Origin of the sequence: Shewanella sp. SP1S1-7 (assembly GCF_031932105.1) — a bacterium.
GTDB classification, from domain to species: Bacteria; Pseudomonadota; Gammaproteobacteria; order Enterobacterales; family Shewanellaceae; genus Shewanella; species Shewanella baltica.
The window spans coordinates 173,015-348,570 of sequence record NZ_JAUOEU010000002.1 but is presented as its reverse complement, the minus strand read 5'-3'; the positions used below and the strand labels follow the sequence as shown (position 1 = coordinate 348,570).

Genomic DNA, 175,556 nt, shown 5'->3' with positions numbered 1-175,556 from the left:
GAGTGCGTTTTTGTCTTTCAACATTACTTATTTGTACGGCACCGCGGAAGAGTCGCGGATTACAGGCTCTGGTGTAAACACTTTAAATTGCTCAATTTTTTGCTCACGGCGATTTGCTATTAACAGCTCAGTGGCTATTTGGGCAATTTTCTCATTGGGCTGATGTACTGTGGTCAGTTTAGGCCAGGTTTGACGTGAGAATGGGCTATCTTCGAAACCGACAATCGACAAGTCTACTGGGATATCTAAACCCGCTAAACGAGCAGCAAAAAGTGCACCAGCGGCAATTTCATCGTTACAAGCCACAATCGCAGTCGGACGATGTTTTAGTTTAATAAGCTTATTCGCACCGTCAACACCAGACTCAAATGAGTACTTCCCTTCAATTATGTAGTTCTCATTCAGTTTTAGGCCATTTATTGTTAATGCCTGTTTAAAACCAAGTAACCGCTCTTTAGTGGATTCATGGTGTAAATCCCCACTTAAAAAAGCAATATGCTTGTGGCCTAAGTCAATCAGATGTTGGGTGATTTCAACTGCACCAAATTTATCGTTGACTAAAATAGTCAATCCATTCTGATCGTTGCCTTTTTCGCCTGCAATAATGCGCACATAGTTAGCATCAATCTCAGTAAGTGCTTTGAGTACTTTCGGATCTTCTGACAAGGGAGGCGTCAGTACTAATCCCGCTAGCCTAGAATATTTGACTAGTGCTGTAAGCTCATCACAAATGGTCTCTGATTTAGCATTACAAGGGTGGATGACCAGTTCATAGCCCTTGTCTTTACAGGCTGCCAAGATCCCATTTTGCATATCAATAATGTAGTATGCGTTTGGATTATCGTAAATAAAACCAATAGCATAGGATTTTGTGCCCGCAAGGTTTCTCGCTGCTAAATTAGGCTGATAGTTAAGTGCTTTTATCGCCTCGTTCACTTTGTCAACTGTGGCCTGCTTCACTGAAGGTTCGTTATTGGTGACACGGGATACTGTCTTAATAGACACTCCAGCATATTTAGCTACGTCGTTAATAGTGACTTTCATTGATGTAAAAACTCTTTATCTAAGGCCGCGAAGGGTTAACTGTTCTATGAACGTAAATTCTTTACTAGCAATTTACAAGCTTACATTTATTATCAGTATTTTCTTACTTATACGTCTTATAGTGCGAGCTTTTGATGTGCTTAGCAATCCTGAATTGTTACAAATTGGCGTTAATTTATCGTTGTTGCAATTATGCTGGGAGTTGTAAATTTACGTAATAATATTAAAGCTCATGTTTTATAATGATTTTTGATAAAATGTATGATTCAAAATTCTGCTTTATGACATTTTTTCGCTTCCATCGTTATTTTGTTGTGGCAAGGCTGTTAATTATTGTGTAATGTTTGCACTAGACATGACAGCGTTGTCATTCCACAAGGAATGGTTATGAATACTAAAACGATAATAAAGTTATGGAAGGGAAACGAGATGCGACCATCAATCTTTAAGAAAACTGTACTAGCAACAAATATTGCTGTCCTACTCGGCAGTGCTGTATCCATCAGCGCTGTCGCTGCAGATGCCGTGGCAACCACAGCAGCGCCTGAAAATATTGAAAAAATTGAAGTTCGCGGTATTCGCGCTTCAAATAAGGCCAATATCAATGAAAAACGATTTTCTAACGCAGTAGTGGATGCTGTTACTGCGGAAGATATTGGTAAATTTCCTGATTCTGATGTCGGCCAAGCTCTCGGTCGTGTCCCTGGCGTAACTGTGGGTCGTACATTTGGTCAAGGTAGTTCAGTCTCTATCCGTGGTACAGATCCTTTAATGACTCTGACCACCTTAAATGGCCAGAACGTAGCGTCTACTGGTTGGTACGATCAAATGAACGTCGACCGTTCGTTCAACTATTCTATGTTACCTTCTGAACTGATTGGTGGCATGGAAGTGTACAAGTCCACTCAAGCCAACCTTGTTGAAGGTGGTATCGGTGGTACGGTTATCGTTAAAACCCGTAAGCCTCTAGATATGGATGCTAATTCTGTATTTGTTTCTGCAAAGGGCGAATATGGAACTGTAAGTGAAGATGTAGCACCTGAATTATCAGGTTTATACAGCTGGAAAAATGATGACGAGACATTTGGTGTTTTAGTTGCGGGTTCATATATTGACCGTGAGTATTTACGGACTGGTACTGAAGCGGATTTAGATTGGGGTGGACGTTCTTCTGTTCAGCCATCTAGTTTCTTGCAGCAGCAAGAGCGAACTGCGCTAGATGCAACACTACAATTCAGACCAACGGATAATTTAGAATTAGGTGCGCACGTACTATCACTGAAACTCGGTGCTGATAGTATTGGCGCTAACATGTATATTGAAACCGATACAAACTGGGCTGGCGCCCCTAAAGATGGCACCGCTGGACCCGGTAATACAACTAATCCTTCAGCATGTAAACAATTCAATGCTGCTGGTGTTTGTACGTTAAGTGTCACACCTGAAAATGCGCCATCAGATGTGTTCTTCCAAAACTGGGCGCGTAAAGGTGAGATGACGTCAGATACCTTTGAGTTGAACGCTGACTATAAAGGTGATGGTTTCGCAATTTCAGGTGTTGCAGGAAGGACAAAAGCTGAAGGTGGTACTCAAATGAGTGCTAACTTTGGTTATGGTTGGTGGGGTGATAAATTTGGTCAAGTTAAGTGGGCTGGCACTGTAGATGCTACAGGTAAACAAGTAGATATTAATGGTCGTGATATGGGCTTTACCCAAGACCAATTAGATACAACTGTGAGTACATCAACTTGGACGGGGATTAAAGGACCTAACTCTGACGAAGAAACTTATTTTCAGTTAGATGTTGATTTTGACCTTGACCTAGGTGTTATCAATAAGTTTGAAACAGGTGTTCGTTACACACAACATGAGTTCGAGAAGAGCGAATACCGCGCCATCTATGATCCAACCAAAACAAATGAATTTAAAACTTCAGACCTTTACAGTGGCACAATGAAGTTAGGTTATGACGGTTGGACGATTCCTAAAGCTGACCTAGACGCTATGATTAATGCCACAGAGTCTCTGGTTGATCAATTTGCCTACAGCCGCTCAGCCTATGGTTTAATCGAAGAAGACAACCTATCTATGTATGGTATGTTCTCGTTTGATGGTGAAGGTTTCCGCGGTAACTTTGGTTTACGTTATATCCAGACTGATGTCACTTCGAGCGGTCATGTGATTGATAACTCACCAGCGGATATCTTAGCTGTTAACCAAGGTTGGAGTGAAGAGCTTCATAGCGTTAAAGACAGCTATAGTGATGTCTTACCGAGCTTCAACATTTCATTCGATTTAGCTCAGGATTTGATCTTACGTATGTCAGCAGGACAAGCTATTACTCGTCCTAACTATGATAATTTGTTCCTAGCAACTTTAACTGGATTCCCAGATGATCGTAAAGGGAATGAAGCTTTAACGAAAGGAACTCCAGGCTTAAAGCCGATGAAGTCCTCGCAGGCTGATTTGAGTCTTGAATATTACTATGGTGATGGCAATCTTGTTTCTGCTACATACTTTATAAAAGACATAAGCAATTTTATTGTCGCTTCGTCAGAGTTTAATCAATCCATTGGTATCATAAATAAGGATTTAGAGGTGCCAGCTGATAGTTGGACCGTTAATACCTATGAAAATGCCGGTGGTGGTGAGATCGATGGTGTCGAACTGCAGTTAAACCATGCATTTGATAACGGTTTCGGTGTTAATGCGAACTATACATATGCAGATGGTAGTGCACCTTCAGAAGTTTATACTGACAACATAGGTATGTTTACTGAGTCATCAAAGCATAGTGCTAACTTAGTCGGCTACTGGGAGAATGATGATTTCTCAGCACGTGCCGCTTATAACTGGCGTTCTGAGTACATGGTTCGTGAATATGGTAAGTATTACGGCAACCGTATGCATGATGCCTTTGGTACACTCGATGTGACTTTAGGTTGGAATGTGACAGAAGCTATTGCATTACGTCTTGAAATTGTTAACTTAACAGCTGAAGATGACGTTCAATATGGTGCTGCCGGCGTAGGTACCGAAGTTAAGCCTGCGCTTCAAGATGATTTCCCTGCTTGGTCATTTAAAGGCGAAACTACATATAAACTTGGTGCTAGCTTTGTATTCTAACACTTTGTTGTAATTCAAAAGCCCAGTCTTGACTGGGCTTTTTTATAGGTAAACAAACACTATGAAAATCAAACGTATTGCAATTATAGGGGGCGGAACAGCTGGATGGTTAGCTGCAAATCACCTTGGGGCTGAGTTGTGCCATGATCCTGAAATAGAGATTACTTTGATTGAGTCGTTAGATGTGCCAACAATCGGTGTAGGTGAAGGAAGTGTTCCATATCTAGCGAAGGGATTGAAGCGGTTTGGTATTTCCGAAGCAGAGCTATTGCTGACTTGTGATGCGACTTTTAAGCAAGGAATCAAGTTTGTTAATTGGCTCGATAAAAACGTGCATGGAGACAACCATTACTATCATGCTTTCGATGCCCCTTACCCTGCAGGTATTGATGTCTCAAGTTACTGGGTTTCTCACGCGAGTCAACGTCCATTTGATGATGTTGGCATTCAGGCAAGGATTTGTGACTTAGGTTTATCCCCTAAGCGTAAAGGCTCGGGAGACTATGATGGGGCCTTATCTTATGCCTATCATTTTAATGCATTAAAGTTTGCAGGCTTATTAGCAAAGAACGCACAAAAAAAGTTTAATGTTAAGCATCAATTTGCCACTATTGTAGGAGTTGAACAGGATCAATTTGGACTGATTTCACATTTAATTACTGCTGATAATTCATCGTTAGCTTTTGATTTTTATGTGGATTGCAGTGGTTTTTCTTCGATCCTAATTGATAAAGTACTGAAAGTTCCTTTTGAAAGTAAATCAAGCGAGTTACTGACGGATACTGTTTTGGTGCAGCAAGTGCCTCTGAATGTAAGAGAAAATATCAATCCCTATACAACCGCGACGGCCCATAAGGCTGGTTGGATATGGGATATTCCACTCACTACGCGTCGCGGAACTGGCTTTGTGTACTCAAGTCGACACATGAGTGATGAGGAGGCTTTAACGTTATATGCTGATTACTTACAAGTCGATAAAGTTCAATTCAAGCCGCGGAAAATTCCGATGGAGATTGGTTATAGGAAGGAGTTTTGGCATAAAAACTGTGTTGCTTTAGGATTGGCCCAAGGCTTTGTTGAGCCACTTGAGGCGACATCTATATTAGTTTCCGATTTTTCTGCTGAACTGTTAGCTCGTCATTTCCCTCGAACTATAGAGGATATTAGCGTCTCTACTTCATATTATAATAGTGTTATTACGTATGTTTGGGAGCGTGTTGTTGACTTCATTAAGTTGCACTATTGTATTTCTGACCGGAAAGATTCATCATTTTGGTTAGAGAATCAAAAAGAGGATACTATTTCATTTGAGTTAAAACAGCGCTTAGCTAGATTCAAATTACGTCCTCCGCATCAGTCTGACTTTTTTAGTCGTTTTGATTTATTTGATCATAAGAATTTTTTGTATGTTTTATATGGAATGAAATTTAAAACAAATCATTCAGTTTTATCTCGGCAAGAAATTAAACATTGTGAGACACTTTTCTCTGATAATGACCTCTTAGTTGGGCGAGCTGAAACCTTACTCTTAAATCATAGAGAATGGTTGGAAGGATTAATGCGCGCTGTTGAAGGTAAGACGCTTAAGTAGATAGTCATGAGGATATTAAATGTTAGTGCCTGTATTTGAACAAGCTATTTGTGTGTTTGATTTCGACGAATATGATAGTTTTGATGGTAAACACGAAACATACAGTACACTTGAAACGCTGTTTTCACTTCCTGATGTGATCAATGAAGGGAACGTTCCTGATGCGAAAGGAGGACGGGCATTATCAACTGCACATCTTTACAAAACCCATCCAATTCCACAATTATTAAACTTCAAAACCAATCCTTTAGGTGATTGGATTTTAAGGCGTATATTTGAATCTGCTATTTTGTTAGGGTTTCAGAATACTCGAGATATTAAAAAGCTTAAGTATCACCGAACTTGGGCAAATAGGATGGAGTATAATTGTGATGCAATTGCCCATAGGCATGCCAATAACGATTGGACTATTCCTCATTTAGTTGCAATATATTATACCGATGTGCCAGATGAAAGTGCAGACTTGGTTTTTATTAATGATAAAGATAACAGCATTATGCGGGGTGATCATTGTCACGAATACCCGGCTGAGAAGCAATATATTGTCAAATCAAAAACAGGTCGACTTGTTTGTCATGACGCAAGATTTTTACATGGAACAACTGTACACAAGAGCCACTTACCACGTACATGCTTAGTTATTGAAGTTGGCTTTCCACCATTAAATAAATAACGGTGTAATCAAACTTTATTTAATTTTATTCTTATAGAAAGTAGTATTTAAAATAATGTAATTAAATTCTATCAGTAGGCATAGTGCTTTTTATTTAGTTTCATCGTCTATTTTAACTTTGTAGCATAAAAAATGTTACAGCATAACAACCCCCGTCAAAATGATCCAAATGGAGAAAAAGAGTTTTAATACTTTTACTGGGAGATATAGCGCTAATTTGCGAGCAAGTAATCCCCCGATAACGGCGCCCGGGCCTGCGAATAACACTAACTCAAAGAGGGCTTGGCTATTTGTTGAAAAGATATGAATAGGGCTTGCCGACCAAACGGTAATCGCAGAGACAACAACGCCGGTGGCGACTGCCATTTTGGCGCATAGTCCCCGTAACATCAGATAAATCACCACTAATTCTCCGACGCCTACCGATAACCAAGCTGTGATAATACCGCCGAAATAACCAATGAGAGCGAGCGATAGAAAATCAATCGGCATTATAGCGCGAGTTATTTGCGTACTTCTTTTGCTACTGAGAATGATGGCAATACCGAGTATTATCGAGAAAATGCTGAAACTTGTGTGTAGCGAAGAGGGCGCATTGAGCTGTAGTAATTGGCTACTCCAGAAACCTAATACTGAAAAGAAGGCGGCAAGTAATGCTGCTTTCACAAAACCAGACCAGGTGACATCTTCTCGGTGACGTTTTTGATAATGCAGTGACCATGAAATCGCGCCTGCTGTCATACCAAAGCATTGGATCATAAATGAAGTCGCGATGCTTTGAGACTCACTAAAGTTGAGGCTCGAAAAAACGGGAATAAAGATGACGCCACCGCCTGCTCCCGTCGCATTGGCAAATATCGCTCCTGTAATACCCAGAAAAATAAAGCGGCCATATTCTTGGATAAGATCAAATGGCGAATGAAAATGGCTCGCCCAAAATAACCAAACTCCACAAAGTAGCAATATCAAACTGAGGTTTCGGTAGTGCCGAGTTAAGCGCGGAGCAGATTGGGTATTACTGGGCACTAATGTGTTAAGGGGACTCATCGATAGCTACCGTGATCTTTGTCATGTTATCGCCATGTTACCAATGAAAGACAACGTTGTCACATAAGCTTGAGTAAATAAATTAAACATTTTAAGTCATTGAATAATAATGACTTAAAATGTCTATTCATAAAAAATAACAATAATTGTCAAAAAAATGTAGAAATCCTGTTCTTTCTTGTGTACTTTAACAATGACAACGCTGTCATCTGCTTGTGTGATACGTTGTTTGTAAGGTCTGCATGAGAGGATGAGGTCTCCTTTTCATGTGTTTGGCAGGAGTATTGCTGTCGGGCGGCGATACGTTTGTCTTTGATATTTTGATAGTCTCTCCCCAGAAACTAGCGTGGGCTGGGTACTGTAAGCAGTGCCCAGCCATTTTTTTAGGGTGTTTTTACAATATGACTTAAATGCCTACCTCAGCATTTGAACGTTAGCGGCATAGATAAACAAAACTCACTGGTAAAAACCAGATAATAAAAAGAGGCTGCAATTTATGGCGATTCATTTAGCGGTTGCGATGCGCGTCATTGCGACGGGCATGACGAGTGTCATTCGTTATGTTTTTACACTAACGAGCACACTTATCACTAAACGAGCAGCTTGCTGGTCACTGCTTATCATGGCTCTGACGGGGCTTTCAGCCTCATCCTTCGCTGTGTTTGCAGCCGATATTGCCTCAAGTCATTTTGCCGCTAACTCAAACTCAAACTCAAACTCAAACTCTAATTCCGGTTCCTCTGACGCCATTAAGTCTGACGTTTCTCACATTCAGGCGCCGATTTCAAAAACAATCGTCACCACCATACAGCAGACTTGGCAGCTAAATTTGCTTAAGGAAGCACTGCGCCGTTCGGATAGCGGCTATCAAGTGCAGCAAATGTCGACTCAGATGAATCAAAAACGCAAGGTCGAAGAAGCACTGGCTGGAACAGTCGATGTGTTTTGGAGTATGACCTCAAAAGAATTAGAAGAAACCGTGCTACCCGTGCGCATTCCATTGTTTAAAGGATTACTCGGTAATCGACTGCTAATTATCCGCAAAGCGGATGAAACGCGATTTGCCAAGGTGAAAACCATGGCGGATTTTAGACAGTTAAAGGCGGGGCAAAATCGTTATTGGCCCGATGCCACGATTTTAGAAGCTAATGGATTACCCGTCGTGACGAGTTATCAGTACACCAATTTATACCCCATGTTAGAAGGTGGGCGTTTTGATTATCTTGCCCTCGGCGCCCAGGAAATTGGTGAAGAACTCGCAAGTCACCCCGATCCCGCACTAAAGGTTGATAGCCATATTCTGCTGCAATATCGCTCGCCGGCTTATTTCTTTGTGTCCCCTAAGCGCCCCGAACTTGCGGTGGCCATTTTAGCTGGGCTTGAAAGTATGGTAAGCGACGGCTCCTTTGATGAGATGTTCAATCGCGAGCTAAAAATTGAGCAACTGTACCGCGAGGCAAAGTTTGAACAAAGGGTCATTATCCGTCTCGATACGCCTGATTTAAGTCCGTTAACGCCAATAGAACGCACAGAATTATGGTTAGATCTCTTTAGTATGCAAGGTGCAACATAATGAAAACATTAGCCTTAAAAGTACAGATTGGGTTAGCAGCAGCGATTTTTATGATAGTCAGCGTTTTGTTCGGCGCATCTTATTGGTTGGCGAGTGATAAATTGGCCGCCAGTGAAACTGAGTTTGAAGACAATACCGTCGCCAATTTGCAAGTCACTATGGCGCAGCCCATCTTCACCTACGATTATGAACAAATCCAAGCCGTGTTATCTGTGATGCTTAAATCTGCGCAGATTTATCATATCGTGGTGAGCGACCATCGCGGTAAAGTGTTAGCCGAGAGTCAGCAGGCTCAAACGGTGGTCGATGAGTATCTGGTAAAACGTAAAATTCACTTTGCTGACCAAGGCAATCCGACGGGCCAATTGGCCATTCAGTTTTCTATGTTGCCCATTCGCGCTCAGTTGTCAGATTTACTCTTAGGTTATTTCTTGCAGGCGCTGTTAATTCTCGGTGGCAGTTTAATTGTTATCTTCATTATTCTTAAACGTTTAGTGATTAATCCACTGGAGAATGTTGTCCGTGCCATGGAAGAAATTGCCAGCGGTGACGGTGATTTATGCCACAGATTACCCGTTGAGAGTCAGGATGAGATTGGTCAGCTTGCCAAGGCATTTAATGGTTTTGTTGAGCAAATTCACGCCACGATTTCCAGAGTGCACGAAACCTCAGGGCAATTACTGGGCGATGCCAAAGCGCTTGGTTCACTGTCGCAAACCAACAATGATCGCGTGCAAACCCAACTAAAAGAAACCGAGGCCGCAGTGACGGCTGTAACTCAGCTAAGTGCCAGTGCTAACGAAGTTGCCATTAATGCCAAGCGCACCGCGGATGCGGCGAGTCAGGCCGATAAAGCGGTCGATAACAGTCAGCGTCAGTTTGATTCGGGATTAGATATTACCCGCAAGCTGGCATCTGAATTAGCTCGCTCGGCATTGTCCGTCTCACAGTTACAACAAGAAACCCAAAAGATAGATGAAGTGGTCGTAGTGATCAGCAGTATTGCCGAGCAGACCAACTTACTGGCGCTTAATGCTGCTATTGAAGCGGCAAGGGCGGGTGAACAAGGGCGCGGTTTTGCTGTGGTTGCCGACGAAGTGCGCACGCTGGCGAGCCGAACTCAACAAGCCACAGGTGAAATACAGAAAATGATCCAGCAGGTTCAGAGCCGAGTGGCAGAAACGGTCACAGTGATGCAAGCGAGCCAAGCCCTCTCGACTCAGGGCGTTAACCGCTCGGAAGAAATTAAGTTAGTACTCACTAAAGTGACTGATTTAGTCTCAAATATCAGTAATATGAACATCGAAGTTTCCCATGCGGCGCAGGAACAAACCTGCGTCACCGAAGCGATTTCTCGTACGTTAAATGATCTTGCCAATGTCTCAGGTTCAGCCTCCCTCGATAGCGAGCACTTAGCGCACTCGAGCGAGCGACTGTTTCACCAAGGGGAAAGACTGCGGACGTTAGTAACTTCCTTCAGATTGTAGCCATTTCTGGAGCTAGATAAGGATAATCATGAATAAAACACTTTCAGCAAGCGCCATTTTACTGGCTTTAGGATTAACGGCCTGTTCCGAGGCGCCTGTGACGCCTTCCACAGCGTCAGCCAGTAAGGCTGTGGCTCAAACACAGCAAGCTCAGGACGCATTAACTCAAGCTCAGTTACAACAACTCGGGGATTCGTTAGTCGTAACTTACCGTGTTGTAACCAATGTGCCAGACGATAAGTGCCTAAAAGATAAAGCCGATGGTCGCTGTTTTGTCGCTCAAATTGATTTCGTGCCCGGTATGGATTTAGCCAGCCAGAATTGGGAAATTTATTTAAGCCAAATGCGCCCAGTGCAATCGGTTGAAAGCGGTGAATTGACGATAACGCACGTTAAAGGTGATTTACATCGTATTACGCCAACGGCCGCTTTTAAGGGATTTATTAAGGGTGAGAAAAAGCAACTGACGTTCCGTGGTGAGCCGTGGCAATTGGCTGAAACCGACGCTATGCCAAACTATTACCTCGCAGCAAACGGATTAGAACCCGTCATTATCGCCAGCACTCAGGTAGGGAAAGATGCCGAAACGGGTTTAGAGACGCGTCCGTATGTTGAAGGGGTTACGAATTTTAAAACCCAATATCAACGCACTGAAACGGATAAACTCGCGCCAGCCGATGCCGCGCAATTATTTAAAGACAATCAAATCGTGAGTGAAGATGCCGCCTTGGCTGTGGATACCATTATCCCAACGCCACAAAAGGTGAAGATCCATTCAACTGATACACCAGTATCTCTTGCTGGTGGTATTAAGCTCGAATATCAGCAAGATAACCCAGAGCAAAAGAGTCAAGTTGCGGCGGCGGTGGCACGTTTAGCTCGGCTGGGTGTGGCTGAATCTGCGAGTGGCATGACGGTGAAATTTGCCAGCCATAAAGGGGATGAGGGCAGTTATCGCTTAGATATTCAGCCAACTGAAATTGTGATCGCTGCCAATGATGCGGCGGGCTTCTCTTACGGTTTGTCATCATTAGCAAGCCTTGTGGATGTGAATTCGCTGAAAGTGAATGCCATGACCATTGAAGACAGCCCACGTTATCCGTTCCGTGGTATGCACATTGATGTGGCACGTAATTTCCACAGCAAACAATTGTTGCTGGATTTGCTCGACCAAATGGCGGCTTATAAGCTCAATAAACTGCATTTACACATGGCTGACGATGAAGGTTGGCGTTTAGAAATCGATGGTCTGCCTGAATTAACCGACATAGGCAGTAAACGTTGCCATGATTTAGATGAAAATACCTGCTTATTACCGCAGTTAGGCAGTGGACCGTTTGGCGATACAAGCGTCAATGGCTATTACACCAAACAAGACTATATCGACATAGTGAAATATGCCGAGGCGCGTCAAATTCAGGTGATCCCGTCGATGGATATGCCGGGTCATAGCCGCGCCGCGATTAAAGCGATGGATGCGCGTTTTCGTCGATTACAGGCTGAAGACGTAGAGCTGCAAAATACGGGCAAAGTGCAGGTTGTCCCTGTGCAGGAAGCGGCAAATCAAGCTAGCACAGCAGTAAAAGCGTTAGATGCGGGCGCTCGTCAATTACAAGCTGAAGGGAAAACCACTGCAGCTGAGCAATATTTGTTATCCGATGCAAACGACAAAACGGTTTATTCTTCAGTGCAATATTACGACGACAATACGCTTAACGTGTGTATGGAGTCGACTTATCACTTTGTCGATAAAGTGATTGATGAAATTGCCAAGTTACACCAAGCCGCGGGTCAACCATTGACGCGTTACCACATTGGTGCCGATGAAACGGCGGGAGCTTGGAAACAATCACCCCAGTGTTTAGCATTTGTTGCCAATAACGATAAAGGCGTTAAGTCGATAGATGACTTAGGCGCTTATTTTATTGAACGAATTTCGACTATGTTAGCGGCCAAAGGCATTGAAGCTGCGGGGTGGAGCGATGGCATGAGCCATGTTCGCCCTGAGAATATGCCCGCTAAAGTGCAGTCTAATATTTGGGATGTGATTGCCCATAAAGGTCATGAGCGCGCCAATCAGCAGGCGAATCTTGGTTGGGAAACCGTGCTCTCTAATCCTGAGGTGTTGTACTTTGATTTCCCCTATGAGGCCGATCCCAAGGAGCATGGTTATTACTGGGCGAGCCGCGCGACCAACAGCCATAAAGTCTTTAGCTTTATGCCAGATAACTTGGCCGCCAATGCCGAGCAATGGACCGATATTCAAAATCAGCCGTTCGAAGCGGACGACAGAATAAAACTCGATGAGGCGGGTAACAAAGTCTCGGGCCCAAGGGAGAAAGGCAAACCTTTTACTGGCTTGCAAGGGCAGGTTTGGAGTGAGTCTATTCGCAGTGACGATACGATTGAATACATGGTGTTCCCGCGTTTGTTGATGTTGGCAGAGCGTGCTTGGCATCAAGCCGCATGGGAAGTGCCTTATCAATATCAAGGCGCTGTGTATAACCAAAGTTCAGGCGCTTTTACTTTGACTATGCGTGATGCACAGGCAAAGGATTGGCAACAACTTGCGAATACTTTAGGTCATAAAGAGTTTGTTAAGCTAGATAAAGCGGGGATTGATTATCGCGTACCGACGGTCGGCGCCGAGATCCGTGAGGGTAAACTGTTTGCTAATATCGCCTATCCCGGACTCAAACTGGAATACCGAAGCCTAAATGGCCAATGGCAAGCTTATCAAGCGGGACAGGCGGTCACTGCACCGATTGAGGTCCGTGCCATAGCTGCCGATGGTATTCGTAAAGGCCGAAGTTTAATCGTTAACTAAATCGATTTTTATATCTGGCTGTATTTTAAAGATAAAATACAGCCTTTTTGTTTTTCTGTGTCAGTGATTGCCTAAATTTGATTTTAGATCATAAATCACTTAAAAAAGTAAATGACAACGCTGTCATTTTTGCTGTAACATTGAGTTAACTAAAGTTGAGCGCTGTATTAACGGCAAATAATAAGCAACGGTAGCGCTGCATTGATAGGTGAAGAGGGGTGTCATGGGGTTAGTCCAGACAAAAGATCAACAACTGTTTATAGGTGTAGATGGCGGCGGCAGTAAATGTCGAGCCACCATTTACTGCGCAGACGGTACCGTTTTAGGGACAGGTGTTGCAGGACGTGCAAATCCACTGCATGGTCTCACACAAACATTTGAATCCATTGAAGCATCGACTCGCCTGGCGTTGTTGGATGCGGGCATGAACGAGAGCGATAGTCACTTGCTGGTGGCGGGTCTTGGTCTTGCTGGCGTAAATGTCCCTCGGTTATATCAAGACGTTATCAACTGGCAGCATCCTTTTGCGGCCATGTATGTCACCACAGATCTGCATACGGCTTGTATTGGTGCCCACCGCGGTGCCGATGGCGCTGTGATCATCACGGGCACAGGTTCTTGCGGTTATGCCCATGTTGGTGATACCAGCTTGAGTATTGGCGGTTATGGTTTTGCATTAGGTGATAAGGGCAGCGGTGCTTGGCTGGGATTAAAAGCCGCCGAACACGTGTTGTTAGCACTCGATGGCTTTGCCGTACCAACCCGATTAACCGATATGCTGCTGAGCTACTTTAACGTCACCGATGCGCTCGGTATTGTCGAAAATCTAGCCGGTAAATCATCAAGTTGCTATGCCGCATTAGCCAGAAGTGTGCTCGATTGCGCCAGTGAAGGTGACGCGGTCGCGACGGCGATAGTGCAAGAGGGCGCAGATTATATTAGCGACATGGCGCGTAAGCTATTTAGCCTAAATCCGGTGCGTTTTTCGATGATCGGTGGCCTTGCAGAGCCTTTACAAGCCTGGCTCGGTGCCGATGTGGTCGCCAAAATTTCAGAAACCTTAGCACCACCCGAACTCGGTGCTATGTATTTCGCCCAGCAAGAATTTAATAAGTCGTTGTCAGTGCAAATAGGCACTGAAGCCAAATCCTGTATTTGAACGTGAAGGTAAAAGACATGACAAACACTATTATGGAGCAAGAAGCTCGCACCGCACCGCAAAAAATCGCTGGCCAGTTAGAAGCTAACGCTGAAATCATGCAGCAGTTAGGTGAAAAGCTGCGCGCCTTCGATCCCCGTTTTGTAATGATCGTTGGTCGTGGTTCATCGGATCATGCGGGTGTTTTTGCTAAGTACTTATTTGAAATCGAAGCGGGCGTACCGACGTTTGCCGCCGCCCCTTCAGTGGCGAGTGTGTATGGTAAGACCTTGAAACTCGAAGGCGCATTAGTGATTGTGATTTCACAATCTGGCCGTAGCCCTGATATTTTGGCGCAGGCGCGTATGGCAAAAAATGCCGGCGCTTTTTGTGTTGCCTTAGTCAATGATGAAACCGCACCGATTAAAGATATCGTCGATGTTGTTGTGCCTTTACGTGCTGGTGAAGAAAAAGCGGTTGCCGCAACTAAGAGTTACCTCGCAACGTTGTCAGCGATTTTACAACTTGCCGCCGCTTGGACTCAAAGCGAATCGCTTGCTAGCGCCGTCGCTTCTTTACCCCAAGCGCTGCAAACGGCGGTGGACGCTGAGCCACAACTCACGCCAGAATCTGTTGCCGACGTGAAGAACTTAGTCGTACTTGGCCGTGGTTTAGGTTATGCGGTATCTAAGGAAATCGCGCTTAAGTTAAAAGAAGTGTGTTCAATCCATGCTGAAGCATTCAGTAGCGCCGAGTTCCTCCACGGTCCTGTGACCTTAGTTGAGAAAAAACTCACTATCGTTGATGTGTGTATTGGCGATGAATCCTACGCTAGCCACATAGAACAGATTGAAAACGTGAGCCAACGCGGCGCCGATTTAGTGCATCTGAATCAAACCTCGACGGACATTCACCCACGTGTGGCGCCGTTAGCGTTATTACAACGATTCTATATCGATGTGGCTGCGGTTGCGATTGCCCGCGGTATCGATCCCGATCAACCTGCTGGCCTTAAAAAAGTGACGCAAACGCTCTAAGTTACCGAGCTTTAAGCGGCCAACGTTTTAGAGGTTTAGGTGCTGCGGATTAGATCTAGCGGACTTTTAGCTGCACGATTAAGCAGCTGCACGATTAAACCTGTTCAGCTAAGCTCGTGCAGCTAAGCCCTCGCAGTGAACTTAATTTAAGACTTAAGTCACTCGTGTTATTTATTGAAAGAGGTTTGCGATGAAAATCACCCTGATCGCCGAGCGTATTTTCGATGGTGAATATTTCCATCAAGATGTGCCTGTTACTGTCGAAGACGGGCACATTCTGGCGTTTGATACGGTTGTTGGCGCGAAGGAAATCCGCCAAGCCGGAACGCTGGTGCCAGGTTTTATTGATGTGCAAGTGAACGGTGGCGGCGGGGCGTTATTCAATGCCGATCCGAGTGTTAATTGCATTGAAACTATCGGCCGTGCCCATGCACGTTTTGGCACGACCGGATTTTTACCTACGCTTATTACCGATGATGTCAGCGTGATGGCCAATGCAGCCGATGCAGTGGCCGAGGCTTTAGTTAAAGGTAGCGCTGGCGTTTTAGGGGTGCATTTTGAAGGACCACATTTATCTGTGCCTAAAAAAGGTGTGCATCCTCAGGGTTTTATTCGCGAAATAACCGATGCTGAACTCGCGGTATTTTGTCGTCAAGACCTGGGGATTAAAGTCGTCACGCTTGCGCCTGAGAATGTGTCGCCAGAGGTGATCCGCAGGCTCGTTGCTTCGGGCGTGAAGGTATGTTTGGGTCATTCTAATGCTGACTACGATACTGTTGTTGCGGCATTAGCGGCAGGCGCGACGGGCTTTACCCATCTTTATAATGCGATGTCACCACTGGGTTCCCGTGAGCCGGGCATGGTTGGCGCGGCGATTGAAAGTGAAACCGCTTGGTGTGGTTTGATTGTCGACGGTCACCATGTACATCCCGCGGCGGCAAAGGTTGCACTAAGGGCAAAACCGAGGGGCAAGATGATGTTAGTCACCGATGCTATGCCGCCAGTTGGTATGGAGGATGAGACTAGCTTCGAGCTCTTTGGTACTCGAGTGTTAAGAGTCGGCGACAGATTAAATGCCGTGACAGGTGAGCTGGCGGGCTGTGTGCTCGATATGGCAACTGCGGTCAATAATACTGTGAACTTGTTGGGTTTACCTTTGGCGGAAGCCTTGAGAATGGCGGCGTTATATCCCGCACAGTTCCTCGGGATTGACCATAAGGCTGGCCGTTTAGCACTGGGACATAGGGCTGACTTTGTCTTGCTCGATGCGCAGAACAAAGTGCAGGCAAACTACATTGCGGGACAAGCCGTTTATGCACACCCTTAAATTGCATTTACATTTGCAGTTTAGGTGATTTTTAACATCTGGCCCTTGTCGTATTTTGATGACAGGGGCTAAGTTTTTTTATTGTACAGCACTAATTTTAAACAGTATTAGTTTTGTACAGTATTAGTTTTGCTCAACTTTTATAAAAGCTTTTAATAACAATAATAAAGGATGATGGCATGGGGACGACACAGACAAACGCAATTGAGCCTGTAAAGGTGAATAAACCTAGGTTGATGTCGCTGGATGCACTGCGCGGCTTCGATATGTTTTGGATTTTGGGCGGTGAGGCTTTGTTTGGTGGCTTGCTTATTCTAACGGGCTGGGCAGGTTGGCAATGGGGCGATGAACAAATGCACCATAGCCAATGGCATGGTTTTCACTTCTACGATTTGATTTTTCCGCTGTTTATTTTCCTCTCTGGTGTGGCCTTAGGTTTATCCCCTAAACGTTTAGATAAATTACCTATGAAGGAGCGATTACCTGTGTATCGTCACGGGATTAAACGACTCTTTTTATTGCTGTTACTGGGCATTTTATACAATCACGGTTGGGGTACGGGCGCGCCTGCCGATCCTGAAAAAATTCGTTATGCCAGTGTGTTAGGCCGCATCGCCTTTGCATGGTTCTTTGCCGCATTATTGGTGTGGCATACGAGTCTACGAACCCAAATTATCGTCGCTTTGGGTATTTTGCTCGGTTACGGCGCAATGCAACTTTGGTTACCTTTCCCTGGTGGACAGGCAGGCGTGCTCTCGCCAACGGAATCCATCAATGCCTATGTCGATTCGATGTTATTACCCGGCGTGAGCTATCAGGGACGTACACCCGATCCTGAAGGTTTACTGTCGACCATCCCCGCCATAGTCAATGCGTTAGCGGGTGTGTTTGTTGGCCACTTTATTGTTAAATCCCATCCTAAAGGAGAGTGGGCCAAAGTGGGGTTGCTCGCCGCTGCGGGTGGCGTTTTGTTAGCCTTCGGTTGGCTGTTAGATCTTGTTATTCCGGTCAATAAAGAGCTGTGGACCAGTTCATTTGTGCTGGTGACGTCGGGCTGGAGCATGATACTGCTGGCGGTATTCTATGCCTTAGTCGATGTGCTTAAGTGGCAAAAAGCCGCATTTTTCTTCGTAGTGATAGGCACCAACGCCATCATTATTTACTTAGCGTCGAGCTTAGTGGATTGGAAATATATCGCCCAAAGCGTGTTTGGCGGCTTAGTGCTGGCCTTGCCTGAAAGCGCTCAAGCGTTAGCTGCGGTTATCAGCTTGCTCGCGGTGCAGTGGCTGGTTTTATATTGGATGTATCGCCGCAATATTTTTGTCAGAATTTAGTCAGTTGGCTTAATCGCTTGAGATCAGCCGCACGCACTCAGTGTCTGCGGCTTTTTTTACATTATTTTCTGGATGTGAGTCATCACTTACTTATAACTTATCAGTTAGCCAATCGATGATTACGAGGGAATATTCGCGAGAATTTATTAAATGACAGCGTTGTCTTTTTGTGTTATTTGTTTTAACATCACTGAAACAATGGTGCGTTTGGATGATAACATTAGCCATTGCGGACGAGTCGCGATACGGATATTCGGGAACTTAGGCATTAATGTGAACCCCGTTATCACCTCAATAATTAATTACTATAAGAAGCAGGTTTATGGAAATGACACTCGATAAAAGCCAGCAAAAAAGCAGCTTTCTCCCCATGGCCATAGTGGCCGCTCTCTTTTTCATCCTCGGATTCGCCACTTGGTTGAATGGTTCTTTGATGCCGTATTTGAAACAAATATTGCAACTCAATCCCTTTCAAGCGTCGTTGATCCTGTTTTCTTTTTATATCGCAGTGACCTTTACTGCCTTGCCATCCGCTTGGCTTATTCGCAAAGTCGGTTATAAGAATGGTATGGCGATTGGCATGGGCGTGATGATGTTGGCGGGTTTACTGTTTATCCCCGCCGCAGAAACCCAAATATTTGCCTTATTCCTTTTCGCCCAATTAGTGATGGGCGCGGGCCAAACTCTATTACAAACTGCGGTTAACCCTTATGTGGTGCGTTTAGGCCCTGAAGAATCCGCCGCTGCCCGTGTGAGTGTGATGGGTATTTTGAATAAAGGTGCGGGTGTGATTGCGCCTTTGGTGTTCTCTGCACTGATTTTAGACAGTTTTAAAGACCGTATTGGTACTGAGCTGACTCAAATTCAAATTGAAGAAATGGCCGACGGCCTAGTATTCCCTTATTTAGGCATGGCGATTTTTATCGGAATTTTAGCGCTAGCGGTAAAAAAATCCCCATTACCTGAATTATCCAATGAAGATGAAGTAGCTGAAAATACCGATAAAGGCCAACTTAAAGCGGCACTGTCTCACCCTAACTTAGCCTTTGGCGTGCTGGCGCTGTTTGTGTATGTGGCGGTGGAAGTGATCGCTGGTGACACTATCGGCACTTTTGCGCTATCACTCGGGGTTGAACATTACGGGGTGATGACCTCCTATACTATGGTGTGTATGGTGCTAGGTTACACGCTCGGTATCCTATTAATTCCTCGCTTTATTTCACAGCCTAAGGCCTTGATGGTGTCGGCCATTTTAGGTTTGCTACTGACATGCGGTATTTTGTTCGGCGACAATAACTCCTACGCTATCGCGAATGTTGTGTTAGTGCCTTTTGGTGGTGTTGCGTTGCCAGACACCCTGTTGATGATTGCCTTCCTTGGTTTAGCTAATGCGATTGTTTGGCCTGCGGTGTGGCCGCTAGCTTTGTCTGGTATGGGTAAATTGACCAGTACAGGTTCTGCGCTGCTTATCATGGGGATTGCAGGTGGCGCCTTTGGTCCCGTGTCTTGGGGCTTAATGAGTTCGGCGACAGATATGGGTATGCAGGGCGGTTATATGGTGATGTTGCCCTGTTATCTGTTCATTCTGTTCTACGCGGTGAAAGGCCATAAGATGCGTAGTTGGTAGACAAGTCAGCTTGAATAGCTAAAAAGAAGCCCTCGATGATGAGGGCTTCTTTGTGTCTTAGTTTATCTAAGCGGTTCTTGTGAACTTTACACTAAGGCCAAATTAGAACGCGTAACTTACGCTAGCAAGCACGGTATCTGAGTTTTTAAATACACCATCAGAGACCTTTTGATCGCCGCTAAGATCTGTGCCTAACCAAGCAAGAGAAAGCCCAAAACCTGATAGTTCAGTCGATACGCCAACAGAGTAATCTGAGTAGCTATCAAAACCTTCACCGTCATCTAATGCATCACCCACGTTATAGCCGTAGTGCAGATCGAGGCTCCAGTTCTCAACAAATTCATAGGAATAGTTAAGCTCAGCGTAGTGATAGTCTAAATCAGTGCCGCCATAGTCATTGGTGTACCAGTAAGCGGCGCGAAAGCCTTTAAAATCCATACCAGCCGTGACTTCAAAGTAGCCAATGTCACTTTCGCCAGAGTAGTTATAACGGTTAAGGGTAATGTCATAGGTCAGATCTTCATTGATCTCACCGCCATAGGCGACATAGAAATCGTATTCGATCGCAGGGCCGTTATAACCTGGCTCATCAAAATCCACGTTACTTGCCCAAGCACCGACAGAGAAACCCGAGTCGAAGCTCCAATCAATACCGCCTTGCAGGGCTGGATCGCCAGCGGTTTGTGAAACGCCGCGGAAACGATAGTCGTTAGTGAGACTAATTTCCCCTGTTACTTCGGCGGCGGCCATGCCGGAGAATAGGGTCGTGGTTAGCGCGAGTCCGACAAGCTGTACCAGCCGTTTTTTATTCAGATTGTTATACACGGTATTTCTCCCATTTTCTTTGTTGACTCGGACGTGTTACTGGCGGCCATGGTTATTCAATCGTGCCAGTGCATCCGTTGGTTTGCCAAACAACAGCCTAGGAAAACCCGTTGCTGTGACCTCATGGCGAGTATTGCTAAGATAACTTAGCTTGTTTGAGGCTAACATCAGCCTCGTTGATCTCACTTTTGTTCGAAAATGACGTAAACCTTGCGGCAGGGTTCCACGACTTCCCAAGTGCCTTGAAAACCCGCGGGTATAATAAACCTGTCGCCCACAGTGAACGTCTGCGATTGACCTTGAAGATCTGTGATAACACTTATCCCTTCGAGGATTTCGCAGTACTCGTATTCAGTGTAGTTTATTTTCCAAGCGCCTGATTCACTTTGCCAAATTCCACTGTGAAATTGATCACAAGGGCTAGAATAATGATTCTCTAACCCTTGAGTTGGATTGCCTGCTAACAACTTTTCCGTCGGTAACTGATAGGTCTCGACGGCTGTTTGCGCCGTAGCAAAGCGAATAATAGCGTTGATACTCACAGTCATTTGCGATTTCCTTGTTGAGCTGACATTCGGCTATTTCATCGTAGGCATTACAAACTCGGCTTGAGTCTGTTTACCCACGGGCCAGCGGGCAGTAATTGCCTTACGTTTGGTATAAAAACGCACGCCATCTGGACCATGCATGTGCAGCGGCCCAAAGAGTGATCGCTTCCAACCGCCAAAACTGTGGAACGCCATTGGTACCGGGATCGGCACGTTCACCCCAACCATACCCACTTGTACGTGGTGGCAGAAATGTCGCGCCGCTTCACCACTTTGGGTGAAAATCGCCGTGCCATTGCCAAATTCGTGTTGGTTAATCAGCTCAAGCGCCGTCGGGTAATCTTTCACGCGCACAATCGCCAGCACTGGGCCAAAGATTTCTTCGCGGTAGATGCTCATTTCAGGCGTGACGTGGTCGAACAAACAGGCGCCGAGGAAATAGCCCTGTGGATTTTCTTCAATACTCAGTTTACGGCCATCGACCAGCAGCGCTGCGCCTTCTTGCACACCGGCTTCAACATATTGGGTGACCTTGGCAAGGTGCTGTTTTGAGATCAGCGGACCCATTTCCATCTCTGGCGTCAGGCCGTTGCCGACTTTTAAGCTTTGGATTTGCGGTAGCAGTTTTTCCACTAACGCATCGCCCACATCACCTACCGCGAGCACGACTGAAATCGCCATACAACGCTCGCCAGCACTGCCGTAAGCTGCACCCATTAAGGCGCTAACGGCTTGATCTAAATCCGCATCTGGCATGAGTAACATATGGTTTTTCGCGCCGCCTAAGGCTTGCACGCGTTTGCCATGTTTAGAGGCTGTGCTGTAGATGTATTCGGCAATCGGCGTTGAGCCCACAAAGCTCACCGCTTGCACATCTTTATGGGTGAGTAAGGTATCGACGGCTTCTTTGTCGCCGTTAATCACGTTAAACACGCCATCGGGAAGGCCCGCTTCTTTAAGCAATTCGGCAATTCGCATCACCGAGCTTGGGTCTTTTTCCGAGGGTTTCATAATAAAGGTGTTACCGCAGGCAATCGCGATTGGGAACATCCACATGGGAACCATCACGGGGAAGTTAAAGGGCGCTATGCCTGCGACAACACCTAAAGCTTGATTAACTGACCAAGAATCGACACCGCCACCGACTTGCTGGGTATGTTCTCCTTTAAGCAAGTGCGGTATACCACAGGCAAATTCGACCACTTCGAGACCACGGATCAACTCGCCCTTAGCATCGTCGATCACTTTGCCGTGCTCGCGGGTGATAAGCTGCGCCATTTCATCTAGGTTCTGCTCAACTAAGGCTTTGAATTTAAATAACACTCGAGCGCGGTTGAGCGGTGTCACCTGTGACCAGGTTTCAAAGGCGGTTTTAGCGATTGCGATGGCTTCACCCACTTCAGTTTCGCTTGCGAGTGAGACTTGGCCACGTAGTTCACCCGTGGCGGGTTCAAAAATATCTTGGGTTCTGCTACTGGCAGGAGTGTGCTGACCATTAACAAAGTGAGTGATCTTGAGCATAGTTAACCTTTGATGTTCCCCGCCGCAGCGGGGTGTTAAATGTGAGAGTGGAACGAACCGCTGGCGCTATTATCCAACGGCGTTAATGGCATCGCTTAGGCTATTAACCATTTGGTCAATTTCGCGTTTATCGACAATCAGTGGCGGTGACATGGCAATAATGTCGCCCGTGGCTCGCACTAAAGTGCCGTGGCGGAAGCAGTGTTCAAACACGCCGTAACCCCGTTTACCCGCGCCTTGAGCGTTAGGGGAGAATTGAATCCCAGCGACTAGCCCTGTGTTGCGAATATCAATCACATTCGACAACCCTTTGAGGCTGTGCACGGCATCTTCAAAGTAGCGCTCAAGCTCAAAGCTGCGCTCGAATAATTGCTCATTCTCATAAATCGATAGGGTGGCAAGCGCCGCCGCGGCAGCCACTGGATGACCGGAATAGGTGTAGCCGTGGAAGAACTCAATCAGTTCATTGGGGCCTTGCATGCAAGTGTCGTGGATAAAATCTTGCACAAACACTGCGCCCATAGGAATCGCACCGTTATTGATGGCTTTAGCCGTGGTGATAATGTCTGGAATAACGCCCCAACGCTGACTCGCGAAGGCGGCGCCAACGCGGCCAAAAGCGGTAATGACTTCATCAAAAATCAGTAGGATGCCATGCTTTTTAGTGATTTCACGCAGACGTTTTAAGTAACCTTGTGGCGGCAATATTACCCCAGCTGAACCTGACATTGGTTCAACGATCACGGCGGCAATATTCTCGGCGCCATGCAGGGTCACTAGTTGTTCTAATACTTCGGCTTTTTCAGCGCCAAAGTGCGAGAGTCCGCGGGTAAATGCCGCATTTTGGATATCTAAGGTATGAGGTAAGTGATCGACGCCCTGCAGTAATTGGCCGCTAAATGCCTTGCGATTATTGCTTAACCCTCCCACGGAGATGCCGCCAAAGCCGACACCGTGGTAACCCAATTCGCGCCCGATAAAGCGAGTGCGTGAGGCTTGACCGTTGGCTCTGTGATAGCAAAGTGCCATCTTAAGTGCTGTATCGACGGACTCAGAACCTGAGTTAGTAAAGAAGACTTTGTTTAATCCTTCAGGACTGAGCTCGACTAAGCGCTCGGCAAGTTCAAAGGCAATGGGGTGACCCATTTGGAAGGAGGGCGCGTAATCCATCTCTTTAATTTGTTTGCTGACCGCTTCGCTGATTTCTTTGCGACCATGGCCTGCGTTACAACACCATAAACCGGCGGTAGCATCTAATACCTTATTGCCATCAATATCTGTGTAATACATGCCTTCCGCTTTGGTGAGTAACCGCGGGTTGGCTTTGAATTGGCGGTTGGCGGTAAAAGGCATCCAGAAATGTTCAAGTGAGGGATGCTCAGTTGAAGATTGATGTGAAGCATCACTTGAGGAATTGAGCGGCAAATCGGCCATAGTGTCTACCTTGTCCTGTATTTTCAGGTCTTGTTTTAGGGTGGCTAATATTTGCTATGCTATGTTAGAAATAATGAACATGGAAGAGCTGTGTGCAGTTATTTGTGGCAAAAAAGCTATTTTTGTAAAAAATATTGAATTTTATTGCTCAAACAGCGTAATCTGAAGCTCGGATTACGACTGTGATGATGTGTAGCATTTGCGCTAATGTCGTCACATATCACTATTTCTTGTCGATGAACGATAAACCACACCTATGCGAACTATTAAGAGGTCATCATGAGCACACCGAAGAAACGCAGCGAATGGGAAAGTCTTGCTGCCAGCCTGTCTATTAATGGGAAGGCGTTTATCAATGGCGAATACCAAGATGCCGTTTCGGGTAACACCTTTGATTGTATTAGCCCTATCGATGGCCGCTTGCTGGTAAAAGTGGCGAGTTGCGATCTTGCGGATGCCAATCTTGCGGTTGCCAATGGCCGCAGCGTATTCGATTCCGGTGTTTGGTCGCAGCAGTCTCCAGTAAAGCGCAAACAAGTGATGATACGTTTCGCCGAATTACTCGAAGAAAATGCCAATGAACTCGCATTGTTGGAAACCCTCGACATGGGTAAACCCATTCGTTTCTCTAAAGCGGTGGATGTGGCGGGCGCCGCCCGTGCGATTCGCTGGTCTGGCGAAGCGATTGATAAAATTTACGATGAACTCGCACCAACCGCTCACAATGAAATAGGCATGATCACCCGTGAACCAGTCGGTGTTGTCGCTGCGATTGTGCCGTGGAACTTCCCTATGCTGATGGCGTGTTGGAAGCTCGGGCCTGCACTTGCTACAGGTAACAGTGTGGTATTAAAACCCTCTGAAAAATCTCCCTTAACGGCAATCCGCATGGCACAACTCGCCATTGAAGCCGGGATCCCACAAGGCGTACTAAACGTGTTGCCAGGATTTGGCCATACCGTAGGTAAAGCCTTAGCCCTGCATATGGATGTGGATACGTTGGTGTTTACAGGTTCCACCAAAATCGCAAAACAATTAATGATTTACGCTGGCGAGTCGAACATGAAACGCGTGTGGTTAGAGGCCGGAGGCAAGAGCCCCAATATCGTCTTTAATGACGCGCCAGATCTGAAAGCCGCTGCCGTTGCTGCGGCCGAAGCCATTGCCTTTAACCAAGGTGAAGTTTGCACCGCAGGTTCGCGTTTGCTGGTGGAATCAGGGGTGAAAGATGAGCTTATCGCGCTTATCGCAGAGGAGCTAGCCTCATGGCATCCGGGTCATCCACTCGATCCTGCGACGGTGAGCGGCGCCGTAGTCGATAAACAACAGTTAGACACAGTGCTCAGTTATATCAAAGCGGGTAAAGATGAAGGTGCAACCTTAGTCCACGGTGGTAGCCAAGTTATGACCGATACTGGCGGTGTGTATGTGCAGCCAACGGTATTTTCTAACGTAAACAATCAGATGAAAATTGCCAGTGAAGAGATCTTTGGCCCTGTGCTATCTGTTATTGAATTCAATGGCATGGAAGAAGCGATATCAATAGCCAACGATACCATCTACGGTTTAGCCGCTGGCGTGTGGACTTCGGATATTAGCAAGGCCCATAAAACTGCTAAAGCCCTGCGCGCTGGCATGGTGTGGATCAACCATTACGATGGTGGCGATATGACAGCGCCGTTCGGTGGCTATAAACAGTCAGGTAATGGCCGAGATAAATCTCTGCACTCCTTCGACAAATACACAGAACTGAAAGCGACTTGGATCGTGTTATAAGCGTTCTGTTTTTATAGCCGCTCTTTTTTGTCTATATAAGAGAATGAGCCGCTTTCGCTCAATACTAAAACCTCTTTTCATATTACATGGAAAGAGGTTTTTATTTTTAGGGCGGTTTTGCCCCAAAGCAAGATTATTGAATCGTCAGTTGTGCTGCATTTATTGCCATTGTTTCCCCAGTGACTCGCCACCTCCCTTTATTTCACAAGAAGTATCCCTGAGGGCCCTTCTAAAACATTCATGTTTTAGAAGGTCACAGGTGCAACATTAATTGTCATTGCTTTCCCAGTGACTCGCCGTAAATATATCCCTATAGGCTCGACGGCGGCATCCATGCCGCCAACGGTCACTGGTACAACAATGCCAATCCTCACTAACCCTATCGCTGTTCGTGTAGCTAAAAAGCTATTGCCCCTTAGAAAGTTGCCAGTTGCGTCGCAAAAAACGGACTTTGTGCCCTAAAAATTCTCATATATTTCGCTTGGTGTTAGTCGCCAGCGATTTGTCAAAACTGTGCGATTATTCAGCCGTATTTAACTCATAAGAATTCCGAGCTATTTTTAGCCTGCACTCGTGCGCGTCCTCTCATTTTAGCTAAGTAAAATATCATTAAAATTAAAAGCTTAACCATTTGATTGAGTAGATGATAGGTTTTGGAAATGCCATGCGCGTTTTTCCGGATGGTATATTTGATGGAAAGCTGATAAGTTCTTTGCAATACATGTAGTTAACTATGCGCATTTTTACTGGTCTAATGAGGTAAACGCGCATGCGCACTATACAAAGGTTGGAACCATTTCAGAATATGGAGTAATTCTTAGATGCCAGATGACGTTGAATACATTAATGTCGAATCATTCATTAAAGAAAGAAATAGAAGCCTTCACTATCAGAAAGCGGTTATCGAGAGAATTGAAAGACAGAATAGAAGAAGACGCTTGTATTTTCTGATTTTATTACTGCCTATGCTGTCATTAATGATATCACTCTCACTGCTATTAATTGGCGAAGACAGGCATTTACAAAAAGAATCATTACAAAAAGATATTGTGACAATTGTTTCAAATGGCGGTGATCTTGAAGCAATAAAGCAGTCTTTGCGAACTCAGCCAACAGTAAATTCGATGAAAGTCCTATATTCCCATAAGTCCGATTATTATCGCGTGGACGTTCCACTTTCGGTTGTTTTAAGTGATATCCGTGTTAATGCCTTTAGAGAAGGTAAAAAAGATTTACTGCCTACTATTGAGCCAATTATCAGAGAGTACGACGAAGTCAATCCATTTGATAAATTACAGGTTGGTCAAAAAGACTACTTCGAAAACATTCGTATCAAATCAGGAGAGAAGTATCCTGATATAGTTAATGATATAAATAACCTAGTAGATGAATTGCACGAGAAAAATATGCTGGTTGATGAGTATCTTGGCGACTCGAAAATGTCATTCTGGATTTCAATCATTGCAGTTGCGCTGTCTCTTTTAATTGGTGGGTATCAAATATTTACTGGACGGCCGGAGGCTATGAAAAAGTTATTTCTTGATGTTGCGGCTGAACAAAAGTCTTCTACAAACAAAGGTTTTAACAAGTCAAGTAACGCGTACGCTGCAAGCAGCGCTGGTTCTTGATATATTACGCCATAGAAATTTTAATCTGAAACTCACGAATTAGAGCTAGGAATCTAGCTCGCTTTTGTCCAAAAGCGTGCAGCGTAACGCTTTTAAATCTATAGGTTACGCTAATGCAAAAAAGGTGAGCCATGGTGATTGGCGAGACGACCGTCCGCCCCATGGACGGGTCGGTCGAGCATCCACGGATGGACTTGCTGCGTGTCGGTGAGCGAATGCCATGGCAAGCCTGTGTGAGTGGATATCAGTAAACACTAAACAGCTAACAACTAAGATTACAGGCCCCAAAAACTAGTCTACAACACATATGTACATATATGTCTGTTTCTAAGTCAGTATGTCCACAACCTTTTGACTTCAAACCGAGAGTATTCACCTGTAAATACGTGATTTTAGAGTGCAACTGCTGTAGCCTCGTGGAAATTTATTGTTTCTTGTTCTGATCTTTTAGGATGCAAGCTTCGAGCTTTGCCATCTAAGGTTGTTGGTTATTTTCCCCGTGACTTTTGCTGAGCCTTTCGCTTGTCAGCAATGCGTTCACTCATTAGAGAGGGTGTCATGTGAATGCACTTCAAAACCTAATTAGGCAGTTCCATTTCGTTAAACTAGCTGTACTGGCATTGTTAAGTTTTTTGGCTGGCTGTTCTTCAATGCAGACGGGTGAAAATGGAAACTGGGTGGGATTCACTGAATCGGGTAAAGCTTCCTTTTATGGGGATAAACATCAAAATAAGCAGACGGCCAGCGGTGAGCTTTACAAACATAAATTAAAGACGGCGGCGCATAAAAAGTTACCCTTTGGATCGAGTGTTAAGGTCACCAATGTCGATAACGGCAAAAGTGTGATTGTAAAAATCAATGATAGAGGGCCTTTCGTGCGTGGCCGCATTATTGATCTGTCTAAATCGGCGTTCAGTAGTATAGGCAACACTTCTTCTGGCTTGATTGACGTGAAAATTGAAGTCATTAAGTAGCGGCTATTTCGAAAGCAGCTGTCTAGAAAAGAACTGTTGCGAAAAGGGCTATCTCGAACACGTTCATATCGAAAAGATCGTTTTTGAAAGCAGCATCATTAAAAATGAGCAGTTTGAAAGCACTCTCTTCAAAATATGGCTTCGCCGCAATTTAATGATTGAGTGCATGAAATCGAGTCGACGCTTTTAAATAAAATCCCACAGCAGACAATTTGTTAAGCCGATATTTGGGCTTTACGGCATTTGGTGAGAGACTAGCGGCAGACTTGGATAACAGTAAAAGGACCCGCTATGGAATACCCACTTGTTAGTACGCAGTGGCTCGAAGCACACCTCACCGATCCCCATTTAGTCCTGCTCGATGCCAGTATGGAAACCGTTATTGGTAAAGAACCCCTAGTTTACGATGAGCCTATTTGTATCCCGCGCTCACGCAGGTTCGATGTGGAAAATGTGTTTTGCGATAAGACTTCAACTCAAATCCATGCCTTGCCGACGTTTGAGCAATTCAGCCAAGGGATAGCGCAACTTGGGATTGAGGCCGACAGTGTTATCGTTATCTATGATAACCAAGGTATTTATTCAGCTCCACGGGCGTGGTGGACCTTTAAAGTCATGGGTTTTAATCGAGTCTATGTACTCGATGGTGGCTTGCCTCAGTGGATTGAAGAAGACCGCATCACCTCATCGCGTTATCAAGCTGAAGGCGTCGATTACGGCCCGACGGATATCGATACTTTGGCGGGTGTGCTGCAATACCACCCCGAGCGGGTGATGGATGCCGAGGCCGTGTTATCACGTATTGAAGATGCCGAAACCGCGATTGTCGATGCCCGTGGTGCGCCACGCTTTTTAGGCCAAGTGAGTGAGCCGCGCCCCGGTGTGCGCTCAGGACATATTCCTCGCTCGGTGAACTTACCCTTCGCTCAGGTGCTCGATGGCAATAAAATCAAAACGGCCAGTGAGTTACAGGCGATTTATCAAGGGCTAGCAGCGGACAAGTCCGCACGGATATTTAGCTGTGGCTCTGGGATTACGGCGTGTATTTTGATCTTGGCTTCGGTTGCGGCAGGGCATACACATCCCATCCTCTACGATGGCTCGTGGGCGGATTGGGGCAGTCGTACCGATCTGCCAATTGAGTGCTAATTGTGCCGTGCATTGATTGAGTCAGTACAGTTTTGAGCATTATGTCATTGCAGTGTCGTAACCGCTGCGTTGTTTGGCTAGATCACCAAGGAGGATCCCTTGATTGGCAGATTGATTGATAAGTTGGTTTTTGGGTTGATTCTTGTGATTGCCTTGCAGTTGCCGCAACTTGCTGATCATTATCAGCAATTTCTCGCTGGACTCTATGCATCGACCCAATGGCAGGTAGAAGGCTACGAGGCAACGGCTAAGGAATAGCATTATGCCGATGCTGAGGCCATGATTGCCCGTCACCAGCAAAATGAGGAGCCTAGCGTGCGTGCCGACGCCGAGCAAAAGGTACAGACAATCGAGCTTTATAAAGAGTTAACACAAGGCTTGGCGATGTTTAACACGGGCAATTTGTTTGAGAAAACTGCCTATATGTTTAATCCCGTTCGCTTTGATTATCTTGAGAAAACCGTCAGTAACTTTAAGCCTGGGATACCTTTAACCACCAGTGGGATTGGTTTTGGCGTTGTGGTGGCGTTAGTCGTGCATTATCTCGGGTCAATCCCTTTTATCCTGTGGGCAAGGCGTAGAAAGCGGCAGAGATTAGCGAGAGCAAATTAGCTTTTAAAAGTTGTTATGGTTCTCAGACCGAGGTTATCTCTTAGGCGAGGCTTAGCGTTGTTGCAGCCTTAATTTTACTGAATGACTCGTATCTAAATGACGAGTGGTTAAATGGTTCGTGCTTATAACAATGATGCCCATCGGATTGTTTATCCGATGGGCATCATGCGTTATGGTTTAAAACCAGTCCTTAAAACCAGTCCTTAAGACCAGCCCTTAACATCTGTTCTTGAAAAATGCTTTAAATAAGCTTTAAAACAAGTCTTTGAATCTGTGATACAACATGCCAGCCGCGAGCATAGGTGAACGAAATGTCGGGCCGCCGGGGAAGGTCATGTGTTTGATTTTTGCGAACACATCGAAATGTCCTGCCTGCTGGCAGATAGCCTCGGCCAGCAGTTTTGCCGCCATGTGAGTGGCATTCACCCCATGTCCTGCATAGGCTTGGGCGTAGAAAATATTATTGGCATCGGGCAGGCGACCAATTTGTGGCATACGGTTAGCCCCAATACCTATCATGCCACCCCATTCATAATCGATACGCACGCCTTTTAACTGCGGGAACACCTTCTCCAGATTCGGTCTTAGTGCTGCTTCAATATCTCTGGGGTCTTTACCTGAGTAAGTGCAAAGGCCACCAAACAGCAGTCGACGATCTGCGGATAAGTGAAAGTAATCTAAGGCAATTCGCATATCGGCGAAGGCCATATTCTGCGGGATAATGCTCGCACATTGGGCCGCAGTTAAGGGCTCGGTCGCCAATAAATAACTGCCAGCGGGTAACACTTTGCCCCCAACAAAACTGTTAAGTTTGTGGCCAATATACGCATTGCCAGCCAGTACCAAGTATTGGCAAGTGACTTCGCCCTTGGGGGTGATGACTTTAGGTTTAGCGCCTTGAATGATTTTTCCGGCGGCGCTGTATTCAAATAACTGTGCGCCCAGATTACGGGCGACGCGGGCCTCACCCAGAGCAAGATTCAGTGGGTGTAAATGGCCGCTGCCCATATCAACCAGCGCACCTTGATAAAAATCTGAGACTATGACTTCACCTAATTGCGGCTTAGTTAACAGCTTGATTTCTTGCTGATAACCCATGGCCTTGAGTGCGCTAAATTCTTCTTCAAGCTCATCCATGTGACGAGGTTTAACTGCTAAGTCGCAATAACCCATTTGCAGATCGCAGTCGATACTGTGTTCTTGTATGCGATTTCGCACAATTTCGACGGCTTCAAAGCCCATCTGTTGGATTGCTTGAACACCTTCAGTGCCGATTTCACTGTGAAATTGTGCAGGGTCATGGCCTATGCCGCGAATGAGTTCGCCGCCGTTTCGGCCCGATGCGCCCCAGCCAATGCGCTTGGCTTCTAATAGGACGACACTCATGCCGCGCTGTGCGAGTTCTATGGCGGTATTGATACCGCTAAAGCCGCCGCCCACTATGCAGACATCGGCACTGATATTGCCTTCGAGTTGTGGGTACGCGTAAATTTCTTTAGCAGTATCAACATAATAAGAGTGTGGGTACTGTTCGCTGTGCACTGGAGGTTTGCTTGCCATTATGGCTCCAAAAAATTGTTTTTATTGTAAATTGGACTTGTCTCAGTATACTCATCACACTTTTAACATGACGCAAAAAAGTGTTCGTTTTATTTAACACGCTTTTTATGTAGAATACAATGAAAGCAGTAAAACACGCGCTTTTTGGGCGAAAATGCGTTCTGGATGGTGTTTATCCTGAACAACCTGTTCGTCATCTATCGGGGTTGACCCGAGCCTTTAGGGGGATGTGAAATTTGGATATTGGAGCCAGCCTCAAAACTGTTCGAAAAATGAAAGGCTTATCTCAACGAGAATTGGCCAAACGTGCTGGAGTGACTAACAGTACGATTTCAATGATCGAGAAAAACAGTGTTAGCCCGTCAGTCAGCTCTCTAAAAAAAGTGCTGTCGGGTATCCCGATGTCTTTAGTGGATTTTTTCTCCATTGAAGCCTCTGCGGATAGTGAGCAAAAGGTCGTCTATCGATCCAATGAATTACTGGATATCGGCACTGGACCACTTGAATTTAAGCTGATCGGCCGTGACTATCCCAACCGTGCTATGTCAGTGATGAGTGAAATTTATCCGCCCGGTTCAGATACGGGTGAAGAAATGCTGAAGCACGAAGGTGAAGAGGCTGCCATGGTGATCGAAGGTAAATTCGAACTCACTGTGGGTGATGAAGTGTATATTTTGGAAGCGGGTGACAGTTACTACTTTAACAGTGAAGTGCCCCATAGATTCCGCAATCCCTTTGATGAACCTTGCCGTCTGGTGAGTGCGACTACGCCTGCGAACTTCTAGTTAAGTCATTAACTTATCCTATTATTTAACACCTTAGGCCACTCATTCGCTAAAAGTGAGTGGCGTAATACTGTTATTCAACATAATTGCGGATTTACCTACTTTCTAATTCTGTCATATTTGTTATATATCCTCTTCTTTGTGTAAATAATATTGGTTCAAATTTAGCGCGAATACGGTTTAATTTACGCTGCTAAAAGTGAGCTTTTTGCCCGCTGAAGCACTATTTTATTCACATGAAATAACATTAAACAACCACAATATAGGTTTAACTACATGTTATTTATGCTTATTAAACACAAGTGGATTAAATAACCTTTAACAAGTGCTTAACCTCTTGCCTAGTGTGAAATTTCGGTGTACTGTGTGAAAAAATGAACATTTAAAGACAAAGTGTTCGTTATGCTAGTAAAACGAATTCTAAAGGTGAGATATGTCAGCCGATTTGCCCCTCATAGGTGTTATTGCTTGTAATCAACAACTGGGTTCACATCCCTTTAATATTGTTGGTGAAAAATACCTTTTAGGTGTCGTGAATGGCGCGAAAGGCTGGCCGCTAGTGATCCCATCGTTAGGCGGCGATTTACCGATAGACGCGATTTTAGAACGTCTTGACGGTATTTTGTTTACTGGCTCTCCTTCTAATGTAGAACCCCATCTTTATGCAGGCCAACCGAGCGAGCTTGGTACACACCATGATCCTAAACGTGATGCGACGACTTTGCCGCTGATCCACGCTGCTATCGCTGCTGGGGTACCTGTATTAGGTATTTGTCGCGGTTTTCAAGAAATGAATGTGGCCTTTGGTGGCAGTTTGCACCAGAAGTTATATGAGGTGGGTGGCTTTATTGAACATAGAGAAGATAAAACCGCATCCTTAGATGTGCAATATGGGGCTTCTCACAGTATTACTGTTGAGCCCGGGGGGCTTATTTACGAGGCCTGGGGCCGTAACTCTGCAGAGGTCAACTCTGTGCATACTCAAGGCGTGGAGCGTCTGGGTGTTGGGTTGCGGCCAGAAGCTTATGCTCCAGATGGGTTAGTGGAGGCTTTCTCCGTAATAGGTACTAAAGAATTTGCCCTCGGTGTGCAATGGCATCCAGAGTGGAAGGTGAGCGAAAATCCGTTTTACCTCTCCCTTTTCAATGCCTTCGGTGATGCATGCCGGCGCAGGGCTACAACTCGAGTGAAATAATAATGAATAAGCTAATCGCTTTTTTAAAAGAACGAAAAATCACAGAAGTCGAATGTGTTATCAGTGACATGACTGGCATCGCCCGCGGCAAGATTGCACCAGTCGATAAGTTTCTCGATGAAAAAGGTATGCGTTTGCCCGAAAGCGTGCTGTTACAAACCGTCACCGGCGATTTTGTGAATGAAGATGTTTACTACAGCTTGCTCGATGCTGCCGACATCGATTTTGTCTGTGTACCCGATGAAAACGCTGTCTTTATGTTGCCTTGGACCATCGAAGCCACGGCGCAGGTGATCCACGATTGCTACGACAGAATGGGTAATCCGATTGAGCTGTCACCACGTAACGTATTGAAAAAAGTCTTGTCTCTCTATGACGAACAGGGCTGGGAACCGGTTATCGCTCCTGAAATGGAGTTCTATTTGACCCGTCGTAGTGACGACCACGATTTACCCCTAAAGCCACCTATTGGCCGTTCAGGTCGCCCCGAAGCGGGTCGCCAGTCTTTCTCTATCGATGCTGCCAACGAATACGATCCTATGTTTGAAGACATGTACGATTGGTGTGAGCTTCAAGGTCTAGATATCGATACTTTAATCCATGAAGATGGCCCTGCGCAGATGGAGATTAACTTCAGCCACGGCAATCCATTGTCCCTTGCTGATCAAGTGTTTATCTTTAAACGCACCTTGCGCGAAGCGGCACTGAAGCACGATGTTTGCGCTACTTTTATGGCTAAACCTGTGACTGACGAACCTGGTAGTGCAATGCACATTCATCAGAGTGTGATCAATAAAGAGACGGGCAAAAATATTTTCACCAATGAAGATGGCACTAAGAGCCAGTTATTCTTGGGATATATTGCCGGTCTGCAAAAATTCATCCCTGAGTTGCTGCCGCTGATGGCGCCCAATGCAAACTCTTTCCGTCGTTTCCTACCCGGTACTTCGGCGCCAGTGAACTTAGAGTGGGGCGATGAAAACCGCACCTGTGGATTACGTATTCCCGAGTCTTCACCACAAAACCGTCGTATCGAAAACCGTATTCCCGGCGCCGATGCTAACTGTTATTTGGCAATTGCCGCGAGCTTATTGTGTGGTTATATCGGCATGGTTGAGCAGCTAAAACCTTCGACGCCAGTGCAGGGTAAAGCCAACGAAAGCCGCAGTAACAACACCCATTGTTTGCCTTTAACCTTAGAAGAAGCGTTAGCGGCGATGGAAGAAAGTGATGCCTGTAAGCAGTATTTAGGTGAAGCCTTCACCACAGGTTTTGTGGCGGTGAAACAGGCCGAACTTGAAAACTTCCGCCGTGTGGTCAGCTCATGGGAACGTGAATTCCTATTGCTCACTGTGTAATGTTTTTGGATTGAGCGTACTGACAGTGTTGCCGAGTTAACCCAAGGAAAACTGAAGTTAATGTCGGTAATCACAAGACTGAGCTTTGCACTGTTTTAGTGAGATTGCACCCAACCGGTGCAACTCATTTGTTAAATAATCTGATGGTTTTTAATAGCTTGTTGATTAAAGTGATTATTCAATTCAGATGCGTGTCCGCTAGAGAAGTGAAATATGCCTAACTTTTTTAAGTCGCTCGTTTGATAGAGTCGCTAACTAATTGTTAGTCATATTTAAAATGTGTTTTATCTTAGTGGTTTTTGCGATTGCTTAGGGACTTGAGGCATTTGCCTTAATGTTGCAATATGTACAAGCAGTGTCATATCTAGTCTATTTTTTTGAGTGTTAATGCAATACCGATGCCTCGAAAATTTGGCACGAAACCTGATACTTAACAAATTGCAGCAAGATATAAAGGTGGCATGGAACTCATGCCGTAGAGACTGCCGATGCGGTTTGTAAGGTGTAGCATTGGTCGAAAATAACAACAATATCCGGATAGCCCGGTGACACAATGTCAGAATTTGCTTAAGCAATTCTGCTACCCGAGAAAGGAGAAAGCATGAAGCTATTTAATAAGATGACCACTCTAGCTCTGGTCACTGCGAGCGTATTAGCGAGCGCAGCGGCCCAAGCGGAAGAAGTGGTTCGCGTGTATAACTGGTCAGATTATATCGCGGAAGATACCTTAGAAAACTTCAAGAAAGAAACGGGCATTCGGGTTATTTACGATGTGTTCGATAGTAACGAAGTGCTTGAGGCTAAATTACTGTCTGGTCGTAGTGGCTACGATATCGTTGTCCCTTCTAACCATTTTCTCGCTAAGCAAATCAAAGCGGGTGCTTTCAAACCTTTAGACCGCGCTAAGCTACCTAACTTCAAAAATTTAAATCCCGCCCTGATGAAGCTACTTGAGAAAGCCGATCCGGGTAACCAGTATGCCGTGCCTTATTTATGGGGAACCAATGGTATTGGTTACAACATAGATAAAGTGAAAGCGGCTGTGGGTGAAGATGCGCCATTTAACTCAATGGAACTGATCTTCAATCCTAAATATGCTGAAAAAATCTCTAAGTGTGGCTTTGCTATGCTGGACTCTGCCGACGATATGGTGCCTCAAGCACTGATTTATTTAGGTTTAGATCCTAACAGTTCCAACCCAAGCGATTATGAAAAAGCCGGTGAGTTACTGGAAAAAATCCGTCCTTACGTGACCTATTTCCACTCATCCCGCTACATTTCTGACTTAGCAAACGGTGATATTTGTGTGGCCTTTGGTTTCTCTGGTGACGTATTCCAAGCTAAAGCACGTGCTGAAGAAGCGGGTAATGGCAATAAGATTGGTTACTCGATTCCAAAAGAAGGCGCTAACCTGTGGTTTGATATGTTAGCTATCCCAGCGGATTCAACTAACGCAGATAATGCACTGACGCTGATTAACTATTTCCTCCGTCCAGAAGTCATAGCGCCTATCTCTAACTATGTGGCCTATGCTAACCCGAACGATCCTGCTCAACCTCTGGTTGATGAGGCTATCCGCACCGATCCCGCGATTTATCCACCACAAGAAGTGTTAGATAAACTTTATATTGGTGAAATCCGACCTTTGAAAATCCAACGCGTATTAACCCGTGTTTGGACCAAAGTGAAGTCAGGACAATAGTCGATAAGGGGCAAGCCTAGCTTGCCCCTAGCTTGGCAGACTTGCTATGTCCAATCCTATGCATAGTTCATCCACGTATAGGATTTGACACAGTTTGGTTAACCTCTTTTCATTCATTAATCGTGTTGAACCCAGAGTTTGAGCGTGTTGACGCATCATTTTTGGGTGGAGAAGTACTATGGCAATCACCTCGGGCGTCACCAATAAACCGACAACAAAGACGCAAGAAAAAGTACTGCTCAAGATTGAGCGGGTAAGCAAGTTATTCGATGACGTGCGGGCTGTCGACGACGTGTCATTAACCATCAATAAAGGCGAAATCTTTGCTTTACTAGGCGGCTCTGGCTCGGGTAAGTCGACGTTATTGCGTATGTTAGCAGGGTTTGAAAAACCCACCTCTGGCCGTATTTTCCTCGATGGCGAAGACATTACCGATTTACCGCCATACGAACGTCCGATCAATATGATGTTCCAATCCTACGCTCTGTTTCCCCACATGACAGTGGCGCAAAACATTGCCTTTGGTTTGAAACAAGACAAGTTACCTAAGGCCGAAATTGAGCAGCGCGTACAAGATATGCTCAAGCTAGTACACATGGAGCAATACGGTAAACGTAAGCCGCATCAGTTATCCGGTGGTCAACGTCAGCGTGTAGCCTTGGCTCGTTCACTGGCAAAAAGGCCGAAATTATTACTGCTCGATGAGCCTATGGGCGCATTGGACAAAAAACTGCGTACTCAGATGCAACTCGAAGTGGTTGAAATTCTTGAGCGTGTTGGTGTGACCTGCGTGATGGTGACCCACGATCAAGAAGAAGCCATGACAATGGCGGGACGCATTTCCATTATGAGCGACGGTTGGATTGCCCAAACTGGCTCGCCAATGGATATTTACGAAAGCCCGAACAGCCGCATGATTGCCGAGTTTATCGGCACTGTTAACTTGTTTGGTGGCGCGATTGAAGTGGATGAAGTCGACCATTTGATCATTAAGCCTAATGAGTTGGCTCAATCTTTCTATGTCGGTTACGGTGTGTCGACCAACGTCGAAGACAAAAATGTGTGGCTCGCTGTGCGTCCCGAAAAGACCATTATTAGCCGTGAACAGCCTGAAGGTCAGTACAACTGGGCGAAAGGAATCGTACACGATATCGCGTATTTAGGCGGTATTTCAGTGTATTACATTCGTTTAGAGAATGGTCAAATCGTCCAGTGCAGTATGACTAACCGTGAACGCCGCGCCGATCATGCCACATGGGATGACGAAGTATTTATCAGTTGGGAGGACACCAGTGGCGTGGTGTTGAGATCATGAAGATACCGACTAAATTAAAGTTTCTCAAAGGCCGTTTTTGGACCATAGGCATACCTTACACTTGGCTGCTGCTGTTCTTCGCCTTGCCCTTTGCGATTGTCCTTAAACTGAGTTTTTCGACGGCGGCGATTGCAATTCCGCCCTATGAGGCTACGTTCCAATATAGCGACGATGTGTTAAATATCTTCCTGCATTTGGGTAATTACTTGATGTTGCTTGATGATTCGCTGTATTACACGGCGTATCTCAGCTCATTGAAAATGGCCTTAATTTCGACCATCGGCTGTTTGATTATTGGCTATCCAATGGCTTATGCGATTGCCCGTGCGCCAGCGCGGTTGCAAACCGTATTGCTGCTATTAGTCATGTTGCCTTCTTGGACCTCATTTTTAATCCGGGTTTATGCGTGGATGGGGATTTTAAGTAACACTGGGATCATCAACCATTCACTCATGTGGTTGGGAATCATCTCTGAGCCGTTACAAATCCTCAATACCAATATTGCCGTGTATATCGGCATTATCTATGCGTATTTACCTTTTATGATTTTGCCTTTGTACGCCACCTTAGTGAAACTTGATATGAGTTTGATTGAAGCTGCGTCTGACTTAGGTTCAAGCCGTTTAAATACCTTCTGGAAAATCACTTTCCCGCTGTCAAAAAGCGGTGTGATTGCTGGCTCTATGTTGGTGTTTATTCCTGCAGTGGGTGAGTTTGTGATCCCTGAACTACTCGGTGGTCCAGATTCATTAATGATAGGTCGAGTCTTATGGCAAGAATTCTTCAATAACCGCGACTGGCCTGTGGCTTCGTCACTGGCGATTGTGATGCTGGGCTTATTGATTATTCCTATTACCTTATTCCATCGCTATCAGGCGCGTAGTTTGGAGAAAGACCTATGAAAAAGTTAAGTTTTTCTTCAGCGATGTTGTGGTTTGGCTTGTTCTTCCTGTATGCACCTATGTTAGTGCTGGTGATTTACTCCTTTAACGACTCTAAATTAGTGACGGTATGGGGCGGATTTTCACCTAAATGGTACGGTGAGTTATTTGCCGATCAACAGATTTTAGATGCGGTATGGACCAGTCTACGGATTGCGTTTTATAGCTCAACCATGGCGGTCATTATTGGCACTATGGCAGCCTTTGTGATGACACGTTTTAAGCGTTCATGGGCGAAGCTGACATTATCGAACATGATCACTGCACCACTGGTTATGCCTGAGGTGATCACAGGTCTGTCTTTGCTACTGCTGTTTGTGCACATGGCCGACTTGTTTGGTTGGCCTAAAGAGCGCGGCATGTTGACCGTGTGGATTGCGCATTCGACCTTCTGCGCCGCCTATGTGGCTGTGGTTGTGTCGTCAAGATTGCGCGAGCTGGACATGTCTATCGAAGAAGCGGCAATGGACTTAGGGGCTACACCGCTGAAGACTTTCTTCCTCATCACAGTGCCTATGATTTCGCCGGCGCTGGTGGCGGGTTGGTTGTTGTCATTCAGCTTGTCATTAGACGATTTAGTGATCGCAAGCTTTGCCTCTGGCCCAGGTGCGACGACGTTACCTATGGTGGTGTTCTCCTCGGTACGTTTAGGGGTTTCGCCTAAGATCAACGCCTTAGCGACGCTGATCATTCTGTGTGTTTCGTTAATCGCCTTCTTGTCTTGGTATATGGCAAGGCGGGCAGAGAAACGCGACCGCACACCGATGAACTAGTTAGCTTAATATAAGGTGGCTTTGGTATCGCCAAAGCCACCCTTGTTAATTGTCACCGCTTCCATCATCCGCTTTGCTTTGCAGGCCAGTTCTGCGACTCGACACCATTAATATGACATCGCTTAGCTTAAGTAGCATGACATCATTGAGCTTAAGATTATCGCGTGTTTGAAATATCAAACAAAATGTAAATTATTGCACTTTTTTGGCTAGTGTTTCGTTTTCTGAAGGTGTAGGATGTGATGGCTGTTTAAAATAATGAACATTAGAATTCAAGGGAACAACATGTCTGCCATAGCTCACGCTGGATCATATTATGCGGCATCGGCCAACGATAAGGTTGAACGTCCGCGCCTAGAGGAATCGATTGAAGCCGATGTTTGTGTGATTGGCGCGGGTTATACGGGCCTTTCTGCTGCGCTGCATTTATTAGAATCTGGCTTTAGTGTGGTGGTGTTAGAAGCCGCTCGCATTGGCTGGGGCGCCTCAGGCCGTAATGGCGGACAAATCGTCAATAGTTTTAGCCGTGACATTGATACTATTGAAAAAACAGTCGGCAAAGAACAAGGTAAACTCTTTGGCCAAATGGCTTTTGAGGGCGGAAAAATCATCCGCGATCGGATTGCTAAGTACAACATTCAATGCGATCTCAAAGATGGCGGCGTGTTTGCTGCGATGAACGAAAAGCAAATGGGTCATCTGCGCCATCAAAAGCAACTGTGGGAAAGCCACGGTCATGTTAATCAGCTCGAACTCCTCGATGCCAAAGGTATTCGCGGTGTAGTAAATACTGAGCGCTATGTTGGTGGTCTGCTCGATAAAAGCGGCGGCCATATTCACCCGCTTAACTTAGCTCTTGGCGAAGCGCGCGCGGTCGAATCCCTCGGCGGCAAGATTTATGAAGACTCAGCAGTGCTGAGTGTCGATGAAGGCGATAGCCCAGTTGTGCATACGGCGCAGGGCAGTGTTAAAGCCAAGTTTGTGGTCGTGGCGGGTAATGCTTATTTAGGCAAGTTATTACCAGAACTGCAGGCGAAATCTATGCCCTGCGGCACGCAAGTGATAACCACTGAGCCCTTGAGTGACGATCTAGCGGCGAGCTTATTACCGCAGGATTACTGCGTCGAAGACTGTAACTATCTGCTCGATTATTTCCGCCTGTCTGGCGACAAGCGGATGATTTACGGCGGCGGCGTAGTGTATGGTGCCCGTGATCCGGCGGATATCAAGTCGATCATTATTCCGAACATGCTCAAAACCTTTCCGCAATTAAAAGATGTGAAGATCGATTATGCCTGGACAGGTAACTTTCTGCTGACGCTGTCGCGCCTGCCACAGGTCGGTCGTATCGGTAAGAACATCTATTATTCACAGGGTTGCAGTGGCCACGGTGTCACTTATACCCATCTGGCGGGCAAGTTACTTGCCGAAATGCTCAACGGCCAAGCCACGCGCTTCGACGCCTTTGCCGCATTGCCACATTATCCCTTCCCCGGTGGTCACGCACTTCGCGTCCCTTTTAGTGCTATCGGAGCTTGGTATTACACTTTGAGAGACAAATTAGGTATCTAGTCTGTTTCATTTATTTTCATTCGAGGCAAGTGATTGCCTCACTAATGCGAGGACGTCCTTGTGTTGCTAAAAGATCCGAGTTTGCTACGTCAACAATGTTATATCAACGGCCAGTGGTGTGATGCCGAGTCGAAAGAGACTGTCGCCATCGCCAATCCTGCTACGGGCGCTGTGATTGCAAGCGTCCCTGTAATGGGGCAAGTCGAAACCCAAGCTGCGATTAAAGCGGCGGAAGCGGCGCTGCCAGCTTGGCGAGCGCTCACAGCCAAAGAGCGCGGCGCTAAATTAAGACGCTGGTTTGAATTACTCAATGAAAACAGTGATGACCTCGCGTTATTGATGACCACAGAACAGGGCAAACCGCTGGCGGAAGCCAAGGGTGAAGTGACCTATGCGGCGTCCTTTATCGAGTGGTTTGCCGAAGAAGCGAAACGTATCTATGGCGATACCATTCCCGGGCATCAAGGGGATAAACGCTTGATGGTGATTAAGCAGCCCGTTGGCGTAACGGCGGCGATTACGCCGTGGAACTTCCCTGCGGCGATGATCACTCGCAAAGCGGCTCCGGCTCTCGCTGCGGGTTGTACTATGGTGGTTAAGCCTGCGCCGCAAACGCCGTTTACCGCATTAGCCTTGGCCGAACTTGCCGAGCGTGCGGGCATTCCGGCAGGGGTGTTTAGCGTAGTGACGGGCGATGCCGTCGCGATTGGTAATGAAATGTGCAGCAACCCGATAGTGCGTAAGTTGTCGTTCACTGGCTCGACCAATGTCGGCATTAAGCTGATGGAGCAATGTGCGCCAACTCTTAAAAAATTATCTTTAGAATTAGGCGGTAATGCGCCATTTATCGTGTTTAACGATGCCAATATCGATGCCGCTGTCGAAGGCGCCATGATCGCTAAGTACCGTAATGCCGGCCAAACCTGCGTCTGCGCTAACCGTATATATGTGCAAGATGGCGTATACGATGAATTCGCCTTAAAACTCAGCACTGCTGTGGGCAAGCTCAAAGTCGGAGAGGGCATCAAGGAGGGCGTCACAACGGGCCCGCTGATCAATGCTGCCGCGGTCGAAAAAGTGCAAAGTCACCTTGTCGATGCCATTGCCAAAGGCGCATCAGTGGTCGCTGGCGGCAAAGTCCATGACCTTGGCGGTAATTTCTTCGAGCCAACCGTGCTCACTAATGTCGATAAAAGCATGCGTGTCGCCCGTGAAGAGACCTTTGGTCCACTTGCGCCGCTGTTTAAATTCAGTGATGTCGACGATGTGATTAAACAGGCTAACGATACGGAATTTGGCCTCGCCGCCTATTTCTATGGTCGCGATATTTCACTGGTGTGGAAAGTCGCCGAAGCCTTGGAATACGGCATGGTTGGGGTCAACACTGGCTTGATTTCGACTGAAGTGGCTCCCTTTGGTGGGATGAAATCTTCAGGGCTTGGCCGCGAAGGTTCTAAGTTCGGCATCGAAGAATATTTAGAAATGAAGTACATCTGCATGTCCGTTTAATACGGTCCGATTTGGCGTGTGAGGAACACTAAATGACAACAACCAATGATTCATTGATGGCACGTCGCCAAGCCGCAGTTGCGGGTGGTGTCGGGCAAATTCACCCAATCTTTACCGCGCGCGCCGAAAACGCGACCGTGTGGGATGTTGAAGGGCGCGAATTTATCGATTTTGCGGGCGGCATTGCTGTGCTTAATACCGGTCATCTTCACCCTAAAGTGAAGGCGGCGGTTGCGGCTCAGCTGGATAATTTCTCCCACACTTGTTTTATGGTGCTTGGTTACGAGAGCTATATCCAAGTGTGTGAAAAGTTAAATCAACTGGTGCCAGGGGATTTTGCCAAGAAGACGGCATTATTCACTAGTGGTTCAGAAGCGGTTGAAAACGCAGTTAAAGTGGCGCGTGCCTATACCAAACGTGCTGGCGTGATTGCGTTTACGTCTGGCTACCATGGTCGCACTATCGCAGCCTTAGCACTGACCGGTAAAGTCGCGCCTTACAGTAAAGGTATGGGGCTGATGTCGGCAAATGTGTTCCGCGCCGAGTTCCCGTGCGAGATGCACGGCGTGTCCGATGATGATGCTATGGCTTCGATTGAACGTATCTTTAAAAATGATGCCGAGCCAAGTGATATTGCCGCCATTATTTTAGAGCCAGTGCAGGGCGAGGGTGGTTTCTACGCCGCATCACCCGCCTTTATGCAGAGGTTGCGCGCATTATGCGATCGTGAGGGCATTATGCTGATCGCCGATGAAGTGCAAACGGGCGCTGGTCGTACTGGTACTTTCTTTGCCATGGAGCAAATGGGCGTGAGTGCGGATATCACCACTTTTGCTAAATCTATCGCGGGTGGTTTCCCTCTTTCGGGCATTACTGGCCGCGCGCAAGTGATGGATGCCATTGGTCCGGGTGGTCTTGGCGGTACTTATGGAGGCAGCCCGTTAGCCTGCGCCGCAGCACTTGCTGTTATTGAAGTGTTTGAAGAAGAAAAGTTGCTAGAAAGGGCCAATGCCATTGGTGAGCGCATTAAGTCTGCATTGAATGTGATGCAAGTTGAACATGCACAAATCGCCGATGTGCGTGGTTTAGGCGCGATGATCGCCATTGAATTGATGGAAGATGGCAAACCTGCACCGCACTATTGCGCGCAAGTGTTAGCAGATGCCCGTGACCGTGGATTGATTTTATTATCCTGCGGCACTTACGGTAATGTGCTGCGTATTTTGGTGCCATTAACCGCGCCGGATGCACAAATTGATGCTGGCCTTGGTATCCTCAAAGCCAGCTTCGATGCCGTTCTGAAAAGCTAATATTGCTTTGATATAAAGCTGTTTTAGATGACAGTTTTACATAATGAAAATCCCGCTTCGGCGGGATTTTTTATGGGGCAATTGTTTTGAGGATGGTTCTATTGGCAGTTATTTTTACTGCCAATGGCTTTCAGCACCAGTCAGTTTACTGAATCGCTACTGTTTAATCTCCATTAGGATCTGCAGCGCTTTTTTGCGTTTATCAAGGTCGTACAAGTCATTGGTGAAGATAAACTCATTCACGCCAAGTTCTTTGACGATCATTTCCAAACGATGCTTAATCGTCGCTGGGCCGCCAGTGACAGATAAACCTAAGAAATTATCGACATAGGTTTCTTCCTGCGCACTCCACAAGCCATCCATAGTGTCAACCGGAGGTTTTAACCATAACTCGTGACCACGGATAAGTGCTAGCACACGCTGTTTCGAGGTCGTGCCCAGCAATTGCGCCTCTTCATCAGTGTCGGCGGCAACGAGCGGTAAACCTAACATCACATACGGCTTATCAAGCACTTGAGAAGGTTTAAAGTCGCGGCGATAGATTTCAATCGCATCGTAGAGAAAACGTGGTGCAAAGTGGCCTGCAAACACATAGGGCAAACCGCGCTGCGCCGCTAACTGTGCGCTAAAGAGACTCGAGCCCAATAACCAAATCGGCACATTGGTGCCTTCTCCAGGAATCGCTCGCACCGCATGGCGACCATTGTAAGGGCCGAGTAAGATTTGTAATTCACTGACTTCTTCAGGGAATTGTTCGGCGCGACTGGTATCGCGGTTCAGTGCTCGGCTGGTAACTTGATCGCTGCCCGGTGCGCGTCCCAGTCCTAAATCGATGCGACCAGGATAGAGACTTTCAAGGGTACCGAACTGTTCGGCAACCACTAACGGCGCATGGTTTGGCAGCATAATGCCACCCGCGCCGACGCGAATAAGCTGCGTATTGCCAGCAATATAACCAATTAATACTGAAGTCGCCGCGCTGGCGATACCGGGCATATTGTGGTGTTCGGCAAACCAAAAACGATTAAAGCCGAGGCGATCGGCTTCCTTGGCATACTGCAAACTGTTGTGCAGCGTTTCACCCACAGTCGAACCTTGGCGCATGGGCGCGAGTTCCAATAGCGAGAAGGGAATATCGGCCAATATTGATGTCGGTTGTGACATAGTGTCTCCAAGTGACTGCCGTCTTTTGCTAGCGAAAACATTCGGCGCTAACAGTGTTAGTCGCATTGCTAGTGGCATTGTTAGGCGCATAGCGAAGAACAAGCGTTAACGGCTCAGTCTTGATGAATAAAAGGTATTCAGTGATATTGATATGGGGCTGAGTGCCGCGCTTCTCAAGCTTGAACGACTGACTCTTTTCCCCTTCGTTTTTCGTTGGTTATTTCAATTTGAGTGTGCACTTGAGCTGCGCGTTTAAACTGGGTGCGTCCGGGCTCATACTTGCTTTGTAACAAATCGAGGCGGTGAAGTCATCCCAGTGTGAGGGCCGATAATGTGGAACTGAAGATCTTATTCTCAGCAACTCAGCGCTAGGCCTGTCACTGCGGGATTGGGTGACGTTTGCTACAGCTCATTTGGTTATGAGTTGCAACACAAGGGTATAACTAAGTGAAGTGATAAAAAACTGCCGATAGCAGGGCTATCGGCAGTTGATGTTATGCAATAGATAAATCGCTATTGTCAGTCGAGCATTATTGCTCGGCTTTTACATCACGTAGCGATGCCGCAGCACTTTCATTCTCAGTATTATTATGTGAATGGTGAGTCTCAGTTAGGCGACGCATTAGCGGTAATACCGCAAGGGCGATAAAGGTACAGACCACAGCCGCGATACCCAACTTATTAAATAGACTGGTGTATACGGGTAAGGTTTGCAGTGGATCGACTAAATCTTTTGGCACACTGGCGAAGTTAGCGACCACACCGCCCAGATACTGTGAAATACCAGAGGCGACGAAATAGGCGCCCATCATAAAGCCGCCCATACGCGCAGGTACGTAGCGGGCAATCATAGCAAGACCAAGACCACTCACCAGCAATTCGCCTAAAGAGTAAGAGGCATAGCCCCAGATCATGATCCATGAAGAAGTTTTACCGTTGACGGCGAATTGTCCGGCAAAGCCATAGATAAAGAAGCCGATAGCGACGACGGCAAAACCGAGGGCAAATTTCGCCGCGATAGAGAAGTCTTTATCATTACGACCCGCCCACGAATAACTCCACGCCAAGATTGGACTTAACACCATAATCCATAATGGATTCAATGCTTGGAACTGGGCCGGTGACCAAGTCCACAAATGGGTACCAAAAATTTGGAAATCCCAGTCCACGTTACGCAGGGCAAACAGCGCCAATGAAGTCGACATTTGCTGATAGAAGATAAAGAAGAACACGGTTTGAACTGTGAGGATCAGCGCCGCAATCAGTCCCGCTCGTTCACTGGTTTCGCTGGTGCGGATCAAGTGGAAGAAAATGGCCAATACGGCTACGCCAGCGGCGTAAACAAAGACACGGGCAACCGCTTCATATTCCAAAATAATGGCCGAAGCGACAACCGACAATGCGGATAGAGCTAACACAATTGCGAGGCTTTTCTTGTTCACTGGGCGAGTATCTGGCTCAGAACCGTAATGGACTAAACTCTTGCGCATAAGTGCATAGTTGCCTAACCCCACCAATATGCCGACACAACACACGGCAAAGGCGGCATGCCAGCCAAACTCGTTGCCATACTGGGCGTTGACATAATCTTTAATCCAAGGCGTCAGCAACATAGAGAAGGTCGAGCCAACGTTGACCGCCATATAATAGATGGTAAACGCACTGTCGATTTTAGAATCGTCACCTTCGTAAATTTTACGAACTAAGTTACCCGCATTGGGTTTGAACAGGCCGTTACCGACCACAATCACGCCGAGCGCTGAAAACATAAACCACGTATTTTCAGTGGGTACGGCCATCAGCGCATAACCCAGAGACAAAATCCCCGCGCCGAGCAGCATAGTGCGTTTAGTGCCGAGGATCTTATCCCCAACCCAACCACCAATCGCTGGTGATACATAAATGAGCGCCGCACAGGCACTCCATACTAAGTTTGCACGTGAGTCATCAAAGCCAAGGCGCTGCACCATAAAGTACACAATCAGCGCTTGCATACCGTAATAACCAAAGCGTTCCCATAATTCGATAAGAGACACAGTCATAAATGAATGTGTTTTACTTACCGGAGCAGTCCCAATAGTCATATCGCTTGCTTCCAACATTGTTGTTTTAATATTTGAGCTCAAAAGTATAAGGCGATAACCCAAGCAAACCAATGGCAGAGACTGGCAAAACAGACTTTGTTACAAATGAATTGATGAATTTTAATGTATGTTTAAGGCGTCGGGCGGTGTTAACAACGATTTTTGGGACGTCAATAAACCCAGCTAAACCTAAAGTCGTCAGCATCAGTAACAGTGAGATAACACTTTATGTATCGCTGAGTTAGCGGACTGAGGGTTTAAACTCGATAAAAATATTGCTCGTTAGCCGGCCTGTTCTTGGGTTGGCATCAATATCGGTTTGTGGGTTCACTAAGGTGGAATGCAGCAAATTACCGGGATAAATCACTAAACGATTCGGGCGATACTCGACTTGATGATAAATCTCATAATGACTGTCGCTTTCAACACAATAGCCCGACGGATGGCGAGTAATCTCATCGACCAGAGGCTGAGCCGACTTAAAGTAGTCTGGCATACGCTCTTCATTTATCCGCTCAAAGCCCGTCGGAATATGGCGGAAAAACGCCGTATTGCCATGGGGACCGTCGTTTAAATAGTGCAACAGCGCGAAATAGTGCGGTGAGGGAGTATCAAAATGCGGCAGGCATTGCAGCGGTTTAAGCTCACTCGCGGGGGTGCTGATCAGCGAGAAATACAATGCCTGTAATTTGATGCTTAAACTCGAAGGGAGTTGGTACACATCATAAATCAGTTGGTACACAAGATTGAGTACATCGGTGACATAGGCCTGTGGCAAGGGAGCACGCACGCCGGGGTAAAAAGACCCGTTATCGGCAGAAAAGTGCGCTTGGTTGTAGGCACACTGGCGTATTGGGAGCAGAACCGCCGCAACATCATCGATAATAATCAAGGGCGTCTTTTCATTGCCAAGATAGACTAGCTGAGGCGTGAGCTTGACTGGCTGTTGCATAGTTGCCTGCTGCTTAGTTGCCTGTAGCTTAGCCGTATTCGTGTTGCGATCTAAGGTTTGCATCCCTGTACCTCACATTGCCATAGGTTTAGTGTTGGCTAGAACCTCAGCTGGGCAATAGTGCTGAATAAAATCGATGTGGGCAGGTAGGCTCTCTACCTTACGCTTAACGGTCGATTTAATGTTGTTTAAGAAGGCTTCGAGTTCAGGCTCTTCCATCACATCGACTATCGGGTGATAGTGTTTTGGCATTATGCCTTGGCCCATCATCACTTGGATCCATGAGCTTTCGCCAAAGAGTTCACTACCGTATTTATAGACTTTGCCGCTGTCGGCAAACATTTCGATTCGATGTTTGAGCGACGCTGGAATCTCCATATTTTTGCAATAACGCCAGAAACGGCTGTCTTCGCGTTCCGTGGCCTTGTAATGCAAGATAATAAAGTCGCGTATATTGTCCATTTCGAGTTTAGTTTGTTGATTAAACTCATCAATATCGGATTGCACTATGCCCGCCGACGGGAATAGTTGCATCAATCTGATAATACTACGTTGGATTAAATGAATGCTGGTGGATTCGAGTGGCTCTAAAAAGCCGCCGGACAGCCCGACGGCAACACAGTTTTTATGCCAATGCAGGCGACGGGTGCCGGTTTTAAACTTAATGACCCTAGGCTTATTCAGCGGTTCCCCTTCAAGATTAGCGAGGAGCAATTCAGTGGCATCCTCATCGGAGATAAATTTGCTGCAAAAGACCAGGCCATTGCCCGTGCGATTTTGCAGTGGAATACGCCACTGCCAACCCGAATCGCGGGCAATCGAGCGAGTATAGGGAATAGGGGCACCCACTGACTGCGTTTGCACCGCAATCGCACTGTCGCAGGGGAGATAATGGCTCCAATCTTCAAAGCCAGTATTAAGCGTTTGCTCAATCAGCAGTGCGCGAAAGCCTGTGCAATCGATAAACAAATCCCCTTCGATTGTTACGTCATTCTCTAAGACGAGCGCTTTGATATTGCCGCTATCATGATGCTGTAATACCTGTTTTATTTTTCCTTCAATACGGTGAATGCCGTGTTGTTCGGCCATTTTTCGAAGGTACTTGGCATAGAGGCTGGCGTCCATGTGGTAAGCATGGTTGTAATCTTGGTTTGGCAATACGGCAAAGCGTCCTTGGCGGGCGGCGAGATGTTCGGCGCAGTAGTCACCAATTTCACTCACTATGCCAAGCAGCTTACCTTTCAACCAAAAGTGTTGAAAACCACAGGCCCAGCAATCTTTACCTAAAAAACCAAAGGAATGCAGGTAGTTTTTATTGATATTCTGCCAATTTTCAAAGGAGATCCCGAGTTTAAAAGTCGCATTTGTCGCAGCCATGACCTCTTGTTCTTTGAGGCCGAGTAATCGATGGAAAATGTGTAATGTGGGGATCGTCGCTTCGCCCACGCCGACCGTACCAATTTCATCGGATTCGACCAGCACAATTTCTAAGTGTTTGCCCATCAACTTAGTGAGCGCCGCAGCAGCCATCCATCCGGCTGTTCCGCCACCCGCAATCACGACTCTTTTTATGGCTGTTGTCATCGTTTATATCCTTAACTGGGCTAACGTTTGAGCTTATTGGTTAAATCTGCCCGCAATTTTCGGGCGTTGATTTCATCGAGTGGGGTGGTCAGCATGCCTTGGGCTGCACTAGGAATATGCTCTAGATCGCCATCTTCATGGTCAAAAATATAGTGATCGAACAGGGCTTTCCACGCCTGACGCTGCGCCTTGGGTAAGGAGCGTAAACTTAACATCGCATGCAGTAACGCATTATTGGGGCGACCAAGATAACTGGGCGTATCTCGCCACCAATGGGTAATGAGAACATTAAAGTCATCCATTCCGCGCACATGGTGCCACCACATACTGGGGATGAATAACACATCACCGGGTTCCAGTGCGGCGACCTGCGCGGCTTCCATCGCCTTGGCAAATTTAGGAAAGCGGTCAAAATCGGGATTATCCATATCGACTAAGCTAATGTCTTGGCCGCCCGGGGCAAACTCCATTGGGCCAATATACAGATTGCTGATTTGCTCCGGCGGAAACAGGGTAAAAGTGCGTCTACCGACGACATTGCAGGCTAAGTTGTGGGGAAAGTCGAAATGCGCAGCGATACGAGTTTGATTGCCAAGCCAGATATTGGTGAGCGGTGACAAAGGCGCAAGATTAAAACTATTATCGGCGCCAAGTCCAGGTAAGCACTGATTAATATTGGTTGAGCCCATATAAATACTGGCGGCTTGCGGCGCAGTGAGCTGCGTGAAGATTTGCCGCAAATCTAACTTACCCGCCTGATAATTAAACCCATCTAAAGTGTCGTTATAAAATACGCGGCCTTGATGTTCAGGCGCTAGATAATAGGCGGTGACGGGCATGCCTTGGTAAAACTGGGCCAGATACTTCATCGCGCTATCGCTGGACTCAAGCCCTGCTTTCACTAAAGGCCAGTTTACGCAAAGTCCTTTAAATACCAAAGGCTGCTCAGCATCTTTAATCAGCGCGAGCATCTGCTCGGTTGAGCCGTTTTCAAGGTGTTTGACGACATTAGTTTTAGGTTTAATCACATCAAGACTCATGGCTGCGACCTAGTTAACCTTGCGCATTTTTAAGGTTAAGCAAGTCACGTACTCTTGCCTGTGAGGCCAAGGTCATGTAAATCGCCTCTAGATAACTTTTAGCATGTAATTGAGCGAGCACTTCTGCCGAGAGGGCCGCTAGTGTTTCTTCATTAATAGTATAGAAACCCATCATTTGATGTTGGTGGCCATTGTCGAGCTTGATATCTAAGGTAAAGGATTCCAGCAACTTATGTTCGATAAGCAAATCGATAAAGTGCTTACTGTCGATAAGCCCGTGGTGGATACCTTCTAACATATCCCCAATGTCATCCAGATATTGCGTATTGCCGCCATAGGGATGGAACAGGGCTTCGCCTTCGGTTGTGCTGACTCTTGGGCTCGCCATATCGATATGTATGACCCTTTGTTTGCGCTCGATACCGTCTTCGCGCACGCTTTGCTGACCAATAAGAAACGGCTGACGACGTAGGGTGAGAGGGATATAAGAAGCCTGCCAAGTGCCATTATTTAAAAACAGATTCTCATTATTTTGAAAACCATAAAGCGCCACCGCAAAGAACTGGCCTGTGGACTGATCCTTTTGGAAAAAAATCGGATAATGCGCCTGTATGCTGCGAAACTCCGCCGGAAAAGTGACACTGAACCAGACATTATCGCCGTACTTAGCACTACGCTCAGTGATAATTTTGATATCTTTATGATCTACGCTGTTAAGTAATACGTGTTGGCTCATAGGGTTACCTTTGTCCTTTGTTAGTTCTCACTGCCGCGAGTTATTCTTGTTATTTTTGCTAAATCTTAGGGAAACCAAATTGCCTTACCTTGTTTAATAGGTCGCGATTGCTCGGAAGGCTTTGGCTCAATGCATGGACCTTTTGCTGATTCTCGCTAAAAAGTCTTTGGGCAACTTGTTGTTGCGACGGCTTGATATGGGTGGGCAGGGCAGTATTAAAGCCCATACCATAAAGCACATATTGGAAACTCGCCGCCGGAAATAAGGGTTCTTTGTAGCTAATATCGTGGCTGCTTGGCGCTTGATAACGCCATAAGTCGAGTTGCTGCTGTAATCTTTCAGGAATGGATGTAGCGGCCCTGTGATCGCGCCAGTAGCCATCCACTTCGCGTCGACTCACGACATAATGCAGTTTCAAAAAGTCGATGATTTGCTGCCAGTGGCGCTCATAGCGTTCATTCACTCGCTGGGCAATCGTGTCCATTACGCCGCGATGCGTTGGCAGTTGCGTGGCTAAGGTATTCGCCGTCCATTCCACTAAAGCCAATGCCGATGCTTCTAAAGGCTCAATAAAGCCTGCCGCCATGCCGATGGCAATACAGTTATTTTGCCAGCATTTTGCATGGTAGCCGGGGTTGATATTCAACTTTCGATATTCTTGTTTACGACTATCAAGCGCGTTGCTGGATGCCGATTGAGGATTAGTTGATGTGTCAATGGCTAAATAGGCTCTTAAGGTTTGTTCTGCCTCGTCATCGCTACAATGGGCTGATGAATAGACATAACCCACGCCTTTGCGAGTCGGTAAACCTATATCCCAGATCCAGCCATTGGGCTGCGCCGTTGAGAGTGTGCATGAGGCGATAGGGCTGTTTTCTTCGGCATAGGGGACTTGAATCGCTAAGGCGCTGTCGTTAAACAGCACAGCTTTTTGGCAGAGGAAGGGCACGTTAAAATGCTCGCCCAGCAGCAATGATTTCGTCCCGGAACAATCGACAAACATATCACCTAAAATCACGCCATGTTCTTTGGTCGCAAGGCTTTCAATATCGCCATTGGCATGACTGTGAACCTGAGTGACATGATCACGAATGTACTTGATCCCCAGTTTTTCGGTGCAATGCTGCATTAACAGCTGGCTAAATTTACCCGCATCTAAGTGATAGCCGTAATTGTTTTGAAAATGATATTCCGGCGTCGCAATGGTTTTAGGCGCTAGCCCTAACTGAGTCAGCGCATCTTGGTTGGATACCGCCTGAGCAAAACTGACCTTGTCACTGTGAGGCAACCAAAAGGGACACAAGTCTAACTCTTGATGGCCATGGGGCAGGCTAAAGGGATGTATATATTGGTTTGAACCTAATGGGTTAGTATGTTCAGTATCATCGTGCTGCCAGTGAATAAAGCGTGAGCCTTGCTTGAAACTCGCGTCGCATTGGCGGATAAATTCGGTTTCGCTGATGCCGATTTTATCTAAGGTGTTACGCATCGAAGGCCAAGTACCTTCGCCGACGCCGATAGTGGCCACATCGGGGGATTCTATTAATGTGATATTGAGTTTAGGCGAGTGCGCAAGCTGGCCTTTATCGACATTATGCTCGGCGGCCAAAAGGGCAGCGGTTAGCCAACCGGCTGTGCCGCCACCGACAATGACAATGTTATTAATGGCTGTGTGAGTTGCTTGCTGCATATCGAGTGCCTAATCTTTTATTGTTGTTTATAAAAGGCTTTTATTTTTTTGTTACCACTAACGCGGTTAACTATTGCGCTAGCATTGAATAGTTTTATTGCGATTTCCAGTATTTATTTTACTCATATTGACTAAAAAGAGCGGCTACGTCCGTGTAGCCTGCTGTCATCCTGATAAAAATGAGGTATCTATGGCATACCTCATACGACCTTAGGGTAAAGATCTGTTGCTCTTAAATCGGTACGACTAGAAAGTGTAACGTGCACCTATACTGTAACGCGCACCCGTCTGGGTGTAGTTAAGGACTTGTTCCGTCGCACGGCCGTGTACACGGGTGGCTTCATTGGTGATGTTTAAGCCTTCGATGAAGATGGTCAAACCTTCAACTGCTTCAACGTCGTAGCCTATGTTAAAGTCCACCTGCGAATAAGCTTCGGTGTATTTAGGGTTAGAGCCAGTATCCTGACCTGTTGAGTTTAAGAACTCATCACGCCAGTTATAGGCGATACGGGCCGAGAAACCATAGTTTTCATAGATACCGACCAAGTTTGCGGTATCGCTGATCCCTAAAATCACGTTCTGGGTCGCATCACCAGGGCGACCTAAGTTAGTGTTATCATAGCTGTCCCCCGCATCCACCATAGTGTAGTTGGCTTGGATACCAAATCCTGACTCACCAAAGAAGTGCTGGATAGAAAACTCCCAACCATCAATCACATTACTCAAATCACTGTTAGTGGGGTTAGTAATGAGGAAGTTTAACGAAGGATCACCTGGGTTACCGGTAATCTCGATATTGCCGTTATCAGGATTGATCTTCACATTTGGATCGGTTGCACCGTATTTGTCATAAATCCATTGGCGTTGTTGAATCGCAGTGGTGGCACCTGCCGCAATGGCTTCATCAACATATTTACCGTGTGCTGGATCCGGAATGTTGTAGATGTCTGAGTTTTCAGGGTTACTGCTGATAAAGTTAGTCACATCTTTACGGAAATAACCGATTGAGACGTAACTGGCATCGTTGTAATACCATTCTGTCGACAAGTCATAGTTCGTTGACTCGAGTGGTAACAGACTTGGATTACCCGCCGAGCCGCTACCACCGTTGCGATAGGCAAGCGTTCCTACTGTGGTGCCACCTTGAATCGAGGTGTAATCAGGACGACCAATCGTTTGGCTAAAGGCGGCGCGGATGAACACATCTTCCAGCATTTCAATATTAAAATTGAAGCTAGGTAGTAGGTAATCGTAATCACCCTTTTGAGTTTGATAAACGCGATTATTATCCACAGAACTCGTTAGCGCGATTTCAGATTCTGCAATCCAAGTAGCTGTATCATAGGAGGAAACAACAGAAGTCGATTCAACATCTGTTTTTTCGTAGCGTAAGCCGAAATGCACGTCATAGGGCATGTTGGCAATTTCGCTGGCGAAGTTGTATTGGATATAGGCAGATTGAGATTTTTCTTCAGTGAAACGGTCTGTGCCTTTGGAGTAATCGGTAGAAGGGCAGAAGCCATTACCACAATCACCCACTATGTTGGTTGCATAGAGTTCTGCAGCACGGGCACGAACCGCTTCAAAGTCCCACAGAAACATAGTGTTTAGTGGATCTGTCGAAGCATTACCGTTATAACCTGCGAAATTACCTTTTGAACCATCAAATTTATCGATAACTGAACTGGTCGGGAACCAAGCAGTATCTAAATCACCCGCTGCACCAACGCCACCCCAGTCGTTACGTTGAATATCAACCTGTTGGGAGTGGTTATTCACGTCTGACATCGCAATACCAAAATCGATACTGCCTGCTTCGGCTAAATCATATTTACCCGACATTTGCAGCTGTTCGATTTCGGAACGATTGACGGCATTGGTAAAGGTTGAACCAGTCACGCGCATATCTTCTGGGCGAACCGCATTTCCACCACCAACGGCGAGTACTGGGACATCACCGCTAAAATCGGTCGCTGCACTGGTACGAATAAAGGCGGCGGTACTGAGGTTGCTCGTACTGCCATTGACATTGTTAGGCGTACGTTCGGCGTAGGAGTTATGGTAATCCAAGTTTAAGGTCAGATTATCACTGGCTTCCCAAGCTAAGTTAAAACCCAGTGAACCACTTTGGTCGCGGGTACCGAAATCGCCAGCAGCCATTGAAAGGTCGGCGGGTGCATCGTAGGTTTCGGAATAAACGAGTGGTGATGAAACTGGGCCATCACTCCAAATATTTTCTTGGGACGGCACAAAGTTAAACCATGCCGAGACGTCGTGCGTTTGAGTATCGATGTCGTTACGCATGTAAGTGTAATCAAGCGTTGCGCGCAGCGAATCAATTGGCTCGTATTGCAGCACTAATTGACCGTTGGTGCGTTTGCGTTGTTGTTCTTCAAAACGGTAAATCGTGGTTTGTGGCACGCTATACACGTCATCATCGCCAGGGCGATTGACTTGATTGTCGTTTTTAGGAACGCCGCCCCATTCTGCGTTGGGCCCGCTGTAATCTTGGTCAACGATACCTGGGAAGCTGCGCCAACCGGTACCGACTTGGGCTTGTTGATTACCACTTTCCCTTTCTTGATAGCTACCTGAAATAGAAATCCCAAATTTATCATCGGCAAAGGTGTTTGAGTACAAGCCAGAAAGCTCTGGTGTGGTAGAGCCTTTATCCGTGGATGAGTCATCAACGGCCTTTGCACCGAAAGTCGCCTTCATGCCTGGTGAGCTTAGCGGTCTATGGGTGAGCACATTGATCGTTGCGCCAATACCGCCCGTTGGATTTTCCGCCTTAGCGGTTTTCTCCACTTCAACCGCACTAATGGCTTCTGACGCTATGTTGGCAAAGTCGAATGAACGAGAGCCAGTGGTGACTGGCATTTGACGTCCGTTTAACAGTACTAAGTTTTGATCGGCACCAAAACCACGGACCGACACTCGGCTACCTTCACCGTTTTGACGGTCGATAGATACGCCAGAAATACGTTGTAGCGATTCAGCTAAGTTACTGTCGGGGAATTTACCGATATCTTCGGCGTTAATGGCATCAACAATGCCTTCTGAGCCGCGTTTTACGTCCATCGAACGGACTAAACTACCGCGGATCCCTGTTACTTGAATAACTTCAATATTTTCTTCTTTTTTGTCAGTATCGGCGGCATAGGCGGGCATGATAGCGCCCACGCCTAAGACTAGCGAAAGGCTAGTGGCCAATCTGGTTTTTTTAAATGTTCTAAGTTCCATCTACATCTCCCCGTTGAGTAGATATTCAGGCTACAACTCTCTGATTTTGTTTTTGGGTAGAACAAATTATGTACAGCTTGCTCATATTCTTGTTCGAGTTAGGTTTATGTAAGCGCTTACATAAAGCTAGTTTAAATTATCAGCAGAGTCAACGGTAAGTTACTTTATTGTTGCAATATCATGTTGTTCTTGTCTGCGAGTTTATTCTAACCCATTGTTTTAAAATGAAACCAGTTTTATATTTTGTTACATATTGATGATGTTGTTTGTGAAAGAAAGCATGCTAACTCTACTTTATGAACTTCGTAATGGCGTGTTTTGCCATTTGGTGAATAGATAAAGTGTGAGGATATTTTGCGTAAGCGGGGGAAATATAGCGTGAGTTTCTCTTGCTGTTTTTGAGTGTTTTTTATACTTAGCTTGAGTCGGGCCTGTTTATTTTTGCCTTTGAGTTCAAGCGAAAAAATGCAGTGCCTTGCCCACTGGGTCGCCCCATCAGGGCAACTTAAGTATTTGAGTAGACTAGGGGAGTCTACGCCTTAGAGATTTAACTATTTATGATCTTAGTTGCTGAATTTCTTATAAATAGTGATGGGGTGAAACGACTAACAATTTCCACGTCGGTTTTATTGTATACGTGTTTTAGTACCCAGAGCGCCGCCATTTTACCCATTTCATGGATGGGGTTACTGACTGAGGTGAGCTTAGGGGAAATATACTGGGGAAACGGGATATTATCGTAACCCATGAAGGATAAATCTTCGGGCACCCTAAGCCCTTGTTCAAGGCAAGTTGAAATCGCACCCGATGCCATTTGGTCATTGGCGCAAATCACCGCAGTAAATGGCCGTTGCAGGCTGAGCAAATGTCGCATGCCATCGCAACCGCTCGACTCTTTAAACGTCCCTTCGTAGAACAGCTCACTCTCATAGGGAATGGCCGATTCAGTGAGCGCTTTCTTATGGCCCATCAGGCGTTGCCTAGCATCTAGTTTGAATAAAGGTCCTGATATATAAGCAATATGTTTATGCCCTAACGACAACATATGCTGAGTCGCGAGGTAACCGCCAAGCTCGTTATCGAGATAAATACAGCGTTCTCGTATGGCGGCAACATAGCGGTTAATCAGTACGATTGGCGTGCTGCGCTTACAGAGATCGATAAGGTAGTCATCTGAAACCGCTTCCACATCGATAATTAACGCATCACAGCCGCGATCCAGTAAAAATTGCACCGCATCCTTTTCTAGGGATTCATTGCTTTTACCCGCGGCAATAATGACGTGTTTACCCGCATCGCGCAGGGCATCTTCAATTTCAGTCATCATAGGCCCATAAAATGGGCCATCGAGTTGTGATACCAAGACGCCCACACTATTTGAGCAGTTGGACGCTAATGATTGGGCTATCGCATTGGGGCGATAGTCCAACTGAGCCATAGCGTCTAATACCTTTTGTTTGGTTTTCTCACTGACATTGGTGTTTTTATTCATCACCCGTGACACAGTCGCAAGTGACACGCCTGCAAGTACCGAAACGTCGTAAATAGTGGCCATATCATCTCAGATTAGAGGTACTGAAAAGTACAATGCCTTGAAGATTAGCATATTTTTATTAGCTGGCTCTATTTAATTCCAGATGGATTTCATCCACTTTCTGGTTATTTAGCGTATAACGACGCATGATAAATGCGACCAAAATTGAGCCGATAGCGGGATAAAGGGTAAATGAAATTAAGATGCCATTGAGCGTCGTTTCACTCTGAACGGCATCGGCTTGATAGCCATAACTTGCCAGTAACCATCCCGCCGCCGCACCGCCAATCGCGACGCCAAGCTTGATAAAGAAAATCACCGAGGAGTAAATCATGCCAGTGATACGCACGCCGGTTTTGTATTGACCATAATCGACCGTATCCGCCATTTTTGCCCAGAGTAATGGCGTGGCCATATTGAAGGTAAATCCCCAGACAACATAAAGAGTGAAGGCGAGAACGACTTGATCTTTAGGGACAAAAAAGTGCAGTACACACAGGGTCGCGGCTAGGAGTTGCAACACAATATAGGCTTTAACCTTACAAACTCGCTTGGCTAATGGCTCAGCGAGAATGCAGCCAAAAATATTGCCCACCATACCTAAGGTGATGAAAAGAGTGATCATATCCGGCAGGTTAAGAAAATATTTTACGTAGTAAATGGCGAGACTAGTGCGCAATACCATGCCGGATAATAGGCAAACTGCAGCGGCGGATAACACTCGCCATTGGTCATTCTGTAATAGATAGGTAAAGTCCTGTTTAAAGCTGGAATTTTGATCCACGGGCGGATGTAAGCGCTCTTTTGTGCCCCAGAAGCAGGCCAAAAACATGGCAACCCCTAAGATACTCATGGCGAGAATTGTGAGCTGATACCCTTTTGCTTGGTCACCTTTACCGAGAAATTCGACGAGAGGCAGGGTGAGTCCTGAGACAAGTAAGCCACCGAGCATGGCGAACACAAACCGATAGGATTGCACCGAAACCCGCTCTTTGGGATCGGCCGTCAGTACTCCACCTAAGGCGCAATAGGGAATATTAATGGCGGTATATACCATCATCAATGCTGTGTAAGTCACGAAGGCATAAATCATTTTCCCATCTTCAGATAAATCAGGGGTCGTAAATGCCAATACACTGATAATCCCAAAGGGCAGGGCAAACCAGAGTAAATAGGGTCTGAATTTACCCCAACGGGTGTTCGTGCGGTCAGCCAATGCGCCCATTAAAGGATCGGTGACGGCGTCAATTAACCGTACGAGCAGAAACATAGTGCCGACAAAGGCGGGTGAAATGCCAAAAATGTCGGTGTAAAAAAAGGTAAGGAACAGCATAACGGTTTGAAAAACGATGTTGCTGGCAGTGTCGCCAAGCCCATAGGCTATTTTTTCTTTTATGCTAATCATGGCTTTAGCCTTATTTATTATTGTTATTAGTTATGTGAGCCCTTGAGCGAATCAAGTCGCTGTAGGCTTGACCACTGGCCTTTATCGTTCTGGTTTGGCTTGCATAATCCACATAGACAATGCCAAAACGTTTTAAGTAGCCTTCGGCCCACTCAAAATTATCCATCAAGCTCCAGGCAAAGTAACCTTGAATGTTAACACCTTGTACTATGGCATTGTCTACTGCGGTTAAATGGTGCTGGTAATAGCTGAGCCTATCGAAGTCATCGACACGCCCATCAATGCATTTATCGTCCATAGCGGCGCCATTTTCTGTGATGAAAACAGGTGGTAAATCATAGGTTTGATTTAAAGAAACCAGTAAATCGGTAAAGGCCTGTGGATGGATCTCCCAGCCTATGTCGGTTTTAGGTACCCCAGGTAAATCAACTTGCACAAATCCATGTTCGGCATCGGCCTGATATACGGCGCGGGTATAAAAATTTACACCCAAAAAATCAATTGGTTGACTTATAAGCTCAAGGTCTCCGTCGTGAATTTCCGGTCTGTCTTCTGGCGCTAATGCTGTGAGAAGGTCTGGGTATGCCGCATCGAAAATGGGCTTGATATACCACTGGTTAAAGTAATCATCGGCTTGTTTTGCGGCTTGAATATCGGCAGCACTTTGGGTTAATGCGTAGCAAGGCGTGAAGTTAAGCACTATGCCATTCATGCTGTTAGGGCTGTTCTTTTGCAGCACTTGCATTGCTAAGCCGTGGGCGAGCAATAGGTGGTGAGCCGATTGACGGCCATAGGCTTTTTTCATTAAACCTGGGGCGTGAATGCCTGCCTCATAGCCTAAATATGAGCTGCAAAAGGGTTCGTTTAAGGTGGCGTAGGAATACACTCGGTCGCCGAAGGCTTGGCTTATTTTGTCTGCATAGTCTTTGAAAAGGTAAGCGGTATCTCGGTTTAACCAGCCGCCTTGATCCTCAATATGTTGAGGAAGATCCCAATGGTAAAGCGTGACAAATGCTTTGATATTTCTACGTTTTAGTTCGTCTAGAATGCCAATGTAGAAATCAACTCCCTGCTGATTAATGCTGCCATCTTGATTTAAGACGCGTCCCCATGCGATGGAAAAACGATAGGCATCAACCCCGAGTGACGCGATTAAGGCGATATCTTCTTGCCATAGATTCAGGTGGTTGCAGGCGACATCGCCATTGGAGGCATCACGGATTTTATCTGGTGTTGCACAGAAGGTATCCCAAATACAGGTTTGGCGAGAGTCCACGCCACCTTCGATTTGAAAGGAAGCGGTCGCCACACCAAAAGTAAACGCTTCACTTTGGAGTCTCGAGTTCTTTGGTAAAGATATTTTCATATATTCAGTCACTTAATTATATTTTTGAATTCATGCCTGCGATTTAAAACACAGAGTTCAAGATAAAGAGAGTAAAGATGCTTGCCGACTGTCACTAAAAATATTGACTTTGGTTATCGACATGTTAACAATGAAAGCGCTTACATCGAGGTTAGTGACTAATCATAAAAAGGTCAATATGTGATTTGGATAAATTAATCACGCCATTTTGACTAAGAAGATTAAACGTTTTTATCTAGATAATCGGTTGGGGAGAATAGGGCAAACATGGCTATTGCAAATGAAACTGAGGCGAGTGCAGTGAGTGAGGCAACAAGGAGTGTGCACCAGAGTGGCAACTTTAAGTTCGCTTTAGTGGCATTAACATCGTTGTTTTTCATGTGGGGATTCATTACTTGTCTTAACGATATCTTAATACCTTATTTAAAAAACATGTTTGAGCTGAATTACGCCCAAGCCATGTTGGTGCAGTTTTGTTTTTTTGGGGCTTATTTTATTGTCTCAATCCCAGCGGGTGCACTTGTGGGTAAGATTGGTTATCAAAAAGGCATAGTCACTGGGCTTGGTATTGCGTGTTTAGGCTGCTTATTATTTTATCCTTCAGCGAGTTTCGCTTCGTATTGGATGTTCCTAGGCGCTTTTTTTGTTTTAGCCTCTGGCATTACCATTCTGCAAGTGGCGGCTAATCCCTACGTCAGCGTGCTGGGACCTGCAAAAACCGCGTCATCGAGACTCACTCTGACCCAAGCGTTTAATTCCTTTGGCACCACAGTTGCTCCGTTTTTTGGTAGTTGGTTGATTTTATCGACTTCACATCAAATGACGGGTAAGGCTGCTCCTGACCTTGTAGTCAGCGCTGCGGCCCAAGCGAGCACAGTACAAGTTCCCTATTTGATTTTAGCGGCCAGTTTATTTGTGCTGGCGGTGATTTTTATACTGTTAAAGCTGCCTTTTTTAGGTAAAAAACTGCCTGCGAGCAGTGCTAAAGTGCTGGGCAGTGTATGGCAATTTCCGCATCTTGTTCTCGGTAGCGTGGGGATTTTTGTGTATGTGGGCGCAGAAGTCGCCATTGGCAGTTTTCTGATTAGCTTTTTAGTTCAGCCCGATATTGGCGGTTACACCCACGCCGAAGCCGCGCACTATATTGCTTACTATTTTGGTGGCGCTATGGTTGGGCGCTTTATCGGCGCGGCTGTGATGCAAAAAATCAAAGCCGGCAAAGTATTAGCCTTTAATGCGATTTGTGCTTGCCTGCTGGTGGCTTTAGCCATGTTCAGTACCGGGGCGATGGCGATGTGGGCCTTACTGTTAGTTGGGTTATGTAACTCTATTATGTTCCCGACCATTTTCAGCCTGGCATTACAAGATCTTGAACAACACACTAGCCAAGGTTCAGGCATTTTATGTTTGGCGATTGTGGGCGGCGCGATTGTGCCCTTATTTCAAGGTATGTTAGCCGATCATTTTGGTATCCAATTGGCCTTTATCTTACCGCTACTTTGTTATGGTTTTATCGCCTATTACGGGGCTAAGGGCTCTGATGCCCCAAGACCAAGATTTTAAATTAATTAAAACACGACGATTAAACACATGGATGCGCACACGGCGTGTGTATTAAGACATTTTATTTTTTGAGGGCGAGAATTATGAGCGTTATCGCATTGAGACCTAAAATCTTTAGTTTGAGTTTATTGGCTGTGCTGACCTGCGCCAGTTTAAGCGGATGCAGCAAAACAGAGCAGATAAAAGCAGCTGACAGTCAGTCTGTTAAGCCTAGTGATGTGGCCGCATCTAGCTCACCTAATAGCCCCAATGGTTACAGTATCAATGGTAAGTCTACCGATATTAATATTTGGCCGCAGTTAACTATCCCCCATAAAAATCAAGAAGATGTTGAAAAACGCGTCGCAGATTTATTGGCAAAAATGACGCTAGAGCAGAAAGTTGCGCAGATGATCCAACCTGAGATCCGCGATATCACGGTCGAAGATATGCGCAAATACGGTTTCGGCTCTTATTTGAATGGTGGCGGTTCTTACCCGAACCAAGATAAACATGCGACGCCGGCAGATTGGATTGCCTTAGCCGACGCTATGTTTCAAGCTTCAATGGATGACTCGCTCGATGGCATCAGTATCCCAACTATGTGGGGCACGGATGCGGTTCATGGTCACAACAATGTGATTGGCGCAACACTGTTCCCACATAACATAGGGTTAGGTGCGGCCCATCATCCTGAGCTTATTCAGCAAATTGCTGCGATTACTGCCAAAGAAGTCATGGTGACGGGAATTGATTGGGTATTTGCGCCGACTGTCGCTGTGGTGCGTGATGACCGCTGGGGACGAACCTACGAGGGGTATTCAGAAGATCCTGTCATCGTTAAATCCTATTCGCACGCAATTGTCGAGGGATTACAAGGGGGCAATGATAAAGACTTCTTATCAGATCAGCATGTTATCGCTACGGTAAAACATTTCTTAGGGGATGGTGGGACCGAAGGCGGGGATGATCAGGGCGATAATATCGCATCCGAACAAGCCTTGTTTGACATTCATGCCCAAGGTTATGTCGGCGGGTTAACTGCGGGCGCGCAAACGGTAATGGCCTCATTTAATAGCTGGCACGGCGCTAAAAATCACGGTAATCCTTATTTATTGACCGATGTACTTAAGACTCGCATGGGCTTTGATGGCTTTGTCGTTGGCGATTGGAATGGTCATGGGCAGGTTGAAGGTTGCAGTAACGAATCCTGTCCTCAGGCCGTTAATGCGGGCTTAGATGTATTTATGGTGCCTACGGCCGCATGGAAACCCTTATATGAAAACACTATCGCGCAAGTTAAGTCGGGTTTGATCAACCAAGCGCGGATTGATGATGCCGTGAGTCGTATCCTGCGCGTTAAAATTCGGGCGGGATTATTTGAAAAGCCAAGTCCAGCTAAGCGTCCTTTATCGGGTAAAACCGAGTTAATTGGACAAGCTAGCCACAGAGACGTTGCGCGCCAAGCGGTGCGTGAATCATTGGTATTATTGAAAAATAATCAGCATTTACTGCCGCTATCGCCCAAAGCTAAAGTACTCGTCGCGGGTGATGCCGCCGATAATATTGGCAAGCAATCGGGTGGTTGGTCTATTACTTGGCAGGGTACAGATAATCAAAATGCAGATTTCCCTGGAGCGACATCGATTTATGCCGGCATAGCAAAAGCGGTTTCTGCCAGTGGTGGTAACGCTGTGCTGAGTATTGATGGTCAGTTTGATACTGCGAATAAACCCGATGTGGCGATTGTGGTATTTGGTGAAGAGCCCTATGCCGAGGGCAATGGAGATATCGATAATCTTGAATATCAAAGGGGGAATAAGCGTGACTTAGCTTTATTACAAAAGCTCAAAGCCGCAGGGGTTCCTGTGGTCTCTGTGTTTATTAGCGGCAGACCTTTGTGGGTCAATCCTGAGCTTAATGCCTCTGACGCCTTTGTCGCCGCTTGGTTGCCTGGTACTGAAGGGGCAGGGATTAGTGAAGTGTTATTCACTCAAGCTAATGGTGATGTTCAGTATGACTTTACTGGTAAATTGTCTTTCTCATGGCCGTCGACACCGCAGCAAACTCAAGTGAATGTTCACGACAGTGATTATTCGCCATTACTTCCCTATGGCTATGGCCTGAGCTATGCGGATAAGGCAAATAGTACTGCGCCTGCGATATTATCGAATAGTTTGTCTGAAGATAATTTCAGTGAACAAGTGCAACTCAGCCAGAAGCCGTTATTCGAGCGTGCCGTTAAGGCGCCTTGGAAGATGCTGATTGGCAGTGTTGAAGGTGAAAAGGTTTCGATGGAACCTATCGCCAGCAGCGTGCAGTCGAATGATGTTGTCACGATCAAAACCTTTGATAAACAAGTACAAGAAGATGCTCGCCATGTCAGCTTCAACGGTAAGGCGCTTGGTTTTGTGAGTTTGCAGGGGAACTTCCCTGAAGACTTACGGGCTTATCTGGCGAGCGAGTCAGTGTTGAGTATGCAGGTCAAAGTCGGTTCATCGATTAAAGCGCCTGTTAATGTTGGCATGACCTGCGAAGGCGATTGTCGAGCCAATGTGGACATCAGCACTCAGCTAAGCGCGTTAAGCCTTGATACTTGGAGTGAACTAAACATAGATCTCACTTGCTATCAGGGGCAGGGGATTGATTTTGGTAAAATTATCTCGCCTTTCATATTGTCATCATCGGGCGCTGTGGATATCAGTTTTAGCGATATCACCTTAAAGCCAAAAACGGCGAGTATGGCGTCAGTCGAGTGTCCGTAATGTAAAATCCCAAGGCGCAGTTGGCTCGTTTACATGACGACTGCGCCTTCATTGTTTGTTGTAATAAACAGCCTTTACTTTGACAGGGGCTAATGTTGTTTTTGACCTGAGGCAGTTTTCAATTACAGTGTATGGCATCAGGCAGTAGAGCCGAGCTTCACTGAGCCGCTTTGCGTTAAATATATTGAGATGGAGTAAGTTGATGTTACGAATTGGTATCGATCTTGGCGGCACAAAAATCGAGTTAGTCGCATTGGATGACGATGGTAAAGAAGTGTTTCGTAAACGCATCCCAACGCCAAGAGAATATGTTGCAACAGTCGATGCATTAGTCGCACTCGTGACAGAAGTCGAAGAGAGCCTGCAACAAACCGCCACAATAGGCATAGGTATTCCTGGGGTGATTTCTCCTTTTACTGGCCTAGTTAAAAATGCTAATTCAACGTGGATCAATGGCCATCCCCTCGATGTGGATCTAGGCGCTCGATTAAACCGTAAGGTGAAAATCGCTAATGATGCTAACTGTTTTGCCGTATCAGAAGCGGTCGATGGCGCAGCTGCTGGCAAGTCAGTGGTCTTTGGCGCCATTATTGGTACTGGATGTGGTGCAGGTATCGCCATCAAAGGCCAAGTGCATGATGGTGGTAATGGCATCGGCGGTGAGTGGGGTCATAATCCTTTACCTTGGATGAAAGCCGATGAATTTAATACCACGACGTGTTTTTGTGGTAACAGAGACTGCATCGAGACGTTTATCTCAGGGACGGGTTTTGTACGCGATTTTCGCGCAGCAGGTGGCGTTGCTGACAGCGGTATTGAAATCGCTCAAATGATGCAAGCGGGCGATCCGCTGGCAACTCAAGCTTTTGATCGCTTTATCGATCGTTTAGCCCGCTCATTGGCCCATGTGATCAATATGATGGATCCTGATGTAATCGTCCTTGGCGGCGGAGTGTCCAACATCGATGCCATTTACACTGAATTGCCAAAAGTTTTACCGCTATATGTGGTTGGCCGTGAGTGTCACACTCCGGTTGTTAAAAACTGTTATGGGGCTTCATCGGGCGTACGTGGTGCCGCTTGGTTGTGGGGACGCTAACTTTAACCTTAATTTGAAATAGTGTTTGATATTTAAGGCCGAATTCATTTATTTGAATTTGGCCTTTTTTTGATTTTGTCATTCTAAAGTTTTACATTTCATTAGCAACTCTTTATCTTAAGTGCTGGTAATTCTTACGCTAAGTGCTATTTTTAATGCTGGGTAGAAAGTATAAAAATGAATTAGATCATAATAATTACGCTATTGTCGTTCTCTTGGGAGTTTACTAGATGAAGCATTTGTCCATCAGTACTAAGTTGTTGTGGATTACATCAGCATTATTTTTATCGATAGTGGCTATTTTATCTATCAGTTTATGGTGGACGCTGTCGGCTCAAAACGCACAATTGTCGGATCAAGTTCAAAATACCCTACAAACGGAAACGCGGGATAAACTCGAAGCCCGCGCAGGTGAATATGGCGAAATGGTCGCCGGATTTATTAATGAAGCTTATCGTATCCCTTTTTCTTTTGCGGGTATGCTTGAAAGTACTGCCGAGGAATTACCCTTAAAACGTGACCGCTTAGAACTCGCAGTAGCGGCAGTGCTGAAGAAAAATGCGCAAGTCTCTTCCATGTATGCCCAGTTCGAACCTAATGGTTATGATGGGCTCGACAGTGAGTTTTTGAATGTTAATGTCAGTCACAGTGTGGCGACATCTGGCGCTCTAGAGGTCTATTACACCCGTAACGACGATGGCACTGTGGAGCATAACCAAGTTGAAGATTCGGCAGAAAAGTACCTCACTAGCTTAAATGAGTTTGGGATCCGTGATGCTGAATGGTATTTATGTGGTAAAGAAACCTTAAAGCCCTGTTTAATGGAGCCGTACTTATACGAGATCACTCCAGGCAACAAAGCATTAATGACCTCGTTGACTGTGCCCGTGCTTAAACATAAGCAATTTATCGGCATAGTCGGTGTAGATGTAAACTTGCCAGTGTTTCAAACCCTTATCGATAAGTTATCCAAAAGCCTCTACGATGGACAAGCAAAAGTCACTTTGCTGAGTACCCGTGGTTTAGTGGTCGCGGCAAGTCATTACAGTAAAAAGGCGCGTCCATTAGCTGAGTCGATAAATCCAACTCTCGCCTCGCAAATTATCTCGTTGCACAAGAATTCCGGCTACATGGTTAACGATGATGAAATTATTGTTGCCTACCCCATTAAGATCCCGCTAGCGAATGCCGAGTGGTCCTTGGTTATCCAAGTACCGACTGCACAGGCGTATAAAAGCTCGATTGAGCTTAATAATGATATGGATGAAATGGCGACTTCCTTAGGCAGTTTGCTGCTGATCGTGGGTATTGTGGTATCGATTGCCGCTGTAATTACCATTAGCTTAGTGATCCGTAGCATTATCTCACCATTGAGAATGATCCAAGGCCGGGTAGAGCACCTTGCGAGTGCCGATGGCGATTTAACGCAATCGATTGAGGTTGATTCCCATGCTGAATTGATTGCGCTAGCGAAAGGTTTCAATTCCTTTATTTATAAACTTAAAAATTTGATTGCCGAACTGAAAACGCTTGCGAGCCGCTCTCAGGAGGAAAGCCAAGCCTCTGCCAAAATTGCGCAGCTCACCCGTGACAGCGTGAATCGCCAGTACGGTGAAATTGAGAGTGTAGTAACGGCTGTGAACCAAATGAGTGCTACTGCACTTGAGGTTGCTAAGGCATCAGAGCAAACGGCGGCTGAAACTGAAGCTATGTCGCGAAATATTCGTCATAGCGAAGAGAGCCTGACTAAGGCAATGGGTTTTGTCGCGACTATGTCTCAGGAGTCTATGGAGGCTAAGCTGGCGGTGAGTAAAGTGGCTGAAAGCAGTATGAACATCAGTCGTATCCTTGAGGTGATAAGCTCCATTGCCGCACAGACTAACCTGTTGGCACTCAATGCGGCGATTGAAGCTGCAAGGGCGGGTGAGCAGGGACGAGGCTTTGCTGTGGTTGCTGACGAAGTCCGCGCGCTAGCATCTAAGACTCAGAGCTCGACGAACGACATTAGTACCCTTATCGACGCACTGCAAAAAGAGGTCCAAAGCGCTTCTGGCATCATAGATAAAGGCGCTGAGCGGGCACAAATGGCCGTATCTCAAACTGAGCAAGCGTTAAACTCATTGAATTCAATGGTGAGTCAGATTGGGGAAATTTCGGGCCAAGTGACCCATATTGCCGCCGCCGCAGAAGAGCAGAGTGCGGTGACTGAAGAGGTTAATCGCAATATCACCGGGATTTCTGATTCGGCTTCTGAACTTGCACGTCTTGCGGGTGAAGCACAGCAAAGCAGTGTAGTTTTAGCAAACTTAGTGAAGCAGCAGCATGAGCAGTTAGGTAAGTTAAAAACCTAGCACGCAGAGGTTTACTGAATTAGCGCATTGATTTTAATTAGGCTCTTTGATTGTGTTGCTGGTTAAACACTGACCAAAGGGCCTATCTTTATGGTGATGTTAACTAACAATACATAGGCAGAAGCCATAAAATAGTCAGCGAGCCAGCTGTATATGCATGGTGATTATACTGTGATTAGCAGGATAAATTTTTTAGATACAAAAAAGCCCATTTTTCAATGGGCTTTTTCGTTGAATCGGGTGGTGGCCCCTCACGGACTTGAACCGTGGACCTAACGATTATGAGTCGTGTGCTCTAACCAACTGAGCTAAGGGGCCGACTTAAGGTAATCGTCATTACCTGAAGCGGGTGGAAGTATACTAAGCTTACTTACGCTTGTCACCCGTGTTTTGGCTTGAAATACACACAACTGATTCAATTGGTTATCTGTTAATCAACTTAAATGTAATCGTCGCCTAAATTTAGGGCTTCGATACTGTGCTGATGTCGATATTAGCGTATGAGAGGCAATAAAAAGCCCTGAATAGGCAGGGCTTCAAATCTTACTTAGCTGACTTTAGGCTGCTAACGGCCTATTCATCTAGGAATGATTTTAAGATTTCTGAGCGTGAAGGGTGACGCAGTTTGCGCAGTGCCTTAGCTTCAATCTGACGAATACGTTCACGGGTTACGTCGAACTGCTTACCCACTTCTTCAAGAGTGTGGTCAGTGTTCATATCGATACCAAAACGCATACGCAGTACTTTCGCTTCACGGGCGGTTAGACCTGCTAACACTTCGTGTGTGGCGTTTTTCAAGCTTTCGCTGGTCGCTGAGTCCAGTGGTAGTTCGAGGGTCGTATCCTCGATAAAATCACCTAAATGCGAATCTTCATCGTCACCGATTGGAGTTTCCATGGAGATAGGTTCTTTGGCGATTTTCAGTACCTTACGGATCTTATCTTCCGGCATCATCATACGCTCAGCCAGTTCTTCAGGTGAAGGCTCGCGGCCCATTTCCTGTAGCATTTGGCGAGATATACGGTTCAGCTTGTTGATCGTTTCGATCATGTGTACTGGAATTCGAATGGTACGCGCTTGGTCGGCAATAGAACGAGTAATCGCCTGACGGATCCACCAAGTTGCATAGGTCGAGAACTTGTAACCACGACGGTATTCGAATTTATCCACGGCCTTCATCAAGCCAATGTTACCTTCTTGGATTAAGTCCAAGAATTGCAGACCACGGTTGGTGTATTTCTTCGCGATAGAAATTACCAGACGTAAGTTTGCTTCAACCATTTCTTTCTTCGCACGGCGGGCTTTAGCTTCACCGATTGACATACGACGGTTGATGTCTTTAATGGCTGAAATCGCTAAGCCAGTTTCTTCTTCAACTGCTGCAAGCTTAGTACGACAACGGATCACGTCGTCTTCAACCATTCTTAGGCCTTCGGCATAAGGTTTAGTTGAGGCTTTTTCAGTGTTGAACCAATCGAGGTTGGTTTCGTTGCCAGTGAAGAATTTAACAAAATTTTTCTTCGGCATTTTGGCTTGTTCAACGCATAGTTTTAACACTAAACGTTCTTGAACACGCACGCGATCCATCATAGTGCGCATGCTTTTTACTAAACGGTCAAACTGTTTAGGTACTAAGCGGAATTCTTTGAAGATTTCACCAATTTCGAATAGTGCTTTTACCGATTCTGGGTGTTCACGGCCCTTAGCTTCGATAATTTTCAGTGCACTTTCGTAGGCGGTTCTCAGTTGAGCGAATCTTTCGCGTGCTTCTTCAGGATCAGGCCCTTTGTTGCCTTCTTCTTCATCTTCACTGTCTTCGTCATCATCTTCGTCATCTTCATCGTCCAGCTCTTCTTCAGATAATTCTGAGCCGATGTGAGTTGCTGTCGGTGCGACGTCTTCTTCGTCCGGGTTAACAAATCCAGAGATAATATCAGATAGGCGCAGTTCGTCGGCTTCAAATTGGTCGAATTGCTCAAGGATCATCGCGATCGCTTGCGGGTACTCGGCGACTGAACTTTGAACTGTGTTGATGCCTTCTTCGATGCGTTTGGCGATAACAATTTCGCCTTCGCGGGTCAGAAGCTCAACGGTACCCATTTCACGCATGTACATGCGCACGGGATCGGTTGTGCGGCCAAGTTCGCTTTCTACTGTTGCGAGTGCGGCAGCGGCTTCTTCAGCGGCATCTTCGTCTGTGTTGTCTTCCGACATCATCATGTCATCGGCATCTGGGGCTTCTTCGAACACCCGGATACCCATGTCATTTATCATCTGGATAATATCTTCGATCTGGTCAGAATCGACCATGTCTGCAGGTAAGTGATCGTTCACTTCTGCATAGGTTAAGTAACCTTGCTCTTTACCTTTGGCAAGCAACAGCTTAAGTTGCGACTGCGGAGTATGATCCATAGATATCATCCAAGTTGGGAAACTGTTACAACGACGGACACTTAGCATAAGCTAAGTGCCGCGCAAATCGTCAATTATAGCCGTGTGCACATGTCTGTGCTAGTCACTGGGACAGTGAATGAGGACATTTTTGCCTCAGTTCAACCCTTTCATGACTGAGATCAGCTTCGAGAGCTGCATCTTCTCTTCTTTAGTATGAGTCTGTTTTAGACTCAATTCCTGATATCGTTGTTCAATATATTGATTGTTCAACCAAACCAGGGTTTGTTTAAACTTTTCGAGCAAGTTTTCATCCGCCACTTGATGGTCCCATTGGGCCAATTTATGCAGAGTGCCGCTATAAGGGTGCTCTCTGAATTGTTCAAGTAGTTGTGCGCTGTTTAACGTTTGCTCTCGAGTCATCTCCAATAACAGTGGCAGCAATTCTATGCCTGGCATCTGTAAGTGGGCGAGTGCGGGTTGTGGGGGTAAACCCATACCCAGTTTAGGATGCTGTACTAGCAATGCGATGGCGAGTCGCAAGGGTGTACCGCGTCCTTTTAATCCATTATTTGCCATTGGTTTAGCTTGTTTCACGCTAAAGCCTAGCTTCTTTTTCATATCTTCTGAGCTGTTCATTCCTAACTTGTGAGCTAAGTTCTCAAGCAGTAAGTTTTGCAGCACAGTGTCTTGAATTTTTTCAATTAAGATAAAAGCTTGTTTCGCTAAGTTGCCTTTATCTGTACCGTATTTTGTCGCTAATGTATCAAATAGAAACTCTGGTAGTGCTATGGCTGAATCCATTAAGGTTTCAAATGCATCTTTACCAATTTTACGTACCATAGAATCAGGATCTTCGGCCTGAGGCAGGAACATAAATCGCACTTGATCGCCTGGCTTTAATAATGGCAATGCCGTTTCTAGTGCGCGCCAAGCCGCTTCAGTACCCGCTCTGTCACCGTCGTAACAGCAAACCACTTCTTTAGCGCTGCGCAGCAAAAGCTGAAATTGCTCCGCTGTAGTCGAAGTGCCTAATGACGCGACAGCATAATCGACACCAAATTGCGCCAATGCCACCACATCCATATAGCCTTCAACGATCAGCACTTTGTCCGGATCGCGATGGCGTTGTTTTAGTTCATAAAGACCATAAAGCTCATTGCCCTTATGAAATATGGGCGTTTCTGGAGAATTCAAGTATTTGGGTGTGCCATCACCTAAAACTCTGCCGCCAAAACCAATGACTCGTCCGCGCCTGTCGCGGATAGGAAACATCAGGCGGTCACGAAATCTGTCGTAACGTTTCCCACTGTCGTTGCTAATTAACATACCCGCAGTCAGTAACTTATCCTGCGCATCCTGATTCTGACGATAGCGGCCCAATAAGCCGTCCCAACCGTCTGGCGCAAAGCCAATACCAAAATGTTCGACTACATCATCGGATAAACCGCGATAGGCAAGATAATCGATAACTTTTTGTTTATCTTGGTGTTGTCTAAGTTGGTTTTGAAAGTAAAGGCTCGCTTCTTCCATGAGTTGGTATAAGTCACGACTTAAACCGTCATCATGTCGCTTGCCTGTGCCTTGTTCTCTGGGAACCTCTAATCCAAGCTGGCCCGCCAAATCTTCAATGGCATCAATAAAATCGAGTCGGTCATACTCCATCACAAAATCGATGGCGTTGCCGTGAGCACCGCAGCCAAAGCAATGATAGAACTGTTTATCACGGCTGACGGTAAACGAAGGTGATTTTTCGCTATGAAAAGGACAACAGGCCGAGTAGTTCTTACCCGCCTTTTTCAAGGGCACCTTACGATCGATAAGTTCGACTATGTCAGTGCGAGCGATTAGCTCATTGATAAAATCACGAGGTATTGCCATTGAGTGCTTAAAATCCCGCCTTGCGCGAATTTAAACAAACAAGCCGCGCATAGGCACGGCTTGTTCATACAGTGAAACGCTAATTATTGCAATTTTGCACGGATCATAGCGCCGATAGCGCCCATGTCTGCACGTCCTTGCACTTTAGATTTCAATGCTCCCATTACTTTGCCCATATCCGCCATGGCGGATGCACCTACTTCTACAATAGTTGCATCGATGAGCGCCGCGACTTCCGCCTCTGTAAGAGGGGTAGGCAGGAAAGCTTCAATAACTTGAATCTCTGCTGCTTCCACGTCGGCCAACTCGTTACGACCCGCTGCTTCAAATTGAGCAATCGAGTCACGACGTTGTTTCACCATTTTGGTTAAGACCGCTATAACCTGTTCATCAGTCAGAGATTCGCGGGTATCCACTTCAATCTGTTTGATGGCGGCTAATGCCATACGAATAGTGCTCAAGCGCGCCTTCTCTTTGGCGATCATGGCCTGCTTCATGTGGTCTTTTAGCTGATCAATTAGGCTCATATGAGATTAATATAAACGTACGCGACGTGCGTTTTCGCGAGAAAGCTTCTTAGCTAAACGTTTAACTGCAGCTGCTTTTGCGCGCTTACGTGCAGTAGTTGGCTTCTCGTAGAATTCACGAGCACGCACGTCGGCTAAAATACCAGCTTTTTCACAAGAGCGCTTGAAACGACGCAGAGCTACGTCGAATGGTTCGTTTTCACGTACTTTAATAATTGGCATACGCCATCACCCCTTAGGTGTAGGTTGTTCTGGTTCAATTACTCGAACCAAGTCTATTTAAAATGGTGCGGAATTTTATACCGAGACACCTAGGCTTGTAAAGCCCTAAAACTGAGCTCAGTCCTATAGTGGACTCAATATGGCCTGTGCGACTGGAGTAATCGAGCGCTTGCAGGTAGAATTAGCGCCCTTTTGTTAGCAATTGATGAGACACCATGCGGGTTCTAGGTATTGAAACATCTTGTGACGAGACAGGTATCGCCGTCTATGACGATGAACTGGGCTTATTATCGCACACTTTATACAGTCAGGTTAAGTTGCATGCTGACTATGGTGGTGTGGTGCCTGAGTTGGCGTCGCGTGACCATGTACGCAAAATTGTGCCGCTTATTCGTCAAGCGCTGAAAGATGCGAATACTGAAATGGCTGATCTCGACGGGATTGCCTATACCAAGGGCCCTGGTTTAATTGGCGCTTTGCTTGTCGGCGCCTGTGTGGGGCGTTCACTGGCTTTTGCTTGGGACAAGCCTGCAATCGGTGTGCACCATATGGAAGGGCACCTGCTGGCGCCTATGCTCGAAGATGACGCGCCTGAGTTCCCCTTTGTGGCCTTATTAGTTTCCGGTGGCCATTCAATGTTGGTTAAAGTCGATGGGATTGGCCGTTATGAAGTATTAGGCGAGTCGGTTGACGATGCCGCGGGTGAAGCATTCGATAAAACGGCTAAATTAATGGGGCTGGATTATCCCGGCGGCCCGCGCTTAGCGAAACTGGCCGCTAAAGGCTTACCTGCAGGCTATAAGTTCCCGCGTCCTATGACCGACAGACCTGGTCTCGATTTTAGCTTTTCGGGTTTAAAAACTTTTACCGCCAATACTATTGCCGCTGAACCTGACGATGAGCAAACGCGCGCCAATATTGCCCGTGCCTTTGAAGAAGCCGTGGTTGATACGCTAGCGATTAAATGTCGCCGTGCGCTGAAGCAAACTGGCTATAACCGCTTAGTGATTGCCGGTGGCGTGAGTGCGAATACGCGCTTAAGGGAAACCTTGGCCGAAATGATGAACTCGCTAGGTGGACAAGTGTTTTATCCCCGCGGTGAGTTTTGTACCGATAACGGCGCGATGATTGCCTTTGCGGGATTGCAGCGTTTAAAGGCGGGACAACACGAAGATTTAGCGGTAAAAGGTCAACCTCGATGGCCATTAGATACTTTGCCACCTGTGGCATAACACGCCTTTGATGCCGATGTATTGATGCTGAAATAAAAAACTGCGCTTTTAGCGCAGTTTTTTATTGGGGTAATTTTATTGGGCGTAATGTGATCTCAAGATTTTTTTGGACGCTTCTTGCGTGACACTTTAGATTCTTCACCCTTGAGTAAGCGCTGAATATTGTCTTTATGGCGAATGATGATAAGTGTCGACAACATAGCAACGGGAATGGTGAATCTGTCGTCTAGCCACCAAGTATAAAGGGGCGCCAGTAAAGCGGTAAGAATGGCGGCAAGGGACGAATAGCGGCTAATTAACAGCAAGATAACCCAAGATGCCATTAAGCAAATCGCTAAATCATCGCCGATGGGAGCCATAGCGCCAAAGGCGGTAGCAACGCCTTTGCCGCCTTTAAAGCCAAAAAATACCGGATAAATATGCCCAAGGCATGCGGCGATGGCGATAAGCCCGAGTGACACTGCATCTATGCCCATGAGATAAGCTAAATAAGAAGGCACGGCACCTTTGAGCATGTCGAAAAACAACACCATGGCAGCCGAACTCGCGCCGCCAATTCTTAGTACATTGGTGGCGCCTGGATTGCCTGAACCTTGCAATCTTGGATCGGGTAGACCTCTCATCCTACAAACCAGCACGGCACTTGAGATTGAACCTGCTAAGTAGGCGGCCAAAATCATCAAAAGTGTCTGTGTTAATGGACTCACATTGGTTTCCTTACGCGTCTTAAGGTATTATCGCGCAACAATTTAAAAAGCCGACCCAGTTGCCAATCCCGCTATAGGTTTGTGCGATAACTCGCCTAGTTAGGGCTGAGATATTCTCTGAATGAGCAAATCCTTTTAGGGCGTTATCCTACTGTGGATTGACTCGAGTAGAAAGTAAATTAGTTATCTGTCAGAAGATTGCGGATTATACAGCTAGGATCGCTTTTAGCTTATCAGACCTCATAGTCGTTAGTTGGAGAAAGCATGGATAAGGTACTTATACGGCAATTACGCATTGATACTGTGATTGGTGTCTATGAGTGGGAAAAGAAAATCCAGCAGAGCCTGTTATTAGACTTAGACATGGCGTGGGATAATAAACCTGCCGCAGCGACGGATGATTATCAATATGCGCTGTGCTATGAGACAGTTTCCAATCGATTAACCCAACTTGTTACTGAGCATCCAATCGAGTTAATCGAAACGGTTGCCGAGCGAGTGGCCGATTGCCTACTTCAAGAATTTAAAGTGACTTGGGTGAAAGTTGTGGTGATGAAGCCTGGAGCAGTCGCAACGGCAGCTTCGGTTGGCGTCGAGATTGAACGTTCACGTTAGATGAGTAGTTGATCAACTGCGCTGTTGATTGAGAAACAGTGTTTATCTTCAGATAAATCGGACATTAGCATGGCACGTATTTATATCAGTCTGGGTAGCAATATCGAGCCTGAACAGCATCTGCAAGCGGGATTAATTTCGTTACGAGCGTGTTTTGGGCCACTGCGCCTTTCTTCTATGTATGAAAGTGAAGCGGTAGGTTTCAGTGGCACTAACTTTTTGAATATGGTTGCTAGCGCAGAAACGGATCTTAATATAGCGGCGGTAGTTGCACAGTTTAAGCAAATCGAGCAGAATCACGGCCGGCTTGCCGGGGCGAAGAAATTTAGCCCAAGAACCTTAGATTTAGATCTGCTGCTTTATGACCATGTAGTATGCCAAACACCTGTTGTGCTGCCCCGTGCTGAGATAGTCAATAATGCCTTTGTGTTATGGCCATTAGCCGAGTTAGCGCCGGAATTGATTCATCCCGTGGTAGATAAAAGCTATGCAAGTTTGTGGCAAGAGTATGATAAAGATTCACAGCGACTTTGGCCTGTGACGTTTGAATGGCCCCCAGGGCTGACGTTTTAATTTATTGATAGGATTGTCATGGATACGTTTCAGGTCATTATTTTAGCGCTTATTCAAGGGCTAACCGAGTTTTTACCTATTTCTAGTTCTGCCCACTTAATTTTACCCGCACAGCTTTTAGGTTGGGAAGATCAAGGTTTATCCTTCGATGTGGCGGTGAATACAGGTTCGTTATTTGCTGTGGTGATTTATTTTAGACACGAGTTATGGACTATGTTTAATGCTTGGATTGCGAGCATTTTCAGAGGTCAACAATCCGAAGACAGCAAGCTGGCGTGGTGGATTATTTTGGCGACCTTGCCAGCGGTGTTTTTTGGTTTTCTGGCAAAGGATTTTATCGCGACTCATCTACGTAATGCTGAGGTTATCGCGGTCACGACAGTGGTATTTGGTTTATTGTTGTGGTGGGCCGATAAGATGTCGCGCCGCGATTTAACGGTTTATCAGACTGGCTGGCGTAAAGCCTTGTTAATTGGTTTCGCGCAGGCACTGGCCTTGATCCCAGGGACTTCGCGCTCTGGTGCCACTATGACAGCGGCGCTGATGTTAGGCTTGAGTCGTGATGCTGCGGCCCGCTTTTCATTCTTAATGTCAGTGCCTGTGAGTTTAGGCGCGGCGATTTTAGTGGGTAAAGATCTGGCGAAAAGTGAGCTTCCGATTGATTATCAAGCGTTAATTCTAGGGACTCTGATTTCGTTTGTTGCAGCCTATGCCTGTATTCATTACTTCTTAAAAATCATCAGCCGTATGGGAATGACCCCATTTGTAATCTATCGTTTAGCACTGGGTGCCATCTTGTGTGGATTTATCTTCTTGTAGTTACACGAGTTTGGTCATCATAGGCAGATAATAAATAATAGAATCGGGTCATGTACCCGATTTTTGTTTTTGGAGCTTCCTCATTTTCTGAAGCTTAACTCATTTTGGAGCTTTATATGGGTCTCGAATATCAGTGTCCAACCTGCGGACTTGCGTTAAAACAACACAAAGCCTCCCAAGGTTTTTATTGTGTTAATAAGCATCACTTCGATCGAAATGAGCAAGGATATTGGGTTTTTACTAAACCACAACGTCAAAAGCCGACTGGTGATACGCGCGAGCAAGTTAGAGCTAAGCGTTTTCTGCTCGAATCAGGCATCTTTTCGCCTTTAATCGATAAACTGGCTGAGATAATCACTGGATCTATTACGCCTGATGCTTGTTTATTGGATTATGAATGCGCTGAGGGCTTCTTCTTGCGTGCTTTAGCTTCCAAGCTGGCTGAGGTCGAAAATCCGCTAAACGTCCAGTACGTGGGCGTAGCGGACGCAGAAAATGCTATTTTTGCTGCAGCGAAGGCGCAGACTCCTGGGATCTTGTGTTTAAGTTCCTCTAAAAAATTACCCTTTGCCGATAATTGTGTGGATTTTATTACTGTTATTGATCGGCCGTTAAAGGGAAAAGAGTCTGTTAGGATATTGAAAGACGATGGGACCATGTTACTGGTTATGCCTGGGCCACGACACCTATGGCAACTCAGGGAATACATTTATTCTGACTTAGTCGAAAAGCCTTTCAAAGTGAATTTACCCTCAGCATTATCGGTAAAGGAGACTCAGTCACTGAGCTTTACCTTATCTGTTACTGGTGAACAGGCATTAACGCTATTGGATATGGCACCTTATGCATGGCGGGCAAATGACAAGATGAAGCACGATATTCAAGCTAATCATTTTGAGTCGCTGGAAATTGACTATGTATTAGTCTTAGCACATAAACGTGTAAGTGAGTTGCTATAGGTTAAAATCTGCAGTTGATGCGGTTAATTTTAAACCAATTCATAGGCTTAGTTCGATGGTTTTTAGATGCTTTAAAAGGCTATATTACTCAAGTCTATGATTCTGTTTGACGTTTTTATGTTGTTTTTATGTTAGATAGGCCGAAGGTGTTATTATTTTTAACTTTAGGCCTATTTGTTCTGTGACAAATACAACTTTCTTATTGCCTTTGTTTCCCATGTAGCCTCGATTTTTGTCAATAGTTTTTCTTTAGAAGATCCATATTATTCTTTTATAAAAAACATTTTTTAAGATAAGCGAGGCTGACCTTTAAGAATGCTTAAAAGTTTTAATGAGAAGCTTAGATTAATAACGAAGGTTTTAATTAAAAGATGAATGGGATCCGTTTATAAAGGCGCATACGAACGTTAACTTTTTTAAGGGGATTGGGGGTGGGCTTTAAAGATGCGTTTGGAAATTTAAAGTCAATTTAGCGCTTTTGTATTAGTGGGCTGACAATAATGTATTGAATGACAGGTATAAAAAAAGGCTTAGATTGATGTGCTTATCGCTTTCATCTTTTTTAAGCCTTTTGTCTTAACTTACTAAATAGTAAGCTAAATTACCTTTCATTACTTCTTGTAACGAGAAGCAACGTTGTCTAAACGGTCGTTTGCGCGTTTAGCTTCTGCTTGTGCGTCCATAGATGCAGCTTTTGCATCTTTAACGTCTGCAGACAGTTTGCTTTGCTCTGATTTCAGAGAACCAACATCAGCTGACAATTGATCAACTTTGTTGCCCAGAGTTGCAACGCTTTCTTCCAGAGCAGTAGTGTTCGCGCAACCACCTAGTAGGGCAGTCATTGCTAAACCAGCAATCATCAGTACTTTTTTGTTCATTGTAAAAAATCCCTTAAAATAGGTTGGATTTGAATGTTTCGTTACTTTGTAAGCGAAACTGCCTAATTATGACATAGCTATTTTAATTTGCTACGAATATTAATGTGTTTAACCACTATAGGCATATAAATTTTTTTTAAAAGCTTTTTTTATAAGTTATATCGACATTTCTAATCGTAAAGGAGGGTATTTTTCACTATAAAGTGATGCGGCACTTACAAAGTCTTTACAAATTATCGTCCATCCTTCCCCAATGTAGTTTGCATTTTTTGTTTAAACTGACTGACCGCTTCTATCCGACGTAAATTTAACGCCTGCTTTATCTCTGCGCCTTGGAAACCTGCGGCAATAATGGCGGCAATATCGACATTATTGGCGGCAAGGAAGCATTGAGTTAAATATTCACCCTGAGGGTAGGGGGTGTTTTCAAATCCTGTGCGACCACGCATATCGGCGGTGCAGGCTAATATAAGCTGCGTTAATCGCTCTGGCTTACGCCAAAAGTCAGCTTTATCGAATATTTTTACGATCGTTTCGGCTCTAAGCTCGAAGGCCTGATGAACGTTCTGATGTTGGTCACTGACCAGTAAGGCCAGATCGCGGGTTTCGTTCGGCACTCGTAAGCGGGTGCAGAGCGCTTTTATCAGCGGCAAGCCCTTTTGGCCGTGACCGTGATGTTTAGGTAAATGCGCTTTTGGACTGAGGGCTTTGCCTAAGTCATGTACGAGAGCGGAAAAACGAACACTTTTATCCTCAGTGAGAAGTGCGGCTTGGGCGAGCACCATTAAAGTATGCACACCAGTATCAATTTCAGGATGCCATTTTTCTGGTTGAGGAACGCCAAATAAGGCAAATATCTCGGGAAAGAGTACTTCAAGGGCGCCGCATTGGTGCAGTACCTCAAAAAAGATCTCTGGGTGAGGTCCGCCTAAACTTTTATCGACTTCTTGCCAGACTCGCTCCGCTGTTAACGCATTAAGTTCATTGCTTGCGCTAATTTGGCGCATCAGTGCCAGAGTTTCTGCGGCAATGTGAAATCCTAAGGCATGAAACCTTGCGGCAAAGCGGGCGACACGCAATACGCGAAGCGGATCTTCAACGAAAGCATCCGACACATGGCGCAATAGGCGCGCGTTAAGATCCTCAATGCCATTAAAAGGATCGTATAAATTGCCCTTTTCATCTTGGGCGATAGCATTGATGGTCAGATCTCGGCGCAACAAGTCTTGTTCTAAAGTCACATCGGGACTGGCATGGCAGCTAAAACCACCATAACCCAGTCCAATTTTTCGTTCTGTTCGGGCTAACGCATATTCTTGTTGGTTTTTAGGATGCAGAAATACTGGGAAATCTTTACCGACTTGGCGGTATCCCAGTTGCAACATTTGTTCTGGAGTCGCACCAACGACGAGGTAATCTTTGTCCTTGATAGGGAGATTGAGCAGGCTGTCACGCACAGCACCGCCGACGAGATATATTTTCACAGGCAAGATTCGGCTAATGTGTCATAAACATAGCTTATCATGCCCATTAAGGTGATAGATAAAGTCGTCGCGAGATATTTGCGCACTTATGTGTCACATTGATGTTGCGGATATTTTGACAATAACATTGGGACGCTTTAACGTGGGGCGTTATTTTTAAATTAGGATGATTGGTGGTATGTACAAGGCCTTTTACGGACTCAGCGATAACCCTTTTTCGATTGCACCCAATCCCCATTATTTGTTTTTGAGTGATAGGCACAGAGAGGCGTTGGCCCATTTAACCTACGGGTTAGGGGAAACGGGCGGCTTTGTGTTGCTAACAGGGGAAGTTGGCACGGGTAAAACGACGGTATCTCGCTGTTTACTTGGGCAATTGCCCGATAATACCGACACCGCATTTATCCTTAATCCATCGCTAACAGAGCTCGAGTTGCTCGCCACGCTTTGCGATGAACTTAAGATTGCCTACGGAGACAATCCCACACTCAAGCAGTTGACCGACCACTTGAGTCGTTTTTTATTGAACAATCACAGCAAAGGTCGTAATACCGTGCTCATTATCGATGAAGCGCAGCATTTACGCCCTGAAGTGCTGGAGCAACTGCGCCTTCTGACTAATCTTGAGACGGACACTAAGAAGTTACTGCAGGTCATTTTAATCGGTCAGCCAGAATTACAGCTGTTATTGAAGCGCCAAGAGCTGCGTCAGTTAGCCCAGCGGATCACCGCTCGCTACCATTTATTACCGCTAAATGAAGATGAAATCGCTCTTTATGTGTTGCATCGCTTGCAAGTCGCGGGACGATTTGAACCTTTGTTTACCCGCAAAGCCGTTAAGGTGTTGCAAAAGTACAGTGGCGGCATCCCTCGATTAATTAACCTCTTATGTGAACGCTCGCTGATGGCGGGCTATGCGCAATCGCGGGTGCCCATCGATCATCATATGGTGAGACAAGCTGCGGCTGAAGTATTAGGTGAAGAGGAGCCGACTCAGAATAGGTATCTTTGGCCGACAGCAACCGCTGCGGCGTTATTTGTCGCTTTTGGTGTTTCCTATTGGCTATTTACCGACAAGCCTGTCAATGCCGCATCAGCGTCTAGTATGGCCCTTGAGTCAACGTCAGCAAATGTTGCTGCATCAAACATTCAAGCTTTGAGTGCGACCGAAGGAATCAGCAAGTTAGTACAACCCGTAGATCAGCAAAGCAGTCAGGTGTCTATTCCAGATCCCAATCAGCGCTTACTTAATGATGCGATTAATCAGAGTCGCGATATCGATACTGCCTTTGCGGGTTTGTTTAGCGTTTGGGGCAAAGTACCGTATAAAGGTTTAACCGCCTGCCAATCTGCGGTTGAGCAAGGATTGTCTTGTTATCAGCAGCAGGGTAACTGGATGTCACTGACTCGGCTTAATTATCCAGCCGTGGTGTATTTGGTTGATGATAACCAACAGGATTTTTATGGTGCTGTGATTGCGGTAGATGGCGAGCAGTTGCTGATGCAGTTAGGTGAACAACAACTTTGGGTAGATAGAGCTTGGTTCAATCAACATTTCAGTGGCACCTTCGAAATCCTGTGGCAAGCACCGAATTTGCCTATGATGGATATCAGTCAAAAATCGAGTCCAGGTCAACTGCAATGGTTAGAGAATGCCTTAGCCCATGTGAATAATCGCAATACTCGCAGGGTCAATCAATTCGATGTGCAACTGGAAAATGATCTTAAAAGCTTCCAAAGTCAGCATGGTTTAAAAGCCGATGGTATTGCCGGAAATCAGACATTAGTGAGATTAAATTTGTATTTAAGTCAGCAAGGTCCACGTTTAACCGATAATGGGGTGCGCAGCTGATGTCCATTTTACTCGATGCCGTGACCCGTAATAAACAACAGCAACAGTCGCCTTTACCCGATGCAGTGATGACGCCAAGGGCGAATTACCCACAGCCACGTAAATCTGGCGTGCCGATAGGCAAGCTGTCCTTACTTGTCGTCGCAGTCGCCGCCGGAATTGGCGTCGCTTGGGGATTAAGTGTTTGGGACCAAACTCGACATATTTCAACCGAGCATGCTTCAACTAATAATGTGGCAGTGGCAAAGGTATTGCCACCAACTGCATCTTCATTACCAGCTTCGACAGTGGCTAAAAGTGAGCTTCAGACTGTCTCGACAGAATCGGTTGCTCAGCCGCAATCTGAGGGCAGTGCTAATACCGGTGTTCGACTCGCAGGCAAAGTGGCGCTGCCTCGGGCACAGACTTTGCCCGAGTTAACTGCATCATCGCAATATCAGGGCGGGGCAGTAGCAAACTCGGCTCAGGCTTTTAGCGCGAATATGAACAGCAATGCTGCTCAAAGTTACAATGTTCCTAAAAATAGTGTTCCTAACAACAGCGATCCGAATAATAGCGATTCCAGCTACGGAGACTATATGTCGACGTCAGCCCAAGTGGACGCAGCAAGTCGCGAAGTAGCGTCTATGTCTACAGACACGCAAACACAGCAACCTATGATGTTAGGTGCTAATGCCAATGAGTCGGGTCTTGCGAGTCTTGAGGCGCTGCGTCAGCAAGTGAGTGCGGCGGCGGAAGATGTCGGTTTAGAAACCAACAAAAGTCGCGATGAAGATAAGTTAGTGGCTTCCTTTCAAAGTGCGTTAAAGGATGTGGAATACACCAATGCGGCGGAGACGAATGTCACTGAAGCAAAATTAGATCCTATTCCTAAAACGGCTGCAGATGATATCCCGAAATACGGTCAACTACCTGCCGGGCTGCAATTACAAGTGCCAGAATTTAATATTGTCGCCCATGTTTATTCCAGCGATCCGACCCAAAGGTGGCTGAATGTGGACGGTGCAGAGTTACAGGAAGGGGATATGATTGTGGGTAAGCTGAAGATTATCTCCATTCGTCCGCGGGACATAGTATTAGATATTCAAGGTACCCAGTTTAAAGTGCCTGCAATATAATCTGGCTTTACGATGAGTAAGGCTAGCGGTTATCTGTGCTAGTCATAGCTAAAGTAGAAATGAAAAAGGCGCCTAGGCGCCTTTTTTGATCTTAATGAATCTCAACTTAATCAAACAGTCTGTAAGCTAAGAATAGGGTCAGTGCGTAACCGACGCTGTAGCAAAGGAAAAGTGCTGGAACGTATTTTAAGTAACTCACAAACGTCAGTTCTTTCACTTTACTCATGGCTACAATACCCGATGCTGAACCGATAATCAGCAGTGAGCCACCTACGCCAACGCTATAGGTTAAGCCAAGCCATTCAGGGGTATTTAGCACTGGGCTTGCTTTTAACAATGCCGCCGTTAATGGCACGTTATCAATCAAGGCTGAGCCGATACCTGTGACGAAGTTAGAGATGTTTGGATTAAACATAGTATAAGCTTCGGTCAGCATGTCTAAGGTGCCGATTTCTTTAAGCATACCCACGAGCAGTAAAATACCTAAGAAGAACAACAGGGTGTCGTATTCAACTTGGCGAATATACTCAAGGATTTTAATTTCTTCTTTATCGCTACGCGTGGTGTGGCCAATCAGGAACATGATTGACAGACCTGTTAGGAAGGTCAGCACTGGCGGGATGCCAAACAATATGTTCAGTAACATGGTCATCAAAATCGTGCAGAAAAACACGAGGGCAATCATCACATCAACGGTTTGATAGGTGTGCTTGATGGGCGTCGTGCTCACCACGCCTTCGGCTTTAAGTGAGAACAGGGTCGCCAACAAAATCACGCTCACGGCCGATGGAATAAACAACATCAGCAGTTCGGACATATGCACATGGCCGCCTAAGAAGATCATCAATGTTGTCACATCGCCGGTGATCAAAGCGACACCGCCTGAGTTCACTGCGAAGATAATCAACACTGCCATTCTGCGGCGCATTTGTTTGTCGAGTTTAAAGGTGGTTAATAAACCTAATGACACTAACGTCGCAGTGACGTTATCACAAAATGCCGAGAGCACGAGTGCAAACAGGGCAACTTGGATCATCAACATGCGCACCGACACTTTCTGCGGGAACAGCTTTTGCACCATGATTTGGATCATGCCTTTAGCGTTCAAATACGCGACGAAGGTCATGGTCGACATCAGAAAGAGCCAGAGTGTGGCAATTTCGAGCAAATTTTCATTGAGTTGATGGGCAACGAGTTTCTCGTGGGCCGGTTCTCCAGCAGCCATAAACAGCGCTACCCAAGAAATACAGCCAAAGAATAAGGTGGTTTTTGCTTTATTAAGGTGGGTCACTTCTTCGAAAATAATACTGAGCAATGCGAGCACGGCCAGTATGATGAGAAAGGTATTTAACATAACTGCAATTCCAACTGCTGTTTTAATGTCGTAGGGCGACTTGAGTCAACCTAAAGATTGAGCATATCAAGGCTGAATTAAGCCAGCCGTGTTAGCGCGTGCGGATCAGAACATAATGGGCTAAAGAACGCAACTGTTAGCTGTGACTCAATTTGCTGCTGCTTTGTGATGTTGATCTCATGCTTTTTGGTAGCAAACTGGTTTTATATATCGGTACTTTGATTTTTGTTAGTGTGATTGACTATATTGTTTGATTTGATTACCGCGTTAAAAGTGAGATCTACGATTAAAGTCTAAGCAGTCAGTTTGTCGATCCTTCAATTAATTTTTTGTTCAGGAAGAGATCCATGAATGCTGAGGCCAAAGTGGAGTCGTTTTTCCACACTTTCCCCTGTTATTGACCTCAATGGCTTAATTGATTCGCGTGTCACAAAAATGTCTTTGCCAAAATCTTGACTGGATACAAAGTGAGCGCTATCTTGTGGCTGTTTTCTTATCTGGGCACAGGATGTTGTGTTAACACGGGATGTTGTGTTTTTGGAGTAGATGTAAATGACATTTGTTATTCGGAGCCTTTTGCTTTTAGGCTCACTGGTTTGGTTAACGTATTCGGGCAAGCAGCTTATTGCGCTGGGTGTGATGAGTCAGCCTGAGCTCGCCATTGAGCATATCAATTTGACCATACAGCTGGTCGTGGCAGCGATAATATTTAAATCGGCTTTAGGTTCTAAAAAGTCTGATAGCTACTAACGTTAAACAAAGCTAACTGAATCGAAGTAAGGCTAGCTAAATCTCAGTAAAGCAAAGGGACGCTATTGCGTCCCTTTGTTATTTTTAAGGTGCAGTAACCCTAAAATCTAGGTTTAGCTTGCCGCTTTCATGCTCGCTAATACGCGGTCAGCCGCTTCTAAGGTCAAGCGCATTTCTTCTTCGCCATGGGCCATAGACAGGAAACCGGCTTCATAAGCGCTAGGTGCCAAGTACACGCCTTCATCTAACATGCCGTGGTAGAAAATACGGAACTGCTCAATATTACATTGGGTCACTTGGTCAAAACGGGTGATTTCCGGTTGTTCTGTGAAGAAGAAACCGAACATGCCGCCAACATAGTTGATCGCCATTGGAATACCGTGCTTGTCAGCTGCCGCTTTAAAACCTTCTGCAATACGTTTGGTTTTCGCGCTCAACTCTTCGTATAGACCTTCTTCACACAGGGCTTCCATTTGCGCCAAACCTGCTGACATCGCAATTGGGTTACCAGATAACGTTCCCGCTTGGTAAACCGGACCCGTAGGCGCGATAAACTGCATCACATCTTTACGGCCACCGAAGGCCCCTACTGGCATACCGCCACCAATCACTTTACCGAGTGTGGTCAAGTCAGGTGTTACGCCGTAGTAACCTTGAGCGCCGCTTTGTGATACGCGGAACCCTGTCATCACTTCGTCGATGATCATTAAGGCACCGAACTCGTCACAAATATCACGCAGACCTTGAAGGAAACCTGGGATAGGTGGAATGCAGTTCATGTTGCCAGCAACGGGCTCGATGATGATGCAAGAAATGTCAGTTGGATACTGCTCGAACAAAGTTCTTACAGAATCTAAGTCGTTATACACTGCCGTTAAGGTGTGCTTGGCGAAGTCTTCAGGAATACCGGGTGAGCTAGGTTGGCCTAAAGTTAGAGCGCCAGAACCTGCTTTAACTAATAGACAATCCGCATGGCCGTGGTAACAACCTTCGAATTTTAAGATCTTGTCACGATTAGTAAAACCGCGTGCTAAACGAATGGCGCTCATAGTGGCTTCCGTACCTGAACTCACCATACGCACTTGCTCGATAGAAGGCACCATAGAGATGACTTTCTCGGCCATTTGCACTTCAAGCTCAGTTGGTGCGCCAAAAGACAAGCCATTTTCCACCGCCGCTAATACTGCAGCACGGATTTTAGGGTGGTTGTGGCCGAGGATCATCGGGCCCCAAGAACCGACATAGTCGATATAAGCTTTGCCATCGGCATCGTAAATATAAGCGCCGTTTGCTTTTTCAATAAACAGTGGCGAACCGCCTACACCATTAAATGCACGAACCGGAGAGTTAACGCCGCCGGGGATGGTTTTTTTAGCCTGTTCAAATAGCGCTTCGGAACGGGTCATGTTTAGTCCTTAAAGTCTGTAGCCAACTAGCGATCGGCTTTACGTGAATACCAATTAACCGGACACTCATATTTTTCGAGTTGATGATCAACGCCGAGTGTCAATGCAAACAAAGCCATGCGAATTAACAGCCCATTATCAGCCTGTCTGAAGATGGCGAGATTAGGGTGGCTGTTCAAATCATTATCTAACTCATTGGCTTGCGCGCGTGAATCCCTTGGAAGCGGATGCATAATGACAGTGTTAGATTTGCAATGCTGAGTGTAAATACTGCGATTTAAGCGGAACTTGCCGCGATACTTATTCGCTTCTTCCTGTGAAGGGAAGCGCTCTTCCTGAATGCGAGTGAGATACAGAATATCTGCTTTATCTAAATGGCCTTCAAGCTGGTCGGTTATTTTGATGCTATGGCCAGCATTTTCAATGTCGGAGATCACATAATCAGGCATCGCTAATTCAGCAGGTGAAATCAGTGTGAAACTGATGTTCTTATACATGCAGAGTAAGCGTGATAGTGAATGCACGGTACGGCCAAATTTTAAGTCGCCGACCATTGCTATGTGCATGCCATCGATACCGCGGCCGGCACATTTGAGTTCTTTTTGGATAGTGTATAAATCGAGTAGAGCTTGAGTCGGATGTTCGTTCGAACCATCGCCACCGTTGATCACTGGGACGCGGCTGCCTTCGGCAAACTCTTTCACTGAATAAGAGTCTGGATGGCGCATGGCAATCACATCGGAATAAGTGGATAACACGCGCGCCGTATCGTACAGGGACTCACCCTTAGATAAAGACGATGAAGCCATACCTGTGGTTTCACGCACATGGCCGCCAAGTAAGTTAAAGGCACAGCCAAAACTTACGCGGGTACGGGTACTGGGTTCGAAAAACAGGTTACCTAAAATGGCGCCATCGAGCACATTATTGCGCTTCTCTCGAAGTGCATAGGGCATCATACGGCTAGCGACATTAAAAATAGTTTGGATTGAGTCAAGATCTAACTGGTTTACGGAGAGGATATGGGATCCTTCGAACTGATTCATCAGCCTGTTTTCCAATTTGCTAGGGGGCATTTTAAGCTGCGGTATCGCGCTTATCTGCCCTGATGTTATGTAGGGTGGCTGAGGCGCGATTGTAGCAGAAGCACAGGGGCAACGAAATAGCCACATTGCCACTGTGTTAGATTTTTGCGATGAAGCCCAAAGCTTTTAATCTGCTGCCTTAGGTTTGGCATCGATATTAGGTTTTGCATCACTATCAGATTTTAAATTGATATCAGGTTTTAAATCGATGTTGTTAATTGGCACTAGGCTTGCCCTAAGCGAATTTCCTGTTGCAGGTTCGACCAACTGATCACTCCGACCACGTTATCGGGCGTATCTTGATAGATAAACACCTCACCGCTGCGCTTGGGTGACAAGAGTAAATAGGCTTCATTGAGCGTAGTGCTGTCGCTTAAGCCTTGCATGGGATGGCGCGATAGTGTGGTACTGTCATCGTAGGATTGCATTTCAAGGCTGAGCATTTCGATAACGCCATCGGCATTGCGAACCAGCACAGGTCGACCTTCGGCCCGTTTAAGCACTTCGAGTAACAATTCATCGTTGTTGTTGACGATAACAAAGCGTTTATCCATCAAGGCTCGCACGCCTTTTTTCTGCAGCGCTAAATTTACTGGCGCAACTTTATAGCCTAGCCCCATGATTTCTAATTGTTTAAAGAAAATAGAGTTAGTCTTAAAGCCTTGATAGGCAATCAAAAATGCGGGAATAGTCACAAACATCGCCGGCAGGATAATACTGGCATCATTGGTCATTTCTAGCAGGGCGACTAACGCCGCCAGCGGCGCGCTTAAGCACACGCCCATCATGGCCGTCATGCCGATCACAGTGTAAAGCCCTACATATGGAGCGATCGACGGGAATAAGATGGCGCTGATCAGCGCCAAAATAGCCCCAAGCAGCGCGCCGATGCCATAGAGTGGACCAATCAAACCACCTGGAATACCTAAGCCAATCGCTGCAATAGTGGCAATGATTTTGGCAAATAATAGGGCGATTAACAGCAACAGGCTTGGATGTTGACTAATGGCTTCGCTAATGGCGAGATCGCCCGTGCCAAGGGCTTGTGGCAACACGAGACCGATTAGTGTGGTGACACTGCCCGCCAATAATAGTCGGTAGATGAGTGGCCAGTTTTGCCCCGTCGCGGTGACTTTTAAGAGTGAGTAATTAAACAGCGCCGCAGCGCAGCCCAATACCACGCCGCCGATGGCGAGAATTGGGTAGTGATCTAAGGGAATGTGGATCACTTGAATACGGTCAAATTCGTGCACATTACCAAACACCAGTTGGCTTGAAACCGCGCCACAAATCGCGGAGAGCATAATCGGGAAGAAGTAATGGACTTTATATTCGCGGACAATCACTTCGAGAACAAAAATCACTGCCGCCAAGGGCGCGTTAAAGGTCGCGGCAATCCCTGCGGCAATGCCACTGGCGCACATAATACGCACACTATTATCGGGAAGATTGAATTTTTCGGCGAGAAAACTGGCACTGACAGCGCCCAGATGAATAGCAGGGCCTTCGCGGCCGACGGAGAAATTGGTGCCGAGGGCGAATAATGCTTGAAAAAATTGCCCTACGGCAGATTGCAGCGGAATTTTACCGTAGTGCAGTTTAACTCTATGTAACACATAGGCTATTCCCATACGCTTATAACGTTTGGAGCCTAGCTTAGCCACAATCCAAATTAATATTGCGCCTAAAAGTGGTAACAGGGCTCGCCAGTCGGCGACGTTCCCCGTAAAATCCAGCGCCTGTATTTGGGTGTAATGATTGGCCCAAACGAGCAAGAGTCGAAACAGTAAGATCACGCAGGATGCGAAAATGGCAAACAGCAGTGCCAGTATGCACAGTTGTGCACTGATCCTCGCTTGGGATAAATGGTCACGTAGCTCATTAGTTAAATACTTTTTGGCTGTGACTATGGCATGTTGAATAGCGACTTTATTTATCGTTAATTGCACTGCATTGGCCTGAGTTATATTGTATCGAACTCGTTCTTGAGTTGATTGTATTTTATATAAGGGGCTGTTACCTAATGCCAAATTATCATCGTTGGCTAGATCGGCTGCAAGTGATGGATCTCAAGTATCGTCCATCTTCAGTGTATTTATCGCTTTTAGTGTTAGTTTCTATTCTTTTTGGGGCGTGGATAAGTTTTCTGCTACTAAGCAGTGATGAGCCCGTGGTTAAACACATCAGCAGCAAAGCCCAACGTTTGAGTGCTGAATTAGAAACACAGACCCAATTACTAGCGACCCGAAATCTAGAGCTGTCCGTCGAGCGTGAGGCTAACGCCCAAATGCAAGATATGTTTGGCCAGCAGATGAAAAAGCAAAAAGAATTGGAACATGAGCTGGCGTTTTACCGTAGCATTATGACACCGGATGATAATGCCGAAGGTGTCGCCATCCACGGACTTGAAATGACGCCGGGCGTTTTAGCCGATGAGTACAATCTCAAACTGGTATTAACTCAGCTGCAAAAGCGCAAGCAAGCGATTCAAGGTCGAGTCGAATTGACATTAATTGGCGTACAGGAGGGTAAATCCGTTAGCTTGAGTGTGAACAAACTCACGGGTTCTAAGTTGGAATTTGATTTTCGCTATTTTCAGGTCATAGATACCAAGGTCACTGTTCCTGCAGGCTTTAGTTTACAGCAAGTGAAAGTCAAAGTGCTGGTGCCTTCGAGCCGCTGGACCAAGAATTCGCAGACAGAACATGTCTATAGTGCCCCTGAGTTATTACAGGGTGAAAAAGAACCACGGGTAATACTTGAACAAAACAGTCAGGTAAAGGATAATTTGCCCCAGAAAACTGATGTAAGAGGTAGTAATGACTGATCAAGCTGATACAGCAATGCCAATCCAATTTACCGATGCGGCAGCCGCTAAGGTGAAAGGTTTGCTGGAAGAAGAGCAAAATCCTGCACTTAAGCTACGAGTCTATGTGACTGGTGGTGGTTGTTCTGGATTTCAGTACGGCTTTACCTTTGATGAAAAGGTCAATGACGGCGATTTTACGATAGAAAAACAAGGCGTCCTCTTAGTTGTCGATCCTATGAGCCTACAATATTTAGTCGGTGGTGAAGTGGATTACACTTCAGGACTCGAAGGTTCTCGCTTCTTTGTGAAAAACCCTAACGCAACCACAACTTGTGGCTGTGGTGCCAGTTTCTCTGTATAAAGATTGTCTCTGTGTAAAGAGTTTCTCTATAAAGACTGCTCACTTAGCGCTTTTAAGGTGTGAGGTGAGATCAAAAAAGCCGTCGTAATGACGGCTTTTTGTTGGGCAAAATTCAGTATGCTACGAACTTAACTCATGATGTTCAGGTTAAGCTTAGGTTTAAACCACGCCTTTACCTTTTTATCAAAAGCGACCCAGACTTGCAGCAATGACAAGATGATTAACGCGATAAAAATCACATAGTCAGGCAGTTTACCCTGCCATTCACCTAAATGCACCGTCGTCGGGCCTACCACTAAATTGCCGGGATCGTACATGATCACTGGCAGCACGCTAATCAAGCCAAGCTGCACGACTGTGTAGCCACGCAGCATGATAAGCGCCGCCTTTTGTCGACCAATAATGGCAATCACCATCAAGAGTGTCAGTAGACAAAATAACACGCCTTGTTTAGCGACTAAGCCGCTCACGGACGCAACAACATACACTAGCAGCAGGGCAATCAGTCGTTTGGGTAAACGTGAACTCACGGCCGCGTCAGCCTTAGGTGTCGGTATAGCCGATTCTTGCTCGCTCATAGACATTCTCGCTTAGCGATTGATATTAATGGCTTTGCTTAGGCGCTAATCGTTGATCTAACTCATAAGGTGGGATAACCACACCTAAATCATCTAATACTGGGAACACGGCAACGAACAGGTCGTCATCTTCCATGCCAGGCACCCATCTTTCGTGAAATTCATCGAATGGGATCGCTAATGTTTGGCAATCACTCCACTCATCCACAGCCCAAGATTCAGCCGCTTCTTCGGTTGGCCACATTGGAATGCAATCTTCTTCTTCAGTGGTCAGCATTACGCAACCGTCTTGGTCTTGTAATGTCCAAAGAACTTTATGTTCTTTGACTTGCTCAACGAGGTAATCGTAACGGGCTTCTGGCGTCATTGCTGCTGTCTCAGCGAGGGTTTTAACAGTCTTGCTCATGAAAAATATCTCTTTTGCTTGAATAGGGCGAAGCCTGTCGTGCCGCTAATGAAAAACCTAGGGCACAGCAAAATTCACCAGTTGGCTAAATGGTAACATTAGAGCGGGATTAGAAAAAGAACAACAGCGCCAAGAGGGCGCTGTTGTGTTAGATCTTGGGTGTTTATTCTGCCGCGCGGAAGTAGCGATAGATAAAGCCTGCCAAAATGGCGCCGACAATCGGTGCTACCCAGAATAACCACAGTTGCGATATCGCCCAGTCACCGACAAATAACGCAGGACCTGTACTGCGAGCAGGATTTACCGAAGTATTGGACACTGGAATACTGATAAGGTGGATCAAGGTTAAGCCTAGACCTATGGCAATCGGGGCAAACCCTTTTGGCGCGCGTTCATCGGTGGCACCTAAAATAATGATCAAAAAGAACAGTGTCATAACGATTTCGCAAATCATGACCGACAGCATGCTGTAGCCACCCGGTGAATGTTCACCAAAACCGTTAGAGGCAAATCCACCCGCAAGTGAAAATCCTTCCTGTCCAGAAGCAATAAGATACAAGATGCCCGCGCCTGCAATCCCGCCCGCAACTTGGGCAATGATATAAGGCAGTAACTCCGATGCGGGAAAACGTCCACCAGCCCAAAGGCCGAATGACACCGCTGGGTTTAGGTGACAACCTGAAATATGGCCAATTGCAAACGCCATAGTCAGAACCGTTAAGCCAAATGCGAGCGCGACACCGAGTAAACCTATGCCTACCTCGGGAAATGCTGCAGCAAGTACCGCACTGCCACAGCCTCCAAGAACTAACCATAAGGTGCCAAGAAATTCCGCCGCCATTTTTTGTGACATATTCATTGATTGGTTTCCTATTATGTTAAAGACACTTGTTTGTTAACGAGTGCGTCTTTATTCCTTATTGACCTGTCTATTGGCGGATTTTGTCTGAGTGAGCAAAATCGCGCGCGTGACATGAGTTCCCTTAACAGCAGTTTTTTGTCGAACGCTTGTGAGGCAATGACCAAGTGTTTGAGTTGTTTTAGAGCAATATTCAGCATCAGCTTCAATATAGTGAGATTTGATTAAGCTTCAGTGACGGAGTTATTTACTCATACTCTGTTGCTACCACTATCAGTCATTAATAATAGATGGCTTTAAATGGGTTGCTGATTTTCTTGATTAATTTAGGCTGGAAGAGGGGAAATCGATACGTTGAGGGGTAAAGACAGCAAGAGCTTCATGTAGAAGCTCTTGGTGAGGTTATCGCTTGATCTTTTGAGAAGGTAAATTACTTAGCGCTAAATCTTCCGCCGAGTACAGCTTCGCGGGAGGCGCCAGTGACAGCTGGGAGGTTGGCGTGTAAGCCTAAGTGGTTACGCATGGCGAGCCACGCGAAGGCGATGCCTTCAGCCCATTTAGGGTCGACGCCAAGGGCTGAGGTGGTATTTAAGGTATATCCTGGCAATAGGACGGCAAGACGCTGCATCAGTTGGCCGTTGAACGCGCCGCCACCACAGACGTACAACTCCCCTTCATTCGATAATTTAATCATATCGCGGGCTATGCTGTGGCAGGTTAAATCCAATAACGTCGATTGGATATCTTCTTCATCTAAATGATTAAAGGGCGATAATTGCTGCTCTAACCAAGCTTGGTTAAACAGCTCACGGCCGGTGCTTTTAGGGTAAGCAAGGGAGAAATACGGGTGCGAAAGCAGTTGAGTTAACAGGTCTTGGTCGGTTTTGCCGGACGCAGCCCATGCACCATCTCTATCGAAGGGTTCACTTTTCACCTGCTGGATCCAAGCATCGATCAAGGTATTGCCAGGTCCCGTGTCGAAACCCAGTACTTGGTCACTGTTGCCCGGTAAATAAGTAATGTTGGCTATGCCGCCAATATTTAAAATGATGCGTTTTTTACCGACTTGAGCAAAGGTTTGCTGGTGGAATGCTGGCACTAAGGGCGCGCCTTGGCCACCTAGGGCAATATCTTTACGGCGAAAATCGGCAATCACATCAATACCGGTTTCGGTCGCAATAGTATTCGGGTCGCCAATTTGCAGGGTAAAGCCGACTTCAAGGTTTGGCATGTGGCGCACGGTTTGGCCGTGGCTACCTATGGCGATAACCTCTTCTTTGGCAATGGCGCATTTGGTGAGTAGATTATTTACTGCTAAAGCAAACAGTTCACCCACATTACGATCTAAACGGCCAAGGCGGTTAATTTCATCTGTGCTGGGTGAACAAAGGCGCTGTAGGCCTTTGAGCAAATGGCTCGGTATGGCTTCGGTATGGCTGGCAATAAGCTGCGGCTGCGCGCCAGAAAAGTCGACCAATACGGCATCGACACCGTCCATGCTGGTGCCTGACATAAGTCCAATATAATAAGCGTTTTTCATTGGGAGGAATCCGTCCGTCGTTATTGCATTGCCAATTGCGTTTGCTTGTTTTGCGAAAGTGTAGTCATCAATTGCTGGCTAAGTGCATCGAATTGATTTTTTTCTTTTCTCGCAATCGATTCGGCTTTAGGTAGCGTTATGGTTCTTGGGTTGCGGTGGACGCCATTGACGATAAATTCGTAATGCAAATGTGCACCCGTGACGCGCCCCGTTTTACCTAAAGTACCTATGATTTGCCCTTGCTTAACGCTGGCTCCTTTGCTGACGTTGCGCTTAGTGAGGTGAAGATATTTGGTGGTATAGGTATCGTTGTGTTTGATAAACACATAGTTACCGTTGAATTGATTGTAGCCCGCCTCGATGACGCGTCCGCTACCCGCCGCTTTAATGGGCGTGCCAATGGCGGCGACGTAGTCCACACCGCGATGGGCTTTGACTTGGCCCGTTACTGGGTGCAAACGTCTTGGATTGAAGTTTGAGCTGACATATTTAAAATCGACTGGCGAGCGCAAGAAGGCTTTACGCATACTAGTGCCATTCTCGGAATAATAGTTACCGTCGGTATAGCGAATGGCAGTATAGCGCTCATCTTGGTTTACAAATTCTGCGGCTAAGATATTGCCGTTACGCAAAAATTCGCCATCGGCATATTCTTGCTCATAAATAATGGCAAAGCTGTCGCCTTCGCGTAAATCTAAGGCAAAGTCGATATCCCAGCCGAATACGGTCGATAACTGCATGATCTGGTTTGCATTCATGCCTGCATCGACGGCAGCGTTCCAGAAGTTGCTCTTAATCTTAGCGCTGGTGAAATGGCTGCGGATTTCCACATCCTTCTCGGAGATTTTTTCTTGGTATTGATTTTGATTTTTGGTGATGATGAGCGTCGAAATCGCATTCACGCGATAACGCACTTCGGTCAAATCACCATTTATATCTTTCGAAATCACGATTTCTTCGCCCGGCATAATCTTAAGTAAATTTTGCTTGGCTAAGGGGAGTTGGGTGATTTCATACACGTCTTTACTGGTTAACCCTGCGCGATCAAATACCGCGGCTAAGGTATCACCATTTTTCACGTTAAAATGTTCAACGTCCCTGTGATGGGCACTCTCTAAGGATTCAGTGGCTGGATTATTAGCATCACCCGCGGCAAGCGCGTCGGTTGACGATAATGGCGTAGCATTTGTGGACGCATTGTCTGTTTGGCCCTCTAATAACTCAGGACGTTCAGGCGAGCGAAACGCTAAAGGCACATCATAACGGGTATTGATTTGAGCTTGGTCATCTATGCTGGTGGTTTGTCTTGAAGCTTGCGCTTCTTCAGAAGGTAGTAGCATGGTTATCATAGTGATAACTGAAAGAATGCTGAGGAGAATTTGATGCTTTTTAGGCAACAATTTAAATAACGTTATAACCTTTCCCATTGACGCCGATACCGATAACCAGAGACTTAAATAATCCCGTTAGTGTACACACTTTCAATTGTGGTGGCTAACAAGTAACATAAGTCTCTTCATTTTATGATCATGGCCTTAGGAGTCCCTGCCGAGATGGCTGATTTAGACCAAGTATTAGCAGAAATTAGACGTGGTACCGATGAGATTTTACTCGAAGCGGATCTGCTGGAAAAACTCAAAGAAGGACGTCCACTCCGTATTAAGTTAGGCGCCGATCCTACCGCTCCGGACATCCATCTTGGACACACAGTAATCTTAAATAAATTAAGGTTATTCCAAGAGTTAGGTCATGAAGTCATTTTCTTGATCGGTGACTTTACCGGTATGGTGGGTGATCCAAGCGGTAAAAACAGTACGCGTCCACCGTTAACCCGTGAACAAGTATTAGCGAACGCAGAAACCTATAAAGAACAGGTTTATAAGATACTTGATCCAGTTAAAACCCGTATCGAATTTAACTCAAGCTGGTTAGAGCCATTGGGCGCAGCGGGGATGATCCGCCTTGCTTCTAAGCAAACTGTGGCTCGTATGATGGAGCGCGATGACTTTAAGAAGCGTTATGCCTCGGGCCAATCTATTGCTATCCATGAGTTTATGTATCCTTTATTGCAAGGTTATGACTCAGTTGCGCTGCAGGCCGATGTTGAGCTGGGTGGTACAGATCAAAAGTTCAACCTGTTAATGGGCCGTGAACTGCAAAAAGCGGAAGGCCAAAAGCCACAAGCTGTGATCATGATGCCGCTGCTCGAAGGTTTAGACGGCGTGAAGAAAATGTCTAAGTCGGCGCACAACTATATTGGCGTGAGTGAACCTGCCAACGAAATGTTTGGCAAGCTGATGTCGATTTCGGACGACTTAATGTGGCGCTACTTTGAGCTGTTGTCATTCCGTCCACTGGCTGAAATTGAGCAGTTTAAGCAAGATGTGGCAAATGGGTCTAACCCACGTGACATTAAAATTGCCTTGGCGAAAGAAATCATTACACGTTTCCACGATGAAGCGTCTGCACAAAGTGCGCACCAAGCCTTTGTTGATCGCGCTAAGGGCATGATCCCTGACGATATCGACGCTGTCGAGTTAGTGGCGGGTGAAGGTCTGGCGATTGCTAATCTGTTGAAAGATGCTGATTTAGTGGCGTCGACTTCAGAAGCCATGCGGATGATCAAGCAAGGCGCAGTGAAGATGGACGGCGAAAAGCTAGACGATAGCCGTATGATCTTGTCTGCTGGTACTGTCGCGGTATTCCAAGTCGGTAAACGCAAGTTTGCCAAAGTGACTTTAGTGTAAGTAGCTTTAGTTTAAGCCGCTTTAGTTTTAGTGACTTTGTTTAAGTCACTTTAGTTCAGATGACAGTGGTTTACCTGACTCTAGTTTGACTTACAATGGTTTAAGCCATTGTCTATTAAATGAAAAAGTCGTTAAACGAACAAAAAGAGCGCCTTAGAGCGCTCTTTGTTTTTAAGTCTGTTTTACCCCATAAGATTAAGGCGCTGTGTTGGCCTCATGCTCGGCGATATTACATCTGTCGGTGCCAAAGTGTTGCCCACCACTGCATTTCCACGCCAGTTGCGCCGAACTCACCTGCCATTGTTTAGCATTCTGCTTCAAGGAAATAATCAACAGCATTTGTGGATGTTGCTTGGAGAGCTCGCTCACCTGATAGGTCAAAATGCTGTCTTTATTGGTTTGGGTTCGCACTAAGGTAAATTTGTTGCCTGCGTATTGGCTGCTGATCTGACTTGGGTCTTCCGACCAGGGTTGATGTTGTGCCTGAGCGACACGCAGTTGCTGATTAAAATGACTCACTGGCTGAACGGCGTAGGACACGATTATGGGCTGTAAGGCTTGTGCTTTGGGAGCCAGCATTAAGCCATTAAGGGCGAGTAGGGCTATCAATCCAAAAAACTTCATACAAACCTCATTGAAACGAAACGACTCAGTCAACCTATCGAAGGCAAAACACTCAGTGGTATTGACTCATTGTTAGTTTCGACCCGTTTTTAGGGATCAAGTTTCAAAGACAGCTAAATTTTGTGACTACTGCATCGCTAATTGGTCAGACATGGTCTGGTAATCGATAAGATCCACATGCTCAGTCACCCTATGGTTGAGCATATCGAGTTTAAGACTCGTGACGCCAGGAATCGCTATGTCGATGATTTTGCCAGGTTTGCCGAATTGTTCACCGGGTCCCTTGAAGTGATAGTTACCTATCATCACCACTAAAGAGCCGGCGTTATACATATGTTCTATGTTGAAGTCGTACTCGAGCACGCCCTCATGGGCGCGCTCGAGAAAGTCGATGATAAAGCGGCCGCCAGTGTATTTACGGTTGGCGGTTTTGTCGAAGAAGACGCTTTCGCGGTTATAGAATTTTCTGAGTGTCTTGTAGTCGTGTTCGGTTAGCGCATTCATGTACTTGACGGCTAACTGCTGTTCTTGTGGCATTTCACCTGAGTTGGCTTGCGCCGCTGCAGGATTGAGGGCTGGAACAAAAATGAGGCACAAAATAAGACACAATATTCGCAAACTATTCCCTCTTGGTTTTGAGATCAAAGGCCGGTAACGACAGATGCCACTTGATGGCGCTTAAGCGGATAAATAGAGCACTGGTCATCGCCAGAAACAGCGCCGTTTTCTCGCCCATACCGTAGGCTAAACTCACGGTATAGCCGATACCACCTATGATTGAAGCTGTGGCATAGACTTCTGTACGTAACACCATAGGAACTTGTCTGCACAGTAAGTCTCGAATAATGCCTCCTCCCACGCCTGTGATCAAGCCCATTACCACGGCAATCATGCCACTCAAGCCCATGTTGAGGGCTTTTTCGGCACCAATCACAGTAAACAAGGCTAATCCAAAGGCATCGGCGACCGGCAAAATATATTCAGGCACCTTGCGAGGCCGACGCACTAACAGCAAACAGGCGAGCACAGTTGCGAGGATCACTATGATGTAATTGGGATCGCGGATCCAAAACACAGGTGTTGCGCCAATTAAGGCATCCCGAATACTGCCGCCGCCCACAGCGGTGACCGAGGCGAGCACTATGACGCCAAAGGGGTCCATTCTATGACGCCCCGCGGCGAGTGCGCCAGATAGCGCAAATACAGCGGTACCCCATAAATCAAAAAAGTAGATCCACTGGCTCATTTACTCATCTCTTTGATATGGATATTTAATGCGTCCACAGAGATGCGGATTTCAATCACAGATAAAATCAGTGAATAGAGCAGCAGTAGCAGGCTAGCGCCGAAGATCACTGAGCCAGTTTTATTAAAGCCGACATAGATGAAAATCATGCACAGTACGCACAGGGCAAAGCTCGATACGCCCGCTTCTTGCATACGACGAATAATGGTAATGCGCTGGCTCAGGTTTTTGATTTGATCTTTATGTACGGGTTTTTCACCACTGCTTAAGCTTCGGATTAATGCCGCGAGGGCAAAAAAGCGATTGGTATAAGCAAGTAGTAACAATGAGATAGCAGGAAATAACAACGCAGGGGTTGTTAATGAAACATGCATGTTTTCGAGCAAGATAGTCAGCCTTTAACTTCACGTTGAGATAATGCGGCATCATATCACAGGCTATGTAACCAACGTAAACCTGCCCATAACAAGGGCAGGATAATGATAAAGCTAAACCAGATGGCACAGGCGCGTGAGGTCAGCTTGATTGCAGGGGCAATTGCATCACTGGTCGGCTGCGGACCATAACCTAGTTTGTCCACATTGATACGCACGCCAGCAAACTTTTGAGGTCCACCGAGTTCGATGCGTAAAATACTCGCCACCAGATTCACACTGAGGATATAGCCTCGAATCGCGGGATGATTTTTTGGCGTACGAAATAGCTTAGCGAATGCCTTAGGACCGCCTTGAATGGCAATTGATAGACTCCACAGCCAAGCGGGGATCGCCAGTAAGAGGGTAGATACACCATTCACAGTGCGGCAAAAATGTTGATACTTAGGCTGAATGGGTGGCCAGCTCAATTCGAGTTGTTTGAGCATACGCACTGCCAGCACTAAAGGTGCTCCGGCGATAGCGAAAAAGAAAATGGTCGATGCTGTGCCGTAAATAGGCGCTGTGGCGAGTTTTTCTATGGTGGCTTTGGCTAGGCCGATTTCCGACAAACTATCGGTATCGCGCACTACCCAAGGCTGTAAAAGCTTTTTTGCGCTGGCATTATCTCCACGTTTTAAGGCTTTAGCGATTTCATCGGCGACTTGGCTAAACCCTGCATCGGTTAAGCATAGATAAAGCACCAAAAATTCGAAAAACCATGGAAAGGCGGCCAGTTCGAGCAAAAAGGTGATAATGGCCCAAAACGGAAACAGTAACAGCATCATAGCTAAAAAGCCTGCTGTGGCTTGTTGGCTTGGAGAGCGTTCTGGACGATTTACCTTGGCGGCGAGTTGCTTAGCTAAATGGCCAAACCAAATAAGCGGCTGCATTTCACGTGGCAATGGCGCTAACCGCGCCAATAACAAAGCAAAAAAAAGTACCAAAAAGCCTTCAAACAAAGCGCCATCTATCTCGACAAGTTGTTGATAAAAAGAGGTGTGCATTCGGTACTTTTCCGCTTAAGTGATTATTTTACTGCGCTAGGATTCAGTTGCTCAAGTAGCAGCATCACCATCAGCGCTGAGTGGTAACCCGCTTTGACAATATAAGAATCAAAATCCACTGGCGAGTCATTGTTGGCGTTATCCGATAAAGAGCGGATCACCACAAATGGCACACCAAACTGATGACAAACTTGAGCGATGGCCGCGCCTTCCATTTCACAGGCGGCCATCGTTGGGAAGTTTTTCAACATGGCTTGGGTGCGAATAGGATCGCAAATAAAGCTATCGCCAGTACAGATTAACCCTTCAATCGCTTTGACTTCGCCTAGTTGCGCAATGGCCTTGTTGGCGGCTTCAACTAAATGAGCGGCTGGGATAAACGCAGCAGGTTGCTGTGCCATTTGGCCAATTTCGTAGCCAAAGGCGGTGACATCCACATCGTGGTGACGCACTTCAGAAGAAATCACGATATCGCCAATGGCCAGCGTATCGACAAAACCACCGGCAGAACCTGTGTTGATCACTGCATCCGGCGCATATTTTTCGATGAGCAGTGTGGTCGCAATACTTGCGGCCACTTTACCTATGCCAGAGCGAGTCACGACAACGTCTTTACCCGCAAGAGTGCCAGCAATAAATTCAATACCAGCAATAGTTTGCGATGTCGCATTTGTCATGGCGGCGATTAGGTGAGCGACTTCTGGCTCCATTGCGCCAATAATTCCAATTTTCATGGGAGACCTTTTTGATTCAACACTTAAGAGTGGGACACGAGAATGCTGGCTAATATACCACACAGTTTTGTGCTGTCGTTATGGTGAGATTGGGATTGCTTAATAATGGCAGGGTAAAAAGCGGGAAGGGTTAAAGAAAAAAGTGCACCCCTAAGATGTGCACTTTTATTTATCTATTTCACCTGTCTATTTTACTTATCTATTTTTCCATCAACCGATTGCGATAAGCCACAAGCAAATGGCTGGACTTGTTTGCCTAAGTCCAGCCATTGCATTGCTTGTTAAACGACAGCGGTAAAACAATGTATCAGCGATAAAACCAACACATTGGCGTTGTAAGCTGTAGCGCTTAGTCTAAGTAGTTAAGAATACCTTGAGCAGCATCGCGACCTTCGGCAATGGCTGTCACGACTAAGTCAGAACCGCGCACCATATCACCACCGGCAAACACTTTAGGGTTGGTGGTTTGGAATGGATTTTCGTCTAACTTACTCGCTTTAACTCGGCCCCATTGATCAAGCTCGATGCCATGGTCGGCAAACCAAGGTGCTGGGCTAGGCTGGAAACCAAAGGCGATAATTATCGCATCGGCTTCGAGCAACTGTTCGCTACCCGCAATCGCTTCGGCCCGTTGACGACCGCTGGCATCGGCTTTGCCCATGGCGGTTTCGACGCATTCAATGCCAACTACTTTGCCATCTTGGGTTTTAATCGCCACAGGTTGACGGTTAAACAGGAAATTAACGCCTTCCTCCCGCGCATTTTGCACTTCGCGACGTGAGCCCGGCATGTTGGCCTCATCACGGCGGTAAGCACAGACTACGCTGCTGGCACCTTGTCTGACGGCTGTGCGCACGCAATCCATCGCGGTATCACCACCGCCTAATACCACGACACGTTTACCTTCAAGGTTCAGGTAGGGCGTTTGCGCATCTTGAGTGCCCATTAAATGATGGGTGTTACCAATCAAATAGGGCAGGGCTTGGTATACGCCTTGGGCATCTTCACCCTCAAGGCCGGCTTTCATCGCGGTATAGGTGCCCATACCAAGGAATACGGCATCGTATTCTTCGAGCAGTTTAGTAAATGGGATATCTTTACCGACAGTAACCCCGAGTTTGAACTCAATGCCCATGCCTTCTAATACACTACGACGGGTCGCCATGACGGCCTTGTCGAGTTTAAAAGACGGAATACCGTAGGTGAGTAGGCCACCAATTTGTGGATATTTATCAAAGACCACGGCTTTAACACCGTTGCGAGACAAAATATCCGCGCAGCCCAACCCTGCAGGACCTGCGCCGACAATCGCTACTCGTTCAGCGCGCGGCGTGACCTTGCTCATATCGGGGCGCCAGCCTTGGGCGATTGCTGTATCGGTAATGTATTTTTCGACATTACCGATAGTGACAGCACCAAAGTCGTCGTTAAGGGTACAAGCGCCTTCGCAGAGTCTGTCCTGTGGACAAACACGGCCGCAGATTTCGGGCAGAGTGTTGGTCTCATGCACTAAATCCGCCGCTTCCATGATGCGACCTTGCTCCGCTAGCTTGAGCCAGTTAGGAATATAATTGTGTAGCGGACATTTCCACTCACAATAAGGATTGCCGCAATCTAAACAGCGATCCGCTTGCTGTGCCACTTCAGGCTGAGCAAAAGGCTGATAAATCTCAATAAACTGAGTCGCACGTTTAGCCGCAGGGTGTTTGGTGGGGTCTTTGCGACCCACTTCAATAAATTGAAAATCGTTACTCATGCGCCATTACCCCGCTTTTACAACTAATTCTGGGCTCGATTTCTCTAACTTGAGCAGATCGGCCACGGCAATATTTTTAGGTTTCACTAATACGAAGCAATCTAACCAGTTACCAAAATCACTTAAGATCATCTTGGCATGTTCGCTGCCCGTTTCGGCCACGTGGGCTTCAATCAGACCTTTCAAATGTTGTTGATGAATGGGGGATTCGAGTTTTTGCGTATCGACAAGCTCAGTGTTCACACGGCGATTGAAGCGGCCGAATTGATCGAATACATAGGCAAAACCACCTGTCATACCTGCGCCGAAGTTCACCCCTGTTTTACCAAGGACAACCACTATGCCGCTGGTCATGTATTCACAGCCGTTATCACCGAGTCCTTCGACCACAGCAATCGCCCCTGAGTTACGGACCGCAAAACGCTCGCCCGCTTGACCCGCGGCGAAGAACTTGCCGCCTGTCGCGCCGTAAAGGCAAGTGTTACCGACAATGGCGCTGCGCTCACTTTGGAACGGGCTGCCAATAGGCGGATAAATCACTATTTGGCCGCCAGACATGCCTTTACCGACATAGTCGTTGGCATCGCCGCAGAGTTTTAACTCAAGGCCTGGGCTGTTCCACACGCCAAAGCTTTGGCCGGCACTGCCGTTAAAGCTCAGTTTGACCGGCGCTTTGGTGCCTTTCACGCCGAGCGTGCTCGCAATATAGCCTGACAAGGTCGCGCCAACGGAGCGGTCTGTGTTGTTGATGCTGTAAGCGGCATCGAAACACTCGCCCTTATCGACGACGCTTTGGCACTCGTTTAATAAATGTTGGTTAAGCAACCCTAAATCCGCTGGTGGATTAGTTTCTTGCCAAGTGCGTGACGAGGTTGCAGGCACTTTGGGTTGATACAAAATCGGTGACAGATCTAAGCCTTGTTGCTTAGCAGTTTGGCCTTCGAGGGCATATAACCATTCGCTGCGACCGACTAAGTCTTCAAACTTACTCACCCCTAAGGTCGCCATCCATTCACGGACTTCTTCGGCGACAAACTCAAAGTAAGTCATCACTCGCTCTGGCAGACCATGGTAATGGTTGTCACGCAGGTTTTTATCTTGCGTCGCTACGCCAGTCGCGCAGTTGTTCAAGTGGCAAATACGCAGGTATTTACAACCTAGGGCGATCATAGGCACAGTGCCAAATCCAAAGCTTTCTGCGCCTAACAACGCGGCTTTAATCACATCTGTACCGGTTTTTAAGCCGCCATCGACTTGCAGGCGAATTTTATGGCGTAGACCGTTTTCTACGAGCGATTGATGCACTTCGGCTAAACCTAGCTCCCACGGACTCCCCGCGTACTTTACTGAGGTGATTGGGCTGGCGCCTGTGCCGCCGTCATACCCTGAAATCGTGATCATATCCGCATAGGCTTTCGCTACGCCGGTGGCGATCGTGCCCACGCCGGGTTCAGACACAAGTTTGACTGAAATCAGTGCTTTAGTGTTGATTTGCTTCAAGTCGAAAATCAGCTGGGCTAAATCTTCGATAGAGTAAATATCGTGGTGCGGCGGCGGTGAAATCAAGGTTACACCTGGGCGCGCATGACGCAGTCCGGCGATTTCAACGCTGACTTTATGGCCGGGTAACTGGCCACCTTCACCGGGTTTTGCCCCTTGGGCGACTTTAATCTGCAACACATCAGCGTTGACTAAGTAGTGCGCCGTAACGCCAAAGCGCGCCGAGGCAATCTGTTTAATCGCAGAGTTGCGTTCAGTATTAAAGCGGCGAGCATCCTCACCACCTTCACCTGAGTTCGAGCGGCCGCCTAAGCGGTTCATTGCAATAGCCAGCGCTTCATGGGCTTCGGGGCTCAAGGCGCCGATACTCATGGCTGCGCTGTCAAAGCGTTGATATAAGCCCGCTGCGCCTTCGACATTAGCGACATCAATCGATGCTTGTGCACCCTTGATACCAATTAAGTCACGTAGCGTGGCTATTGGACGATTGTCGACGAGGTCGGCAAACTTTTTATAGGTTGCGAAGTTTTTGTCAATCAATGACGCTTGTAAAGTGTTTACAACATCAGGGTTGAAGCAGTGATACTCACCCCCTTCAACGTATTTCAGCAGGCCACCTTGCGGCAATGGCACATGGGCGCGGTAGGCCGCTTTGTGCAGAATCGCTTGGTCTTGGGCGATTTCAGCAAAACTGACGCCTTCGATACGGCTGATCACGCCTTTAAAGCACAGTTCAATCACATCGCTGGCAATGCCTATGGCTTCAAATTGCTGACTGCAACGATAGGAACCGACAGTGCTGATGCCCATTTTGGACATGATCTTACGCAGGCCTTTTTCGATGCCGTAACGGAAGTTCAGCATCAGTGCTGTGGTGTCGGTTAACTGGTGACGTTTCGCCAGTTCAGAAATTGACTCATACACTAAGTACGGATAAATCGCGGTGGCACCAAAGCCAAGCAATACGGCAAAGTGATGCGGATCTCGCGCCGATGCGGTTTCAACTATGATGTTGGTGTCGCAGCGCAGACTCTTATTCACCAGCATTTGTTGCACAGAACCAACCGCCATGGCCGCTGGGATCACTTGCGCCGTTTTCCCTATGGCTCTATCCGAAAGGATCAACAAAGTCGTGCCGCTGCGGGCTAAACGCTCGGCTTCGGCTGTGATACGGCGAATGGCACTTTCTAAGCCTTCCTGTGGTTCGTAATTTAAATCGACAATATTGGCGCGATAGTAAGTGCTATCTAATCCCAGTAACTGGTTAAAATCACTGAATAATAAAATAGGTGAATTGAACATCACCCGGTAAGCATGCCCAGTCGTTTCATTGAAGAGGTTCTGCTCACGGCCAATACAAGTGGTCAACGACATAACGTGTTTTTCACGTAATGGGTCTATGGGTGGGTTAGTCACTTGAGCGAATTTTTGCCTAAAATAGTCATACAGTGAACGTGACTTTTTCGACAATACCGCCATAGGCGTATCATCACCCATAGAACCTGTGGCTTCTTCGCCTTGTTTTGCCAGTACCCAAATGACTTGCTCTAATTCTTCACGGGTATAGCCAAATTGTTTTTGGTATTGCAGCAAAAGCTCAGGGCTTAATTCACTGGCACCATGTTGTTCAGAGGCTAAATCTTCCGCTGGCGTTAAAGTACGGCTGTTTTTCGCCATCCACTCTTTATAAGGGTGGCGACGTTTCAAGTCGTTATCAATTTCAAAGGATTGGTACAGGCGGCCGTTCAAGGTATCGAGTACCAGCAGCTCACCGGGCCCAACTCGGCCTTTTTCAATCACTTCATCGGCGGCGTAATCCCAAATACCGACTTCGGAGGCCAAGGTCAAAATACGATCTTTTGTGATCACATAACGCGATGGACGTAGACCATTACGGTCAACGGCGCAGGCGGCATGGCGACCGTTGGTCATCACAATACCTGCCGGACCATCCCAAGGCTCCATGTGCATGGAGTTAAAGTCGTAGAAGGCTTTTAGTTCGTCATCCATTTCTGGATTACTTTGCCAAGCAGGCGGGATCAATAGACGCATGGCACGGTATAAGTCCATGCCACCGGATAACAGCATTTCCAGCATATTATCTAAGGAAGAAGAATCTGAGCCTGTTTCATTCACAAAGGGAGCGGCCTGCTGCAAATCTGGCAGTAGTGGTGAATTAAACTTATAGGCACGGGCGCGAGCCCATTGACGGTTACCCGTAATCGTATTGATTTCGCCGTTATGGGCTAAATATCTAAACGGCTGAGCTAATGGCCATTTAGGAGAAGTATTCGTTGAGAAACGTTGATGGAATAGGCAGATAGAGCTTTTTAAGCGAATGTCCGCGAGATCGGGATAAAACGCGGGCAAGTCTACAGGCATCATCAAGCCTTTATAGACGATAACTTGGCCAGACAAACTCGCCACATAGAAGTCTTTGTCGTCGGTGATTTGCTGCTCTAAGCGGCGACGCGCCATATAAAGGCGGCGTTCCAAGTCTTTTTCACGCCAGCCAATAGGGGCGTTGATCAGCACTTGGTAGATTTGTGGCAGGCTAGCCTTGCCGATTTCACCTAACACATCTGGATTGACCGGCACTTTGCGCCAGCCTGCAATACTTAAGGTTTCACGCTCGAGTTCGCGCTCAAGAATAAACTTAGCTTGTTCGGCCAATTCATCATCTTGACTTAAAAACAGCATACCTACGGCAAATTTACGGCTCAAATGCCAATCATTTTCCGCGGCAATCGCTTCAAAAAATTGCACTGGCAATTGCATTAATAAACCGCAGCCGTCGCCAGTGCGACCGTCGGAGGCAATGCCACCGCGGTGCTTCATGCGATCTAGACCATGGATTGCCGTGCGCACTATACGGTGGCTGGCTTCGCCATCCATCTGTGCTATCAACCCAAAACCACAATTGTCCCGCTCAAAACTGGGATGATATAAGCTCATACAAAAACCTCCCTAGACCTCAACTGATTACTACTCGGGGAGAAAATGTAAAGACTTTCTATAGATATGCACCCGAACCACCCAAATTAGCCTGAGATTCAATAAAGGTCAAACCAAAAATTTGCATAAAACATGGGTATTAATTCATGATTCATACACAAATCATAATTGCTTTACGTTAACGTCAACAGTAAAAAGTGCTGTATAACATTATGAATAAAAAGAATTTTAAAAATGAGGAAACTATGGGTTTACTAAAATATAACATGTTGGCGGGATTGTTTTTGATTTAGAAATAGTGATTTTTATTGCAAACACAGTAAATAAATAAAAAATTAAAATTGTTGAATTATTATTCATTTTGATGTGAGCGATATCTCAATGGTAAGCGCGTTAATTTGAGGATGCGCACATTTCTGACAATAAGGGTATGGGTCAGGCGGGAATTTGATGTAGCGCCAAGAAACCTCTCGCTACCTCGTTTACACTAAGCTTTTTCTTCTATTTGTTCACGTATTTTCTTTTCTATTTGTGATTTTATCTTGGTTATTCTTAATGAAGCGATATGAAATTTGGTGGGTGCTCTGATGGGGCTTGATGCATATGTGAACACCTTTGGTGCCGTTTGCAAGGCGCGATATGGTACGCGACTACGAAAACTCACCATAGATGCCAAGTTTACTTGCCCCAACCGTGATGGCACCTTGGGGCGTGGAGGTTGTACTTTCTGCAATGTGGCCTCATTTAGCCACCAAACTGCTGATGTGCTGAGTATTACCGAGCAGCTCGAACAGGGTAAGAGTCGTTATCGTGAGGCGAAACCTCAGGCGCAAGCCGATAAATTTATAGCATATTTTCAGGCTTACACTAGCACTTATGATGAGTATCAGGTGTTAATGGCTAAGTACGATGAAGCCGTTAAAGATGGCGAGATAGTGGGTCTGTGTGTAGGAACTCGCCCCGATTGTGTGCCAGATAATGTACTGGATTTACTGGCAAGTTATCAGGCAAACGGTGTTGATGTGTGGTTAGAACTTGGGTTGCAAACCGCTAAAGATGAAACGCTGCGCAAGATCAATCGCGGCCATGATTTCGCCTGTTATTGTGACACAGTGTCGAGGGCGAGAGCTCGCGGTCTTAAGGTGTGCACTCATCTTATTCTTGGCTTACCCGATGAAACCCATAGCGATTATATGGCGACCTTAGCGGCGGTATTGCAGCAGGGCGTTGATGGCTTGAAGCTGCATCCTTTGCATGTCGTCGAAGGCAGCACTATGGCAAAGGCGTGGCGAAGTGGGCGCTTACCTTTACTGAGTCTTGAAGATTATGCTCGCAATGTTGGCGAGATGATCCGCCATACACCCGCGGAAGTGATTTTCCACCGCGTCACCGCTTATGCGAAAAAACCTATGCTATTAGCACCAGATTGGTGTGCCTATCGATGGGATGGATTGGTGGCAATTGTGGATAATTTACAGCTTTATGGTGGACAAGGGCACGTATTAGCGCAACGATAGAGGCAAGTTAGTGGGATACATTTCCTCCTTAAATGCTATGTCGTCGCTATTATTTTGTAAGTGTTTACTTACGACTATTAGTTTGTTTTTTGTTAATTTTAATCTGAATTTGACCATGGATATCGCTATAAGTTGCACAGACAATTTTAGTGGGTATCATGTGATAAATTCGTTTTAAGCATTGGACCACTTAAGGGAGGCCTCATGGCCACAGTTGAATTAGAAGTAATCCTAGATCTCAATACTCTCGAACAGTACTGTAGCGCCATTGGTGCTGGTACTTTACTTAAGAGTGTGGTGTTATTTGAGCAGTTAATGCCTGAATATGTAGGAAATCTAGTGAAGGCTAACGACGCTGCAGACAGAGATACCTTATGTTCAGAAGCGCATAAATTTAAAGGTGCCGCAGGTTCGGTAGGTTTAAAACGCATTCAGCAAATCGCCCAGTTATTACAACATGGTGAAGAGCCAAGATGGGATGCTGAACACGGCGCTTGGGTTGCTGAGATCGTCGAACATGCGAGTGCGGATCTACAACAGTTAAAGTTGTTCCTCCAAGCTAAAGCATAAGATATTGATACGCTAAGGCGCAGCAATAACATCTGTTGTTGCGCCCAATTGAGTGAATGATTGCGTTAGATTGTTGCGTTAGATATTGCGTTAGTTTACGGCTGAGTTTGTTGCCTTTTATGTTTCCCCGCGAGTGCTTTTCTCCTCTTTGTTTGTTACTCCCACTTAAGTTTTACAGCTAATCGGTTGAATGTCGATTCGGCTCACACTCTTGAAATCTAATGCCGCGTTATTGGCTTTCAGTTATGCTAGAGTAGATTTAATTTCTTAATTCATAACCTTAATGGCAATCGAGAAAATGAAAAGTTTACCTAGCTTAAAAAACTTATTCTATTTGGTGAATCTCCATCAAGAGCAGAATTTTAACCGCGCGGCTAAGGTGTGTTTTGTCAGCCAATCGACGCTTTCGAGTGGGATCCAAAACTTAGAAGAGCAGTTAGGGCATCAGTTGATTGAGCGAGACCATAAGTCGTTTATGTTTACCGCTATTGGTGAAGAAGTGGTGCAGCGCGCCCGTAAAATTCTCACCGATGTGGATGATTTGGTTGAATTGGTGAAAAACCAAGGCGAGCCGATGACAGGCGATATACGTTTAGGGTGTATTCCTACGATTGCGCCTTTCCTATTGAGCCGTGTTATTCGTCAATGCCAGCAATCTTATCCAGCGATGAGTTTATTACTGAAAGAAGATACCACTGAGCGTTTGCTGGATGCCTTAGGTAAGGGTGAGCTGGATTTATTGATCCTTGCTTTGCCTGTGGATACCAGCGGTTATCACAGTATGAAAGTGGGTAAAGATCCATTCAAAATGGTGATCCATAAGGATTTAGCCGGAGAAATCCATCAGCCGATCGATTACCAAGCCTTGCCAGACGAGAGTATTTTCCTGCTGCAAAGCGAGCATTGCATTACGGGTCATGCCATCACAGCCTGTCAGCTTGGGGATAGCGCGAAAGTGAATCCGTTTGCCGCCACCAGTTTGCATACCTTAGTGCAGATGGTGAATAGTAAGCTGGGCACTACATTTCTGCCGCAAATGGCAATCGATGCGGGTATTTTGAATGACACTGATTTGGTGGTGATGACGCCGCCAGGTGAAGCGCCTTACCGTGATATCGGCCTTGTCTGGCGTCAAACGACCAGCCGGATTTTAACCTTCCGCACCTTAGGTTTAATGATCCAAAAGTTATTAACCAAAGAAGCACAATAAGCTTTCTGCAACAGCACAAAGTGTCACTGCAAAAAGTGTTACTGCAAATTAACGCTTAAATATGATGAGAAATCAGAGTGGGGAAACGCCAAACACTTCGATGGAGTGTTGTTTCCCTTTGAGTTTGACTGGGCCTAGATTCGATAGGTGATATTGCGTGTTGGGATTATCTAAACGTCCCGCGAGTGCGCCCGAGATCAACATGCGTTGCCCCAAGGGATTACACTGATCTTGCAGTCTCGCTAGGGTATTGAGCACATCACTAAAGAAACTAATCTCCTGTTTCTGCACGCCAACAACCGCTGCTACGACTTGGCCACAATGGGCCGCAGCTTTAAACTTAGGCACAAAGCCATAGTGTTCTTCAAAGTAACGTCTTTGCCAATTAAGCTGCTGACTAAATTCAAAATAGATATTCATGCAGCGGTCGTGGACTATCCCTTCTTCTAAAGGCCAGTGGATCAACACGGCATCGCCCATATAGCGATAAATCTCGGCTTCGTTGTTGGTAACAGTATCCGACAGCAAACTAAAGCTATCTTGGATCAAGCGGCTAAAACGGTAATCCCCAAGTGATTCGGCGTGTGTGGTCGAGGCGACCATGTCTAGATAAAGGAATAATCGTTGTTCGTATCTTGGCTTATGGTATTTACCGAGGCCAATGTTGAGCAGAATACGTGGACCGACTAACAGCGCCATTTGCTCGACGAAGGCTAAACTGACCCGCACGACCACCAAATAGACAATCAATGCTTGGAATGAAGGACTGTAGAGAATGTGCGCCGTCAGCATTTGTCTTAGGGTCGACATGTGATTTTCGATGGCCCACATATTCAAAAACTGGGTCATGTAAGCTAATGTCGTCGCCCCCAGTAATAAAAACAAGCCTTTAAAGATGACAGAAAACACATAGGGGAGTCGATTGATAGCACTGAAATCAGCAATAACGTTCGACATCCAATGCAGGCTGCCAAAAATTATCCCCATATAGATAGCAAGTGTCGCGAGATCGGCCGAACCTACCGCCCATTGGGGCAGTTCTGGTGATTGGGCATATCGAAAAAACACGAATGCAGCCATGGCAATCGCCCAAGCTAAAATCGCAAAAAGGAGTTTTTTCGCTTGTCTACGTGCTCTCACTGCGTGATGGGTATCCGAATACGGCGGTGATTTCAGAATGCCGTAGTTTATAGAAAAGAGTCACCTTAGTGCCAGTGAAATTTGTGATCTGGATCAATCTAAGTCTATATCGTCACTAAATATTAACCAAAAACCTTATTAAGTATCATGGCGGTGAAACTGGTCTTTAAATAAAAGCCCCTAGGGTTGGTCATTTTGAGGCTGCCATCTTCGGCAATGCTTTGCGTTAATGCTTTACTGTTGGCGGCTTTGGGACGTAATTGCAGTACTTCGCCGTGGCGTGCGGTGAGTTTTTCGACTTTGCCTAGGGCGATAAGCTCCATGATCTCTTCCCAATCCTGTTGCAGTAATTGCAACTCCTGTGGATCAGGCTCCCACAATATCGGGGTGCCAATACGGCGCTCTCCCACAGGAATATGCCGCTCACCTTCAACGGGTACCCAAAGGACGCGCTGTAACTTATGGTAGACTAAGCTATTTTGCCAGGTTAACCCTTGGATATTCGACAGCGGCGCCACGCAAACATAAGTGGTCTCCAATGGACGTCCCTGTGAATCGATGGGGATAGTTTTAAGCTCAACACCTAAGTGCAGAAAATCTTGCTCGGGTTTAGAGCCTGCCGTCGCGCCCAGTTCCATTTCGATTAACTGTCCGACCCAGCCTTTATCCCGCTTAAGATCCTTGGGAACATTTAAGCCTCTTTGGGCTGCTATTTGCGCCAAACTCACGCCAGCCATCATATGGGCGCGTTCGAGTAGCTCAGGGAGATTTTCGGGGGGAATAATTCGATTCATGGCTGGATTTTACTTAAAAATAACCGCTTAGCAATGGCGGTTAAAAAATGAACTCCGCAATTTGAGTAAACTTGTACCGAATGTTTTTATTCTAAGTATCTGATTTTAAATTTCATATCCAAGTTACCCCCCGTTTTGAAAAAAAGTGTTCAAAGTTACTCTCTGCTTTCCCTTGCGTTCCCCACATACTTATCCACAGATATTATGGATAACTCAGTAAAATGCGTCCCTTAACCTAATAAAAACCCCAAGTCAATGTGAATAAAGGGCATTTATTCCGGCTTTTGTGGACAGTTGTGGACACTATTTGTGTATAAAGTTGAGTAATATCGTGAGAACCATAGAAATAGCTCTAGCTGGTTAAATAATGAGCTTTATTGCTTTTTTTGCCATTAATAAATTATGGTTACCATTCAAGTTATTGAATTTACTTTAGATAAAGTTTTAACTCTAAATTAATCAAATGGCGCTAAATAGATGTTTTTTGAGCGTTATAACAAGTTTACCTGAGTTTCAAACAGAGATATCCACAGAAAATGTGGATATCCCCGCATTTCATCCCCTAGCTTTGTTGATAAATGTCTTTTAAGTGTGATTTTATCCAAGACCTAGGGTGAAATAGAGGTTTGCTGAGAGACTAGCTTTATGAAACAATCAGTTTATTAAAATTTAATGTGATTTGGAGTCCATGTGATTGATAGCGACGGCTTTCGCGCAAATGTGGGCATTATAATTTGTAACAGATATGGCCAAGTCATGTGGGCCAGACGCTTCGGTCAACACTCATGGCAATTTCCTCAAGGTGGTGTCGATGATGGCGAGACAGCAGAAGAGGCAATGTACCGTGAGTTATATGAAGAAGTAGGCCTAAGACCCGAACACGTGCATATCCTAACCTCGACCCGTTCTTGGTTACGCTATCGTTTGCCAAAGCGTTTAGTCAGGCAAGACAGTAAACCTGTGTGTATTGGGCAAAAACAAAAGTGGTTTCTGTTACAACTGAAAAGCCAAGATAGTGCGATTAATTTGAGTTCCTCTGGGCATCCTGAATTTGACGATTGGCGCTGGGTAAGTTATTGGTATCCTGTGCGGCAAGTCGTGTCATTTAAGCGTGATGTTTATCGTAAGGTGATGAAAGAGTTTGCGGTAACGGCATTGTCATTCCAGACCCTAGAAATACCTAGGAAACGGGGAAGACAAAAAACAACGGGCTGATTTTCAAAAGAGGATTGAAAACAGTGTTAAATACGCTTAGGGATATTACTCAGGCTGTGGCATCTGCCCACAGTTTGGAAACCGCATTAGAAGTCTTAGTCTCATCGACTAAAGCGGCGATGGAAACCCAATGTTGCTCCATCTATATCCTAGAAGAGCAAGAACTGGTGTTATCTGCAACCGACGGTCTTGAAAAAAGCGCTGTTGGTCGGGTACGTATGCCGCTGACCGAAGGTTTAGTTGGACTCGCTGCCCAGCGAGAAGAGGCCGTTAACTTAGCGGATGCAAGGCTTCATCCCAGATTCAAACTTTTCCCTGAAGTCGCCGAAGAAGAGTACCGCGCCTTTCTAGCCGTACCTATCATCTACCAGAAAGCCGTGGTCGGGGTGATAGTGGTACAGCAGGCGAGTGCGCGCCAATTCAGTGAAGGTGAAGAAGCTTTCCTGATGACGCTCGCCGCCCAGTTAGCAATGGCGGTGCGCGGTTTAAAACAAAAAGCCCAAGTCAGTTCCCATCATCAACAAATTCTATTTCAAGGTACGTCGGCGTCAAACGGTATCGCCATTGCGTATGCCTTTGTGCTCGGTGGAGAAATCCCCCTTGAGCAGCCCGACGTGCGCTCTGACGATATTGCCTATGAGTCCAGCCGCTTAACGACGGCTATGGTGCGTTGTAAAGAAGCGATTGGCGCCTTATCTCAGCGGTTTGACCGCGAGCAAGATGACGAAGTCGTCTCTATTTTCAATGCATTACAGCTATTACTTGATGACGCCAGTTTAGGCGGAGAGTATGCCCGCGAGGTGCAATTAGGTTGGGCTGCTGAATCGGCGGTAAGCCGAGTGTCCTTGCGTTATATTCAGCAATTTTTGGCGATGGAAGATCCTTATCTTAAGGAGCGGGCAAGCGATATCCGCGACTTAGGCCAAAAAGTATTGCGCCAGCTGATTGAGCCAGAGCGTTTAGAGCTTGAACCCGATAAACCTGTCATTTTAATTACCCGCGAAGCCGATGCGACTATGCTGGCTGAGTTCCCAAGGCAGAAACTTGCGGGGATTGTCACTGAGCTTGGCGGCGTAAACTCCCATGCCGCTATTTTAGCCCGCGCCTTAGGTGTGCCGGCCATTACCGGTGTAGAACAACTGTTATCCGCCAATATTGATCAAAAACTCTTAGTGGTGAACGCCAGCCGTGGCCAGCTATTGGTGTCGCCATCACCGGCGATTGTTGGTGAGTATCGCAGCTTAATTTCGGCGCAAAAAGCGCTGCAACGCCAGTATGCTCAAGAATTAGCACTGCCTTCTGTGACCTTAGATGGCTCACGTATTCGTTTGTATTTAAATGCGGGATTACTCAGCGGCGTGGCTTCTGAAATTGCCGAAGGTGCCGACGGTATTGGGCTGTATCGCACCGAAATCCCTTTTATGCTGCAACAACGTTTCCCGAGTGAATCTGAGCAAGTGAAAGTGTATCAACAGGTCTTGTCGGCGGCGTCTGGTCGACCTGTGGTGATGCGCACTTTGGATGTTGGCGGTGATAAACCTCTGCCGTATTTCCCAATTAAAGAAGACAATCCTTTCCTTGGTTGGCGCGGGATCCGTTTGTCGCTGGATCATCCTGAGCTATTTTTGGTGCAGTTACGGGCCATGTTGCAGGCAGGTGGCGATGGTAAGCAATTAAGTATTTTACTGCCCATGGTCAGTAACTTAGATGAAATCGATCAATCCTTAGAATATCTGCAGCAAGCCTATGTTGAACTTAAGAACGATGTAAACAGCAACATAGTGATGCCACGCATCGGCATTATGCTCGAAGTGCCGGCGATGTTGTATCAATTGGATGATGTGGCAAAACGGGTGGATTTTGTCTCCGTTGGCAGTAATGACTTAACCCAGTATTTGCTTGCGGTTGACCGTAACAATCCGCGGGTGAGCTCATTATTCGACAGTTATCATCCTGGGATACTGCGGGCTTTGCATCAGGCTCACTTAGATTGTCGATATCATAAGCTCGATATCAGTATTTGTGGCGAGTTAGCGGGCGAGCCTATGGGCGCCATTTTGTTGGTGGCCATGGGATACGATCAATTGAGTATGAATCAGGGTAGTTTAGCGCGGATCAATTATCTCTTGCGCCGTGTCGCACGGGCCGATTTGGATCAATTGCTTGCTAAAGCCTTGAGCCTATCAAATGGCTTCCAAGTGCGCGAGCTGGTTAAAGAATATTTGAACCAGCAAGGTCTCTCAACAATTCTTAATTAACTAATGTCGTCTTTTGCTTTAAGCTAAGGCCCTCAATTTATCACGCTGTAGGTACTCGTGTGGATAGTTTGTTGTCGGTGTTTTTTATTTGCTTAGCATTAGGCGCATTTGTCGGCTTTATGGCAGGGTTATTAGGTATCGGTGGCGGCTTGATTGTAGTGCCTGCACTGCTCTATATTCTGCCCTCGGTCGGTATTAGTTCTGCACAGTTACCCCATATTGCGATTGCCACTTCGCTGGCGGCCATTATTCTCACTTCTATCTCATCGACGCGAGCGCACCATAAGCGTGGAAACATTCCTTGGGATTTATTCAAGACGATGTTGCCTGGGATTATTCTTGGGGCATTAACATCAGGTTTTATTGCCGAACGTATTTCTGCCGCCGCTTTGCAGCAGGGCTTTGCGATATTTGTGGTGTTGATGTCGATTCAGATGGCTTATCCCTTTAAAGCTGAATCGAATCGTGAGCTACCCAGCGCGCCGATATTATTTGTTGTGGCCGCGTTAGTTGCGATGATCGCAGGATTGATGGGCATCGGCGGCGGGGTATTGTTAGTGCCGTTTTTAACCTTCTTTGGTCTGCAGATGCGTTACGCCGTTGGGTTTTCGGCGGCGACGGGTTTGTTGATCTCCCTCTCGGGCAGTTTAGGTTATATCATCGCGGGCTTTAATGCGCCCGAGTTACCCTATGGCACCTTAGGTTTTATCTATTTACCCGCCTTGTTTGGTTTAGTGATCACTTCTGTCTTGATGGCGCCTGTGGGCGTAAAAGCGGCGAGCACTTGGCCAACATCGGTACTTAAAAAGATATTTGCACTGTTACTTCTGTGTGTCGGCCTTAAGTTAATTCTGACCTAGTTTTTATGTTTACCTCTGTTTGAGGCTGCCAATGGATGTGTTATGGCGTTGAGTTTCCCCAATATCGATCCCGTGATCGTATCATTTGGACCGTTTAATCTGTTTGGACAAACCTTTGAACCTGCGCTGCGTTGGTATGGTTTTACCTATTTAGTCGGATTTGTCGCGGCAATGTGGTTGTTGAACCGTCAAGCCGACCGCTCAAAGGGAGTATGGTCGCGGGAGCAAGTTTCAGATTTACTCTTTTATGGTTTTCTTGGGGTGATATTGGGCGGGCGTGTCGGTTATGTGCTTTTTTATCATTTCGATTATTTCCTCGCCAGCCCTATGTATTTGTTTAAAATCTCCGAAGGCGGCATGTCCTTCCACGGCGGTTTGATGGGCGTAATTGCGGCGATGATTTATATCGCCTGGAAACAAAAGCGCACCTTCTTTGCGGTCGCCGATATGGTGGCACCTGTGGTGCCTATCGGTTTAGGCGCAGGGCGTATTGGTAACTTTATTAATGGTGAACTCTGGGGCCGAACCACAGACGTGCCATGGGGTATGGTGTTTCCAACAGGAGGACCCGATCCGCGTCATCCTTCTCAGTTGTACCAATTTGCACTTGAAGGTGTGGCGCTATTCCTATTACTTTACTGGTTTAGTAAACGTACCGATAAAGTCGGTGCCGTCTCTGGTATGTTCTTAGTCGGTTACGGTATTTTCCGTATTATGGTTGAAACGGTGAGACAACCCGATGCACAGTTGGGACTCTACTGGGGATTGATGACCATGGGGCAGATACTGTCTATCCCTATGGTGTTAATCGGTTTGTACTTGATTTTTCGTAAGCAAGGTAAGCAGCAATGAAACAGTATTTAGACTTAATGAAGCACATCTTAGCCGAAGGTGTGGATAAATCGGATCGCACAGGTACGGGGACTCGCTCAGTATTTGGCTATCAAATGCGCTTCGATTTGAGCAAAGGTTTTCCTTTGGTAAGCACCAAGAAATGCCACATGCGCTCTATCATCCACGAATTGCTGTGGTTCCTCAAGGGTGAAACTAACGTTGCCTATTTACGCGAAAACAAGGTCAGTATTTGGGATGAATGGGCCGATGACAATGGCGATTTAGGACCGGTTTATGGTGCCCAGTGGCGTAGCTGGCCAACCCAGAGTGGCGATGCTATCGATCAGATTTCACAAGTTATTGCCCAGATAAAATCTCAGCCTGATTCTCGCCGCCTTATCGTTTCTGCTTGGAACGTGGGCGAGCTGGATAAAATGGCCTTGGCGCCATGCCACGCGTTTTTCCAGTTCTATGTGGCTGATGGCAAATTATCTTGTCAGCTGTATCAGCGCAGCTGTGATGTGTTTCTAGGTTTGCCATTTAACATCGCCAGTTATGCTTTGTTAACTATGATGGTGGCCCAGCAATGTGACTTGGCCTTAGGTGATTTTGTGTGGACCGGTGGTGATACCCATTTATATTCAAACCATATGGAACAAACGGCATTGCAGTTAAGCCGTGAGCCAATGCCGTTGCCAACCATGACGATTTTACGTAGACCTGAATCAATTTTTGATTATCAATTCGACGATTTCGAGCTAACAAACTACGCTCCACATCCTCATATCAAAGCACCTGTCGCCGTGTAACGTGCATTTTTTCGACCAATACCTCGGAATAACCGAGGTGTTAGGTCGAAACTTACGATTATATTTGTTGTTACAATTCGTCTACACTCAATTCATTATGATTTTTAGGAGTGCACGATGGAAAAAGCAATTAGAAATTTTCTGAGCCAAGAATCGGCTGGCGGTATCCTATTATTGGTTGCTGTTGCCTTAGCTATGCTGATGGCCAATTCCCCTTTATCTGGACTTTATCAAGGCTTTTTAGGCACTGACGTACAAGTTAAAATTGGCGAGCTCGATATTCATAAGCCGCTAATTCTGTGGATCAACGATGGCCTGATGGCTGTATTCTTTTTACTTATTGGTTTAGAAGTTAAACGTGAGTTACTCGAAGGTGCCTTATCGAGTGTTGCTCAAGCCTCTCTGCCTACCTTTGCAGCCATTGGCGGCATGTTAGTCCCTGCTGGGGTGTACTTACTGTTTAACTATGGCGATCCGGTCACACAAGCGGGCTGGGCGATTCCTGCCGCGACGGATATTGCGTTTGCTTTAGGTATTATGGCGTTACTCGGGAGCCGCGTTCCCGTTTCACTGAAAGTCTTCTTACTTGCTTTAGCTATTATTGATGACTTAGGTGTCATAGTGATTATCGCGCTGTTCTACAGCACCGACCTATCAACCATCAGTTTAGTGATTGCCAGTTTAGCGATTGCGGGCTTGGTTGGGTTAAACCGCAAAGGGGTCACCTCACTTTTGCCCTATGGCATTTTAGGATTAATCCTTTGGGTCGCCGTACTTAAGTCTGGAGTGCATGCGACTCTGGCTGGTGTCATCATCGCTTTCTGTATTCCATTACGGGCAAAGGATGGCAGCTCACCTTCAGAAGGCTTAGAGCACAGTTTGCACCCTTGGAGCACCTTCTTCATTCTGCCAGTGTTCGCTTTCGCCAATGCGGGTGTTTATGTCGGCAATATGAATTTGGAAACGTTAATTTCTCCGGTACCTGTCGGTATTGCACTGGGCCTGATGTTAGGTAAACCCATTGGTGTGATGGTGTTTAGCTATATTGCGGTGAAACTTAAACTCGCTCAGTTACCCGATGGAGTAGGTTGGAAGCAAATTGCCCCAGTCGCGGCCATGTGCGGTATTGGTTTTACTATGTCTATGTTTATTGCGTCGTTAGCCTTTGAACATGCAGACCCTATGTACGGTGACTTAGCACGCCTAGGAACCTTAATCGGTTCGATTATGGCGGCGTTAGTCGGGTATTTCTGGTTATCAAAAGTGTTACCTAATAAAGGAGTATAACTATGATAAAGTTGAAATTAATTGGAATGGCAACACTCTTATGTCTATCGACAACCGCGACGGCATCGCAAATATCGGCCTGTAATCAGGATGCGAACTCGAAGACTTGCCAAAGCTATCTTGAAGGGATAGTCGATGGCGCTCTGATGTTTAAATCTGATTCCTTAGGGGCGAGATTAGAAACCAATGGTTATGAATCAAGGGCGCTTAAATATCGCGGTGGTAAACGTTTCCAAGAGGCGAATCGGACCTATTGCGCTGAACGTATCCCTGAACGTCATGTTTTAGTGTCAGGTGTCACTGAAGCGGTAAGTCTGGGTAATGCGACTGATTTGGAGCAATTACAAGGCATAGTCACTAACTTGCTTGATTGCCAGCGTTTGCAATAAACTGATTTATAACAATAGGTTTTAATCCCTCTGCGCCTTGGGCGTATGAGGGACGATTCACAACGGATGAGCATGCTGCACTTGAATTACAACCACCTGTATTATTTTTGGATGATTAAGAAAAAGGGCTCGGTTGCTAAAGCGGCTGAAGCCCTCTGTTTAACGCCGCAAACGATAACGGGGCAAATTCGTGCCCTAGAAGACAGGTTGAATGGCAGTTTATTCAAGCGAGTAGGGCGGACACTGGAAGCCACTGAGTTAGGTGAGTTAGTATTTCGCTACGCCGATAAGATGTTTAGTCTTAGCTACGAAATGCTCGATTTACTTAACTATCAAAAAGATGATGCCATGCTTTTTGAAGTGGGCATTGCTGATGCCTTGTCTAAAGCCTTAGTTAGCCGTGTCTTGTTATCCGTCGTCCCCAATGACAGTTCTATGCATTTAGCTTGTTATGAGGCGACCCACGAAAGCCTGATGGCGCGTTTGCGTGAGCATAAACTGGATATGATCCTCTCCGATTGTGCTGGTGAATCACTGAAGTATCCCGAAATCTTATCTAAAAAGTTGGGCGAGTGTGGTGTGAGTTTTTTCTCCGCAGATACTTATAGCGCTGATTTCCCCGCCTGTTTAGAGCAAGGCCAGCTATTAATCCCCGGCCGCAGAACCTCACTTGGACAGCAGTTATATCGCTGGTTTGACGAGCAAAATCTTAAAGTCAGTATCTTGGGTGAGTTCGACGATGCGGCCATGATGAAGGCCTTTGGTTACCTTAAACGGGGGATTTTTGTCACGCCGTCGATTTATCGCCAAGAAGTGATTTCCCATGGGATGAATTTGCTCGGTGAAACCACGGATGTGAAAGAGGAATACCATGTGATGTTTGCCGAGCGTATGATCCAACATCCTGCGGTAAAGCGCTTGTTGGACACAGATTTCAGCGATCTCTTTGCGGGACGCGATATGCAAGTCCAACAATGCTAATTTTGTGAGCCAATGTGAAGGGTTAATCGACACTTTAGTCACTGAACTGATAGACTAATGCCAAATCTGTGTTGGGAGAAATACCTTGGAATTAATGAACATCGCAAGGGTTCGCTGGGCATGTCGCCGTGGGATGCTGGAATTAGACGTTTTGTTTCAACCTTTTGTTGAAAACTTCTATCAAGAAATGTCCGATGGAGATAAAACCGTGTTTATCCGTTTGTTGGAATGTGAAGATCCCGAATTGTTTGCATGGTTTATGGGCCATGAAGTGTGCCCTGATGCTGAGCTTGCGCGCATGGTAGTGAAAGTCCGTGGAAGACCGGCACCATAGTTTCAGTGTAAAAGCCTCCTTCGACCAACGACTCTCGTTGGTCGTTTTTATTTGTGTCTGTTCTAGCTCATTTCTGCTCTGGCCTCAAAGCGACAATCTCGCCTTATCCCTGCTTAAATATCTGTTTATCGCGCTGGTTTGTTTCTTCTTGCTATCGCAGTTGTGGCGACTGCAGCATTGGCGTTTAGACTTTGTGCTTAGTGATAAAGGCGAGGGACGTTTGTCAGCGGGTGAGCACTTTCAGGTATTAAAGCGAACTTGGGTGACACCCTTTGTTTGCTTGATGTATATCGAAGTGGATACTCAGTTGCGGCTCTTGATGGTTTGGGCGGATATGCTAGACGATACTGACTATCGGCATTTATGTCGGCTGTTGCTGCGGGCTAAAATAAAACAGACTAAACCTCATACCGAGATTTAGTCTGTTTTCAGCAAGCCAAATAAGAACCTAAGCCTATAAACACATAAGAACTTAATCGGTTACTTTTCTGGTAGTAATATAGTCGGGCGCGGCGCGTCTAATTTCTCTGGGTGATCGATATTAAAATGCAGACCACGGCTTTCTTTACGCTCCATGGCACAGCGAATAATCAACTCGGCCACTTGCACTAAGTTACGTAATTCGAGCAAGTTATTGCTGACTCTGAAGTTACTGTAATACTCCTGAATTTCTTGCTGTAACATCAGGCAGCGACGCAGAGCGCGTTCCAGACGTTTATCCGAGCGCACGATCCCAACGTAGTCCCACATGAATAACCGCAGTTCGTGCCAGTTATGGGCGATGACCACTTCTTCGTCCGAGTTAGAGACTTTGCTTTCATCCCATGCGGGAATTTGTCCCGGCATTTGAATTTTATACAGCTGGCTCTCTATATCATGTGACGCCGCACGGGCAAACACTAAACATTCGAGTAGCGAGTTACTCGCCAGACGATTCGCGCCATGTAAGCCCGTATAGGCCACTTCACCAATGGCATAGAGGCCATTGAGATCGGTTTGACCGTGCATATCTGTCATCACACCACCGCAGGTATAGTGCGCGGCAGGGACCACAGGGATTGCATCTTTAGTGATATCAATTCCCAGCTCTAAGCAACGGCTATAGATGGTCGGGAAATGCTTCATCACAAAGTCAGCATCTTTATGGCTGATATCCAGATACACGCAATCGGCACCGAGTCGTTTCATCTCATAGTCGATGGCACGGGCAACGATGTCACGGGGGGCGAGTTCAGCGCGTTCATCAAAGTCCGGCATAAAACGACTGCCATCTGGACGACGCAGATAAGCACCTTCACCACGCAGGGCTTCGGTGAGTAAGAAGTTGCGCGCATCGGCATGGTACAAACATGTCGGATGGAATTGGTTGAACTCCATATTCGCCACGCGGCAACCTGCACGCCATGCCATGGCAATACCATCGCCGCTAGCAACATCGGGGTTTGAAGTATATTGATAAACCTTAGAGCTACCGCCTGTTGCTAACGCAACAAACTTGGCCTTGACGGTTTCGACGTGTTCTTCGTTGCGATTCCACACATAAGCGCCTAACACACGATTACCTGGGCGATTTAACTTACGGGTGGTAATGAGGTCGATGGCGTTATAGCGTTCTAAAACTTGAATGTTGGGGTGGGCGAGTGCGCGCTCTTGCAGCGTTGTTTGCACTTCTTTACCTGTGGCATCGGCAGCGTGCAGAATACGTCTGTGGCTATGGCCGCCTTCACGGGTTAAATGGTAAGGTGCGTCTTTTGCATTACCGTCAGTGGTTTCTTCTTTATCGAAGGCGACGCCACATTCGATAAGCCATTGCATCGCACTCTTAGCATTTTCAGCAGTAAAAGTGACGACATCTTTGTCGCATAAACCCGCACCTGCGATTAATGTGTCTGCTACATGGGATTCGATAGTGTCACTTTCGTCGAAGACGGAGGCGATACCGCCCTGGGCGTAGTAAGTCGACCCTTCCGAGAGTGGGCCTTTTGAAAGCAGAATTACTTTTGCTTTTTCAGCAAGATGCAAAGCTAGTGTCAGACCTGCGGCACCGCTACCTATGACTAATATGTCAGATTGGTGTTCAACTACTTGTTTCATCGGGTATCATGATGTGACTGAAGAGTGCCAACTATGGTAAACCAACTCACGGATTATGGGTACTTTCCTTTTAACCTTACTTTTTTTGTATATTTTTTAGAACTTTTTCAAAGTACGCGAGTCTACATAAGTGAATATGATTCGAGCGACTGAGAAATCAGCATTTTAGATTTAGGAGAAGTCGGCTCGGATGAGTGGACAATTAAGTGATCAACAATTAGTTGAGCGCGTACAACAAGGTGATAAAAACGCTTTTAACCTGTTAGTGCTTAAATATCAAAGTAAAGTCATTAGCTTGATATCCCGTTATGTACGGAACCAAGCGGACGTTGCCGATGTAGCACAGGAAGCGTTTATCAAAGCTTATCGAGCTTTGCCAAACTTTCGCGGTGAAAGTGCATTTTATACTTGGTTGTACCGCATCGCAGTAAACACTGCGAAGAATTATCTCGTATCACAGGGGCGCAGAACGCCCGCTAATGATGTTGATGCAGAAGATGCCGAATATTATGAAGGCAGTGACGCGCTGAAGGAGTTCGCCTCCCCAGAACGGCTATTGTTATCGGAAGAAATCAAAAAAGTGATTTTCGATACCTTAGAAACGCTGCCAGAAGAATTACGAATGGCCATCTCGTTGCGTGAACTTGATGGAATGAGTTACGAAGATATTGCCATAGTCATGGATTGCCCCGTAGGGACCGTAAGATCGCGTATCTTCCGAGCTCGAGAGGCTATCGATAAAAAGCTCCAGCCGTTGCTGGAAGCCTAAATTCTTATTTTAAGAAACCCTTATATTTAGACAGGTGAAAAATGGATAAATTAGGTCAAGAATGGGTATCTGCCGCAGTCGATGGAGAGACTGATGCGCAGACCATGGCAGAGTTATCTGCTGATACACATTCACATGATAAATGGCATAACTATCATATGATAGGCGATGCCATGCGTGGCGAGTTGCCGCAGAATATTGTGTTAGATCTCTCTGCTAGCATTGCCGCCGCCATTGAGCTTGAGCCAGCGATAGTTGCGCCTAAGCATCATGCGTCTAACGTTGCTGCACCTGTAACCCCGCAAATTGCCGCCAATGCGCAGCAAAACCGCGTCGTACCTCTGTTTAAGCAATTTGGCCAATATGCCATTGCTGCCACGGTTGCCATGTTTGCGATTGTCGGTGTGCAGAATTACAATCAGAGCGCCGATGATGCCGCGTCACCTTCGCCCGTATTGATTACCAGACCGCTCATTGGTAGCGCATCACCTGTGAGCCTACAAACGGGTCCAGTTCAACAGAATCAAGGTTATACCAATGATCAGGTGAACGAGCAGCGTCGCCGAATTAATACTTATATTCAAGATCATATGTTGCAACAACGATTGAATACCGGTGCGGTTGTAGAGGACAATACCGAGGTCGTACCCGTTCCGGTCAATCAATAACGAGGAGTTAGCTTGCGTCTAATCCTGTTGGCTTTATTAGCCTTGGTCTTTCCTGCGATAGCGCAGGAAGATATGCCTGCCAAAGTCTGGCTCGAGAAAATGAGTCAGGCCTTACGAGAGAAAGAGTTTAAAGCATCGATTATTCAACTTCAGGCCGATCATATTCGGCCTTTGGTTTACCTGCACGGTAAGGTGAATAATCAAGAAGTTGCCTTTCTAGAATACCTTAACGGTCCACCTAAAAATGCTGTGCGTGTCGGCAATCGTGTCACCTTTATTGAGCACGACGAGCCTGCATACAGTATTGTTTCTAATCATATCCAAGGTGTTTGGCCTGCCGCTTTTTCTGCCAATATGGCGGATTTAGAAGTGGGTTATCAGTTTGTGCTTGGTGGTCGCACCCGTATTGCTGGTCGTCCGGGGCAAATGATCCGCCTGTTGCCCAATGATGAATTCCGTTATGGCTTTCAAATTTGGCTCGATATGGAAACCTATCTGCCGCTACGATACGACATGCTGACTCAAGATAAGCAATTGCTTGAGCAGATCATGGTGATTGAACTCATCGAATTCAGCGAGCCGCCAGCCATTTTGCAAGAAGCCTATAAGCAAGAATGGCCAGCAGTTATCGATCAAGCCGAGCGCCAAGATGGTCAAAACTGGCAATTTGCTTGGTTACCCGCAGGTTTTACTGTGGTAGTGCGTGATCACCATAGATTGATTGGCAGCCATGAGGCGGTGGAATACATAGCACTAACTGATGGGCTAGCGAGTATCTCCGTTTATGTTGCGAGAGCAAGTACAAGTCCATTGCCTGAGGAGTTAATCACCCGTAATGGTTTGTCGTTAGTCTCAGAAAAAGTGGGCAATGCCGAAGTGGTTGCTGTGGGTAAAGTGCCGACAGAAACCCTAACGCGCATTGCTAAAAGTCTGACGCTAGAATAGGACGCCGATTATGATGGAAGAAATTGCTAGAGTCGTCGCCAGTGATAGCCAAGGCTGGTTGACGGTTGAAGTCGAACTTAAGAGTACCTGCAAGAGCTGCAGTAACAGTGAGTCTTGCGGGACTTCTGCTGTGGCTCAGGCTTTTTCCTCGAAAACCCAGCAATTTTCGATTCAGAGTGAGCGCCGCTGCGAGGCGGGTGAGTTACTCAAATTAGGACTTCCCGAGAGCGTAATCCTCAAAGCTGCGGCATTAATCTATTTAATGCCGCTGTTTGGTTTGTTTGTTGGCGCGGCGTTAGGCCAATTTTTAGGCCAGTTGCTTGAGTTTAATCCTAACCTAGGTGCCATGGGCTTTGCGGCCGTTGGTGCCTTGCTTGCATGGTCTTTTGGTAAGCAAAAGGCCAAACGCTTAGAAGTCGATGCTCAACCTGTGATTTTGGCCTATTTGGGTATGAGCATCAATTTGCAAGAATTAACTTAATAATTTCAGTGCCTTATTTTTAATTAAAAAACAGCTAACTGCGGTTTTGGGCGTTGTTTTATCTGTCTGTCTTAAGTCGGAGTGAATGTGATTGGTATTGAAACCGCAATCAGGTACAATTTCGCTCCTTTGAACCGTATCCATTTTCAGTATTAGTCATTGCAGCATAATGAAACAAATTAGAAACTTCTCAATTATTGCCCATATCGACCATGGTAAATCGACGCTATCAGATCGTCTTATTCAGGTTTGTGGCGGTTTAACCGACCGTGAAATGGATGCTCAAGTTTTAGATTCGATGGATCTAGAACGTGAGCGTGGTATTACGATTAAGGCACAAAGTGTCACTTTGGATTACAAAGCCAAAGATGGCCTAGTCTATCAACTCAACTTTATTGATACCCCAGGTCACGTTGACTTCTCCTACGAGGTCTCGCGCTCATTAGCAGCCTGTGAAGGCGCTTTGCTGGTGGTTGATGCGGGTCAGGGCGTTGAAGCTCAGACACTGGCAAACTGTTACACCGCGCTGGATATGAATCTAGATGTGGTACCTATTTTAAACAAGATTGACTTACCACAAGCCGATCCAGAACGTGTTGCTGCCGAGATTGAAGATATCGTCGGTATCGATGCCATGGATGCTGTGCGTTGTTCGGCTAAAACCGGTGTCGGTGTCGACGAGGTTTTAGAAGTCATTGTTGCCAAAATTCCACCGCCAGAAGGCGATCCTAACGCACCATTGCAAGCCTTGATCATCGATTCTTGGTTTGATAACTACCTAGGCGTAGTGTCGTTAGTGCGCATTAAACACGGTAGCCTGAAAAAAGGTGACAAGTTTAAGGTGATGTCTACAGGACAAAACCACACTGCGGATCGCGTCGGTATTTTCACCCCAAAACAAACTGACAAAACCGAACTTAAAACCGGTGAAGTTGGCTTTGTGATTGCGGGTCTGAAGGAAATTCACGGCGCGCCCGTGGGCGATACATTAACTTTAGCCAAAAACGGTGCTGAAAAACCGTTACCTGGCTTTAAGAAAGTAAAGCCACAGGTATACGCTGGCGTATTCCCTATTTCTACCGATGAATATGAAAACTTCCGTGATGCGCTGAACAAACTTAGCCTGAACGATGCGTCATTATTCTTTGAACCTGAAAGTTCATCGGCACTCGGTTTTGGTTTCCGCATTGGCTATTTAGGCCTGCTGCACATGGAAATCGTCCAAGAGCGTTTAGAGCGTGAATACAACCTAGAGTTGATCACCACAGCGCCAACCGTAGTGTACGAAGTGGTGATGACCAACGGTGAAACGATTTACGTTGATAACCCGTCTGATTTGCCAGCGATTAACAACATCGAAGAAATGCGTGAGCCGATTGTTGAGGCCAACATTTTAGTGCCAAAAGAATACTTAGGTAACGTGATTACCCTATGTATTGAAAAACGTGGCACGCAAGTGAACATGGTTTACCACGGTAACCAAGTGGCTGTGACTTACCATCTGCCAATGGCGGAAGTGGTCATGGACTTCTTTGACCGTTTGAAATCCACTAGCCGTGGCTATGCGTCACTCGAATATAACTTTATTCGTTTCGATCCCGCTGACATGGTGCGTTTAGATATTCTCATCAATGGCGACAGAGTCGATGCCTTGGCTATGGTTATCCATAGATCCAACATTCGTCACCGTGGTTTAGCCTTAGTCGATAAGATGAAAGAGCTTATCCCGCGTCAGATGTTTGATATCGCGATTCAAGCGGCTGTGGGCAGTCAAATTATTGCCCGTTCAACCGTGAAAGCCCTGCGTAAAGACGTAACGGCTAAATGTTATGGCGGCGACGTTTCTCGTAAGAAAAAACTCTTAAATAAACAAAAAGAGGGTAAGAAACGGATGAAGCAAGTGGGTAACGTTGAGGTGCCACAGGAGGCATTCTTAGCGGTACTTAAGCTAAACGAGTAATCGTTAGCATAGAAATGACAATTTAGTTGACTATTGCGCCGCTGTTTGCGGCGCTTTAGTTAGGTTATCGTATTGGTTTATCACTTTGGTTTACCAAGGTCGAATACGGTAAGTTAACTAAAGTATGATATTCGCTGAGTTAGGCACCTTTAAATGATTTTAAAGCAGGAGTTCAATAAGCAATGGCAGCGTATTTTTCCATTATTCTAGTGCTAATCACCCTGATCTCGGGACTTATTTGGTTAGTCGATGTACTCGTATTCGCCCCTAAGCGTCGTGAGAATTTAGCGTTAGCCAAGGCCTCGCAAGCGACGTTAACCGAAGAAGCTGAGTACCTAATCATCCGTGAGTCGACCATAGTCGAAACCGCGCACTCTATTTTCCCTGTGATTGCCTTTGTATTGATTCTGCGTTCATTCATATATGAGCCATTTCAAATCCCATCGGGTTCTATGATGCCAACCCTCTTAGTTGGTGACTTCATTCTGGTGGAAAAATTCAGTTATGGGCTTAAAGATCCTGTATGGCGCACTAAACTGGTTGAAACCGGCGAGCCCAAACGCGGTGATGTGATCGTGTTTAAATACCCTGAAAACCCGACAATTGACTACATCAAACGTGTTGTCGGTTTACCGGGTGATAGAATTATTTACCGTAATAAGCAGTTGATGATCCAGAAGGCCTGTGGCGTTGAGCAAACAGCTTGCCCAGAACCACAAGTTATCGCCCGCACTGAAATCAGTCGTGGTGATTACAGCCAAGATGGCGTGCCATTACTGCGTTACACGGAGCAACTGGGCGAAGTCGCCCACGATATTTTGATTAACCCAAGTCGTCCCGACATGTTGGGATATTTTAAACGCGAAGGTAACTTACCTGCAGGTGAGTTTTTAGTGCCAGAAGGCCATTACTTTGCCATGGGTGATAACCGCGATAACAGCACCGACAGTCGTTTTTGGGGCTTTGTGCCAGAAGAAAACCTGGTCGGTAAAGCGGTAGCGATTTGGATTAGTTTTGAATTTGACCGTTCAAAAGCCGACTTCCTCCCAACTTGGGTGCCAAGCGGTGTGCGTTTTGAGCGTGTAGGTGGAATTAAATAGCATGGAACCGATTAAAAATTTGCCACGTTTGTGTCGTACTTTAGGTTACGAGTTCAAGAATATTGAGCTGTTGACTCAAGCGCTAACTCACAGAAGTGCGGCAAATAAACACAATGAGCGCTTAGAGTTTTTAGGTGATTCAATTTTATCTATTGTGATTTCTGATGCGTTATATCATCAGTTTCCGAAGGCGACTGAAGGCGATTTAAGCCGGATGCGCGCCACCTTAGTGCGCGGTGATACCTTAACTATCATCGCCCAAGAATTTAAGCTCGGCGATTATTTGTATCTCGGTCCTGGTGAATTAAAAAGTGGCGGATTTAGACGCGAGTCGATTCTTGCCGATGCGGTTGAAGCCATTATTGGCGCCGTTTACCTTGATTCCGATCTCGAAGTTTGCCGTGTATTACTGCTGAAATGGTATGCCGAACGTTTGGCCGAAATCCAACCTGGGATCAGCCAGAAAGACGCAAAAACCTTACTGCAAGAACATTTACAAGGGTTTAAAAAGCCGCTACCTGATTACCAAGTAATCAACATAGAAGGCGATGCCCACGATCAGACATTTACCGTTGAATGTCGTATTGAAGACTTGAGCCAAAGCGTCATTGGTGTGGCGAGTTCACGCCGTAAAGCCGAGCAAATCGCGGCCGCTCAAGTATTGGAGTTACTAAAGAAATGACCAAAAAAACAGACTTGTCAGGTATCGATGCTGCAAAAGCGGCAACTGAGCCGAGTTTAGATGAATTACTGGCAAGGATGAATGCGGCCGCGCCAACGCCGTCGGCCCATTACGATGTGACTTATTGTGGCATGGTGGCGATCATTGGTCGCCCTAACGTCGGTAAATCGACGTTAATCAACCGTTTGCTTGGTCAGAAGGTGAGTATTACTTCTAAAAAGCCGCAAACGACGCGCCACCGTATTATGGGTATTCATACCGATGGTCCTAAGCAAATCGTGTTTATCGATACACCGGGTTTGCACATTGAAGAGCAGCGGGCGATTAACCGCCTGATGAACCGCGCAGCGGCCAGTTCGCTTGCCGATGTGGCTATGGTCATTTTCGTGGTCGATGGCATGACGTGGACCGCTGATGATGAGATGGTGCTGAGCAAATTACGCCGTGGCGGCGAAGAGCGTCAGACGATTCTGGCGATCAACAAAGTCGACAATATCAAAGACAAAGAATCACTATTCCCGTATTTGGAAGAAGTCGCCAAAAAATATCCTTTCGATGAAATTTTGCCAATTTCAGCCAGCAAGGGTACTAACGTCCAGCGAATTTTAGAGCTGGCAGCAGCGTCGATTCCTGAAGGACCTTTCTTCTTCCCTGAAGATTATGTTACTGACCGTTCGCAACGTTTTATGGCGTCGGAAATTGTGCGTGAAAAACTGATGCGCTTCCTCGGTGATGAATTACCCTATGATGCGACGGTTGAGATCGAACAGTTTAAGATGATGGAAAATGGCGTTTATCAAATTAATGCCCTGATCCTCGTTGAGCGTGAAGGTCAAAAACGTATGGTGATCGGTAGCAAGGGCGAACGTATTCGTACTATTGCGACTCAAGCCCGCTTAGACATGGAAACCTTGTTTGATAATAAAGTCTTCCTCGAAGTGTGGGTGAAAGTGAAATCTGGTTGGGCCGATGATGAACGCGCCCTTCGTAGCTTAGGTTACGGCGACGATTAAGCATTAATTCCAGCGAGCGCGCTTACCGATGAAACGTGGCTATGTTCTGCATCATCGTCCGTATCGAGAGTCCAGTGTCTTAGTTAACCTCTTAGTTGACGGCATTGGACGGGTCGATGTGGTTGCCCGAACCGGCAGCGGTAAGCGCTCTATCAAGAGTATTCTCCAGCCCTTTCAACCGCTGATCTTCGAATTTAGCGGTAAGTCTGAATTAAAAACCTTAACTCAAGTCGAAGCTGCTGCGCCTGCTGTGCCTCTATCAGGCCAAAGTTTGTTTGCTGGCATGTATATCAATGAGTTATTGGTTCGCACTTTGTCTGTGCAGCACAACGCCGAAGAGTTGTTCCTCATTTATCATCAAGCTTTAGTCGGCCTTGCCGCGAAGTTTTGCCAATCCCAACTGCGTTATATTGAGCTCGCCTTGCTGAGAGAATTAGGTTTTATGCCTTCGCTTAGCCGCGATACTCAGGGCGAACCACTCGTTGCTGAAGATTATTACCAGCTCGTGCCTGAGTTAGGCTTTCAATTTGTGCTCAACTCCCGTGCTCGCAATGCCTATCAAGGTGCCATGTTGACGGCGCTTAACGATAACCAACTCACCGATGTGCATTTTTTGAGCGCTAAGTTATTGATGCGCTCCCTGTTAAAGCCATTACTCGGGACTAAACCTTTGCTGAGTCGACAATTGTTCGTCAGCGCTGCCACGCCAACCAAGATTGATGGGAATAATTCGCCCTAGCTCCTGTTTTTTTGTGTAAGCCTAAGTACAATAAGCCGCAATATCAGCGTTCAACATTAAGGAGTTCCCGATGAGCCGTATCTTATTGGGCGTGAATATCGACCATATTGCTACTCTGCGTCAGGCGCGTGGCACTAGTTATCCTGATCCTGTGCATGCCGCCGCCGTTGCTGAGCATGCTGGCGCCGATGGCATCACTATCCATTTACGTGAAGACAGACGCCACATCATAGACCGCGATGTGTATCTGCTGGCGAAAACCTTGAAAACTCGCATGAATTTCGAATGCGCTGTGACTGAAGAAATGCTTAACATCGCCTGTGAAATTAAGCCGACCTATGTCTGTTTAGTGCCAGAAAAACGTCAAGAAGTCACTACTGAAGGCGGTTTAGATGTGGCGGGGCAGTTAGATAAAATCACTGCTGCGGTTACTCGTTTGGCCGCTGAGGGCATTCAAGTTTCCTTATTTATTGACGCCGATAAAACCCAAATCGATGCCGCTGTTGCCTCTGGCGCGCCGCTTATCGAAATCCACACTGGCTGTTATGCCGATGCTAAAACGGAAGCAGAAGAAGCCACTGAGTTAGCGCGTATTAGCGAAATGGCAAAATACGCCCATGGAAAAGGTTTAGTGGTTAACGCGGGTCATGGTCTGCATTATCACAACGTGAAACCGATTGCGGCGATTCCTGAGTTATATGAACTCAATATCGGCCATGCGATTGTCGCACGTGCCGCGATTGACGGTTTAGCGACAGCAGTGAAAGACATGAAAGTGTTAATGCTTGAAGGTCGTCGAGGCGAATAATGGCGATTGTCGGCCTAGGCACAGATATCGTCGAGATTGAGCGTATTCAGGCCCATGTGGCGCGCGCAGGCAACAAGCTGGCGAAACGTGTGCTGACCGAGGTTGAGTTGGCCATTTATACTGCCCATAGTCAGCCAAGCCGTTATCTTGCCAAGCGTTTTGCCGCCAAAGAAGCTGCAGCTAAAGCGCTCGGTACGGGCATTGGCCGCGGCGTGTCGTTTCAGCATATTCACATTGGCAACAATGAGGATGGTGCGCCGACGATTCACTTTACCGAGGGGGCGCTTACGCGCTTACAGCAGCTTAAAGCGACGGTTGGGCATATCTCTATTGCCGATGAAAAATCCTATGCGATTGCGACGGTAATCATAGAGTCTCAATAAACCCGAGTTGGTGTCTGTCGGCGGTAAAAAAGGAACCTTAGGGTTCCTTTTTTTCATTTCTGGATGGGTATCAAAATCAGTACCAAACAATAAATGCAACAATTAGTTTACTTTCGCTGTTCAGCTTAATTGTTTTGCGCTAGTTTATGGCTTGCGCGTCGCTCAATTTGGCGCAGGTAAAAGCAGGGGCAAATGAAGAGGAACCCGACATGAAATCCGCCGCAGAGCAGTTATCGACCTACAAAAGTGTGCATTTAAATCATCGTAATATTCAGACCCATTTTATTGGTATCCCACTGATTATTTGGTCTGCTTTCCTGTTGCTGGCCACTGTACGTATTCCGCTGGGCAGTCTGGATGAGACCAGTTTAGCCGTGATTGTCGGCGTGTTAGTGTCGGCCTACTATGTCCGTTTACACTTAAGGCTCTCAATGGGGCTGATCTTATTTATGGTTCCTGTACTGCTCACAACTGAATGGGCGGCGCATATTGCCGGTGCCACTTGGCTTGCCCTAGGGGTATTTGTGGTGGGCTGGGTGTTCCAGTTAATTGGCCATAAATATGAAAAAGCCAAGCCTGCCTTTGTAGATGATTTGAATCAGTTATTAATTGGGCCATTCTTCTTGATGGCGGAAGTGTATTTTATGTTGGGCTTAGAAAAGGCGCTCAATGCCCAGATAACGCCGATGGCGATTGAAAAGCGCCGGGCACTTGAGGCTAAAAAGATTTAACTCGTTACATCACTTGGGAAAAGTATTGCTCGGGGGAGCAGTCGGCCGGACTACATATTAGTATGTGGTTCGGCCGATTTTTTATGGGGTAAATCGAAAGCTAAGCTCTGGGCGGGTGATAGTGCAGCGGTATGATTCGCACAGTTTTAATCATATTTTCTGCCACATCGATAATCTCTAAGGGATAACCGGCTAAACGTAAACTGGTGTTAGCTGAGGGGATTTCCTCTAGATATTCTAGGATCAGACCGTTGAGGGTTTTAGGGCCGTCGGTCGGGAAGTTCCACTTCATTTCTTTATTCAAATCGCGAATGGTAATGCTGGCATCGACTAAGTAACTGCCATCTTGCTGCACTTTGATATCTTCACTCGGCGTGGTTAACATTGAAGTAGTAAAGTCGCCGACAATCTCTTCGAGAATATCTTCGAGCGTCACTAGACCTTGAATGTCACCATATTCATCAACTACTAAGCCGATACGCTCTTTGTTCTGCTGGAAGTTAGCCAGCTGCACATTGAGCGGCGTACCTTCAGGCACAAAGTAGAGTTCTTTCACTGCGCGCAGCAGAGATGACTTGCTGAATTGCTCTTTCGATTGTAATCGCAGGGCATCGCGCAAATGAATAAAGCCCACCGCATCGTCAACTGTGTCGCGATACACTAACACTCGGGTGTGCGGGCTTTGGATCACCTGACGATTGATGACTTTAAATTCGTCATTAACGTTAATCCCGTAGATATCTGAGCGCGGCACCATAATGTCTTCAACGGTGACTTTCTCTAAATCTAGGATAGATAACAGCATTTCTTGGTGACGTTGGGGGATAAGTGCCCCAGCTTCATGTACGACAGTGCGCAACTCTTCTTGGCTCAACGCATCGCTGCTATTAACGGTTTTAATTCCCATCAAACGTAAAAAGCCTGACGTGATGAGGTTAACGCCTTTCACGAAGGGCGCTAATAGGATCAACAACCAGCGCAGCAGTATGCTGGAGGGGAAGGCAATACGTTCGGGATTTAGTGCGGCGATGGTTTTGGGGGTGACTTCAGCAAATACCAATACAACGAGTGTCAGCACACCAGTAGCGATGGCGACACCTAAGTCCCCCCAGAGGCGCATACCAATAATAGTGGCGATAGCCGATGCTAAAATATTGACTAAGTTATTGCCGATTAAGATTAAGCCAATCAAACGGTCTGGACGCTCAAGCAACTTCAGAGCTCTAATCGCCCCTTTATGGCCATTGCTGGCTAAGTGGCGTAGACGGTAACGGTTGAGTGTCATCATGGCGGTTTCTGAGCCTGAGAAATAGGCAGAGAATAGGATAAGCACTAGTAAAACGATCAGGAGTGCGCTTGTCGATATAGCGTCCAAAAAAGGCTCCAATATGGCCAGTAAACTTAAGTAAATACCGACATTTAAAAAAAGTGTCAAGTCGGCAGCGGCATTAACTGCCTTTGCCGACTTAAATGTTTAGTTGAGGATTAACTCTTTGACAATGCGCGCGCCAAAATAAGCGAGCGAAAGTAAGGTGGCGCCAGTCAAAGTGTAAATGACTGCGGTACGAATTTTACAGCCGACCCAATACTGTTGCCACAACATAGTAATGTATACAAACCAAGCCATTATCGACAGGATTGCCTTATGACCTTTGCCATCTGCAAACATGTCTTCAAGGAAGATAAAGCCGGTTGCGAGTGACAAACTGAGCAAGATAACGCCGATAATCACTAAATGATAAAGTTGTTTCTCAACTGTCATCAGTGGCGGAATACCTGGGCTCAGCATAAATTGTTTTTTCTTCAGCTTATTTTGGATCATCGCCAGTTGTATCGCATACAGGGCGGCAATCATCAGGGCACTGTAGGCCATGAGTGACAATACGACGTGGGCTAATACTTCAGGATAAAGCTCAAAATGCGTGATGAATTTAGGCGGTAATAACCAGAGTAGGGCGACCGAGAGCACAGAGCAGGCGTAAACCACAGGCACTACGACAATCACCTTTAGCCTGAACATCAACACAGTAAAAGTAAAGGCGATAATCCAGTTCACTAAGGAAATCACGTTCGTCAGGCTAAAGTTTTGCCCGTCGGTGGTGAAAATTACTTGGGATAATGCAGCAGCATGCAGAATGACCGCAATGGCCGCTATGCCTGCGACGGCGCGGCGATTCGGACCGTCGGGGTGGAACAATCGACTCGTCACTAGTACCAATGCAATGCAATAAAAAAACATGGCTGAGGCAGAAAAGATGACCATGGGTAATTAACCTATTTGTGTAGTTAAAGGTGCCTTATAAACGGGGCATACAGATCAATATTTTCCCTAGAATAACATGAGCTGTCGGCAAATGGGCAGTGACATGAGTTGCAAAATTTAGCAGATTCTTATTGTTAGGGTTAAATAGTGTGTTAACGACAATAAAACATGACTCAGCGCAAGTAAAACACTTAACCACAATCAAGATGGGTGCAGCAGTAGCATAATGCGCATGCATCGTTATAATACAGCCCATCAATCGAGATTCTTAAAGGTATAGAACAGGACGATGTTTGAGAACCTAACCGACAGACTGTCACGCACACTGAAAAATATCAGTGGCCGTGGTCGCTTAACTGAAGAAAATGTTAAGGAAACCCTGCGCGAAGTGCGTATGGCACTGCTGGAGGCCGATGTTGCCCTGCCTGTGGTGCGCGAATTCGTTAATAATGTAAAAGAACGTGCCGTTGGCCAAGAAGTCTCTAAAAGCTTAAGCCCTGGTCAAGCCTTCATTAAGATAGTTCAAAGTGAACTTGAAAAATCCATGGGCGAGGCGAATGAAGCCTTAGATTTAGCCACTCAGCCGCCAGCCGTGATCATGATGGCGGGTTTGCAAGGTGCGGGTAAAACCACCAGTGTGGCCAAACTGGGTAAATTTTTACGCGAACGCCATAAAAAATCGGTATTGGTGGTCAGTGCCGACGTTTACCGCCCAGCGGCGATTAAACAGCTTGAGACGTTAGCGCAAGAAGTCGCGGTGGAGTTTTTCCCATCGGACGTCAGCCAAAAGCCAATCGACATTGCGAAAGCGGCGATTGCCCACGCTAAATTAAAGTTCATCGATGTGGTGATCCTCGATACCGCGGGTCGTCTGCACGTCGACGAAGCCATGATGGACGAGATCAAAGGCTTACACGCTGCGGTTAAGCCTATCGAGACCTTGTTCGTTGTGGATGCTATGACAGGTCAAGATGCGGCGAACACGGCTAAGGCGTTTAACGAAGCTTTGCCACTGACAGGGGTTATCTTAACCAAAGTCGATGGTGATGCGCGCGGTGGTGCGGCGTTATCGATTCGTCATATTACTGGCAAGCCGATTAAATTCCTCGGTGTCGGTGAAAAGACCGACGCGTTAGAACCGTTCCATCCCGATCGTATTGCTTCGCGTATTTTGGGTATGGGCGATGTGTTATCGCTTATCGAAGAAGTTGAGCGCGGCGTCGATAAAGAAAAGGCCATGAAGCTGGCTTCGAAAGTGAAGCAGGGTGGCAGTTTCGATTTAGAAGATTTCCGTGAGCAGTTACAGCAAATGAAAAACATGGGCGGCATGATGAACATGCTAGAAAAACTGCCCGGTGTCGGCCAATTGCCCCCAGAAGCCTTAGCGCAAATCCAAGACGGCAAGATGACAGGCCAAATGGAAGCCATCATTAATTCGATGACGTCAAAAGAGCGTAAGAACCCAGATTTAATCAAGGGCTCACGCAAGCGTCGTATTGCTGCGGGTTCTGGCACGCAAATTCAAGATGTAAACCGTTTATTGAAACAGTTTACGCAAATGCAAAAGATGATGAAAAAAATGTCCGCTAAGGGCGGCATGCAAAAAATGATGCGCGGAATGCGTGGCATGATGCCGCCTGGAATGAAATTTCCAGGCCGTTAATCGGACATTTTTAGTTAAACCTAGCACTTTATCAGTCGGTTGACTCTGGCAACAATGAACTGCTAACTAAGGATGCAGGCGTAATAATCGCCATCTTTGGTTGCATTAGTTGGAAACTCAGGTAAAATCTTCCGGCTTTCTATCTGGGACTCTTCGCGAACACGGGGTTCCAGTTTTTATTTTTGCTTCAAAGCAAATCATTAGAGGATTGAAAACGCATGGTTACCATTCGTTTAGCTCGTGGCGGCGCAAAAAAGCGTCCATTTTACAACATCGTTGTTGCTGATAGCCGTAACGCTCGTGACGGTCGTTTCATTGAGCGTGTAGGTTTCTTCAACCCATTGGCCCGTGGCCAAGAAGAAACTTTACGTTTAGACCTAGCTCGCGTTGAGCACTGGGTTTCTAACGGTGCAGCTGCTACAGAACGCGTAGCAAAATTGATCAAAGACGCTCGTAAAGCAACTGCTTAATAGCGTTAAGGTATAGATTGATGAGCAGTAACCAACAGCCAGTCGTACTGGGGAAATTAGGCTCCTGTCATGGCATTAAAGGTTGGCTGAAAATCACCGCCTATACCGATTCTGTTGAAGGTATCTTTGACTACTCGCCTTGGCTTATTAAAGAAAATGGTGAGTGGCGCGAAATAAAGGTCACCCAGTGGCGTTATCAAGGCAAGGCCGTTGTTGCCTTACTTGATGGCGTAGAAACACGGGAGCAAGCGCAAATGCTCACAAATTGTGAGATTGCGATTTTGCCGGAACAGATGAACGATTTGCCAGCAGATGAATTCTACTGGCGTGATCTCATCGGTTGCGAAGTGGTCAATACAACTGGCTATAACATGGGGATTGTCGATCAGATCGTGGAAACAGGATCGAACGACGTATTACTCGTTAAAGCCAACGCTAAAGATAGTTTCGGCAAAGTGGAACGTATGATCCCCTTTGTCCCTGAGCAGTTCATCAAAACGGTGGACCTGCAAGGTAAACAGATTTTAGTGGATTGGGATCCTGACTTCTAAGTCGAGGTACAACAGATGTGGTTAGGGGTAATAACCCTGTTCCCAGAGATGTTCCGTGCCGTGACAGACTTTGGAGTTACGGGTCGAGCCGTGAAAAACGGCCTGCTCGAGTTGCACACGTGGAATCCCCGTGATTTCACCCATGATAGACATAATACGGTAGATGACAGGCCTTACGGCGGTGGTCCCGGAATGTTGATGATGGTGCAACCCTTGCGCGATGCCATTCATGCAGCGAAAGCCGCAGCGGGTGAAGGTGCGAAGGTGATTTACTTGTCACCTCAAGGACGCAAGCTGGATCAGCAAGGCGTCACTGAGTTGGCTCAATCATCACGTTTGATTTTGGTCTGTGGTCGATACGAAGGTATTGATGAACGCATCATTCAAACGGAAGTGGATGAAGAGTGGTCGATAGGGGATTACGTGCTTTCGGGCGGCGAATTACCGGCGATGACTCTGATAGATTCAGTATCGAGATTGGTTCCTGGCGTGCTAGGAAAACAAGCTTCGGCGGAGCAAGATTCTTTCTCCGACGGTTTACTGGATTGTCCACATTACACTCGCCCTGAAAGCCTTGATGGTGTTGACGTACCGGCAGTGCTGCTAAGTGGCAACCACGAACAAATTAGACTCTGGCGTTTACAGCAAAGCCTTGGTAGGACTTTACTGAGACGGCCAGAATTATTGCAAAATCTAGCTCTGACTGACGAACAAACGACTCTATTAGCGCAGTTCGTTGAAGCAATGAACAAGCATGCTTAGTCGTAGCTCAGTTAATTCTAGAACGGAGTAAGTTATGAACAACATCATTAAAATGCTCAACGATGAGCAAATGAAACAAGACGTACCTGCGTTTGGTGCTGGTGATACAGTAGTAGTTCAGGTTCGTGTTAAAGAAGGCGATAAAGAGCGTTTACAGGCTTTTGAAGGCGTTGTAATTGCTAAGCGTAACCGTGGTCTGCACTCTGCATTCACAGTACGTAAAATCTCTAATGGCGAAGGTGTTGAGCGTGCTTTCCAAACGCACAGCCCACTGATCGCTAGCATTGAAGTTAAGCGTCGTGGTCGCGTTCGTCGCGCCAAACTGTACTATCTGCGTGATCGTTCAGGTAAATCTGCACGTATCCGTGAGAAGCTGGCAACTAAGTAATAGTTACCGCTACAGAAAACAAGACGTAGTGTTCGCACAGAAAACCGCCCTAGTGGCGGTTTTTTGTTGCTGTTTTTTGAGTATTTATACTTGATCTAAAGAGAATGAACAGGCATAGTGGTCGCCTGATTGTAATGGTGTAGCATTACAAGAGTACATTGCGATGGATTTACGCTATTTTTCTTCCGAAATGAATGCCCAAGCTGACTTGAAGTCCTGCTTCGACAACTGGGTTAAACACTAAGTCTTAGGTGGTAAGCATGCAACAAGATACGATTAACAACGTACACATCAGTTCAGAAAAAGTCTTAATCACACCGCAAGAGCTTAAAAATGCCTTGCCACTCTCTGAGCATGCTTATCGTTATATCCTCAATGCCCGCAAAACCGTGGCTGATATTGTCCATAAGCGCGACAATCGAGTATTGATCGTCACCGGGCCTTGCTCCATCCATGATATCGCCGCCGCTAAGGAATACGCTTTAAGGCTTAAAACCTTGCACGATGAACTCAGTGATGAGTTTTACATCTTAATGCGAGTGTACTTTGAAAAGCCGCGTACTACGGTCGGTTGGAAAGGCATGATCAACGATCCCGATATGGATGAATCCTTCGATGTCGAAAAAGGTCTGAAAATGGCCCGTGAGCTGATGATTTGGTTGGCCGAATTAGGGCTACCAGTCGCCACTGAAGCGCTTGATCCTATCAGCCCTCAGTACATTTCTGAGCTAGTGACTTGGTCGGCCATCGGTGCCCGCACCACTGAATCGCAAACCCATAGGGAAATGGCATCGGGTCTTTCTATGCCAGTTGGCTTTAAAAATGGCACCGATGGTAAGCTCGATGTGGCGATTAATGCGCTAAAGTCAGCGGCCAGCAGTCACAGATTTATGGGCATTAACCAACAGGGCCAAGTCGCCTTATTACAAACTGCGGGCAATCCCGATGGTCATGTGATTTTACGTGGCGGTGCATCACCAAACTACGATGCCGCAAGCGTGGCAGAATGTGAGGCACAGCTTCACAAAGCCAAACTCAATGCACGTTTGATCATCGATTGCAGCCATGGCAATTCATCCAAAGACTACAGCCGCCAAAAGCCTGTGTGTGAAGATGTGTTCGAGCAGATTTATAACGGCAATAAATCGATCATCGGCGTTATGCTTGAAAGCCACTTAAATGAAGGCAATCAAAGCTGCGATAAGCCATTAAGCGAGCTAGCTTACGGTGTATCTGTGACAGATTCCTGTATTAACTGGGAAAAAACAGAAACCATTTTACGTGACGGCGCGGTGAAGTTATCTTCAATACTCCCGGCACGCTTCGATATGCTTAAAGTTGCTAACGCTTAAATTGGCGACAGCTTAATGGACTCAGGTATGAATGAAAAAACAACGGCCGAATTAGAACATCTTCGCGGCCTGATTGATGGTGTCGATCAGCAATTATTGCATTTACTGCGTAAGCGCTTAGATCTCGTGGCGCAAGTGGGCACAGTGAAACACGGCGCCGGTTTACCGATTTATGCACCGCAGCGTGAAGCCGCCATGCTCGCTAAACGCCGCGAAGAAGCGAAAAGCATGGGGATTGCACCGCAATTAATTGAGGATATTTTACGCCGCTTGATGCGCGAGTCTTATCTCAATGAAAAAGATGTAGGCTTTAAGCAAGTTAAAAAAGATCTCGGCTCAGTGGTGATTGTCGGCGGTAAAGGGCAACTCGGTGGACTGTTTTCACAAATGCTGACCTTATCTGGCTACCAAGTGAATCTGCTCGATAAAGATGATTGGCAGCAAGCAGATAGCCTATTTGCCGATGCGGGCATGGTGTTAGTGACTGTGCCGATTGCGATTACTTGCGAGCTTATTCGCGAAAAGCTGACCCAATTACCAGCCGACTGTATTCTGGCGGATTTGACCTCCATCAAGACAGAGCCGGTTAAAGCCATGCTTGAGGCGCATTCTGGTCCTGTCGTCGGTTTCCATCCTATGTTTGGTCCCGATGTGGGCAGTCTGGCGAAACAAGTCGTGGTGGTGTGCCACGGTCGTGAGCCTGATAAATACCAATGGTTACTCGAGCAGATCGCAATATGGGGCGCGCGGATTGTCGAAGCAGAGCCTGAACGTCACGACAGTGCGATGCAGTTAGTGCAGGCAATGCGTCACTTTTCGACCTTTGTGTATGGTTTGAATCTGTGCAAGGAAGAGGCAGATATTGATACTTTACTGCAATTTAGCTCGCCGATTTATCGCTTAGAATTGGCTATGGTAGGGCGCTTATTCGCCCAAAGCCCAGAGCTTTACGCCGATATTATTTTTGCCCAGCAAGATAGCCAGCATGCTATTGGTGATTACTTAGATAACTACCGTGAAGCGTTAGAGCTGCTAAAACGCGGCGACAGGAACGAGTTTATTAAGCAGTTCCAAACCGTCGCTAAATGGTTTGGGGATTTTGCCCCTCAATTCCAGCGTGAAAGCCGTATTATGCTGCAATCGGTCAATGATATGAAAACCAATTAATAAAGAGTAAGTTACTCTTAAAAACGCCCATCATTGACGGGCGTTTTTTTATGGATTTTTGGCAGGTCTTATTGCCTTTATTAGTGATTGCTTAAGGTGATCGTTCTCTAACATTTAGCATTCCATTCTAGAAATGACTGTCGCTTATGGCGTGTTTAGGTAGACTAGTTTTAAACATGCAAAAATAAAGCATGAATTTAAATTAGGAGTCTATCCATGTTCTGTATTCAATGTGAGCAAACCATTCGTACACCCGCTGGCAATGGTTGTAGTTATTCCCAAGGTATGTGTGGCAAGTTGGCGGCAACGTCTGATCTGCAAGATTTGTTGATTTATATGTTGCAAGGCGTGTCTGTGTATGCGGTTAAAGCCCGCGAGCTGGGCATTATCGATGCTGAAATTGATAGTTTTGTGCCTAAAGCCTTTTTCGCGACCCTCACCAACGTAAATTTCGATGACGAGCGCATTATGGCCTATACCCAGCAGGCGGCTCATTATCGTACTCAGTTAAAAGCTTCTTACGAAGCGGCTTGTGAACAAGCGGGTATTGCCGTTGAGCAAGTGCCGCAAGTCGCTCAGTTAGTGCTGGGGACCAGTAAGATTGAAATGCTAGCGCAGGCACCAATTGCACTGCTGAATAAAGATAAGCATGACGTTCATGAAGACATCATGGGGTTAAGACTATTGTGTTTGTATGGCCTTAAGGGCGCGGCTGCTTATATGGAACATGCTCGCGTGCTGGGACAGACTGATGCCAATGTTTCAGGGCGCTTCCATGAAATCATGTCTTTCTTAGGTGAGCCGAGTGTCGATGGCGATAAACTATTTACCACTGCGATGGATATTGGTCAGTTGAACTACCGCATAATGGCCATGTTGGATGCGGGTGAAACTCAGGCCTTTGGTCATCCAGAGCCAACGGTGGTGAATACTAAGCCCGTTAAGGGCAAGGCAATTTTAGTCTCTGGTCATGATATGAAGGATTTAGAGCTTATCCTTGAGCAGACAGTCGGTAAGGGCATCAATGTGTTTACCCACGGCGAAATGTTGCCCGCACTGGCGTATCCTGCCTTTAAAAAATACCCACAGCTTGTCGGTAATTACGGCAGTGCTTGGCAGAATCAACAGCAAGAATTTGCCAATTTCCCTGGCGCTGTGGTGATGACGTCCAATTGTATTATCGACCCCAATGTTGGCAGTTATAGCGATCGTATCTTTACTCGTAGCATAGTGGGTTGGCCTGGTGTGGTGCATATCGAAGGCGATGATTTCTCGGCTGTGATTGATAAAGCGTTAGCATTAGAAGGCTTTATCTACGATGAAATCCCCCACACTATCACCATTGGTTTTGCCCATAATGCTTTGATGGCGGCAGCGCCAGCTGTGGTTGAAAATGTAAAAAGTGGCGCGATTAAACACTTCTTCCTCGTTGGCGGCTGCGATGGTGACAAGGCCGACAGAAGCTACTTTACTGAACTTGCTAAATCCACACCTAAGGATTCAATAATCCTGACGCTAGGCTGCGGTAAGTACAAATTCAATAAGCTCGAATTTGGTGATATTAACGGTATCCCACGCTTGCTCGATGTGGGCCAGTGTAACGATGCCTATTCTGCGATTCAGTTAGCGATTGCGTTAGCTGAAGTATTCGAATGTGATATCAATGAATTACCATTGAGTTTAGTGCTCTCTTGGTTCGAACAAAAAGCCATTGTGGTGTTACTGACACTGTTGTCACTCGGTGTGAAAAACATTCGCACAGGCCCGACACCACCTGCATTTTTAACCGCCAATCTCGCCAAAATTTTGGAGGAGAAGTTTGGCTTACGCAATACCACCACAGTTGAGGCCGATTTAAAGACCATGTTGAACGTGGCGTAAATCAGTCGGTGCTCATTGCTGCAGTCCGCTGAGTATTGTGGCTTAAATCAGCAATGAGTGGTTGCTTGACTGCGGTTTTAATTTCGATTTTGCCGAGGGTTAAAACCGCAGTGTGTTGCAGGTAAAAATGTAATGAATGCGATAAATTTGAGTGTGATGGCAGGGGCGAAAGCGCTCCATAAACCCAAAAGTGTTAACCCAGTAGACGGTGGGCCAGCGCAAATCGGAGCAGGGCTAAGTGAGCTGGTGTGCGTTGAACGCTGGAATGAAACTATCGATGTGGTGAGTTTTCGTTTTCAGGCGGGCGAGCCGATGAAGTTTGACTATAAGCCCGGCCAGTTTATGACCTTTGTGCTCGATATTAACGGCGAGCAAGTGTGCCGCAGTTATACCTTGTCGTCATCACCATCGAGACCCTATTCCTTGATGGTGACGATTAAGCGTGTGGCGGGTGGACTGGTGTCTAATTATCTTATTGATCACTTGCAGCCAGGCCAGCGTGTGCGCGTACTGCAACCGACGGGGCAATTTAACTTAGTTGATATCCCTGCGGCGAAATACTTGTTTTTGAGTGCAGGTTGCGGCATTACGCCCATGTATTCGATGTCACGTTATCTAACTGATACTCAAATTGATGTCGATATTGCCTTTGTGCACAGCGCGCGCTCAGACGCCGATATTATCTTTAAATCATCATTGGAGACGATGGCAAACCGCTTTAACGCATTCAAACTCAGTTATGCGCTGAAGTCGGCGACCGAATCACTTTTATTCTCTCCAAAGATAAGCTTTGATATAGGGCGATTAACTGCGCAGATGCTGCAAACCTTAGTGCCTGATGTTACTGAGCGAACGGTTTATCTCTGCGGGCCTGAGCCTTATATGCAGGCAGTAAAAGTGTTATTGGCCGAACTCAATTTTGATATGAGTCAGTTACACCATGAGAGTTTTGCCACCGCGGAGAAAGCCGCACGTCATCAGCTTATGCAAGCAAATTCACCTACTGAAACGCATGATAATCCACAAGCAGAGGCTTTTACCTTGCCTATTTTTAACTTAGCTATTGGGGATCGCAGCACAAAGCTAGCACAAGGGCAGAGTTTACTTGAGGGAATCGAGTCTGAAGGATTACCGATTATTGCGGCTTGTCGTTCGGGCGTATGCGGTGCGTGTAAGTGTCAAGTCTTGGAGGGAAAAACCACATCAACGAGTGTGATGACACTGAGTCCTGCGGAAATTGACGCGGGGTTTGTGCTGGCGTGCTCTACAACGTTAACGTCCGATGTGAGACTAAAACTCTAGCGCGCTGATTAGTGATAGTTATACAGGACTTATCAGGCTTATTCTTAAATGGATGGAAATATTTCTAATCCTTAGTTGCGCTTATCTCAGTGAGAACGTAAGGTTAATGACAAGGGCGTATGATGTTTGCGCCCAGTCCATTAGTCTGGCTGGAGTCTCTCAATGACAATGACAACCACTTATGCCGCAAAAATTGAAGACCGTTCTCTTGGGCATTTGTTGTACGCCTTGATGTCGGGCTTTCCCTTATTATTACTTCCCGTGCTGCTAAGTTTGTTCATTAATGTTTCCCAACGTCAATCCCATGGTAATCCATTATTGGCGTCGCATTTGCGTTGGCAACGGCATTCTAATGTCGCCTTTCTTGGCTTGTTAGTGCTGGGCTATTGCGTGCCGTTAACTTGGCTCAGTCTTTCGATTTATCTCTTTGGGATCATTTGGTTTTGCCACAGGATCATTAAAGGGTGGTTAAGTCTATTGGATGGTTTAGAAATCTAAACTTGTGCTAGAGTCTCTAAATTGATGATATTTAGAGGCTCTTATGTCCAGTTACCAAATTCTGTGTATCCTCTGCGCCTTGGCGTTAGTCACTTCGGTTGTCTCTTCACGCGTCCATAAATTGCAGGAAACTGTGGCCATTACGGCTATCGCCTTAGGTATGAGTTTGTTATTGCTCCTAGGGGGAAAGGCCTTAGGCGGACATGTTTATTTGTATTTTGTATCAGGCTTAGAGAAGCTCGATTTTCAAGCCTTGCTGCTCAATGGCATGTTAGGTTTTTTACTCTTTGCCGGTGCATTGCAGATCCGTTTAAAAATACTAAGGCATCAGAAGTGGGAGATTTTAATTCTCGCCTTTGTCAGCACTTTATTATCGACCTTTATCATAGGAGGACTGTTATTTTGGGTCGCACCTATGGTGGGTCTACCGCTACAACTCAACCACTGCTTGCTGTTTGGCGCCTTGATTTCTCCCACCGATCCCATCGCCGTTTTGGCTATTTTAAAGAAAATGGGTGCACCGGAAGATATTGCTATCCAAGTGGAGGGTGAGTCTTTATTTAACGATGGTATAGGGTTAGTGATTTTTGTGGCGATATCGCAAGTTGCTTTTTCCACTGAGCCACTGACATTTATCCATGTCTCTGAGTTATTTATCCATGTCTCTGAGTTATTTATTCGTGAAGCGGTAGGTGGGGTCATTTATGGCGGCATACTTGGCTTTTTATTGCATCATTTTTTCCGCTACTGTGAGGAAGAAACGCAATTGATGCTGGTTACACTGTTGATCCCAACCGCGGGTTATGTGATGGCGGAAGTGTTTGGAGTTTCTGGACCTTTAGCTATGGTGAGCGCGGGGATCATCATAGGTAATTTCAGTGTGCCTAAATTTTTTGCTCGCAACGAGCGAGTGAAGTTACTGACATTTTGGTCGCTGATTGAATCCTTCTTCAATGCTTTACTCTTCCTACTGCTCGGCTTACTGCTTTTGTTGGTTACTTTTAAAGCACCATTGTGGTGGTTTATGTTTGTGGCGATTCCATTGGTATTATTGGCGCGTGCCGTGAGCGTGTTATTACCTTATTTGGGCTTTAGGTTGTTTAAGTCTTACAACCCCTATGCAGAGACGATTCTGATTTGGGGTGGTTTAAGGGGAGGATTAGCACTCGCGATGGCGATGAGTTTACCTGAGGGGATTGTCATCGATGCTATTGGTGGTGTGGAGCTGAGGGAATTATTGTTAGTGATGACCTATGCCGTCGTCGTATTTTCGATTTTAGTGCAGGGCTCTACTATGACAGGGCTTATCCGCAGGAGTAATGCGGTTACCGAACCATCGAGGGCTGTCGGCTCTTCTGAAAATGCATAAAGGATGACTGGGCAGCGATAGTAAACAATATTAAGCCTGTTAGTCATCACGCTGACTTGCAGGCTTATTTCAGTCAATCAGGGATAAAAGAAGTCTCATTTATCCCTGAATACACTTCGAACTAACCCCATTTCACTTTAAATTAAATCACTCAAGATCAAAGTTTTAGACCGCCCGATATAATTCCCGCACTACAGCGCTAATTAAGTTAAGCGACTCAGAGTCATTATTGCTGTCGAGTGGGCAATTGAGTATCAATCCATCCACTTTAAGCTGCTTAATACCTTGGGTTTGAACCAGCAGGGCATCATCCGAAACGGCATAGCTAGGGTTGATCAAAATGGGCAAATGACTCGTGGCTTTAATCTGGATCAGGCTCGCCAAATCGAGTGAGGGTAGATTGGCGTTATTTAAGGTTCTAATGCCAGAGTCACACAGAATAAGTTGCTGATTGCCTTGGCTTAAGATAATTTCTGTTGCCGTGAGTAATTCTTCAAAACTTGCCATATCGTTACGTTCAAGTATTAAAGGTACAGGTAAGGTGCCCGCTTGGATGAGTAAGGTTTGATTAAACATCTGCTTACCCGCCAAGAACAGCATATCGGCGTGCTGAACGGCTAATGGCATATCGGCTTCTTGCTCTATGGCAATAATGCACACTAGACCATATTGGTGCAGGATTTGACGCAGTTTAGCTAGGGTCACTTCCGCCATAGCCACTTGATTAACGCTATTGAGCAGAACCGCTTGGAATCCTGCTTCTTTAAGCTGTTTCACTTGCTGCTCGAAAGCCGATAACGCTAAGTGTGAAATATCATTATTCAGTGTGATTTGTGCTATGGCACCGACATGCCCGGCACCGATTGTCATTGCACCGCAGTTGATCTCACTAGCTTGCTCTTTATAGGCTTTACTATATCGAACAGGGCTGGTATTTGCTCCATTCTCGCTGATAACTTGATCCTTAGAGGTGCTAGGTTCAATCAGTAACTGGCTGTTGCTCAGCTGCGTGGGCTTAACTGTTTCGCAAGGATAACAGCCTAATACTTTGATAAAACGGGTGATCCGCTCGAGTTGCTTTAAACCCGCCTGCATAGATTCACTGGAGATATTCGCATCGATATCCAAATAGAACATCTCTTCCCAAGGTGTTCCTGGAATCGGGCGTGACTCTAATTTGCTCATGTTTAACTGATGCGCTTTCAGAACCAACAGGGCTTCTACTAATGCACCGGCTTTTTGGCCCGTCGCCATAATCAATGTGGTCTTAGCGGGTAACTGCTCTGGTACGGCAACGGCTTTGCGAGCAACAACGATAAAGCGACTTTGGTTGATCTTCTGATTAGCTAAACCTGCTTCTATGGACTCAAGCTGATAGAGTGCACCACCTTCGGCGCTGCCAATCGCTGCAGCACTGTTATCTGGACTTTGGTTTACCTTTTCCATTGCTTCTGCGCTGCTTGAGCAGTATTCCAGTCTCAAGTCTTTGTGTTGAGTTAAATATCTGCTGCATTGGCTAATAGGCTGAGGGTGGGCATAGACAGTTTTGATATCAGCTAATTTACTGCCAGCTTTTCCTAGAAGGCAATGGCTGACTTCAATCGTCGTTTCACCAACGATCGATAAACTGGTGTGCTGCAGTACATCGTAGACTTCATTGATTGAACCTGAAGAAGTGTTCTCAATCGGTAGGAAACCATAATCAGCATGCCCAGACTCAACGGCTTGCACTATTTCATCGAAACTTTGGCAACCTAAGTCTAGCATTTCAACTTGGCGGCGTTGGCAATAGCGGGTCGCTGCGAGATAAGAGTAAGAGCCTCGTGCACCGAGGTAGGCGATACAATACTGCTGTTTTTGTGTTTCTGGGTTGGCACGGCCGTGAAGGTAAGCTTGTTGATTCAATACTGAATCTTCAATGATGCTCTGATAAAGGGAGATAACATAGTGGGCATCTAATCCCTTTTCTCTGCCTTCTTTCACTAGCCTAGCGAGCAGTTCTTTTTCCCTTTGAGTATCTCTGATGGGTCTGACATCCACTTCTTTACTACGGGCCACTTCTAGACTTAAGCGACGGCGCTCTGCGAGTAATGCCAGCAGTTCATTATCCAGATTGGTGATCTGCTCTCGGGTTTGATTTAAAGGCTGTGGTGTATGCATTCTGACCTCAATTGCCGCCATGTATTTTATCAATCGTTTAAGACAAAAAAGCCTCCCAGTTGGGAGGCTTTGGATTTTTACTTTCGTTTTTACACAGTAAATCCGCCTCCTAGAGTGGGGGTGTAAAAAAGAAAGTAAAAAAAGCTGCTGTTATCATTTTCATGGTCTTAAAACTAAAGGGCTAGGGCTTAGCTGTCAATCAAAACTTTCTCACAGACAGACTAAAAAGAAAGCGCACCCGGGGGTGCGCTGGTTTGAGTATGAATATATGGTCAAGCGAGTTTATCCTCCTTATAGTCAGTGTGGGACAAGGTAAAACACTCGTTTATCTTACATTTACGTGTAACAGTAAAACGTTAACAACTCACTAGATAACGACTTGCATTTACAATGAACATTAACAAGTACTTTATACGGCATAGTGTATAACATTGAAACTATGCTGTTTTGCAGTACCAGCGAACTTACGTTGACATGTCTTGCACTTATATTTTAACAATTAACACTTACATGGTTCTATAACATTAAAAACTAAAACTAACAAAACGAACATTTAAAATAAACGATTTACGGCTCATTAGTTGTACTAGGTACATATTGCTGTAAAAACAGCTTAGCCTTGTCATGCGTTTAGGTCTTGCTACTTACGTTATTACTTTTCACTTTAAAACCTAACGTGTTAATACTTGGAGCATATAACAAACTCTCATTTACTGTTATTGCATTTTTCGTCAAGTCTAGATGCCCTCCTTTTTAGTTGATAATTAAACATTATTTAAGGTGTCTATAAAATATCAAAACTCAACTAACGGTAAAAGTTAACACATTACATAAAAATATTAATACGATTTACAGTTTTTACTATACAAATAACACTAAGTAAACTAATAACTTTTAATAAAACCAACGTATTGCACTTGCATTAAACACTTACATTAAATCTCACGCTAAAAACGCTAACTTACATATCAGTGTAAATATGACTCACTTCAAATCACTAATCTACATCTAACTAAATGTGACAGTTGTTACCTCATTTATCTCGATGTTTAGCACGAATTGGTGCCGACCCGTTTTACAATAAGCACTTTTGGTAAAGTAGCTTATGTTAATGTGACTTTTGTTTATTTTTACCTGGGCCTCCATTGTGGATATAAAAAATTGGATAGTTAAAGGTTTCGCTAATGTACTCGTTTGTACTTGTTGCGCTGTACTCAGCTCCTTATGTTTACTCTGGTATTCAGCAATGCCGCCTGTTTCTGGTGGTCGTCCTGTTATTCGGTCAAAATTGAGCACTACTTTTAGTAAATGCCAACATACTTGATTGTAACTAATATCAACAATATCAATATTATCAAATTGTTCGCTTTGCGTTGCCTCCTTTCTTAACTTACTATTGAAAGTGGAACCTAGTTGAAAGTATAACGTTGAGCTTTTGAACGTGGAAATTATAAGTAAAATTAATTATTAACAGTAAATCTTAGAACTTAAAACTATATAGCTTAGATTGGTCGTTCTCCTTAGTTATATCCAGTAACGTTATTTATAAAAAATATCTGTTAATCAATATATGTAAATCAAAATTTAAAGTAAATCAACATTTGAAACGATTTAAATTCGCACCACTTCGATTCTTGCTGTCACTTTGTAAAGTGTAGTAGGTATTTAGTCAAACGAACTGTTTTTTTCATCATTAAAATGATTGCACTAAGCTTTTGTAAAAACTGTGATCTGATTAAATATTTCTACTTTATTGCTCTCAAAGTGATGCGTTTCTCGCACTCACTAAACTTAAATTATGCCGCATCTTCCTCCTCGTACTCGTCGTCAACTTCAACAATATTATTAGTCGGTGTTAATGATGTGGAACGTTGTGCTTCCGGTTTGTGTGTTATGCGATTGAGCTGCTTCTCTAATTTTTGGCCCATAGCGTTAATCGCAGTATATAAATTTTCATGTTTTGCTTGAGCGAAGAGTTCTCCATTTGGGATGCCAACCGATGCTTCAATTTTGAAACCAGGTTTCTCCTCCGTAATGATTACATGGGGATTTATCATTTGCACATCATGCCTTGAAAGTTTTTCGAAACGGCTTTCAATACGTTCGCGAATAGGAGATGTGACTTCAAGTTGCTTGCTAGTAATCTTTAGCATATTTCGAACCTTCTGTTGTTTCCTTGGATTTCAGATTACCAAGGTCTGCACTATAAAACGAGATCTAGATCACATTTTTGTGCCAGTTAGTTACTGTTCGTTGGATATTTGATCACTTAGACAAATATCAATAATTCCTGGCCAAAAAGCCTTGTATTGCCTGCTAAATCGGGTCATATTCGATGGGATAACTCCGCAGTCTTTGCCCTTATTTACTTATATTTACTTTAAGTTTCATCCCAAATCCCGATAAAATACCTCAACTTATTTCATTCGTTCACTTTGAGTTTGCCCATTTTATGAATACTGAACACGTTAAGATTAAGGTCTGGGATTTACCCACGCGAATTTTCCATTGGGGCATGGTGTGTCTGTTGGCGCTTCTATGGTGGAGTGCTGACGCTGGCGAAATGCAGTGGCATCAAATTTTTGCTTATAGTTTGCTGATCCTCATTGGATTTAGGATCTTCTGGGGGATCATTGGTAGCGATACGGCAAGGTTTAGCCACTTTGTTCATCACCCTAAGGTTGTGCTCGACTACTTGAAAGCAATCAAAACCAAGGGAATGTCCGTTGTGCTGGGGCACAATCCTATTGGTGGCTACATGGTTGTCGCACTGATTGGGATCATTAGCCTGCAATTAGTCACAGGCCTTTTTGCGACCGATGATATTTTTACCGAAGGTCCGCTCTATAGCTATGTCAGTTCAGATACCAGTGGATTTTTGACTTGGCTACATAAGATGAACTTTAACCTTATCCTAGCGCTGAGTGCCATTCATGTACTGGCAGTGGTTATCCATGCCATCAAGGGCGATAAGTTAGTTGGTGCTATGCTCAGTGGCTACAAGAAGGTCTCTAAGGTGACACTGTCATCAAGCGTGAATCGTGATCTTACATTCAAGTCAGAGTGGCTTGCCTTAGTGCTGCTGGCTGTATTAGCGGCTGTGGTCTTTGTGTATTTAATGTGGCCGATAGTGCAAGTGCTATAGTTTTACGCAGAGTGTTTGAGTAACAAAAAGCCTGCTAATAAGCAGGCTTTTTGATGGACGATGTCCCGTCCTGAAATACGTTGACATAAAGAGGACTTCTTTATGACAACATCAATTAACTCAAGCCGTAAGCGCACACAACGAGATTACACCTTAGCCTTTAAATTAGGCGTTGTAGAGCGTGTTGAAAAAGGCGAAATGACGTACAAACAAGCCCAAGCTCGTTTTGGTATTCAAGGCCGTTCAACCGTACTCGTTTGGCTTAGAAAACATGGTAGACTCGATTGGTCGAAACCTTTTCAGCATCCCCTTATGCCTAAGTCAAAAGAAACCCCTGCCGAAACGATCAAGCGCCTTGAACGTGAATTAGCAGAAGAGAAACTGCGTAACCAAATCCTCAATGGCATGGTTGATATCATGGACAATGAATATGGAGCAGGCCTCAGAAAAAAGTACTTATCCGGTACGTCTGGCAAGCAAAAAGCAACGGCGAAATAAACCTCGCAGCCGCATGTCGTGCTGCGGGTATGTCGAGGCAAGGTATTTATCAGGCAATTGCTCGAATGGAAAGTCGTAGAGCTGAGCTATCGGTCATCCAAGACTGGGTCCAGTACTGGCGTAAATATATGCCAAGGTTAGGGGCCCGTAAGCTCTACACGTTGATAAAATCCAAGCTGGTTGAGCACGATATTAAACTCGGGCGAGATGGTTTTTTTACCTATTTGAGAAGTGAAGGTTTACTGGTTAAACCGAAGAAAAGCTACACAAAAACCACGTTCAGCAAACACTGGATGAAGAAGCATCCTAATTTGCTGAAAGAGGAAGGACTGCATGATGCAGAGCATGTACTGGTCAGCGATATCACCTATCTTGAGTCAGACCAAGGTGTGCACTACCTGTCACTGGTCACCGATGCGAGTTCGCGTAAGATAGTCGGTCATCACGTGAGTAAAGACATGAAAGCCGAGAGTGTGGTGAAAGCGTTAAAAATGGCCATAAAAGATAAACGCTATATCGGCAACGCGGTGCATCACTCAGACAGAGGCTTACAACACTGCTCAGCAGTTTATCAGAATGCGCTTCAGGCGAGCCAAATCCAGCCGTCAATGACGGATGGTTATGATTGCTACCAAAATGCATTAGCAGAAAGAGTGAATGGCATACTGAAGCAGGAGTTTTTACTGCACCGATGTAGGACATTTGCGGAGCTGAAGATACTTGTTAGAGAATCGATAGCAATATACAACGATATGAGACCGCATCTGAGTTTGAATATGGCAACCCCTAATCAGGTGCACAATAGAAAAGGCCAGCTACTGGAGCTGGCCTAAAAACTGTCAACCTATCTTAGGACGAGACACGAAAAACTAAATAGAGCTAGTCTTTCTTATAAACGTCGTGACAACCTTTACAGCTTTTTCCTGTATTCATAAAGGCTTGCTTGATTTCAGCTTGATCACCTTTTTGAGCAACAGTTGCAAGAATGGCGGCATTCTCTTGGAAAGTTTTCATTTTTGCATCGAAATCAGCTCTGTCTTGCCAAACTTTGGCTAAGGCTTCAGTGTCGCCTTTGTCTGAGCCATCAATAAAACCTTCGAAAGGAATTTTTGATAATGCAGCAACATTCGTTGCACGCATTGCGAAGGTTTCCGCTTCGAAAGGTTTTTTGCCTTTCATCATGGCAGCCATATCGCCGAAGTTATAAGCAATAAGACCAAATGCAGATTGGCGGTATTCAATCGCATCTTTAGAATCTTCGAAATTGTGTGCCTGTGCAGCTGAAGCCAATAGAGTACTGGCAACGAGAGTAAGTAGTAATTTTTTCATCGTATTCTCACAAATTAGCGTCGAAGTGTGACATTGCGCTTCTATTGTACACAAATTAACTTGATGTACTAGAAGCATTTTTGTCAGTTTTTGTCTGGATAAGATGACTAAACGTAACAAGTTATTTGTATGAAAATTGATGTCGGTTTAACAACAACACTAATCTAGATGGTTTTAGTATTAAGCCAGTCATTGTCTAAGAAAGATTTGGCTATATATGAATTTAACAGTAAGCGACTAATTTTTGTATTTAACATAGATATAAGAAGGGCAGCCTAGTGGCTGCCCTTCATTCAGTTAGAACCAATCATAACAAGTGAATCAGAGCAAATGAGAAGCTTAAGCTTCTAACTTAGCGAATTCTAATTTTTGCTCGTTGAGCTTGTCTATGTCACGTTTCAGATCTGTCATCTTAGCACGCTCTTTGTCGATAACCTCGGCTGGAGCTTTTGCCACAAAACCTTGGTTCGACAATTTGCCTTCGATGCGAGCGATCTCTTGACCGAGTTTTTCAAGCTGTTTGTCGATACGGACCATTTCGGCGGCGACATCGATTAAGCCTGCCATAGGGATCAGCAGCTCCATTTCGCCAATCAAACCAGTGGTCGACATAGGCGCAGTTTCGCCATCGGCTAAAATGGTCATGCTTTCTAAGCGGGCAAGTGTGGTGAAGAAGGTTTGGTTGGCTTCAACACGGGCTTTATCCTGCGCGCTAACACCACGAAGTAGGGCATTTAGCGGCTTAGATGGGGCAATGTTCAGTTCGGCGCGAATGTTACGCACAGCGACGATCACTTGCTTAACCCATTCTAAATCGGCCATTGCTGCGCTATCGACTTTAGCGGCATCAAATGTTGGGAACGGTGCCAGCATGATGGTATCACCAGCGACACCAGCTAACGGTTTAACGCGCTGCCAGATGGTTTCAGTGATATACGGCATCATAGGGTGCATCAGGCGTTGCATCGCTTCGAGCACTGTCACTAAGGTGTGACGGGTGCCGCGCATTTGCGCTTCGCTGCCATTTTGCAATACCGGTTTAGTTAATTCTAAGTACCAGTCACAGAACTGGTTCCAAGTGAACTCATACAGGGTATTGGCTGCTAAGTCGAAACGGTAGGCTGTCATGTGATCGTCAAAGGTCTTAACGGTTTGATTGAACAAGCCAATAATCCAGCGATCGGCCAACGACAGTTCCATTTCACCGCCTTTGTGCTCTGGAGAACCAGGGCCACAATCTTGATCTTCTGTGTTCATCAGCACGTAGCGTGAGGCGTTCCATAACTTGTTACAGAAGCTACGGTAACCGTCTAAGCGCTTCATGTCCCAGTTGATGTCACGACCCGTTGATGCCATTGCCGCAAGCGTAAAGCGCAGTGCATCTGTGCCGTGGGCTTCGATACCGTCGGCAAATTCTTTGCGAGTGCTCTTTTCAATCTTGGCTGCCAGTTGTGGCTGCATCATGTTGCCGGTACGTTTTTCAACTAAATCTTCAAGGCCGATACCGTCGATCATGTCTAATGGATCGAGTACGTTACCCTTAGATTTTGACATCTTGTTACCCGCTTCATCGCGGATAAGGCCGGTCACGTAGACAGTTTTGAACGGGACTTGTGGCTTGCCGTCTTCATCTTTGATGAAGTGCATGGTCATCATGATCATACGGGCAACCCAGAAGAAGATGATGTCAAAACCTGTCACCAACACGTCGGTTGGGTGGAAGGTTTTTAAATCTTCTAAATTGTCAGGCCAGCCTAAGGTTGAGAACGTCCACAGGGCTGAGCTGAACCAAGTGTCCAGTACGTCTTCGTCTTGGCGTAAGGTCATTGAGTCAGCGATATTGTGCTTAGCACGGACGTCGGCTTCGTTGCGGCCGACATAGACTTTGCCGTTTTCGTCGTACCATGCAGGGATGCGGTGACCCCACCACAATTGACGCGAAATACACCAGTCTTGAATGTCACGCATCCACGAGAAGTACATGTTCTCGTATTGCTGCGGCACAAATTTAATGCTGCCATTTTCAACGGCTTCGATAGCGGTTTTCGCCATTGGCGCAACAGCCACATACCATTGGTCGGTCAGCATTGGCTCGATAACCACACCTGAACGATCGCCGTAAGGCACTTTCAAGGCATGAGGCGCGATTTTCTCGAGCAGACCTAAGGTGTCAAATTCGGCGACAATAGCATCGCGGGCTTTAAAACGGTCAAGTCCTGCAAAACGTTCAGGCAGGCTGCCATCGAGCGTTTTGTTAAAGGTACCGTCAGAGTTCACCACTTCGGCACTTGCACGAATGGCGGCATCTAAGGTCAGCACGTTGAACATTGGCAGGTTGTGACGTTTACCGACTTCATAGTCGTTAAAGTCATGGGCTGGGGTGATCTTCACGCAACCTGTACCAAAGGCCATGTCGACGTAATCGTCAGCCACGATAGGAATGCGGCGGTTAACAATCGGCAACAGAATAAACTTACCGACCAGTGCTTGATAGCGTTCATCATCGGGATGCACTGCAACAGCACTGTCGCCGAGCATAGTTTCTGGACGCGTGGTAGCGACTTCTAAATAGTCTTTACCATCGGCAGTCAGTTCACCGTCGGCCAGTGGATAACGCAGATGCCACATGTGGCCCTGTTTTTCTTTGCTTTCTACTTCTAAATCAGAGATAGCCGTGTGCAGCTTTGGATCCCAGTTGACCAAACGCTTACCGCGATAAATCAACTCGTCTTCGTACAGACGTACAAACACTTCTTGTACTGCCTTGGACAAGCCTTCGTCCATAGTGAAACGCTCGCGGTCCCAATCAACAGAAGCGCCCATACGACGTAGCTGCTTAGTGATAGTGCCGCCCGATTGCGCTTTCCATTCCCACACTTTATCCATAAAGGCATCGCGACCTAAGTCATGGCGATTTTTGCCTTCTTCGGCTTCAAGCTTACGCTCAACCAACATTTGGGTGGCGATACCCGCATGGTCAGTACCGACTTGCCATAGGGTATTTTTGCCTTTCATCCGTTGGTAACGGGTCAAAGTATCCATAATGGTGTCTTGGAAGGCGTGGCCCATGTGCAAGCTGCCCGTCACGTTTGGTGGCGGGATCATGATGCAATAATTACCTTGGGATTCATCGCCGTGTGGCTTGAAGTAACCTTGCTCTTCCCAGTTTTGGTAAAGAGTTTGCTCGATGGACTGCGGATCGTATGTTTTTTCCATGGGAACGTGTCTGTCTCAAACTAATTAAGTGGATGTGTTGCTAAGTCTTGGGTCTGTAAATTGACCCCTAAGCCGCGATACTGTCGATAACGTTCGCGAGCGACCGCTTTATGCTGATCGTCATTGGCAACAAAATCGATAATGTGGCCAAAGTTTACCGCAAATGGGGGCGCTTGGTCTGCAAGATTAATCAGAACTTGGCGACTTTTGTTGGCGCCGAGGCGATCAAAACCAATTTCAACCGGCGATCCCGTCATCGGGCCTTCACCTTTGAGGTTATGTGGCACAAAAGCACTTGGCTCAAACTGCCATAAAAGTTCATCAATCGCATGGGCTTGCTGCTTATCTTGGCAATGGATATAGACCCATTGTTGTTTCACAAAAGCCTGCTGCGCCAGTTGGCATGCCAGAAGATGCATCTCGCAAAGCGCAGGGTTTGCATTCGCGGTTGCAACAGGTGAATCAACCTTGGCCTTGGCAGGTGATGCCACTGGCGGCATGAGATAAAACAGCACTTGAGTCATGATTTCAATGCCTTGCTTCACTTGTTTTAGTGGCGAACGAAAGCAGCAGTTTACACTAAAAGTCAGTATGGGTTAATGCTTGGGGCAAACCTTACGCTGAGCTTTTATCTATCACTGTCTTGCGGGGCTTAATGGGATGCTTTCAAGTCGCTTTTGATGACTTAGGTTTTGTTATTACCTGTTGAAAATATTATTTAATTGTTTCTGTCTTTTAGGTTTTCTAACTTAAGCCCTTATTCCGGAAATTGATGTTCAGAATAAAATAGTGAATAAAAAAGGCGAAGATTTTCATCTTCGCCTTTGATTTATCTGGTCTGTAAAAAGCTAAACCCTGATAGTCGGCTATTCGCCGAGTTCAACGCCTGCACGATTGATCAGGAACTGAGTCAATAGTGGCACAGGACGACCCGTAGAACCTTTGTTAGCACCGCTATTCCAAGCTGTACCCGCAACGTCTAAATGAGCCCAGTTGTACTTTTTAGCAAAGCGCGACAGGAAACATGCTGCTGTGATAGCACCTGCTGGACGACCACCTAAGTTGGTCATGTCAGCAAATGGACTGTCGAGCATATCTTGATACTCATCCCACAATGGCATGCGCCATGCGCGGTCACCACTTTGCTCACCGGCACTTAATAGCTCGTGTGCCAGTGGGTTATGCGATGAGAATAGACCCGATGCGTGTTTACCAAGGGCAATTACGCATGCGCCAGTCAGGGTTGCAGTATCGATAACCAGTTCAGGATCGAAACGCTCAACATAGGTTAATACGTCACACAGCACTAAACGGCCTTCCGCATCGGTATTTAACACTTCAACGGTTTGACCTGACATAGTGGTCAGAATGTCACCTGGACGGTAAGCATTACCCGATGGCATGTTTTCACAGCCAGCCAGAATACCCACAACGTTGATAGGTAACTTCATGTCACAGATGGCTTTCATGGTGCCGATAACACCCGCTGCGCCGCCCATGTCGTACTTCATTTCGTCCATGGCTTCGCCAGGTTTCAATGAAATACCACCCGAGTCGAAGGTTAACCCTTTACCGACTAATACGATGGGTTTCTCAGTACTATCGACAGCGCCCTTGTATTCCATCACAGTCATGATGGATTCGTTGGCACTGGCGCGACCGACTGCAAGGTATGAGTTCATGCCCAGTTTGGCCATTTGCTCTTCACCGATGGTGGTGACATGCAGTGTGTCGTGTATTTCAGCCATTTGTCGAGCTTGAGAAGCTAAATAGGCTGGATTACAGATGTTTGGTGGCATGTTGGCCACATCGCGACATAAGTGCATGCCGGCAGACACTGCCATACCATGCTCGATAGCACGCTCACCTAAGGTTAACTCACGGCGAGTGGGGACATTGAACACTAATTTACGCAGTGGACGGCGAGTTTCACCTTTGCGGGTCTTCAGGGCATCAAAGCTGTAAAGACTGCTATTGGTGGTTTCAACCGCCTGACGTACTTTCCAATAAGTATCGCGTCCTTTCACGTGCAGTTCAGTCAAGAAGCAAACTGCTTCCATTGAACCCGTCTCGTTAAGGGTGTTGATTGTCTTAGTGATGATTTGTTTGTATTGGCGTTCGTCTAGTTCTCGTTCTTTGCCACAACCCACTAATAATACACGTTCACTCAATACGTTAGGAACATGGTGCAGCAACAACATCTGGCCAGGTTTACCTTCCAGATCGCCGCGACGCAGTAGGTTACTGATATAACCTTCGCTAATTTTATCTAATTGCTCCGCGATACCCGACAGACGACGGGGTTCATAAACACCGACCACGATACAGGCTGAGCGTTGTTTTTCGGGGCTACCGCTCTTTACGCTAAACTCCATGAGCACTCCTAGATTCTTAAAGACAAATTTTTATATTTATTGGATAATGTCTGCTTGTCCCGAAAAGGGCCTAAGTTATTACTCCAAAGGTGATTTATTCTCGGCGCTTGAGTCACGCATTTCGTGACGTTAAGTTTACCTAGAACCCCTGAAGCTGGTCAGAAAACTATCAAAAGTAAACAGTTTACATGAAAGTTAGTCTGTTACCAGCAAAAAGATAAGTTTAGAGACCGGATCCTGCCTGTGATTGTATTTAAATACCTTATTCGAGAAGTTTTAAAGGCACAAATTGCGGTACTTTTAGTGCTGTTAACTATTTTTATTAGCCAGCATTTCGTGCGTATACTGGCCGATGCCTCCGACGGCGATTTTCCCGCCTCTTTAATCATGACCCTGATAGGGCTTAACTTGCCTTATCTGGTGATCTTAGTCCTGCCGTTAAGTTTGTTCTTGGGGATTTTACTGGCCCACGGCCGTATGTATTCCGAAAATGAGATGGTCATTCTCCACGGTGTTGGGGTCAGTGAGTGGTATGTCACCCGCGTGACGCTGATTCTTGCCGTGATCAATATGTTGTTTACCGGCTATTTATCCCTTTATGTCGCCCCTTGGGCAGAAGAGCAGCAAAACCAAGTGCTCGAAAAAGCCCAGTCCGAAGCCGGGCTTGCGGCCTTAGTGCAAGGGCGTTTTCAGGCGAGCCCTAATGGCCGCGCGGTATTATTTGTAGAACGTATAGGTAAAGACAACGAGTTAGATAAAGTGTTTGTGGCCCAGTTGCCAGACCCTGATGACGAAACCGGCGTCACCAATGTGGTGGTGGCCAAAGGTGGGCGAGTGCAGGAAGATAGTTCAGGCGCGCAGCAATTGAACTTGAATGATGGCGTGCGTTATCAAGGCAGCCCTAAGGCGAAGGACTACCAAATGATCGAATTTGGTGGTTATAAAATGCAAATTAAAGAGCAGCAAGTCGACGAGCGTCGCCGTAAATTATCTGCACTGCCTGTCGATGAACTCGTGAAAATCGAAGGTGCAGAAGCCGTTGCCGAATTCCATTGGCGTCTTGCCATTCCGCTGGCGATTCCGATCATGACCTTGATCGCGGTACCACTCGCGCGGGTAAATGTGCGTCAAGGTAAGTTCGCTAAAATGTTCCCCGCAATACTCTTGTACCTTGGCTATTTTGGCCTCATGGTCGCCGGACGTAAGGCATTGCAAGATGGAATTATTCCACTGTATTTAGGCATGTGGTGGATCCATATTTCGGCGCTCTTGATGGGGCTGTTCTTGCTCGGCAAAGATAGGCCTATATTTAGTCGTATCTCGACCCTTTTTGCCCATAAGAAGGTGGCGGCATGAAGATATTAGACCTTTATATCGCCAGAGTATTGTTAAGCACTTCAGCGCTGTGTTTGCTGGTGTTGACTGGCTTGTCGGGCATCATAAAATGGGTTGACCAGCTGCGTTTAGTCGGTCGTGGCACCTACAGCATGATGGATGCAGGCATCTATGTGTTGTTTTTAGTGCCACGGGATATCGAAATGTTTTTCCCTATGGCCGTGTTGCTGGGCGCCTTGATTGGCATGGGAATGTTGGCATCGAACTCTGAACTTGTAGTGATGCAAGCTTCTGGCATGTCACGTTTGCAGATCACTATGTCGGCGATGAAAACCGCTGTGCCCTTGATGTTACTGGTGATGGTGTTAGGGGAATGGGGCGCACCGATTGCCGAGCAAAAGGCTAATGAGTTGCAAGCCATTAAACTTTCAGGCGGGAGTTTAATTAAGTCCCATCGCGGTATTTGGGCAAAGGATGGTGATTTGTTCGTGAATATTGGTGAAGTTGAAAACATCAATAAACTCAACAATATTACGCTTTATAAGTTCAATAGCGAACTCAAGCTCACCAACGTTGTACATGCGGACCGCGCGGTGTTTTCCCAAGACCGTTGGCGTTTATTCGACGTCAAACGTACCGATTTAAGCTATGAGAAAGTCGTGCTTGAGTATCTGGAAGAAGACCAATGGCAGTCGAGTTTAACGCCGGATAAGCTCAGTGTAGTTTCGATTAAACCTGAGGCGTTATCTATCCGCGGTCTGGTCGGTTATCTCGATTACCTTAAAACCAACAGCCAAGATCCTAGCCGCTATGAATTGGCGCTGTGGCGCAAGGTGATGCAGCCGGTGACGGTCGCTGTGATGATGTTAGTGGCACTGTCGTTTGTATTTGGGCCGCTGCGGACTGTGACTATGGGCGCGCGGGTATTGCTCGGGGTTGTGGCGGGTTTCAGCTTTTATATCAGTAATGAGATTTTTGGTCCTATGAGCATAGTGTATGAGTTACCTGCCTATGTGGGGGCTGTGGCACCAAGCTTGCTGTTTACCGGCGTTGCCTTCTACTTTATCCGGCGATGATACTCATCTTATTACTTCCCATTTAGTCTATAAGAATAGTTTATAAGAACAGTCCCTAAAAAATAGCCCATAAAAAACGACGCTTTTGCGTCGTTTTTTATGCTGACAATTTACTGGAAACTAAACTTAGGCGCCGTGCCAGTTACGCATTTGATTGGCTTCTTTAGACAATACAACCACTTCTGAGCGGGTCATACTATCTTGTAGGGCAAGCTTATTGCCATTGATGAGGATCCACAGATTACCAATGCCGAGCAGTGACCAAACGATGCGAGCGTAGGCCGTGATCATGCTTAAGTTTTGGCCGTTTGGATGTTGGATCTTAAGCCGCCAAGCGCGCATCCCTAAGGTTTGACCGCCCTTACTCCAGAACAAGGCGTAGAAAGTGCCAACACATAAGACGAGCCAGAGTTGATAAATACCATGGTAAATCGGCGTGCCATTGAGCGCGTCAGAGACATGCTCAAAGCCATTCATGCCAGCCAATCCTGAAGCGGTAAGGCCGTAGAAAATGCCAAAGCCCACAGCGCCAGAAACCATATAAACGGCCACGGCTAACAGCGAATCGTAAACGGCAGCACCTAAGCGGCGAAAGAATCCCGCACGGGGAAAGTTAGCATGTTCGGTATTGAGCATCACAGTGTCCTGTTTTTAAAGTGCTTAAAGCGAATACAAAAATGAATAACCTGCCTAGGCTTCTGGTTCTTCGTCTCTAACAAAATGGATATTGCTAAAGCCAAAGCGGGCAAATTCTACTTTTCTGAATTCTTTTTCAGCCTTAGCACCCTTGCGCGACGTCATGGCGACTTGTTGCTCCATGGCTAAAAATTTGGTCAGATCGATACCTTCGGCTTCGGCCACAGCTTCATATAAATCATGGTGTTTGTCGTAGCTAAAGGCGATAGTTTTAGTCTTACCTTTGAAGGTATAAGTGACTTGACGGGCCATGGGTGAGCTCTCCTGAAATAAGTCTGAAATTAATTAAATTCACTTCTAAAAATAAAATACACAGCACCTAATATGCACAATCCTGCCCACAAATAATCGAGCTTCAATGGCTCTTTCATATAGAAATAGGCAAAGGGGACGAACAGACTTAAGGTGATGACTTCTTGTAAAATTTTTAACTGGCCGACATTCATGACCGTGTAACCGATACGGTTAGCGGGCACTTGCAGCAAGTATTCAAATAGGGCGATGCCCCAACTCACTAAGGCGGCGATAATCCAAGGCTTTGAGCCTAAGGTTTTCAAATGCCCATACCAAGCAAAGGTCATAAAGATATTGCTCAAGCAGAGTAAACCAATAGTCGTTAGGGTTGGATTCATCTTTCATCTCTATGATTAAATTTATAAATCATATACATGGCATCGTCGGTATAGCTGCCAAGGCACTTGTCTATGGTCTGAGGCTTAAAGCCCATTTTTAGCCAATAACTGTCGGCGCCTTGAACGGCAACGAGGGACAAGGAATTGAGATTATATCGATCCGCCAGCAGTGTTAAGCGGGTGAGTGCCTTAGCACCTGCGCCTAAACCTTGGGCTTTGGCTGAAAGCGCAATATCGTGCAGGTATAAAGTATCAGCCTTAGGTAAATCGGTGATGGGCTGATAGAGCGCTGGCGGCATATTGGTGGTCCAAGGGTGAGCCAAGCAATAACCGACAACTGAGCCATTTACTTCGAACACAAAACAGGACTGTGGCGATACCTGCCATTTACTTTGCAGCACGTGCAATGGCTCAGGATCCAGTTGTGAGTAACACTCATCTTGGATTGCTAAAATGGCATCCCAATCCTGTGGGGTGATTGCTCGCAGTAACATGGCCGACAATTATCCTGTTTCAAAAGTCCTGTTGAAGGAACTCCGTAGAAAGAGTCCTGATTCAAATAAGCTCGGCATTATAACCTCAAGCGGCTTCAAAATGCAGGCTCCAGCGGCAATATAAAGCGCTTTAAAACCCATTAAAACTGAGCTAAGCGTTCGCAGCGGTTAAATGCCCAGATATCGTTGACGCAGGTGACGCTCAAGATATTGACCATTCAAGGTTTCGCCCGTTGCTTGGCGGATCAGTTCATCGGTCGTGAGCAAGGATCCCTTTGACCAAATGTGCTCGCGCAGCCACTGGAATACCGAGTCCAACTTGCCTGCATCGATTAGGGCTTCAATCGGCCCTAAGGCTTTTTCCATCGCAAAACGACATTGGGCGGCATACATGGCGCCTAAGGTGTAACTTGGGAAATACCCTAGCTCACCGACAGCCCAATGGATGTCCTGCATGCAACCGTCGCGGTAATTGCCATCAGTATTGATCCCCAGTAATTGTTGCATCTGCGTCGACCAAAAATCAGGTAAATCATCGACGGTTAAGCTGCCATCGACAAAGGCTTTTTCTGCCTCAAACCGCAGCAAAATGTGGCAAGGATAGGTGACTTCGTCGGCGTCGACGCGAATAAGTCCGGGATTCACGCGGGTATAATGCTGGGCTAATTCTTGGGCGCTGAAATGACAGTTAAGATGCTGCGCGATTTTAGGCTGCAACTGGCGTAAAAATGCCGGATTTGCCCCAAGCTGCATTTCGCAAAATAGACTTTGGCTTTCGTGGACGCCCATAGAACGTGCAAGCCCAGCGGGTTGACCGCGCCACGCTTGAGGTAAACCTTGCTCGTATCTGGCATGGCCTGTTTCATGAACTATGCCCATGATTGCGCTACTGAAATCGGCCTCATTGTAGCGGGTCGTTATCCGCACATCGCTTGGTACGCCGCCACAAAATGGATGGCTACTCATATCCAGCCTGCCGTGATTAAAGTCAAACCCTAAAAACGCCATGACGTCACGGCCAAGGGCTTGCTGTGCGCTGATATCGAAGGGGCCATTGAGCACAAGCTTTGGTTCGTTTGCCTGCTTAGCCAGCACTTCTTGGATGAGTGTCGGTAGCCAATCTTTCAGGCCGCCAAAGGTTTGTTCTAGCTTTGCCGTGGTCATTCCCGGTTCAAATTTATTGAGCAGGGCGTCATAGGGCGTGATATTTTGCGCTTCGCCGCGGATCTGCGCTTCTTCCTTGGCAAGGTCGATGACCGCTTTTAGATTGGGCTTAAAGCCCTGCCAATCATTATTTTTACGCTGCTCGCGCCACGCATTCTCGCATTGATAAGCCATCTTGGTTTTGGCTTGTACTAGGTCGCCTGGCACTAAGTTGGCCTGTTGATACTGGTACAGTATTTCCCGCAGATTGGCTTCTTGCTCTGTTGAGAGTGATTCGTCCTCCGCGCCGTGTAAGTGCTCGGCTAAGGTGTCTGAGGTTTTGAGACCGTGGATATGCAGAGCCAGTTCTGCCATAGCATCGCCGCGATCTTGACCGCCGCCCATAGGCATCATGGCCGCTTGATCCCAGTCACCCAAAGCGCTGAAATGTTCAAAGTGAGAAATTTTCTGGAAATGTGCCGTCAGTTTGTCGTAACTTGGCGTTGGTACTTTAGTCTTAGGTGTGCCCATGGGATTTCCCTTCTGGCGCATAAAATCTGCGCGAATAAATAACAATAACAGGATGATAATACAATGAAGTCAAAATCATATAGCACTAAAACGCTAAAGGCTGCGCTGTGCCTGACCCTCGCCGCTATCGCTTCGACGGCGCAGGCGGGTGCCGATAAATTTGTCGCAGGGCCTGCTATTCCTGAGTTTGGTCAGATTGCCAAAGTCGACAGCATGATGCCTATTCCTAAGGGCATGAAGTTTAAAGTGGCTTTTGATATGAGTAAGGCGGCCGATGTGGGCAAGACGAATCGTCAGCTCGAAAGTTTAGCGCGTTTTATCAACATGCATGTGGCGGCAGGCGTTAAAGAAACTGATATCGAGCTGGCTATGGTGGTGCAAGGTGGCGGTATTAGCGATTTAGCAGATGATGTTTTTTATGCCAAGCAGCATTCAGGTGCCGTAAACGCTAATCGCGCTTTGGTTAAGGCTCTGGTTGATCACGGCGTGAAGTTTTATATCTGCGGACAGAGCGCCGCTTATTTTGATTTAACCAATACCTCATTATTACCTGGTGTTGATATGGCATTATCGGCGATGACAGCCCACGCTATTTTGGCGCAGCAGGGTTACAGTGAAAATCCATTTTAGGGTAAATTTTTAGTTTGGAAATAAGGCTTGGCTTGCTATTCTGTGGCGCATAAGTCGATAATTACAGTGAAATAAATGGAATGCTGTATTGTTCAAGGAGATGACTATGTGGGCGTTTTTAGTTGAGCAGCCTAATTTACCTTACACCATAGCTTTTGCCTTTGTTCTGGCCCTCGGTGTGTTTGAAGCCTTCGCGTTAGTCATTGGCTTAAGCATGATGAGTGCGCTAGACCAATGGGTGCCTATCGATGCGGATTATGACGCAGATGTCAGCCCTGGCGGACTTACTGGCATTGCCGGTTGGCTGTGCCTCAATCGACTGCCGTTATTGATTTGGTTTGTGCTCGCACTGACCAGTTTTGCGATTGCGGGTTATATCGTCAATTTTATCAGTTTCAATGTCGCTGGCCTTTTACTGCCGCAATTGTTCACCTTACCCATAGCCATAGTTGCGAGTGCCTTTTCTTGCCGTTATTTCGGTCGAGTGCTGGCCGAACATCTGCCCAAAAATGAATCGAGCGCGATTTCGCTTGATGATTTGAGCGGCTATGTCGCGACTATTACCTTAGGCTGCGCCATCAAAGGCATGCCCTCTGAAGCCGTTGTGCGTGATAAACACCAACAAAAACATTACGTCTTAGTCGAGCCTGAAACCTCGGGTATCGAGTTTGCCTCTGGCACTCAAGTAGTGCTACTTAAGCGTGAAGGCCGTGTCTGGTCTGCTACGTGTTTTGATAATTAATCGTCCCCAGCTATAAATCAATTGAAAGGAAATCAAATGGATGTGTTAACTGATATCGGTTCATCCGGTAGTTTTATTTTGCTCGTTGCCGGTATGGTGTTACTTGGCTTTATCGTGATCGGGTTAATTTTTGCCAAGTTATATAAACGTGCAACCAAAGAAATGGCCTTTGTGCGTACCGGCTTTGGCGGTGAAAAAATCATTAAAGATGGCGGCGCTATCGTACTGCCAGTGCTGCATGAAACCATTTCGGTCAACATGAATACCCTGCGTATCGAAGTGGAAAAAACTCAGAAAGATGCGCTGATCACTAAAGACAGAATGCGTGTCGATGTGAAGGCCGACTTCTACCTACGTGTTGCCCCAAATTCCGATGGTATTTCGATGGCGGCGCAAACCTTAGGTACGCGCACAAACCGCGTTGAAGAGCTTAAAAAGCTGATGGAGTCTAAGTTTGTTGACGTACTCCGCGCCGTTGCTGCTGAAATGACCATGACAGAAATGCATGAGCAGCGTGCCGATTTTGTGCAACGAGTGCAAAATAACGTGGCTAACGATCTGGAGAAAAACGGTCTCGAACTCGAGTCGGTTTCGTTAACGGGTTTTGATCAAACTGATTTGCAGTTCTTCAATGAAAACAACGCATTCGATGCCGAAGGTCGTGCGCGTCTGGCGAAAATCATTGAAGAGAAACGTAAAGAAACTAACGATATCCAACAGGATAACCGGATTAAGATCGAGCAACGTAACCTCGAAGCCGAAAAAGAATCCCTAGAGATTGAAAAGTCGGAAGAAGAAGCGCGCTTGATCCAGCAACAGTCTTTGGAGTTTAAACGCGCCGATCAAAAAGCGGAAATCATTAAGCAGAAAGAAAACAAGGCCCGTGAAGAACGCGAAGCCGAAATTGCTAAAGAACGCGCTATCGAAACGGCTCAAATCGAAAAGACAAAAGATATCGAAACCCGCGAGATTGAAAAGTATAAGTCGATTGAACAATCGCGCATTCAACAGCAAAGGGATATTGAAGTTTCTGAGCAGGAAAAACGCATTGCGGTTGCGGCCAAATCTGAAGAAGAGTCGGCCGCCCGTGCCCGTGCTGCTGAAGCCGAAAAGCTGAAGGTTGAGAAAGAAGAAGCGGTCATCACAGCGCGCCAAGTGGCCGAAGCGAATCGTCGCAAAGAGATTGAAGTGATTGATGCCCGTAAAGAAGCAGAGCGTGATGCGGTAGGTGTGACAGTACAAGCCGAAGCCGAGAAACGTGCTGCTGAAGACAGATCGAGTGCGATTCTGATTGAAGCGCGCGCTAGCGCCGATGCGAAAAAACTGCAGGCCGAAGCGGATGAGAAAGTCTATGCCGTTGAAGCTGCGGGTAAACAAGCGCTTTACGAAGCTGAAAACGTCTTGAGTGATGAGCAAATTGCCCTGCAAAAATCCCTCGCGATTTTAAAAGCGCTGCCTGAAATCGTGGCACAAGCCGTTAAACCGTTGGAAAACATCGAAGGCATTAAAATTCTTCAAGGCTATGGCGCTGGCAATCAATTGGCAGCGGGTGGCGAAGCTGCTCACCATCAAGGTGGGATTGCCGAGCAAGTGACTAGCGCTGCATTAAACTATCGCGCTAATGCGCCGGTGGTTGATGCCATGCTTAGAGAATTGGGCTTAGTGAACGGCGATACTGGCACCTTAAATGATTTATTAAACGGCAATAACACCTTAACAGCCGAGGCGTTAAGTGGCGTGAAGTCGTCTCATGCTGAGCTTAAAGATTACAGCCAAACGCATGTGGTCGAGAGTCAAAGCGTGCCTAAGCTGTAAGGTCGACTTAGCTAACTTTACGAGGTTAGCTTTATGAGATTAAATCTGCTTGATTAACTAAAAACGCTCGCATTTTTGCGAGCGTTTTATTTTGAGGCCAATAAAATCTAACGGCTTATTTGTGTACCTTGTCGACCCCCGATGAGCGACCTTCGGCATGACAGGTTGCGCATGACTCCTGTCCTGATTGCTAAATTCGACCACAGCTGGCATCACTTTGGTAAACTCCGCCAAAGCTGCGTGCATGGACGACTATCGATAAGCGTGTGACAAGCCGTGCAGGTTGCTAAGGTTGGCCGTATTGGCTCAGCTTGCCAGCGTTTGAGTGTACTTTTTGATGATTTCGTCAATTTTACCATTGGCCTTCAGTGTCGCTATGGCTTGATTGATGGCAGGCAGCAAATCGGCATGTTCTTTTCGTAACCTAAACACTAAGTCACCATCAGAATGCACTGCCGCCAGTGCGACAGGGATCCGCAACTGAGTCGACCAATACAAGGCTGGGTAATTACCAGCAATAACGGCATTGACTCTGTGTTTATCTAAGGCTTTGATCAGCTCCTGCTCTGAGGTAAAGTCTGCGCGGATAAAATCTTTATCGTCGTGATATAAATAACCGCGCACTGTACCTATTTCTTGGCCTTTTATCTGGCTGATATCTTTATATTTACTGACATTCTCTGGTAATGTGACCACATATTCAGTGATTTGCATTATGGGGGCCGATTTGACAAACAGCGGCCCTAAATCCTGCTTTTCAAACCAACTGGGGCTGACGATATCAAAGTCGAGTTGACCGGTTTCTAGCGCATTATTGGTGCGCTTTGGCGGCAGGGCGAGGATTTCACCTTTGATTTCAGCCATAGATAAAATCATCGGAATAAGCTCAGTGATCATCCCCGGCGCCTCGGCTTGATCACCGATAAAATACGGATACCAAGAATAGGAGCCAGTGATATTGTATTTGAGCTGTTCCGCAAAGGAGTGCTGTTGAGTCAAGCAAAGGGTGAACAAGGCAAATCGAACTAAGTGTTTATACTGCAAACATCGCTTAACCATATTGCTTTTATCCTTGTTATCTCTGCTTTAGCCAAGACCTATCCGATGGTCATTCTATCTAAACTGTGTGAATGAATTGTTTATTGGATCACAATCAGTCACATCCGTCATATTCAAGCTATTTTCTGCTTTTCGCTATTACACCTTAAGCCAATAGCTGGCACAAAGCTGGTTGCTGATTATTAGGGAAAATTTGATAGGTTTTATGGTGCTTAATCAAGCTGGTTTTCTTATTGCCTTGGCTCAGTAATAACCCATGGGACAGGGCGATACGCGTTAGTGTCTGTTCATCGGCACGGACATATAAGTTGATTGGCTTGATCAGCTGATTGTCTTTAATATGTTGATTAAATTCTTTGGCATCAATCACTAAGCTAGATTGACCATCACCATCGAGTTTCAGCTTGGCACTGATTTCAGTGTCAGTAAAGACTAACCAATCGGCTTGTTTTAAGGTTGCTATCATGGCATTTAATGCCGTACCCAAAGCTTGCTCCGATGTCTCAACTGTTTGATATTGATGCACGATCCTTTCTAGCAAACGCTTGAGTTCGGCGCCCGCACCTTGGCTGCGAGCCAAACGTATCCAAGCCGTGAGATCGTCGGCTACCAGTTTAGAAAAGCGTTTTTCCTTTAAGGACTCGACCATCCAATTACACAAAAAATGACTTTCCTGCGCAGAAGTGCGCTGGGCTTTCTTGGTCTGTGCTGAAGCGGTTAAATCGGCAAGACCCGCAAGGGCGAGTTCGAGCACAGCTTGGTTATAGGTTTGAGAATTCATTATGACTCCGCCGCGGGCTGAAGTGATGTTATCTATTTGAACTTGGACGATATTGATTGCGGCGGAGCTAGTTTAGCAAAGCGGTCGATAAACCGATATTTATTCTTGCGATCCCACCAAACTTGCGGCGGTTAAGATCAGCTTAGGTGCGGGTCTGACCTTGTAGTTAGGATTCACATATTGGAAATGGATTAATCCTTGAGTGTCAGCGATATAAATTGCCGGCACTGGCAGAACTAAGCGTTTATCGCCTTCGGGCGTTGTCCACAGTGGGTTATCCAGTTTTAAGCGACTCAGATAAGTATCAGTGACTTGTTTGCTAGTGTAAAAGGCAAGACCAAAGGCTTGCGATGCCTGCATTTTTTCATCGGAAAGTAGCTGATATTTGAGTTCGTTTTTTGCGGCAGATGCCTTTAACTGTGCGGGCGTATCAGGGGAAATTCCCACCAGCTGAAAGCCCATGTCGATAAGTTTAGGTTCGATGGCTTTTAGTTGCCCCATTTGGTTGTTGCAAAAGGGGCACCAGCCGCCACGGTAAAAAAAGAAAATGGTTGGTTTTTGTGCGGTTAATTTTGCTAAATCAACGCTTTGGCCATTCATATCTTGTAAGGTAATTGCGGGAATTTGTTCGCCATTGAGCAGTGGGCTAACCGAATATTCATCCTTAGCGATAGGTTGAGCTAGTGTGGTAAAACTGCCAAGCAGTAGGCTGGTGGTCAGTAAAAAGCGCTGTAGTAGGGACGGCATAAGTAATCTCTCTTTGTTATGGGTTATTCTATCAATTCAAGCGATTGGCTCTGGTTTGTACGCTTGTTGGGGCGTGAATGGGGAAGACTGTTATAAGAACGGCGAATGCTGCAATTTATTGCAGTGTGTATCCAGATTAAGTGGTGTTTTTAAAGCAATGCAGCTCAATCACCCAAAAGCTCGTTTTAGTCTCATATAAGTCAATGGTGTGAACCGATAATGTGGGCTAGTCGAGTCAGCAGATCGAGTGAGCTTAAGGTGGGGCGCCGAACGCGAAAGTGATAATATTGCCACAGCCTTGAAAGGCTGAAGTGATGTTTGGTAATTTTTTCAATAGGAAAGTGGTAAATGGATAAGGGATTATTTAAGGCGTTAAAGAAAGTCTATTATAAAAAGTCGTACCGCAAAGACGAGCATGGTTATCAACAAAGAATCGATAATGGCGATGTGTTTGATGTCGATACGGGAACTAATATCTACTCCTATCAAGGCCTATCTGATACCGAAATCGCATTGATTGAACAGAGTGGCTATCCGGTCAATAACAGGGTTAAGCTAAGCCATGATGAGGCCGTTCTTGCCTATAAAAAACTACTCCTAGAGCATAATTTGTCACTGGAAAATCTGTTGGCGGCCTATTTATGTGGTTTTTCAAGTTTCCCGCGCGGTCGTCAACCCATTCTCAGCTATCTGTTTGCGAAGGCGCTACCAGAACATTCGATGGCAACCGCTAATGACATTTGTCCTGTGTGTTCCATCAAGCGCGTTAACTGGATTGAGCAGGGGCAAAAAATCTTTTCCTGTTACGCTGGCAGTGTGTGGAACGAGCGCTGGGCGCACAACCTCATAGAATTACAAGAATTTTGTATGCTATCGCCTTGTAAACCCAATGCAGAGGATGTGGCCATCTTCAGTGCATTAATTGAAGCTATCCGTCAGGCTCCTTTAGATGAAACACCCGGAAAACTCGAGCAAAGGGTGAAGAAAGCCAAGATTATCCCCAATTTTAATAAGTACAGTTTCCGTGGCCAACTGATGGTGTTAGCTGAGCTTGGCATCATGCCAAATTCCTATGTTGAGCCGCTTTATGAAGCATTTACGCCATTTGAGGAGATCTGCAATATCAAATACCCGGGCAGTATTCGCTCTGACATCATCTTACCGCTTGCGGGCTGGCGCGGCGAAAATCCCATTGATGAGCAAAGGCTTAAACAGTTATTTGGTGGTTTTTTGGAATAAGTGATCGGCCTCAGTTCCGTGGGTTAAGTATTGTGCAAATGAGGTAGGGGATAACTTGCCGATTGAGTCCGTCACAGAGTTCGGACTGAGATAGGCCATCTTTAGAGCGAGTCACTCTTATAGCCTATGGCTTGTAGCTTATTATTTCGGCTCAATAAAAAAGCGCCCCTTGGGACGCTTTTTGCTTTAATAACGAGACTGATAGGCGAGGTGCATTGCCTATGTTAGCGATTACTTAAGTTTTTTCGCTTTGCTAGGTGCTTGACCCACCTTCATTTTTACGCGGCGGCCTTGCATGTTTTTCTCAGCAGTAACTTGAGCGCCGACGTTGTCGGTTCTTTGTTGCTTCTTGGCAAAGCTACGGCGGGTTTGCAATTGCTTTAATAGCAATTCGCGGCTGCCTACTTCATAACCTGGTACAGTGACGCGGCGAATTTGTTGACCGATCAGTTTTTCGATATCGGCTAAGGTACGTTCTTCTTCGCGGCTCACGAAAGAAATGGCTACGCCAGTTTTACCCGCGCGGCCTGTACGACCGATACGGTGGACATAGTCTTCGGCGAGGAAAGGTAAGTCATAGTTGACTACGTATTCAAGGCTTGGGATATCCAGACCACGGGCGGCAACTTCGGTGGCAACCAGTACGCGTACATCACCTGCAACAAACTCACGCAGGGCGCGGCGACGACTGCCTTGGCCTTTATCACCGTGGACCACTTCTGATGGGATCCCATCTAAATTCAATTCTTTGACTAGCGTATCGGCGGCATCACGGGTCGCGGTAAATACCAAGACCTGTTGCCAGTTTTTCTTGCCAATTAGCTCAGACAGCAGTTCGCGTTTACGTCGTTGTTCAACCGGATAAACCACTTGGCTAACCGTATCGGCCGTAGTGTTTTGCTTATCAACGCTGATTACTTGCGGTTTAACCATCATGTCGTTGGCGAGTTTTTTCACTGCACTTGAGAAAGTGGCCGAGAACAACAGGTTTTGACGCTTCTTATTTACCGCTTGAAGGATCTTTTGGATATCGGCGCTAAAGCCCATGTCTAACATACGGTCGGCTTCATCTAGGACTAAAAAGTCAACGTTCGACAGGCTTAAGTTACAGGCGGTAAGGTGCTCAAGTAAGCGACCTGGGGTAGCAACAATCACATCGGCGCCGCGTTTCAGCTTTTGCGCTTGAGTTTCTATCTTTACGCCACCATAAATGGTTAACACGCTGAAGTTTAAGTACTTGCAGTAAGCCGTAACGTTGTCAGCCACTTGAGCTGCAAGCTCACGGGTCGGCGTAAGAATTAATACGCGGGCATTCGACTTTAACGTTTCGCTTGGATTTTCAACCATCTTTTGCAGGATCGGCAGCGCGAAAGCGGCGGTTTTACCCGTACCGGTTTGGGCACTGGCTAAGACAT

At 46.1% G+C, this 175,556-nt stretch carries 146 protein-coding genes, 1 tRNA gene, 1 pseudogene and 1 other annotated feature (1 of these 149 cut by a window edge); of the genes and pseudogenes, 85 read left to right on the top strand and 63 right to left on the bottom strand.

Features of this window, described 5'->3' with window-relative positions:
* Positions 1-27 precede the first annotated feature (27 nt).
* Positions 28-1,044 (bottom strand): LacI family DNA-binding transcriptional regulator, encoded by a 1,017-nt coding sequence (locus Q4Q49_RS03300; RefSeq protein WP_311998626.1) that lies wholly within the window; start codon positions 1,042-1,044, stop codon positions 28-30.
* 429 nt (positions 1,045-1,473) lie between these two features.
* On the opposite strand from Q4Q49_RS03300, the gene Q4Q49_RS03295 reads away from it, so the two are divergent.
* The 3 genes from Q4Q49_RS03295 to Q4Q49_RS03285 all read left to right on the top strand — a co-directional run bounded on the left by Q4Q49_RS03295 (position 1,474) and on the right by Q4Q49_RS03285 (position 6,434).
* Positions 1,474-4,170, top strand: coding sequence for a TonB-dependent receptor (locus tag Q4Q49_RS03295; protein ID WP_311998628.1), 2,697 nt, complete (start codon positions 1,474-1,476; stop codon positions 4,168-4,170).
* Between the two features lie 61 nt (positions 4,171-4,231).
* A complete protein-coding gene (locus Q4Q49_RS03290) occupies positions 4,232-5,761 on the top strand; it encodes a tryptophan halogenase family protein (RefSeq protein WP_311998625.1) in 1,530 nt (509 codons plus the stop codon).
* 19 nt (positions 5,762-5,780) lie between these two features.
* Positions 5,781-6,434 carry a putative 2OG-Fe(II) oxygenase gene (locus Q4Q49_RS03285; protein ID WP_311998624.1) on the top strand — a complete coding sequence of 218 codons (654 nt, stop codon included), beginning with the start codon at positions 5,781-5,783 and terminating at the stop codon, positions 6,432-6,434.
* A gap of 135 nt (positions 6,435-6,569) precedes the next feature.
* Here the strand turns inward: Q4Q49_RS03285 and Q4Q49_RS03280 are convergent, their stop codons facing one another.
* The gene (locus Q4Q49_RS03280) at positions 6,570-7,481 is read right to left on the bottom strand and encodes a sulfite exporter TauE/SafE family protein (RefSeq protein WP_311900370.1); all 912 of its coding nucleotides are present in this window, start codon (positions 7,479-7,481) and stop codon (positions 6,570-6,572) included.
* 496 nt (positions 7,482-7,977) lie between these two features.
* Here Q4Q49_RS03280 and Q4Q49_RS03275 point away from each other — a divergent pair, with 496 nt between their 5' ends.
* The 8 genes from Q4Q49_RS03275 to nagP all read left to right on the top strand — a co-directional run bounded on the left by Q4Q49_RS03275 (position 7,978) and on the right by nagP (position 19,831).
* A complete protein-coding gene (locus Q4Q49_RS03275) occupies positions 7,978-9,054 on the top strand; it encodes a transporter substrate-binding domain-containing protein (protein WP_311998623.1) in 1,077 nt (358 codons plus the stop codon).
* Entirely contained in the window at positions 9,054-10,541 is a 1,488-nt protein-coding gene (locus tag Q4Q49_RS03270; protein WP_311998622.1) for a methyl-accepting chemotaxis protein, read from the top strand. The genes Q4Q49_RS03275 and Q4Q49_RS03270 overlap by 1 nt, the downstream gene beginning before the upstream one ends.
* Before the next feature lie 28 nt (positions 10,542-10,569).
* A complete protein-coding gene (locus Q4Q49_RS03265; RefSeq protein ID WP_311998621.1) occupies positions 10,570-13,368 on the top strand; it encodes a family 20 glycosylhydrolase in 2,799 nt (932 codons plus the stop codon).
* Positions 13,369-13,591: 223 nt separating this feature from the next.
* A complete protein-coding gene (gene nagK / locus Q4Q49_RS03260) occupies positions 13,592-14,527 on the top strand; it encodes an N-acetylglucosamine kinase (RefSeq protein ID WP_006080664.1) in 936 nt (311 codons plus the stop codon).
* A gap of 17 nt (positions 14,528-14,544) precedes the next feature.
* On the top strand, positions 14,545-15,543 hold the full coding sequence (gene nagB-II / locus Q4Q49_RS03255) for a glucosamine-6-phosphate deaminase NagB-II (protein ID WP_006084998.1): 999 nt from the start codon (positions 14,545-14,547) through the stop codon (positions 15,541-15,543).
* Between the two features lie 190 nt (positions 15,544-15,733).
* The gene (gene nagA / locus Q4Q49_RS03250; RefSeq protein ID WP_311998620.1) at positions 15,734-16,870 is read left to right on the top strand and encodes an N-acetylglucosamine-6-phosphate deacetylase; all 1,137 of its coding nucleotides are present in this window, start codon (positions 15,734-15,736) and stop codon (positions 16,868-16,870) included.
* 179 nt (positions 16,871-17,049) lie between these two features.
* Positions 17,050-18,204 carry a transmembrane glucosamine N-acetyltransferase NagX gene (gene nagX, locus Q4Q49_RS03245; RefSeq protein ID WP_311998619.1) on the top strand — a complete coding sequence of 385 codons (1,155 nt, stop codon included), beginning with the start codon at positions 17,050-17,052 and terminating at the stop codon, positions 18,202-18,204.
* A gap of 328 nt (positions 18,205-18,532) precedes the next feature.
* Complete coding sequence (nagP, locus tag Q4Q49_RS03240; RefSeq protein WP_106651783.1) at positions 18,533-19,831, top strand: N-acetylglucosamine MFS transporter NagP; 1,299 nt, start codon at positions 18,533-18,535, stop codon at positions 19,829-19,831.
* 102 nt (positions 19,832-19,933) lie between these two features.
* On the opposite strand, the gene Q4Q49_RS03235 is transcribed toward nagP, so the two are convergent.
* The 4 genes from Q4Q49_RS03235 to Q4Q49_RS03220 all read right to left on the bottom strand — a co-directional run bounded on the left by Q4Q49_RS03235 (position 19,934) and on the right by Q4Q49_RS03220 (position 24,159).
* Positions 19,934-20,656, bottom strand: coding sequence for a TorF family putative porin (locus Q4Q49_RS03235; RefSeq protein WP_006080670.1), 723 nt, complete (start codon positions 20,654-20,656; stop codon positions 19,934-19,936).
* A gap of 182 nt (positions 20,657-20,838) precedes the next feature.
* Entirely contained in the window at positions 20,839-21,204 is a 366-nt protein-coding gene (locus Q4Q49_RS03230) for a cupin domain-containing protein (RefSeq protein WP_220592273.1), read from the bottom strand.
* Positions 21,205-21,234: 30 nt separating this feature from the next.
* Complete coding sequence (locus tag Q4Q49_RS03225; RefSeq protein ID WP_311998618.1) at positions 21,235-22,725, bottom strand: CoA-acylating methylmalonate-semialdehyde dehydrogenase; 1,491 nt, start codon at positions 22,723-22,725, stop codon at positions 21,235-21,237.
* Positions 22,726-22,794: 69 nt separating this feature from the next.
* Positions 22,795-24,159, bottom strand: a complete 1,365-nt coding sequence (locus tag Q4Q49_RS03220; protein ID WP_311998617.1) for an aspartate aminotransferase family protein — start codon at positions 24,157-24,159, stop codon at positions 22,795-22,797.
* Positions 24,160-24,438: 279 nt separating this feature from the next.
* On the opposite strand from Q4Q49_RS03220, the gene Q4Q49_RS03215 reads away from it, so the two are divergent.
* The 5 genes and pseudogenes from Q4Q49_RS03215 to Q4Q49_RS03195 all read left to right on the top strand — a co-directional run bounded on the left by Q4Q49_RS03215 (position 24,439) and on the right by Q4Q49_RS03195 (position 30,298).
* Positions 24,439-25,935 (top strand): aldehyde dehydrogenase, encoded by a 1,497-nt coding sequence (locus Q4Q49_RS03215; RefSeq protein ID WP_311998616.1) that lies wholly within the window; start codon positions 24,439-24,441, stop codon positions 25,933-25,935.
* Positions 25,936-26,756: 821 nt separating this feature from the next.
* Positions 26,757-27,563 (top strand): hypothetical protein, encoded by an 807-nt coding sequence (locus tag Q4Q49_RS03210; RefSeq protein ID WP_012588303.1) that lies wholly within the window; start codon positions 26,757-26,759, stop codon positions 27,561-27,563.
* A gap of 560 nt (positions 27,564-28,123) precedes the next feature.
* Complete coding sequence (locus Q4Q49_RS03205) at positions 28,124-28,537, top strand: septal ring lytic transglycosylase RlpA family protein (RefSeq protein ID WP_311998615.1); 414 nt, start codon at positions 28,124-28,126, stop codon at positions 28,535-28,537.
* 291 nt (positions 28,538-28,828) lie between these two features.
* Positions 28,829-29,686: a sulfurtransferase gene (locus Q4Q49_RS03200; RefSeq protein ID WP_311998614.1), complete on the top strand. Its 858-nt coding sequence runs from the start codon at positions 28,829-28,831 to the stop codon at positions 29,684-29,686.
* A 99-nt stretch (positions 29,687-29,785) separates the two neighbouring features.
* Positions 29,786-30,298: pseudogene (locus Q4Q49_RS03195) on the top strand (DUF2937 family protein).
* A gap of 252 nt (positions 30,299-30,550) precedes the next feature.
* Here Q4Q49_RS03195 and Q4Q49_RS03190 read toward each other — a convergent pair.
* Positions 30,551-31,858 carry an FAD-binding oxidoreductase gene (locus Q4Q49_RS03190; RefSeq protein WP_311998613.1) on the bottom strand — a complete coding sequence of 436 codons (1,308 nt, stop codon included), beginning with the start codon at positions 31,856-31,858 and terminating at the stop codon, positions 30,551-30,553.
* 236 nt (positions 31,859-32,094) lie between these two features.
* On the opposite strand from Q4Q49_RS03190, the gene Q4Q49_RS03185 reads away from it, so the two are divergent.
* The 10 genes from Q4Q49_RS03185 to gabT all read left to right on the top strand — a co-directional run bounded on the left by Q4Q49_RS03185 (position 32,095) and on the right by gabT (position 44,318).
* Positions 32,095-32,643, top strand: a complete 549-nt coding sequence (locus tag Q4Q49_RS03185) for a cupin domain-containing protein (protein ID WP_006080693.1) — start codon at positions 32,095-32,097, stop codon at positions 32,641-32,643.
* 433 nt (positions 32,644-33,076) lie between these two features.
* Positions 33,077-33,838, top strand: a complete 762-nt coding sequence (locus Q4Q49_RS03180) for a gamma-glutamyl-gamma-aminobutyrate hydrolase family protein (RefSeq protein ID WP_006085017.1) — start codon at positions 33,077-33,079, stop codon at positions 33,836-33,838.
* A gap of 2 nt (positions 33,839-33,840) precedes the next feature.
* Entirely contained in the window at positions 33,841-35,196 is a 1,356-nt protein-coding gene (locus Q4Q49_RS03175) for a glutamine synthetase family protein (RefSeq protein ID WP_006080696.1), read from the top strand.
* A 601-nt stretch (positions 35,197-35,797) separates the two neighbouring features.
* On the top strand, positions 35,798-36,898 hold the full coding sequence (locus tag Q4Q49_RS03170) for a polyamine ABC transporter substrate-binding protein (RefSeq protein ID WP_006085019.1): 1,101 nt from the start codon (positions 35,798-35,800) through the stop codon (positions 36,896-36,898).
* 178 nt (positions 36,899-37,076) lie between these two features.
* Entirely contained in the window at positions 37,077-38,213 is a 1,137-nt protein-coding gene (gene potA / locus Q4Q49_RS03165; protein ID WP_063884502.1) for a polyamine ABC transporter ATP-binding protein, read from the top strand.
* Positions 38,210-39,115, top strand: coding sequence for an ABC transporter permease subunit (locus Q4Q49_RS03160; protein WP_106649771.1), 906 nt, complete (start codon positions 38,210-38,212; stop codon positions 39,113-39,115). The genes potA and Q4Q49_RS03160 overlap by 4 nt, the downstream gene beginning before the upstream one ends.
* Positions 39,112-39,927 carry an ABC transporter permease subunit gene (locus Q4Q49_RS03155; protein WP_107404033.1) on the top strand — a complete coding sequence of 272 codons (816 nt, stop codon included), beginning with the start codon at positions 39,112-39,114 and terminating at the stop codon, positions 39,925-39,927. Before Q4Q49_RS03160 ends, Q4Q49_RS03155 begins: the two co-directional genes overlap by 4 nt.
* Before the next feature lie 285 nt (positions 39,928-40,212).
* Complete coding sequence (locus Q4Q49_RS03150) at positions 40,213-41,499, top strand: FAD-binding oxidoreductase (protein ID WP_261273644.1); 1,287 nt, start codon at positions 40,213-40,215, stop codon at positions 41,497-41,499.
* A 60-nt stretch (positions 41,500-41,559) separates the two neighbouring features.
* Complete coding sequence (gene gabD, locus Q4Q49_RS03145; RefSeq protein ID WP_106649773.1) at positions 41,560-43,008, top strand: NADP-dependent succinate-semialdehyde dehydrogenase; 1,449 nt, start codon at positions 41,560-41,562, stop codon at positions 43,006-43,008.
* 32 nt (positions 43,009-43,040) lie between these two features.
* Positions 43,041-44,318, top strand: coding sequence for a 4-aminobutyrate--2-oxoglutarate transaminase (gene gabT / locus Q4Q49_RS03140; RefSeq protein ID WP_311998611.1), 1,278 nt, complete (start codon positions 43,041-43,043; stop codon positions 44,316-44,318).
* Between the two features lie 156 nt (positions 44,319-44,474).
* On the opposite strand, the gene Q4Q49_RS03135 is transcribed toward gabT, so the two are convergent.
* The 11 genes from Q4Q49_RS03135 to Q4Q49_RS03085 all read right to left on the bottom strand — a co-directional run bounded on the left by Q4Q49_RS03135 (position 44,475) and on the right by Q4Q49_RS03085 (position 61,116).
* Positions 44,475-45,482 (bottom strand): LLM class flavin-dependent oxidoreductase, encoded by a 1,008-nt coding sequence (locus Q4Q49_RS03135; protein ID WP_311998610.1) that lies wholly within the window; start codon positions 45,480-45,482, stop codon positions 44,475-44,477.
* A 530-nt stretch (positions 45,483-46,012) separates the two neighbouring features.
* Entirely contained in the window at positions 46,013-47,566 is a 1,554-nt protein-coding gene (locus Q4Q49_RS03130; protein ID WP_014620635.1) for a peptide MFS transporter, read from the bottom strand.
* 241 nt (positions 47,567-47,807) lie between these two features.
* Entirely contained in the window at positions 47,808-48,581 is a 774-nt protein-coding gene (locus tag Q4Q49_RS03125) for a DUF6445 family protein (protein ID WP_311998609.1), read from the bottom strand.
* 9 nt (positions 48,582-48,590) lie between these two features.
* Positions 48,591-50,102 carry a tryptophan halogenase family protein gene (locus Q4Q49_RS03120; RefSeq protein ID WP_311998608.1) on the bottom strand — a complete coding sequence of 504 codons (1,512 nt, stop codon included), beginning with the start codon at positions 50,100-50,102 and terminating at the stop codon, positions 48,591-48,593.
* A gap of 20 nt (positions 50,103-50,122) precedes the next feature.
* Entirely contained in the window at positions 50,123-51,142 is a 1,020-nt protein-coding gene (locus Q4Q49_RS03115; protein ID WP_107946786.1) for a cupin-like domain-containing protein, read from the bottom strand.
* A 13-nt stretch (positions 51,143-51,155) separates the two neighbouring features.
* Entirely contained in the window at positions 51,156-51,878 is a 723-nt protein-coding gene (locus Q4Q49_RS03110; protein WP_107946787.1) for a SapC family protein, read from the bottom strand.
* Between the two features lie 58 nt (positions 51,879-51,936).
* Positions 51,937-53,568, bottom strand: coding sequence for a tryptophan halogenase family protein (locus Q4Q49_RS03105; RefSeq protein ID WP_311998607.1), 1,632 nt, complete (start codon positions 53,566-53,568; stop codon positions 51,937-51,939).
* A 246-nt stretch (positions 53,569-53,814) separates the two neighbouring features.
* On the bottom strand, positions 53,815-56,811 hold the full coding sequence (locus Q4Q49_RS03100; RefSeq protein ID WP_311998606.1) for a TonB-dependent receptor: 2,997 nt from the start codon (positions 56,809-56,811) through the stop codon (positions 53,815-53,817).
* 547 nt (positions 56,812-57,358) lie between these two features.
* Positions 57,359-58,366: a LacI family DNA-binding transcriptional regulator gene (locus Q4Q49_RS03095; protein WP_311998605.1), complete on the bottom strand. Its 1,008-nt coding sequence runs from the start codon at positions 58,364-58,366 to the stop codon at positions 57,359-57,361.
* 58 nt (positions 58,367-58,424) lie between these two features.
* Positions 58,425-59,750 (bottom strand): glycoside-pentoside-hexuronide (GPH):cation symporter, encoded by a 1,326-nt coding sequence (locus Q4Q49_RS03090; RefSeq protein WP_311998604.1) that lies wholly within the window; start codon positions 59,748-59,750, stop codon positions 58,425-58,427.
* 10 nt (positions 59,751-59,760) lie between these two features.
* On the bottom strand, positions 59,761-61,116 hold the full coding sequence (locus Q4Q49_RS03085; RefSeq protein WP_259527107.1) for a GH1 family beta-glucosidase: 1,356 nt from the start codon (positions 61,114-61,116) through the stop codon (positions 59,761-59,763).
* Positions 61,117-61,383: 267 nt separating this feature from the next.
* Here Q4Q49_RS03085 and Q4Q49_RS03080 point away from each other — a divergent pair, with 267 nt between their 5' ends.
* From Q4Q49_RS03080 to Q4Q49_RS03065, 4 genes are all read left to right on the top strand, one after another.
* Positions 61,384-62,679 carry a sugar MFS transporter gene (locus Q4Q49_RS03080; protein WP_311998603.1) on the top strand — a complete coding sequence of 432 codons (1,296 nt, stop codon included), beginning with the start codon at positions 61,384-61,386 and terminating at the stop codon, positions 62,677-62,679.
* An 83-nt stretch (positions 62,680-62,762) separates the two neighbouring features.
* On the top strand, positions 62,763-65,423 hold the full coding sequence (locus tag Q4Q49_RS03075) for an exo 1,3/1,4-beta-D-glucan glucohydrolase (protein ID WP_311998602.1): 2,661 nt from the start codon (positions 62,763-62,765) through the stop codon (positions 65,421-65,423).
* Between the two features lie 202 nt (positions 65,424-65,625).
* The gene (mak, locus tag Q4Q49_RS03070; protein ID WP_006080720.1) at positions 65,626-66,522 is read left to right on the top strand and encodes a fructokinase; all 897 of its coding nucleotides are present in this window, start codon (positions 65,626-65,628) and stop codon (positions 66,520-66,522) included.
* A gap of 230 nt (positions 66,523-66,752) precedes the next feature.
* A complete protein-coding gene (locus Q4Q49_RS03065) occupies positions 66,753-68,873 on the top strand; it encodes a methyl-accepting chemotaxis protein (RefSeq protein WP_006085035.1) in 2,121 nt (706 codons plus the stop codon).
* A gap of 241 nt (positions 68,874-69,114) precedes the next feature.
* Here Q4Q49_RS03065 and Q4Q49_RS03060 read toward each other — a convergent pair.
* The 5 genes from Q4Q49_RS03060 to rpsU form a co-directional block, all read right to left on the bottom strand.
* A tRNA-Ile gene (locus tag Q4Q49_RS03060) sits at positions 69,115-69,191 on the bottom strand.
* Positions 69,192-69,446: 255 nt separating this feature from the next.
* Positions 69,447-71,285 (bottom strand): RNA polymerase sigma factor RpoD, encoded by a 1,839-nt coding sequence (rpoD, locus tag Q4Q49_RS03055; protein WP_106649811.1) that lies wholly within the window; start codon positions 71,283-71,285, stop codon positions 69,447-69,449.
* Positions 71,286-71,420: 135 nt separating this feature from the next.
* Positions 71,421-73,145 carry a DNA primase gene (gene dnaG / locus Q4Q49_RS03050; protein ID WP_220592304.1) on the bottom strand — a complete coding sequence of 575 codons (1,725 nt, stop codon included), beginning with the start codon at positions 73,143-73,145 and terminating at the stop codon, positions 71,421-71,423.
* Positions 73,146-73,228: 83 nt separating this feature from the next.
* Positions 73,229-73,672, bottom strand: a complete 444-nt coding sequence (locus Q4Q49_RS03045; RefSeq protein WP_006080724.1) for a GatB/YqeY domain-containing protein — start codon at positions 73,670-73,672, stop codon at positions 73,229-73,231.
* Between the two features lie 6 nt (positions 73,673-73,678).
* A complete protein-coding gene (gene rpsU, locus Q4Q49_RS03040; protein ID WP_006080725.1) occupies positions 73,679-73,894 on the bottom strand; it encodes a 30S ribosomal protein S21 in 216 nt (71 codons plus the stop codon).
* Between the two features lie 215 nt (positions 73,895-74,109).
* Between rpsU and tsaD the strand changes: the two genes are divergently transcribed.
* Positions 74,110-75,126 (top strand): tRNA (adenosine(37)-N6)-threonylcarbamoyltransferase complex transferase subunit TsaD, encoded by a 1,017-nt coding sequence (gene tsaD / locus Q4Q49_RS03035; RefSeq protein ID WP_006085036.1) that lies wholly within the window; start codon positions 74,110-74,112, stop codon positions 75,124-75,126.
* A 95-nt stretch (positions 75,127-75,221) separates the two neighbouring features.
* Here the strand turns inward: tsaD and plsY are convergent, their stop codons facing one another.
* Positions 75,222-75,833 (bottom strand): glycerol-3-phosphate 1-O-acyltransferase PlsY, encoded by a 612-nt coding sequence (gene plsY / locus Q4Q49_RS03030; RefSeq protein WP_106649814.1) that lies wholly within the window; start codon positions 75,831-75,833, stop codon positions 75,222-75,224.
* A 264-nt stretch (positions 75,834-76,097) separates the two neighbouring features.
* On the opposite strand from plsY, the gene folB reads away from it, so the two are divergent.
* The 4 genes from folB to Q4Q49_RS03010 all read left to right on the top strand — a co-directional run bounded on the left by folB (position 76,098) and on the right by Q4Q49_RS03010 (position 78,799).
* Positions 76,098-76,448, top strand: a complete 351-nt coding sequence (gene folB / locus Q4Q49_RS03025; protein ID WP_311998601.1) for a dihydroneopterin aldolase — start codon at positions 76,098-76,100, stop codon at positions 76,446-76,448.
* Positions 76,449-76,517: 69 nt separating this feature from the next.
* The gene (folK, locus tag Q4Q49_RS03020; RefSeq protein WP_311998600.1) at positions 76,518-77,021 is read left to right on the top strand and encodes a 2-amino-4-hydroxy-6-hydroxymethyldihydropteridine diphosphokinase; all 504 of its coding nucleotides are present in this window, start codon (positions 76,518-76,520) and stop codon (positions 77,019-77,021) included.
* An 18-nt stretch (positions 77,022-77,039) separates the two neighbouring features.
* Positions 77,040-77,840, top strand: a complete 801-nt coding sequence (locus Q4Q49_RS03015; RefSeq protein WP_311998599.1) for an undecaprenyl-diphosphate phosphatase — start codon at positions 77,040-77,042, stop codon at positions 77,838-77,840.
* 116 nt (positions 77,841-77,956) lie between these two features.
* A complete protein-coding gene (locus Q4Q49_RS03010; protein WP_311998598.1) occupies positions 77,957-78,799 on the top strand; it encodes a putative RNA methyltransferase in 843 nt (280 codons plus the stop codon).
* Between the two features lie 611 nt (positions 78,800-79,410).
* On the opposite strand, the gene Q4Q49_RS03005 is transcribed toward Q4Q49_RS03010, so the two are convergent.
* Together Q4Q49_RS03005 and Q4Q49_RS03000 are read right to left on the bottom strand one after the other, a co-directional pair.
* The gene (locus Q4Q49_RS03005; RefSeq protein WP_006080732.1) at positions 79,411-79,677 is read right to left on the bottom strand and encodes an Lpp/OprI family alanine-zipper lipoprotein; all 267 of its coding nucleotides are present in this window, start codon (positions 79,675-79,677) and stop codon (positions 79,411-79,413) included.
* Positions 79,678-79,910: 233 nt separating this feature from the next.
* Positions 79,911-81,161, bottom strand: a complete 1,251-nt coding sequence (locus Q4Q49_RS03000; protein ID WP_311998597.1) for a multifunctional CCA addition/repair protein — start codon at positions 81,159-81,161, stop codon at positions 79,911-79,913.
* A gap of 178 nt (positions 81,162-81,339) precedes the next feature.
* Here Q4Q49_RS03000 and Q4Q49_RS02995 point away from each other — a divergent pair, with 178 nt between their 5' ends.
* Together Q4Q49_RS02995 and Q4Q49_RS02990 are read left to right on the top strand one after the other, a co-directional pair.
* Positions 81,340-83,013 (top strand): AAA family ATPase, encoded by a 1,674-nt coding sequence (locus tag Q4Q49_RS02995; protein ID WP_311998596.1) that lies wholly within the window; start codon positions 81,340-81,342, stop codon positions 83,011-83,013.
* The gene (locus Q4Q49_RS02990) at positions 83,013-84,131 is read left to right on the top strand and encodes a general secretion pathway protein GspB (RefSeq protein ID WP_311998595.1); all 1,119 of its coding nucleotides are present in this window, start codon (positions 83,013-83,015) and stop codon (positions 84,129-84,131) included. Before Q4Q49_RS02995 ends, Q4Q49_RS02990 begins: the two co-directional genes overlap by 1 nt.
* A gap of 106 nt (positions 84,132-84,237) precedes the next feature.
* On the opposite strand, the gene nhaD is transcribed toward Q4Q49_RS02990, so the two are convergent.
* Positions 84,238-85,485: a sodium:proton antiporter NhaD gene (nhaD, locus tag Q4Q49_RS02985; protein WP_311891823.1), complete on the bottom strand. Its 1,248-nt coding sequence runs from the start codon at positions 85,483-85,485 to the stop codon at positions 84,238-84,240.
* Positions 85,486-86,037: 552 nt separating this feature from the next.
* Between nhaD and Q4Q49_RS02980 the strand changes: the two genes are divergently transcribed.
* A complete protein-coding gene (locus Q4Q49_RS02980; protein WP_006080737.1) occupies positions 86,038-86,235 on the top strand; it encodes a hypothetical protein in 198 nt (65 codons plus the stop codon).
* A gap of 113 nt (positions 86,236-86,348) precedes the next feature.
* Here Q4Q49_RS02980 and hemL read toward each other — a convergent pair whose 3' ends face one another.
* From hemL to Q4Q49_RS02965, 3 genes are all read right to left on the bottom strand, one after another.
* On the bottom strand, positions 86,349-87,641 hold the full coding sequence (gene hemL / locus Q4Q49_RS02975) for a glutamate-1-semialdehyde 2,1-aminomutase (protein ID WP_012088581.1): 1,293 nt from the start codon (positions 87,639-87,641) through the stop codon (positions 86,349-86,351).
* Positions 87,642-87,667: 26 nt separating this feature from the next.
* A complete protein-coding gene (locus Q4Q49_RS02970; RefSeq protein ID WP_006080739.1) occupies positions 87,668-88,687 on the bottom strand; it encodes an aspartate carbamoyltransferase in 1,020 nt (339 codons plus the stop codon).
* Between the two features lie 263 nt (positions 88,688-88,950).
* A complete protein-coding gene (locus Q4Q49_RS02965) occupies positions 88,951-90,675 on the bottom strand; it encodes a chloride channel protein (RefSeq protein WP_006080740.1) in 1,725 nt (574 codons plus the stop codon).
* 74 nt (positions 90,676-90,749) lie between these two features.
* Between Q4Q49_RS02965 and Q4Q49_RS02960 the strand changes: the two genes are divergently transcribed.
* Positions 90,750-91,553 carry a DUF6776 family protein gene (locus Q4Q49_RS02960; protein ID WP_011846148.1) on the top strand — a complete coding sequence of 268 codons (804 nt, stop codon included), beginning with the start codon at positions 90,750-90,752 and terminating at the stop codon, positions 91,551-91,553.
* The gene (erpA, locus tag Q4Q49_RS02955; protein WP_006080742.1) at positions 91,546-91,896 is read left to right on the top strand and encodes an iron-sulfur cluster insertion protein ErpA; all 351 of its coding nucleotides are present in this window, start codon (positions 91,546-91,548) and stop codon (positions 91,894-91,896) included. The genes Q4Q49_RS02960 and erpA overlap by 8 nt, the downstream gene beginning before the upstream one ends.
* 128 nt (positions 91,897-92,024) lie before the next feature.
* Here the strand turns inward: erpA and Q4Q49_RS02950 are convergent, their stop codons facing one another.
* The 5 genes from Q4Q49_RS02950 to Q4Q49_RS02930 all read right to left on the bottom strand — a co-directional run bounded on the left by Q4Q49_RS02950 (position 92,025) and on the right by Q4Q49_RS02930 (position 96,706).
* Entirely contained in the window at positions 92,025-92,474 is a 450-nt protein-coding gene (locus tag Q4Q49_RS02950) for a hypothetical protein (protein WP_259569188.1), read from the bottom strand.
* 25 nt (positions 92,475-92,499) lie between these two features.
* Positions 92,500-92,880: a DUF2750 domain-containing protein gene (locus tag Q4Q49_RS02945; RefSeq protein ID WP_006080744.1), complete on the bottom strand. Its 381-nt coding sequence runs from the start codon at positions 92,878-92,880 to the stop codon at positions 92,500-92,502.
* A gap of 163 nt (positions 92,881-93,043) precedes the next feature.
* Positions 93,044-93,739: an aquaporin Z gene (gene aqpZ / locus Q4Q49_RS02940; RefSeq protein WP_311998594.1), complete on the bottom strand. Its 696-nt coding sequence runs from the start codon at positions 93,737-93,739 to the stop codon at positions 93,044-93,046.
* 430 nt (positions 93,740-94,169) lie between these two features.
* Positions 94,170-95,279, bottom strand: coding sequence for an anhydro-N-acetylmuramic acid kinase (locus Q4Q49_RS02935; protein ID WP_311998593.1), 1,110 nt, complete (start codon positions 95,277-95,279; stop codon positions 94,170-94,172).
* 20 nt (positions 95,280-95,299) lie between these two features.
* Complete coding sequence (locus Q4Q49_RS02930) at positions 95,300-96,706, bottom strand: peptidoglycan DD-metalloendopeptidase family protein (RefSeq protein WP_259562092.1); 1,407 nt, start codon at positions 96,704-96,706, stop codon at positions 95,300-95,302.
* A gap of 126 nt (positions 96,707-96,832) precedes the next feature.
* Between Q4Q49_RS02930 and tyrS the strand changes: the two genes are divergently transcribed.
* Positions 96,833-98,026, top strand: a complete 1,194-nt coding sequence (gene tyrS, locus Q4Q49_RS02925) for a tyrosine--tRNA ligase (RefSeq protein WP_259558745.1) — start codon at positions 96,833-96,835, stop codon at positions 98,024-98,026.
* Positions 98,027-98,221: 195 nt separating this feature from the next.
* On the opposite strand, the gene Q4Q49_RS02920 is transcribed toward tyrS, so the two are convergent.
* The 8 genes from Q4Q49_RS02920 to gltB all read right to left on the bottom strand — a co-directional run bounded on the left by Q4Q49_RS02920 (position 98,222) and on the right by gltB (position 108,261).
* Positions 98,222-98,650 carry a hypothetical protein gene (locus Q4Q49_RS02920; RefSeq protein WP_006085051.1) on the bottom strand — a complete coding sequence of 143 codons (429 nt, stop codon included), beginning with the start codon at positions 98,648-98,650 and terminating at the stop codon, positions 98,222-98,224.
* 126 nt (positions 98,651-98,776) lie between these two features.
* On the bottom strand, positions 98,777-99,268 hold the full coding sequence (locus Q4Q49_RS02915; RefSeq protein WP_006080750.1) for a nuclear transport factor 2 family protein: 492 nt from the start codon (positions 99,266-99,268) through the stop codon (positions 98,777-98,779).
* 1 nt (position 99,269) lies between these two features.
* The gene (locus tag Q4Q49_RS02910) at positions 99,270-99,896 is read right to left on the bottom strand and encodes a trimeric intracellular cation channel family protein (protein ID WP_006080751.1); all 627 of its coding nucleotides are present in this window, start codon (positions 99,894-99,896) and stop codon (positions 99,270-99,272) included.
* Positions 99,893-100,270, bottom strand: a complete 378-nt coding sequence (locus Q4Q49_RS02905) for a DUF2721 domain-containing protein (protein ID WP_006080752.1) — start codon at positions 100,268-100,270, stop codon at positions 99,893-99,895. The genes Q4Q49_RS02910 and Q4Q49_RS02905 overlap by 4 nt, the downstream gene beginning before the upstream one ends.
* 56 nt (positions 100,271-100,326) lie before the next feature.
* The gene (locus Q4Q49_RS02900) at positions 100,327-101,316 is read right to left on the bottom strand and encodes a cobalamin biosynthesis protein (protein ID WP_311998592.1); all 990 of its coding nucleotides are present in this window, start codon (positions 101,314-101,316) and stop codon (positions 100,327-100,329) included.
* Between the two features lie 23 nt (positions 101,317-101,339).
* On the bottom strand, positions 101,340-102,050 hold the full coding sequence (locus Q4Q49_RS02895; RefSeq protein ID WP_107402373.1) for a 5'-methylthioadenosine/adenosylhomocysteine nucleosidase: 711 nt from the start codon (positions 102,048-102,050) through the stop codon (positions 101,340-101,342).
* Positions 102,051-102,399: 349 nt separating this feature from the next.
* Positions 102,400-103,806 carry an FAD-dependent oxidoreductase gene (locus Q4Q49_RS02890; RefSeq protein ID WP_107402372.1) on the bottom strand — a complete coding sequence of 469 codons (1,407 nt, stop codon included), beginning with the start codon at positions 103,804-103,806 and terminating at the stop codon, positions 102,400-102,402.
* A 6-nt stretch (positions 103,807-103,812) separates the two neighbouring features.
* Complete coding sequence (gltB, locus tag Q4Q49_RS02885) at positions 103,813-108,261, bottom strand: glutamate synthase large subunit (RefSeq protein ID WP_311998591.1); 4,449 nt, start codon at positions 108,259-108,261, stop codon at positions 103,813-103,815.
* Between the two features lie 587 nt (positions 108,262-108,848).
* Here gltB and Q4Q49_RS02880 point away from each other — a divergent pair.
* The 3 genes from Q4Q49_RS02880 to oxyR all read left to right on the top strand — a co-directional run bounded on the left by Q4Q49_RS02880 (position 108,849) and on the right by oxyR (position 111,558).
* Positions 108,849-109,778 (top strand): TIGR01212 family radical SAM protein, encoded by a 930-nt coding sequence (locus Q4Q49_RS02880; protein WP_311998590.1) that lies wholly within the window; start codon positions 108,849-108,851, stop codon positions 109,776-109,778.
* A gap of 204 nt (positions 109,779-109,982) precedes the next feature.
* Positions 109,983-110,348 (top strand): Hpt domain-containing protein, encoded by a 366-nt coding sequence (locus tag Q4Q49_RS02875; protein WP_006080758.1) that lies wholly within the window; start codon positions 109,983-109,985, stop codon positions 110,346-110,348.
* 298 nt (positions 110,349-110,646) lie between these two features.
* Entirely contained in the window at positions 110,647-111,558 is a 912-nt protein-coding gene (gene oxyR, locus Q4Q49_RS02870; protein ID WP_086010628.1) for a hydrogen peroxide-inducible genes transcriptional activator OxyR, read from the top strand.
* Between the two features lie 72 nt (positions 111,559-111,630).
* Here the strand turns inward: oxyR and Q4Q49_RS02865 are convergent, their stop codons facing one another.
* A complete protein-coding gene (locus Q4Q49_RS02865; protein WP_006080760.1) occupies positions 111,631-112,698 on the bottom strand; it encodes an adenylate/guanylate cyclase domain-containing protein in 1,068 nt (355 codons plus the stop codon).
* Between the two features lie 122 nt (positions 112,699-112,820).
* On the bottom strand, positions 112,821-113,492 hold the full coding sequence (mutH, locus tag Q4Q49_RS02860; RefSeq protein WP_311998589.1) for a DNA mismatch repair endonuclease MutH: 672 nt from the start codon (positions 113,490-113,492) through the stop codon (positions 112,821-112,823).
* 690 nt (positions 113,493-114,182) lie between these two features.
* On the opposite strand from mutH, the gene rppH reads away from it, so the two are divergent.
* The 10 genes from rppH to Q4Q49_RS02810 all read left to right on the top strand — a co-directional run bounded on the left by rppH (position 114,183) and on the right by Q4Q49_RS02810 (position 122,880).
* A complete protein-coding gene (gene rppH / locus Q4Q49_RS02855; protein ID WP_006080762.1) occupies positions 114,183-114,707 on the top strand; it encodes an RNA pyrophosphohydrolase in 525 nt (174 codons plus the stop codon).
* Between the two features lie 23 nt (positions 114,708-114,730).
* Positions 114,731-116,965 (top strand): phosphoenolpyruvate--protein phosphotransferase, encoded by a 2,235-nt coding sequence (gene ptsP, locus Q4Q49_RS02850; protein ID WP_012088598.1) that lies wholly within the window; start codon positions 114,731-114,733, stop codon positions 116,963-116,965.
* Positions 116,966-117,024: 59 nt separating this feature from the next.
* The gene (locus tag Q4Q49_RS02845) at positions 117,025-117,825 is read left to right on the top strand and encodes a sulfite exporter TauE/SafE family protein (protein ID WP_006080764.1); all 801 of its coding nucleotides are present in this window, start codon (positions 117,025-117,027) and stop codon (positions 117,823-117,825) included.
* A 42-nt stretch (positions 117,826-117,867) separates the two neighbouring features.
* Positions 117,868-118,677, top strand: coding sequence for a prolipoprotein diacylglyceryl transferase (lgt, locus tag Q4Q49_RS02840; protein WP_107402369.1), 810 nt, complete (start codon positions 117,868-117,870; stop codon positions 118,675-118,677).
* A complete protein-coding gene (thyA, locus tag Q4Q49_RS02835; RefSeq protein WP_006085062.1) occupies positions 118,674-119,468 on the top strand; it encodes a thymidylate synthase in 795 nt (264 codons plus the stop codon). Before lgt ends, thyA begins: the two co-directional genes overlap by 4 nt.
* A 117-nt stretch (positions 119,469-119,585) precedes the next feature.
* The gene (nhaA, locus tag Q4Q49_RS02830) at positions 119,586-120,755 is read left to right on the top strand and encodes a Na+/H+ antiporter NhaA (protein ID WP_006080767.1); all 1,170 of its coding nucleotides are present in this window, start codon (positions 119,586-119,588) and stop codon (positions 120,753-120,755) included.
* A gap of 2 nt (positions 120,756-120,757) precedes the next feature.
* A complete protein-coding gene (locus Q4Q49_RS02825; protein WP_311998588.1) occupies positions 120,758-121,144 on the top strand; it encodes a hypothetical protein in 387 nt (128 codons plus the stop codon).
* Between the two features lie 72 nt (positions 121,145-121,216).
* Positions 121,217-122,125, top strand: a complete 909-nt coding sequence (nhaR, locus tag Q4Q49_RS02820; protein WP_006085064.1) for a transcriptional activator NhaR — start codon at positions 121,217-121,219, stop codon at positions 122,123-122,125.
* 85 nt (positions 122,126-122,210) lie between these two features.
* On the top strand, positions 122,211-122,459 hold the full coding sequence (locus Q4Q49_RS02815) for a succinate dehydrogenase assembly factor 2 (protein WP_259527069.1): 249 nt from the start codon (positions 122,211-122,213) through the stop codon (positions 122,457-122,459).
* Positions 122,440-122,880 (top strand): protein YgfX, encoded by a 441-nt coding sequence (locus tag Q4Q49_RS02810; RefSeq protein WP_261271899.1) that lies wholly within the window; start codon positions 122,440-122,442, stop codon positions 122,878-122,880. Before Q4Q49_RS02815 ends, Q4Q49_RS02810 begins: the two co-directional genes overlap by 20 nt.
* A 59-nt stretch (positions 122,881-122,939) precedes the next feature.
* Here the strand turns inward: Q4Q49_RS02810 and nadB are convergent, their stop codons facing one another.
* Positions 122,940-124,553 (bottom strand): L-aspartate oxidase, encoded by a 1,614-nt coding sequence (gene nadB, locus Q4Q49_RS02805; RefSeq protein WP_006080772.1) that lies wholly within the window; start codon positions 124,551-124,553, stop codon positions 122,940-122,942.
* A 190-nt stretch (positions 124,554-124,743) separates the two neighbouring features.
* Between nadB and rpoE the strand changes: the two genes are divergently transcribed.
* The 12 genes from rpoE to Q4Q49_RS02745 all read left to right on the top strand — a co-directional run bounded on the left by rpoE (position 124,744) and on the right by Q4Q49_RS02745 (position 134,832).
* Positions 124,744-125,322 carry an RNA polymerase sigma factor RpoE gene (rpoE, locus tag Q4Q49_RS02800; RefSeq protein WP_006080773.1) on the top strand — a complete coding sequence of 193 codons (579 nt, stop codon included), beginning with the start codon at positions 124,744-124,746 and terminating at the stop codon, positions 125,320-125,322.
* A gap of 41 nt (positions 125,323-125,363) precedes the next feature.
* Positions 125,364-125,990, top strand: a complete 627-nt coding sequence (locus Q4Q49_RS02795; protein ID WP_011846166.1) for a sigma-E factor negative regulatory protein — start codon at positions 125,364-125,366, stop codon at positions 125,988-125,990.
* 12 nt (positions 125,991-126,002) lie between these two features.
* Positions 126,003-126,935, top strand: a complete 933-nt coding sequence (locus Q4Q49_RS02790; protein ID WP_311998586.1) for a MucB/RseB C-terminal domain-containing protein — start codon at positions 126,003-126,005, stop codon at positions 126,933-126,935.
* 10 nt (positions 126,936-126,945) lie between these two features.
* On the top strand, positions 126,946-127,416 hold the full coding sequence (locus Q4Q49_RS02785; RefSeq protein WP_311998585.1) for a SoxR reducing system RseC family protein: 471 nt from the start codon (positions 126,946-126,948) through the stop codon (positions 127,414-127,416).
* Between the two features lie 169 nt (positions 127,417-127,585).
* A complete protein-coding gene (gene lepA, locus Q4Q49_RS02780; RefSeq protein ID WP_220592334.1) occupies positions 127,586-129,376 on the top strand; it encodes a translation elongation factor 4 in 1,791 nt (596 codons plus the stop codon).
* A 182-nt stretch (positions 129,377-129,558) separates the two neighbouring features.
* The gene (gene lepB, locus Q4Q49_RS02775; RefSeq protein WP_311998584.1) at positions 129,559-130,476 is read left to right on the top strand and encodes a signal peptidase I; all 918 of its coding nucleotides are present in this window, start codon (positions 129,559-129,561) and stop codon (positions 130,474-130,476) included.
* Position 130,477: 1 nt separating this feature from the next.
* Positions 130,478-131,158 (top strand): ribonuclease III, encoded by a 681-nt coding sequence (gene rnc / locus Q4Q49_RS02770; protein ID WP_220592336.1) that lies wholly within the window; start codon positions 130,478-130,480, stop codon positions 131,156-131,158.
* Positions 131,155-132,171: a GTPase Era gene (gene era, locus Q4Q49_RS02765; protein ID WP_006085067.1), complete on the top strand. Its 1,017-nt coding sequence runs from the start codon at positions 131,155-131,157 to the stop codon at positions 132,169-132,171. Before rnc ends, era begins: the two co-directional genes overlap by 4 nt.
* A gap of 28 nt (positions 132,172-132,199) precedes the next feature.
* Positions 132,200-132,910 carry a DNA repair protein RecO gene (gene recO / locus Q4Q49_RS02760; protein ID WP_006080781.1) on the top strand — a complete coding sequence of 237 codons (711 nt, stop codon included), beginning with the start codon at positions 132,200-132,202 and terminating at the stop codon, positions 132,908-132,910.
* 70 nt (positions 132,911-132,980) lie between these two features.
* Complete coding sequence (pdxJ, locus tag Q4Q49_RS02755; RefSeq protein ID WP_006080782.1) at positions 132,981-133,718, top strand: pyridoxine 5'-phosphate synthase; 738 nt, start codon at positions 132,981-132,983, stop codon at positions 133,716-133,718.
* The gene (gene acpS, locus Q4Q49_RS02750) at positions 133,718-134,101 is read left to right on the top strand and encodes a holo-ACP synthase (RefSeq protein WP_259504599.1); all 384 of its coding nucleotides are present in this window, start codon (positions 133,718-133,720) and stop codon (positions 134,099-134,101) included. Before pdxJ ends, acpS begins: the two co-directional genes overlap by 1 nt.
* A gap of 209 nt (positions 134,102-134,310) precedes the next feature.
* Positions 134,311-134,832, top strand: coding sequence for an Mpo1-like protein (locus Q4Q49_RS02745; protein WP_311998583.1), 522 nt, complete (start codon positions 134,311-134,313; stop codon positions 134,830-134,832).
* Between the two features lie 100 nt (positions 134,833-134,932).
* Here Q4Q49_RS02745 and Q4Q49_RS02740 read toward each other — a convergent pair whose 3' ends face one another.
* Both Q4Q49_RS02740 and Q4Q49_RS02735 read right to left on the bottom strand, forming a co-directional pair.
* Positions 134,933-136,207 carry an HlyC/CorC family transporter gene (locus Q4Q49_RS02740; RefSeq protein ID WP_006080785.1) on the bottom strand — a complete coding sequence of 425 codons (1,275 nt, stop codon included), beginning with the start codon at positions 136,205-136,207 and terminating at the stop codon, positions 134,933-134,935.
* Positions 136,208-136,306: 99 nt separating this feature from the next.
* On the bottom strand, positions 136,307-137,095 hold the full coding sequence (locus Q4Q49_RS02735) for an inner membrane protein YpjD (RefSeq protein ID WP_006080786.1): 789 nt from the start codon (positions 137,093-137,095) through the stop codon (positions 136,307-136,309).
* Between the two features lie 289 nt (positions 137,096-137,384).
* On the opposite strand from Q4Q49_RS02735, the gene ffh reads away from it, so the two are divergent.
* From ffh to Q4Q49_RS02680, 11 genes are all read left to right on the top strand, one after another.
* Positions 137,385-138,758 carry a signal recognition particle protein gene (gene ffh, locus Q4Q49_RS02730; RefSeq protein ID WP_006080787.1) on the top strand — a complete coding sequence of 458 codons (1,374 nt, stop codon included), beginning with the start codon at positions 137,385-137,387 and terminating at the stop codon, positions 138,756-138,758.
* A gap of 218 nt (positions 138,759-138,976) precedes the next feature.
* Entirely contained in the window at positions 138,977-139,228 is a 252-nt protein-coding gene (gene rpsP / locus Q4Q49_RS02725) for a 30S ribosomal protein S16 (protein ID WP_006080788.1), read from the top strand.
* Between the two features lie 20 nt (positions 139,229-139,248).
* Entirely contained in the window at positions 139,249-139,779 is a 531-nt protein-coding gene (gene rimM / locus Q4Q49_RS02720; protein ID WP_006080789.1) for a ribosome maturation factor RimM, read from the top strand.
* A gap of 15 nt (positions 139,780-139,794) precedes the next feature.
* On the top strand, positions 139,795-140,541 hold the full coding sequence (gene trmD, locus Q4Q49_RS02715; RefSeq protein WP_006080790.1) for a tRNA (guanosine(37)-N1)-methyltransferase TrmD: 747 nt from the start codon (positions 139,795-139,797) through the stop codon (positions 140,539-140,541).
* A 34-nt stretch (positions 140,542-140,575) separates the two neighbouring features.
* The gene (gene rplS, locus Q4Q49_RS02710) at positions 140,576-140,929 is read left to right on the top strand and encodes a 50S ribosomal protein L19 (protein ID WP_006080791.1); all 354 of its coding nucleotides are present in this window, start codon (positions 140,576-140,578) and stop codon (positions 140,927-140,929) included.
* A gap of 260 nt (positions 140,930-141,189) precedes the next feature.
* Positions 141,190-142,281 carry a 3-deoxy-7-phosphoheptulonate synthase gene (locus Q4Q49_RS02705; protein WP_115335237.1) on the top strand — a complete coding sequence of 364 codons (1,092 nt, stop codon included), beginning with the start codon at positions 141,190-141,192 and terminating at the stop codon, positions 142,279-142,281.
* A gap of 27 nt (positions 142,282-142,308) precedes the next feature.
* Complete coding sequence (gene tyrA, locus Q4Q49_RS02700) at positions 142,309-143,448, top strand: bifunctional chorismate mutase/prephenate dehydrogenase (protein ID WP_259543818.1); 1,140 nt, start codon at positions 142,309-142,311, stop codon at positions 143,446-143,448.
* A gap of 216 nt (positions 143,449-143,664) precedes the next feature.
* Positions 143,665-145,329 carry a hydroxylamine reductase gene (gene hcp / locus Q4Q49_RS02695; protein WP_311989665.1) on the top strand — a complete coding sequence of 555 codons (1,665 nt, stop codon included), beginning with the start codon at positions 143,665-143,667 and terminating at the stop codon, positions 145,327-145,329.
* Between the two features lie 132 nt (positions 145,330-145,461).
* Entirely contained in the window at positions 145,462-146,631 is a 1,170-nt protein-coding gene (locus Q4Q49_RS02690) for a hybrid-cluster NAD(P)-dependent oxidoreductase (RefSeq protein ID WP_311998582.1), read from the top strand.
* A 162-nt stretch (positions 146,632-146,793) separates the two neighbouring features.
* Entirely contained in the window at positions 146,794-147,129 is a 336-nt protein-coding gene (locus Q4Q49_RS02685; protein ID WP_006080796.1) for a hypothetical protein, read from the top strand.
* Between the two features lie 43 nt (positions 147,130-147,172).
* Complete coding sequence (locus tag Q4Q49_RS02680) at positions 147,173-148,498, top strand: sodium:proton antiporter (protein ID WP_311998581.1); 1,326 nt, start codon at positions 147,173-147,175, stop codon at positions 148,496-148,498.
* Positions 148,499-148,663: 165 nt separating this feature from the next.
* Here the strand turns inward: Q4Q49_RS02680 and Q4Q49_RS02675 are convergent, their stop codons facing one another.
* Together Q4Q49_RS02675 and hpf are read right to left on the bottom strand one after the other, a co-directional pair.
* Positions 148,664-150,658: a chorismate mutase gene (locus Q4Q49_RS02675; RefSeq protein ID WP_311998580.1), complete on the bottom strand. Its 1,995-nt coding sequence runs from the start codon at positions 150,656-150,658 to the stop codon at positions 148,664-148,666.
* Between the two features lie 41 nt (positions 150,659-150,699).
* Positions 150,700-150,816: a sequence feature (Phe leader region), on the bottom strand.
* A gap of 1,638 nt (positions 150,817-152,454) precedes the next feature.
* Positions 152,455-152,811, bottom strand: coding sequence for a ribosome hibernation-promoting factor, HPF/YfiA family (gene hpf / locus Q4Q49_RS02670; RefSeq protein ID WP_006080799.1), 357 nt, complete (start codon positions 152,809-152,811; stop codon positions 152,455-152,457).
* 299 nt (positions 152,812-153,110) lie between these two features.
* Between hpf and Q4Q49_RS02665 the strand changes: the two genes are divergently transcribed.
* Entirely contained in the window at positions 153,111-153,803 is a 693-nt protein-coding gene (locus Q4Q49_RS02665; protein WP_311998579.1) for a cytochrome b/b6 domain-containing protein, read from the top strand.
* Between the two features lie 102 nt (positions 153,804-153,905).
* Positions 153,906-155,134, top strand: a protein-coding gene (locus tag Q4Q49_RS02660; RefSeq protein ID WP_311998578.1) for an IS3 family transposase whose coding sequence is annotated in 2 segments (ribosomal slippage) — positions 153,906-154,257 and positions 154,257-155,134 — 1,230 coding nt in all. Because the reading frame shifts where the segments join, the coding sequence is not laid out codon by codon here.
* Between the two features lie 46 nt (positions 155,135-155,180).
* Here the strand turns inward: Q4Q49_RS02660 and Q4Q49_RS02655 are convergent.
* The 4 genes from Q4Q49_RS02655 to pepA all read right to left on the bottom strand — a co-directional run bounded on the left by Q4Q49_RS02655 (position 155,181) and on the right by pepA (position 161,221).
* Entirely contained in the window at positions 155,181-155,630 is a 450-nt protein-coding gene (locus tag Q4Q49_RS02655) for a cytochrome c (RefSeq protein ID WP_006080801.1), read from the bottom strand.
* Between the two features lie 339 nt (positions 155,631-155,969).
* Entirely contained in the window at positions 155,970-158,846 is a 2,877-nt protein-coding gene (locus tag Q4Q49_RS02650; protein ID WP_311998577.1) for a valine--tRNA ligase, read from the bottom strand.
* 20 nt (positions 158,847-158,866) lie between these two features.
* On the bottom strand, positions 158,867-159,370 hold the full coding sequence (locus Q4Q49_RS02645) for a DNA polymerase III subunit chi (RefSeq protein WP_071938331.1): 504 nt from the start codon (positions 159,368-159,370) through the stop codon (positions 158,867-158,869).
* A gap of 342 nt (positions 159,371-159,712) precedes the next feature.
* A complete protein-coding gene (gene pepA / locus Q4Q49_RS02640; RefSeq protein ID WP_006082597.1) occupies positions 159,713-161,221 on the bottom strand; it encodes a leucyl aminopeptidase in 1,509 nt (502 codons plus the stop codon).
* Between the two features lie 243 nt (positions 161,222-161,464).
* Here pepA and lptF point away from each other — a divergent pair, with 243 nt between their 5' ends.
* Both lptF and lptG read left to right on the top strand, forming a co-directional pair.
* Positions 161,465-162,577, top strand: coding sequence for an LPS export ABC transporter permease LptF (gene lptF / locus Q4Q49_RS02635; protein ID WP_311998576.1), 1,113 nt, complete (start codon positions 161,465-161,467; stop codon positions 162,575-162,577).
* Positions 162,574-163,632, top strand: coding sequence for an LPS export ABC transporter permease LptG (gene lptG, locus Q4Q49_RS02630; protein WP_006085768.1), 1,059 nt, complete (start codon positions 162,574-162,576; stop codon positions 163,630-163,632). Before lptF ends, lptG begins: the two co-directional genes overlap by 4 nt.
* A 126-nt stretch (positions 163,633-163,758) precedes the next feature.
* On the opposite strand, the gene Q4Q49_RS02625 is transcribed toward lptG, so the two are convergent.
* The 5 genes from Q4Q49_RS02625 to Q4Q49_RS02605 form a co-directional block, all read right to left on the bottom strand.
* Positions 163,759-164,268: an RDD family protein gene (locus tag Q4Q49_RS02625; RefSeq protein WP_006082594.1), complete on the bottom strand. Its 510-nt coding sequence runs from the start codon at positions 164,266-164,268 to the stop codon at positions 163,759-163,761.
* A gap of 54 nt (positions 164,269-164,322) precedes the next feature.
* The gene (locus Q4Q49_RS02620) at positions 164,323-164,580 is read right to left on the bottom strand and encodes a DUF2960 domain-containing protein (protein ID WP_006082593.1); all 258 of its coding nucleotides are present in this window, start codon (positions 164,578-164,580) and stop codon (positions 164,323-164,325) included.
* Positions 164,581-164,609: 29 nt separating this feature from the next.
* Positions 164,610-164,960, bottom strand: a complete 351-nt coding sequence (locus tag Q4Q49_RS02615) for a DMT family protein (RefSeq protein WP_006082592.1) — start codon at positions 164,958-164,960, stop codon at positions 164,610-164,612.
* Complete coding sequence (locus Q4Q49_RS02610; protein WP_115334149.1) at positions 164,957-165,454, bottom strand: GNAT family N-acetyltransferase; 498 nt, start codon at positions 165,452-165,454, stop codon at positions 164,957-164,959. Before Q4Q49_RS02610 ends, Q4Q49_RS02615 begins: the two co-directional genes overlap by 4 nt.
* A gap of 168 nt (positions 165,455-165,622) precedes the next feature.
* Positions 165,623-167,128, bottom strand: a complete 1,506-nt coding sequence (locus Q4Q49_RS02605) for a carboxypeptidase M32 (RefSeq protein ID WP_311998575.1) — start codon at positions 167,126-167,128, stop codon at positions 165,623-165,625.
* 63 nt (positions 167,129-167,191) lie between these two features.
* Between Q4Q49_RS02605 and Q4Q49_RS02600 the strand changes: the two genes are divergently transcribed.
* From Q4Q49_RS02600 to Q4Q49_RS02590, 3 genes are all read left to right on the top strand, one after another.
* Positions 167,192-167,758, top strand: coding sequence for a DsrE family protein (locus tag Q4Q49_RS02600; RefSeq protein ID WP_311998574.1), 567 nt, complete (start codon positions 167,192-167,194; stop codon positions 167,756-167,758).
* A gap of 106 nt (positions 167,759-167,864) precedes the next feature.
* Positions 167,865-168,500, top strand: coding sequence for a YqiJ family protein (locus tag Q4Q49_RS02595; RefSeq protein WP_311998573.1), 636 nt, complete (start codon positions 167,865-167,867; stop codon positions 168,498-168,500).
* Between the two features lie 36 nt (positions 168,501-168,536).
* Positions 168,537-170,315 carry a flotillin family protein gene (locus Q4Q49_RS02590; RefSeq protein ID WP_311998572.1) on the top strand — a complete coding sequence of 593 codons (1,779 nt, stop codon included), beginning with the start codon at positions 168,537-168,539 and terminating at the stop codon, positions 170,313-170,315.
* A gap of 306 nt (positions 170,316-170,621) precedes the next feature.
* Here Q4Q49_RS02590 and Q4Q49_RS02580 read toward each other — a convergent pair whose 3' ends face one another.
* From Q4Q49_RS02580 to Q4Q49_RS02570, 3 genes are all read right to left on the bottom strand, one after another.
* A complete protein-coding gene (locus Q4Q49_RS02580; protein ID WP_311998571.1) occupies positions 170,622-171,374 on the bottom strand; it encodes a transporter substrate-binding domain-containing protein in 753 nt (250 codons plus the stop codon).
* A 145-nt stretch (positions 171,375-171,519) separates the two neighbouring features.
* Positions 171,520-172,155: a DUF2913 family protein gene (locus Q4Q49_RS02575; RefSeq protein WP_311998570.1), complete on the bottom strand. Its 636-nt coding sequence runs from the start codon at positions 172,153-172,155 to the stop codon at positions 171,520-171,522.
* A 99-nt stretch (positions 172,156-172,254) separates the two neighbouring features.
* Positions 172,255-172,902: a peroxiredoxin-like family protein gene (locus Q4Q49_RS02570; RefSeq protein WP_311998569.1), complete on the bottom strand. Its 648-nt coding sequence runs from the start codon at positions 172,900-172,902 to the stop codon at positions 172,255-172,257.
* Between the two features lie 348 nt (positions 172,903-173,250).
* Here Q4Q49_RS02570 and Q4Q49_RS02565 point away from each other — a divergent pair, with 348 nt between their 5' ends.
* A complete protein-coding gene (locus Q4Q49_RS02565) occupies positions 173,251-174,141 on the top strand; it encodes a hypothetical protein (RefSeq protein WP_311998568.1) in 891 nt (296 codons plus the stop codon).
* A gap of 231 nt (positions 174,142-174,372) precedes the next feature.
* Here Q4Q49_RS02565 and Q4Q49_RS02560 read toward each other — a convergent pair whose 3' ends face one another.
* Positions 174,373-175,556: the 3' portion of a DEAD/DEAH box helicase gene (locus Q4Q49_RS02560; protein WP_011847413.1), read on the bottom strand. It continues 118 nt past the right edge of the window; only the last 1,184 of its 1,302 coding nucleotides appear in the window; the start codon falls outside the window, past its right edge — the gene reads right to left on this strand; its stop codon occupies positions 174,373-174,375.

Bases quoted from the DNA above. Each gene is read 5' to 3' on its own strand.
- Q4Q49_RS03300 (WP_311998626.1), bottom strand. From the start codon at position 1,044: ATGAAAGTCACTATTAACGACGTAGCTAAATATGCTGGAGTGTCTATT.
- Q4Q49_RS03295 (WP_311998628.1), top strand. From the start codon at position 1,474: ATGCGACCATCAATCTTTAAGAAAACTGTACTAGCAACAAATATTGCT.
- Q4Q49_RS03290 (WP_311998625.1), top strand. From the start codon at position 4,232: ATGAAAATCAAACGTATTGCAATTATAGGGGGCGGAACAGCTGGATGG.
- Q4Q49_RS03285 (WP_311998624.1), top strand. From the start codon at position 5,781: ATGTTAGTGCCTGTATTTGAACAAGCTATTTGTGTGTTTGATTTCGAC.
- Q4Q49_RS03280 (WP_311900370.1), bottom strand. From the start codon at position 7,481: ATGAGTCCCCTTAACACATTAGTGCCCAGTAATACCCAATCTGCTCCG.
- Q4Q49_RS03275 (WP_311998623.1), top strand. From the start codon at position 7,978: ATGGCGATTCATTTAGCGGTTGCGATGCGCGTCATTGCGACGGGCATG.
- Q4Q49_RS03270 (WP_311998622.1), top strand. From the start codon at position 9,054: ATGAAAACATTAGCCTTAAAAGTACAGATTGGGTTAGCAGCAGCGATT.
- Q4Q49_RS03265 (WP_311998621.1), top strand. From the start codon at position 10,570: ATGAATAAAACACTTTCAGCAAGCGCCATTTTACTGGCTTTAGGATTA.
- nagK (WP_006080664.1), top strand. From the start codon at position 13,592: ATGGGGTTAGTCCAGACAAAAGATCAACAACTGTTTATAGGTGTAGAT.
- nagB-II (WP_006084998.1), top strand. From the start codon at position 14,545: ATGACAAACACTATTATGGAGCAAGAAGCTCGCACCGCACCGCAAAAA.
- nagA (WP_311998620.1), top strand. From the start codon at position 15,734: ATGAAAATCACCCTGATCGCCGAGCGTATTTTCGATGGTGAATATTTC.
- nagX (WP_311998619.1), top strand. From the start codon at position 17,050: ATGGGGACGACACAGACAAACGCAATTGAGCCTGTAAAGGTGAATAAA.
- nagP (WP_106651783.1), top strand. From the start codon at position 18,533: ATGACACTCGATAAAAGCCAGCAAAAAAGCAGCTTTCTCCCCATGGCC.
- Q4Q49_RS03230 (WP_220592273.1), bottom strand. From the start codon at position 21,204: ATGACTGTGAGTATCAACGCTATTATTCGCTTTGCTACGGCGCAAACA.
- Q4Q49_RS03225 (WP_311998618.1), bottom strand. From the start codon at position 22,725: ATGCTCAAGATCACTCACTTTGTTAATGGTCAGCACACTCCTGCCAGT.
- Q4Q49_RS03220 (WP_311998617.1), bottom strand. From the start codon at position 24,159: ATGGCCGATTTGCCGCTCAATTCCTCAAGTGATGCTTCACATCAATCT.
- Q4Q49_RS03215 (WP_311998616.1), top strand. From the start codon at position 24,439: ATGAGCACACCGAAGAAACGCAGCGAATGGGAAAGTCTTGCTGCCAGC.
- Q4Q49_RS03210 (WP_012588303.1), top strand. From the start codon at position 26,757: ATGCCAGATGACGTTGAATACATTAATGTCGAATCATTCATTAAAGAA.
- Q4Q49_RS03200 (WP_311998614.1), top strand. From the start codon at position 28,829: ATGGAATACCCACTTGTTAGTACGCAGTGGCTCGAAGCACACCTCACC.
- Q4Q49_RS03190 (WP_311998613.1), bottom strand. From the start codon at position 31,858: ATGGCAAGCAAACCTCCAGTGCACAGCGAACAGTACCCACACTCTTAT.
- Q4Q49_RS03180 (WP_006085017.1), top strand. From the start codon at position 33,077: ATGTCAGCCGATTTGCCCCTCATAGGTGTTATTGCTTGTAATCAACAA.
- Q4Q49_RS03175 (WP_006080696.1), top strand. From the start codon at position 33,841: ATGAATAAGCTAATCGCTTTTTTAAAAGAACGAAAAATCACAGAAGTC.
- Q4Q49_RS03170 (WP_006085019.1), top strand. From the start codon at position 35,798: ATGAAGCTATTTAATAAGATGACCACTCTAGCTCTGGTCACTGCGAGC.
- potA (WP_063884502.1), top strand. From the start codon at position 37,077: ATGGCAATCACCTCGGGCGTCACCAATAAACCGACAACAAAGACGCAA.
- Q4Q49_RS03160 (WP_106649771.1), top strand. From the start codon at position 38,210: ATGAAGATACCGACTAAATTAAAGTTTCTCAAAGGCCGTTTTTGGACC.
- Q4Q49_RS03155 (WP_107404033.1), top strand. From the start codon at position 39,112: ATGAAAAAGTTAAGTTTTTCTTCAGCGATGTTGTGGTTTGGCTTGTTC.
- Q4Q49_RS03150 (WP_261273644.1), top strand. From the start codon at position 40,213: ATGTCTGCCATAGCTCACGCTGGATCATATTATGCGGCATCGGCCAAC.
- gabT (WP_311998611.1), top strand. From the start codon at position 43,041: ATGACAACAACCAATGATTCATTGATGGCACGTCGCCAAGCCGCAGTT.
- Q4Q49_RS03135 (WP_311998610.1), bottom strand. From the start codon at position 45,482: ATGTCACAACCGACATCAATATTGGCCGATATTCCCTTCTCGCTATTG.
- Q4Q49_RS03130 (WP_014620635.1), bottom strand. From the start codon at position 47,566: ATGACTATTGGGACTGCTCCGGTAAGTAAAACACATTCATTTATGACT.
- Q4Q49_RS03125 (WP_311998609.1), bottom strand. From the start codon at position 48,581: ATGCAAACCTTAGATCGCAACACGAATACGGCTAAGCTACAGGCAACT.
- Q4Q49_RS03120 (WP_311998608.1), bottom strand. From the start codon at position 50,102: ATGACAACAGCCATAAAAAGAGTCGTGATTGCGGGTGGCGGAACAGCC.
- Q4Q49_RS03115 (WP_107946786.1), bottom strand. From the start codon at position 51,142: ATGAGTCTTGATGTGATTAAACCTAAAACTAATGTCGTCAAACACCTT.
- Q4Q49_RS03110 (WP_107946787.1), bottom strand. From the start codon at position 51,878: ATGAGCCAACACGTATTACTTAACAGCGTAGATCATAAAGATATCAAA.
- Q4Q49_RS03105 (WP_311998607.1), bottom strand. From the start codon at position 53,568: ATGCAGCAAGCAACTCACACAGCCATTAATAACATTGTCATTGTCGGT.
- Q4Q49_RS03100 (WP_311998606.1), bottom strand. From the start codon at position 56,811: ATGGAACTTAGAACATTTAAAAAAACCAGATTGGCCACTAGCCTTTCG.
- Q4Q49_RS03095 (WP_311998605.1), bottom strand. From the start codon at position 58,366: ATGGCCACTATTTACGACGTTTCGGTACTTGCAGGCGTGTCACTTGCG.
- Q4Q49_RS03090 (WP_311998604.1), bottom strand. From the start codon at position 59,750: ATGATTAGCATAAAAGAAAAAATAGCCTATGGGCTTGGCGACACTGCC.
- Q4Q49_RS03085 (WP_259527107.1), bottom strand. From the start codon at position 61,116: ATGAAAATATCTTTACCAAAGAACTCGAGACTCCAAAGTGAAGCGTTT.
- Q4Q49_RS03080 (WP_311998603.1), top strand. From the start codon at position 61,384: ATGGCTATTGCAAATGAAACTGAGGCGAGTGCAGTGAGTGAGGCAACA.
- Q4Q49_RS03075 (WP_311998602.1), top strand. From the start codon at position 62,763: ATGAGCGTTATCGCATTGAGACCTAAAATCTTTAGTTTGAGTTTATTG.
- mak (WP_006080720.1), top strand. From the start codon at position 65,626: ATGTTACGAATTGGTATCGATCTTGGCGGCACAAAAATCGAGTTAGTC.
- Q4Q49_RS03065 (WP_006085035.1), top strand. From the start codon at position 66,753: ATGAAGCATTTGTCCATCAGTACTAAGTTGTTGTGGATTACATCAGCA.
- rpoD (WP_106649811.1), bottom strand. From the start codon at position 71,285: ATGGATCATACTCCGCAGTCGCAACTTAAGCTGTTGCTTGCCAAAGGT.
- dnaG (WP_220592304.1), bottom strand. From the start codon at position 73,145: ATGGCAATACCTCGTGATTTTATCAATGAGCTAATCGCTCGCACTGAC.
- Q4Q49_RS03045 (WP_006080724.1), bottom strand. From the start codon at position 73,672: ATGAGCCTAATTGATCAGCTAAAAGACCACATGAAGCAGGCCATGATC.
- rpsU (WP_006080725.1), bottom strand. From the start codon at position 73,894: ATGCCAATTATTAAAGTACGTGAAAACGAACCATTCGACGTAGCTCTG.
- tsaD (WP_006085036.1), top strand. From the start codon at position 74,110: ATGCGGGTTCTAGGTATTGAAACATCTTGTGACGAGACAGGTATCGCC.
- folB (WP_311998601.1), top strand. From the start codon at position 76,098: ATGGATAAGGTACTTATACGGCAATTACGCATTGATACTGTGATTGGT.
- folK (WP_311998600.1), top strand. From the start codon at position 76,518: ATGGCACGTATTTATATCAGTCTGGGTAGCAATATCGAGCCTGAACAG.
- Q4Q49_RS03015 (WP_311998599.1), top strand. From the start codon at position 77,040: ATGGATACGTTTCAGGTCATTATTTTAGCGCTTATTCAAGGGCTAACC.
- Q4Q49_RS03010 (WP_311998598.1), top strand. From the start codon at position 77,957: ATGGGTCTCGAATATCAGTGTCCAACCTGCGGACTTGCGTTAAAACAA.
- Q4Q49_RS03005 (WP_006080732.1), bottom strand. From the start codon at position 79,677: ATGAACAAAAAAGTACTGATGATTGCTGGTTTAGCAATGACTGCCCTA.
- Q4Q49_RS02995 (WP_311998596.1), top strand. From the start codon at position 81,340: ATGTACAAGGCCTTTTACGGACTCAGCGATAACCCTTTTTCGATTGCA.
- Q4Q49_RS02990 (WP_311998595.1), top strand. From the start codon at position 83,013: ATGTCCATTTTACTCGATGCCGTGACCCGTAATAAACAACAGCAACAG.
- nhaD (WP_311891823.1), bottom strand. From the start codon at position 85,485: ATGTTAAATACCTTTCTCATCATACTGGCCGTGCTCGCATTGCTCAGT.
- Q4Q49_RS02980 (WP_006080737.1), top strand. From the start codon at position 86,038: ATGACATTTGTTATTCGGAGCCTTTTGCTTTTAGGCTCACTGGTTTGG.
- hemL (WP_012088581.1), bottom strand. From the start codon at position 87,641: ATGACCCGTTCCGAAGCGCTATTTGAACAGGCTAAAAAAACCATCCCC.
- Q4Q49_RS02970 (WP_006080739.1), bottom strand. From the start codon at position 88,687: ATGAATCAGTTCGAAGGATCCCATATCCTCTCCGTAAACCAGTTAGAT.
- Q4Q49_RS02960 (WP_011846148.1), top strand. From the start codon at position 90,750: ATGCCAAATTATCATCGTTGGCTAGATCGGCTGCAAGTGATGGATCTC.
- erpA (WP_006080742.1), top strand. From the start codon at position 91,546: ATGACTGATCAAGCTGATACAGCAATGCCAATCCAATTTACCGATGCG.
- Q4Q49_RS02950 (WP_259569188.1), bottom strand. From the start codon at position 92,474: ATGAGCGAGCAAGAATCGGCTATACCGACACCTAAGGCTGACGCGGCC.
- Q4Q49_RS02945 (WP_006080744.1), bottom strand. From the start codon at position 92,880: ATGAGCAAGACTGTTAAAACCCTCGCTGAGACAGCAGCAATGACGCCA.
- aqpZ (WP_311998594.1), bottom strand. From the start codon at position 93,739: ATGAATATGTCACAAAAAATGGCGGCGGAATTTCTTGGCACCTTATGG.
- Q4Q49_RS02935 (WP_311998593.1), bottom strand. From the start codon at position 95,279: ATGAAAAACGCTTATTATATTGGACTTATGTCAGGCACCAGCATGGAC.
- Q4Q49_RS02930 (WP_259562092.1), bottom strand. From the start codon at position 96,706: ATGGGAAAGGTTATAACGTTATTTAAATTGTTGCCTAAAAAGCATCAA.
- tyrS (WP_259558745.1), top strand. From the start codon at position 96,833: ATGGCTGATTTAGACCAAGTATTAGCAGAAATTAGACGTGGTACCGAT.
- Q4Q49_RS02920 (WP_006085051.1), bottom strand. From the start codon at position 98,650: ATGAAGTTTTTTGGATTGATAGCCCTACTCGCCCTTAATGGCTTAATG.
- Q4Q49_RS02910 (WP_006080751.1), bottom strand. From the start codon at position 99,896: ATGAGCCAGTGGATCTACTTTTTTGATTTATGGGGTACCGCTGTATTT.
- Q4Q49_RS02905 (WP_006080752.1), bottom strand. From the start codon at position 100,270: ATGCATGTTTCATTAACAACCCCTGCGTTGTTATTTCCTGCTATCTCA.
- Q4Q49_RS02900 (WP_311998592.1), bottom strand. From the start codon at position 101,316: ATGCACACCTCTTTTTATCAACAACTTGTCGAGATAGATGGCGCTTTG.
- Q4Q49_RS02895 (WP_107402373.1), bottom strand. From the start codon at position 102,050: ATGAAAATTGGAATTATTGGCGCAATGGAGCCAGAAGTCGCTCACCTA.
- Q4Q49_RS02890 (WP_107402372.1), bottom strand. From the start codon at position 103,806: ATGAGTAACGATTTTCAATTTATTGAAGTGGGTCGCAAAGACCCCACC.
- gltB (WP_311998591.1), bottom strand. From the start codon at position 108,261: ATGAGCTTATATCATCCCAGTTTTGAGCGGGACAATTGTGGTTTTGGG.
- Q4Q49_RS02880 (WP_311998590.1), top strand. From the start codon at position 108,849: ATGGGGCTTGATGCATATGTGAACACCTTTGGTGCCGTTTGCAAGGCG.
- Q4Q49_RS02875 (WP_006080758.1), top strand. From the start codon at position 109,983: ATGGCCACAGTTGAATTAGAAGTAATCCTAGATCTCAATACTCTCGAA.
- oxyR (WP_086010628.1), top strand. From the start codon at position 110,647: ATGAAAAGTTTACCTAGCTTAAAAAACTTATTCTATTTGGTGAATCTC.
- mutH (WP_311998589.1), bottom strand. From the start codon at position 113,492: ATGAATCGAATTATTCCCCCCGAAAATCTCCCTGAGCTACTCGAACGC.
- lgt (WP_107402369.1), top strand. From the start codon at position 117,868: ATGGCGTTGAGTTTCCCCAATATCGATCCCGTGATCGTATCATTTGGA.
- thyA (WP_006085062.1), top strand. From the start codon at position 118,674: ATGAAACAGTATTTAGACTTAATGAAGCACATCTTAGCCGAAGGTGTG.
- nhaA (WP_006080767.1), top strand. From the start codon at position 119,586: ATGGAAAAAGCAATTAGAAATTTTCTGAGCCAAGAATCGGCTGGCGGT.
- Q4Q49_RS02825 (WP_311998588.1), top strand. From the start codon at position 120,758: ATGATAAAGTTGAAATTAATTGGAATGGCAACACTCTTATGTCTATCG.
- nhaR (WP_006085064.1), top strand. From the start codon at position 121,217: ATGCTGCACTTGAATTACAACCACCTGTATTATTTTTGGATGATTAAG.
- nadB (WP_006080772.1), bottom strand. From the start codon at position 124,553: ATGAAACAAGTAGTTGAACACCAATCTGACATATTAGTCATAGGTAGC.
- rpoE (WP_006080773.1), top strand. From the start codon at position 124,744: ATGAGTGGACAATTAAGTGATCAACAATTAGTTGAGCGCGTACAACAA.
- Q4Q49_RS02795 (WP_011846166.1), top strand. From the start codon at position 125,364: ATGGATAAATTAGGTCAAGAATGGGTATCTGCCGCAGTCGATGGAGAG.
- Q4Q49_RS02785 (WP_311998585.1), top strand. From the start codon at position 126,946: ATGATGGAAGAAATTGCTAGAGTCGTCGCCAGTGATAGCCAAGGCTGG.
- lepA (WP_220592334.1), top strand. From the start codon at position 127,586: ATGAAACAAATTAGAAACTTCTCAATTATTGCCCATATCGACCATGGT.
- lepB (WP_311998584.1), top strand. From the start codon at position 129,559: ATGGCAGCGTATTTTTCCATTATTCTAGTGCTAATCACCCTGATCTCG.
- rnc (WP_220592336.1), top strand. From the start codon at position 130,478: ATGGAACCGATTAAAAATTTGCCACGTTTGTGTCGTACTTTAGGTTAC.
- era (WP_006085067.1), top strand. From the start codon at position 131,155: ATGACCAAAAAAACAGACTTGTCAGGTATCGATGCTGCAAAAGCGGCA.
- recO (WP_006080781.1), top strand. From the start codon at position 132,200: ATGAAACGTGGCTATGTTCTGCATCATCGTCCGTATCGAGAGTCCAGT.
- pdxJ (WP_006080782.1), top strand. From the start codon at position 132,981: ATGAGCCGTATCTTATTGGGCGTGAATATCGACCATATTGCTACTCTG.
- acpS (WP_259504599.1), top strand. From the start codon at position 133,718: ATGGCGATTGTCGGCCTAGGCACAGATATCGTCGAGATTGAGCGTATT.
- Q4Q49_RS02745 (WP_311998583.1), top strand. From the start codon at position 134,311: ATGAAATCCGCCGCAGAGCAGTTATCGACCTACAAAAGTGTGCATTTA.
- Q4Q49_RS02735 (WP_006080786.1), bottom strand. From the start codon at position 137,095: ATGGTCATCTTTTCTGCCTCAGCCATGTTTTTTTATTGCATTGCATTG.
- ffh (WP_006080787.1), top strand. From the start codon at position 137,385: ATGTTTGAGAACCTAACCGACAGACTGTCACGCACACTGAAAAATATC.
- rpsP (WP_006080788.1), top strand. From the start codon at position 138,977: ATGGTTACCATTCGTTTAGCTCGTGGCGGCGCAAAAAAGCGTCCATTT.
- rimM (WP_006080789.1), top strand. From the start codon at position 139,249: ATGAGCAGTAACCAACAGCCAGTCGTACTGGGGAAATTAGGCTCCTGT.
- trmD (WP_006080790.1), top strand. From the start codon at position 139,795: ATGTGGTTAGGGGTAATAACCCTGTTCCCAGAGATGTTCCGTGCCGTG.
- rplS (WP_006080791.1), top strand. From the start codon at position 140,576: ATGAACAACATCATTAAAATGCTCAACGATGAGCAAATGAAACAAGAC.
- Q4Q49_RS02705 (WP_115335237.1), top strand. From the start codon at position 141,190: ATGCAACAAGATACGATTAACAACGTACACATCAGTTCAGAAAAAGTC.
- tyrA (WP_259543818.1), top strand. From the start codon at position 142,309: ATGAATGAAAAAACAACGGCCGAATTAGAACATCTTCGCGGCCTGATT.
- hcp (WP_311989665.1), top strand. From the start codon at position 143,665: ATGTTCTGTATTCAATGTGAGCAAACCATTCGTACACCCGCTGGCAAT.
- Q4Q49_RS02690 (WP_311998582.1), top strand. From the start codon at position 145,462: ATGAATGCGATAAATTTGAGTGTGATGGCAGGGGCGAAAGCGCTCCAT.
- Q4Q49_RS02685 (WP_006080796.1), top strand. From the start codon at position 146,794: ATGACAATGACAACCACTTATGCCGCAAAAATTGAAGACCGTTCTCTT.
- Q4Q49_RS02680 (WP_311998581.1), top strand. From the start codon at position 147,173: ATGTCCAGTTACCAAATTCTGTGTATCCTCTGCGCCTTGGCGTTAGTC.
- Q4Q49_RS02675 (WP_311998580.1), bottom strand. From the start codon at position 150,658: ATGCATACACCACAGCCTTTAAATCAAACCCGAGAGCAGATCACCAAT.
- hpf (WP_006080799.1), bottom strand. From the start codon at position 152,811: ATGCTAAAGATTACTAGCAAGCAACTTGAAGTCACATCTCCTATTCGC.
- Q4Q49_RS02665 (WP_311998579.1), top strand. From the start codon at position 153,111: ATGAATACTGAACACGTTAAGATTAAGGTCTGGGATTTACCCACGCGA.
- Q4Q49_RS02655 (WP_006080801.1), bottom strand. From the start codon at position 155,630: ATGAAAAAATTACTACTTACTCTCGTTGCCAGTACTCTATTGGCTTCA.
- Q4Q49_RS02650 (WP_311998577.1), bottom strand. From the start codon at position 158,846: ATGGAAAAAACATACGATCCGCAGTCCATCGAGCAAACTCTTTACCAA.
- Q4Q49_RS02645 (WP_071938331.1), bottom strand. From the start codon at position 159,370: ATGACTCAAGTGCTGTTTTATCTCATGCCGCCAGTGGCATCACCTGCC.
- pepA (WP_006082597.1), bottom strand. From the start codon at position 161,221: ATGGAGTTTAGCGTAAAGAGCGGTAGCCCCGAAAAACAACGCTCAGCC.
- lptG (WP_006085768.1), top strand. From the start codon at position 162,574: ATGAAGATATTAGACCTTTATATCGCCAGAGTATTGTTAAGCACTTCA.
- Q4Q49_RS02625 (WP_006082594.1), bottom strand. From the start codon at position 164,268: ATGCTCAATACCGAACATGCTAACTTTCCCCGTGCGGGATTCTTTCGC.
- Q4Q49_RS02620 (WP_006082593.1), bottom strand. From the start codon at position 164,580: ATGGCCCGTCAAGTCACTTATACCTTCAAAGGTAAGACTAAAACTATC.
- Q4Q49_RS02615 (WP_006082592.1), bottom strand. From the start codon at position 164,960: ATGAATCCAACCCTAACGACTATTGGTTTACTCTGCTTGAGCAATATC.
- Q4Q49_RS02610 (WP_115334149.1), bottom strand. From the start codon at position 165,454: ATGTTACTGCGAGCAATCACCCCACAGGATTGGGATGCCATTTTAGCA.
- Q4Q49_RS02605 (WP_311998575.1), bottom strand. From the start codon at position 167,128: ATGGGCACACCTAAGACTAAAGTACCAACGCCAAGTTACGACAAACTG.
- Q4Q49_RS02600 (WP_311998574.1), top strand. From the start codon at position 167,192: ATGAAGTCAAAATCATATAGCACTAAAACGCTAAAGGCTGCGCTGTGC.
- Q4Q49_RS02595 (WP_311998573.1), top strand. From the start codon at position 167,865: ATGTGGGCGTTTTTAGTTGAGCAGCCTAATTTACCTTACACCATAGCT.
- Q4Q49_RS02590 (WP_311998572.1), top strand. From the start codon at position 168,537: ATGGATGTGTTAACTGATATCGGTTCATCCGGTAGTTTTATTTTGCTC.
- Q4Q49_RS02580 (WP_311998571.1), bottom strand. From the start codon at position 171,374: ATGGTTAAGCGATGTTTGCAGTATAAACACTTAGTTCGATTTGCCTTG.
- Q4Q49_RS02575 (WP_311998570.1), bottom strand. From the start codon at position 172,155: ATGAATTCTCAAACCTATAACCAAGCTGTGCTCGAACTCGCCCTTGCG.
- Q4Q49_RS02570 (WP_311998569.1), bottom strand. From the start codon at position 172,902: ATGCCGTCCCTACTACAGCGCTTTTTACTGACCACCAGCCTACTGCTT.
- Q4Q49_RS02565 (WP_311998568.1), top strand. From the start codon at position 173,251: ATGGATAAGGGATTATTTAAGGCGTTAAAGAAAGTCTATTATAAAAAG.